Source organism: Variovorax sp. DAIF25 (assembly GCF_050711835.1).
Lineage (GTDB): Bacteria > Pseudomonadota > Gammaproteobacteria > Burkholderiales > Burkholderiaceae_C > Variovorax.
Map to the genome: position 1 here is coordinate 1,741,878 of NZ_CP136636.1, position 226,412 is coordinate 1,968,289.

At 68.8% G+C, this 226,412-nt stretch carries 198 protein-coding genes and 3 tRNA genes (2 of these 201 cut by a window edge); 106 read left to right on the forward strand and 95 right to left on the reverse strand.

Annotated elements, in window-relative coordinates; all coding sequences use genetic code 11:
* The 11 genes from R0232_RS08000 to R0232_RS08050 form a co-directional block, all read left to right on the forward strand.
* Positions 1–187: the final stretch of a glycosyltransferase gene (locus R0232_RS08000; RefSeq protein WP_208511620.1), read on the forward strand. Its footprint begins 710 nt before the window's first position; the window shows 187 of its 897 coding nt (coding positions 711–897); its start codon lies beyond the left edge, outside the window; its stop codon occupies positions 185–187.
* A 79-nt stretch (positions 188–266) separates the two neighbouring features.
* A complete protein-coding gene (locus R0232_RS08005) occupies positions 267–827 on the forward strand; it encodes an acyltransferase (RefSeq protein ID WP_208511619.1) in 561 nt (186 codons plus the stop codon).
* Positions 812–2,056: a hypothetical protein gene (locus tag R0232_RS08010; RefSeq protein WP_408908409.1), complete on the forward strand. Its 1,245-nt coding sequence runs from the start codon at positions 812–814 to the stop codon at positions 2,054–2,056. The genes R0232_RS08005 and R0232_RS08010 overlap by 16 nt, the downstream gene beginning before the upstream one ends.
* Positions 2,057–2,130: 74 nt before the next feature.
* Complete coding sequence (locus R0232_RS08015; protein ID WP_431512874.1) at positions 2,131–3,159, forward strand: glycosyltransferase; 1,029 nt, start codon at positions 2,131–2,133, stop codon at positions 3,157–3,159.
* Positions 3,156–4,286 carry a glycosyltransferase family 4 protein gene (locus R0232_RS08020; RefSeq protein WP_431511787.1) on the forward strand — a complete coding sequence of 377 codons (1,131 nt, stop codon included), beginning with the start codon at positions 3,156–3,158 and terminating at the stop codon, positions 4,284–4,286. The genes R0232_RS08015 and R0232_RS08020 overlap by 4 nt, the downstream gene beginning before the upstream one ends.
* 11 nt (positions 4,287–4,297) lie before the next feature.
* Positions 4,298–6,274, forward strand: a complete 1,977-nt coding sequence (gene asnB / locus R0232_RS08025; RefSeq protein WP_431511788.1) for an asparagine synthase (glutamine-hydrolyzing) — start codon at positions 4,298–4,300, stop codon at positions 6,272–6,274.
* A complete protein-coding gene (locus R0232_RS08030; protein ID WP_208511615.1) occupies positions 6,271–7,389 on the forward strand; it encodes a glycosyltransferase family 4 protein in 1,119 nt (372 codons plus the stop codon). The genes asnB and R0232_RS08030 overlap by 4 nt, the downstream gene beginning before the upstream one ends.
* The gene (locus R0232_RS08035) at positions 7,386–7,997 is read left to right on the forward strand and encodes a sugar transferase (protein WP_208511614.1); all 612 of its coding nucleotides are present in this window, start codon (positions 7,386–7,388) and stop codon (positions 7,995–7,997) included. Before R0232_RS08030 ends, R0232_RS08035 begins: the two co-directional genes overlap by 4 nt.
* Positions 7,994–8,656, forward strand: a complete 663-nt coding sequence (locus R0232_RS08040; RefSeq protein WP_431511789.1) for a NeuD/PglB/VioB family sugar acetyltransferase — start codon at positions 7,994–7,996, stop codon at positions 8,654–8,656. Before R0232_RS08035 ends, R0232_RS08040 begins: the two co-directional genes overlap by 4 nt.
* A gap of 6 nt (positions 8,657–8,662) precedes the next feature.
* On the forward strand, positions 8,663–9,838 hold the full coding sequence (locus tag R0232_RS08045; protein ID WP_431511790.1) for a DegT/DnrJ/EryC1/StrS family aminotransferase: 1,176 nt from the start codon (positions 8,663–8,665) through the stop codon (positions 9,836–9,838).
* Between the two features lie 452 nt (positions 9,839–10,290).
* Entirely contained in the window at positions 10,291–12,282 is a 1,992-nt protein-coding gene (locus R0232_RS08050; protein WP_208511611.1) for a polysaccharide biosynthesis protein, read from the forward strand.
* 398 nt (positions 12,283–12,680) lie between these two features.
* On the opposite strand, the gene R0232_RS08055 is transcribed toward R0232_RS08050, so the two are convergent.
* From R0232_RS08055 to R0232_RS08065, 3 genes are all read right to left on the reverse strand, one after another.
* Entirely contained in the window at positions 12,681–15,854 is a 3,174-nt protein-coding gene (locus R0232_RS08055) for a YjbH domain-containing protein (protein ID WP_431511791.1), read from the reverse strand.
* A complete protein-coding gene (locus tag R0232_RS08060; RefSeq protein WP_208511610.1) occupies positions 15,803–16,432 on the reverse strand; it encodes a YjbF family lipoprotein in 630 nt (209 codons plus the stop codon). The genes R0232_RS08055 and R0232_RS08060 overlap by 52 nt, the downstream gene beginning before the upstream one ends.
* 134 nt (positions 16,433–16,566) lie before the next feature.
* On the reverse strand, positions 16,567–16,830 hold the full coding sequence (locus R0232_RS08065; RefSeq protein WP_431511792.1) for a hypothetical protein: 264 nt from the start codon (positions 16,828–16,830) through the stop codon (positions 16,567–16,569).
* 392 nt (positions 16,831–17,222) lie between these two features.
* Here R0232_RS08065 and R0232_RS08070 point away from each other — a divergent pair, with 392 nt between their 5' ends.
* The 7 genes from R0232_RS08070 to R0232_RS08100 all read left to right on the forward strand — a co-directional run bounded on the left by R0232_RS08070 (position 17,223) and on the right by R0232_RS08100 (position 22,558).
* The gene (locus R0232_RS08070; protein WP_256222900.1) at positions 17,223–17,948 is read left to right on the forward strand and encodes a response regulator transcription factor; all 726 of its coding nucleotides are present in this window, start codon (positions 17,223–17,225) and stop codon (positions 17,946–17,948) included.
* 224 nt (positions 17,949–18,172) lie between these two features.
* Entirely contained in the window at positions 18,173–18,790 is a 618-nt protein-coding gene (gene petA, locus R0232_RS08075; protein WP_093351864.1) for a ubiquinol-cytochrome c reductase iron-sulfur subunit, read from the forward strand.
* Positions 18,791–18,804: 14 nt separating this feature from the next.
* On the forward strand, positions 18,805–20,241 hold the full coding sequence (locus tag R0232_RS08080) for a cytochrome b (protein ID WP_208511608.1): 1,437 nt from the start codon (positions 18,805–18,807) through the stop codon (positions 20,239–20,241).
* A 29-nt stretch (positions 20,242–20,270) separates the two neighbouring features.
* Positions 20,271–21,059: a cytochrome c1 gene (locus R0232_RS08085; RefSeq protein WP_057596960.1), complete on the forward strand. Its 789-nt coding sequence runs from the start codon at positions 20,271–20,273 to the stop codon at positions 21,057–21,059.
* Between the two features lie 95 nt (positions 21,060–21,154).
* Positions 21,155–21,766, forward strand: coding sequence for a glutathione S-transferase N-terminal domain-containing protein (locus R0232_RS08090; protein ID WP_057596959.1), 612 nt, complete (start codon positions 21,155–21,157; stop codon positions 21,764–21,766).
* Positions 21,767–21,810: 44 nt separating this feature from the next.
* On the forward strand, positions 21,811–22,401 hold the full coding sequence (locus tag R0232_RS08095; RefSeq protein WP_208511607.1) for a ClpXP protease specificity-enhancing factor: 591 nt from the start codon (positions 21,811–21,813) through the stop codon (positions 22,399–22,401).
* Between the two features lie 81 nt (positions 22,402–22,482).
* Positions 22,483–22,558 (forward strand) — tRNA-Thr (locus R0232_RS08100).
* Between the two features lie 30 nt (positions 22,559–22,588).
* Here R0232_RS08100 and R0232_RS08105 read toward each other — a convergent pair.
* The 7 genes from R0232_RS08105 to R0232_RS08135 all read right to left on the reverse strand — a co-directional run bounded on the left by R0232_RS08105 (position 22,589) and on the right by R0232_RS08135 (position 29,951).
* Positions 22,589–22,918 carry a hypothetical protein gene (locus R0232_RS08105; RefSeq protein WP_093351860.1) on the reverse strand — a complete coding sequence of 110 codons (330 nt, stop codon included), beginning with the start codon at positions 22,916–22,918 and terminating at the stop codon, positions 22,589–22,591.
* Positions 22,919–22,948: 30 nt separating this feature from the next.
* Positions 22,949–23,353, reverse strand: coding sequence for a hypothetical protein (locus R0232_RS08110; protein WP_431511793.1), 405 nt, complete (start codon positions 23,351–23,353; stop codon positions 22,949–22,951).
* A 35-nt stretch (positions 23,354–23,388) separates the two neighbouring features.
* A complete protein-coding gene (locus R0232_RS08115; protein WP_431511794.1) occupies positions 23,389–24,849 on the reverse strand; it encodes a hypothetical protein in 1,461 nt (486 codons plus the stop codon).
* Positions 24,849–25,076 carry a hypothetical protein gene (locus R0232_RS08120; RefSeq protein WP_431511795.1) on the reverse strand — a complete coding sequence of 76 codons (228 nt, stop codon included), beginning with the start codon at positions 25,074–25,076 and terminating at the stop codon, positions 24,849–24,851. Before R0232_RS08120 ends, R0232_RS08115 begins: the two co-directional genes overlap by 1 nt.
* A gap of 17 nt (positions 25,077–25,093) precedes the next feature.
* Complete coding sequence (locus R0232_RS08125; RefSeq protein ID WP_431511796.1) at positions 25,094–26,416, reverse strand: hypothetical protein; 1,323 nt, start codon at positions 26,414–26,416, stop codon at positions 25,094–25,096.
* Between the two features lie 2 nt (positions 26,417–26,418).
* Positions 26,419–28,074 carry an LVIVD repeat-containing protein gene (locus R0232_RS08130; protein WP_431511797.1) on the reverse strand — a complete coding sequence of 552 codons (1,656 nt, stop codon included), beginning with the start codon at positions 28,072–28,074 and terminating at the stop codon, positions 26,419–26,421.
* 233 nt (positions 28,075–28,307) lie between these two features.
* Complete coding sequence (locus R0232_RS08135; protein ID WP_431511798.1) at positions 28,308–29,951, reverse strand: LVIVD repeat-containing protein; 1,644 nt, start codon at positions 29,949–29,951, stop codon at positions 28,308–28,310.
* Between the two features lie 269 nt (positions 29,952–30,220).
* Here R0232_RS08135 and R0232_RS08140 point away from each other — a divergent pair, with 269 nt between their 5' ends.
* The gene (locus R0232_RS08140) at positions 30,221–31,102 is read left to right on the forward strand and encodes a helix-turn-helix transcriptional regulator (RefSeq protein ID WP_431511799.1); all 882 of its coding nucleotides are present in this window, start codon (positions 30,221–30,223) and stop codon (positions 31,100–31,102) included.
* Positions 31,103–31,105: 3 nt separating this feature from the next.
* Here the strand turns inward: R0232_RS08140 and R0232_RS08145 are convergent, their stop codons facing one another.
* The 9 genes from R0232_RS08145 to R0232_RS08185 form a co-directional block, all read right to left on the reverse strand.
* Positions 31,106–33,226, reverse strand: a complete 2,121-nt coding sequence (locus R0232_RS08145; RefSeq protein ID WP_431511800.1) for an SWIM zinc finger family protein — start codon at positions 33,224–33,226, stop codon at positions 31,106–31,108.
* A complete protein-coding gene (locus tag R0232_RS08150; protein ID WP_057596088.1) occupies positions 33,223–34,347 on the reverse strand; it encodes a VWA domain-containing protein in 1,125 nt (374 codons plus the stop codon). The genes R0232_RS08145 and R0232_RS08150 overlap by 4 nt, the downstream gene beginning before the upstream one ends.
* A complete protein-coding gene (locus tag R0232_RS08155) occupies positions 34,344–36,740 on the reverse strand; it encodes a DUF5682 family protein (RefSeq protein WP_431511801.1) in 2,397 nt (798 codons plus the stop codon). The genes R0232_RS08150 and R0232_RS08155 overlap by 4 nt, the downstream gene beginning before the upstream one ends.
* Positions 36,741–36,935: 195 nt before the next feature.
* Positions 36,936–38,081 carry an ATP-binding protein gene (locus R0232_RS08160; RefSeq protein ID WP_431511802.1) on the reverse strand — a complete coding sequence of 382 codons (1,146 nt, stop codon included), beginning with the start codon at positions 38,079–38,081 and terminating at the stop codon, positions 36,936–36,938.
* A gap of 87 nt (positions 38,082–38,168) precedes the next feature.
* Positions 38,169–41,603 (reverse strand): DUF4132 domain-containing protein, encoded by a 3,435-nt coding sequence (locus R0232_RS08165; RefSeq protein ID WP_431511803.1) that lies wholly within the window; start codon positions 41,601–41,603, stop codon positions 38,169–38,171.
* Positions 41,600–45,892 carry a DUF4132 domain-containing protein gene (locus tag R0232_RS08170; RefSeq protein ID WP_431511804.1) on the reverse strand — a complete coding sequence of 1,431 codons (4,293 nt, stop codon included), beginning with the start codon at positions 45,890–45,892 and terminating at the stop codon, positions 41,600–41,602. The genes R0232_RS08165 and R0232_RS08170 overlap by 4 nt, the downstream gene beginning before the upstream one ends.
* Before the next feature lie 325 nt (positions 45,893–46,217).
* On the reverse strand, positions 46,218–47,039 hold the full coding sequence (locus tag R0232_RS08175) for an SDR family NAD(P)-dependent oxidoreductase (protein ID WP_208513993.1): 822 nt from the start codon (positions 47,037–47,039) through the stop codon (positions 46,218–46,220).
* A gap of 197 nt (positions 47,040–47,236) precedes the next feature.
* Entirely contained in the window at positions 47,237–48,958 is a 1,722-nt protein-coding gene (gene recJ, locus R0232_RS08180; RefSeq protein WP_431511805.1) for a single-stranded-DNA-specific exonuclease RecJ, read from the reverse strand.
* Positions 48,958–49,839: a hypothetical protein gene (locus R0232_RS08185; RefSeq protein ID WP_431511806.1), complete on the reverse strand. Its 882-nt coding sequence runs from the start codon at positions 49,837–49,839 to the stop codon at positions 48,958–48,960. Before R0232_RS08185 ends, recJ begins: the two co-directional genes overlap by 1 nt.
* Positions 49,840–50,036: 197 nt before the next feature.
* Here R0232_RS08185 and R0232_RS08190 point away from each other — a divergent pair, with 197 nt between their 5' ends.
* Entirely contained in the window at positions 50,037–51,293 is a 1,257-nt protein-coding gene (locus R0232_RS08190; protein ID WP_093351829.1) for a lipoprotein-releasing ABC transporter permease subunit, read from the forward strand.
* Positions 51,286–51,963: a lipoprotein-releasing ABC transporter ATP-binding protein LolD gene (lolD, locus tag R0232_RS08195; protein WP_296738152.1), complete on the forward strand. Its 678-nt coding sequence runs from the start codon at positions 51,286–51,288 to the stop codon at positions 51,961–51,963. The genes R0232_RS08190 and lolD overlap by 8 nt, the downstream gene beginning before the upstream one ends.
* Before the next feature lie 7 nt (positions 51,964–51,970).
* Here the strand turns inward: lolD and R0232_RS08200 are convergent, their stop codons facing one another.
* Complete coding sequence (locus R0232_RS08200; protein WP_431511807.1) at positions 51,971–52,753, reverse strand: sigma-70 family RNA polymerase sigma factor; 783 nt, start codon at positions 52,751–52,753, stop codon at positions 51,971–51,973.
* A gap of 90 nt (positions 52,754–52,843) precedes the next feature.
* Between R0232_RS08200 and R0232_RS08205 the strand changes: the two genes are divergently transcribed.
* Complete coding sequence (locus R0232_RS08205) at positions 52,844–53,458, forward strand: ATP-dependent Clp protease proteolytic subunit (protein ID WP_431511808.1); 615 nt, start codon at positions 52,844–52,846, stop codon at positions 53,456–53,458.
* Positions 53,459–53,549: 91 nt separating this feature from the next.
* A complete protein-coding gene (locus R0232_RS08210) occupies positions 53,550–54,659 on the forward strand; it encodes an IS5 family transposase (protein ID WP_431512875.1) in 1,110 nt (369 codons plus the stop codon).
* A gap of 148 nt (positions 54,660–54,807) precedes the next feature.
* Here R0232_RS08210 and R0232_RS08215 read toward each other — a convergent pair whose 3' ends face one another.
* Positions 54,808–56,640 (reverse strand): amidase family protein, encoded by a 1,833-nt coding sequence (locus tag R0232_RS08215; RefSeq protein WP_431511809.1) that lies wholly within the window; start codon positions 56,638–56,640, stop codon positions 54,808–54,810.
* A 170-nt stretch (positions 56,641–56,810) separates the two neighbouring features.
* Here R0232_RS08215 and R0232_RS08220 point away from each other — a divergent pair, with 170 nt between their 5' ends.
* A complete protein-coding gene (locus tag R0232_RS08220) occupies positions 56,811–57,170 on the forward strand; it encodes an ankyrin repeat domain-containing protein (protein ID WP_208513989.1) in 360 nt (119 codons plus the stop codon).
* A gap of 27 nt (positions 57,171–57,197) precedes the next feature.
* Here R0232_RS08220 and R0232_RS08225 read toward each other — a convergent pair whose 3' ends face one another.
* Positions 57,198–57,587, reverse strand: a complete 390-nt coding sequence (locus R0232_RS08225; RefSeq protein WP_057597741.1) for a RidA family protein — start codon at positions 57,585–57,587, stop codon at positions 57,198–57,200.
* A 205-nt stretch (positions 57,588–57,792) separates the two neighbouring features.
* On the opposite strand from R0232_RS08225, the gene R0232_RS08230 reads away from it, so the two are divergent.
* The 15 genes from R0232_RS08230 (at position 57,793) to R0232_RS08300 (ending at position 75,407) form a co-directional block, all read left to right on the forward strand.
* Complete coding sequence (locus R0232_RS08230) at positions 57,793–59,364, forward strand: ABC transporter substrate-binding protein (RefSeq protein ID WP_208513988.1); 1,572 nt, start codon at positions 57,793–57,795, stop codon at positions 59,362–59,364.
* 19 nt (positions 59,365–59,383) lie between these two features.
* On the forward strand, positions 59,384–60,640 hold the full coding sequence (locus R0232_RS08235) for a lactonase family protein (RefSeq protein WP_431511810.1): 1,257 nt from the start codon (positions 59,384–59,386) through the stop codon (positions 60,638–60,640).
* Positions 60,637–61,593, forward strand: coding sequence for an ABC transporter permease (locus R0232_RS08240; protein WP_208513986.1), 957 nt, complete (start codon positions 60,637–60,639; stop codon positions 61,591–61,593). Before R0232_RS08235 ends, R0232_RS08240 begins: the two co-directional genes overlap by 4 nt.
* Positions 61,594–61,596: 3 nt before the next feature.
* On the forward strand, positions 61,597–62,436 hold the full coding sequence (locus R0232_RS08245; RefSeq protein ID WP_208513985.1) for an ABC transporter permease: 840 nt from the start codon (positions 61,597–61,599) through the stop codon (positions 62,434–62,436).
* Positions 62,436–63,473 carry an ABC transporter ATP-binding protein gene (locus R0232_RS08250; protein WP_431511811.1) on the forward strand — a complete coding sequence of 346 codons (1,038 nt, stop codon included), beginning with the start codon at positions 62,436–62,438 and terminating at the stop codon, positions 63,471–63,473. The genes R0232_RS08245 and R0232_RS08250 overlap by 1 nt, the downstream gene beginning before the upstream one ends.
* Complete coding sequence (locus tag R0232_RS08255; RefSeq protein ID WP_431511812.1) at positions 63,470–64,450, forward strand: ABC transporter ATP-binding protein; 981 nt, start codon at positions 63,470–63,472, stop codon at positions 64,448–64,450. The genes R0232_RS08250 and R0232_RS08255 overlap by 4 nt, the downstream gene beginning before the upstream one ends.
* A 2-nt stretch (positions 64,451–64,452) precedes the next feature.
* The gene (locus tag R0232_RS08260) at positions 64,453–65,754 is read left to right on the forward strand and encodes an amino acid deaminase (RefSeq protein WP_431512876.1); all 1,302 of its coding nucleotides are present in this window, start codon (positions 64,453–64,455) and stop codon (positions 65,752–65,754) included.
* An 11-nt stretch (positions 65,755–65,765) separates the two neighbouring features.
* The gene (locus R0232_RS08265) at positions 65,766–66,677 is read left to right on the forward strand and encodes a MurR/RpiR family transcriptional regulator (protein WP_093351801.1); all 912 of its coding nucleotides are present in this window, start codon (positions 65,766–65,768) and stop codon (positions 66,675–66,677) included.
* Complete coding sequence (locus tag R0232_RS08270; RefSeq protein ID WP_431511813.1) at positions 66,674–68,149, forward strand: N-acyl-D-amino-acid deacylase family protein; 1,476 nt, start codon at positions 66,674–66,676, stop codon at positions 68,147–68,149. Before R0232_RS08265 ends, R0232_RS08270 begins: the two co-directional genes overlap by 4 nt.
* Positions 68,150–68,253: 104 nt before the next feature.
* A complete protein-coding gene (locus tag R0232_RS08275) occupies positions 68,254–69,378 on the forward strand; it encodes a hypothetical protein (protein WP_431511814.1) in 1,125 nt (374 codons plus the stop codon).
* 13 nt (positions 69,379–69,391) lie between these two features.
* Positions 69,392–70,657, forward strand: coding sequence for a toxic anion resistance protein (locus R0232_RS08280; RefSeq protein ID WP_431511815.1), 1,266 nt, complete (start codon positions 69,392–69,394; stop codon positions 70,655–70,657).
* Positions 70,654–72,249, forward strand: a complete 1,596-nt coding sequence (locus R0232_RS08285) for a substrate-binding domain-containing protein (protein WP_431511816.1) — start codon at positions 70,654–70,656, stop codon at positions 72,247–72,249. Before R0232_RS08280 ends, R0232_RS08285 begins: the two co-directional genes overlap by 4 nt.
* Before the next feature lie 19 nt (positions 72,250–72,268).
* Entirely contained in the window at positions 72,269–72,898 is a 630-nt protein-coding gene (locus R0232_RS08290; protein ID WP_431511817.1) for a hypothetical protein, read from the forward strand.
* A gap of 269 nt (positions 72,899–73,167) precedes the next feature.
* Positions 73,168–74,733, forward strand: coding sequence for a TerC family protein (locus R0232_RS08295; protein WP_431512877.1), 1,566 nt, complete (start codon positions 73,168–73,170; stop codon positions 74,731–74,733).
* A 59-nt stretch (positions 74,734–74,792) separates the two neighbouring features.
* The gene (locus R0232_RS08300; RefSeq protein WP_431511818.1) at positions 74,793–75,407 is read left to right on the forward strand and encodes a flavin reductase family protein; all 615 of its coding nucleotides are present in this window, start codon (positions 74,793–74,795) and stop codon (positions 75,405–75,407) included.
* A 1-nt stretch (position 75,408) separates the two neighbouring features.
* Here R0232_RS08300 and R0232_RS08305 read toward each other — a convergent pair whose 3' ends face one another.
* The gene (locus tag R0232_RS08305) at positions 75,409–76,209 is read right to left on the reverse strand and encodes a CPBP family intramembrane glutamic endopeptidase (RefSeq protein ID WP_431511819.1); all 801 of its coding nucleotides are present in this window, start codon (positions 76,207–76,209) and stop codon (positions 75,409–75,411) included.
* A gap of 286 nt (positions 76,210–76,495) precedes the next feature.
* On the opposite strand from R0232_RS08305, the gene R0232_RS08310 reads away from it, so the two are divergent.
* Together R0232_RS08310 and R0232_RS08315 are read left to right on the forward strand one after the other, a co-directional pair.
* Positions 76,496–78,652 (forward strand): type VI secretion system Vgr family protein, encoded by a 2,157-nt coding sequence (locus R0232_RS08310; RefSeq protein WP_431511820.1) that lies wholly within the window; start codon positions 76,496–76,498, stop codon positions 78,650–78,652.
* Between the two features lie 13 nt (positions 78,653–78,665).
* Complete coding sequence (locus R0232_RS08315; RefSeq protein ID WP_431511821.1) at positions 78,666–82,835, forward strand: RHS repeat-associated core domain-containing protein; 4,170 nt, start codon at positions 78,666–78,668, stop codon at positions 82,833–82,835.
* A gap of 25 nt (positions 82,836–82,860) precedes the next feature.
* Here the strand turns inward: R0232_RS08315 and R0232_RS08320 are convergent, their stop codons facing one another.
* The 16 genes from R0232_RS08320 to R0232_RS08395 all read right to left on the reverse strand — a co-directional run bounded on the left by R0232_RS08320 (position 82,861) and on the right by R0232_RS08395 (position 100,279).
* Positions 82,861–83,424, reverse strand: a complete 564-nt coding sequence (locus tag R0232_RS08320; RefSeq protein WP_431511822.1) for a methyltransferase family protein — start codon at positions 83,422–83,424, stop codon at positions 82,861–82,863.
* A gap of 45 nt (positions 83,425–83,469) precedes the next feature.
* Positions 83,470–84,228 carry an SDR family NAD(P)-dependent oxidoreductase gene (locus R0232_RS08325; RefSeq protein ID WP_431511823.1) on the reverse strand — a complete coding sequence of 253 codons (759 nt, stop codon included), beginning with the start codon at positions 84,226–84,228 and terminating at the stop codon, positions 83,470–83,472.
* A complete protein-coding gene (gene paaZ / locus R0232_RS08330; protein WP_431511824.1) occupies positions 84,228–86,291 on the reverse strand; it encodes a phenylacetic acid degradation bifunctional protein PaaZ in 2,064 nt (687 codons plus the stop codon). Before paaZ ends, R0232_RS08325 begins: the two co-directional genes overlap by 1 nt.
* A 149-nt stretch (positions 86,292–86,440) precedes the next feature.
* A complete protein-coding gene (locus R0232_RS08335) occupies positions 86,441–87,181 on the reverse strand; it encodes an ABC transporter ATP-binding protein (protein ID WP_208510732.1) in 741 nt (246 codons plus the stop codon).
* On the reverse strand, positions 87,178–89,094 hold the full coding sequence (locus R0232_RS08340) for a branched-chain amino acid ABC transporter ATP-binding protein/permease (RefSeq protein WP_296791739.1): 1,917 nt from the start codon (positions 89,092–89,094) through the stop codon (positions 87,178–87,180). The genes R0232_RS08335 and R0232_RS08340 overlap by 4 nt, the downstream gene beginning before the upstream one ends.
* On the reverse strand, positions 89,091–90,119 hold the full coding sequence (locus R0232_RS08345; RefSeq protein ID WP_093351772.1) for a branched-chain amino acid ABC transporter permease: 1,029 nt from the start codon (positions 90,117–90,119) through the stop codon (positions 89,091–89,093). Before R0232_RS08345 ends, R0232_RS08340 begins: the two co-directional genes overlap by 4 nt.
* 114 nt (positions 90,120–90,233) lie before the next feature.
* Positions 90,234–91,379, reverse strand: a complete 1,146-nt coding sequence (locus tag R0232_RS08350; protein WP_093351770.1) for an ABC transporter substrate-binding protein — start codon at positions 91,377–91,379, stop codon at positions 90,234–90,236.
* A 45-nt stretch (positions 91,380–91,424) separates the two neighbouring features.
* Positions 91,425–92,519: a 1,2-phenylacetyl-CoA epoxidase subunit PaaE gene (gene paaE, locus R0232_RS08355; protein WP_093351767.1), complete on the reverse strand. Its 1,095-nt coding sequence runs from the start codon at positions 92,517–92,519 to the stop codon at positions 91,425–91,427.
* An 11-nt stretch (positions 92,520–92,530) separates the two neighbouring features.
* On the reverse strand, positions 92,531–93,049 hold the full coding sequence (paaD, locus tag R0232_RS08360; protein ID WP_431512878.1) for a 1,2-phenylacetyl-CoA epoxidase subunit PaaD: 519 nt from the start codon (positions 93,047–93,049) through the stop codon (positions 92,531–92,533).
* A gap of 11 nt (positions 93,050–93,060) precedes the next feature.
* Positions 93,061–93,840, reverse strand: a complete 780-nt coding sequence (gene paaC / locus R0232_RS08365) for a 1,2-phenylacetyl-CoA epoxidase subunit PaaC (protein WP_431511825.1) — start codon at positions 93,838–93,840, stop codon at positions 93,061–93,063.
* 10 nt (positions 93,841–93,850) lie between these two features.
* Positions 93,851–94,147, reverse strand: a complete 297-nt coding sequence (gene paaB / locus R0232_RS08370) for a 1,2-phenylacetyl-CoA epoxidase subunit PaaB (RefSeq protein WP_057593738.1) — start codon at positions 94,145–94,147, stop codon at positions 93,851–93,853.
* Positions 94,144–95,151: a 1,2-phenylacetyl-CoA epoxidase subunit PaaA gene (paaA, locus tag R0232_RS08375; RefSeq protein WP_431511826.1), complete on the reverse strand. Its 1,008-nt coding sequence runs from the start codon at positions 95,149–95,151 to the stop codon at positions 94,144–94,146. Before paaA ends, paaB begins: the two co-directional genes overlap by 4 nt.
* 41 nt (positions 95,152–95,192) lie before the next feature.
* Positions 95,193–97,658: a penicillin acylase family protein gene (locus R0232_RS08380; protein ID WP_431511827.1), complete on the reverse strand. Its 2,466-nt coding sequence runs from the start codon at positions 97,656–97,658 to the stop codon at positions 95,193–95,195.
* A gap of 31 nt (positions 97,659–97,689) precedes the next feature.
* Positions 97,690–99,000, reverse strand: a complete 1,311-nt coding sequence (paaK, locus tag R0232_RS08385; protein ID WP_093351760.1) for a phenylacetate--CoA ligase PaaK — start codon at positions 98,998–99,000, stop codon at positions 97,690–97,692.
* A gap of 31 nt (positions 99,001–99,031) precedes the next feature.
* Positions 99,032–99,472 (reverse strand): hydroxyphenylacetyl-CoA thioesterase PaaI, encoded by a 441-nt coding sequence (paaI, locus tag R0232_RS08390; RefSeq protein ID WP_057593742.1) that lies wholly within the window; start codon positions 99,470–99,472, stop codon positions 99,032–99,034.
* A 3-nt stretch (positions 99,473–99,475) separates the two neighbouring features.
* Entirely contained in the window at positions 99,476–100,279 is an 804-nt protein-coding gene (locus R0232_RS08395) for an enoyl-CoA hydratase-related protein (protein WP_431511828.1), read from the reverse strand.
* Between the two features lie 165 nt (positions 100,280–100,444).
* Between R0232_RS08395 and R0232_RS08400 the strand changes: the two genes are divergently transcribed.
* Both R0232_RS08400 and R0232_RS08405 read left to right on the forward strand, forming a co-directional pair.
* Positions 100,445–101,047: a phenylacetic acid degradation protein PaaY gene (locus R0232_RS08400; protein ID WP_093351755.1), complete on the forward strand. Its 603-nt coding sequence runs from the start codon at positions 100,445–100,447 to the stop codon at positions 101,045–101,047.
* A 52-nt stretch (positions 101,048–101,099) separates the two neighbouring features.
* Positions 101,100–101,735 carry a TetR/AcrR family transcriptional regulator gene (locus tag R0232_RS08405; protein WP_093351752.1) on the forward strand — a complete coding sequence of 212 codons (636 nt, stop codon included), beginning with the start codon at positions 101,100–101,102 and terminating at the stop codon, positions 101,733–101,735.
* Positions 101,736–101,747: 12 nt separating this feature from the next.
* Here the strand turns inward: R0232_RS08405 and R0232_RS08410 are convergent, their stop codons facing one another.
* Positions 101,748–102,572 carry an SDR family NAD(P)-dependent oxidoreductase gene (locus R0232_RS08410; RefSeq protein WP_431511829.1) on the reverse strand — a complete coding sequence of 275 codons (825 nt, stop codon included), beginning with the start codon at positions 102,570–102,572 and terminating at the stop codon, positions 101,748–101,750.
* A 168-nt stretch (positions 102,573–102,740) separates the two neighbouring features.
* Here R0232_RS08410 and R0232_RS08415 point away from each other — a divergent pair, with 168 nt between their 5' ends.
* Entirely contained in the window at positions 102,741–103,316 is a 576-nt protein-coding gene (locus R0232_RS08415) for a TetR/AcrR family transcriptional regulator (protein ID WP_296781384.1), read from the forward strand.
* Positions 103,317–103,328: 12 nt separating this feature from the next.
* Here R0232_RS08415 and R0232_RS08420 read toward each other — a convergent pair whose 3' ends face one another.
* From R0232_RS08420 to R0232_RS08440, 5 genes are read right to left on the reverse strand one after another with little or no spacing between them, the layout of a single operon-like run.
* The gene (locus R0232_RS08420; RefSeq protein ID WP_208509178.1) at positions 103,329–104,366 is read right to left on the reverse strand and encodes a VWA domain-containing protein; all 1,038 of its coding nucleotides are present in this window, start codon (positions 104,364–104,366) and stop codon (positions 103,329–103,331) included.
* Entirely contained in the window at positions 104,363–104,488 is a 126-nt protein-coding gene (locus tag R0232_RS08425) for a hypothetical protein (RefSeq protein WP_431511830.1), read from the reverse strand. Before R0232_RS08425 ends, R0232_RS08420 begins: the two co-directional genes overlap by 4 nt.
* Entirely contained in the window at positions 104,485–105,486 is a 1,002-nt protein-coding gene (locus R0232_RS08430) for a DUF58 domain-containing protein (protein WP_431511831.1), read from the reverse strand. Before R0232_RS08430 ends, R0232_RS08425 begins: the two co-directional genes overlap by 4 nt.
* Positions 105,487–105,512: 26 nt before the next feature.
* Positions 105,513–106,532 carry an AAA family ATPase gene (locus R0232_RS08435; protein WP_208509177.1) on the reverse strand — a complete coding sequence of 340 codons (1,020 nt, stop codon included), beginning with the start codon at positions 106,530–106,532 and terminating at the stop codon, positions 105,513–105,515.
* A gap of 37 nt (positions 106,533–106,569) precedes the next feature.
* Positions 106,570–107,565, reverse strand: coding sequence for a S1C family serine protease (locus R0232_RS08440; RefSeq protein WP_431511832.1), 996 nt, complete (start codon positions 107,563–107,565; stop codon positions 106,570–106,572).
* A gap of 92 nt (positions 107,566–107,657) precedes the next feature.
* Here R0232_RS08440 and R0232_RS08445 point away from each other — a divergent pair, with 92 nt between their 5' ends.
* Positions 107,658–108,518 (forward strand): TatD family hydrolase, encoded by an 861-nt coding sequence (locus R0232_RS08445; protein ID WP_431511833.1) that lies wholly within the window; start codon positions 107,658–107,660, stop codon positions 108,516–108,518.
* Positions 108,519–108,672: 154 nt separating this feature from the next.
* On the forward strand, positions 108,673–109,131 hold the full coding sequence (locus tag R0232_RS08450) for a hypothetical protein (RefSeq protein WP_431511834.1): 459 nt from the start codon (positions 108,673–108,675) through the stop codon (positions 109,129–109,131).
* A 66-nt stretch (positions 109,132–109,197) separates the two neighbouring features.
* Here the strand turns inward: R0232_RS08450 and R0232_RS08455 are convergent, their stop codons facing one another.
* The gene (locus tag R0232_RS08455) at positions 109,198–110,031 is read right to left on the reverse strand and encodes a mechanosensitive ion channel family protein (RefSeq protein ID WP_431511835.1); all 834 of its coding nucleotides are present in this window, start codon (positions 110,029–110,031) and stop codon (positions 109,198–109,200) included.
* A 126-nt stretch (positions 110,032–110,157) separates the two neighbouring features.
* Here R0232_RS08455 and R0232_RS08460 point away from each other — a divergent pair, with 126 nt between their 5' ends.
* From R0232_RS08460 to R0232_RS08480, 5 genes are all read left to right on the forward strand, one after another.
* A complete protein-coding gene (locus R0232_RS08460; RefSeq protein WP_431511836.1) occupies positions 110,158–110,649 on the forward strand; it encodes a DNA-deoxyinosine glycosylase in 492 nt (163 codons plus the stop codon).
* The gene (locus R0232_RS08465) at positions 110,649–111,428 is read left to right on the forward strand and encodes a spermidine synthase (protein ID WP_208509170.1); all 780 of its coding nucleotides are present in this window, start codon (positions 110,649–110,651) and stop codon (positions 111,426–111,428) included. The genes R0232_RS08460 and R0232_RS08465 overlap by 1 nt, the downstream gene beginning before the upstream one ends.
* 4 nt (positions 111,429–111,432) lie before the next feature.
* The gene (locus R0232_RS08470) at positions 111,433–113,223 is read left to right on the forward strand and encodes a GspE/PulE family protein (protein ID WP_431511837.1); all 1,791 of its coding nucleotides are present in this window, start codon (positions 111,433–111,435) and stop codon (positions 113,221–113,223) included.
* 161 nt (positions 113,224–113,384) lie between these two features.
* The gene (locus R0232_RS08475) at positions 113,385–113,870 is read left to right on the forward strand and encodes a tripartite tricarboxylate transporter TctB family protein (RefSeq protein ID WP_093351719.1); all 486 of its coding nucleotides are present in this window, start codon (positions 113,385–113,387) and stop codon (positions 113,868–113,870) included.
* Positions 113,871–113,883: 13 nt separating this feature from the next.
* Positions 113,884–115,395: a tripartite tricarboxylate transporter permease gene (locus R0232_RS08480; RefSeq protein ID WP_093351715.1), complete on the forward strand. Its 1,512-nt coding sequence runs from the start codon at positions 113,884–113,886 to the stop codon at positions 115,393–115,395.
* Between the two features lie 81 nt (positions 115,396–115,476).
* On the opposite strand, the gene R0232_RS08485 is transcribed toward R0232_RS08480, so the two are convergent.
* Entirely contained in the window at positions 115,477–116,400 is a 924-nt protein-coding gene (locus tag R0232_RS08485; protein ID WP_208509168.1) for a LysR family transcriptional regulator, read from the reverse strand.
* A gap of 99 nt (positions 116,401–116,499) precedes the next feature.
* Between R0232_RS08485 and R0232_RS08490 the strand changes: the two genes are divergently transcribed.
* The 5 genes from R0232_RS08490 to R0232_RS08510 are packed head-to-tail and all read left to right on the forward strand — an operon-like array spanning position 116,500 to position 123,346.
* Entirely contained in the window at positions 116,500–117,483 is a 984-nt protein-coding gene (locus R0232_RS08490; RefSeq protein ID WP_296781377.1) for a Bug family tripartite tricarboxylate transporter substrate binding protein, read from the forward strand.
* Between the two features lie 30 nt (positions 117,484–117,513).
* The gene (locus tag R0232_RS08495; RefSeq protein WP_431512879.1) at positions 117,514–119,127 is read left to right on the forward strand and encodes a gamma-glutamyltransferase family protein; all 1,614 of its coding nucleotides are present in this window, start codon (positions 117,514–117,516) and stop codon (positions 119,125–119,127) included.
* 22 nt (positions 119,128–119,149) lie between these two features.
* Complete coding sequence (locus tag R0232_RS08500) at positions 119,150–120,094, forward strand: DMT family transporter (protein ID WP_431511838.1); 945 nt, start codon at positions 119,150–119,152, stop codon at positions 120,092–120,094.
* A gap of 41 nt (positions 120,095–120,135) precedes the next feature.
* Positions 120,136–120,936, forward strand: coding sequence for an SDR family oxidoreductase (locus R0232_RS08505; RefSeq protein WP_431511839.1), 801 nt, complete (start codon positions 120,136–120,138; stop codon positions 120,934–120,936).
* Positions 120,937–120,985: 49 nt separating this feature from the next.
* A complete protein-coding gene (locus tag R0232_RS08510; RefSeq protein ID WP_431511840.1) occupies positions 120,986–123,346 on the forward strand; it encodes a DUF5672 family protein in 2,361 nt (786 codons plus the stop codon).
* A 21-nt stretch (positions 123,347–123,367) separates the two neighbouring features.
* On the opposite strand, the gene R0232_RS08515 is transcribed toward R0232_RS08510, so the two are convergent.
* Positions 123,368–124,273, reverse strand: a complete 906-nt coding sequence (locus R0232_RS08515) for a DMT family transporter (protein ID WP_431511841.1) — start codon at positions 124,271–124,273, stop codon at positions 123,368–123,370.
* Positions 124,274–124,376: 103 nt separating this feature from the next.
* Here R0232_RS08515 and R0232_RS08520 point away from each other — a divergent pair, with 103 nt between their 5' ends.
* From R0232_RS08520 to R0232_RS08530, 3 genes are all read left to right on the forward strand, one after another.
* Positions 124,377–125,363, forward strand: coding sequence for a quinone oxidoreductase family protein (locus R0232_RS08520; RefSeq protein WP_093351699.1), 987 nt, complete (start codon positions 124,377–124,379; stop codon positions 125,361–125,363).
* 183 nt (positions 125,364–125,546) lie between these two features.
* A complete protein-coding gene (locus R0232_RS08525) occupies positions 125,547–126,002 on the forward strand; it encodes a response regulator (protein ID WP_398500587.1) in 456 nt (151 codons plus the stop codon).
* 71 nt (positions 126,003–126,073) lie between these two features.
* A complete protein-coding gene (locus R0232_RS08530; protein ID WP_431511842.1) occupies positions 126,074–127,090 on the forward strand; it encodes a bile acid:sodium symporter family protein in 1,017 nt (338 codons plus the stop codon).
* A gap of 128 nt (positions 127,091–127,218) precedes the next feature.
* On the opposite strand, the gene R0232_RS08535 is transcribed toward R0232_RS08530, so the two are convergent.
* From R0232_RS08535 to R0232_RS08585, 11 genes are all read right to left on the reverse strand, one after another.
* On the reverse strand, positions 127,219–128,370 hold the full coding sequence (locus R0232_RS08535; RefSeq protein ID WP_431511843.1) for an IS481 family transposase: 1,152 nt from the start codon (positions 128,368–128,370) through the stop codon (positions 127,219–127,221).
* A 645-nt stretch (positions 128,371–129,015) separates the two neighbouring features.
* Positions 129,016–130,677, reverse strand: a complete 1,662-nt coding sequence (locus R0232_RS08540; RefSeq protein ID WP_093355764.1) for a Na/Pi cotransporter family protein — start codon at positions 130,675–130,677, stop codon at positions 129,016–129,018.
* 93 nt (positions 130,678–130,770) lie between these two features.
* The gene (locus R0232_RS08545) at positions 130,771–131,631 is read right to left on the reverse strand and encodes a phosphodiesterase (RefSeq protein WP_431511844.1); all 861 of its coding nucleotides are present in this window, start codon (positions 131,629–131,631) and stop codon (positions 130,771–130,773) included.
* The gene (locus tag R0232_RS08550) at positions 131,628–132,701 is read right to left on the reverse strand and encodes an ABC transporter ATP-binding protein (RefSeq protein ID WP_431511845.1); all 1,074 of its coding nucleotides are present in this window, start codon (positions 132,699–132,701) and stop codon (positions 131,628–131,630) included. The genes R0232_RS08545 and R0232_RS08550 overlap by 4 nt, the downstream gene beginning before the upstream one ends.
* Positions 132,691–133,491, reverse strand: coding sequence for an ABC transporter permease (locus R0232_RS08555; protein ID WP_203204726.1), 801 nt, complete (start codon positions 133,489–133,491; stop codon positions 132,691–132,693). The genes R0232_RS08550 and R0232_RS08555 overlap by 11 nt, the downstream gene beginning before the upstream one ends.
* Positions 133,492–133,498: 7 nt before the next feature.
* A complete protein-coding gene (locus tag R0232_RS08560) occupies positions 133,499–134,350 on the reverse strand; it encodes an ABC transporter permease (protein ID WP_398500335.1) in 852 nt (283 codons plus the stop codon).
* 15 nt (positions 134,351–134,365) lie between these two features.
* The gene (locus R0232_RS08565; protein ID WP_398500338.1) at positions 134,366–135,379 is read right to left on the reverse strand and encodes an ABC transporter substrate-binding protein; all 1,014 of its coding nucleotides are present in this window, start codon (positions 135,377–135,379) and stop codon (positions 134,366–134,368) included.
* A 51-nt stretch (positions 135,380–135,430) separates the two neighbouring features.
* Entirely contained in the window at positions 135,431–136,450 is a 1,020-nt protein-coding gene (locus R0232_RS08570; protein ID WP_208509159.1) for a LacI family DNA-binding transcriptional regulator, read from the reverse strand.
* 155 nt (positions 136,451–136,605) lie between these two features.
* Positions 136,606–137,118 carry a signal peptidase II gene (lspA, locus tag R0232_RS08575; RefSeq protein WP_093355750.1) on the reverse strand — a complete coding sequence of 171 codons (513 nt, stop codon included), beginning with the start codon at positions 137,116–137,118 and terminating at the stop codon, positions 136,606–136,608.
* A complete protein-coding gene (gene ileS / locus R0232_RS08580) occupies positions 137,118–139,970 on the reverse strand; it encodes an isoleucine--tRNA ligase (RefSeq protein WP_431511846.1) in 2,853 nt (950 codons plus the stop codon). Before ileS ends, lspA begins: the two co-directional genes overlap by 1 nt.
* Positions 139,971–140,092: 122 nt before the next feature.
* The gene (locus tag R0232_RS08585; RefSeq protein ID WP_203204731.1) at positions 140,093–141,130 is read right to left on the reverse strand and encodes a bifunctional riboflavin kinase/FAD synthetase; all 1,038 of its coding nucleotides are present in this window, start codon (positions 141,128–141,130) and stop codon (positions 140,093–140,095) included.
* A gap of 168 nt (positions 141,131–141,298) precedes the next feature.
* On the opposite strand from R0232_RS08585, the gene R0232_RS08590 reads away from it, so the two are divergent.
* Positions 141,299–141,859: an HNH endonuclease gene (locus R0232_RS08590; protein WP_057595044.1), complete on the forward strand. Its 561-nt coding sequence runs from the start codon at positions 141,299–141,301 to the stop codon at positions 141,857–141,859.
* 10 nt (positions 141,860–141,869) lie between these two features.
* Here R0232_RS08590 and R0232_RS08595 read toward each other — a convergent pair whose 3' ends face one another.
* The 4 genes from R0232_RS08595 to R0232_RS08610 form a co-directional block, all read right to left on the reverse strand.
* The gene (locus tag R0232_RS08595) at positions 141,870–142,655 is read right to left on the reverse strand and encodes an enoyl-CoA hydratase (protein WP_093355741.1); all 786 of its coding nucleotides are present in this window, start codon (positions 142,653–142,655) and stop codon (positions 141,870–141,872) included.
* A gap of 17 nt (positions 142,656–142,672) precedes the next feature.
* A complete protein-coding gene (locus R0232_RS08600) occupies positions 142,673–144,052 on the reverse strand; it encodes an alpha/beta fold hydrolase (protein ID WP_431511847.1) in 1,380 nt (459 codons plus the stop codon).
* 98 nt (positions 144,053–144,150) lie between these two features.
* A complete protein-coding gene (locus R0232_RS08605) occupies positions 144,151–145,266 on the reverse strand; it encodes an acyl-CoA dehydrogenase family protein (protein ID WP_208509155.1) in 1,116 nt (371 codons plus the stop codon).
* Positions 145,267–145,278: 12 nt separating this feature from the next.
* Positions 145,279–146,460: an acyl-CoA dehydrogenase family protein gene (locus R0232_RS08610; RefSeq protein ID WP_203204735.1), complete on the reverse strand. Its 1,182-nt coding sequence runs from the start codon at positions 146,458–146,460 to the stop codon at positions 145,279–145,281.
* 186 nt (positions 146,461–146,646) lie between these two features.
* Here R0232_RS08610 and purN point away from each other — a divergent pair, with 186 nt between their 5' ends.
* Complete coding sequence (purN, locus tag R0232_RS08615) at positions 146,647–147,243, forward strand: phosphoribosylglycinamide formyltransferase (RefSeq protein WP_431511848.1); 597 nt, start codon at positions 146,647–146,649, stop codon at positions 147,241–147,243.
* A 37-nt stretch (positions 147,244–147,280) separates the two neighbouring features.
* Positions 147,281–147,595, forward strand: coding sequence for an I78 family peptidase inhibitor (locus R0232_RS08620; protein WP_431511849.1), 315 nt, complete (start codon positions 147,281–147,283; stop codon positions 147,593–147,595).
* 65 nt (positions 147,596–147,660) lie between these two features.
* On the opposite strand, the gene R0232_RS08625 is transcribed toward R0232_RS08620, so the two are convergent.
* On the reverse strand, positions 147,661–147,900 hold the full coding sequence (locus tag R0232_RS08625) for a DUF1653 domain-containing protein (RefSeq protein WP_093355725.1): 240 nt from the start codon (positions 147,898–147,900) through the stop codon (positions 147,661–147,663).
* Positions 147,901–147,970: 70 nt separating this feature from the next.
* On the opposite strand from R0232_RS08625, the gene R0232_RS08630 reads away from it, so the two are divergent.
* From R0232_RS08630 to R0232_RS08640, 3 genes are all read left to right on the forward strand, one after another.
* Positions 147,971–149,824, forward strand: a complete 1,854-nt coding sequence (locus tag R0232_RS08630) for a M48 family metalloprotease (protein WP_431511850.1) — start codon at positions 147,971–147,973, stop codon at positions 149,822–149,824.
* Positions 149,825–149,852: 28 nt separating this feature from the next.
* Positions 149,853–151,124: an RsmB/NOP family class I SAM-dependent RNA methyltransferase gene (locus tag R0232_RS08635; protein ID WP_431511851.1), complete on the forward strand. Its 1,272-nt coding sequence runs from the start codon at positions 149,853–149,855 to the stop codon at positions 151,122–151,124.
* Positions 151,125–151,257: 133 nt separating this feature from the next.
* Positions 151,258–152,472, forward strand: coding sequence for a DesA family fatty acid desaturase (locus tag R0232_RS08640; RefSeq protein WP_093355718.1), 1,215 nt, complete (start codon positions 151,258–151,260; stop codon positions 152,470–152,472).
* Positions 152,473–152,674: 202 nt separating this feature from the next.
* Here R0232_RS08640 and rpmG read toward each other — a convergent pair whose 3' ends face one another.
* The 3 genes from rpmG to trxB all read right to left on the reverse strand — a co-directional run bounded on the left by rpmG (position 152,675) and on the right by trxB (position 154,289).
* Positions 152,675–152,848, reverse strand: a complete 174-nt coding sequence (gene rpmG / locus R0232_RS08645) for a 50S ribosomal protein L33 (protein ID WP_007830291.1) — start codon at positions 152,846–152,848, stop codon at positions 152,675–152,677.
* Positions 152,849–152,859: 11 nt separating this feature from the next.
* Positions 152,860–153,093: a 50S ribosomal protein L28 gene (gene rpmB, locus R0232_RS08650; RefSeq protein WP_028251282.1), complete on the reverse strand. Its 234-nt coding sequence runs from the start codon at positions 153,091–153,093 to the stop codon at positions 152,860–152,862.
* A gap of 236 nt (positions 153,094–153,329) precedes the next feature.
* Positions 153,330–154,289: a thioredoxin-disulfide reductase gene (gene trxB / locus R0232_RS08655; RefSeq protein ID WP_208508905.1), complete on the reverse strand. Its 960-nt coding sequence runs from the start codon at positions 154,287–154,289 to the stop codon at positions 153,330–153,332.
* A gap of 188 nt (positions 154,290–154,477) precedes the next feature.
* Here trxB and R0232_RS08660 point away from each other — a divergent pair, with 188 nt between their 5' ends.
* The 8 genes from R0232_RS08660 to R0232_RS08695 all read left to right on the forward strand — a co-directional run bounded on the left by R0232_RS08660 (position 154,478) and on the right by R0232_RS08695 (position 163,801).
* On the forward strand, positions 154,478–155,152 hold the full coding sequence (locus R0232_RS08660) for a Crp/Fnr family transcriptional regulator (RefSeq protein ID WP_057595021.1): 675 nt from the start codon (positions 154,478–154,480) through the stop codon (positions 155,150–155,152).
* A 135-nt stretch (positions 155,153–155,287) separates the two neighbouring features.
* The gene (locus tag R0232_RS08665) at positions 155,288–157,717 is read left to right on the forward strand and encodes a DNA translocase FtsK (protein ID WP_431511852.1); all 2,430 of its coding nucleotides are present in this window, start codon (positions 155,288–155,290) and stop codon (positions 157,715–157,717) included.
* Positions 157,718–157,875: 158 nt separating this feature from the next.
* On the forward strand, positions 157,876–158,514 hold the full coding sequence (gene lolA / locus R0232_RS08670) for an outer membrane lipoprotein chaperone LolA (RefSeq protein ID WP_431511853.1): 639 nt from the start codon (positions 157,876–157,878) through the stop codon (positions 158,512–158,514).
* Between the two features lie 28 nt (positions 158,515–158,542).
* A complete protein-coding gene (locus tag R0232_RS08675; RefSeq protein WP_431511854.1) occupies positions 158,543–159,835 on the forward strand; it encodes a replication-associated recombination protein A in 1,293 nt (430 codons plus the stop codon).
* A gap of 241 nt (positions 159,836–160,076) precedes the next feature.
* The gene (locus R0232_RS08680) at positions 160,077–161,006 is read left to right on the forward strand and encodes a branched-chain amino acid ABC transporter permease (RefSeq protein ID WP_431511855.1); all 930 of its coding nucleotides are present in this window, start codon (positions 160,077–160,079) and stop codon (positions 161,004–161,006) included.
* 14 nt (positions 161,007–161,020) lie between these two features.
* Positions 161,021–162,229: a branched-chain amino acid ABC transporter permease gene (locus R0232_RS08685; protein WP_203204746.1), complete on the forward strand. Its 1,209-nt coding sequence runs from the start codon at positions 161,021–161,023 to the stop codon at positions 162,227–162,229.
* Between the two features lie 17 nt (positions 162,230–162,246).
* Positions 162,247–163,023, forward strand: a complete 777-nt coding sequence (locus R0232_RS08690) for an ABC transporter ATP-binding protein (protein ID WP_093355770.1) — start codon at positions 162,247–162,249, stop codon at positions 163,021–163,023.
* A gap of 1 nt (position 163,024) precedes the next feature.
* Entirely contained in the window at positions 163,025–163,801 is a 777-nt protein-coding gene (locus tag R0232_RS08695) for an ABC transporter ATP-binding protein (protein ID WP_256223103.1), read from the forward strand.
* Positions 163,802–163,886: 85 nt separating this feature from the next.
* Here the strand turns inward: R0232_RS08695 and R0232_RS08700 are convergent, their stop codons facing one another.
* Together R0232_RS08700 and R0232_RS08705 are read right to left on the reverse strand one after the other, a co-directional pair.
* Positions 163,887–164,870: a Bug family tripartite tricarboxylate transporter substrate binding protein gene (locus R0232_RS08700; RefSeq protein WP_431511856.1), complete on the reverse strand. Its 984-nt coding sequence runs from the start codon at positions 164,868–164,870 to the stop codon at positions 163,887–163,889.
* A 73-nt stretch (positions 164,871–164,943) separates the two neighbouring features.
* Positions 164,944–166,008, reverse strand: coding sequence for a CDP-6-deoxy-delta-3,4-glucoseen reductase (locus R0232_RS08705; protein ID WP_208508910.1), 1,065 nt, complete (start codon positions 166,006–166,008; stop codon positions 164,944–164,946).
* A 64-nt stretch (positions 166,009–166,072) separates the two neighbouring features.
* Between R0232_RS08705 and R0232_RS08710 the strand changes: the two genes are divergently transcribed.
* Positions 166,073–167,005 carry an SDR family oxidoreductase gene (locus R0232_RS08710; RefSeq protein WP_431511857.1) on the forward strand — a complete coding sequence of 311 codons (933 nt, stop codon included), beginning with the start codon at positions 166,073–166,075 and terminating at the stop codon, positions 167,003–167,005.
* A 48-nt stretch (positions 167,006–167,053) separates the two neighbouring features.
* Here R0232_RS08710 and R0232_RS08715 read toward each other — a convergent pair.
* Positions 167,054–167,138: transfer RNA gene (locus R0232_RS08715), tRNA-Leu, on the reverse strand.
* A gap of 129 nt (positions 167,139–167,267) precedes the next feature.
* Here R0232_RS08715 and cysM point away from each other — a divergent pair.
* From cysM to R0232_RS08730, 3 genes are all read left to right on the forward strand, one after another.
* Positions 167,268–168,176, forward strand: a complete 909-nt coding sequence (cysM, locus tag R0232_RS08720; RefSeq protein ID WP_093355690.1) for a cysteine synthase CysM — start codon at positions 167,268–167,270, stop codon at positions 168,174–168,176.
* A 75-nt stretch (positions 168,177–168,251) separates the two neighbouring features.
* Complete coding sequence (locus tag R0232_RS08725; RefSeq protein ID WP_431511858.1) at positions 168,252–168,833, forward strand: NUDIX domain-containing protein; 582 nt, start codon at positions 168,252–168,254, stop codon at positions 168,831–168,833.
* A 2-nt stretch (positions 168,834–168,835) separates the two neighbouring features.
* Entirely contained in the window at positions 168,836–169,063 is a 228-nt protein-coding gene (locus tag R0232_RS08730) for a sulfurtransferase TusA family protein (protein ID WP_057592910.1), read from the forward strand.
* A gap of 17 nt (positions 169,064–169,080) precedes the next feature.
* Here the strand turns inward: R0232_RS08730 and R0232_RS08735 are convergent, their stop codons facing one another.
* From R0232_RS08735 to R0232_RS08745, 3 genes are all read right to left on the reverse strand, one after another.
* Positions 169,081–170,844 (reverse strand): hypothetical protein, encoded by a 1,764-nt coding sequence (locus R0232_RS08735; RefSeq protein WP_431511859.1) that lies wholly within the window; start codon positions 170,842–170,844, stop codon positions 169,081–169,083.
* A gap of 269 nt (positions 170,845–171,113) precedes the next feature.
* Positions 171,114–172,004 carry a UTP--glucose-1-phosphate uridylyltransferase GalU gene (galU, locus tag R0232_RS08740; RefSeq protein ID WP_431511860.1) on the reverse strand — a complete coding sequence of 297 codons (891 nt, stop codon included), beginning with the start codon at positions 172,002–172,004 and terminating at the stop codon, positions 171,114–171,116.
* Between the two features lie 146 nt (positions 172,005–172,150).
* On the reverse strand, positions 172,151–175,060 hold the full coding sequence (locus R0232_RS08745; protein ID WP_431511861.1) for a valine--tRNA ligase: 2,910 nt from the start codon (positions 175,058–175,060) through the stop codon (positions 172,151–172,153).
* Between the two features lie 129 nt (positions 175,061–175,189).
* Between R0232_RS08745 and yaaA the strand changes: the two genes are divergently transcribed.
* The 9 genes from yaaA (at position 175,190) to R0232_RS08790 (ending at position 183,120) form a co-directional block, all read left to right on the forward strand.
* The gene (gene yaaA / locus R0232_RS08750; protein WP_431511862.1) at positions 175,190–175,975 is read left to right on the forward strand and encodes a peroxide stress protein YaaA; all 786 of its coding nucleotides are present in this window, start codon (positions 175,190–175,192) and stop codon (positions 175,973–175,975) included.
* A gap of 40 nt (positions 175,976–176,015) precedes the next feature.
* The gene (locus tag R0232_RS08755) at positions 176,016–176,861 is read left to right on the forward strand and encodes a 2OG-Fe(II) oxygenase (protein WP_093355676.1); all 846 of its coding nucleotides are present in this window, start codon (positions 176,016–176,018) and stop codon (positions 176,859–176,861) included.
* Between the two features lie 31 nt (positions 176,862–176,892).
* Positions 176,893–177,789, forward strand: a complete 897-nt coding sequence (locus R0232_RS08760; RefSeq protein WP_431511863.1) for an alpha/beta fold hydrolase — start codon at positions 176,893–176,895, stop codon at positions 177,787–177,789.
* Positions 177,786–178,664: an NADPH-dependent 7-cyano-7-deazaguanine reductase QueF gene (queF, locus tag R0232_RS08765; RefSeq protein ID WP_296784097.1), complete on the forward strand. Its 879-nt coding sequence runs from the start codon at positions 177,786–177,788 to the stop codon at positions 178,662–178,664. The genes R0232_RS08760 and queF overlap by 4 nt, the downstream gene beginning before the upstream one ends.
* Before the next feature lie 86 nt (positions 178,665–178,750).
* Positions 178,751–178,826: transfer RNA gene (locus tag R0232_RS08770), tRNA-Gly, on the forward strand.
* A 143-nt stretch (positions 178,827–178,969) separates the two neighbouring features.
* Positions 178,970–179,857, forward strand: a complete 888-nt coding sequence (locus R0232_RS08775; RefSeq protein ID WP_431511864.1) for a LysR family transcriptional regulator — start codon at positions 178,970–178,972, stop codon at positions 179,855–179,857.
* A 101-nt stretch (positions 179,858–179,958) separates the two neighbouring features.
* Positions 179,959–181,113 (forward strand): mandelate racemase/muconate lactonizing enzyme family protein, encoded by a 1,155-nt coding sequence (locus R0232_RS08780; protein ID WP_431511865.1) that lies wholly within the window; start codon positions 179,959–179,961, stop codon positions 181,111–181,113.
* Positions 181,114–181,116: 3 nt separating this feature from the next.
* Complete coding sequence (locus tag R0232_RS08785; protein WP_431511866.1) at positions 181,117–182,121, forward strand: Bug family tripartite tricarboxylate transporter substrate binding protein; 1,005 nt, start codon at positions 181,117–181,119, stop codon at positions 182,119–182,121.
* Between the two features lie 297 nt (positions 182,122–182,418).
* Positions 182,419–183,120, forward strand: coding sequence for an arylmalonate decarboxylase (locus R0232_RS08790; protein ID WP_431511867.1), 702 nt, complete (start codon positions 182,419–182,421; stop codon positions 183,118–183,120).
* A 23-nt stretch (positions 183,121–183,143) separates the two neighbouring features.
* Here the strand turns inward: R0232_RS08790 and R0232_RS08795 are convergent, their stop codons facing one another.
* Positions 183,144–184,304, reverse strand: coding sequence for an acyl-CoA dehydrogenase family protein (locus R0232_RS08795; protein WP_431511868.1), 1,161 nt, complete (start codon positions 184,302–184,304; stop codon positions 183,144–183,146).
* 214 nt (positions 184,305–184,518) lie between these two features.
* Here R0232_RS08795 and R0232_RS08800 point away from each other — a divergent pair, with 214 nt between their 5' ends.
* Positions 184,519–184,698 carry a DUF3606 domain-containing protein gene (locus R0232_RS08800; protein ID WP_057592921.1) on the forward strand — a complete coding sequence of 60 codons (180 nt, stop codon included), beginning with the start codon at positions 184,519–184,521 and terminating at the stop codon, positions 184,696–184,698.
* A 189-nt stretch (positions 184,699–184,887) separates the two neighbouring features.
* Positions 184,888–185,565: a hypothetical protein gene (locus R0232_RS08805; RefSeq protein ID WP_398499858.1), complete on the forward strand. Its 678-nt coding sequence runs from the start codon at positions 184,888–184,890 to the stop codon at positions 185,563–185,565.
* Here R0232_RS08805 and R0232_RS08810 read toward each other — a convergent pair.
* Positions 185,511–186,815 (reverse strand): DNA topoisomerase IB, encoded by a 1,305-nt coding sequence (locus R0232_RS08810; RefSeq protein ID WP_431511869.1) that lies wholly within the window; start codon positions 186,813–186,815, stop codon positions 185,511–185,513. The two genes, R0232_RS08805 and R0232_RS08810, sit on opposite strands and share 55 nt — an antisense overlap.
* 134 nt (positions 186,816–186,949) lie before the next feature.
* On the opposite strand from R0232_RS08810, the gene R0232_RS08815 reads away from it, so the two are divergent.
* The gene (locus R0232_RS08815) at positions 186,950–188,002 is read left to right on the forward strand and encodes a purine-nucleoside phosphorylase (protein WP_431511870.1); all 1,053 of its coding nucleotides are present in this window, start codon (positions 186,950–186,952) and stop codon (positions 188,000–188,002) included.
* A 17-nt stretch (positions 188,003–188,019) separates the two neighbouring features.
* Here the strand turns inward: R0232_RS08815 and R0232_RS08820 are convergent, their stop codons facing one another.
* Both R0232_RS08820 and R0232_RS08825 read right to left on the reverse strand, forming a co-directional pair.
* Positions 188,020–188,706: a TIGR02117 family protein gene (locus R0232_RS08820; RefSeq protein WP_431511871.1), complete on the reverse strand. Its 687-nt coding sequence runs from the start codon at positions 188,704–188,706 to the stop codon at positions 188,020–188,022.
* A 4-nt stretch (positions 188,707–188,710) separates the two neighbouring features.
* Positions 188,711–189,901 (reverse strand): Y-family DNA polymerase, encoded by a 1,191-nt coding sequence (locus tag R0232_RS08825; RefSeq protein WP_431512880.1) that lies wholly within the window; start codon positions 189,899–189,901, stop codon positions 188,711–188,713.
* Positions 189,902–190,053: 152 nt separating this feature from the next.
* Here R0232_RS08825 and R0232_RS08830 point away from each other — a divergent pair, with 152 nt between their 5' ends.
* Positions 190,054–190,902: an RNase A-like domain-containing protein gene (locus tag R0232_RS08830; protein ID WP_208511465.1), complete on the forward strand. Its 849-nt coding sequence runs from the start codon at positions 190,054–190,056 to the stop codon at positions 190,900–190,902.
* A gap of 22 nt (positions 190,903–190,924) precedes the next feature.
* Positions 190,925–191,203 (forward strand): contact-dependent growth inhibition system immunity protein, encoded by a 279-nt coding sequence (locus tag R0232_RS08835; RefSeq protein ID WP_093356126.1) that lies wholly within the window; start codon positions 190,925–190,927, stop codon positions 191,201–191,203.
* A gap of 16 nt (positions 191,204–191,219) precedes the next feature.
* Here the strand turns inward: R0232_RS08835 and R0232_RS08840 are convergent, their stop codons facing one another.
* The gene (locus tag R0232_RS08840) at positions 191,220–192,731 is read right to left on the reverse strand and encodes a TRAP transporter large permease subunit (RefSeq protein WP_431511872.1); all 1,512 of its coding nucleotides are present in this window, start codon (positions 192,729–192,731) and stop codon (positions 191,220–191,222) included.
* Positions 192,728–193,222, reverse strand: coding sequence for a C4-dicarboxylate ABC transporter substrate-binding protein (locus tag R0232_RS08845; RefSeq protein ID WP_431511873.1), 495 nt, complete (start codon positions 193,220–193,222; stop codon positions 192,728–192,730). The genes R0232_RS08840 and R0232_RS08845 overlap by 4 nt, the downstream gene beginning before the upstream one ends.
* A 93-nt stretch (positions 193,223–193,315) precedes the next feature.
* Between R0232_RS08845 and R0232_RS08850 the strand changes: the two genes are divergently transcribed.
* Positions 193,316–193,876 carry a putative glycolipid-binding domain-containing protein gene (locus R0232_RS08850; protein ID WP_093356120.1) on the forward strand — a complete coding sequence of 187 codons (561 nt, stop codon included), beginning with the start codon at positions 193,316–193,318 and terminating at the stop codon, positions 193,874–193,876.
* Between the two features lie 150 nt (positions 193,877–194,026).
* Here the strand turns inward: R0232_RS08850 and R0232_RS08855 are convergent, their stop codons facing one another.
* Together R0232_RS08855 and R0232_RS08860 are read right to left on the reverse strand one after the other, a co-directional pair.
* Positions 194,027–195,022 (reverse strand): Bug family tripartite tricarboxylate transporter substrate binding protein, encoded by a 996-nt coding sequence (locus R0232_RS08855; RefSeq protein WP_431511874.1) that lies wholly within the window; start codon positions 195,020–195,022, stop codon positions 194,027–194,029.
* Positions 195,019–195,951, reverse strand: coding sequence for a LysR substrate-binding domain-containing protein (locus tag R0232_RS08860; protein ID WP_431511875.1), 933 nt, complete (start codon positions 195,949–195,951; stop codon positions 195,019–195,021). The genes R0232_RS08855 and R0232_RS08860 overlap by 4 nt, the downstream gene beginning before the upstream one ends.
* Positions 195,952–196,127: 176 nt before the next feature.
* Between R0232_RS08860 and R0232_RS08865 the strand changes: the two genes are divergently transcribed.
* From R0232_RS08865 to R0232_RS08875, 3 genes are read left to right on the forward strand one after another with little or no spacing between them, the layout of a single operon-like run.
* Entirely contained in the window at positions 196,128–198,812 is a 2,685-nt protein-coding gene (locus tag R0232_RS08865) for a tannase/feruloyl esterase family alpha/beta hydrolase (RefSeq protein ID WP_431512881.1), read from the forward strand.
* Positions 198,813–198,814: 2 nt separating this feature from the next.
* On the forward strand, positions 198,815–200,185 hold the full coding sequence (locus R0232_RS08870; protein WP_431512882.1) for an alpha/beta hydrolase family protein: 1,371 nt from the start codon (positions 198,815–198,817) through the stop codon (positions 200,183–200,185).
* 41 nt (positions 200,186–200,226) lie between these two features.
* The gene (locus R0232_RS08875) at positions 200,227–201,219 is read left to right on the forward strand and encodes a tripartite tricarboxylate transporter substrate-binding protein (RefSeq protein ID WP_296784143.1); all 993 of its coding nucleotides are present in this window, start codon (positions 200,227–200,229) and stop codon (positions 201,217–201,219) included.
* A 201-nt stretch (positions 201,220–201,420) separates the two neighbouring features.
* Here the strand turns inward: R0232_RS08875 and R0232_RS08880 are convergent, their stop codons facing one another.
* From R0232_RS08880 to R0232_RS08890, 3 genes are all read right to left on the reverse strand, one after another.
* Positions 201,421–202,761: an MFS family transporter gene (locus R0232_RS08880; RefSeq protein ID WP_296784146.1), complete on the reverse strand. Its 1,341-nt coding sequence runs from the start codon at positions 202,759–202,761 to the stop codon at positions 201,421–201,423.
* Positions 202,762–202,922: 161 nt separating this feature from the next.
* Positions 202,923–204,080: an alpha-hydroxy acid oxidase gene (locus tag R0232_RS08885; protein ID WP_208513188.1), complete on the reverse strand. Its 1,158-nt coding sequence runs from the start codon at positions 204,078–204,080 to the stop codon at positions 202,923–202,925.
* A 191-nt stretch (positions 204,081–204,271) separates the two neighbouring features.
* A complete protein-coding gene (locus R0232_RS08890) occupies positions 204,272–205,156 on the reverse strand; it encodes a LysR substrate-binding domain-containing protein (RefSeq protein WP_057595286.1) in 885 nt (294 codons plus the stop codon).
* Between the two features lie 262 nt (positions 205,157–205,418).
* On the opposite strand from R0232_RS08890, the gene R0232_RS08895 reads away from it, so the two are divergent.
* A complete protein-coding gene (locus tag R0232_RS08895; RefSeq protein ID WP_431511876.1) occupies positions 205,419–207,080 on the forward strand; it encodes an L-lactate permease in 1,662 nt (553 codons plus the stop codon).
* Here the strand turns inward: R0232_RS08895 and R0232_RS08900 are convergent.
* Entirely contained in the window at positions 207,058–207,666 is a 609-nt protein-coding gene (locus R0232_RS08900) for a TetR/AcrR family transcriptional regulator (protein ID WP_431512883.1), read from the reverse strand. The genes R0232_RS08895 and R0232_RS08900 overlap by 23 nt on opposite strands.
* 124 nt (positions 207,667–207,790) lie before the next feature.
* Here R0232_RS08900 and R0232_RS08905 point away from each other — a divergent pair, with 124 nt between their 5' ends.
* Positions 207,791–208,222, forward strand: coding sequence for a DUF1348 family protein (locus R0232_RS08905; protein ID WP_057595284.1), 432 nt, complete (start codon positions 207,791–207,793; stop codon positions 208,220–208,222).
* 67 nt (positions 208,223–208,289) lie between these two features.
* Positions 208,290–208,733, forward strand: a complete 444-nt coding sequence (gene cynS, locus R0232_RS08910; protein WP_093348453.1) for a cyanase — start codon at positions 208,290–208,292, stop codon at positions 208,731–208,733.
* Positions 208,734–208,735: 2 nt separating this feature from the next.
* On the opposite strand, the gene R0232_RS08915 is transcribed toward cynS, so the two are convergent.
* Positions 208,736–209,518 (reverse strand): SDR family oxidoreductase, encoded by a 783-nt coding sequence (locus tag R0232_RS08915; RefSeq protein ID WP_093348456.1) that lies wholly within the window; start codon positions 209,516–209,518, stop codon positions 208,736–208,738.
* A gap of 368 nt (positions 209,519–209,886) precedes the next feature.
* Here R0232_RS08915 and R0232_RS08920 point away from each other — a divergent pair, with 368 nt between their 5' ends.
* Entirely contained in the window at positions 209,887–210,582 is a 696-nt protein-coding gene (locus R0232_RS08920; RefSeq protein WP_431511877.1) for a TetR/AcrR family transcriptional regulator, read from the forward strand.
* On the opposite strand, the gene R0232_RS08925 is transcribed toward R0232_RS08920, so the two are convergent.
* From R0232_RS08925 to R0232_RS08940, 4 genes are read right to left on the reverse strand one after another with little or no spacing between them, the layout of a single operon-like run.
* Positions 210,583–211,980 (reverse strand): coniferyl aldehyde dehydrogenase, encoded by a 1,398-nt coding sequence (locus R0232_RS08925; protein ID WP_431511878.1) that lies wholly within the window; start codon positions 211,978–211,980, stop codon positions 210,583–210,585. It lies immediately after the preceding gene.
* A gap of 52 nt (positions 211,981–212,032) precedes the next feature.
* Positions 212,033–213,328, reverse strand: coding sequence for a DSD1 family PLP-dependent enzyme (locus R0232_RS08930; RefSeq protein WP_431511879.1), 1,296 nt, complete (start codon positions 213,326–213,328; stop codon positions 212,033–212,035).
* Positions 213,325–214,764 carry a D-arabinono-1,4-lactone oxidase gene (locus R0232_RS08935; protein ID WP_431511880.1) on the reverse strand — a complete coding sequence of 480 codons (1,440 nt, stop codon included), beginning with the start codon at positions 214,762–214,764 and terminating at the stop codon, positions 213,325–213,327. Before R0232_RS08935 ends, R0232_RS08930 begins: the two co-directional genes overlap by 4 nt.
* Before the next feature lie 14 nt (positions 214,765–214,778).
* Positions 214,779–215,960 (reverse strand): porin, encoded by a 1,182-nt coding sequence (locus tag R0232_RS08940; protein WP_208513193.1) that lies wholly within the window; start codon positions 215,958–215,960, stop codon positions 214,779–214,781.
* 437 nt (positions 215,961–216,397) lie between these two features.
* On the opposite strand from R0232_RS08940, the gene R0232_RS08945 reads away from it, so the two are divergent.
* Positions 216,398–217,201 carry a hypothetical protein gene (locus R0232_RS08945; protein WP_431511881.1) on the forward strand — a complete coding sequence of 268 codons (804 nt, stop codon included), beginning with the start codon at positions 216,398–216,400 and terminating at the stop codon, positions 217,199–217,201.
* A 9-nt stretch (positions 217,202–217,210) separates the two neighbouring features.
* Here R0232_RS08945 and R0232_RS08950 read toward each other — a convergent pair whose 3' ends face one another.
* Together R0232_RS08950 and R0232_RS08955 are read right to left on the reverse strand one after the other, a co-directional pair.
* The gene (locus R0232_RS08950) at positions 217,211–217,921 is read right to left on the reverse strand and encodes a response regulator (RefSeq protein ID WP_431511882.1); all 711 of its coding nucleotides are present in this window, start codon (positions 217,919–217,921) and stop codon (positions 217,211–217,213) included.
* A gap of 7 nt (positions 217,922–217,928) precedes the next feature.
* Positions 217,929–219,506 (reverse strand): ATP-binding protein, encoded by a 1,578-nt coding sequence (locus R0232_RS08955; RefSeq protein WP_431511883.1) that lies wholly within the window; start codon positions 219,504–219,506, stop codon positions 217,929–217,931.
* Between the two features lie 179 nt (positions 219,507–219,685).
* Between R0232_RS08955 and R0232_RS08960 the strand changes: the two genes are divergently transcribed.
* Genes R0232_RS08960 through R0232_RS08970 form a run of 3 tightly spaced genes read left to right on the forward strand, consistent with a single transcriptional unit; the run spans position 219,686 to position 220,380 of the window.
* Positions 219,686–219,838 carry a hypothetical protein gene (locus R0232_RS08960; RefSeq protein ID WP_177239448.1) on the forward strand — a complete coding sequence of 51 codons (153 nt, stop codon included), beginning with the start codon at positions 219,686–219,688 and terminating at the stop codon, positions 219,836–219,838.
* On the forward strand, positions 219,835–220,050 hold the full coding sequence (locus R0232_RS08965; protein ID WP_431511884.1) for a hypothetical protein: 216 nt from the start codon (positions 219,835–219,837) through the stop codon (positions 220,048–220,050). Before R0232_RS08960 ends, R0232_RS08965 begins: the two co-directional genes overlap by 4 nt.
* Positions 220,051–220,053: 3 nt before the next feature.
* Entirely contained in the window at positions 220,054–220,380 is a 327-nt protein-coding gene (locus R0232_RS08970) for a hypothetical protein (protein WP_431511885.1), read from the forward strand.
* A 3-nt stretch (positions 220,381–220,383) separates the two neighbouring features.
* Here the strand turns inward: R0232_RS08970 and R0232_RS08975 are convergent, their stop codons facing one another.
* The 3 genes from R0232_RS08975 to R0232_RS08985 all read right to left on the reverse strand — a co-directional run bounded on the left by R0232_RS08975 (position 220,384) and on the right by R0232_RS08985 (position 224,209).
* The gene (locus R0232_RS08975; RefSeq protein ID WP_093348480.1) at positions 220,384–221,067 is read right to left on the reverse strand and encodes a response regulator; all 684 of its coding nucleotides are present in this window, start codon (positions 221,065–221,067) and stop codon (positions 220,384–220,386) included.
* A 5-nt stretch (positions 221,068–221,072) separates the two neighbouring features.
* Entirely contained in the window at positions 221,073–223,472 is a 2,400-nt protein-coding gene (gene bamA / locus R0232_RS08980) for an outer membrane protein assembly factor BamA (RefSeq protein WP_431511886.1), read from the reverse strand.
* A gap of 65 nt (positions 223,473–223,537) precedes the next feature.
* Positions 223,538–224,209, reverse strand: coding sequence for a nuclease-related domain-containing protein (locus tag R0232_RS08985; RefSeq protein WP_093348486.1), 672 nt, complete (start codon positions 224,207–224,209; stop codon positions 223,538–223,540).
* Positions 224,210–224,387: 178 nt separating this feature from the next.
* Here R0232_RS08985 and R0232_RS08990 point away from each other — a divergent pair, with 178 nt between their 5' ends.
* The 3 genes from R0232_RS08990 to R0232_RS09000 form a co-directional block, all read left to right on the forward strand.
* On the forward strand, positions 224,388–225,545 hold the full coding sequence (locus tag R0232_RS08990; RefSeq protein ID WP_093348488.1) for a porin: 1,158 nt from the start codon (positions 224,388–224,390) through the stop codon (positions 225,543–225,545).
* Positions 225,546–225,628: 83 nt separating this feature from the next.
* The gene (locus R0232_RS08995) at positions 225,629–225,925 is read left to right on the forward strand and encodes a hypothetical protein (protein WP_431511887.1); all 297 of its coding nucleotides are present in this window, start codon (positions 225,629–225,631) and stop codon (positions 225,923–225,925) included.
* Between the two features lie 17 nt (positions 225,926–225,942).
* Positions 225,943–226,412 carry the 5' portion of an ATP-binding protein gene (locus R0232_RS09000; protein WP_431511888.1) on the forward strand. 52 nt of this gene lie beyond the right edge of the window, so the window shows 470 of its 522 coding nt (coding positions 1–470); it begins with the start codon at positions 225,943–225,945; its stop codon lies beyond the right edge, outside the window.

Below are 226,412 nucleotides of genomic sequence, written 5' to 3' on the forward strand. Positions count from 1 at the left end.
GATCATGTTGGACTATCCCTCACTTGCGTCCAACGCCTGTTACCGACTTGGCGTTCTACTTCGTGCTCAGCGTTTCAGTGGATCTTATTTCATGAGGTTGCTAGCGAGCTTGCATGTTTCATTCCAAATAAAAACATTATTTCTAATTTTTCTTTATGTGATCTCGTTTGGTCGAATAAAAGCGTGAGTGTCATAGGCGTAGTCGCGCGACGACGAGTTGAGTGGGGATGAAAAATTGAAAGATTGCAGCTATATCTTGGAGGGGTATGAGGGTCTTTAAGTCTTTGATCTCGTATGGGATTTCATTAATAAAGGCGAAATTCAAGCCGGTCGATTATGCTCGCTCTCTGGGTGTGTCGATTGGGCGAGATGTCAAAATCTTCTCGCTGCATCCTGGTGCTTTCGGGTCAGAGCCGTATCTTGTGACGATTGGTGATGGTGTTATTTTGACCGCAAATGTAAAATTCATCACCCATGATGGCAGCACATTTATTTTTAGGAAAGCCTTCCCAGATTTGGATGTAATGGGTCCAATTCGAATTGGCGATAACACATTCATTGGTTCGGGTTCGACAATTCTTCCTGGGGTAAGCATTGGGAAAAATTGTGTAATCGGAGCAATGTCCGTCGTGACGCGCCCTATTCCAGATGATTGTGTCGCTGTTGGTGCGCCTGCGAAGGTACTGGGCGATACAAATTCATTTATGCGTGCGCTTCTAGAGAAAAATGCGGGCACTGGGGCTTTGAGCGAATCGGAAAAACGACTCAAACTGCAATCCATGGTTTCGGTATTTGATGAAGAGGGACGTGAGTGGCTGGTTCGTTAAGTCAGGTGAACTCGATATATTCGGGTCATGCCCAGCCAAACCGTCTACGCTTGCTGGTTGCCGGAGTACTTGCGTTTTCTATCAGTTACAACATCACTTTTAGAGCTGCCGAGACTTTAACGAGCGGCAGAGTCGCCGTGATCGTCATGATGATTTGGTGGCTATTTTCCCGCGAGCCATCGATTTTTCGTCGATTTGATTGGCGGGCACTATTGGTGTTTCTGCCACTTCCATATGTCATATTGCAATTGATTTTGGTTGGAGATTTTGGCCAGGCCAGTAGATTTCTTCATTTGGCTTTTTATTCCTATCTCGGCGGGTTATTAATCTCCCAGTTGGTTGATGATCTTCGTGGGATTTTTTGGATATTTCTAATTTCCGCATCGGTGCAGGCACTTTTCTTAATATATTCTTTTGTGGATATAGGATATCGGGCTTGGCTGGATGCAACTGTAATAACAGGCGGAAATTTCGACGTTTTTAATATGTACAGGGCTCCTGGATTTACGAGCAATGCTGGAGCATCGCTTTCGTTCGTGCAATCTCTTGGAGTACTGAATGGGGGCTTTCTTTTGATGGGGCCTCAGAAAATAAATTCCAGACTTCAGATGTGGTGCGTACTGGGACTAATGATCCTTTGCTCCGTTTCCTGCTCTATCGTCGGACGGACGGGTTTGTTTTTGTCTCTTTTGTTTATATTTTTGACTGCGATCTATGCCCGGGGGACGCGGAAGCTGATTTTTTCCGCGTTGCCAATTTTTTTAGTCCTCCTTTACTTCGTCCTGCCGGCGGCTGGAGATTTAATTTCTCCGGATGTTTCCATTGATTGGTTGGTCAATTGGATGTTAGGCATTTTTTCTGAGGATGACCAGACGTTCTCTGCTCTTGCCTCGATGCCGATTCCTCCGATCGACCAAGTGGACTCTTGGGTGGGGCGTGGATTGGTAAGCATCATAGATGGCGTAAATCCGAGTGGGCACGACAGCGGATTTGTTCAAGCCTATTATTCAATGGGGCTTTTCTTTTCCGCAATACTGTTTGCCGCATATTTTTATGTGCTTGTTCGCCTTCTTTCATGGTTGCCTCCTACCTTGAAATGGTTGCTTGTGTTTATATTTTTTTCAATCGAGATAAAAGAGCCATTTCTTTTCAAGTACGCGTTGATGTTCATGCTCGTGGCGATTTATCCATTGGCGAAAAAAATGACTCACCAAGGTCAAAGGCCGTGAAGATACTGTTCCTAATTAGCTCGCTAGGACCGGGCGGGGCGGAACGTGTCGCTAGCACGCTGTGTAATGCATGGGTGCAGCGCGGCGATTCCGTCACGTTGCTTCCAACCTTTTCTGGAGGGGGGGAGCCTTTCTATCCTTTGGATGAGCGGGTTGAGTTGCTGTATTTGGCAAATTTGGTTGGAGCGGCGAGTGGTCGGAATAAAAAATACTTTAAACGGTTGTTGGCTATAAGACGAGTTATTTTTGAGAGAGCACCAAACGTCATAGTTTCATTTTTGCCGAATGTCAACGTTGCAGCTTTGCTGGCAAACTTAGGTACAGGCATTCCTTGCATCGTATGCGAGCGCAGTGATCCTTCGGTTTTACCCATGGCTCGTATTTGGAAGCTAGGATGCAAGGCTTTGTATCGCACCGCAAAATTGGTAACTGTTCAAACGGAGGCGGTCGCAAAAAAAATAAAAGAAATCTATCCCTGCCTGCCACGTGTAGCCGTTTTGGCAAATCCATTGCCGGAAGATGTTTTTCTGCACGTTGCGGAGGGAAGGAATAGTACACGGAAGATACTGATCGCCATTGGTCGACTTTCCGAAGAGAAAAAGGTCGGCGCTATGATTGAAGCATTCGCAGCTTTAGCTGCCCAAAACCTCAATTGGGATTTTCATATCTACGGCGATGGTCCGCTGCGCTCGAAAATTGACATGGGGATCAAAAATCTTGCTTTGGAAAATAGAGTTTTTCTGAAGGGTAGGACAAGCGAGCCTTGGCGAGTAATGGCAGAGGCGCATATTTTCATCATTGCTTCTGAGTATGAAGGTTTTCCTAATGCTTTGCTCGAGGCTATGGGTGTGGGCTTACCTTGTATCGCGGTCGATTGCCCGAGCGGACCGAGGGAAATCACAAGCAATGGAATCGCCGGGAAATTGATTCCCATGAATCAGCCTGAAACATTGATTCAGGCGGTATCAGAGTTGATGTCGGATGAAAGCGCTCGGCTGCGGCTCGGAAAATTGGCCAGGGAATACGTAAAAACTCATTATTCCCTCGCCACTGTACTCAAGGAATGGGACGCTTTGTTCCATGACATTGGAGCTGTCACTTGATCGTTGTACACGTTATCGTTGGGTTGGGTGTGGGAGGCGCAGAAATGATGCTGAGACGATTGGTCGCCGCACAGCGGGAGTCACACGGTTCCCAGCATCTTGTATTTTCGTTGACTGAAATAGGACCCATTGGTGCGCGCTTAATAGGTGAAGGATTCACGGTGGAGGCGATGGGAATGAAATCGTCTCTCTATGCACCGATTGCGTTCTTCAAGTTGTTTTTCAGAATTCGAAAAATTGAGCCCGACATTGTCCAAACATGGATGTATCACGCTGATTTCATAGGAGGGCTGGCCGCGAGGTTTGCGGGGGTAAAGCGGATTATTTGGGGAGTTCGCACAACCGATATTTCTAAAGGTGGGTCACCTATTACATCCGCCATACGATGGATTTGCGCTCGAATTTCCTGTCATATCCCAATGAAAATCGTTTGTGCCGCCGAAGCAGCTAGGAAAGCACATGCTAAATTGGGGTATTGCGAAGACCGCATGCTCGTTATTCCGAACGGTTTCGAAATGAATTTATTTCACGCGGAAGAGGGGCACGTCCTCGCGCTGCGTGATCAATGCGGGTTTGATAGAAGTCACGTCGTTATAGGGTGTATGGGGCGATTTAATATCGTCAAAGATCAGAAGAATTTTATTCAAGCGGCCAAACTGATCGCGGCGACAAATCCTCGGGCGAGATTCTTGATGGTTGGGCGAGGCTGTGATGCCGAAAATGTCGAGTTGATGAACTGGTTGAGAGAAAGTGGCTCGATGCCGCTCTTTACTCTACTGGGGCATCGATCAGATGTTGCGACTTGTCTGGCCGCTATGGATATTTTTGTACTGCCATCTCGGACCGAGGGATTTCCCAATGCCCTAGCAGAAGCCATGGCAATGTCCCGCGTGTGTGTCAGCACCGATGTTGGGGATGCCGCCAGTGTGTTAGGAGATTGTGGTGTTGTCGTGGCAGCCGAAGATTCGGAAGCTCTTGCCGGCGGAATTTCTCTAGCCATGGATTTGACCTCCTTTGACCGTCGGCAGCTGGGAGAAAGAGCGCGCCTGCGCGTGGCAACAGAATTTTCGATGGACCGATGCGTGGAAAAGTTCTCCGCAGTTTATACAGAGATAATTAAATCATAAAAGGTATTGGAATGTGTGGTTTGGCGGGGTTTTTGGGTGACTTTAAAGCGGTTCGCTCAGGTAGTTCTGAGCGAGTCTTAAACGAGATGACGAGCGCCATCGAGCACAGAGGGCCGGATACTTCAGGTCTTTGGCTGCAGCCAGAATTTGGTTTAGGGCTAGGGCACCGCCGCCTTGCTATTGTTGATCTGACTGAGGCGGGTCACCAGCCAATGACATCGCCAAGCGGTCGTTATGTAGTCGCCTTCAATGGTGAAATCTACAATCACCTTGACTTGCGCAAAGAACTTGAGAAATCTGAATCCTCCCAAAATTGGCGTGGGCATTCCGACACAGAAACCATGTTGTTCGGTTTTGACATGTGGGGCGTTCAGAATACTGTCGAAAAATGCGCAGGCATGTTCGCTTTTGCGGTGTGGGATTCTCATGAAAACATCTTGATTCTTGGTCGTGATCGACTGGGCGAAAAACCTCTTTATTACGGTTGGCAGACCCGAGGCGATCAGCGCGTTTTTATTTTTTCATCTGAGTTGGCTGCCGTCAAAACGCATTCGGCTTTTAATAAAGAAATAGATCGGTCTGCGCTTTGTTTATTCTTGAGGCACGGTTATGTGCCAGCGCCATATAGCATCTATCAAGGGATATCAAAACTGCGGCCAGGGCACTTGATGGCTGTATCGTTGGCTGGCTCAGCCGAAAAAACTTGGAAATATTGGGATGCAAAATCCGTAATCGAAAACGGATTGGCGACGCCATTTTCGGGCTCGGCTACTGCAGCGGTTGATTCGCTTGAATTGATTTTGAAGAATTCAGTTGCGGAGCAAATGATTGCGGATGTACCGCTCGGAGCTTTTTTGTCGGGCGGCGTTGATTCCAGTGCGATCGTTGCACTGATGCAAAATATTGCAAAAGAGGAGGGGGGGCGGCCTGTTAAGACGTTCACTATTGGATTCGAAGAACCAGGTTACAACGAAGCTCATTACGCCAAAGCTGTAGCGTCCCACCTAGGAACGGATCACACTGAGTTATATTTATCGGCTCAGCAAGCGTTGAATGTAATTCCAAAATTGCCTGTCTTGTATTCCGAACCATTTGCGGATAGTTCGCAAATTCCCACTTTTTTGGTCAGTCATATGGCTCGACAGCACGTGACCGTTTCCTTAAGTGGGGACGGAGGAGACGAGTTGTTTGGCGGATATGGGCGCTACCCATTTGCGAAAAAAGTATGGAGTTCGGTTGGGCGAGTTCCCAGAGGGGCGCGCAAATTTGTTGCGCAAAAAATTAGCAATGTCGACTCATCGACATGGAATAGATTTCTCAAGCCGATTCAGGGAATACTTCCAAATCAGCTTGCATCGGCCAATATCGGGGACAAGCTGCATAAAGGTGCTCGAATTCTGGGGGCGGCTGATACTCTGGATTTGTATCGAACCTTGATCAGTGGATGGGAAAATCCAGCAGGAATAGTTATTAATGGCGTCGAGCCGCCATCGGCCATCACAACACCTCATGAAGTGGCAGCCGTAGACGATTTTTTCCATCAAATGATGGCGGTCGATTTGGTGAGCTATTTGCCGGACGACATTTTGTGTAAAGTTGATCGTGCGGCAATGGGGGTTAGTCTCGAGACACGGGTTCCGTTATTAGATTATCGTGTTGTTGAATTTGCGTGGACTTTGCCTCTTGAATATAAGGTTCGGGACGGGGTTGCGAAATGGCCACTTCGGGAGTTGCTTTATAAGTATGTTCCTCGTGATTTAATTGATCGAAAGAAGATGGGTTTTGGAATCCCTTTGGGTGAGTGGCTCCGGGGGCCTTTAAAAAGTTGGGCAGAGGAATTGCTCGACGAAAGCCGACTGAAGAGAGAAGGTTTTTTCTCGCCAGCGCCTATTAGAGAGCGTTGGGTCGAGCATATCAATGGCACTCGAAATTGGGCTCCGCAGTTATGGTCGATCCTGATGTTTCAGGCTTGGTTTGCAGAGCAATGAAATTTCTCTTGGTTGGCAGCTTTGCTGAGTCTCTTTTGAATTTTCGTGGTGCATTAATTTCGGCGCTACAGCAACGGGGTTTGGAGGTTCATGTAGCGGCGCCAGAATTGCCTCCGGGTAATCCCTATCGCCTGCAATTAGAGGCTCGTGGAATAGTAGTTCATAGTATTTATATGCGGCGTACTGGGACAAATCCGGTGGCTGATTTAAGAACGCTTTTTTCTATTTGGGGTTTGATGCGGCGGGTGCGGCCGAGATTTGTGATGACCTATACGGTCAAGCCGACTATTTATGGTGGGCTTGCTGCTAGATTCGCGAGAGTGCCTCATCGCTTTGCCTTGATTACAGGCCTCGGGTATGCTTTTCAGGAAGGCAAGGGTCGAGGCTGGTTGCGGGCCATCGTGCAGCGGCTATATGCCATTTCGTTGGAGGGGGCTCAGAAAGTATTTTTTCAAAACTCCGATGACGAGGCACTTTTTCGACGGCGCGGACTATTAGGCCCCGCGAAGGCATCTTGTGTTGTGAGGGGGTCAGGCGTTGATTTGGAAAAATTTTCTGCCTCAAAAATTTCAGCAAAGTCTTTGAGCTTTCTTCTGATCGCACGCCTTCTAGGAGATAAAGGTATACGTGAATACGTGCAGGCAGCTCGCAAGGTGCGGGCTCTATATCCCGAAGTTCGCTGCATGTTGGCCGGATGGATAGATACAGGCCCCGATGCTATAGCTCAGGATGAATTAGACGCCTGGTGTTCTGACGGATCTATTGAATTTTTGGGGCGTTTGTCTGATGTAAGGCCGGCTATTGCGAGTTGCAGCGTATATGTTTTACCTTCCTACCGCGAGGGGACGCCGCGTACGGTACTCGAGGCAATGGCGATGGGACGCGCCGTCATTACGACGGATGCGCCCGGGTGCCGTGATACGGTGATAGAAGAATTTAATGGATTTTTGGTTCCCGTAAAATCTGTCGACTCCTTGGTGAATGCAATGTTGAAATTTGTTGCCGATCCATCGATTTCTAGAATTATGGGCGAAAAATCTCGCAATGTTGCTGAAGAAAAATATGACGTCCACAAAGTGAATGCCATTATGTTATTTGAAATGGGGATTCAGTGAAGCGGCTTTTTGATCTCGCCGTGTCCGTGCCACTTTTATTCATTTTGGCACTGCCATTATTTTTTTTGTTTTTGATAATTCGCTTCACTCTTGGTGCGCCAGTTTTATTCTTTCAGGTGCGACCTGGAATTCATGGCCGACCGTTCCGAATGGTGAAATTCCGAACAATGACAGATGCGCGAGGGATCGACGGAAAACTGCGTCCTGATGCGGAGAGGCTGACAAAGCTCGGGAGATTTTTGAGGTCTAGCAGTTTGGACGAGTTGCCGGAATTGCTGAACGTAGTCCGAGGGGATATGAGTTTGGTGGGGCCTCGGCCGCTGTTGATGAAATACTTGTCGCTGTATTCGAAAGAGCAAGCTCGGCGGCATGACGTCAGACCCGGAATTACAGGCTGGGCGCAAGTAAACGGTCGCAATTCCCTTGATTGGGATGAGAAGTTCAAGCTAGATGTTTGGTACGTAGAAAACCATTCATTGTGGTTGGATCTGCGGATTCTCTTCATGACCGTTAAGAAAGTGGTTGCCCGGGAGGACATCAGCGCGGCTGGTGAAGCAACGATGAGAGAGTTCGAAGGTTTGCCTTCGGCTAGGCAAAAAGAGCAATGAATCAGCCCCTATATGCTGTTTATGGAGCAAGCGGCTGCGGTCGAGGAATCATGCCGTTCGCACGAGCGCAATTGGCTCGCGAGGGGCTGTCAGCCGATCGGATCGTATTCGTGGACGATGGTGCCGGGACCGCGGCAATTAATGGGCATCGTGTTTTGCGCTACGCCGATTTTCTCAAGGAGCCGGCTTCACTACGCCGAATAGTTATTGCAATAGCCGATAGTAAGATACGTGAGGGTCTTTTCAATCGATGCATTGCAGATGGAGTTCATGCATGGTCGGTTTTTGCTGCGAATATTGTGGTTATGGACGGCGTAATTCTCGGTGAGGGTGCCGCCCTCAGTCCGTTTGTGACGATAACCTCAAACATTCAGATTGGCAAAGGCTTTCATGCAAATCTTTACAGTTGTGTTGAGCATGATTGCGTTATTGGTGATTTCGTTACCTTTGCTCCGGGTGTGAGATGCAATGGAAATATTCGGATCGAAGATCATGCTTACATCGGGGCAGGTGCCATCATCAAGCAAGGGCGGCCTGGGAAACCATTGATTATCGGACGTGGAGCAGTGGTCGGAATGGGGGCAATAGTTACGCGCGACGTCCCGCCTGGAAGCACCGTCGTCGGTAATCCTGCGCGCCTTCATTTTCTCAAGGATTAAATCTTCGTGTTGAATACTTCCTTCTCTTCTTGGCCAAGTTTTACAATTGAAGAGGCAGATGCCCTTCATCGGACCCTTTTATCTAATAGGGTTAACTATTGGACGGGAACCGAATGCCGTGAATTTGAAAAGGAATTCGCAGCATGGGCCGGCACCTCTCATGCAGTGGCGCTGAGCAATGGAACACTGGCACTTGACGTCGCCCTCAAGGCATTGGGCATTGGGCCGGGGGACGAGGTGATTGTTACGCCTCGAACGTTCATCGCAAGCGTATCTTGCGTGGTTAATGCTGGGGCTACTCCTGTGTTCGCGGATGTCGATGCGAATAGCGGCAATCTATCGGCGGAAACCATTGCGCGCGTGCTGACATCGCGCACGCGCGCCGTGATCTGCGTGCACCTAGCCGGTTGGCCCTGCGACATGGAGCCGATCATGGCGTTGGCGTCGGAACATGCCTTCAAGGTGGTCGAGGATTGCGCCCAGGCGCATGGGGCACGTTATGAGGGACGGATGGTCGGGAGCATTGGCCACATAGGGGCGTGGTCCTTCTGCCAAGACAAGATCATGACCACCGGTGGGGAGGGAGGCATGGTGACAACGAATGACGAATCCTTGTGGCGCGCGATGTGGGAGTTCAAGGACCACGGCAAGAGCTTCGAGGCGGTGTACGAGAGGCAGCACCCTCCGGGCTTTCGTTGGCTTCACGAAAGCTTCGGAACCAATTGGCGAATGCTTGAAATACAAGCTGTCATCGGGCGCATCCAATTGCGTCGCATGCCGGATTGGCAGTCAACGCGAACTCGAAACGCTGAAGCCATCTGGGCTGCCGCCCGCCCGCACGCCGCGGTGCGTGTCCCTGCCGTGCCGGAACGCGCTGTTCATGCGCACTACAAGGCCTATATCTACGTACAGCCGGACCAGCTGGCGCCAGGCTGGACGCGCGATCGCATCGCGGAAGCCATTCAGGCGCGCGGAGTGCCTTGCTATCAAGGCTCGTGCTCAGAGGTGTACTTGGAAGCAGCCTTCGATGGAACGGGCTGGCGCCCCAAGGAGCGCATGTCGGTGGCCAGGGAGCTCGGAGAGACCAGCCTGATGTTCTTGGTGCACCCGACCTTGACTGGAGATGAGATTGCGAAAACGTGCGCGGTGATCGGAGAGGTCCTGGCAGAAGCCTCGGCCTGAATGCCTTGCCGGCAGTCCGGCGCCGGTGACTCGGGAGCGGGAGGGCGGGCGGTGTGGCATCGGAAGCCGAGCAGACCAAGCCATCACAGCGTATTCGCCGCCTCCTTGCCGTGCGCCCAATGTAGTTGTAGGTATTAGTCCTTTTGTGGTATGGAAGGGCTGACGGAAGCGTGCAATCCTTGGTCGGGAGTTGTGCTTTCGAAGCGAGCAATTTTCTCGCAAGCCCCGCATGGCAATTGACTGGCTACGGATTGCCGTGAAGCTCGGGCGGCCGCCAACATCCGATAACTAAAGAATTCATCACCCGCCTCCCATGAATTGGGGAGGCTCAAATGAGTAGCTTTTGACACTTTCATTCACAATCAAGTGCAAGACGGCAAGGATCACGCTTGGGGAACCTGGGCACAATCAAACGTCGGCAGCTTGGTTTGCGTTCGGGTAGGAGTTTCAGTGTGATCAATCGTCTGGCAGAGCAACTGCTCGCCTTACCGCGGCCTTCCAAGCGGTTGCTGGCGCTGTGCGTGGATGCCTTGCTATGCGTGCTGTGCGTCTGGTTTGCTCTCAGCCTTCGGTTCGAGCAGTGGATGTTCCCCAGCGGACTGCAGTGGTGGGCTGCCGTGATGGCGGTCGTGCTCGCGCTTCCTCTTTTCACGGTGTTCGGCTTGTACCGCGCGATCTTCCGCTACGCGGGAGCGCCAGCGCTCATGGCCATCATGAGGGCCTGCGCACTCTTTGGCGTGGCCTATGCGGTCCTGTTTTCGGTGATCGGCGTCAATACCGTTCCGCGCACCGTAGGTTTGGTGGTCCCGCTGCTGTTGTTCCTTTGCATTGGTGGTTTGCGCATGGTGACGCGCTACTGGCTCGGCGGCATGTACATGAGTGCAGTCGACCGCAAGTCGTTGCCACAGGTCGTGATCTACGGTGCGGGCGGCGCGGGGCTTCAATTGGCCGCCGCGCTGGCGCAAAGCCGCGACATGGTGGTACGGGCCTTCATCGACGATGCCAAGCATCTGCAGGGAAGCACGCTCAACGGCGTGCGTATCCAGGCTCCCGGTTGGCTGCGCGAAAACGCCGGCATCCTTGGCATTACCGACGTCCTTCTAGCCATGCCGACCGCCAGCCGCGCAAGGCGAGTGGAAATACTGAACGGCCTGCTGCCGCTGCATCTTCACGTTCGCACGCTGCCTGCGCTGGCAGATCTGGCCAATGGCCGTGTACAGGTCCAGGACCTGCTCGAGGTCGATATCGAGGACCTGCTGGGCCGTGATCCGGTGGCGCCGGTCGACGATCTGCTGCACAAGCACATCCGCAACCAGGTCGTGCTGGTCACGGGAGCTGGCGGTTCGATCGGCAGCGAGTTGTGCAGACAGATCATTCAACTCTCGCCCTCCAAGCTGTTGCTCGTGGAGCTGAGCGAGTTCGCGCTCTACGCGATTCATCAGGAACTGGAGGCGCTGGCAACCGGTGCCCAGGTGATTCCGCTGTTGGCTTCGGTACGCGACCCGGCCCGACTGCGTGAAATCATGCGCACCTGGGAGCCTGACACGGTCTATCACGCAGCAGCCTACAAACACGTGCCGCTCGTGGAGCACAACCCGGTCGAAGGCGTGCGCAACAATGCGTTGGGCACGCTCACGACGGCACAGATCGCCATGGAGTGCCAGGTACGTCGTTTCGTGCTGGTCAGCACCGACAAGGCAGTGCGGCCGACCAACATCATGGGCGCTAGCAAGCGAGTGGCCGAACTCGCCTTGCAGGGCCTGGCACAGCAGGCGTCAGGCACTTGCTTTTCCATGGTCCGCTTTGGCAATGTGCTGGGATCGAGCGGTTCCGTGGTGCCGCTGTTCCGTCGTCAGATTGAGGCCGGCGGCCCGATTACGCTGACGCACGCAGACATCACCCGCTACTTCATGACGATCCCCGAAGCGGCACAGCTCGTGATTCAAGCAGGCGCCATGGCGCAAGGAGGCGACGTGTTCGTGCTCGATATGGGCGAGCCGGTGCGGATCATCGATTTGGCGCGCCGCTTGGTGGAGTTGTCGGGTCGCACCGTGAAGGATGAGCAAACGCCCAACGGAGACATCGAGCTGCGCATTACTGGCCTTCGTCCAGGTGAAAAGCTCTACGAGGAACTCCTGATCGGCGACGCCGCGATGCAGACCCTGCATCCGCGCGTGATGAAGGCGCACGAGCCTTGCCCACCTGCAGCTGAGCTTTGGCGCCAGTTCGCGATTCTGGGGGCGACTCTGGATCGCAATGATGTGCCGGCGCTCAAGCACGCACTGACGCAGATGTTGCCCGGCTACCAGCCTCATTCGGAGGTAGTCGACTGGGTTCACATCGAGCAGCATCAGATGCCGCTGCGCGTCCTCTCGCTCGATCTCGAATCTACCGAGGACGAAAAGCGCTTGTTGGAGACATCGGCTGTGGTGCTTGCGGCTTGAGGAGCGGGGCGCACGCAGTCTTTTCTCTGCACCTGCCGTGATGGCGGTTCGCAACGCAAGCGCTCGGGGCACCCCTGTGCTTCGTGTTCGCGCTCAAGGCTGACGACGCCCTCCTGAAACGCCCTGCGAGCCATGCACAGCATGGTGGTGTATCGCTGGCGGGGCCTGGCAAGAGTGCTCTCGATCTGCCCGGACATCCCTTGATCGTCCACGCCGCCTCTGCGAGGGCGTGCGGCCGAGATTGCCGCATTGACGGCAGCGTCGCCGCATTGTCATGTCTGCCCTGAATGAGGCCGCAAGACCCTTCCAAACTCCGCCGAGTGAATCGGGCCCGTCCGAGGGCGTGATTCACCAGAGCCGTCAGCGCTCGAACGATGGCCCGTTCGAGCGCGTACCCCTCACGGCTTGGCGCGTTCGAAGTTCAGGATGTTGTCTCCCGCTCGAGGTGCGTTGTTTTCCGGCGGACCGACCGAGAAGGCCTTCGGATCGCGTATCGACGTCATGTCGTAGAGCGGGTTGATGCGGCCCAGCTTCGCGCCACCGTCTCTGATGAGAGGTGACCATGCAAAGCCAGCCGTGAACTTGCTTGACTTGGGCAGGAATGCGTCGAACGGCACCGCGACGTAGATGCCTTTGTCGAAGCTGCCTTCGCCGAAGTCCCGGGAAGAAACGTTCGTCTTCGTCGCGTACGCACCCAGGACCACGCCGTTGTCGAAGCTCTTGCTGACATTGAGCGTCACGCCTCGGTCGCCGGCGAGATACTGCCCCACGCTGACGGTGGCGCGCACGCCGTTCCAGCCCGTGTCCCAGTACAGCGTTGCGTGGCCTGTATTGACCTTGTAATCGCGCAAGCCGAAGTCCTGCTCGAATGCGCGCTGACGTACATGGTTGACGTCGATGCCGAAGGCGATCCGGCTGCGCGATGGGCGATAGAGCCATTCGGCGCCCACGCCCGCGAACATCGGCTCAAGTGCGCCGCCGTAGACGCTGTAGTACTGGTCTTCCGCGAGTCGGCCCACGTGCGTGAGCTGGAACACCGGCATCGTCAAGCGCTTCGTCGTGGCGTATTCGCGCTGGAAGGTCCGTACCCGCGGCAGATTGCTCGGCGCGGTGTAGCTGAACTTGTCGAAGTTGTCGAACATGCGCCAGTTGAGCGCACCGTTGAACCAGGTGCTCTCGGTGAAACGGTACTCGAGCGTTGCCTGGATGCCGATCTGGTACAGCAGGAAGGCATCGGGGCCGCCCACGATCTGGGTCGTGCTGGGCGTGATGCCGAACACGTAGCGTTCGCGCTTGCGATCCCAAGGAGCCATGGGCGATGCTGTCGCCGTCGTGGATGTCTGCGCCGTTGCTGTGGCGCTGTCGGACTTACCGTCCTGCGGTGCATTGACCGCGGCGCTGGCGGCGGTCGCGGCCATCGCCGGCAACGGCCGCATCCGATCCTCGCTGTTGTCCATCGGAGGCGCGTAGTCGCGCTGGCTCATCGCGCGCTTCTCGCTCGGCGTCAACGCCTTGTAGTGCTCGTTGACCCATTCGTCACGGCTGACGACCTGCGCGTGCAGCGCGAGTCCGCGCTCGCGGTAGTGGAGCACGAAGTGCTTGATGGACCCCGGGGCGTCGCGATGCAGCAGCGCGATGATGGTTTCGACACGCGCCTCGCGGTAGACGGTCAGGCTCTCGGTGATCCAGACGTGCAACTTGTCGCCCTGCGGTGCAATGCGCTGCACGGTCCATTCGGTACGGGCCTCGATGTCGGCTGCGGTCGTTGGCCAGCCAGGTGGCGTGCTGGGTGCAGTGGGCGTGAAGCGCGGCAGCGGTGCATCGGCGACCTTGGGCGTCTGCAGCTTGGCGAGGTTGGTCGATAGCGCCACCCCGAGCATGACCTTGTCGCCACGCTCGAAACCGAGAGAGAACGATACCCCGGGCGCGTAGCGATATTCGAGGCCGACATTGAACGGCGTGCGCTGGCGTTGATTGTTCGCCGAAGGCTCGTGCTGATAGTCGTTGCCCTCGTACTCGAGCTTGAGGGTCAGCGGGTCCCATGGCGTGCGCCACGCGACGCCGCCAAAAAGGGCGGCAGGGCCGCGGAAGAAGGTGCGGAAATTCGTTTGCCCGCCGCCAGCAATGGCGCCAGGTCGCGTTCTGAATCGATCACTGACGGCGATCAAGGGGTTCTTGATGTTGCCGCTACTACCCATATAGCCCCAGCCGATGCCAAGGCTGAAGTCGAAATCACCGTAGCGCTTATTGGCAACCAGATACTCGGACGAGAAAAGACCCGTACCACCGAAGTCGCGGAAACCGAGTGCGAGTTCGGGAATGTAGGCCGACTCCTTGGCAAGTCTGACTTTGAAGTCGATACTTTTGTCCTTGTTTGACTGGCCCGTCGTGCTGGCGCCGTACGCCACATTGCTGATCGAGCTGTACCGGAAGCCGGCTTCCAGCCAGTCCAAAGGCTGGAACATGAAGTTCAGCCGCGAATAGGGATAGACGTTCGAGAAGGAGAGCCGAAAGTCACCGAGCTCGCCCATGCGGGCCGAGGGCGTTTGCAGAAGGCCGGTTTCGCCCCAGTCGTTGGTGCTGGTTCTGAAAACCTTGGGCCGAGGCGTGGGCTCGGGGAGGACCGATCGCACGGGGCCGAAGGCCATCGGGCTGTCGGTCTTCGTAGGAGCTGACACGGTGGAGACGCTTGGCTGCGCAGTCGCAGTCGCAGTCGCGATCGGAGCCGCGCCTGTCGTAGCGCTATCGATCGACTGTGGTGCCGGGCCTTGGGTCGCCAGAAACTTGATCATGCCTTCCGAGGCTGCCACCAGGTCCGGCATTTCGCGCGGCGCGGCCCAAATCCACGCGCCCGGCGCCGGTTCGTCGGACGGCTGCGCATTCCACGGGGCTACGCCTACTCGCGCAGTACGTCCGTCGGGCTGTGCGACCCAGGCCCAATCTGCAGCGGGGAGATCGCAGACCTTGACATAGTCCCAGGCGGTATACCCGGGCTCGTGCTTCACATGGCAGAGTTCGCCATTGGGGCGCAGCACCGCGATCGTCTTGAGGTCGCGCGGACCGGGCACCAACTGCTGGCCGGCGGACAGCACCGGATCTTCTTCCGGATGGGTCTCGAGCCAGCGCGGATCGACGATGCCGAGCGCTACTCGCCCGGTGACCGGCAGGCCCTGGAGCCAGGTGATCAATTGCAGTCGCTCGAGCTGGCCCGAGCGGGGAGCGCGCCGGGTTTCGGCTTCGAGGCGAACGAGCAGCGTGTTCTTCAGGAATTGCTGCGCCAGACGCTCTTCGGGCACGCGCCACGAAAGCCCCGGGGAAGCGGTTTCCGGCGGCTGTCGCAGCAGCCATGCGCTGAAGCGCTCTCCAGGACGCACGTCGGCGTCGGAAAGCGTTTTCTGGCTGTTGCTCGGCGAGGGAGCGGTGGCCTGTTGCGCCCAGGCCGAGCAACTGGCCACGAGAGCGCAGGCCACCGCTACGTGTCGCGGCCAGTGGGGGTGTCGAGTGCGGCGAACCAGCGAGCTCATGTCCCGGCGCTCGCCGAGGTACCGGTCGCCGGGGAGGGGGGTGTCCACCGCTCGAAGCTCATACACAGATTGTTGGAGATGCACTGCTCGGAGTAGACAACGACAGGCGTGCCCGATTTTCGTGAGATGCCGAACCGGGCCACGGGAAGGGCGGCGGAGGCCGGGCGCGACGTCGCGCGCTCTTCGTACCATTGCAACGAACTTGCATCGACCCCGGAAATGGCGGTATCGCTGGGTGTTGGAACGGCGATGCGCATGATGTCGTCGTTGATGCCGAACTTGTAGCCGGGCATGACATCGCGTTCACGCGTATAGCGTTGAACGGAGGTGTTGTCGGGGCTCGACGCCGCGACAGGCCAGGAAGGCCAGTTGGCCGTACGCACGGCGCGCCAGTCTGTCGTCAGCCCGGTGGTTCCGACGATTCGACCGTTCAGCAGTCGAATCACTTCGCCGCCACCGCTGTACCAGACCTCGACGGTTCCCTCGGGACGCTGATCCAGGTAGCCAAGCACCATGTAGATGGTGCGGCCCTCGATGCCGGCCTTCAGATAAACGAAGTTGGGATTGAAATTGGGCTGCGCTGCGGACGAGCGGCCCTGATAGAGCATCCGCGCCGTATCCAGCATGGCTGAAGAACCGGAAGAACAACCGCCAACGCCCAAAAAAAACGTTGCCAAAAGGCAACATTTTATAAGTCGCGTGGCGATACCGACGCGGGGACCTTTCAGCGAGTGCCCTCCGTCAAGGAGGGCTCGCGGCATCAGCGCGTGGTGCCGGTCGTACCGGTGGTGCCGGTGCCGGGGATCAGGCCGAAGCCGCCGCCCGAATTGCCACCGTTACCGCTGACGGCAGCCACGAAGAGCGCTGCGCCCGCGCCTGCGGCGATTTTCTCTTCGGTGGTGAAGCCGCCGCCTTGAGCGCCGCTGGTAGCGTTGGTACCGCCAGCAGGAGCGCCTTGAGCGAACGCAGACGAAACCGCCAGGGCGGACAGAGCGACAGCTGCAACCAGTTGGTTGGTTTTCATAAGGGATCCTCTCAAAGATTTTTATGCAATCGATTCGAGAGTAGCAGCATTGAAAGTGGGTCGCAACCCGTTTGCACTCGGTTTCTTCTTTGTTACCCGATGCGGGGCAGGTCCGTGAAAAAGGTTACGCATCTGATGTTACGTAGCGACAGGCGTGACGTCGACCGTAACGAGGCCTCCGAAACGCCCGAAATCCACCGTGTTCCGGGGGCGTCCGAGCAAATTCGCCTCAAAAAAGACCAATGAAATCAACCGCTTAGTCATCCTGGGCGCGGGTTGTCGGCTCCGGCGCCCTGCGCAGGCATCGATCCTGCGTTTGCGTAAACCAACGTTAACTTTTTTCAGACCCGCAACCCAGTTGCCGCACCGGGAGACTCAAGGTGGAAATTCTGTTGGAAAAGACCGACGCCAGCGTGATGGCGAGGAATTCGAAGTTCCAGAGCGTGCTGATCGTCCATGACGATCTTCAGGTGACCGAACGTCTGCGCAGCGTGGTGTCGGTGCTCGAGCCCAGGGCCCGCGTGCTGGTCGCCCGCTCCTGCGCCCAGGCCCGCGAGATCCTGGCGCGCAGTTCCTGCTCGCTGGCGCTGGTCGGCATGGACCTGCCCGAGGATGGCGGCGTCTCGACGATCCTGCATCTGCGCGAGGCGCATCCGCACATGGAGCGCATCGCCGTCTCGGCCTTGCCCGATACGCAGCGCGTGCGCGCCGCGGTCTCGGCCGGCGTGGCGGGCTACCTGCTCACCGATGCACTCGACACCGAACTGGTCTTCCTGCTGCGCTCGCTCGAGCGCGGTGGTGCGGCCATGGACCCCCGCGTCGCGCGCTGCGTGCTCGAGCGCATGTTCGGCACCGCGCGCCGCGCGCCGGCCAGCAGCAGCACGCAAGTGCCGTCGGCCGCCGCCGAAACCGAGGCGCCGAAGTCGGTGCTCTCGGTCAGCGAGCTCAAGGTGCTGAACCTGATCGCGCAGGGCTGGAGCAATCGCCAGATCGCCGAGGCCTTCTACCTCTCGATCAACACGATCGAGTTCCACGCCAAGAGCATCTACCGCAAGCTCGCGGTCAAGTCGCGCACGCAAGCCGTTCGCGAAGCGATGCAGCACGGCCTGCTGAACTGAATCTCCCCTCGTGAAGCGCCCGCGGTCCCAAGCCGCGGGCGCTTTCGCGCGCGCTCGTTCCGTCCATCGACGGAGCGTCGATGACACGCGGACGGCGCCCCGCCGATGTCGGATCGGAGCGTCATTCGCGCGACCGCGCGGTCTTGCAACCGTTGAATTCGCACGTTGCGCCCCGCTACAATCGTCGGTTGACCCTGCTCCAGCGAAGAAGATAGAGGATCCCCATGAGTGACATGACCGCCGGCTCCCCCCGGATCGACACAAGCAAGCGGACCTGGTTGATCGCGTCCGGCTGTGCCGGTGCAGTGGGAGGCGTGGCCACCGCGATTCCCTTTGTCAGCACGTTCCAGCCCTCCGAAAAGGCCAAGGCCGCCGGCGCTGCCGTCGAGGTCGACATCTCCGGCCTGAAGGTCGGCGAGAAAGTCACCGTCGAGTGGCGCGGCAAGCCGGTCTGGATCCTCAAGCGCTCCCCGGAGCAGATCGCCGAGCTGCCGAAGCTCGATGCGCAGCTCGCGGACCCGCAGTCCAAGCGTCATCCCGACGAATTCACGCCCAAGTACGCCCAGAACGAGCACCGCTCGATCAAGCCCGACGTGCTGGTCGTGGTCGGCATCTGCACCCACCTCGGCTGCTCGCCGGTGGACCGCCTGCAGTCCGGCCCGCAGCCCTCGCTGCCCAACGACTGGGAAGGCGGCTTCCTCTGCCCTTGCCACGGTTCCACGTTCGACCTGGCCGGCCGAGTCTTCAAGAACAAGCCCGCGCCCGACAACCTGCCTGTGCCGCCGCACATGTACCTGTCGGACACCAAGCTCCTGATCGGTGAAGACTCCAAGAAGGCCTGAGGCAGAAGAAGAACATGGCTGAATTCCACGAAATCTCCCCCAACGCCCCGGCCAGCGCCAAGCTGCTGAACTGGGTCGACAACCGTTTCCCGCTGACCAAGCTCTGGAACGATCAGTGGGGCAAGTACTACGCGCCGAAGAACTTCAACTTCTGGTACATCTTCGGCTCGCTGGCGATGCTGGTCCTCGTGATCCAGATCGTCACCGGCATCTTCCTCGTCATGCACTACAAGCCCGACGCGAACCAGGCGTTCGCATCGGTCGAGTACATCATGCGCGACGTGCCATGGGGCTGGCTGATCCGCTACATCCACTCGACGGGGGCCTCCGCGTTCTTCGTGGTGGTCTACCTGCACATGTTCCGCGGCCTCATGTACGGCAGCTACCGCAAGCCGCGCGAGCTGATCTGGGTGTTCGGCTGCGCGATCTTCCTGTGCCTGATGGCCGAAGCCTTCATGGGCTACCTGCTGCCCTGGGGCCAGATGTCCTACTGGGGCGCCCAGGTGATCGTGAACCTGTTCGCCGCCATCCCGTTCATCGGTCCTGACCTGGCCCTGCTGATCCGCGGCGACTACGTGGTGAGCGACGCCACGCTGAACCGCTTCTTCAGCTTCCACGTGATCGCCGTGCCGCTGGTGCTGCTCGGCCTGGTGGTGGCCCACCTGATCGCGCTGCACGAAGTGGGTTCGAACAACCCCGACGGCATCGAGATCAAGGCCAAGCGCGGTCCCGACGGCCATCCGCTCGACGGCATCCCGTCGCACCCGTACTACACGGTGCACGACATCTTCGGCGTGGTGGTGTTCCTCACGATCTTCTCGGCGGTGATCTTCTTCGCCCCCGAAGCCGGCGGCTATTTCCTGGAGTACAACAACTTCATCCCGGCCGATTCGCTGAAGACGCCGAACCACATCGCACCGGTCTGGTACTTCACGCCGTTCTATTCGATGCTGCGTGCGACCACCGACGACATGGTCAACGTGTTCGCGCTGATCATCGGCGCGGCCGCGATCTGGAACTTCGTCAAGGGCAAGTCGGGCGTGGCGCTCAAGGTCGCGATCATCGTCGTGGCCGCCGTGGCGATCTTCCTGCTCAAGACCTTCGACGCCAAGTTCTGGGGCGTGGTCGTGATGGGCGGCTCGGTCATCATCCTGTTCTTCCTGCCGTGGCTCGACCACAGCGAAGTCAAGTCGATCCGCTACCGTCCGGGCTGGCACAAGTACGTGTACGGCGTGTTCGTCTTCTTCTTCCTGATCCTGGGCTACCTCGGCATCCAGCCGCCCGGCGTTTGGGGCAACCTCGTGATCGGCTCGTTCGCGCTCGACATCGCGCAGACCATCTCGCAGATCGGCACGCTGTTCTATTTCGGTTTCTTCCTGCTGATGCCGTGGTGGAGCCGCAAGGGCGAGTTCAAGACCGTGCCCGACCGCGTGACCTTCGCCGCCCACTGAAAAGCGCAAGACAGCTCGAGAGACACACGATGAAGAAAAGCATTTCCGGCTGGCTCGCGGCCCTGGGCCTGGTCATCGGCCTGGCTTCTGGCCTGACCTTCTCCACAGCCGCTTCGGCCGAATCCGGCGGGCTCGCCTGGGACAAGGCCCCGAACAAGACGAACGACGTGGCCGCGCTGCAGAACGGCGCCAAGCTGTTCGTCAACTACTGCCTCAACTGCCACTCGGCCGCCTTCATGCGCTTCAACCGCCTGCAGGACATCGGCATCAGCGAGCAGCAGATCAAGGACAACCTTCTGTTCACGACCGAGAAGGTCGGCGAGACCATGAAGGCCAACATCGATGCGCGCCAGGCCAAGGAATGGTTCGGCACCACGCCGCCCGACCTGACGCTGGTGGCACGCTCGCGCGCCGGCCACGGCGGCACCGGTGCGGACTACCTCTACACCTACCTGCGCACCTACTACCGCGACGACACCAAGGCGACCGGCTGGAACAACCTCGCATTCCCGAGCGTGGCCATGCCCAATCCGCTGTGGGAGCTCCAGGGCGAGCGCCGTCCGATCCACGCCAAGGTCGAGCAGCATGGCCACGAGGCCGATGTGTTCACCGGCAAGTGGGAACAGGTCACGCCCGGCACCATGACCCCGCTGCAGTTCGACACCGCCGTGGGCGACCTGGTGAGCTACATGCAGTGGATGGCCGAGCCCGCGCAGAACACGCGCATCCGCATCGGTGTCTGGGTGCTGCTGTTCCTGTCGATGTCGGTGATTTTCGTGTGGCGACTGAACGCCTCGTATTGGAAAGACGTCAAGTAGTTCCATCCTTGCCGACCGGAGCGTCAAGTGCGCCGGTCCCGTGGAGTGGGTTGCCAACGCAACCCACTCTTTTTGATTTTTAGGAGTCTTTCGCCATGATGGTGCTGTATTCAGGTACGACCTGCCCCTTTTCCCACCGCTGCCGCTTCGTGCTGTTCGAGAAGGGCATGGACTTCGAGATCCGCGATGTCGATCTCTACAACAAGCCTGAAGACATCAGCGTGATGAACCCGTACGGCCAGGTCCCGATCCTGGTCGAGCGCGACCTGATCCTGTACGAGTCGAACATCATCAACGAGTACATCGACGAGCGCTTCCCGCATCCGCAGCTGATGCCCGGCGACCCGGTCGACCGCGCGCGCGTGCGCCTGTTCCTGCTCAACTTCGAGAAGGAACTGTTCGTGCACGTGTCCACGCTCGAGAACCGCACCGCCAAGGGCAACGAGAAGGCGCTCGAAAAGGCACGCTCGCACATCCGCGACCGTCTCACGCAGCTCGCGCCCGTGTTCCTCAAGAACAAGTACATGCTGGGCGACAACTTCTCCATGCTCGACGTGGCCATTGCGCCGTTGCTGTGGCGCCTCGACTACTATGGCATCGACCTCAGCAAGAACGCCGCGCCGCTGCTGAAGTACGCCGAGCGCATCTTCTCGCGCCCGGCCTACATCGAAGCACTCACGCCCTCCGAAAAGGTCATGCGCAAGTAATCCTCGCGCAGGTCCGTTTCCGCTTCGCTTCATCGCCGTCCTTCATGATCAACGCGCTCGAGTCGTCTTCCACCCGCCCGTACCTCATCCGGGCGCTGTACGAATGGTGCACCGACAACGGGTTCACGCCCTATGTCGCGGTGCAGGTCGACGACACCGTCCAGGTGCCGCGCGAGTACGTGAAGAACGGCGAGATCGTGTTGAACATCAGTTTCGACGCGACCAGCTCGCTGAAGCTCGGCAACGACTTCATCGAGTTCAAGGCCCGTTTCGCGGGCACGGCGCGCGAGATCAGCGTGCCCGTGGGCCGCGTGATCGCGATCTATGCGCGCGAGAACGGCCAGGGCATGGCCTTTCCCGCACCGCCTCCCGCGGCCGATACCGGCATGGGACTCGACTCGCCGGCCGCCACGGGCGTGCCGGCGCCGGCGAGCCCGGTGCGTTCGGCGCTGCGCGATGCCTCGCGCGGCGGTGGCGAGAGCGAGGCCAACCGGGTCGTGCACCTGGTGACGGCCGACGATGCGGGCAGCGACGTGACCGACATCGGCGATGGCCCCGAGGCCGACCCGACCGACGAGCCGCCGCGCCCTCCGGCCGGCGGCGGCGCGCGGCCTTCGCTCAAGCGCGTCAAGTAACCGGCCCAGGCCTGCACGACGCGCCCGCTTCCGGACCCTGGTGGGCACGCCACTAGAATCCGCTGCAGATTTTTCTTTTCGGCCGCTTTAGCTCAGTTGGTAGAGCACCCGCCTTGTAAGCGGAAGGTCGTCCGTTCGATTCGGACAAGCGGCACCAAACACCCCCTCCAGTCCGGCGCCGGCCCGCTCAGCGCTTGGGCTGTTCGCGCAGCCGCAGCACGAAGGTCTTCGCGCTCGGCACGAGGAAGAAGCGCCGTGCCTGCCAGCGCGCCTGCCGATGCGCCTCGAGCCAGGCGGCCGCGTGCTCCAGCTCCGGTCCCTGCAGGTTCGCGGCGCCTTCGCGCTGCAGCCGGGTCCAGGCCTTGAAGCACTGGACCACCCGCGCCGAGGTGCCGAGTTGCGACTCGAGCTGGATGCGATAGGTGAAGCCGGCCACCATCGTGTCCTGTACGGTGACTTCCTCTCCCTGCACTTCGATGACATAGGGGCGCTCGCCGCCCACCGTTTCGACCGTCATGGGGGCCGAGTATGCCAACACGCCGTGGCGTCATGGCCGAATCTCGAGAATGGCCACTTCGCGGTGGCTCTGGTCGTCGCCATGCAGGTGCAGCGGATAGCGCCCGGCATGCAGCGCCGCGAGGCGCAGCGTGGCGGTCTGGCCCGCGGCCACGGGCACCATCTCCTGCATGTAGCCGTGGATCATCAACTGGCCGGCCTGCGCCGAGCTCACGGCGATCGAGACGATGTCGCCGCGCGTGACGGGCAGCACCGGCAGCGGCGTGCCCTCGGCCTCGGCGGCCGCGCCGATCCGCACCTCGAACTGCGTGCCGGTGCGCGCGGGTGTCGCGGCGGACGTGGCCGGATCGGTCGACGGCCGCGCCGCGAGATAGCCGAGCGCCATCAGCGCGACGATGGCGAAGCCGCCGAAGGCGTAGACCAGTGAGGATTTCATGGCGGTTCCAAGGGGAATGAAGAAGGACGCGGCGCCTATCCCGCCAGCGGCAGCGAAAGAATCCACAGCCCCACGGCCGTCAGCGCGACCATCAGCAGCAGCATCGGCACCTGGCTCGCGAGCGCGCGGCCCGTATGGCGGAAGATCCGCAGCGCTTCCGCATGGGCCAGCACCACGCTCGCGATATGCCCGGCCAGGATCAGCCCGACCTGGGTGTGCCAGACGATGTTGAGATCGATGATGCGCGGCGGCATCGCGGCGCGTGCGGTGCCGAACAGGTTCCAGCCCCGGCCCAGCGGATCGGACAGCAGCGGCAGCAACTGCGCGCCCTGGGACCACAGCATCGTGTAGTAGTGGGTCGCGTGGTAGACGAAGGCGATCGGCACCAGCGTCAGCGCGAAGCGGCAGGCCAGCTCGCGCGTGGAGAGCTCGGAGGCCGCCACGCGCCGCGTGAGCGCGAGGAAGAACAGGTAGACGCCGTGGTAGGCCCAGGGCGAGAGGCACAGCGCCAGCCATTGCCAGCCATGGAACAGGCTGGCCGCGGTCGCATAGGGCTGGGCGCTGTGGGCCTTCACGGCCGGCTCGACCAGCGGATAGAGGGTCTTCCAGAACAGCCGGCTCCAGGGCCAGGTCTCGTGCGCGCCGTCGTAGGCGGTCGACGAGAGCATGAACAGGATGAACAGCACCAGGCTCACATGCGTCGGATGGCGCTCGAGCAGCCCCGACAGCGGCAGGCGCCAGCGCAGCGCGACGCCGCGGCGGCCGGCGCGCCGCCACGCGATCGGCGCCATGCGGCCCACGAGCGAGAGGAACAGCCCGAAGAACTCGCCATGCCGGAACCAGGCCGCGCTGCCGAAGAGCCAGGCCATCGCCACGGTCAGCAGCGTGTAGGCGGTGAGCATCAGCGCCAGTTGCCGCGGCGTGCTGTGGCCGAACAGCTCGATCCAGATGAAGGCGATGTAGAGCGCCAGCGCCGGGTAGTGGGCGAGCCACGCGGGATAGGCGATGCGTCCGCCGAAGCGCATGCCGCAACGCGCGCGCAGCAGCTCGCAGAGCGTGTGCCACGGGTTGCAGAACACGAACAGGTCGCCGACGACCGCGGTGGCATAGGTCAGGCCCAGCACGAACACGATCCAGAACAGCGTCATGTTGAGGTTGCGGAACGGGTTGTCGGTGCCCAGGAAGCCACAGGCGATGGTGAGCGCGAGCAGGCCCAGCGACAGGGCGCGCAGGCCTTGCACGACGAAGGCCGGAACGAAGGCATGCGTGCCCACGCGGCGCGCGTTCGACGAGGCCTCGCTCCGCGCGGGCGGCACGGCCGCGAAGATCCCCACGATCACGAACGACAGCACCAGCGCCGCGGTCGCGCCATAGGCATACATCCAGAACGGCACCGGCAGCGTGTACTGCACGCCGAAGGAGTGGGCAAACGCGAGGCCCGGCACGGCCGCGGCGGCGAGAAGAAGGGTGGGGCGCCAGCGGACGAGCGAACGCATCAGCGGGAGGCCTTCCGCGGGTCGGCAATGCGGCTTGCGGCCGACAAGGCCAGCGGCGGTGCCCCCGCCCCGGGCACATGGCAGACCTGCGTCTCCACCAGGTAGAGAAAGCGCGCATCGCGGTCCGCGCGCTCCAGCCCGAGCGCGAGCAGGCCCGCCAGCGCGGCCCAGGCGGCGGCCAGCATCAGCGCGACCGCGTGCCGGCCGATCCATCGGCGTGCGTCCATCGCGTGCATGGGCCGCATCAGTGGTCCCTCAGGCCCTGCAGCGACACCACCGACCAGCGCCCCGCGCGGCGCTGCGCGACCAGCAGCAGCTCGTCGTAGGGCGCGTGCCGCAGCTTCGCGATCGCGAGCATCCGGGGCTCGTCGTCCGCGAGCGCGGGCAGCGGCCGCACGATGTAGGGCAGCAGCGGCGGCGCATAGGACTCGATCGCCATCAGTGGGAAGAAGGCATCGGCCGGCCGTGGATAGCGCGCATAGGCGGAGCGGTCGCGCGCGAGCGCGTCGACACGCTGCAGCTGCGCGCGCGTGAGCGCGGACGGCGCATGCGCGAGCGCGGCCGCGGCGCCGTGATCGTGCAGGCGCCACAGGCGCAGCCGCGCCGCGAGATCGCGCTGCGCGGGCGTGCCTTCGCCCTTGGCCAGGCCCAGCGCGGCGGCAGGGTCGCCATCGCCGAGCCAGGCCGCGAAGAAGTCGTCGAAGAAGCGGCGCACCTCCTCGGCCACGCCATGCTGCGTGGAGGCCGCCTGCTGCAGCCGCGGCAGCCGGCGCCCGGACCAGGTCGCGGTCCAGGCCTGCGCGCCATCGGGCAGGCTGATGCCTTCGAGAAAGCCCGTGTCCTCCATGCCGTGCTCGCGGAACCACGCGGCCTTCGCCGCCTTGGTGGACGCCGTCACGAAGCCGCCGAGCTGCGCCTCGACGCGCGGCCAGTCGGCGGCCACGCGCGCTGCGTCCGCGATCGGCGGATAGCGCTGCAGCCATTCGAAGCTCGCGCGCGCCATCGCGAGCGCGGCGGCCGGGCGCGCCGCGGTCAGGTCGGCGCGATGAGCCTGCTCGCCGCCCGATGCCGCGGTCAGCGGCGGCGGATCGCAGGGCAGTCCCGCGATGGCGGGCGCGCCGATCCCGGCCGCGTCCGCCCCTTCGTGGGCCGATGCATCCTGCAGCGGATGCAGCGCCTCGCCGAACTTGAGCAGCAGCAATCCGGCCTTCGGCCCCGCATCGCGCAGCAGCGTGCGCAGCGCCTCGGTCGAAGCCTCGCCGCCGCCGGGGGCGTGCAGGCGCCGCGCCGCGCGTGCCGCCTCCGCGCGGCCCTCGGCATCAGCGCCGGTGCAGGCGTACTCGGTCACGAGCAGCATCGTCTCCATCGCGCCGAAGTCCACGCGCTGATTGCCGGTCGCGATCGCATCGGCCTGCGGCGCGCTGAAGCCCGCCTGCACCGCGAGCCAGCGCGTGAGGCCGAAATGCACGTCGGCTTCCCAGGCTTCGGCGTTGAAGGGCAGGGCGCTCGCCAGCATGGCGGCGGCGGCCGTCCATGCGCGCAGATGTCGATCGAGGGTTCGTGTCATCGTCAGTTCTGCAGCATGGAAGGCGTGCTCTGCGCGAAGGGCCAGGTGTTCTCGGCAAACTTCAGCATCAGCAGGCCGTTGTCCTGGCACATGGTCGTCAGGAGCCCGCGGTCGAAGTCGAAGTCCACGCGCGACGCGCACCAGTCGGGGCCGCCACGACCGGCCCAGGACATCTGCCGGTGGATGGAGCCGGCGCGCGGCGCGGTCACGCCCGCGGGGTTGTAGTACGCGATCTCCTTGGGTCGCTCGGGATTGCGGATGTCGAACACGCGCACGCCCGAGTTGAAGTAGGAGCAGGCCAGCGCCGTGCCGTTGTTGCGGTTGTCGACCGAGCAGTAGTGGCTGCCGTAGGTGAAGGTCGACAGGCCCGCGATGTCGGGCAGCACCTTGTCGCAGTTCATGGGGTCGTGGGTCTCGAGCATCAGCTTCGACACCAGCACGGGCTTCTTCTCGTCGCTGATGTCGTAGATGCGCGCCATCGGATAGGGCGCCATCTTTGCCTCGCAGGCCAGCTTGACGGCGGCCGTGTCGCTCTTGCCCGCGGCGCCGCCCTCGTCGACCATCACCAGGTAGGGCTTGCCCGCGATGGTCACGGGGATGGTGTGCTGCGCCACGCTGCCGTCCTTGAAGGTGGTGGCCGAGATCACCTTCATCTGCGCGTTGGGCACGCGCGCCTGCACTTCCGAGGTGTCGAGGATCAGGAAACCGTTGCGTGTCTTCGCGTTGGGATCGAGCACCTCTTGCGCCGTGGGCGTGCCGACCGACACCACATAGGCGCGCCTGCCGTCCTCGCTGACCGAGAGCCCGTGTGCGGTCACCGCGCCGATGGGGGCCATGTCGAACGCAGCCACCATCCGCGGCCGGGTCGAGTTCGTGATGTCGACCGCGTGGTAGCGCTGGCTCATGATGTCGCCGATGTAGTAGGTCAGGCCATCGGGCGACACGTTCCCTTCGTGCCCCCTCGGACTCTTCGGCGGCTGGAAGCCGCCGTCCTTGCCGGTGCCGACCTCCATGCTCGCGAGCAGTTGCGGCGTGCGGCAGTCGGCCGAGAGGTCGTAGATGTCGACCTCGGCGCCGCCGGACAGGCCGCTGTTGCCCCCGTTGTCGGCCAGCAGCAGTTGGCGCCGCGCATTCACGCGCAGCGATTCCCACGGGTCGATCATCGCGGCCGTGGTGAGCGACATCGAGCGCCAGGGCTTGGCCGGGTCGGTGATGTCGATGACCGGCACGCCGGGGTTCACGCGATCGATCGGCTTGCCGCTGACGAAGCCGATCGGGTGCGCGGTCGCGTGGTAGGCACAGGTGCGCCCGCCGGGATCGCGGAAGAACGCCGACGACCAAGTGCCGCCTTCGCCCTCGAACTGCCCGGCCAGCTTCAGGTTGCACGAGAAGCCCTGGAAGCCGGCCTGCCGCAGCGCCGCGGGCACCTGGCCCTGCAGCGCCGATTCGGGCGTGCCGCCCTCGGCGCAGACGGCCTTGGGCACTGTGAGCGGTGGCGGCCCTTCCGTGATCGGCGGTGGTGCGGGCGGCTCGACGATGCCCGTGGGCGGTGGTGGAAATGCCAGCACCGAAGTGCCGCCATCGCCACCGCCGCAGGCAGCGAGAAATGCCGTGGCCATCATGGTGGCCACGGCGCGAGGATGTCCCTGGAATCTCATGGTTTGTCTCCTTGATGAACCGGGCGCGGTTCTCTCGCATGTGCGAGAAGGACCGATGGCGCCAGGTCCGGCGGGAGTCTTGGCATGAGCACTTACTGCACTCTTACTGCAATAGCGGCAGGAATAAATGGCGATGTCTGCTTGCAAGATTCGTTGTCCATTGCGACGAGATGCGATCGAGCGCGAGCGGGGAATGCAGTTCCGGGAACTGCAATCCCCGCCTCCCATCGTCTTCAGTTCTGCAATGTCGAAGGCGTGCTCTGCGCAAACGGCCAAGTGTTCTTCGCGAACTTCAGCACCAGCAGGCCGTTGTCCTGGCACATGGTCGTGAGCAGGCCGCGATCGAAATCGAAGTCCGCGCGCGAGGCGCACCAGTCGGGGCCGCCGCTGCCGGCCACGGTCAGCTGGCTGTGGAAGGAACCGGCGCGCGGCGTGGTCGCGCCCGCGGGGTTGTAGTACGCGATCTCCTTGGGTCGCGCCGGATTGCGGATGTCGAACACGCGCACGCCCGAGTTGAAATAGGAGCAGGCCAGCGCGGTGCCGTTGCCGCGGTTGTCGACCGAGCAGTAGTGGCTGCCATAGGTGAAGGTCGACAGGCCCGCGATGTCGGGCAGCACCTTGTCGCAGTTCGCGGGGTCGTGCGTCTCGAGCATCAGCTTCGATACCAGCACGGGCTTCTTCTCGTCGCTGATGTCGTAGATGCGTGCCATCGGGTAGGGCGCCATCTTCGCCTCGCAGGCCAGCTTGACGTTGGCCGTGTCGCTCAGGCCCGCGGCACCGCCTTCGTCGACCATCACCAGGTGCGGCTTGCCCGCGATGGTCACGGGGATGGTGTGTTGCGCCACGCTGCCGTCCTTGAAGGTGGTGGCCGAGATCACCTTCATCTGCGCATTGGGCACGCGCGCCTGCACCTCGGAGGTGTCGAGGATCAGGAAGCCGTTGCGCGTCTTCGCGTCGGGGTCGAGGAATTCGCCAGGCGCCGGAATGTTCGCGGACACCACGTAGGCGCGCTTGCCGTCCTCGCTGACCGAGAGCCCGTGCGGAATGCCGAGGTCGACGGTCTTCATGTCGAACGAGGACACCATGCGCGGCTTGGTCGAGTTCGTGATGTCGACCGCGTGGTAGCGGCCGGTGGTGATGTCGCCGATGTAGTAGGTCAGCCCGTCGGGCGAGACGTTGCCCTCGTGCCCCTTCGGCTTGTCCGGCGGCACGATGCCGCCGTCCTTGCCGGTGCCGACCTCCATGCTCGCGAGCAGCTGCGGCGTGCGGCAGTCGGCCGAGAGGTCGTAGATGTCGACCTCGGCGCCGCCGAGCACGCCGCCATTGCCGGCGTTGTCGGCCAGCAGCAGCTGGCGCGGCGCGTTCACGCGCAGCGATTCCCACGGGTCGATCATCGCGGCCGTGGTGAGCGACATCGAGCGCCAGGGCTTGGTCGGATCGGTGATGTCGATCACCGGCACGCCGGGATTCACGCGGCCGCGCGGCTTGCCGTCGTAGCCGATCGGATGCGCGGTCGCGTGATAGGCGCAGGTGCGCCCGCCGGGATCGCGGAACGACGCCGCCGACCAGTTGCCGCCTTCGCCCTCGAACTGCCCCACCAGCTGCAGGTTGCACGAGAAGCCCTTGAAGCCCTGGCGCATCGCCGCCGGCACCTGGCCCTGCAGGGCCGATTCGGGCGTGCCGCCTTCGGTGCAGACGGCCTTCGCGACCGTGAGCGGCGGCGGGCCTTCGGGCGGCGGCGGTGGCGCGGGCGGCTCGGCCACGCTGCTGGGCGGCGGCAGGATGGGCAGCACCGCGCCCCCGCCGCTGCCGCCACCGCATGCCATGAGAAGTGCCGTCGCCGAGGCGGCGGCGCCGATGAGTCTTGCGCGTTTCATTCCTGCGTGTCTCCGTTGTTGTGATCCACGCACCGTTCGCGCGGCGCAGGCCGCCGCGCTTCGTTGCGTGTGGGAGAAGTATTCGCGGCAGGGCGTTTCGGCGCTTCCGGGGAATTGCAGGCGCATGCGCGCCGTGCCGGCCCCGCGCGGCGGCGGTGCGGCTTCCGGAAAATTGCAGCGGCGCCGCGTCGGCGACCCGTCAGCGCGCTGTAAGTCCGCTCGCAAACCATCGCCGCCCGGAGACAACATACAACCACAAGGACCAGGCCATGGGCGTTCGGCAGCGCGTGCAGGGCCGCGGCCAGCCGGTCGGCATCGACCGCGGCTGCGGCAGGCTTCTCTTCGAGGCCCGCTGGGAAGGCATGCTCCTCGAGCACGAGGAGGCCGACCCGATGGACAACGTCGAGGGCGGGCTGATCCGCCACTGCGTCTCGGTCAACCTCGGCGGTCCCACGCGCTTCGAGATGCGCCTGCACGACGAGCGCTTCTGGTCCGCGACCGCGCAGCCGCTGGGCATCAGCATCCTGCCGGCCGGCGCGCAGATCAAGGGACGCACCTGGGACCCGTGCGAGGCGCTCACGCTGAGCATCGATCCGCGCCACTTCCAGAATGCCGGCGAAAGCGATGGCGGCGACCGCGCGCTGGTGCCCTGCTGCAACGTGTCGAGCCCGCTGATCGCGCAGCTGCTGCTCGCGCTGCATGCCGATGCGAAGACCGGCCAGCCCGAGGGGCCCGGCTATGGCGAGACGCTGCTGATCGCGCTGCTCGCGCACCTGCGGCAGACGCACACGGCCGCGGCCAGCGAGACGCAGGCCGAGGGCCTGCTGTCGAAGGCCGCGCTCGAGCGCGTCAAGGAGCACATCCGCGGCCGACTCGAGATCGGCGTGTCGCTGACCGCACTGGCCGCGCTGCTCGACATGGACCCGTATGCCTTCCTGCGCGCCTTCAAGCGCAGCACCGGCGTGACGCCGCACCAGTACCTGATCCGCGCGCGCATCGAGCATGCGAAGGAGATGCTGCACCTCACGCGGCTGCCGGTGACCGACATCGCGCTGCGCTGCGGCTTCGCGAGTCCCAGCCACTTCGCCGACACCTTCAAGAAGGTGGAGCGGCGCACGGCGCTCGAGTACCGCAACTGCTGCGCTGTCTAGTCCCTACTGCCCCACGCCCTGCATCCACAGGCTCAGCAGCGCGAGCTGGCTCACCAGCGCGCCGCGCTGCGCCGCGCGCAACTGGCCGAGCACGCCGCGCAGCAGCCTGGCGCTGCGCGCGAGTCCGGCCCGCTCGAGTTGCGCGGCCTGCGTCTCGGCGCGCGAGGCGGCGCCGCCGCCCTGGTGGCGCAGGCCCTGGCGCAGCCACAGCGCGAGCAGGTCGAGGGTGTCGGTCGCGAGCGCGTTGAGCGCGGGCGGCTCCTCGTGCTCGCCCTGCAGCGGCAACGGTTGCGGCGCGGGCGCCTCGGCCTGCAGCACCACGGCGCGCTGCGCGGTCAGCAGGGCCGTCGGCTGCATCACAGGTTCGCCGTCCTGCAGCCGCACGCTGCCGGCCACGGCGCGCAGCGCGCCCCATTCGCCGGCGAGCGCGCGCGCGAGCGCATCGACGGCACCGGGCGCGGCCGCGCGGTGGGGCAGGGCGAGGTGCAGCGGCGGGACTTCATCGGCAGGCGTGGTCGCTTCCGTTTCGTCCGCCGCGCGCCCGATGCGCGCATGCAGCACCTGCGCCGCCGCATCCCAGTGGCTGGCCAGCACCGCCATGTGCTCGAAGGCCGCCACATGCAACTGGCCCGAGGCACCCGCCGCGGCACCGCTCGCCGCCTGGCGCGGCCGCACGAAGTCGGGCGGGGTCTCGCGCAGGTGCGCGACCAGTGCCTGCACGCTCGGTTGCTTGAGCGGCGCGACGAGGTCGTCCCAGGACTTCGGCGACAGCGGCATCACGCCGGTCTGGCGCGCGCCGGGCGCGATGTCGATCTGGCCGTTGGCGCGCCGGGTCGCGGTCTTGGTGATGACCTGCCCGCTCGCGAGCTGCCGCAGCGGAAAGCCCGCGACGCGGCGGCCCAGCAGGTTCGCGGGCGTGCCGCCGGCCGTGGCATCGTCGGCGCGCGACCATTGGCGCTCGAGCACCGTCACGGCCTGCGTGTCGGGGTCGGCGAACATCACGCTCGCGCCTTCGCCGCTCTCGTCGGACCAGAGCTCGGCGCCCAGCGACACCAGCCGCAGGTGATCGAGCGCGACCTCGCCCTTCACGCCCACGCCGAGGATCTGGCTCGCGGGCAGCGGCGGCGGTCCGGCCGCGCTGTCGGCATGGGCCGCCGCGCGCAGCCGCGCCCAGAGCTCGGCCATCACGTGCAGCAGCCGCCGCGGATCGAAACAGCTGCTGCGCGCCTGCTGCGCCTGCAGCAGCAGCCAGAGCTCGTCGATGCCGTCCTCGACCCAGCGCCAGCCCAGCGCGCGCGCCTGCTCGCGCGCGGCCTCGAAGCGCGCCGCCAGCGCCATCAGCGGCTGGCTCGAGCCATCGAGCCAGAGCGAGAGGCAGAGCGCCTCGAGCTGCACCTGCAGCGCGCGCGCGGCCTCGCCCTGCATCAGCGCCGCGGGGCGGTGGCCGTCGACGGCCGCGTCGCCGTCGGCCGGCGCGCGCACCTCCACCATGCGCTCGGGCGAGCCCGCGGCCAGCGGCCCGGCCTGGCGGAAGGCCCACAGCGCCACCACCACGTGGGGACAACCGCTGCCCTGCTTGCAGTCGCAGCGCGCATGCACCAGCGAGCTGCGCGAGAAGAAGCGCACGCTGCACATCGGCAGCCGCGCGATCGGCGGCGCGCTCGCGCTGCGCCACGCCTGCACCGCGACCACGGGCCGCGCGGCGGCCAGGCGCTGGGCCTGCTCGATCACCGAGGGCGCGAAGCTCGCGGCGAGCGCGGCATCGTCGAAATGGGCCGGGCTCCATTCGCCGCCCGCGGCCGAGGCGTCGACCTCGTCCTCCGCCGGCGCGGCCGAGGCACTGGCCGCCTGCGCCTGGTAGGCCAGCACCAGCATCACGCGGTGCCGGCACATGCCGCTGGCCGGACAGCTGCACTGCGCATCGCGCAGGGTGCGGCCCGGCGGCAGGCTGGTGCGCACGCCGTCGTCGAAGCGCGCGCTCACCGTGCCGTCGTCGGCGGTCTCGAGCAGCGGCAGCAGGCCGGCCGCCACGTCCTTCTGCGCGCGCTTCACGAAGCCCGCGTTGGCGAGCGCGGTCAGCGCCTCGGGCGTGAGTTCGAGCAGGTCGCCGCGCACCGCCGTCATGCCTGCACCTTCTCGGCCAGCCAGCCCGCGAGCTGGCCCGGCGTCATGGCGCCGATCTGCGCGCCCTCGCGCACCAGCCGCGCGGCCATCTCGCGGTCGTAGCTCGGCTCGGCCTTCGCATCGAGTGCGGCCAGGCCCAGCACCTTGGCGCCGGCCTCCACCAGCGCCTTCACGCGGCGCACCAGCTCGTAGGGACTGCCGCCTTCGTAGAAGTCGCTGACCAGCACCACGATGGTCTTCGCGGGATTGGCCACCAGCGACTGCGCATAGGCCACGGCCTTCGCGATGTCGGTGCCGCCGCCGAGCTGCACCTTCATCAGCAGCTCGACCGGGTCCGACACGTCGGCCGTGAGGTCGACCACCGCGGTGTCGAAGGCCACCAGCCGCGTGCGCATGCCGGGCAGTTGCCACAGGCAGGCGGCCATCACCGCGCTGTGGATCACCGAGTCGACCATCGAGCCGCTCTGGTCGATCAGCAGGATGATGTCCCAGGGCTCGGCATGGCGCTTGGTGCGGCTGATGAACACCGGCCGCTCGACGTAGAGCTTGCGCCGCTGCGGGTCGTATCGGTGCAGGTTGGCCGCCAGCGTCTGCTTGAAGTCGAAGTTGCGCGCCACCTTCATGCGCGAGCGCCGGCGCCGGTCGCGACTGCCGCTGAAGGCCTGCCGCACCTCGGTCGCGAGCTTCTCCATGATGCGTCGCACCACCTCGGCCACCAGCTTGCGCGCGGCCGCGAGCACCTCGGGATTCATCAGGTGCTTGGTGTGCAGCACGGCGCGCAGCAGCGACTCCGAAGGCTCGATGCGCTCGAGCACCTCGAGGTTGGTCACCACCTCGTCGATGCCGTAGCGCTCCACCGCGTCCTGCTCGAGCCGCTCGATCACTTCCTTGGGGAACAGCGTGTGGATGGCGTTGATCCAGTCGGGCGTGCTGAGCGCCGAGGGCCCGAGGCCGGCGCTGCGTTCGCCGCGCTCGGCGCGGTCGCCGTCGCGGCCGTAGAGCCAGTCGAGCGCGGCGTCGGCCGCCTGCGCCTCGGCGCTCAGGCCGCCGCAGGCCCGCTCGGCCGGATCGCCGAGCAGCAGGCGCCAGCGCTGCAGCGGATCGGGGATGTCGAGGCTCATGGCTGTTCTTCCGTATCGAGGCTCAGGCCCCAGCCCGCGAGCCGTGCGATCGCCGCGTCCTCGGCGGCGCGCGCCGCGGCCAGCGCCTCGGGCGCGGCCTCGCCCTCGCGCCGGGCCGTGAGCGCGCGGCGCGACAGGTGGGTGGCATCGTGCAGCGTCAGCACCTGGTCGGCGAGCCGGCCGCGCTCCTGCGGCGGCAGCCAGGCGAAGGCCGCGCGCAGGCTCGGCATGGCGCGCACGAAGTCGGCGTTGTCCAGCGCCTGCACGGTGCGGTCCATGCCGGCGGCGAAGGCGGGTTCGGACGACAGCGTCTCGCGCGCCAGTGCGAGCAGGCCCGTGAGCGCATCGCCGAGCACGGGCGCGGGCATCGCGTGCAGCAGCTGCATCGCATCGGCCACGCCGGCCTGCGTGGCCTGCGGCACGCGGTGCGCGAGGCTCAGCGTCGCGCCCAGCGCAGCGCCGCGGCTCAGCGGCGCCGCGCCGGTATCGGCCGCCTTGCGCTGCCACACGGCGAGCGCGCGCGCGGGTTCCACGTCGAGCGGCTCGGCCTGCGCCGCGTCCTCGCGGTCGGCCAGCACGTCGGCCACGATGCGGCGCAGCGCGAGGTGGCCCTGCAGGTGCGCGTCGATGTCGGAAGGCGCGATCGCGGCGGGCGGCTCGAGCAGCCACAGCGCGCGGTCGAAGCCGGCCTCGATCGCCACCCGCAGCACCGGCGCGTCGGCCATGCCGAGCAGTTGGCCGTGGCGCAGCAGCGTGTGCATCACCGCGAGGGCAGGGCCCATGGCCTCGAAGCGCGGCTCCTGCGCCATCGCCTGCTGCAGCTCGCGCAGCAGCGCGCCGCTGAGCGCCGGCAGGCCGGCCCAGGCGGCCTGGTTGAGGCCCTCGGCCAGCGGACCGATGCGGCCCTGCGCATGGCGCAGCTCGTCCTCGAGCCGCGCGCGCGCCGCGTCGTGCAGGTTGGCGCCCCAGGCGCCGGCCTCGATCAGCGCGGCCTGTTGCTCGAAGGGCTGGCCCAGGGTCCAGACCTCGGTGCGTTCGCCCGACATCGCGAGCTTCGGTCCCTGGCTGCGCACCACGCCGGGCAGGCGCAGCAGCGCGAGCCGGTGCAGCACGCGGCTGCGCGCGCGGTCGGCGGCATCGAGCAGGTCGAGCTTGCGCTGGCCGCGCAGCTCGAGGCCGTGCGCCGCGAGCTCGTCGCGCACCGACTTCACCAGCGGCGGCTGCGGCGTGCCGTCGGCGAGCTGGCCCGCGATGTCGCCGGCCAGCACGTCCATCGCCTGCACCAGCACCGGCGCGGTGCCGGGGCGCATCGGGCCGCGGTAGGTCCAGGGCAGCGGCGCGTCCAGCGCTTCCTTGACCAGGGCGCCGGCCAGTGCATCGAGCCAGTCGGAGCGCAGCGGCTTCTCGTGGCCGCGCAGCCGCGCCAGGCCCTGCGCGCGCAGGTGCACCGCCATCAGGTCGGCGGTGGATGCCGGCAGTTTCTTGTCGCGCAGCCGCTGCATCACCTGCTGCAGCGCGCGGTGCGCGGCGCCCTCGGGGCCGAGCTCCCACATCCACTGGTAGTAGGCCGGCGAGGGCATGCCCGAGGCATAGCCAGCGAAGGCATCGAGCCGCTTGAAGGTGTAGGGCACGAGGTAGGAGCCGTAGCGCACCACGGTGTCCTCGTCGGCATCGGGGGTGTCCTCGACCTCGGGTTCGGGCGTCTCGGGCCGCTGCGCCGGCAGCCCCGGCCACAGCCGCGCGAGCGCGGGCGCGTGGTAGCCGCCGCAGACCACCAGCACCGGCGCGCCGGCCTGCACCGCGGGCTGCGCCATGGCCCAGGCGATCCAGCGCGCCATCATGGTCTCGCGCGCCTGGTTGCCGAGCGAGCCTGGGTCCTCGCCGCGCAGGTGCTCGAAGTAGGTGGACAGCCGCTGCGCGAGCTCGGCGCTGTCGCAGCCGTCCTCGAACAGGTGGTCCCACAGCGCATCGCGGCCCTGCACCGAGAGCCGCTCGGTCAGCGCGCGCTCGTAGGCCGCGGCGCGTTCCTCGTGCTGGGTGTCGGCCACGTCGGCATAGCGGTTCTCCATGCGCGAGAAGGCGCCGTGCCAGGCCGGCAGGTCGATGAAGCGGACCTCGGCGCCCACTTCGCGGCCCACCTGCAGCGCCTGCCATTCGGGCGAATGCTCGGCGAACGGCGACCACGAGCCGTGGTGCGTCTCGCCGGCCGAGAGGTAGCTGTAGATCGCCACCGGCAGCCGGTGCGGCAGGTAGAGCTCCTCGAGCCGCGCGTTGAAGTCGGCCGGTCCTTCGATCAGCACATGGGCCGGGCGCAGCGCGCGAATGCGCTCGACCACCAGCCGCGCACAGGCGGGGCTGTGGTGGCGCACGCCGACGATGTGGGGCGCGTTCATCCTTGGCAACCGCGAGCGTCTATGAATGCGGGATCGGACTTCCGGACGCAGAGGACGCGAAGATTTCGCGAAGGTCGCGAAAGGAACAGCCCCAAGAAGTTTTTCATTTCTTCTTTCGCGTTCTTCGCGGAACCTTCGCGTCCTCTGCGTCCGGCTGTTGGTGTTGTTTGCTGGTCGCCCATGGCACAACGCTTCTCAAGGCAGCCGATGGCGTGCTTCGTAGTAGGCGCGCCAGTGCTCGCCGCTGCGCTTGGCCGCCTTCTGCTCGAAGTAGCGACGCAGCTTGGCGCGGTCGTCTGCGTTGTCCTTGACCACCGTGCCCGCGATGCAGTCGACCAGGTCGGCCGGCGAGCCCTCGCGCTGCTCGAGGAACCAGGCGCGCACGCCCACCGCATGCGCCACGTTGACCGCCTCGGCGGTCGACATCACGGCCGTGAGCCGGTCCATCGCGGCGTCGCTGCCGCCGCCGTTCTTCTCTGAGGACGAGGCCGGCGCGCCGCGCAGGTCGCGGAAGGTGGCCACCAGCAGCTCGAGCACCGGCTGCGGCACGGTCTTCGGAATGCCGCTCTGCGCGAGCAGGCGTGCCGACGACTCGCGCACCAGCGCGAGCTCGCGCTCGAAGTCGAGGATCGGGAACACGGTCTCGAAGTCGAAGCGACGCTTGAGCGCGGCGCTCATCTCGTTGACGCCGCGGTCGCGCGTGTTGGCGGTGGCGATGATGTTGAAGCCCTCGCGCGCATAGAGCATGCCGTGCTCGCCCGAGAGCTCGGGCACGGCCATCACGCGGTCGGACAGCATGCCCAGCAGGCAGTCCTGCACCTCGAGCGGCGCGCGCGTGATCTCCTCGAAGCGCACCACCTGGCCCTGCTGCATGCCGATGTACAGCGGCGCCGGCACCATCGCGCGCGGGCTCGGGCCCTCGTTGATCAGCAGCGCGTAGTTCCAGCCGTACTTGATCTGGTCCTCGGTGATCGAGGCGCCGCCCTGGATGGTCAGCGTGGACACGCCCGAGATCGCGGTCGCTAGCAGTTCCGAGAGCATCGACTTCGCGGTGCCCGGCTCGCCCACCAGCATCAGGCCGCGGCCGGTGGCCAGGGTGACCAGCATGCGCTCGATGCTCGCGACCGGCGCCACGATCTTCGGCGCGATGCCCAGTTGCGCATCGCCGAGGATGAAGGCGCGCGCGGCCTTCAGGCTCATGGCCCAGCCCGGCGGGCGCGGGTCCTTGTCCTGCGCCTGCAGCTGCGCGATCTGCGCGGCGTACTGGATCTCGGCGGGCGGGCGCTGCAGGGCAGGGGAACCGGCGGGTGGGGTATCGGTCGGCTTGCGGGAGGTGGCCATGGTCTGGATCGGTGTCGGAACTGAAAGGGGCGCGGGGTCGTGCCCGCGCAAACATAGCAGAGCGATGGCGGAACGGCGTAGCGCGCCTCAGCGCGCGCCCAGCGCGTCGATGTCGCGCACCGCCTCGCTGAAGACGATGGGATCGAGTTCGCCGAACGGGTGGCCGAGGTGCAGCACCTCGAGCGTCTGGTCCTCGCCGGCGCCCGCGTTGTCGAGGCCGGGCCCGAAGCGCAGCGCGAGCGCGCGGCCGCCGCCCAGCCCCTGCCAGGCATGGTCGTAGGCCCCGCCGCCGCCGCGCCCGCGCAGCCAGCCGCGCGATTCCAGCGCCCACAGCGGCCCGGGCCGCGCGATGCGGCCCGACCAGCGCGCGAGCGCCGTCAGCGCGCGTTCGTCCTCGCGCGGCGCATGCACGGCGCGGTGCAACTGCTCGAAGGGCTGGATCAGCTCGTAGTCGGCGAACTGCTGCGCGAAGGCCGCGATCTGCGCGGTGCTCAGCTGCAGCGGATGGGCGACGACGATGCGCGCGGCATCGCTGCCGTCGAAGGCCTGTGGCGTCTCGTCGGCATCGACCCATTCGCCTTCGGCGCTCACACGGAAGGCGGCGCGCAGCAGCGTCAGGCCGCGCGCGTCGCGCCCGCCCTCGGTCACGCCCCATACCAGCCGCTCGGCCAGGTGGCGCATCAGCGGATGCCCGGCGATGAAGCGGCGGAAGTCTTCCATCGGCCAGCCGCGGCCCGTGCGCATCGCGCGTTCCAGCCGCAGCGGCTGCTGGGCCGCGACGGTGGCGGCATCCTGCTTGAGTGCCTTGAAGCGTTCCGCGGCCGCGGCCGCGAGTTCGGCATCGTCGCTCGCGCGCGGACGCGGCGCCGTGGCCAGGCGCGCGCCGGGCCGGCCCTCGACCGATTCGCGCACGAAGGGCACCAGCGCCTCGTCGAAGCCGACGTGGAACTGGCGCGGCCCGAAGTCCAGCAGCAGGCCGCCGCGTTCGTCCAGGCCGAGGTCGGGCGCGAGCCGGTCCTCGAGTTCGTCGCCGCTCAGGCCGCGTTCGGCCGCGGCCTGCGCCAGCTTCTCGGCGACCGAATGGCGCACCGTGGCGATGCGGTTCTTGCGCGCGATCGCATCGAGCTGCATCAGCGCGACGTCGCTGCCCAGCCGCGCCAGCGCCTCGAGCACCCAGCCGATGCGCGTGGTGGTGCCGCCCGCGCCGGGCGCGCTCCAGCGCCGCACGAGGGCGCCGAGCCGGCGCGCCGTGTCTTCGGTGCCGACCAGGCCGAGCGCGCGCAGCGCCCAGTTGCCCGGCGCGCCGGCGCCCGCGGCCTCCCATGATTCGCAGACGTCCCAGGCGAAGTCGGCCAGGCTCTGGGGCTCGCAGGCGGCGCGCACGGCGTCCAGGCCCGCATAGCCCTGCGGCAGATCGGGCGCGAAGCTCAGCATCAGGCCCAGCGGCTGCAGCGCCTCGTCGGGCAGCGAAAGGCCGTCGTCGCGCAGCCGCGGCTTGCGCCAGCCGGCCGGTTGCCAGAAGGCCGGCAGCTTGCTGCGTGCGTGGATGCGCGACGGGAAGTCGCGCAACGGATCCTCGGCCAGCAGCGCATCGACGGCGGTCGCCACGGCCGGATCGTCATGGCGGCGCGCAATGGCGCGCAGCGCCTCGGCCTGTTCCAGCGCGGCCATGGCGCGCAGCGCGGCGCGGGCCTGCTGGCGTGCCTCGCCCTCGGGGCCCAGCGCGGCGGGCAGCAGGCCCGCGGCGGCATGCGACGCGAAGCGCACCAGCCACTGGCGTGCCTGCGCGCGGCGCGTCGGCCGGCGCGCGAGCGCCTGTGCCATGAAGGGCGCGAGCTGCGTGGCGCCGATGAAGCGTGCGACGAAATGCTCGTCGCCATCGTTGGCCAGCGCCTGCAGCAGGCCCGGCAGCGCGGCGGCGCCAAAGCGTGCCACGAAGCCGCCGGCGCGCGGCGCTTCCTTGCCACTGCCGACGGCATTCCAGAACGCCAGCCCGGTGGCCGGCGGCAGGAACCAGGCGGCCTGCACCGCGATGAAGTTGCCGTACTGGCGGCGGTCGGGCGCCGCATCGTCGTGCGTGCGTTGCCAGTCGGCGATGAAACGCTCGAGCGCCTGCGGCGGCTGCGTGTGCAGCGCGGCGACGCGCTCCGGCGTCCATTCGCGCAGCCGCTCGCCGATGGCGCGCTCGGCTTCCATCGGCTGGCGGTAGACGTAGGGCGTGTCGCGGTCGATCCAGTCCTGGCGGACCTCGTCGCCCCAGTCCTCCTCGGGCGGCACCTCGAGCACGGGCAGGCCGGCCAGCACCAGCGGCGGCGCCGCGTCGGCGGCGCGCCGCGCCCAGGGCGGATCGGCGAGCACCGCGGGCCAGCTCGCGCGTTCGGCGAAGGCTTCTGGTGCCGCGCCCGCCTGGTCGGCGACCGCGCCGAGCTGGCGCCGCACGGCGGCCGGCAACGCCGGCAGCAGCGCGGGCAAGCGATCGCCGAGCGAGCCGGCCAGGGTCTTGAGCTGCGGCACCAGGCGCGCGGCGCCGGCCTTGGGCAGGCCGCCGTCCTCGAGCACCTGCGCGAGCGCGAGGAAGCAGCGCTCGGGGCGTTCGCTCGCGACCCAGCCCAGCGCCTTGGCACAGGCGGCATCGGCGGCGGTCATGCGCGCCAGCGCCTCGGTGGCCTCGGGCGTGTCGAAGGCGGCCAGCGTCCAGGCCACGGCCACGCTGCGCTGGCGCGCGCCGAGGTCCAGCAGCAGCGGCAGCAGCGCTTCGCCGTGTTCGCGCAGCAGCAGCGCGAGCAGCGACGGCTGGTCGAGCAGCCGCGTGCCGTCGCCCGCCACTTCGGCCAGCGGCAGGCCGGCGGCCCAGCGCAGCCAGGGACCGCAGCGCTCGAGTTGCTCGGGCGTGGCCTGGTCGAACAGCTGCCGCGCGAGCGGGCGCCATTCGGGCAGCGCGATCGCGAAGCGGGCGCGCGCGGCCAGCGGCAGCTGCGGGTCGAGTGCGCGCAGCCGCTCGATGCAGGCGGCGCGCGTCGCGGCGTCGGCCTCCATCCAGTGGCCGCGGAACTGCCACAGCGAACTCGCCGGCTGGCCCCAGAAGGAATGGGCGCCATCGTCGGGCGGCGCATCCTGGCGCAGCGGCTTGTGGCCGATGCGTTCGCGGCGCCAGCGCGCCGCATGCAGCAGCGCGTCGAAGGCAGTGGCCAGGCCGTGCTGCAGCACCAGCCAGTGCACCAACGCCTCGGCCGGCTCGTCGCGGCCGGTGTAGGCCTGCTCGCGGAAGCGCGCGATCATCAGGCCCAGCAGCCGCGTGTCGCCCGCGTCCATCGCGGCCTCGAGCCAGCCGCGCGTGGCGGGCGAACGGACTTCGAAGGGCTCGGGCAGCAGCGCTTCGATCAGGTACTCGCCGCACTTGTCGAGCACGCGCTTGCGCAGCGTGGGCAGCGAGGCGGCCTTGGGCGGCGGCTTCGCGCCGGGCTCGCCGGGTGGCAGCGCGTTCTGGAGTTCGGGTGGCAGCACGAGCGGCGCCGCGCTCATGCCCTCAGTCCCTCCATGTCGCGGATCAGCTCGCTGGCCGAGATCGGATCGAGCTGGTCCAGCGTCTCGGCGTTCTGCATGTTGCCCCAGCCCGAGGGCTTGCCGACCTGCACCTCGCCGAGCTTCTGCTCGGGGTACTCGTCGACCATGCCGACGATGATGCCGGGGTCGAGGTAGAGCTCGATCACGCGGCTCGGGCCCAGCGGCTTGCTGAAGTACCAGATGCCGCCGCCGTCCTGCGCCTCGCCGCGGCGCCAGCCCTTGTTGACCAGGCCCAGCACGCGGCCCGTGGGCACGGTGGCGTCCTTCCAGCGCTCGAGCTTCTGGCTCTTCTTCTCGTCCTCGGTCAGCACGTAGGTGTCGCGGCCGATCTGCGCGAAGGGCTGCAGCAGCTCGTAGTCGGCGAACACCTGGCCGAAGGCACCGGCGTCGGTCGGCGAGAGCTCGAGCGCATGCGGCACGCCGATGCGGATGTCCTCGCCCGCGGGCAGCTCGAAGGGATCGTCCTCGGCGGTGCTGAAGCTGCCGTCCTCGGCCACGCGGAAGCACGCCTGCAGTTCGCCGCCGTAGCTGGCCTCGCCCTGGACGCGGTAGACGCCCCAGATCAGCCGCTGCACCAGGTGGCGCACCAGCGGATGCTCGACCAGGAAGGTGCGGAACACCTCGGGCGTCCAGCGCCGGCGCACGCACATCGCGACCTCGAGCCGCAGCAGCTGCTGGCTCGCGATGGTGCGCACGTCCTTCTTGAGCAGCTTGAAGCGTTCGACCGCCTCCTTGCTCTTCTCGGCGTCGTCGGTCTTCCTGGGCTTGGGCAGGTCGGACAGGCGCGCGCCGTCGACGCCGTCGGCGCGCTCGCGCACATAGGGCTTGAGCGCCTCGTCGAAGCCGACCTTGAAGCTGCGCGGGCCGAAGTCCAGCAGCAGGGTGCCCTGCTCGTCGAGGCCGAGGTCGGGCGCGAGCCGGTCCTCGAGTTCCTCGGTCGAGAGGCCGCGCGCCTCGGCGATCGCGTCGATCTTCTCGCGCGCGCGGTCCTGCAGGCCCTTGAACTTCACCTTCTGCGCGATGCCGTTGAGCAGCATCAGCGCCACGTCGGAGCCGATACCGGCCAGCACGTCGAGGCCGGTGACGGCGCGCGCATGCGCGGCCTCGCCGGGCCAGGCGCGGATGAAGGGCGTGAGCCGGCGCGCCGTGTCGTCGTTGCCGAGGAAGCCGAGCACCGTGAGCGCCCAGCCTTCCTTGCTCGGGCCGCCGGCCTCGAGCCAGGCGCTGAAGGCGTCCCAGGCGAAGTCGGCCAGCGACTCGGGCGCGCAGGCCTCCTTGACAACCGCGATGCCGCCGTAGACCTCCTCGTTGGTCGGGAAGGTGAACATCTGGCCCAGGTGGTCGAGCGCCTCGTCGGGCAGTGCCTTGCCGTTGCGCAGCACCGGCCGGCGCCAGCCGCGCGGCTGCCAGAACTCGGGCAGCTTGGCGCGCTTGGTGGGGAAGCGGTCGAGCGGACTTTCCTCGAGCACGGCGCGCAGCGCCTGCACCGCCTCGTCCTTGCCGTAGCGGCCGGCGACCTCGAGCAGCAGCTCGGCATGGCCCTCGGCCTGCAGCAGGCGCAACGCCGAGCCCGCCGCGTCGCGCGCCTCGCCGGCCTTGCCGAGCGCGGGCGCGATCAGGCCGCAGGCCGCGTGCTCGGGGTACTTGAGCAGCCAGTCGCGGCCGGCCTGGCGCACGGTCTTGAGCTTGGCGAAGGCGCGCGCGGCCGGTGCCGCGAGTTCCACCGCGCCGTAGTTCAGCGCCAGCTGCAGGTTCTCGCCGGGCTTGGCGCGCACCACCGACAGCAGCCCCGGCAGCGCGGGCAGGCCGAAGTTCGCCATCACGAAGTCGGCGCCCTGGGTCTCGGCCTGGCCGGCCACCGCGTTCCAGAACGGCACGCCGAGCTCGGGCGGCAGCAGCGCCGCATAGCGCGCATCGAACCAGAAGAAGTAGTAGCGCTCCTGCTTGCGCGCGGCCAGCATGCCGCGCCAGGCGGCGATCAGCTTGCTCGCATCGCCGCTGCGGATGCCTTCGCGCGCGGTGTCGAGGATCGGGTCGCGCAGGCTCGCGAGCAATTCCTTCTCGCGCGCCTCGCCGCGCTGGTGGATGTCCTGCAGCACCGCGGCATCGGGCATGTCCTCGGCCTCGTAGGCGGCCTGCATCAGCTTCACCTGCTCCTCGTGCGCGAGCTTGCTGGCCTTGCTCTCGAAGCCCAGCTCCTTGAGCATCACCTGCACGTCGGTGCGCGCGGTCGCGAAGCGGTTCACCTGCCACGAGGTGCCGGGCCGCTGCGCCTCCTCGCGCGCGCCCGGCGCCCACTGCTCGACCGGCGCGAGCGCGAGCGGCTCGAGCGCCAGCACCGCGGCCGCCTTCTTCTGCACCTTGGCGAGCCAGGGCGGCGCGGCCAGCACGCCTGGCAGCTCGCTGGCCTCGGCGACCTCGCTCGGGCCCGACAGCAGCACGAGCTGGCGGTCGATCGCGCCCTGCGCGCCGGCATCGAGCCAGGGCCGTAGGCCGTCGACCAGGCCGCCATGCGCGCGCAGCAGCCGCGTGAGGCTGGGCGTGAGCAGGCCCGCGTCCTTGCCACCGGCGGCCACCAGCCGCGCCAGCGCGACGATGGCGGCCTGCGGCCAGCGGTCCACCGCGAGCGACAGCCGCGCCAGCGCCGCCTTCGAACCGCTCGCGACCTTGGCGAGCGCCGCCACCGCCTCGGGCGTGCCGATGGCCGCGAGCGTGTCGCCGGCATGCTCTTCGGCCGCACCGCGCTCGAGCAGCGCCACGGCCTCGGTGCCGCGTTCGAGCAGCGCGGTGGCCGTCATCTTGTAGTGGCCCCAGAAGCCGCTCGAATAGCTGAGCCGCACCTTGGCGGCCTGCGCGGCGGCGGCGGCATCGGTGATGGTCAGCAGCAGCCAGTGCAGCGTCTCGCCGCTGTCCTTGTCGCTGGCCAGCCGCAGCGCGAGCGCGTTCGAGAGTTCGGGGCGTTCGGGCAGCAGCAGTGCGGCCAGCGGCTGGCGGCTCGGATGCAGCGAGGGCAGCGCGGCCTCGATCAGGTCGGCGCACTGCTGCCACTCGGCCTCGGGTGCGGTCGAGAGCTGCTCGCGCAGCACTTCCTCGGCATCGCCCACGGCGCCGTACCAGCCGTGGTTGACGGCCTGGCCGGGGTTGCCCGAGAAGCGACTGCGCCACTTCTTGGCCTGCTGGTCGTAGCTGCCTTCCACCTGCAGGCGCAGCGCCGACAGGTAGACCTCGATCGCGCCGGCCAGCCCGTACTGCGCGACCAGGTACTGGATCAGGAACACCACCGAGCCGGCCTTGTCGCGGCGCGTGTTGTGGTCCATGAAGGCCAGCAGCAGCGCATCGGCCTCGGCATCGGGCGCCGGGGTGGCGGGCTTGTCGCGCGCGAGCATGCGCTCGGCCGCGGGCCGCAGCGCGGCATCGGTCGCGGCCAGGTCCAGCGGCAGCTCGAGGTCGTTGCAGGCGCGGATCCAGGCCTGCGCGAGATCGAGCACCGGACGGGTCGAGGGAAAGCGCCGCGAGGCATAGGCGAACTCGCGCGTCTGCGCCGTGATGCGCAGCGGCGCGCCCTGCGCGAGCCAGGGCGGCGCGCCTTCGGTCACGGGCTGGGCGGGCGTCTCGCCGTGCGCGGCCACCGTGCGTTGCGCGAGCTCGCGCGCCGCATCCTGTGCCTTCTCGCGCACCTCGGCGGTGGTGCCCCAGCCCGACAGCAGGCCATGGGACTTGAGCTCCTCGAAGGCCATCGTGGCGCCTTGCTCGCTCACGCCGTACTGGCGCTTGAGCGCGGCGGCCGAGAACTTGTCGCCGGTCTTGACGCTGCCGTCCTCGATCGCGATGCGCACGGCCTCGACGACGCGCTCGCACTGGCTGTCGAGGCTTTCGCTCGCGACGGGCGGCGATGCCGGTGTGGCGGATGCGCTCACGGTGGCGACCGCGGCCTGCACCGGTGCCTGGGCGGGTACGGCGGCAGGCGCCGCGGCGGGTGCTGCAGCAGGCGCTTCCGCCTTCGGCTTGGCCTCGGTCTTGCCGATGCTCGCATCGGCGCTCACGCCGACTTCCTTGTAGCCCTTGCCGGTCTTCTCGCTCACCAGCTTGGTCAGCGCGGTGGCGGTCTTCGCGGCATCGGCGAAGGACTTGGTCTGGCTCTGGCCCGCGGTGCCGATGCGGCCCCAGCGGATGTTGAGATCGTTCTCCGCCTGTTCCACTTCCCAGAACTTGCTGGCGGTTCCCTCGATCAGTTCAAAACGGCGCATGGAAAGAAAATCCTCCTGGGGTTCGTCGGTGAGCGGACATCAAGAAGCGTTGCCGTACGCAAGCCTGGAGGCAGGATAGGCGCGCCATGTGAACGCCGCGTGCAAGCGGCGCATCGAAGGGCGCGGGAGTTCAAGACGCAGGCGCCCGATGGGCACCCGGCAGTCGCATGCTGCGCGCCGGAGCGATCGGGAAAGGACAACGCATGGGCGCGATCATGCCCGCGCGGCACGCTCGCGTGCACCTCCAAAAGTCGCAAGGCTACGTAGGGCGTCGGGAATGTACGAAGAAGGTTCTGACGTTCGCGCGTCGACGGTCCGGGACGGCTCAAGAAGGCGCGTGCGCGCTGCCCGGTTCCGCGATCCTGCGATGCTGCTCGGCCAGCGCGGGCGAGGGCATCACACGCGACAGCGCCACCTGCATCTTGTTGCGCCAGCCCGCGATCACGCCGCTCTCGCCCTTCATCAGCGCCTCGAAGCCTTCCCGCGCCACCTCGGCCGGATCGGCCTTGTCGGACTGCTGGCCCACGCGCGTGTCGAGCATGTCGGCGCGCGCGAAGAAGTGGGTGTCGGTCACGCCGGGCATCAGGCAGGTCACGGTCACGCCCGTGTCCTTGAGCTCGTTGCGCAACGCCATCGCGAAGGAATCGATGAAGGCCTTGGTGCCGTTGTAGACCGCCTGGAAGGCGCCGGGCTGGAAGCCCGCGATCGAGCCCGTGATGAGGATGCGGCCCTGGCCGCGCTCGCGCATCGCGCGGCCCACGCGCTGCACCAGGTAGAGCGTGCCGGTCACGTTGGTGTTGATCACGTGCTGCACGTCGTGGAATTCCTGGTCGAGGAAGCCATGGCCCAGGCCGTGGCCCGCGTTGGCGAACAGCACGTCGATCGGCCGGTCCTCGCAGGCCGCGAGCAGCGCGTCGACGCCGTCGCGCGTGGCGAAGTCCTCGCGCACCGCGAACACGCGCGCGCCCAGCGCGCGCAGGTCGGCCTCGGCCTGGGCCAGCGATTCGTCGGCGCCGATCAGCAGGTCGTAGCCATGTTCGGCCGCGCGCCGCGCGAGCTGGTAGCCGATGCCCGAGGAGGCGCCGGTCACCAGCGCGAGCGGTCGGCGTTCGGCGCCGGGGAACACGTCGGGGGAGGGTGTCTGCATGCCGGTCTCCTGCGTTGCACCGCGTGGACGCTGCCGGAAATCGGCCGTGGTGCGCCGTGCATGGAAGCCAGCGTAGAAGGCTCGCGCGCCTTCCATGTAGGAATGTGTACCGACCGCGCGCCCGCCGTGGCGGGACAGCGCACGCAATTGCTTGCAGCGGAAACCCCGGCGTAACCTGTGGCCGGGGCTCGAAGGCTTCAGATCTCCGCGCCCTCGACCAGGAAGCGCACGCGCCGCACGCCCTGCCATTCGTCGGCGTCGAGCCGGAATGCCAGCTTCACGCGCGGCGGCAGCGGGTCGGTGTGGCCGAACCAGATGCCGTCGATGGGCTGGCCCTGGTGGCGCAGCTTGAGCGCGAGGTGCCGCTCGCCGACCAGCCGCTGCGACACCACCTCGACCTCCTCGCTGAAGGTGGGCGGCGCGAAGCCCTGGCCCCAGACCTCGCGGTGCAGGGTGTCGATCAGGTCCACGCGCAGGTACTCGCGCGAGATCGGGCCGTCGGTGTCGATGCGGCGCGTGAGCGTGGCGGCATCGAGCCATTCGTCGGCCACCTGCGCGAGCGCGCGCTCGAAGGTCTGGAACTGCTCGCGCGCGACCGTGCAGCCGGCCGCCATCGCATGGCCGCCGAAGCGCAGCAGCACGCCCGGATGCCGCTTGGCGACGAGGTCCAGCGCATCGCGCAGGTGGAAGCCCGGGATCGAGCGGCCGGAGCCCTTGAGCTCGTGCTCCTTGCCGGGCGCGCCGCTGGCCGCGAACACGAAGGTGGGCCGGTGGAAGCGCTCCTTGATGCGCGAGGCCACGATGCCGACCACGCCCTCGTGGAAGTCGGCATCGAACACGCTGATGGCAGCGGGCACGGTCTCGGTGCCTTCGCCGTCGACGGTGAACAGCGACTCGGCCAGCAGCAGCGCCTGGTCGCGCATGCCGCCCTCGATGTCGCGCCGCTCGCGGTTGATGCCGTCGAGCAGGCGCGCGAGCTCGTCGGCGCGCGTGGCATCCTCGGTCAGCAGGCACTCGATGCCCAGCGTCATGTCGGCCAGCCGGCCGGCGGCATTGATGCGCGGGCCGAGCGCGAAGCCGAAGTCGAAGGTGGTGGCCGCGGCGGCCACGCGGCCCGCGGCCTTGAACAGCGCCGACACCCCCGCGGGCATGGCACCGGCGCGGATGCGGCGCAGGCCCTGCGCCACCAGCCGGCGGTTGTTGGCGTCGAGCTTCACCACGTCGGCCACGGTGCCCAGCGCCACCAGCGGCAGCAGCGCGTCGAGCTTGGGCTGCGTCGCCACGTCGAACACGCCGCGCCGGCGCAGCTCGGAGCGCAGCGCGAGCAGCACGTAGAACATCACGCCGACGCCGGCGATGCACTTGCTCTCGAAGCCGCAGTCGGGATGGTTGGGATTCACCAGCACGTCGGCGATCGGCAGCTCGGGGCCGGGCAGGTGGTGGTCGGTCACCAGCACCTGCAGGCCGCGCGCCTTGGCCGCGGCCACGCCGTCGACGCTGGCGATGCCGTTGTCGACCGTGATCAGCATGTCGGCGCCGCTCGCGGCCACGCGCTCGGCGATCGGCGGCGTGAGGCCGTAGCCGTCGACCACGCGGTCGGGCACGAGGTAGCTCACGTTCTTCGCGCCCAGCAGGCGCAGGCCGCGCACGCCGACCGCGCAGGCGGTGGCGCCGTCGCAGTCGTAGTCGGCCACGATGCACAGGCGCCGGTCGGCGGCCATCGCGTCGGCCAGCAGCACCGCGGCCTCGTGCGTGCCGCGCAGGGTGTCGGGCGGCAGCAGGCGCGCCAGGCCGTCGTCGAGCTCGTCCTTGGCACTGACGCCGCGCGCGGCGAACAGCCGGGCCAGCAGCGGATGCACGCCGGCCTGCTCGAGGGCCCAGGCGCTGCGCGGGGGAATGTCGCGGGGATGGATCTTCATCAGAGCGCCTCCAGCACGGCGGCGGCGCGCGGCCGCTCGAACAGGCTGCGCGCCCAGCCCACGAAGCCGCGCGGCTGGATCTCGTGGCGCTGCGCCGTGCGGTCGCCGCACAGCGTGATCGCGACCGGCGCGCCCGCGTTGTAGTGGTCGAGCAGCGCGGCGACGGGGCCCGCGTCGAGCGCCTGCCAGGCCTCGGCCCAGCCGATGCCGTCGTCGTGCAGCGCGGCGGTGCGCAGCGAATCGTCGACCTGCGGTACGGGGCCTTCGGGACCGATGGCGCCGGCCGTGAGCGCGCCGGTGCCGCTGAGCCAGAAGGAATTGATCGGCGGCGCGCCGCGCGCGGCGCGGTCGTCGTTCACGCGCTGGGTGTAGAGCAGCATCTGCATCTCGTTCTGAAGCCGGCGCAGCGGCCGCGCGGCATCGGCCAGCGGCGACCACTGCGAGATCGGGTGGCCCACGGCGCGGTCGATGGCGGCGGTGGCGAGGTCCTGGAAGATCGGCGCGCGCGCGAGCCAGCGGCCGGGGCGCGCGGACGGATGCAGCGCGATGCCGTCCTCCTCGAAGAAGGGGCGCGCCGCGGCCAGCAGCGCGGCCGACTCCTCGGCGTCGATCTCGATCGCCGAGGGATCGCCGAGCACCACGTCGTCGATGCCGACCTGCCAGTGGCACAGCGTGACCAGGCCCCAGGCGCCGGTATCGCTCGCTTCGGCGGCGCCGTTGCGGCGCGCCTCGAGCGCGGCCCAGGGGATGCAGCCGTCGGCCGCGGCGATGCCGAGCGCGCGCGCCAGGGCGCGTTCGTGCGGCGGGGAGCGGGTGCTTTCGTCCTGCGTGTCGGTGGCCGTGACGGCGAGCCGGCCGAGCAGGGCCTCGAGCTTGGGCAACCTTAAGGTTGGGAGGGCTGCGCGGCAGGACGGGGAACCGCGGCCGGCAAAGGGAATCAGGAGATGACGGGCGGGAGCGGGTTCGGCCATGGGCCTATTGTCCGGGATGCCACAATTCCGCCCGCCTTCCTCTTCGTCTTCACCCTTTTTCCCATGAACCGACCCATGCCGTCGCCCCGAGCGCCGCAGGAGACCTGATGCGACTCCCCTACGAACTGCAGCTCGGCTGGCGCTACACGCGCGCGGGCCGGGCGACCCGGCGCAACGGCTTCATCTCGTTCATCTCGGGCGTCTCGATGCTCGGCATCGCGCTCGGCGTGGCCGCGCTGATCATCGTGCTGAGCGTGATGAACGGCTTCCAGAAGGAAGTGCGCGACCGCATGCTGGGCGTGGTCTCGCACATCGAGATCATCTCGCGCGACGGCCAGGCCCTGCCCGAACTCGACACCATCATGGCGGCCGCGCGCAAGTACCCCGAGGTGGTCGGCGCGGCGCCCTTCATCGCGACCCAGGCGCTGATCGCGCGCGGCGAGGACATGAAGGGCACGCTGGTGCGCGGCATCGAGCCCAAGCTCGAGCCCGAGGTCACCGACATCGCGGCCGCCGCGCCCAAGGGCACGCTCGACAAGCTGGTGCCCGGCGAGTTCGGCATCGTGCTGGGCGGCGAGCTGGCGCGCTCGCTGTTCGTGCAGCCCGGCGACCAGGTCACGCTGGTGGCGCCGGGAGGCCAGGTCACGCCGGCCGGCGTGGTGCCGCGCCTGAAGCAGTTCACCGTGGTCGGCACCTTCGACTCGGGCCACTACGAATACGACTCGGCGCTGGCGCTGATCAACGAGCAGGACGCGGCGCGCGTGTTCCGGCTCGAGGGCCCGACCGGCATCCGCATCCGGCTGAAGGACCTCAACCAGGCGCGCGACGTGGCCGACGAGATGGCCGTCTCGCTGCCGGGCCAGTTCCTGATCCGCGACTGGACGCGCCAGAACAAGACCTGGTTCGCGGCCGTGCAGGTCGAGAAACGCATGATGTTCATCATCCTCACGCTGATCGTGGCGGTGGCCGCGTTCAACCTGGTGTCGACGCTGGTGATGACGGTGACCGACAAGCGCGCCGACATCGCGATCCTGCGCACCCTGGGCAGCTCGCCGCGCAGCATCATGGGCATCTTCGTGGTGCAGGGCGCGATGGTGGGCGTGATCGGCACCGTGGCCGGGCTGCTGCTGGGCCTGGGCATCGCCTACAACATCGACGTGATCGTGCCCTTCCTCGAGCAGCTGTTCCATGCGAGCTTCCTGCCCAAGGACATCTACCTGATCAGCAAGATGCCCAGCGATCCGCAGCGCAGCGACATCATGCCGATCGCGATCATCTCCCTGGTGCTGGCCTTCCTGGCCACGCTGTATCCGAGCTGGCGCGCCAGCCGCGTGAATCCCGCCGAGGCGCTGCGCTATGAGTGAAGTCGTATTGAAGGCGCGCGGTCTGACCAAGCGCTTCCACGAAGGGCGCCTCGACCTGACCGTGCTGCACGGCATCGACCTCGACGTGCATGCCGGCGAGACGCTGGCCATCGTCGGCGCCTCGGGCTCGGGCAAGAGCACGCTGCTGCACCTGATGGGCGGACTCGATTCGCCGACCTCGGGCAATGTCGAGCTGCTCGGCAAGGACATCGCGCATGCCGACCCCGCCGAGCAGGGCCGGTTGCGCAACCTGCACCTGGGCTTCGTCTACCAGTTCCATCACCTGCTGCCCGAGTTCAGCGCGCTCGACAACGTGGCGATGCCGCTGAAGATCCGCCGCGTCGACCCGGCCACGGCCGCGCAGTCGGCGACGAAGATCCTCCAGAGCGTGGGCCTGGGCGAGCGGCTGCACCACCGGCCGGCCGAACTGTCGGGCGGCGAGCGCCAGCGCGTGGCGATCGCGCGCGCGCTGGTCACGCAGCCGGCCTGCGTGCTGGCCGACGAGCCCACCGGCAACCTCGACCGCAGCACCGCCGACACCGTGTTCGAGCTGATGCTCGACCTCGCGCGCCGCCATGGCACGGCCTTCGTGATGGTCACGCACGACCAGGACCTGGCGCGGCGCTGCGACCGGGTGCTGCAGCTGGTGGCGGGGCGGCTGGCGGGTTGAGCCCGTCCTAGAGCGGCAGCGCTTCCGTTTCTTCCTGCGCTGCCTGCCGCGCCTCCAGCGGCAGCACGCACAAGAGCTTCCCGCCCAGCGTCAGCACCAGCCCGAGTCGGCCGCCGATCTGCACCACCTGGCAGGCCGCGCGCGGCGAGCCCGAGGCCGGCGGCGGCGCGGCATGGGCCGACAGTCCGATCGCCCGTGCCGGCGGCTGGCGCAGCATCGCGAACAGCAGCCGCGCATCGGCATCGCGCAGCGCCTGTTGGTAGAGCGGGAAGACGGCGTTGCGCCCGGCGCTGTCGGATGCCTTCTCGCGGGGCTCGCGCAGCCGCAGCAGCGCGCGGTGCATCTGCTGGCGCCAGGCGGCCTCGGTCCGGCCCGTGGCCTCGGCCAGTTCCTTGAAGCTGACCTCGAACACCTCGCGCAGCAGCACCGCGGCGCCATCGGCGGGGCTCAGCCGCTCGGCCAGGAGGCGCAAGGCCTGACCGGTCTCTTCGGCGCGCGCGGCCTCGGTTTCGGCCGATTCCGCCGTCTCCGTCGTCGCGCCGGCCTCGTCGAGCCAGCGCCGCATCCAGCCTTCGCGCCGCAGCCGGTCGATCGCGAGGTGCTGCATCACCGTCGTGAGCCAGGCCTGCGCGGTGTCGATGCCGGGGTGTTCGCCGGCCTCGAGCGCGCGCAGGTAGCTGTCCTGCACCAGGTCCTCGGCCTGCGCCGTGCCGCCGAGCAGCCGTGCCGCCGCGCGCACCAGTCGGCCGCGCAGGGCCGGGAATTGCGAGAGATAGCGTTCGTCGAGCATCGGCGCAGCTTGCCACGACCGGCGATGTCACGAAAGCGTGGGCTTGTTCGTCAAGGCAGTTCGAACCGTCCAACCCGCAGGAGCTTTCCCATGTCCGCCATGTTCGCTATGGAATCCGAAGACGACACCCGCCCGGCCGCCACCGCAGAGCCGCGCAATTCCTACCTCGAGGAGAAGGCCTTCCGCTCGCGCACGCTGCTGATCTTCGGCAGCATCACCGACGCCGTGGCCGCCGACGTCACGCGCCGGCTGATCGCGCTCGACGCCGACAGCGCCGACAAGCCGATCGACATCCTCGTGAGCTCGCCCGGCGGGCACCTCGAATCGGGCGATGCGATCCACGACGTGGTGCGCTTCATCGCCGCGCCGGTGCACATGATCGGCACCGGCTGGGTCGGCAGCGCCGCCACCCACCTGTTCCTGGCCGCGCCGCGCGAGCGCCGCGTGTGCCTGCCCAACACCCGCTTCCTGATCCACCAGCCCTCGGGCGGGGCCGGCGGCCAGGCCACCGATATCGCGATCCAGGCCCAGGAGATCGTCAAGGCCCGCCAGCGCATCGCGCACGAGATCGCGCGCGAGACCGGCAAGCCCGTCGAGGTGGTGCTGGCCGACATCGAGCGCGATCGCTGGCTGTCGGCCGAGGAGGCGGTCGACTACGGGCTGGTCTCGCGCATCGTGCAGCGCAAGAGCGAGCTGCGCGCTTAGCAGGCTGTTGAATTTCTCCGGGGAACTGCTGGTTCGGGAAGAGACTGATGCTGGTACGGTTGAAGTGACGCAACGACGTGGGGTGATACCGATGCGCGGATCAGATGGGATGCAGGAAGGCCTGTTCACGCTGGCCAAACTTGATGACTTCGTGCCGCCAGACCATCCGCTGCGAGCCATCCACGGGCTGGTCAATGAGGCACTGGTCGGCTTGAACGGTCTGTTCAACACGATCTACGCCGAGACTGGGCGAGCGTCGATTGCCCCCGAGAAGTTGCTACGGGCAATGCTGATCCAGGTGTTCTTCTCCGTGCGCAGCGAACGGCAACTGATGGAGCAGGTTCGCTACAACCTGCTATTTCGTTGGTTCATCGGGCTGGCCATCGATGACGAGGTCTGGGACCACTCAGTCTTTTCCAAGAACCGTGATCGCCTGCTGGAGCACGCTGTCGTCGAGAGCTTCTTCGCCCAGGTGATGCGACTGGCTGACAAGCGCAAGCTGCTGAGCAAGGAGCACTTCTCGGTGGACGGCACGCTCATCCAGGCTTGGGCCAGTCACAAGAGCTTCTTGCCCAAGGACGGCGACGGGCCCGGGGCGGGTGGCGGCCCCGCAGGTCGCAACCAGGAGCGCGATTGGAAGGGCCGACCACGCAGCAACGATACGCACCAGAGCAAGACAGATCCGGATGCCAGACTGTTCCGCAAGGGCGCCAGCACTGCAGCGATCCTGGCGTATCAAGGCCATGTGCTGATGGAGAACCGCAACGGTCTGGTTGTTGGCGCGGTGGTTACGTACGCCGACGGCTACGGCGAGCGCTCGGCAGCATTGGCGATGCTCGACACCGTCCCCGGAGCACACCGTAAGACGGTCGCAGCCGACAAGGGCTACGACACGCGAGACTTCATCGCCGACTGCCGCAAGCGCGGCGTGACGCCGCACGTGGCCAGCCACACGACGCGTTGGGGTGGCAGCGCCGTCGATGGACGAACGACTCGTCACGCCGGCTACGCTGCCAGCCAGGTCGTGCGCAAGCGCATCGAAGAGCACTTCGGCTGGGCGAAGACGGTCGGGAGGATACGACAGACGATGTACCGCGGACTCCAGCGTGTCGACCAGCAGTTCAAGCTCACCATGACGGCCAGCAATATCGTGCGGATGGCTCGAATGCTGTGCATTGGGCCTCAAAGGGCTGTGCAATGAGCCCACGAACGGCCCCCTGCCCGACGTGTGGCGCACGTGCGCAAAGCCTCATCGGTCCAAACCGACAGCCAAGCCCTGGCCAATTCGGCTTCAACCGCCTGATCAAGCTAACCAATCGACGTTTGCAACGTCGAATTTCAACAGCCTGTTAGAGCGCCGCGGCGTCGGGCCGCTTGAGCTCCGGCGCCAGCGGGCTCGGCACGCGCGCCGTGGTGCTGGCCTGCCAGCCGTAGGCCAGGCGGAACAGCGTGGGCTCGGCGAAGGCGCGGCCGATCATCTCAAAGGTCACGGGCTCGACCGAGCTCGAGGCATCGGTGGCCTTCACGAAGCCGGCCGGGAAAGCCAGCGCCGGGAAGCCGGAAAAGGGGCTCAGGCGGTTGTTCGAGCCCGAGTTCACGCTGGTGCTGTTGAAGCCCTGCAGCACCGGGTAGACCAGCACGTCGTAGGGCGCGCCCAGGCTCGCGCCGGTGGCGAAGTCGAGGTTGTCGAGCGCGGCCGTCACGCGCGAGATCACGAAGGCGTCGCGCGGCTTCAGGTTGTTCTGGTAGGTCGGGTTGGATTCCTTGTTGGTGCCCGAGGTGATGTACGAGCGGAAGTTGGCCACGCGCGTGGGCTCCAGCGTGGCCATGGCGATCGCCACGTCTTCCGTGGTGCGCGGATGGCCGTCGGCGGTCGAACTCCAGCTGCCGAGGTACTCGGTGAGGTTGTCGCGGAACTCGTAGGACGAGAGGCTGGCGTAGCCGGTCAGGATGGTCGCGCGGTCGGGGATCTGCACGTCCTCGATCGTCGCGCCCGCGGCCTTCATGCGGTCGAGCGCGGCATCGAGGGTGTCGAGGAAGCGCTGGTTGGCCGCGCTCGCGGCCGGGAACATCGCGCGCACGACGCCGATGCGCGCGCCGCGCAGGCCGTCGGCCTTGAGCGTCGCGGTGTAGCTCGCGGGCTGCGCGGTCATCGCCGCATAGGCGGCGGCATTCGCCACCAGCGGGGCGTCCCAGGCCTTGGCGGTGCGCTGGCCGCTGCCGGGCGCGGCGTCGTAGCCGGCCATGGCATCGAGCACCAGCGCGCAGTCCTGCACCTGGCGGCACAGCGGGCCGGCCGTGTCCTGGCCATGGGCCAGCGGCACGATGCCGTCCTGGCTCACGAGCCGCAGCGTGGGCCGCAGGCCGTAGAGGCCCTCGACCGCCGAGGGCACGCGCACCGAGCCGCCGGTGTCGGTGCCCAGGCCCAGCATCGCGAGGCTGGCGGCGATCGAGGTGCCGGTGCCCGACGACGAGCCGCCCGCGCTGTTGGCCGGGATGTAGGCGTTGCGCGTCTTGCCGCCGACCGACGAGCTGCCGGTGAAGCCGAACGCGAACTCGTCGAGGTTGGCCTTGCCGATCACGATGCCGCCGGCCTCGCGGATCTTGCGCAGGATGTAGGCGTCGTCGGGCGGCTGGTTGTTGGCCAGCGCCAGCGAGCCGGCCGTGGTCTTCATGTCGTGGGTGTCGATGTTGTCCTTCGCGAGCACCGTCACGCAGTGCATCGGGCCGGCCATCCGGCCGGTCTTGAAGAACTGGCGGTCGAGTTCGTCGGCGCGCGCGAGCGCGGCCGGGTTGACCGCGATCACGCTGTGCAGGCCGGGGCTGTCGGGGTAGGCATCGGAGGCATCGGCATCGAAGGCCGCGATGCGGTCGAGGTAGCCCTGCACCACGTCGCGGCACGAGACCTGGCCTTTGCGCATCGCTGCATGGAAACCTTCGACGGTGGCCTCGACCAGCGGGAAGGGCGCGCGATCGGGCTGCAGCACCACGGCATCGCCGGGCGTCTCGGGCGTGGTCGGCGGCGTGCCGGCCACGGGCGTGAACGAGAAGACGCTGTTGTCGCCGCCACCGCCGCAGGCGGCGAGCACGGCGGAGAACATCAGCGTGCAGGCGAAGCGCGTGGCGCGCGAGGACGAGGAGAAGAAGCCAGGAAGCTTGCGGCGCGCGAGCGTGGAGGTCATCGTTGGTGTCGGAGTGGAGTTGAACCCCCGACAACGCAGCATCCATGCCAGCATGCGCGCATGCCTGCGGCCATGGCACGTCGCTTGCTCGAAGCGACATGTGCCCGCACGATGCTCGTGCGCCGCGCAGGCCCATCACCGACCGCCATCGCAGATTCCGAGGACACGCCATGAACCCGCTCAAGCACCTGCTGATCCACGCCTGCGTGGCGCTGATGGGATGCACCATGGTGCCCTGGGCCGCGGCGCAGGCGGCGGCCGTGCCGAACCTCGTGCAGGCCGCGCGCCTCGGCCAGGCGCAGGCCGTGACGGCGCTGCTCGAGAAGGGCGCCGATCCCGATGCGCGCCTGGCCAACGGCCGCACCGCGCTGATGGAGGCCGCGGCGCGCGGCCACTACGAGACCGTGCGCGCGCTGATGATCCATGGCGCCGACAAGCTGCTCAAGGACGGTGCCGGCCACACCGCCTTCGACCTCGCGTTCGAGAAGCAGCATGGCGACATCGTCGCGCTGCTGCGCGACGCTTCCTGAGCCGTCGAAGCGCCGCTCAGGCGCCGCTCAAGCCTTCGGCTTGTACGCCACCACGTCGATCTCCACCTTCGCATCGACCATCAGCCGCGCCTCGGTGGTCGAGCGCGCGGGTTTGTTCTCGCCGAAGTAGCTCATGTAGATGCGGTTGAAGGCGCCGAAGTCGCGCGCGTCGTCGAGCCAGCAGGTGGTCTTGCAGACATCGTCGAGCGTGGCGCCGGCCAGCGCGAGCACGGTCTTCAGGTTCTCCATCACCTGGCGCGTCTGCGCCTCGATGCCGCCGGCCACGATCTCGCCCTGCGCATTGGCCGGCACCTGGCCCGACACGTAGATGAAGTCGCCCGCGCGCACGGCCGGCGAGAAGGGACGCACCTGGCGGTCGGAAGCGGTGGGCGGGGCGCCGAGGTATTCGAGAGGCATGGACGAGCTCCTGTCTGAAGAAGGGAAATGAAAGGGGAGGAGGGTGAAAAGGGCCGCCAGTATCGGCCGAAACTGAAAATCTATTTCAGTGATAACGCTGAATCAAGGGTTTTCACGGATGATTTGGCATAGATACTGCTTCAAAGTGCGGCCCGCAACGAAAGTTTTTTTCACAAACGCGTCTCGCCCCATGAAGGAGAACTCCATGCCCCACGCCGGCTCTTTCCCGCGCCTGCCCATGCTGTCGAAGCGCACCCTTCTGGGTGCCACCCTGCTCGCGGCGCTGTATGCCGTGGCACCGCTGAACGCCCAGGCGCAGGGTCCGCGCAACTTCGCCACGCTGGCGATGGTGGCCGAGCCGCAGACGCTCGATCCGATGGCCTCGACCGCCGACCTGGTCGGAACCATCATGCAGCACGTCTACGAGACGCTCTACACCTTCGACGCCAAGTGGAACGTGGTGCCGATGCTGGCCGAGGGCATGCCGAAGATCTCGGCCGACGGCAAGACCTACGCGATCGCGCTGCGCAAGGGTGTGATGCTGCACAGCGGCCGCGAGCTCACGGCCGACGACGTGGTCGCGAGCCTGCAGCGCTGGATGGACCAGTCGCCGCGCGGCAAGGCCGTGGGCAAGGAGATCGACAGCCTCAAGGCCAAGGGCCCGCTGGCGGTCGAGATCGTGCTCAAGGAACCCTATGCGCCGCTGCTGTCGCAGCTCGCGCTGCCCAGCGGCATGGCCGCGATCATGGCCAAGGAATCGATCGCCTCGCCGCTCAAGGACTTCGTCGGCACCGGCCCCTACAAGTTCAAGGAGCGCCGGCCCGACCAGTTCGTGCTGCTCACGCGCTTCGACAAGTACGCGGCGCGCAAGGAGCCCGCGAGCGGCTACGGCGGCAAGCGCGAGGCGGCGATCGAGGAACTGCGCTTCGTGCCGGTGCCCAACGCCAGCACGCGCGTCGAGGGCGCGCTGGCCGGCCAGTACGACTTCGCCGACCTGCTGCCGGTGGAGGCACTGCCGCGCCTCGAGAAGTCGGGCGGCAAGACGGTGCCGATCATGACGCCCTCGTTCGGCTTCCCCTACCTGGTGCTCAACACCAAGGAAGGCGTGGCCGCGAGCCAGCCGGTGCGCCAGGCGATCCAGACCGCGCTCGGCGAGGGCGAGATGCTCGCGGCCGGCTTCGGCGACACGCGCTTCTTCGTGGCCGAGGCCAACCACTTCCCGAAGGGCTCGCCCTTCTATTCGACGGCCGGTGCCGACCAGTACAACCAGCGCAACGCCGCCAAGGCCAAGGAGGCCGCGGCCAAGGCCGGCTACAAGGGCGAGCCGATCCGCGTGCTCACGAGTCGCCAGTACGACTTCCACTACAACATGTCGCTGCTGATGGCCGAGCAGCTCAAGCGCGCCGGCTTCAAGGTCGACCTCAACGTGGTCGACTGGGCCACGCTGGTGCAGCGCCGCAACGACGCCAAGCTGTGGGACATCTACGTCACCCACTCGGGCCAGTTCCCCGAGCCGATGCTCTCGCCGCCGCAGCTCGGCGACGGCGCGCCCGGCTGGTGGGACACGCCCGCCAAGAAGGCGGCGCTGCAGGCCTTCAACGTCGAGAGCGACCCGGCCAGGCGCGGCGCGCTGTGGGGCAAGGTGCAGCAGGTGGTCTACGAGGAGGTGCCGTACATCAACGTCGGCAAGTTCAACGGTCTGTCGGCCAAGAGCCCGGCGCTCGACAACTACCAGCCCGCGACCTGGCCCTTCTTCTGGAACGCGAAGATCAAGTAAGGCCGCGAGGACTCCCGTCATGCCATCGCGTCGCCAGCTTCTGCAAGCCACCGCATGGGCCTCCGGTCTCGGAGCCCTGGGCCTCACGGCCTCCACCGTCCAGGCCGCCACGTCGGGGCCCGTGTACGCCTACGTCGGCACCTACAGCGACGGCGGCAAGCCGTGGCGCGGCGGGCGCGGCCTGGGCGTGCACCAGTTCGTGCTCGACGGCGCGACCGGCGCGCTCACGCCCATTCCCGGCGCGCCGCCCGCGGTGGCGAGCCAGGGCGAGGGCGCGAAGCTGCGCAACCCCGCCTCGCTCGCGCGCCATCCAAGCCTGCCGCTGCTCTATGCGGCCAACGAGTTCGAGGCCGGCTCGGTCTCGGCCTTCCGCATCGGCGCGAACGGCGCGCTGTCCTTCGTGGCCGAGATGCCCTGCGGCGGCAAGGACCCGGCGCACCTCAGCGTGCATCCCGAGGGCCGCTTCCTGTTCACCGCCAACTACGCGAGCGGCGACGTCAGCGTGATCGCGCTGCGCGCCGACGGCGGCTTCGAGGCCGACCGTGCCGCCGTCGTCTACCCGGACGTGGCCGCCTGCGGCGCCACGCCCTGCAAGCCCGGCGCCGACGTGGTGCCGGCGGCCGCGCGCGCGCACGAGGGCTTCGCCACCTCCGACCACGACGGCCCGCATGCGCACATGGTGCAGTCCGATCCCAAGGGCAACTTCGTGCTCGTGGCCGACCTGGGGCTCGACCGCGTCATCTCCTACCGCTTCGACCGCGCGACCGGCGTGCTGAGCCAGCCCGGCACGGTGGCCGTGTCGGAGAGCTCGGGCGCGCGTCACTTCGTGTTCCATCCGAACGGCCGCTGGTTCTACCTCGTGAACGAGGAGGCCTCGACCATCGCCTTCATGCGCTACGACGACGCCACCGGCGTGCTCGTGCCCGTGAGCGAGACCTCGGCGCTGCCGAAGGGCTTCAAGGGCACCAGCTACGCCTCGGGCATCCGCATGCTGCCCGGCGGCCGGCACTTCGTGTCGCTCAACCGGCTGCACGATTCGATCTCGCTGTTCGCGATCGATGCCCGCACCGGCGCGCCCACGCTGGTGCGCGAGGAATGGACGCGCGGCAACTACCCGCGCAGCTGCACGCTCGACCCGAGCGGGCGCTTCCTCTACGTCTGCCACAACAAGCAGGGCGACAACGTCACGGTCTTCCGCGTGAAGAACGGCGACATCGCGTTCACCGGCCAGTACGTGGCGGTGGGCAGCGCGGCAGCGATCGAGTTCTCGGCATGAAGAAGAACGCCTCGCTTCGCTACATCGCCTCGCGCGCGGGCGGCATGCTCATCGTGCTCGCCATCGTGGCGGTGCTGGTGTTCGTGCTCACGCGCGCCGCCTCGGGCGACCCGGTCTCGGTGCTGCTGGGCGACCAGGCCACCGCGGCCGACATCGCGCGCGTGCAGAAGGAATACGGCCTGGACAAGCCGCTGCCCGTGCAGTTCGGCTACTGGCTGCGCGAGGTGCTGCAGGGCAACCTCGGCACCTCGATCTTCCTGCAGCGCCCGGTCACGCAGGCGCTGTGGGAGCGCGCCGAGCCCACCGCGCTGCTCGCGCTGATGGCGGTGGCCATCGCCGCGCTGATCGGCGTGCCCTGCGGCATCGTCTCGGCCGTGTTCCGCGGCCGCGCGGTCGACCAGCTGTTCACCGGCATCGCGATGCTGGGCGCGAGCATCCCGAGCTTCTGGCTCGGCATCGTGCTGATCCAGATCTTCGCGGTCTCGTTCGGCTGGTTCCCGGTCTCGGGCTACGGCGCGCCCGACGCGGCGCTGGCCGAGCGGCTGCATTCGCTGGTGCTGCCGGCCGCGGTGCTGGGCCTCTTGAACTCCGCGCTCATCATCCGCTTCACGCGCGCCTCGATGCTCGACGTGCTCGGCGAGGACTACGTGCGCACCGCGCGCTCCAAGGGCCTGAGCGAGACGGTGGTGGTGCTCAAGCATGCGCTGCGCAACGCGCTGGTGCCGATCGTCACGGTGATCGGCCTGACGGTGGCGCTGATGATCGGCGGCGCCGTCATCACCGAGACCGTGTTCGGCCTGCCGGGCGTGGGCAACCTCGTGGTGAGCGCGGTGCTGCGGCGCGACTACCCGGTGATCCAGGGCGCGCTGCTGGTGATCGCCGCGATCTACGTGCTCATCAATTTCTCGATCGACCTGCTGTATGCGGTGGTCGATCCGCGCGTGAAGGTCTGAGCCATGCAGATGCCAAGAATGCTGCGCCAACTGATGCACCGCCGCATCGTGATGCTGTCCGCGCTGGTGCTGCTGGCGATCGCCATCCTCGCCATCGGCGCGCCGCTGTTCGCCTCCATCGATCCCAACGACACGGCCGTGCTGCAGCGCCTGAAGGCGCCGAGCGCCGAGCACCTGCTGGGCACCGACGAGCTGGGCCGCGACCTCTATTCGCGCATCGTGCACGGCGCGCGCTACTCGCTGGCGATCGCGGCGCTCACCGCGCTGGGCGCCGTCGTCGCGGGCACCGTGCTGGGCCTGATGGCCGGCTTCTTCCGCCGGCTCGACGCGCCGCTGATGCGCGTGGTCGACGCGATGATGTCCTTCCCCGACATCCTGCTGGCGATCGCGCTGGTGGCGATCCTCGGGCCCTCGCTGATGAACACGGTGCTGGCGCTGGTGCTGGTCTACACGCCGCGCGTGGCGCGCGTGGTGCGGGCCTCCACGCTGGTGGTGCGCGAGCTGCTGTTCGTCGAGGCCGTGCGCGCGCTCGGCGTGCGCACCTCGCGCATCCTGTGGCGCCACATCCTGCCGAACCTGATGTCGCCGATCCTGGTGCAGGTCTCGTTCATCTTCGCCTACGCGATCCTGGCCGAGGCGGGGCTGTCCTTCCTCGGCGTCGGCGTGCCGCCCGAGATCCCGACCTGGGGCACCATGGTCGCGGGCAGCCAGCAGTACGCGCACCAGGCCTTCTGGGTGGTGCTGTTCCCGGGGCTCGCGATCATCTTCACGGCGTTGTCGCTGCAGCTGCTCGGCGATGGCGTGCGCGACCTGCTCGACCCCAAGCTCAAGAAGACCGCGTGATGACGACCGCCACATCCTCCCCGCGCCTCGTGGTCGACAGCCTGAGCACCAGCTTCCCCACCGAGGACGGCCTGATCCGCTCGGTGGCCGACGTGAGCTTCGCGATCCAGCCCGGCAAGACCACCGCGCTGGTCGGCGAATCGGGCTCGGGCAAGTCGGTCACCAGCCTCACGCTGATGCGCCTCTTGCCCAAGACCGCCAACGCCCAGGTCAGCGGCGGCGCGCGCTTCGTCACGCGCGAAGGCAAGACGGTCGACCTGCTGACCCTGCCCGAGCGCGAGATGCGCGCGCTGCGCGGCAACCAGCTCTCGATGATCTTCCAGGAGCCGATGACCAGCCTGAACCCGGTGTTCACCATCGGCGAGCAGATCGCCGAGAGCGTGCGGCTGCACAAGGGGCTCGATCGCCAGGCCGCGCTGGCCCATGCGAAGCGCATGCTCGACCTGGTCGAGATCCCGGCCGCGGCGCAGCGCCTCCACGAGTACCCGCACCAGCTCTCGGGCGGCATGCGCCAGCGCGTGATGATCGCGCTGGCCATGGCCTGCGACCCGACGCTGCTGATCGCCGACGAGCCCACCACCGCGCTCGACGTGACCATCCAGGCGCAGATCCTGGTGCTGATGCGCCGGCTGCAGGCCGAGACCGGCATGAGCATCCTGTTCATCACGCACAACCTCGGCGTGGTCGCGCACCATGCCGACGATGTGGTCGTGATGTACGCGGGCCGCGTGGTCGAGAGCGCGCCGGTGCGCCCGCTGTTTGCGCAGCCCGAGCATCCGTACACCCAGGGCCTGCTGGCCTGCCTGCCGGGCAAGGCGCGCCAGCCGGGGCAGCCCAAGCCCAAGCGCCTGTTCGCGATCCGCGGCCAGGTGTCGAGCCCGCTGTCGCCGCCGCCGGGCTGCGCCTTCGAGCCGCGCTGCGACCATGCGCAGGCCGGTTGCGCCACGGCGATGCCGCCGCTGATCGACATCCGCCTGGACCGCCAGGCCCGCTGCACCCGCGTGCAGCCCGACGCCCACTTCGCGAGGCTCGCATGAACGCCGTCGTTTCCCCCCTGATCGAAGTCCGCGGACTCAAGAAGTATTTCGGCAGCGGCGAGCGCCCGGTGCGCGCGGTCGACGACGTGTCGTTCGCGATCCAGCCCGGCGAGACGCTGGGCCTGGTCGGCGAATCGGGCTCGGGCAAGAGCACCATCGGCCGCACCGTGCTGCGCCTGCTCGAGCGCACCGAGGGCCAGGTGCTCTACCGCGGCGACGACATCGGCGCGCTCTCGGGCGAGCGCATGCGCAAGCTGCGCAGCAAGCTGCAGATCATCTTCCAGGACCCGTATGCGAGCCTGAACCCGAAGATGCGCATCGGCGCGATCCTCGGCGAGGCGCTGGCCACGCACGGCCTGCACAAGGGCGCGGCCGCGCGCGACAAGCGCATCGCCGAGCTGCTCGAGACCGTGGGCCTGCGCGCCGAGCATGCGAGCCGCTTCCCGCACGAGTTCTCGGGCGGCCAGCGCCAGCGCATCGGCGTGGCGCGCGCGCTCGCGGTGGAGCCCGAGTTCATCGTGGCCGACGAGCCGCTGTCGGCGCTCGACGTGTCGATCCAGTCGCAGGTCATCAACCTGCTGGCCGACCTGCGCGAGCGCCTGGGCCTGACCATGCTGTTCATCTCGCACGACCTCGACGTGGTCGAGTACCTGTGCGACCGCGTGGTGGTGCTGTACCTGGGCAAGGTGATGGAGGTGGCCGAGACCGACGAGCTGTTCGCGCGGCCCTCGCACCCCTACACCCAGGCACTGCTGGCCGCGAGCCCGAAGCCCGATCCCGAGCTCGCCACCGAGCGCATCGCGCTCAAGGGCGACATCCCCAGTCCGATCTCGCCGCCCTCGGGCTGCGTGTTCCGCACGCGCTGCCCGCATGCCATCGAGGCCTGCGCGCAGATCGTGCCGCCGCTCGAGCAGGTTTCGAGCGGACACTACAGCGCCTGCATCCGCAAGGACCTGCTTTCCCCCATCGCCGCATGACCATGACCGACACCGCCGCCCCCTCCTTCGACGACCCGCTGCTGGGCAGCAGCTTCAAGGGCTATCCGCGCACCCAGGCGCCGCGCCGGCGCAGCGAGATCGGCGCCGCGGGCTGGAACGTGCTCGCGGGCGACCTGCCGCTGCCGCTGGCCGTGCTCAAGCGCGAGGCGCTCGAGCACAACCTGGCCTGGATGCAGGCGCGCGTGCGCGAATGGGGCATCGACCTCGCGCCGCACGGCAAGACCACCATGTCGCCGCAGCTGTTCCAGCGCCAGCTGAACGCCGGCGCCTGGGGCCTGACCTTCGCCACCGTGACCCAGCTCGCGGTGGGCGTGGCCGCCGGCGCGCGCCGCACCCTGATCGCCAACCAGGTGGTGAGCGACGAGGACCTGGCCGGCATCCAGCTGCTGCTGCGCGACCATGCGGGCCTGCGCATCGTGTTCCTGGTCGATTCGCTGGCGCAGCTCGCGCTGATCGAGGACTGGGCGCGCCGCCACCCGAACAGCGTGCCCTTCGAGGTCATGCTCGAGATCGGCGTTGCGGGCGCGCGCACCGGCTGCCGCACGCATGAAGAGGCGGTGGCGCTGGCCACGCGGCTGCGCGCGAGCGACGCGGTGCGGCTGGTGGGCATCGAGACCTACGAAGGGCAGGGCGCCACCGGCGCCAGCGAGCCCGACGCGGCCTATGCCGCGACCCTGATGGACCGCGTGGAAGCGGTGGCGCGCCATTGCGACACGCAGCAGCTGTTCGAGACCGACGAGGTGCTGGTCTCGGCCGGCGGCTCGGCCATCTTCGACCTCGTGGCCGGGCGACTGAAGCCCGCGCTGGCGTCGCCGGTGCGCGGCCTGCTGCGCTCGGGCTGCTACGTCACGCACGACCATGGCTTCTACAAGCGCATGGTCAGCGCGGTCGACGAGCGCCTCGGCTGCGATTGCGGCGAGAGCCTGGTGCCCGCGATGGAGGTCTGGGCCACGGTGCAGTCGCGGCCCGAACCCGGCCTCGCGATCCTGGCCGTGGGCAAGCGCGACATCTCCTTCGACCTCTCGCTGCCGGTGCCGATCGCGCGCGCGGCGCGCGGCGTGCTGGCGCCCGAGGCCGTGCCCGCCGGCTGGAAGATCACGGCGCTCAACGACCAGCATGCCTACCTGCGCTGGGAGGCCGACGAGGAGGCGCGCGCGCCGGCCGTCGGCGACCGCGTGGGCCTGGGCATCTCGCACCCCTGCACCACCTTCGACAAGTGGCACTGGATGCCCGTGGTCGAGAACGACTACCGCGTGAGCGACGCGGTGGCGATGCACTTCTGACCGCGCGGCCGATGACTCCCTCGCTGCTCCAGAAGATCGCGCAGACCCGCGAGGGCGCGCCCGCCACGCGGCGCGCGATCCTCGACCTGATCCTCGAGGACCCCGACCGGGTGCTCGAGGAGAGCTTCGAATCGCTGGCCGAGCGCTCCGGCAGCTCGGTGCCGACCATCATGCGCACCTGCCGCGACCTCGGCTTCGCGGGCCTGCGCGAGTTCAAGCTCGCGCTGGCGCAGGAGCTCGCGCTCGGCGGCTCGCCGCTGCACCGCCGCGTCAACATCGAGGACGCCGCCGACGAGGTGGTGTCGAAGATCGCGCGCAGCGCTGCGGCCTCGGTCTCGGGCGTGCGCGGCCAGCTCGACATGCAGGTGCTCGACGGCGCCGTCTCGGCCATCGCGGCCGCGCCGCACGTCGACCTCTACGGCGCCGGCGCCACCTCGTGGTTCATGGCCAACGACCTGCAGGCGCGGCTGTTCCGGCTCGGCCTGTCGGCCAATGCCTGGGCCGACTACCACCTGCAGCAGGTGGCCGGCGCCGCGCAGCGCCCCGGCGGCGTGGTGATCGCGATCTCGCACGTGGGCGGCATGCCCTCGCTGCTCGACGCGGTCGACATCGCGCGCGGCCAGGGCGCCAAGGTGGTCGCGCTCACGCGGCCCGGCACCGCGCTCGCGGCCAAGGCCGATTTCCTGCTCGGGCTCTCGGTGCCCGACGACGCCGTGATGCACGTGGGCATCGATGCCTACCTGACGCACCTCACGGCGATCGAGATCCTCACGGTGCTGGTCGCGCAGCGGCGCGGCGAGCCGGCGGTGCAGCGCCTGCAGCGCGCGCGCGAAGCCTTCCAGCGCCACGGCATCGACGCCACCACGCACCCGCTGCAGAGCTGGGACGGCGGCGGCATCAACGAGAAAGGACACCGGTCGTGAGTGCTCCCCAAGCCGTGCTGCTCGAGGCCGGCCTCGTGGTCGACGGCTCGGGCGGCCCCTCGTGGCCCGGCGACGTGCTGCTGCGCGGCGACCGCATCCTCGCGCTCGGCGAGGGCCTGCGCGCGCGCCTGCCCGAGGGCCTCGAACCGGCCGATGTCGAGGTCGTCGACTGCCGCGCCAAGGTGATCGCGCCGGGCTTCATCGACGCCCACACGCACGACGACGCGATCGTGCTGCGCGACCCGCTGTGCCTGCCCAAGGTGTCGCAGGGCATCACCACCGTGGTCACGGGCAACTGCGGCATCTCGCTCGCGCCCTACCGCACGCCGCAGTCGAAGCCGCCGCTCACGCTGCTGGGCGCCGATTCGTTCCGCCATGCGAGCATGGCCGAGTACCGCGCCGCGGTCGACGCCACGCAGCCCGCGCTCAACGTGGCCGCGCTGGTGGGCCACACCACCCTGCGCTTCGCGGCCATGGAGGCGCTCGACCGGCCCGCCAGCGCCGACGAGCTCGCGCGCATGGCGGCGCTGCTCGAGGCCTGCATGGAAGAGGGCGCGCACGGCATGTCCTCGGGCCTGTTCTATGAAGAAGCCTTCGCCGCGCCCGCCGAGGAGGTGACCGCGCTCGCGCGCGTGGTGGCGCGCCATGGCGGCGTCTACGCCACCCACCTGCGCAGCGAGATGCAGCAGATCGTCGAGGCGCTGCACGAGGCCGGCGACTCGGCCTTCGCTGCGGGCGTGCCGCTGGTGATCTCGCACCACAAGTGCGCCGGGCCCGCGAACTGGGGCCGCACCAGGGAGACGCTGCCGCTGATCGAGTCGCTCGCGCAGCGCCAGAAGATCGCGATGGACGTCTACCCCTACGTCGCCGGTTCCACCGTGCTGCGCGAGGACCTGGTCGACGGCGTGATCGACGTGCTGCTGACCTGGTCCGACCCGCATCCCGAGATGACCGGCCGGCTGGTGTCGGACATCGCGCGCGAATGGGGCGTGAGCGAGCAGGCGGCCTGCCTGCGGCTGAAGCCCGGCGGCGCCTGCTACTTCCAGATGCAGGAAGAGGACGTGGAGCGCGTGATCGCGCATCCGCTGACCATGATCGGCAGCGACGGCCTGCCGCACGACCGCCATCCGCATCCGCGGCTGTGGGGCGCGTTCCCGCGCGTGTTCGCGCGCTACTGGCGCGAGCGCCGGCTGTTCACGCTCGAGCAGGCGGTGCACAAGATGACCGGCATGAGCGCGCGCAACCTGCGCATCGCCGAGCGCGGCCTGCTGCGCGCGGGCCACATGGCCGACGTGGTGGTGTTCGATCCCGAGACCATCGCCGACACCGCCACCTACGACCGGCCCAAGGGCCTGAGCCTGGGCATCGAGCGCGTGTTCGTCAACGGCGTGCTGGCCTACCGCGGCGGCGCGACGGTGGACGAGGCGCGCGTGCTGGCGCGCGCGGGGCGCATGCTGACGCGCGGCACCTGAGCGCAACGGCCGCCCCGCGGCTGTCATCGGACTGTCACGAACCGTCATATTGCGTGGCTAGGATGTTCCTCGAACCCCGATGAAGGGGCCGAGGAGCAGCACCGTTGGAAATCCGCAAACTGATCGCGCCGGCGCTGGCCGTGGTCCTGCTGGCCGCGGTCGCGGGCGGCGTCTGGTATTCGAACCAGCGCGTGCGCGACGACACCACGGCCGGCAACGCCGCGCGGATCGAGCAGGCGCGCCATGTGGCGCTGCGCGGGCTGATCGGTTCCGAGAAGGAATCGTTCTTCGCCGACGAGCGCGTGCAGCAGGCGCTGGCCGCGCAGGGCATCACGGTCACGGTGGAGAAGGCCGGCTCGCGCACCATCGCCGAGCGCTACGACGCCGGCAAGTTCGACTTCGGCTTTCCCTCGGGCGCGCCGGCCGCGCAGCGGCTCAAGGAGCTCGCGAAGGCGCCCAACGTCTACAACCCCTTCTACACGCCGATCGTGCTCGCGAGCTGGCGGCCGATCGCGGAGATCCTGATCGCCAACGGCGTGGCCGAGAAGCAGGGCGACTTCTATTACGTGGTCGACCTGCCGAAGCTGATGGCGATGATCGAGAAGGGCACGCGCTGGAAGGAGCTCAAGGCCAGCGCCGCGTTCTCCACCAGCAAGTCGCTGCTGATCAACTCGACCGACGTGCGCACCTCCAATTCGGCGGCGATGTACCTGGCGCTGGCGAGCTACCTCGCGAACGGCCAGCAGATCGTGCAGAGCCAGCAGGACGTGGACCGCGTGCTGCCGACGGTGGCGCCGCTGTTCCTGCGCCAGGGCTTCCAGGAGCAGTCCTCGGCCGGCCCGTTCGAGGACTACCTCGCGCTCGGCATGGGCAAGGCGCCGCTGCTGGTGGCCTACGAATCGCAGCTGGTGGAGTTCTGGCTCAAGCATCCCGACCGGCTGCGCGGCGACATGGTGCTGCTCTATCCGCGGCCCACGGTCTATTCGAAGCACGTGCTGGTGCCCTACACGCCGGGCGGCGCGCGCCTGGGCGCGGCGCTGGAGAACGATCCCAAGCTGCGCGAGCTCGCGCACGAGTACGGCTTTCGCACCGGTGGCGAGGCCAAGGGGCCGGAGAACTGGGCCGGCCGCGGCGTCAAGGTGCCCGACGTGCTGGTCGACGTGATCGACCCGCCCAGCTTCGAATGGCTCGAACGCATGACCACCGCCATCGAAGGCCGCTTCAAGTGAACCCGAGGAACCCATGAACACTTCCCGTCCCGAGTCCGCCCCCGCCACGGCGGTCGCCGTTGCCGCGCCCGACGTGCTGCAGCCGCCGCAGTCCTTCGTGCTCGAGCCGCCGGCGCCCGTCGCGCCGGTACCGGTCGAATCCGCCAGCGGGCGGGTGCGGCTCAAGCCCGAGGAGGTCGGCGAGCTCGATGCGCAGGTCGATCGCTTCATCGACGACATCACGGCGCACGACAGCCAGCATCCGCAGTTCAAGGAGGCGGTGGCGCGCATCCACTCGATGGGCAGCAAGGAGATCGAGGCCTCGGCCTCGGTCTCCAACCGCATGCTCGAACGCCCGGTGGGCTCGCTGCGCAACGGGCTGTTCGGCCAGGGCTCGCAGATCGGCCAGTCGCTGATCGACCTGCGCCACCAGGTCGAGGACCTCGATCCCTCGAAGCAGGGCGACCTGTTCTCGGCGCGCAAGCTGCTGGGCCTGATCCCGCTGGGCAACAAGCTGATCGCCTACTTCGAGCGCTACCAGTCCTCGCAGTCGCACCTCGACGCGATCATCGAATCGCTCAAGCGCGGCAAGGACGAACTGCTGCGCGACAACGCGGCCATCGAGCAGGAGAAGGTCAACCTCTGGACGCTGATGGAGCGGCTCGAGAAGTACGTGCACATCGGCAAGGCGCTCGACGCGCGCCTCGATGCCAAGGCGCGCGAGTTCGACGCCGCCGATCCCGAGAAGGCGCGCGTGGTGCGTGAGGAGATGCTGTTCTACGCGCGCCAGAAGGTCACCGACCTGCTGACGCAGCTCGCGGTCAACATCCAGGGCTACCTGGCGCTCGACATGATCCGCAAGAACAACCTCGAGCTGACCAAGGGCGTGGACCGCGCCACCACCACCACGGTGTCGGCGCTGCGCACCGCGGTGATCGTGGCGCAGGCGCTGGCCAACCAGAAGCTGGTGCTCGACCAGATCGGTGCGCTCAATGCCACCACCGGCAACCTGATCGCCACCACCAGCGAGCTGCTGCGCGAGCAGACCGGCCAGATCCACCAGCAGGCGGCCTCGGGCACGATCGAGATCGCCAAGCTGCAGCAGGCCTTCGCCAATATCTACCAGACCATGGACGCGATCGCCGACTTCAAGCTCAAGGCGCTCGACTCGATGCAGACCACGGTCGACACGTTGAGCGACGAGGTGGCGCGCAGCCGCGGCTACCTCGACCGCGCGCGCCGCGAGACCTCGGCCGCCGCGTTGCGCGAGCCGGCGGCGGGCGGCGGGGTCGTGCTGTGAGCCTGGCGCCGGCGCGGCGCTTCGCGCTCGGTGCGCTGCTGGCGCTGGCGCTCGGGCTGGCCGGCTGCGGCCGCGACGAGGCTGCCACGCCCACCGCCGCCGCGCCGCAGGCCAGTCCGCCATCGGCGGCCTTCACCGTTCTCGCGGGCTCCGAGCTCAAGGACCTCGAGGCGCCGCTGGTCGAGGCCGCGCGCGGCGCCGGGGTGGAGCTGCAGCTGTCGTACGCGGGCACGCTCGACATCGTGGAGCGCGTGAACGCCGGCGAGCGCTTCGATGCGATCCTGCCGCCCAACGGCGCCTATCCCGCGCTGGCGCTCGCCAAGCCGGCGGTGGCGCGCGAGAAGCTCTTCTATTCGCGCATCGCGCTCGGCGTGAAGGCTGCCAAGGCCGCGCGACTCGGCTGGGACAAGCGCGCGCCCGGCTGGGCCGACATCGCGCGGGCCGCGAGCACGGGCCAGCTGCGCTACGGCATGACCAACGCGACCAGCTCCAACACCGGCATGAGCGCGCTGTTCGCGGTCGCCTCGGCACTCGCGGGCAAGACCGAGGACCTGACGGCGCAGGACGTGGACGAGAAGACGCTCAAGGCCTTCCTCTCGGGCCAGAAGCTCACGGCGGGCAGTTCGGGCTGGCTGGCCGATGCCTACCTGGCCGATCCCGCGGCGATCGATGCGATGGTCAACTACGAGGCCGTGATCCTGCGCCTCAACGAGCGGCTGCCCGCGGCCGACCGGCTGCTGCCGATCTATCCGCGCGACGGCATGATCTCGGCCGACTATCCGCTGATGCTGCTCGACGAGGCCCGGCGCGAGCCCTACAACCGGCTGGTGGCGGCCTGGAAGGGGGCCGCGTTCCAGCGCGACGCGCTGTCGGCCGCCTTCCTGCGCCCGGCCAATCCCGAGGTGCAGGCCGCGAGCGCGCTGCCCACGGCGGCGGTGTCGGAGCTGTCCTTTCCGAACCGGCTCGAGGTGATCGATGCCGTGCTCGGCACCTACCAGGCGCGCTGGCGCAAGCCCTCCACCTCGATCTTCGTGCTCGACCTCAGCGGCTCGATGCAGGGGCAGCGCCTGGAAGCCATGCGCGAGGCGCTCAAGCGGCTGTCGGGAGCCGACGCCGGCGCCGCGGCGAGCGTGCGCTACAGCGCCTTCCAGAGCCGCGAACGCGTGGTGCTGATTCCGTTCGCCACGCGCGTGTCGGAACCGGTGTGGGTGCGCTTCGAGCCCGAGCGCATCGGCGCCGCGCGCGAGGAGCTGCGCCGCCAGGCCGACGCGATGAAGGCCGATGGCGGCACCGCCATCTATTCGGCGCTGGCCGTGGCCGAGGACCTCGCGCGCGAGGAGCAGCGCAGCGATCCCGATCGCTTCGTGAGCATCGTGTTGCTGACCGACGGCCAGAACAACGCGGGCCTGAATCCCGAGGAGTTCCAGGCGCGCTATGCGAACGGGCTGCCGGCGCGCATCTTCCCGATCCTGTTCGGCGAGGGCAACGCGGCCGAGATGCACCAGCTCGCGAAGTCCTCGGGCGGACGCGAGTTCGACGGCCGCCGGCTGGTGCTGGCGCAGGTGTTCAAGGAAATCCGGGGCTACCAGTGAGCCCGCGCAAAGGCTCGATGTGGCGCGGCGTTCGCTGAAGCTGCGCGCGCTGCTGTTCCTCTACGGCAACGGCAACATCCTCGGCTGCGCGCTCGCGCTGGCCGGTCCGGCGCTGCTGTTCGCGGGCGTCATCGACCGCGGCTGGCTCGCCATCACCGCCGGCCTCTACGTCGGCGGCTGGCTGCTGGGCCGGCGCGCGCCCGAGCTCGAGCGCCGCATCGAGGACAGCCTGAGCCTGGAGGAGACGCTGCGGCGGCTCGAGCAGGTGGTCGCGCGCGCCTCGCCGCACCTGACCGAGGACATGCGGCACAGCCTCGAGAGCGTGCGCGGCCTGGTGGTCGAGGTGCTGCCGCAACTGATGGATGCCGGCACCGGCGGCGACGACCTGTTCACCGTGCGCGAGACCGTGCTGCGCTACCTGCCCGAGACCCTGGCCAACTACGTGGCGCTGCCGCCGGCCTTTCGCGTCACACAGCCGCTGAAGGACGGCAAGACCGCGCGCCAGCTGCTCGGCGAGCAGCTCGGATTGCTCGATGCCAAGCTGCGCGAGGTGGTCGCCAACCTGGCGGCGAGCGATGCCGCGGCACTGGTGGCCAACGGCCAGTTCCTCGAGAAGAAGTTCAGGCAGCCCGACTTCCTCGAAGGCTGAGCCGCGCCGGCAAAGCCCTTGCAAACGTGGGGCCGCGCGCGGGCTTCGATAGACTGCGCGGGTGACTTCCTCCTCCGAGCCTCCCAGTCCGTCGCTGGCCTGCGCCAGCCTCCCGCTTCCTCGCCGCCGCTTTCCGCGCGTGCTGTCCCCGCCCCTGACACGGCCTCCGCCGCGTCCCTCGGCCGCTTCTTTCCTCCCGATTCCCCCCTCATCGCCCGCCATGGTTCGCGCCATGCCGGGCCGCCTGCGCTCGCGCGCCACCTTCCATGATTGAACTGCTGTCCGACCCCGCCGTCTGGATCGGTCTCCTCACGCTCGTCGTGCTCGAGATCGTGCTGGGCATCGACAACCTGATCTTCATCGCGATCCTCGCGGAGAAGCTGCCGCCGCACCAGCGCGACCGCGCGCGGCTCATCGGCCTGAGCCTGGCGCTGCTGATGCGCCTGGGGCTGCTGTCCATCGTCTCGTGGCTGGTGACGCTGACCACGCCGCTGTTCAGCCTGTTCGGCCAGGGCTTCTCGGGGCGCGACCTGATCCTGCTGTTCGGCGGCCTGTTCCTGCTGTTCAAGGCCACGGCCGAGCTGCACGAGCGCATCGAGGGCGTGAGCCATGCCGTGACCGGCAGCGCGGCCTATGCGAGCTTCGGCGTGGTGGTGGCGCAGATCGTGGTGCTCGATGCCGTGTTCTCGCTCGACGCGGTGATCACGGCCGTGGGCATGGTCGACCACCTGCCGGTGATGATGGCCGCGGTGGTCATCTCGATCGCGATCATGCTGTGGGCCTCGAAGCCGCTGACGCGCTTCGTCAACGCCCATCCCACGGTGGTGGTGCTGTGCCTGAGCTTCCTGCTGATGATCGGCCTGAGCCTGGTGGCCGAGGGCCTGGGCTTCCACATTCCCAAGGGCTACCTCTACGGCGCGATCGGCTTCTCGGTGCTGATCGAGGCGCTCAACCAGTGGGTGCGCCGCAATGCGCTGCGCCACGAGGCGCGCCGGCCGCTGCGCGAGCGCACGGCCGAGTCGGTGATCCGCCTGCTCGGCGGCCGCACGCGCGGCGAGCCGGTGCCCGTAGGCAGCGATGCGGCCGATGCCGATGCCCCCACGGGTGAACCCGCCTTCGGCATCGAGGAACGCAACATGGTCAGCGGCGTGCTCTCGCTGGCCGAGCGCAACGTGCGCTCGGTGATGACGCCGCGCGCCGACGTTTCCTGGGTCGACCTCGACGACGATCCCGAGGCGCTGCGCGAGCAGCTGCTCGACACGCCGCACGGCATCTTCCCGGTGTGCCGCGGCTCGCTCGACCAGGTGGTGGGCGTGGCGCGCGCCAAGGACCTGCTGGGCCAGCTGCTGCGCCATGGCCGCATCGACGAGGGCCATGGCCTGCGCGCGCCGATCTACGTGGCCGAGTCGACGCGCGTGATCCGCCTGATCGACACCCTGCGCGGCGCGCGCGGCCAGCTCGCGCTGGTGGCCGACGAGCACGGCACGCTCACGGGCGTGGTCACGCCGATCGACGTGCTGGAGGCGATCGCGGGCGAGTTCCCCGACGAGGACGAGGCGCTCGAGATCCAGCAGACCGGCCCCGAGGCCTGGACCGTGGCCGGCAGCGCCGACCCGCACCTGCTCGAGCAGGCGCTGCAGACCGACGGCCTGGCGAGCGAGGACGACAGCTACACCTCGGTGGCGGGGCTGCTGCTCGACCGCTTCGGCGGCCTGCCCGCGGCCGAGGCCACCTGGGTGCACGACGGCTGGGAATTCGTCGTCACCGGCGTGGACGCGCAGCGCATCCGCGAGGTGGCGGTGCGGCGCGTGCCCGTGGCGTTGCCCGAGGCCTGAAGCGCGCAGGGCGCCGCTTTGATAGGCTGGCGCCTTCCGCTTTCCGATCCGCTTCGCGCATGACCTCCAACGCCGCCCACCGCCAGCCCGTTCCCCTCGCCAAGGCCTACCGCCTGCTCAACCATGGCCCCACGGTGCTGGTGAGCGCGGCCCATGAGGGCCGGCGCAACATCATGGCGGCGGCCTGGGCCATGCCGCTGGACTTCGATCCGCCCAAGGTGGCGGTGGTGCTCGACAAGAGCACCTGGACCCGCGTGCTGCTCGAGGGCGCGGGCAGCTTCGCGCTGCAGGTGCCGGTGCGCGCGCAGCTCGACCTGACCGAGGCGCTGGGCAGCAGCTCGGGCCGCGAGATGGTCGAGCGCGACGGCCGCGACAAGTTCGAGGCCTACGGGCTGCAGAGCTTCGCGGGCAGCGCCACCGAGGCGCCCCTGCTCGAGGGCTGCGCGGCCTGGCTCGAATGCCGGCTGCTGCTCGAGCCGCCGATCCAGCAGCGCTACGACCTGTTCCTCGGCGAGGTGATCGCGGCCCAGGCCGACGCGCGCGTGTTCTCGAACGGCCGCTGGCACTTCGAGGGCCACGACGAACTGCGCACGCTGCACCACGTGGCGGGCGGGCACTTCATCGTCGACGGCGAGGCGGTGGACGCGAAGCCGCTGCCGCAGGCCGGGCGCTGAATCAGCCCTCGCTGGGCCGCCCCGAGGCCACCAGCAGCTGCCGCAGCACCACCCCGCCGCACAGCGCGGCCGCGCCGGCCAGCAGCACGAAGCTCAGCACGCCGGCCGGCGAGGCGCCCTCGAGCCAGCCGCCCACCAGCAGCGTGGCGCTGTTGTAGGCCGCGTGCAGCGCGATGCACGGGATCAGCGAGTGCGTGCGCTCGTAGAGCCAGCCCAGCACCGCGCCCATCGCCACGCCGACCACGAACTGGTAGATGTTCATGTGGGCCGCGCCGAACAGCAGCGCCGACATGAAGATCGCCTGGCCGCGCCCGTAGCGCTGCAGGAAGCCGCGCAGCACGATGCCGCGGAACAGCATCTCCTCGAGCAGCGGCGCCATCACGCAGACCGCCAGCACCGCGGCCACGCTGCCGTCGGCCATGCGGCTGAACATCGCCTCCTCCCAGGCCGACAGCGGCAGCGCCAGCGTCAGCAGGTTGATCGCGCAGGTGATCGCCAGCATCAGCGCCGGCACCAGCAGCAGCGTGGGCGGCACCACCAGCATCAAGGTGGCGCGCATCGAGGCATTCGAGGGATGGAACAGCGCGCGCCAGCCCAGCTTCTGCTGCTGCATCACGACCGCGAACACCAGCCCGTTGCCCAGCACGGACGACAGCACGCCGATCTGCATGGTGCTCAGGCCGAACAGCCGGTTGCCGTCGCGCAGCGCGGCGCCCACGATCAGCTCGCAGAGGAACAGGGCGAGGTACAGCAGGACGGCCTGGGTCGCGGAGGGAAAGGCCGGACGGCGAGGGGAGGGCATGGCGCGCGCGCTCGGGGAGGTGAGGCGCGGATGGTAATCGCTGGACCGGCCGGTCTCCTGTTCGGCATCCGAACGGAATCGACGTCGATGAAAAGAACTAATCCGGCCGCGAGACACGGCTTCGCGTACGTGCTTCGTATTCAGTCCGGACGCCGTCCTTGCAATCGCTGAAGGTTTTCGCTCTACTGCATCTGGCCGGCCTCGTTCCCGCAGTGCCCGGCATCATCGTGCAGACCAGTCCGGCGGCCTTGCGAGGCCGCTGCGCGCAGGCCAGGGAGAACCACGAATGCCCCGAAGTTTTCTCGCCCACACCGCGGTGGGCGACCGGCTCCGATTCCGGTCCGCGACGGGCCGGGAGCGCCTGTCGAGCCTGTTCGAGTTCGCCGTGCGGCTGATCGGCGCCAAGCCGGACGTGTCGGCCAGGAGCATGCTGGGGACCGACCTCAGCATCGAGATCGACCTGGCCACCGAGCTCGGCGGCGCGGGCCGGCGCTTCATCAGCGGCCAGGTCGTGCGCTTCGCGTACGTCGGCAAGGACGACGGCGACATGCACGTCTACGAGGCCGTGTTGCGCCCCTGGCTCTGGTATGCCACGCGACGCTCGGACTTCAGGATCTTCCAGTTCAAGACCGTGCCCGAGATCCTGCAGGAGGTGCTCTCGAGCTACGGCTTCGGCATCGACAGCAAGCTCAACGGCAGCTACCGCCGCTGGGACTACTGCGTGCAGTACGCCGAGACCGACTTCGACTTCGCGAGCCGGCTGATGGAGATGGAAGGCATCTACTACCACTTCGCGCATGCGAAGGGCAGCCACCGGCTGGTGCTGTGCGACGGGCCGGCCTCGCACTCGACGCTGCCCGCCGGCCCGGTCGGCATCCCCTACCACGCGGGCGTGCAGGCAGCGCAGATCCTCGAGCAGGACTTCATCGACGCATGGCACCACGCCGAGGACATCGCCCCGGGCCACTTCGCGGCCGACGACTACGACTTCAGGAAGCCGCAGGCGGAGATCGACACGCGGCGCCAGCAGCCCGCCGGCCACAGCCGCGACAGCTACGAGCGCTACGACTGGCCCGGCGGCTACACCGAGATGGCCGACGGCGAGAACTACGCCCGCGTGCGCATGGAGCAGCAGGCCGCGCGGCGCGACCTGATCGAGGGCCGCGGCAACCTGCGCCACCTCGCGCCGGGCTATCTGTTCGATCTCTCGCGCCATCCGCGCGAGGAGGACAACCGGCGCTACCTCGTCGAGTCCGTGAGTTGCGATTTCCAGGAGAACGCGCTGCGCCCCGACGGCGCGGCCGGCGCGGCCTATGCCGAGGCGACCGGCGGCACCAGCTACCAGCAGACCTTCGAGGTGCTGCCCGACAGCACCGCCTACCGCGCCGCCCGCGTCACGCCGCGGCCGCGCACCACGGGCCCGCAGACCGCGGTGGTGACGGGACCCGCGGGCGAGGAGATCCACACCGACGAGTACGGCCGGATCAAGGTGCAGTTCCACTGGGACCGCTACGGCAGGATGGACGAGAACTCCTCGTGCTGGATCCGCGTCTCGCAGACCTGGGCCGGCGCCAACTACGGCACGATGCACGTGCCGCGCATCGGCCAGGAGGTGATCGTCGACTTCCTCAACGGCGACCCCGACTACCCGATCGTGACCGGCCGCGTCTACAACGCCGCGCAGATGCCGCCCTGGGAACTGCCCGCCAACAAGACCCAGTCGGGCATCCTCACGCGCTCCTCGCAGGGCGGCGTGGCGGGCGACGGCATGAAGGACTCGCCGGGCACCGCCAACGCGCTGCGCTTCGAGGACAAGGCCGGCGAGGAGCAGCTGTGGCTGCATGCCCAGAAGGACCAGCTCACCGAGGTCGAGCACGACGAGGACAAGTGGGTGGGCAACGACCGGCGCAAGACCGTGGACCGCGACGAGTTCAGCACCATCCACCGCGACCGCACCGAGGTGGTCGACCGCAACGAGAAGATCGGCGTGCACGGCTGGCGCACCGAGGAGGTGGACCTGGACGAGACCATCACCATCCACCAGAACCGGCACGAGCGCGTCGACCTCAACGAGACGGTCTCCATCGGCCGCTTCAGGATGCAGTCCGTGGGCATGGGCTACACGCAGAACGTGGGCATCTTCAAGATCATGTCGATCGGCGTGAACTACATGGAGAACATCGGCGTGACCATGATGACCAGCGTGGGCGTCGACCAGACGCTCAACGTGGGCCAGACGCAGACCGTGCGCGTGGGCGACGCGCGCGACACCGTGGTGGGGCGCAGCGACTCGCTCGCGGTGGGCGACACGCTGCGCATGCATGCGCGCAAGGTCGCGATCTCGGCCGACGACGAGATCACGCTGAGCTGCGGCGCGAGCACCATCCGCATCACGGCGGGGCGGATCGAGGTCCTCTCGCCGCTGGACAAACTCAATTGCTAGGAGGCGGGACCCGATGAGCGGCAAACCAGCGGCGCGTATCTCGGACAGCGTCTCCGGCGGCAAGGTCGTCAGCGGCTCCGGCACGGTGCTCATCGGCAGCCAGGGCGGCGTCGCCTGCTCCGAGTGCCCGGGCGGCGTGGCCGTGGGGCATCCCGTGAGCCCGGCCCTGGGCGCCAAGCTGCTGATGGGCGAGGCGGAGCTGGACTTCGCCCTGCCCGGCGCGATGGCGCTGGCGTGGCAGCGGCAGTACAGCAGCTACGTCAACCCCGAGCACGGCGCGCCCTGCGGCCCGCTGGGGCATGGCTGGACCGTGCCGGGCACGCTGCGCATCGAAGCGAGCGACGAGGCCTGCCGCGTGATCACCGCCATGGGGCGCGTGATCGCCTTCGACGCCCTGCCCGAGGGCGGATCGGTCTACAGCCCGAGCGAGGACCTGTGGCTGCTGCGCGGTGCCGGAGGTCCGGGCGGCGCGGCATGGGCGCGCGAGCCACGCTTCGCCCGCGTGCCCGCGGCGCTCGCCGCGGATCCGGGCTGCATCGTCGTCGCCAACGGGCAGGCGCTGAGCTTCTGGGTGCTGCGGGCCGAGCCGCGCGCCGGGGCGGCCCGGGGCGAGGCGGGGGGCGATGACGGTGTGGCGGGCGAGTCCTACCTGCTGCACCACCTGCGCGACCGCTTCGGCCGCTGCCAGAGCTTCCAGCGCGACGAACTCGGCCGCGTCGCGGGCATCGTCGACGGCGTCGGGCGCCATTACCGGCTCGGTTGGCGGCAGGTGCGTTCGCCGGCGGCGGCGCAGGGGCTGTGGCAGGCCGACAGTGGCTGGCGGCTGACCGGCATCGAGCTGGTGTCCGATCCGCTGGCCGGCCCCGGCGCCCAACCCGTGGCGCTGGTGCGCTACGGCTATTCGCCCGAGGGGGACCTGCTGACCGTGCACGACCGCGCGGGCCGGCTGGTGCGCGAGTTCGCCTGGCAACGGCGCCTGATGGTCGCGCACCGGCACCTGGGCGGTCCGCGCCACGCCTACCGCTACGAGAGCCTCGAGCCCGGCGCGCGCGTGGTCGAGCACCTGAACGAGGAAGGCCTGGGCTATCGCTTCGAATACGAGGTCACGCCCACCGGCCGGCAGACGCGCGTCGTCGACAGCCTGCAACGCACCGAGCTCTACCGTTTCGAGGGCGAGGCGGGCCTCGCGCGGCTGGTCGAGCACGTGCGCGCCGACGGCAGCCGCCTGGCCTATGCCTACGATGCGGCGGGCCGACTGGTCGAGTCGGTCGACGCGCTGGGCGCCGCCACCCGGTTGCGCTACGACGGCCAGGGCCGGCCGCTGGGCAGCCAGGCCCCCGACGGCACGCAGTCGCTGCTCGAGCACGACGAGGCGAGCGGCCTGCTGGTGCGCGTCGTCGATGCGGCCGGGCGCGCCACGCGCATGGAGCACGACGAGTGGGGCCGGCTCGTGCGCATCGTGCGGCCCGACGGCCACGTCGAGCGGCGCGAGTACCCGTCGCCCGAGACCGCCGTGCTGACCTGCGAATACCCCTCGCTGCTGGTCGACGCGAAGGGCGGCGTCACGCGGCTCGCCTGGAACGCGGCGGGACAGCTCGTGCGCCGCACCGACTGCTCGGGCCGCAGCACCGAGATGCAGTACGGTGCGCGCGGGCTGCCGCTGTGCCGCACCGATGCGCTGGGGCAGGCCACGCGTTACGAGCACGACGCGGCCGGGCTGCTGTCGGCGGTGCACCATGCCGATGGCAGCATCACGCGCTACCGCCACGACGGTGCCGGCCGCGTGGTGCGGATCGCGCTGCGCGACGAAGGGACGGACCAGGATATCGGCTTCGATCACGACCTCTGGGGCCGCGTCACGCGGCGCTGGCAGCGCGGCCTGGAGCAGCGCTTCGAGTACGACGAGGCCGGCCGGCTGGTGCGGCTGACCAACGAGAACGGCGCCGCGAGCCGCTTCGCCTGGGACGCGATGGACCGGCTCGTGGAGGAGGAGGGCTTCGACGGCCGCCGCCAGGCTTTCCGCTACGACGCCGCGGGCCGGCTCGTGGAGGCCTCGGACGGTACGGGCCGCGAGCTGCTGCGCACCGGCTATGCGTGGGACGCGCTGGGCCGGCTCGCCGAGATCCGCGTGCCCGCCACCGCGCACAGCCCCGCGCGCGTCGAATGCCTGCAATGGAATGCCGCCGGCCAGCTGGTGGCCACGCGCAGCCACCTGCGCGAGGGCGATGCGGCCGGGCCGCTGCTGGCCGAGGCGCTGATCGAGCGCGACGCCGCGGGCCACCTGGTGGGCGAAACGCAGCGGGTGTACGAGCTCGCGCCGTCGATGCCGGGCGTGCCGGCCGCCAGCAGCCTGGCTTTCGAGCACACGCTCTCGCACACGCTCGACCCGCTGGGCAACCGCGAGGCCAGCCTGCTGCAGGAGGTCGGGCGGCTCGACTACCTGATGTACGGCGCGGGTCATCTCCATGGCCTGCTGCACGAGGGGCGCGCCATCCTCGACATCGAGCGCGACGCACTGCACCGGGAGATCCGGCGCCGGCTGCTGCCGCCGTCGGGCGAGGCGGTGCTCGAGGTGCGGCGCGGCTGGGACGCGCTCGGCCGCGTGCAGAGCGTGGCCATGAGCGGGCTGCGGCCGCACGACGCGACGGGCGCGGGCGCGCCGGCGCCGCTGGTCGGCCAGCTCGCGCAGCGGCACTACGCCTACGACGAGACCGGGCGGCTCGCGGCGGTCCGCTCGCCGGGCGGCGACCTGCTGCTGCGCCACGACGCGGCCGGCCGGCTGGTCGGTGCGGCGGGCATGGTCGGGCCCTCTGACACCGAACGGCGCTGGCGCTTCGACCCGGCAGGCAACCGGCTGCCTTCGCTGGACGACGCGCTGCTGCAATCCGAGCTCGCGCGCGATGGCGACGGCTGGGCCGCCGAGGTGCGCGGCCGCTGGCGCGACCAGGACTTCGACCTGCTCGAGCGCGAGGAGGCCGCGCCCGCGGCGCGTTCGCTGGCGGGCATCGTGCGCTGGCACGACAACCGCGTGGGCCATGGCGACGATGCGGTGTTCGGCTACGACGGCCACGGCAACCGGGTCGAGTCGCTGTGGCGCGATGGGCGGCGGCTGGCGCTGCGCTACGACGGCGCCAACCGGCTCGTCGAATCGCAGCTCACGCAGGCCGACGGCAGCGTGCTGTCCAGCCGCCACCTGCACGACGTCCATGGCCGGCGGCTGGCCAAGACGGTGCGCGAGCAGGTCCCCGGCCAGGCGGCGCGCGAGAGCCGCACCTTCTATGGCTGGGACGGCGACCGGCTGGTGCACGTCGAGCACTGGAACCCGAAGCGCGAGCGCCAGGTGCTGCACACGGTGTACGAGCCCGGCGGCTTCGTGCCGCTGGTGCGGTTCGGCATCGACGGCGGCGGCGCGCCCGTCGGGCTCGCGGCCCTCGCGGCGCAGGCGCTCGACGCGCGCACGCAGCAGGCGCTGCGGGAGGCTTTCGACGGCCTGCCGCGCGAGATGCGCGAGCGCATGGATGCGCAGGCCCGGCAACTGGCGCGCGACGGCCTGCCCGCGTCGGCTCGCGCGCTGGAGGCCGTGGGCATGCCCGAGGCGGACGACGCGCGGCCGGTCGAGGTGCGCCACTACCACTGCGATCACCTGGGCACGCCGCAGGCGCTGACCGACGAGGAGGGCCGGCTGGCGTGGATGGGCCGCTGCGATCCCTGGGGCCGGCTGTTGCAGGAATTCGATCCGCACGGCATCGGCCAGCCGATCCGCCTGCCGGGCCAGCAGCACGATGCCGAGACCGGGCTGCACTACAACCGGCACCGCCACTACGACCCGGACATCGGCAGCTACGTCAACCAGGATCCGATCGGCTTGTCCGGCGGCGTCGCGCCCTTCGGCTATGCGCGGCAGAACCCGGTGCAGTTCTCCGACCCGATGGGGCTCTATGCCTCTGCGGACACGCCGACCCCGGGGCTCGGCGACGCGCCGGCGCCGGGTGCCGAGGCCGGCGGCGCGCGGAACTGCCCGGACTGCGTGCAGGTGGCGGATGCCAAGAGCGTCGCCGCGGCCTGCCTGGTCGGCATCTTCCTGATCTTCGGCCTGCCGACCGGCGGCCGCATCAACTTCCCGGCGCCGCCGCCGCGGCCGGTGCGCATCGAACAGCAGCAGGAGCCGAAGAAGTGCGTGTGACGCGTGCGCCGAAGGGCGATCGCCGCTAGAGCACGAAGGGCACGAAGCGCTTCGTGCGCGCCATGTAGGCGCGGTAGGCCGCGCCGAAGTGCGCGATGCATTCGCGCTCGTCGCTGAGCGCCGTCAGCACCAGCAGCACGGTGGCCGCGAGCGCCAGCGCGAGGCCCGGGCCGCCGATGTCCTTGAGGCAGGCGCCCCAGGCCAGCAGCATGAGCGCGGTGTACATCGGATGGCGGATGTAGCGGAAGGCACCGTCGGTGACCAGCGAGTCGGTCTTCTCGAAGCCGAGCAGCGCGGGATCGTCGCCGCGCGCCGCGCCGGGCCGCACCGCGGCCTGCAGCCGGCGCCAGGCATGCACCGGCAGCCAGGCCGACAGCGCCAGCAGCAGCCACGACAGCAGCTGGTGCGGCGCCAGCGGATCCACGTGCCACACGGGCAGGTTCAGCAGGATCAGCGCCAGCATGCACTCCCAGGCGAAGAAGCGGTAGAAGCCGTGCGAACCGCGCCGGCGCAGCGCGCCGCGCGAGACGTACAGCAGCGCGGCCGACACGGCGACGAAGAGGGCGATCTGGATCCAGGCGAAAGGCATGGGGCCCGAATCTACACGCCGGGCCGCCGGCGCCCTCACACCTTGTCAGCCCATCGTCGAGTAGCCGCCGTCCACCGGGATCGACACGCCGGTCACGTAGTCGGCCGCGGGGCTCGCGAGGAACACGGCCGTGCCCGCGATGTCGGCCGGCCGGCCCCAGCGGCCCGCCGCCGTGCGCGCGACCACGCGCTCGTAGAGGCCCGCGACCTGGGCGCGCGCGCCATCGGTCATCTCGGTCTGGAACCAGCCCGGCAGGATCGCGTTGACCTGGATGTTGTCGGCCGCCCACGAGAGCGCGGTCGACTTGGTGAGCTGCACCACGCCGGCCTTGCTCGCGGCATAGGCCGGCGAGTAGGCGGCGCCGAAGATCGACATCATCGAGCCGACGTTGACGATCTTGCCGCCGCCCGCGCGCTGCATGTGCGGATGCGCCGCGCGGCTCACGAGGAAGGCGCTGGTGAGGTTGGTCTGGAGCACGAGGTTCCACTCGTCCAGCGTGAGCTGGTCCACCGGCTTGCGCACGGTGGTGCCGGCGTTGTTGACCAGGATGTCGAGCCGGCCGCAGCGCGCGGCCACGGCGTCGACCGCCTGCTGCACCGAGGCTTCGTCGGCGACGTCGATGGCGATGGCGAAGCTGTCGCTGCCGAGCGCCTGCAGCGTCTCGACCGCGGCGGCCGATTTCTCCGGGTTGCGCGCGGCGATCACCACGCGCGCGCCGGCCTGCGCCAGGCCCCGGGCCATGCCGAGGCCCAGGCCGCCGTTGCCGCCGGTGACCAGCGCGACCTTGCCGCCGAGGTCGAACATCAGGCCGCCGCCGCCGGCACCGGCTTCTTCGCGACCAGCGTCAGGATGTCGTAGCTCGCGACCAGCTCGCCGTCCTGGTTCGTCACCTCGACGTCCCAGGCCACCACGCCCTGGCCCTGGCCGTTGGCGTCCTTGCGGTTGCGGTCGATCTTGCGCTTGCAGGTCAGGCGCGCGCGGATGGTGTCGCCGATGCCCACGGGCTTGATGAAGCGCAGCGTGTCGAGGCCGTAGTTGGCCAGCACCGGGCCCGGCGCGGGCGAGACGAACAGGCCCGCTGCCGCCGACAGCACGAAGTAGCCGTGCGCGATGCGCTTGCCGAACGGCGACTCCTTGGCCGCGATCTCGTCGAAGTGCATGTAGAAGTAGTCGCCCGACAGGCCGCCGAAGGCCACGATGTCGGCCTCGCTCACGGTGCGGCGGTGCGTCAGCAGCGAGTCGCCGATGCGCAGGTCCTCGAAGTGGCTGCGGAACGGATGCACCTCGGTCTCGCGCACCTTGGCGCCGCGCACGTGCTCGCCGGTGACGGCCGCCAGCATGGTGGGCGAGCCCTGCAGCGCGGCGCGCTGCAGGTAGTGCTTGACGGCGCGCAGGCCGCCGAGCTCCTCGCCGCCGCCCGCGCGCCCCGGGCCGCCGTGCTTGAGCGGCGGCAGCGGCGAGCCGTGGCCGGTCGATTCGGCGGCGGCCTCGCGGTCGAGCACCAGCAGCCGGCCGTGCCAGGCGGCGGCCACGGGGATCGCCTTGGCAGCGGTGGCGGGATCGCGCGTGACCAGCGTGCCGACCAGGCTGCCGCGGCCGCGCGCGGCCAGCGCCAGCGCCTCGTCGATGCCCTCGTAGGGCATCAGCGTGCTGACCGGGCCGAAGGCCTCGATGTCATGCACCGCGTCGTGCTCGAGCGGCTTGCGGCTCAGCAGCAGCGTGGGCGCGAAGAAGGCGCCCTCGGCCGTGCCCTCGCCCACGGGCGAGAAGCCTTCGCCGCCGCCGTACACCAGCTCGGCGCCCTTGCGCAGCTCGGCCACGCGCTCGGCCACGTCGGCCTGCTGCGCATGCGAGGCCAGCGCGCCCATGCGCACGTCCTCGCGCGAGGGGTCGCCCACCACCGTCTTGGCCAGCCGCGCGCGCAGGCGCTCGGCCACGGCGTCGAGGTGCTGGCGCGGCACGATGGCGCGGCGGATGGCGGTGCACTTCTGGCCGGCCTTCACCGTCATCTCGCGCGCCACCTCCTTCACGAACAGGTCGAACTCCTCGTCGTCGGGCGTGACGTCGGGCGCGAGGATCGCGCAGTTGAGCGAGTCGGCCTCGGCGTTGAACGGGATCGACTGGCGCACCAGGTTCGGATGCACGCGCAGCTTGGCGGCGGTGTCGGCCGAGCCGGTGAAGGTCACGACGTCGGGGCCCTCGAGGCGGTCGAGCAGGTCGCCCGTGCCGCCGATGACCAGCTGCAGGCTGCCCTCGGGCAGGATGCCCGACTGCACGATCAGCCGCACCACCGCCTCGGTGAGGTAGCTGGTGGCGGTGGCCGGCTTGCCGATGCAGGGCATGCCCGCGAGGAAGCTGGGCGCGAACTTCTCGAGCAGGCCCCAGACCGGGAAGTTGAAGGCGTTGATGTGCACCGCCACGCCGCCGCGCGGCACCAGGATGTGGGTGCCCGCGAAGCCGCCCTTCTTGCCGAGCGGGAAGGCCGGCCCTTCGTGCACCAGGTTGCCCGAGGGCAGCTCGTTGCTGCCGATGCCCGCGTAGGCCGCGAGCGTGCCGGCGCCGCCCTCGATGTCGACCCAGCCGTCGGCGCGCGTCGCGCCGGTGTGGGCCGAGACGGCGTAGAGCGTTTCCTTGTTCGCGGCGATGTACTTGGCCAGTGCCTTGAGGCGTTCGGCGCGCTGCTGGAAGTCGAGCGCCATCAGCGCCGGGATGCCGACGCGGCGCGCATGGGCCAGCGCCTCGGCGAAGTCGATGGCCTCGGCGTGCGTGCTGGCGATGGCCTGGCCGTTGACGGCGCTGCGCAGCGACTGCGCGGCCTCGCGGCCGATCCAGCGGCCGGCGATGTAGCTTTGGAGGGTGGTGCTCATGGTGCTGGGTCCTTTGCTATCTCTGTGTTGGGCCTTCCCCTGCGGGGGAAGGTCGGGATGGGTGCAGCCCCGGAGCTCGAGGCTGCGCGGAGGTCGAGGCCGTCGTGCCCCCACCCCGGCCCTCCCCCGGCGGGGGAGGGAGGCATTCGTCAGTGGGCGTCGTCCTTCTTGCCGATGCCCAGGTAGGTATCGATGATCCGCTGGTCGTGCAGCAGCTCGCGCGCCGGGCCCTCGAGCGCCACGGCGCCCATCTCGAGCACGTAGGCGCGGTCGGCCACCTGCAGCGCGGCGCGCGCGTTCTGCTCCACCAGCAGCACCGACACGCCGTGCTTGCGCAACTGCGCCACCACGCGCAGCACTTCACGCACCACCAGCGGTGCGAGGCCCAGCGAGGGCTCGTCGAGCATCAGCAGGCGCGGGCGCGCCATCAGCGCGCGGCCGATGGCCAGCATCTGGCGTTCGCCGCCCGAGAGCGTGGAGGCCATCTGCGGCCGGCGCTCCTTCAGGCGCGGGAAGATCTCGAAGATCTCGTCCATGCGCGCGCGCTGGTCGCGCTTGCCCTTGCGCCACTGGTAGAAGCCGCCGAGCAGCAGGTTGTCTTCCACCGACATCTCGCCGAACAGCTCGCGCCGCTCGGGCACCAGCGCCACGCCGCGCGCGACCATGGCCTCGACGCCGGGGCGCGCGATGCGCTCGCCCTGCAGCGACAGGCTGCCGGTGGAAGGCAGCAGGCCCATCGCCGCGCACAGCAGCGTGGTCTTGCCGGCGCCGTTCGGGCCGATCACGGTGACGATCTCGCCTTCGTTCACGTGCAGGCGCACGCTGTGCACCGCCTCCACCTCGCGGTAGGCGACGCAGAAGCCGTCGAGTTGAAGCAGGGGTTGGCTCATCGCGATGCGTCCTCGAGCAGTTCGTCGTCGGCGCCGCCGAGGTAGGCCTCGAGCACGCGCGGGTTGGCCTGCACTTCGGCGGGCGAGCCGGTGGCGATCACGGTGCCGAACTCGAGCACGGTGATGCGGTCGGCGAGGTTCATCACGAACTCCATGTCGTGTTCCACCACGAGGATGCCGAGGCCTTCGGCGCGCAGCTGGCCGAGCAGCTCGGACAGCGCGCGCTTCTCGAGGTGGCGCAGGCCGGCCGCGGGTTCGTCGAGCAGCAGCACCGAGGGCTGGCCCGCGAGCGCGCGCGCGATCTCGACCACGCGCTGCTGGCCCAGCGAGAGCGAGGCCGCGGGCGTGTCGGCATGCGCGCCGAGGCCGCAGCGTTCGATCTGGCGCCGTGCCTCGGCCATCAGCGCGGCTTCCTCCGCGCGGTCCAGCCGCAGCATCGCCGACACCCAGCCGCGCCTGGCGCGCAGGTGGGCGCCGAGCGCCACGTTCTCGATCACGCTGCGCTGGCCGAGCAGACGCACGTGCTGGAAGGTGCGGCCCAGGCCCAGCGCGGCGAAGGCGCGCGAGGGCTTGCCCGACATCGGCTGGCCGACCAGCCGCACCTCGCCGGTGGTGGGATCGTCCACGCCCGAGATCATGTTGAAGAAGGTGCTCTTGCCGGCGCCGTTGGGGCCGATCAGCGCGTGCACCTCGCCGGCCTTGAGGGTCATCGAGATGTCGTTGTTGGCCACCAGCCCGCCGAAGCGCTTGCTCACGCCGTCGGCCTGCAGCAGCAGGCTGCCCGTGGCCGGCAGCGCGCGCTGCGCGAGCTGCTCGGTGCTCGAGACGGCCGGGCCGGCGCCGGCGGCGCGCGGCAGTTCGCGCACCCAGCGGCGCGACAGCCGCGCCAGCGTGGGCCACAGGCCGTCGGCGAAGCGCTGCAGCACGAACAGCATCAGCAGGCCGAACACCACCACCTCGAAGTTGCCGCTGGTGCCCAAGAGCGCGGGCAGGATGTCCTGCAGCTTCTCCTTCAGCAGCGTGATCAGCGTGGCGCCGAGCACCGCGCCCCAGAGGTGGCCCGCGCCGCCGACCACCGCCATGAACAGCATCTCGATGCCGATGTTGAGGTTGAAGGGCGTGGGGTTCACGAAACGCTGCATGTGGGCATAGAGCCAGCCCGAGATCGCGGCCAGCAGCGCGGCCAGCACGAACAGCTTGATGCGGTGGCGCGCGGTGTCCACGCCCATCGACTCGGCCATCAGCCGGCCGCCCTTGAGCGCGCGGATGGCGCGGCCCTCGCGCGAATCGAGCAGGTTGTGCATGGCCCACAGCGCGAGCAGCAGCACGGCCCAGATCACCACGCCGAGCATGCGCGGCGTGGCGAACGAGACGCCCGCGATCACCAGCGGCGGAATGCCGGTGATGCCGGTCTGGCCGCCGAGGAACTCCATGTTGCCGAGCAGGAAGTACAGGCTCAGGCCCCAGGCGATGGTGCACAGCGGCAGGTAGTGGCCCGAGAGCTTGAGCGTGACCGCGCCGAGCGCCCAGGCCAGCGCGAAGGTCAGCACCAGCCCGAGCAGCAGGCCGAGCCAGGGCACCAGCGCGGAACCCGCGAGGCCGCCGAGCCAGCCGGCCGCGGTCGGCGAGGTGCAGATCCAGGCCGTGGCATAGGCGCCCATGCCGACGAAGGCGGCCTGGCCGAAGGAGGTCATGCCGCCGACGCCGGTCAGGAGCACCAGGCCCACGGCCACCAGTGCATAGAGGCCGATGTTGCTGAGCACGGTGACGGTGAAGGGCGGCAGCCAGCCCCAGGCCAGCGCGAGCGCGACGATGAACACCAGCGTGAGCACGCGCGGCGTGACGAGCGGACGGCCCTCGGGCACGGCGTTGGCGGAAGAAGAAGCCACAGGGGTCGATGAAGACGGGTTCATTCCTCGTCCTCCACGTGATGGCTGCGCAGCGAACGCCACCACAGCACCGGGATGATCAAAGTGAAGACCAGCACTTCCTTGTACGCGCTGGCCCAGAAGGAGGAGAAGGCCTCGAGCAGGCCCACCAGCAGCGCGCCCGCGAGCGCCAGCGGATAGCTCGCGAGCCCGCCGACGATGGCGGCCACGAAGCCCTTGAGGCCGATCAGGAAGCCGGTGTCGTAGTAGACCGTGGTGATCGGCGCGATCAGCAGGCCAGACACCGCGCCGATGACGGCCGCGAGCGCGAAGCTCAGGTCGCCCGAGAGCTCGGTGGGAATGCCCGACAGCCGTGCGCCGACGCGGTTGATGGCGGTGGCGCGCAGCGCCTTGCCGATCATCGAGCGGCCGAAGAACCAGAACATCGCGATCACCAGCACCAGCGTGACGCCGACCACCACCAGCGACTGGCCGGTGACGGGAATGCCGCCGAGGTCGAGGCGCAGCTCGGAGAACGCGCTGGTGCGGGAGCCCTCGGCGCCGAAGAAGAACAGCCCGAGACCGATCAGCACGCCGTGCAGCGCGACCGAGACGATCAGGAGCATCAGCACGCTGGCATCGGCCAGCGGGCGGTAGGCGAGGCGGTAGAGCAGCGGGCCCAGCGGCGCGATCAGCACCAGCACGGTGAGCGCCTGCGTCGCGAGCGAGGTGGGCTTGAGCACCAGCACCAGCGCGGCGGCCACCGCGGGGAAGGCCACGCACCAGGTCAGCGCCGAGCGCCAGTCGACCGTGGCGCCGCGCTTCCAGCGCCAGGCCTCGATCGCCAGCACGGCCAGCGCCAGCGCCAGCAGCAGCCACAGCGTGGACGGCGCGCGGCCGCCCTGCAGCGCAGCCATCGACAGCGCGCCGAAGGCGACGAACTCGCCCTGCGGGATGAAGATCACGCGCGTGACCGAAAACACCAGCACCAACGCGAGCGCCATCAGTCCGTAGACCGCGCCGTTCACGATGCCGTCCTGCCCGAGCAGCAGGGCGATCTGCAAATCCATACGACCAACTTTCCTTCAGAAGACCAGGGGCGAGAGAAAAACCGTGCCCCTCTTGCAGGAACACCGCGGGCCGGTGGCGCCGGCCCGCGGTGTCCGTCGTTCAGCCCCGTGCGATCAGGGTTGGAATTTCCAGGCGCCGTTCTCGATCTTGACCATCACGCGCGCGCGCTGGTCCAGGCCCAGGTGGTCGCTCGCGCTCATGGTGAACACGCCGTGCGCGCCCGCCACGTCCTTGGTCTGCTCGAGCGCGTCGCGCAGCGCGGCGCGGAACTCGGGCGTGCCCGGCTGGGCCTTCTTGAGCGCGACCGGCACGGCCGAGCTCATCAGCAGGCCGGCGTCCCAGGCGTGCGCGCCGAAGGTCGAGACCGAGCCCTTGCCGTAGGCGGCTTCATAGGCGGCCACGTAGGCGAGCGCGGACTTCTTCACCGGGTGGCCGGCGGGCAGCTGGTCGGCCACCAGCACCGGGCCGGCCGGCAGGAAGGTGCCTTCCACGTCCTTGCCGCCCACGCGCAGGAAGTCGGCGTTGGCCACGCCGTGCGTCTGGTACATCTTGCCGGTGTAGCCGCGCTCCTTGAGCGTCTTCTGCGGCAGCGCGGCCGGCGTGCCCGAGCCGGCGACCAGCACCGCGTCGGGCTTGGCGGCCATGATCTTCAGCGCCTGGCCGGTGACCGAGGTGTCGGTGCGCGCATAGCGCTCGTTGGCCACGACCTTGATCTTCTTGAGTTCGGCGGCCTTGGCGAATTCCTGCGACCAGCCTTCGCCGTAGGCGTCGGAGAAGCCGATGAAGGCGACGCTCTTCACGCCGTTGGCGGCCATGTGCTCGGCGATGGCCAGCGACATCATGATGTCGTTCTGCGGCGTCTTGAAGACCCACTTCTTCTTGGCGTCCATCGGCTCGATGATGCGGGCCGAGGCGGCCACCGAGATCATCGGCGTCTGTGCCTCGCTGGCCACGTCGATCATCGCGAGCGAGGCCGGCGTGGTGGTCGAGCCCAGGATCACGTCGACCTTGTTCTCGGCGATCAGCTTGCGCGTGTTGTTGACGGCGGCCGTGGTGTCGGAGGCGTCGTCGAGCACGATGTAGTTGATCTTCTGGCCGCCGATGGTCTTGGGCATCAGCGAGATCGTGTTCTTCTCGGGGATGCCCAGCGAAGCCGCCGGGCCGGTGGCCGAGATGGTCACGCCGACGTTGACGTCGGCCCAGGCCGACAGGGCCGTGGCGCACAGGGCGGCGATCAGCAGGGGCTTGAAGAATTTCATGGTTGGCTTGTCTCCGGTTGAAAAAAGGTTGAGGCCTGAAGTATCTCAGCGCTCGTCGAACGAGAGCGTGACGCGTTCCGTAAGGGGGTGGGCCTGGCAGGTCAATACGAAGCCTGCGGCCACTTCATTCTTGTCGAGCGCGAAGTTTCTTTCCATGCGGACTTCCCCGTCCACGCACTTGGCGCGGCAGGTGCCGCACACGCCCGAGGTGCACGAGAACGGCACCTCGAGGCCGGCCGCCGAGGCCGCGTCGAGGATGCTGGGCTGGCCCTCGGTGTAGGTGATCTCGCGCTGCAGGCCGTCGCGCACGATGGTCACGCGCGCGCGCTTGGCGTCGCCGGGCAGGGCCTCGTGCACCACGGCACCGACCTGGGCGGTCGAGCTCGCCGAGGGCAGCGCGACGCCGAAGCGCTCGATGTGGATGCGTTCCTCGGGCACGCCCGCGGCCAGCAGCGCGGCCTCGGCCTCGTCGTTCATCTGGAACGGGCCGCAGATGTAGACGTGGTCGATGCTGCCCGCGGGCACCAGGCCCTGCAGGAACTCGCCGATCTTCTCGCGGTTCATCACGCCGAAGCCCAGCGGCGAGTCGGTGTGCTCGTCGGAGAACACGTGCTGCAGCACCAGGCGCGTCATGTAGCGGTTCTTCAGGTCCTCGATCTCTTCCTTGAACATCGTGGACTGGAGCTGGCGGTTGCCGTAGATCAGCGTGAAGCGGCTCTTCGGCTCGCGCGCCAGCACGGTCTTCATGATCGACAGGATCGGCGTGATGCCGCTGCCACCCGCGATGCCGACATGGTGGCGCGCGGACTCGCCCTCGATCGGCACGAAGAAGCGGCCTTGCGGCGCCATCACCTGGATCGAGTCGCCAGGCTTGAGGTGGGCGTTGATCCAGTTGGAGAACTGGCCGCCGCGCACCTTGCGCACGCCCACGCGCAGCTCGCCGTCGTCGACGCCGGCGCAGATCGAATAGGAACGGCGCAGGTCCTGGCCGTCGATCTCGTTGCGCAGGGTCAGGTACTGGCCCTGCGTGAAGCCGAAGACTTCGCGCAGCGTCTCGGGGACCTCGAAGGAGACGATGACGGCCTCGGGCGTGTCGGGCTCGATGGCCTTCACGCGCAGGGGGTGGAACAGGGTACTCATCGGCGTGGGGCCTAGATCGGCTTGAAATGTTCGAAGGGTTCGCGGCAGGACATGCAGCGGTACAGCGCCTTGCAGGCGGTGGAACCGAAGGCCGACAGCCGCTCGGTGCGCTCGCTCGCGCAGCGCGGGCAGGCGATGCGCTCGCCGGCGAGGCGGCCGAACAGGCGGATCGGCACCGCGGTGCCGGCGGCCTGCTCGGGCGTGAGGTGGGCGGGCGGGGCGATGCCGTAGGCCTTGAGCCTGGCGCGGCCCTCGTCGCTGATCCAGTCGCTGGTCCAGGCCGGCGCGCGGCGCAGGGTGGCGCGCGCGGGGCCGAGGCCGGCGCGCTCGATCGCGGCCAGCACGTCGTGCTCGATGGCCTCGGTCGCGGGGCAGCCCGAGTAGGTCGGCGTCAGCACCACCTCGAGGCCGTCGTCGTGCTCGATCACGTCGCGCACGATGCCGAGGTCGCAGACCGACACGGCCGGCACCTCGGGGTCGGGCACCGAGTGCAGCACCTCCCAGACGGCGTCGATGCGCGAGGCGGCCATGGTGTCGGCAGTCACCACACGCCCCCGGGGAAGGCGCGCTGCAGGTGCTGCATCTCGGCCAGGATGTAGCCCATGTGCTCGCTGTGCACGCCCTGCTTGCCGGTGCTGCGGAACTTGACCTCGGCCGGCGCAGCCAAGCCGGCGGCGTCGAGCACCTGCTGCATCTCGGCGAACCACGGTTCGCGCAATTCGTTCCAGGCCGGGCCCAGGCCGCTGGCGCTGGCCTCGCGGTCGACGGCGTCGGCCTCGAACAGCTCGGGCATGTAGAGCCAGGCCTGCTTGAGCGCGGCCTCGGTGCGGCGGCGCGACTCCTCGGTGCCGTCGCCCAGGCGCACCACCCAGTCGGCCGAATGCTGCTGGTGGTAGCGCGCTTCCTTCAGCGCCTTGCCGGCGATGGCGGCCACTTCCTCGTCGCTCGAGCTCGCCAGCCGTTCCCACAGCAGCTTGAGCAGGGTGGCGATCATGGTGTTGCGCACCACCGAGAAGGCGAAGTCGCCGCGCGGCAGCTCGACCAGCGTGAGGTTGAAGTAGTCGCGCTCCTCGCGCAGGTAGGCGAGCTGGTCCTCGTCGTGCTCGCGGCCGGCGCCTTCCAGCTTGCCGGCGTGGGTGAGCAGCGCGCGCGCCTGGCCCACGAGGTCGAGCGCGATGTTGGCCATCGCGATGTCCTCCTCGAGCACGGGCGCATGGCCGCACCATTCGCCCAGGCGCTGGGCCAGCACCAGGCAGGTGTCGCCGATGCGCAGCAGGTACTGCACGGCGGGCGTGCGGTTCAGTTCGATCGATGCTTGCATGGCCGGCCGCTCACATGTGGTCGACGGACTTGGGCAGCGCGTAGAAGGTCGGGTGGCGGTAGACCTTGTCCTCGGCGGGATCGAAGTACATGTCCTTGTCGCCCGGATCGCTCGCGACGATCTGCTCGGAGCGCACCACCCAGATGCTGCAGCCTTCCTGGCGCCGCGTGTAGACGTCGCGCGCCATCTGGATCGCCATCTTCGAGTCGGCGGCGTGCAGGCTGCCGCAATGCTTGTGGTCCAGGCCGGCCTTGCTGCGCACGAACACTTCCCACAGGGGCCATTCTTGTTTCTGTTCGACGGTCATGCCGCCTCCTTCATCGGTTGCTTGTTGGCATGGACGAGTGCGGCTTCGCGCACCCAGGCGCCGTCTTCCCAGGCGTCGACACGGGCCTGCAGGCGTTCGCGGTTGCAGGGGCCGTCGCCGCCGATCACGCGCCAGAACTCGCTCCAGTCGATGGTGCCGAAGTCGTGCGCCTGGCGTTCCTCGTTCCACTTGAGGTCGGGGTCGGGCAGGGTCACGCCGAGGATGGCCGCCTGCTCGACGGTGGCGTCGATGAACTTCTGGCGCAGCTCGTCGTTGCTGAAGCGCTTGATGCCCCAGCGCATCGACTGCGCCGAGTTGGGCGACTGGTCGTCGGGCGGGCCGAACATCATGATCGAGGGCCACCACCAGCGGTTGACCGCGTCCTGCACCATCGCCTTCTGCGCGTCGGTGCCGTGGGTCATCATGGTCAGCAGCGCCTCGTAGCCCTGGCGCTGGTGGAAGCTCTCCTCGCGGCAGATGCGGATCATGGCGCGCGCATAGGGCGCGTAGGAGCAGCGGCAGATCGGCACCTGGTTCATGATGGCCGCGCCATCGACCAGCCAGCCGATGGTGCCCATGTCGGCCCAGGTCAGCGTGGGGTAGTTGAAGATCGAGCTGTACTTGGCCTTGCCGGTGTGCAGCGCGTCGAACATCTGGTCGCGCGAGGTGCCGAGCGTCTCGGCGGCCGCATAGAGGTAGAGGCCGTGGCCGCCCTCGTCCTGCACCTTGGCCAGCAGGATCGCCTTGCGCTTGAGCGTGGGCGCGCGGCTGATCCAGTTGCCCTCGGGCAGCATGCCGACGATCTCCGAGTGCGCATGCTGGCTGATCTGCCGCACCAGCGTCTTGCGGTAGTGATCGGGCATCCAGTCCTTGGCCTCGATGAAGTCGCCGGCGTCGATGCGCGCGTCGAAGCGTTCCTCGAGCCGCAACTCGTCGGCCGAGCGCAGGGCCTTCTTGCCGTCGCCGGCGTCCTTGCCCATGGTGTCCATGGCTTGTGTGTACATCGCGGTTCTCCTTGAGAGGTGAAGAGGTCGTCGATCGGTGGTCAGTAGCTCAGCTGCTTCGTGGACTGCGCCCGGCGGTCCACCTCGGCCGGTGTCAGGGCCTCGCTCTTGCAGCCGAAATCCTTGAACAGCGCCATCTGGTCGGCGTAATGGGGCGACTTGCGGCCGTCGGGTGCGACGAAGCCGCTCTGGCCCGGCGGGGCGGCGGTGCACAGCACGACGCCCTTGGCGCCGAGCACCACCTTGTCGTTCTGCGTGCCGCGGTTCATGTAGCTCGGCAGGCTCAGCAGCTCGTCGGCCCCGGCCTGCGGTGCGCCGATGAAGTTGCTGGTGAGGAAGACATGCTTCGTCACCGGCGTGCGCCACTTGGCGGTGTCGCTGCCGAAGCGCTTGTCGAGCTCGGCCACGGCCTGCGCGAGCGTGGCGCGCAGCACGGCGTTCTTGTCCTCGCCGTTGAAGAAGTCGTAGCGCTGCGGCACGCCGGCCTTGGGGCCGAGCAGCGCGTTGTAGACCAGCTTCAGGCCGTTGCCCGGGCGGATGCTGGCCACCTGCGTCTCGCCGGCATAGCCGGTGCCCGCATAGGCCGCGAACACCTCGGGCGGCAGGTCGTCGGCCAGCACCTTGCGGTAGAGGATCGGCAGCCAGGCCGTCATGAGCGTCGTGGCCGGGCTGTCGTAGACGCCGCGCTCGGCCGGGTCCTCGTTGAGCATGTTCCAGTCCGCCAGCAGCTGGGCCGCGCGGCGCGCCGGGTCGGCGGCCGGCAGGCCGCGCGTGGCCTCGAGGGCGAAGGGCACGAGGTAGCGTGCGTTGGTGTCGGCGTAGGCGGTGGTGCGGTTGAGCGCCCAGAGCTCGTCGGGCGTGAGCCGGGGCTTGGCCTCGAGCCGCGCCGTGAACTCGTGCACCCGGTCGACCACCGAGTAGTTGCCGCCGTCGCTGACCGCGCCCGGTGCCGACTGGTTGTTCCAGTTGGCGACGTAGCCCTGCGCCGGGTTGAAGGTCTTCGGGTCCTCGCTGAAGGGGCGGATGCCGAGCCATTCCATCGAGCCGTCCCCCACGGCGGGCAGGCGGATGTCCTGCGTGGCCGGGCGGATCGGCAGCCGGCCCGGCGAGACGTAGCCGATGTTGCCGGCGGTGTCGGCGTAGTACCAGTTGATGGTGATGGCCACGCGCGAGGCCTGGGCCAGCCACTGCTCCCAGTTCTGCGCGCGCATCGCGTGGATCCAGCCCAGCAGCGACTCGAGCTCGTAGCCGTCCCAGCTGCGCTTCATCGAGTACGCGGTGCCGTTGGGCAGGTCGAAGTTGGTCACGGTGCCGTGCACGGTGGCGTAGACGTCCAGGCTCTGGTCGGGCTGGCCCTTGACCTTGATGAGCTCGGTGCGCTTGCTCATGGCGCGCATCGCGCCGTTGAACAGGTAGCGGTACTGGTTGGCCGGGTCCAGCTTCTCCTGGTACATGTCGTTCACGTCGAGCGGACCGGCGGTGGCGCCCCAGGCGATCTTGCCGTTGGTGCCGAACAGCACCACGGGATGCGCGAACGGCGTGTTGCCGGTCACGTCGAAGCCGGCGCCGTGCAGGCCGATGCCGAACACGTACGAGGGATTGAACCAGTTGAACTGCGGACCGTTGATGAAGACGGTGCTGCCGTCGGTGGTCTTGTTCGGGCCGGCGATCCAGAGGTTGCTGGCGATCGGGCGGGTCCAGGGCTCGGCCACGCCGCGCTGCGCGGCATCGATCTCGTTGCGCGCGACCAGCAGCTCGGGCGAGACCGGCGCCAGCGCTGCGCGATGGGCGGCGTGCGCATCGTCGGCGGCGCCTCGGGCCACGGCCTTGGGACGCGGCACGGTGGTGGGCGCGAGCGGGTCCTCCACCCAGCGGATCTGGTCGAACAGCTGGCGGCCGGCCTCGTCGCCGCGTGCCTTGCGCAGCTGCTCGAGCAGGCGCAGGTTGGCGAGTTCGCTGCTCACGTTGGAGTAGCGGTTGGCCATGGTGCCGACCCAGATCATCGCCACGTCGTAGCCGCTCCAGTCGGCCTTCGGGCGGAAGCCGGCATCGGCGAACTGCTTGGGCAGCAGGGTGGCCGGCGCGGCCAGCACTTCGTTCACGCGCGCATTGAAGCCGGCGGCATAGCCGTCGAAGATGGCCTTGTCGTCGCTCGACAGGCGCGCCATCTGCGCGCGGATCGAGGCGGGGTCGAAGCTGGCGCGGCTGCCCTTGTCGAGCGCGACATAGGCCGGGCCCATCACTTCGGCGACGGTGCCCAGCACGGCACGGCGCGCCATTTCCATCTGGAACAGGCGGTCTTCCGCGACGGCGTAGCCGAAGCCGTGGAACAGGCCGCGCACGTCGTTGGCATAGACGTGCGGCACGCCGTAGTCGTCGCGCTTGATCGTGACCTTGCCGGCCGGGGGCATGGCCGCGCCGGTGACCGGGGCGGTGGAGTTGGCGGCGCAGCCGGCCAGCGCCACCAGGGCGCAGGCGAGGGCGATCGATCGGAAATTCAGTGTCATCGGTGGCGGTTCGGGGGAAAGCGGCGGCGCCTCAGCGCGGGCGGTTGTCGACCACGCGCCGGGCCTTGCCGGTCTGCGTGCGTTCCATCTCGTTCGGGGCATGCACCACCACGCGGGTGGAGATGCCGACCAGCGTCTTCACGCGGTGCTGCACCCAGCCGGCGATGGCCGCGCGGTCGGCCGCGGCGGCTTCGTTCGGCGCGAGCTCGCAGTGCACCTCGACCTGGTCGAGCAGGCCTTCGCGGCTCACGTGCACCTGGTAGAGGCCGGTGAGGGCACCGTGCGCGAGCACGATCTCCTCCACCTGGGTGGGGAACACGTTCACGCCGCGGATGATCATCATGTCGTCGCTGCGCCCGACGATCTTGCCCATGCGGCGGAAGGCGCGCGAGGTGGGCGGCAAGAGGCGCGTGAGGTCGCGCGTGCGGTAGCGGATGATCGGCATCGCTTCCTTGCTCAGCGAGGTGAAGACCAGTTCGCCTTCCTCGCCGTCGGCCTTCAGTTCGCCGGTCTCGGGATCGATGATCTCGGGATAGAAGTGGTCTTCCCAGATCACCGGGCCGTCCTTGCTCTCGACGCATTCGCTGGCCACGCCCGGGCCCATGACTTCGCTCAGGCCGTAGATGTCGACCGCGTCGATGCCGGCCTTGGCCTCGATGTCGCGGCGCATGGCCTCGGTCCAGGGTTCGGCGCCGAAGATGCCGATGCGCAGCGAGCTGTCCTTGGCGTCCAGGCCCAGGCGCTCGAACTGCTCGATGATCACCTGCATGTAGCTCGGCGTGACCATGATGATGTCGGGCCGGAAGTCCTGGATCAGCTGCACCTGCTTCTCGGTCTGGCCGCCCGACATCGGGACCACGGTGCAGCCGGCGCGCTCGGCGCCGTAGTGCGCGCCCAGGCCGCCGGTGAACAGGCCGTAGCCGTAGGCGATGTGGATCAGGTCGCCGGCGCGGCCGCCCGCGGCGCGGATCGAGCGCGCGACCAGGTCGGCCCAGGTGTCGATGTCCTTCTTCGTGTAGCCGACCACGGTCGGCTTGCCGGTGGTGCCCGACGAGGCGTGGATGCGCGCGACCTGCTGGCGCGGCACCGCGAACATGCCGAAGGGGTAGTTGTCGCGCAGGTCGCTCTTGACCGTGAACGGGAATTTCGCGAGGTCGGCCAGCGTCTTGAGATCGCCCGGCTGCACGCCCTTGGCGTCGAAGGCCTGGCGGTAGTGCGGCACGTTGTCGTAGGCGCGCTGCAGCGTGTCGCGCAGGCGCTGCACCTGCAGCGCGGTGATCTCGTCGCGGCTCGCGGTCTCGATCGGTTCGAGATCGCCGGGGGCGGGGCGGGGTGCTGGCATGACGGGTCCTCGGTTCTTTTTTGCGTTCGGTTCAGGCCGCGACGGCGGGGCGGCCCTTGGCGGTGTAGGAGCGGCCGCGGAAGATCGCGACGCGCTCGCCGCGCTGGTTGGTGATCTCGGTGTCGTAGACGCCGGTGCGGCCGGCCTTCGAGACCTCGAAGCAGCGCGCGGTCAGCAGGTCGCCTTCGCGCGCGGGCGCGATGAAGTCGATCGCGAAGCCCGAGGCCACGGTCAGCTCGTTGTAGGAGTTGCAGGCGAAGGCGAAGGTGGAATCGGCCAGCGTGGCCATGAAGCCGCCGTGGCAGATCGCATGGCCGTTGAGCATGTCGGGGCGCACGCGCATCTCGATCGTGGCCTGGCCCGGGCCGACCTCCACGATGCGCATGCCCAGGCCCTTGGAGGCGTTGTCGTTGGCGAACATGCCGTCGCGCACGTATTCGGCGGTCTGTTGCGGGGTGCGTTCGGTGCTCATGGCTCAGCGGTCCTTGAAGACGGGGGCGCGCTTGGCGCGGAAGGCCTCGACACCTTCGCGGTAGTCGTCGGCGGCGCCGAGGTCGCGCTGCAGGCGGGCCTCCTCGGCCAGTGCGGTGTCGAGGTCCATGGTCTGGGCGGCATTCATCGCGGCGCGCGTGGCGACCAGCGCACGCGAGGGCATGGCGGCGAGCCGGCCCGCGAGCGCGGCGGCGGCATCGGCCAGCGCGGCGTCGTCCACCACCTGCCAGATCAGGCCGATGCGCGCGGCTTCCTCGGCCGGCAGCTTGTCGCCGAGCATCGCGATGCCCAGCGCGCGCGCCGGGCCCACGAGCCGTGGCAGCAGCCAGGTGCCGCCGGTGTCGGGCACCAGGCCGATCTTGGTGAAGGCCTGGATGAAGCTGGCCGAACGCGCGGCGAGCACCAGGTCGCAGCACAGCGCGAGGTTGGCGCCGGCGCCGGCCGCAACGCCATTGACCGCGGCGATCACGGGCACGGGCATGCTGCGGATGCGCTTGACCAGCGGGCCGTACAGCTTCTCGATGACATGGCCCAGGTCCTTGGGCGTGGCGCCGGGCGTGGTGTCGGGCGCGACCATCGGGTCGGCGAGGTCCTGGCCGGCGCAGAAGGCGCGGCCGGCGCCGGTCAGCACCACGCAGCGCACTTCGGCATCGGCCGCGGCCGCTTCGAGCGCCGCCAGCAGTTCGGCGTGCAGTTCGCTCGTGAAGCTGTTGAGCGCCGCGGGGCGGTTGAGGCTCAGTGTGCGGACGGCGCCGGCATTGCCGACGAGGACCAGGGGTTCCGACATGGGCTTGTCTCTCATCTGTGTGGGGGATGACTTCGGGTCAATTACTATTGACCGACCGTTCGGTAGATTTTAGGATCGCGAACGAACCCGGCACAAGTCCAAAGCATTCAGGGAAAACCCTGAATCGCGAGACGAAGGACCGGCACCCCACAGGAGACCGCACCCATGCCCAGCTACGCCATCGACGGCGTGATCCCCGTCGTCGACCCCACCGCCTACGTGCATCCGTCCGCCGTGCTGATCGGCGACGTGATCGTGGGCCCGAACTGCTATGTCGGCCCCTGCGCCAGCCTGCGCGGCGATTTCGGCCGCATCGTGCTCGAGGAGGGCTCGAACCTGCAGGACAACTGCTGCGTGCACGGCTTTCCCGACAACGACACGGTGATCGAGGTCAATGGCCACATCGGCCACGGCGCGATCCTGCACAGCTGCGTGGTGCGGCGCGACGCCATGGTGGGCATGAACGCGGTGGTGATGGACGAGGCCGAGATCGGCGAGAAGGCCATCGTGGCCGCCAGCGCCTTCGTGCCGGCCGGCATGAAGGTGCCGCCGCGCACGCTGGTGGCGGGCATGCCCGCGCGCGTGAAAAGAGAATTGAGCGAGGCCGAGATCGCCTGGAAGCTCGAGGGCACGCAGGTCTACCAGGCGCTCGCGGTGCGCAGCCTCGCGACCATGCGCGAGGTCGAGCCGCTGGCGCAGGTCGAAGCCGGACGGCCGCGGCTGCCGGCGATCGACGTCAAGCCGCTGATCGCGACCAAGCGCAGCTAGGATCGCGCGCTGCCCGTCACACCCTCTCAACGCCAGAACAGAAAGAACACCGATGCCCAGAGGAAGATCCGCCAGCTACGACGACCAGCGCGAGCTCATCCTCGAGCGGGCCGCGCGGCTGTTCGCGCGCCAGGGCTACCCGGCCACCTCGATGAACCAGGTGGCCGAGGCCTGCAATCTCTCGAAGGCCACGCTCTACCACTACTACAAGGACAAGCGCAGCCTGCTGATCAGCATCGCCGAGACGCACGTCTCCAAGCTGGCGGCGCTGGTGGCCGAGGAGGAGGCCTCGACGCAGACCGACGAGGAGCGGCTGCGGCGCTTCATCTACCGCATCGTCGAGGAGTACGCGGGCGCGCAGGACGCGCACCGCGTCCTGACCGACGACGTGCGCTTCCTCGAGGAAGAAGACCGCGAGCGCGTGCTCGACAAGGAGCGCGAGGTGGTCGCGGGCTTCGCGCGCGCGGTGGCCGCGCTGCGCCCGGGCACGCCGAGCGACGACCTGGCCAAGCCGCTGACCATGCTGCTGTTCGGCATGATCAACTGGATGTTCACCTGGATGAAGCCCGGCGGCCAGCTCGACCATGCCTCGATCGCGCCGGTGGTGGCCGACCTGTTCCTCGGCGGCATCGGTGCCGTGAAGGCACCGCCGGCACGCGCGAAGAAGAAGCCGAAGCCGGCGGCCTGAGGGCGCGGCCCTTCAGCGCGCCGCGCCGGCGTAGCGCGCGGCCGGCGTGCCGTTCTGCGAGGCGCCGAAGAGTTGGGCGCGCGCGTCGTCGTAGGCCGCGAACAGCGGCGCGTAGTCGTCCACCGAGGGCATGGTGATCGGCTCGCCGAGGTCGAGGCCGGCGATGGCGGCATCGACGCAGTGCTCGGCCGTCATCACGTGCGCGGGATCGAGGTTCGTGACCGGCACGCCCGACAACTCCCAGATGTCGGTGGCGGTGGCGGCGGGCAGCACCAGCTGCACGCGCACGCCGCTGCCCGCCACTTCCTCCTGCAGGCCGCGCGTGAAGTTCAGCACGAAGCCCTTGGTGCCGCTGTAGATGCTGCTGATCGGCAGCGTGTGGAAGCCCAGCACCGAGCCGATGTTGATCAGCGTGCCGCGGTCGCGCGCCTTGAAGCCCGCGAGCGCCACCAGGCTCAGCCGCGCCAGCGCGGTGACGTTGACGTCGATCATCGACTGCGCCGAGGCGGGCGCGGTCGCGAGCACCGGCGCCAGCGTGGAGGTGCCGGCGTTGTTGACCAGCAGCGTGATCGAGGCATCGGCGGCGATGGCCTGCGCCACGCGCTCGAGGTCGGCGGCGGCGCCGAGGTCGGCCACCAGGGTGTTCACCGTCACGCCGTACTGGCTGCGCAGCGCCTTGGCGGCCTCTTCGAGGCGGTCGCCGCGGCGCGCCACCAGCAGCAGGTCGTGGCCGCGGCGCGCCAGCCGGTCGGCGAAGAGCCGGCCCAGGCCGGCGGAGGCGCCGGTCACCACCGCGGTGCCGGGGTGGGCGGAGGTGTTGTTCGCTTGCTCGCTCATGTCGTTCTCCAGAAAAGAAGTCGGGGTGCCCGCGCGGTCGGCGACCGCTTCCAAAGGCCCTTCGTCGTTAAGCATGATGGTGATCATGTTTGACGGTGCGAAGCATGATGCCTATCATGAATAGCGTCAACCAGGGTCTGGAAGTACCCGGAAAGAGGATGAGGTCACATGCGATACCCCGCAGCGGAAACCGCCGAAAAGCATCAGAAGATCCTGGGCGAGGCCTCGCGCCTGTTCCGCGAGCGCGGCTTCGGCGGCGTGAGCGTGAGCGAGATCATGAAGGCCACGGGCCTCACGCACGGCCCGTTCTACAACCACTTCGACTCGAAGGAAGCGCTGATGGCCGAGTGCGTCGACCATGCGTCGGCGCATTCGCTCGCCGACCTCGACGCCGCCACCCAGCTGCCCAACGGCATGGTCGACTACGTGCGCGCCTACCTCAGCGTGTCGCACCGCGATGCGCCCGGCGACGGCTGCCTGCTCGCGGCCTTCTCGGCCCAGACGGCGCAGAAGCAGGTCACCGCGCCTTCGCTCACTGCGCACATGAAGGCGAGCATCGAGCGCTTCGCGAAGTTCTTTCCGTGGCGCGCGCGCAAGAACGCCGATGCGCGCGGTGACGCGATCCGCGCGGTGGCGGCGATGACCGGCGGGCTGGTGCTGGCGCGCGCGATGAACGACGAGGCGCTGTCCGAGGAGATCCTGCGCGAGGTGCTCGCGGGGATCGAGGGGATGGCGAAGGCCTGAGAGGGCGTCGCCCTAGAGGATCCGGTTGAACCAGAGCAGCGAGAGCCCGGCCGACAGCAGCGTGAGCACCGCGGCGCCGAGCGCGAACAGCGCCGAGATCTCGGTTTCCTTCTTCTCGACCGTGAGCCGCGAGCTCAGCGTCTCGTAGACCTTCTTGAGGTCGGCGGCGGTGCCGGCATAGAAGTAGTCGGCCTGGGTCTTGCTGGCGACGGCCTTGAGGGTGTCCTCGTCGAGCCGCACGCGCATCGACCAGCCCTCGAAGCCGATGGTCTCGCCGTCGACCGTGCCGATGCCCACGGTGTAGATGCGCACGCCGCGGTCGGCCGCGGCCTTGGCCGCGTCGAGCGGATCGACGCCGGTGGTGCGCTGGCCGTCGGTCAGCATGATGATCGCGGCCGAGGTGAAGGAGCCCGGCGCGACCGGCGTGAACTCCTTGGCCGGCTTGTCGGCCTGGTCGATGGCCACGCCGCGCTGGCGGCTCGGCGCGCTGAACTGCGAGACGTCGATGCCGGCGTCGGGGAACAGGGTGGCGAGCGAGACCACGATGGCATTGCCGGTGGCCGTGGCGCGCTGCAGCTGGAAGCTGTCGATCGCGGTCACGAGGTCGTCGTGGTTGGTGGTGGGCAGCTGCGCCACCTGCGCGCTGCCCGCGAAGGCGACGATGCCGACCTTCACGTTGCGCGGCAGGTCCTTGATGAAGCTCTTGGCGGCATCCTGCGCCGCCACCAGCCGGTTCGGCAGCACGTCGGCGGCGCGCATGCTGCCCGAGACGTCCATCGCGAGGATGATGGTCTGCTGGTTCGACGGCAGCATCACCACCGCCATCGGTCGCGCGGCGGCCACCAGCATCGCGGCCAGCGCGAGCAGGAACAGGAACGGCGGCACGTGGCGCCGGATGCTCTGGCCGGTGCCCATCGCCTCGCGCACGATCGACAGGCTGGCGTAGCGCACCGCGAGCTTCTTCTTGCGGCGCAGCAGCCACAGGTAGAGCAGCACCAGCAGCGGCAGCGCCAGCAGCAGCCAGAGGAATTGGGGCCAGAGGAAGGTCACGGCGAAATCCTCGCGCTCGTCGTCGCCAACGTCAACTCGATATACCCGATGGTCATTCGGAACACCTTCGTGCTTCGCACTGCGGTGCGAGCTTGCTCGGGGCGGCCCAGCGCGGCGCTCATGCGGCCACCGCCTTTACAGGACGCGAGGCACCCGAAGTGCGCACGCGCCGCTTGCGCATGTCGGCGAAGCGCACGATCGCCTCGACCAGGTCGTCGGCGGTCGACAGCTCCAGCGTGTCGACGACGGCACGGGCCAGCGCGCCGCGCAACGCATCCTCGCGCTCGCGGGCGATGCGCGCGAAGCGGCGGCGAAAGCCCGCATCGTGGGTGTCGACCCAGAGCTGCTCGCCGGTCTCGGCGTCGCGCAGCGGCACCAGGCCCAGGTCGGGCATGTCGAGCTCGAGCGGGTCGAACAGGCGCACGGCCACGACCTCGTGGCGCTGCACCAGCTGGCCCAGCGGCTTCTCCCAGCCGGGCTCGCTCAGGAAGTCGGACACCACGAACACGGTCGAGCGGCGCGGCATCAGGGTGGCGGCCGACTTCAGCAGGTCGTCGAGCCGGGTCATGCCCTTCTGCGGCGGCGCCTTGTCGGCCTGGTCGGCGCGGCGCTCCATCGCATGCAGCAGGTGCAGCACATGGCGCCGGCCGCTGCGCGGCGGGATCACGGCCTCGAGGTCGTGGCCGTAGACCAGCGCGCCGACGCGGTTGCCGTGGCGCGTGAGCAGGCGCGCCAGCACGCCGACGAAGCCGGCCGAGATCTCGCGCTTGGCCTTCAGGCCCGAGCCGAAGTCGACCGAGCGGCTCAGGTCGAGCACGAACCAGGCCGACATCTCGCGGTCTTCGGTGAAGACGCGCACGTGCGGCGTCTGCAGCCGCGCCGTGACGTTCCAGTCGATGTGGCGCACGTCGTCGTGCAACTGGTATTCGCGCAGGTCGGCCAGGTCGAGACCGGTGCCGCGCATCAGCGTGCGGTAGTCGCCCTGCAGCAGGCCGTCGAGGCGGCGGATCACGGTCCATTCGAGGCGGCGCAGCGCGCGCTCGGCGCCGCCCGCCTCGAGCGCGGGGCGTTCGTCGTTCGCGGCGGCCTCGGGGGCCTTGCGCCACCAGCTTTTCTTCATGGCGGGTCGTTCGGTGTGATCCGGGTTCAGGCGGCGAGCTTCTCGTGCTCGAGCGGCTTCGGTGGTGCGGGCACCGCGCGCATGATCTTCTCGATCAGGCCGTCGGGCGTCAGCCCCTCGGACAGGCCTTCGTAGGACAGCGTCACGCGGTGGCGCAGCACGTCGGGCACCAGCGCCGTCATGTCCTCGGGCAGCGCATAGCTGCGCCCGCGCAGCAGCGCCAGGGCGCGCGCGCCCTCGGTCAGGCTGATGCTCGCGCGCGGGCTGGCGCCGAAGGTGATGAAGCGGCCCATGTCCTTGAGCCCGTGCTTGTCGGGCGTGCGCGTGGCCGAGACCAGCTTCACCGCGTACTGGATCAGCGAGGGGTCGACGTACACGCGCCGCGCCTCGGCCTGCAACGCCGCGAGCTGCTCGGTGGTGGCAACCGGCACGGCCTCGACCGGCGGGCCGATCACGCGCTGCACGATCACGAACTCCTCCTCGTCGGTCGGGTAGTCGACCAGCACCTTCATCATGAAGCGGTCGACCTGGGCCTCGGGCAGCGGATAGGTGCCCTCGGTCTCGATCGGGTTCTGCGTGGCCATCACGAGGAAGGGGCGCGGCACCTTGTGCGTCTCGCCCGCGATCGTGACCTGGCGTTCCTGCATCACCTCGAGCAGCGCGCTCTGCACCTTGGCCGGCGCGCGGTTGATTTCGTCGGCCAGCAGCAGGTTGGCGAACACCGGGCCCAGCGAGGTGCTGAAGTCGCCGGTCTTCTGGTTGTAGATGCGCGTGCCCACGAGGTCGGAGGGCACCAGGTCGGGCGTGAACTGGATGCGCTTGAACTGGCCTTGCACGGTGTCGGCCAGCGTCTTCACGGTCAGCGTCTTGGCGAGGCCCGGCACGCCTTCGACCAGCAGGTGGCCACCCGCGAGCATCGCGACCATCACGCGCTCGAGGAAGCGGTCCTGGCCCACCACCACGCGCTTCACCTGATAGAGGATCTGCTCCATCAGCTCGGCGGTGCTGGCGGGCGTGGCGAAGGAGGAGGTCTCGGTGCTGCTCATTCGGGGCTCTTTCTGGGTCGAAAAAAGGAAGAGGGGATCAGAACGGTGGCGAACCGGCCGCCGAGGCGGCGTTCTCGATCGGCACCGCGAAGCCGATGCCGATGAAGGTGCGCTGCTGCGTGGGATTGAGGATGGCGGTGACGATGCCGAGCACCTCGCCGTCCATGTTGACCAGCGGGCCGCCCGAATTGCCGGGGTTGGCGGCCGCGTCGAACTGGATCAGGTTGCCGAGCTCCTGCTTGCCCTCGGGCGAGCGGAACGAGCGCTTGAGGCCCGACACCACGCCGGCCGACACCGAGGGGCCGATGCCGAAGGGAAAGCCCACCGCGGCCACCTGGTCGCCGGGCCGCAGGTCGGCGGTCGAGCGCATCACGGCCGGGATCAGGTCGTCGGGAATCTTCTGTGCCTGAAGCACCGCGAGGTCGTTCTCGGGCTGCACACCGGTGATGACGGCCGGCGCCTCCAGGCCGTCGGCAAAGGTCACCTTGATGGTCTCGGAGCCCGCGACCACGTGCAGGTTGGTGAGGATCACGCCCTTGTCGACGATCACCACGCCGGTGCCCACGCCGCGCTCGACCTGGCCCGGCGGGCCGTCGTCGGCCGGTGCCTCGGGCGACTTGCCCTTGGCCATGTTGCGGCCGCGCTTCTGTGTCCTGGCCTCGGGCGTGGCCTTCTCGGGGCCGTAGCCGACCACGCGCACCACCGAGGGCCGCACGATGTCGGCGGCCTTGGCAGCGGGCGAGGGCAGGGTGTTGGTCTGCAGCGTGCGCAGCACGGCCGCGTCGATGTCCTTCTGCGTGAACTGGCGCGCATTGCCGCGCTGCCACCAGGCCGCGCCGCCGGCCGCGAGGGCCGCGCACAGCGCGAGGCTCAGCAGCGCGAAGCTGCGGCGGCCGGGCTGCCAGCCCTGGCGCGCGGGAGGCGCTGCCTGCGCCTCGGCCACAGCGGGATCGACGACCGCCGGCGCGGGGGACCCGTCATCGGACGCGTTCGGCGTGCGTGGCGAGCGGCTGTACATGGCGGGCCTGCGCATGGGGTGGACCTCCGGCAAAAGGGGTGTCGCGTGATGAAAGCCACAGTAGCACGCTTTCTTCTGCCTTGCATCCCTTCGGGCATCATCGCGCGATGGCTCGTTTCGTCGACACCCACTGCCACCTCGACGCGCCCGAATTCGGTGCGGAGATGCCCGCGATCCGCGCCCGCGCGGCCGAGCGCGGCGTCGCGCTGTGCGTGATCCCGGCCGTGGCGGCCTTCAATTTCGCGACCGTGCGCGAGCTCGCGGAGCGCCAGGGCGACGCCTATGCGCTGGGCATCCATCCGCTGTGCACGGGCGATGCCAAGGAAGAGGACCTGGCCCTGCTCGACGCCGAGCTGGGCGCGCGGCGCGGCGACCCGCGGCTGGTGGCGGTCGGCGAGATCGGGCTCGACTACTTCGTCGAGCACCTCGACGACGACAAGCAACAGCACTTCTTTCACACTCAGTTGCAATTGGCGCGCAAGCACGGGCTGCCGGTGCTGATCCATGTGCGGCGCTCGGTCGACAAGGTGCTCAAGCACCTGCGGCAGACCGCCGGCGGGCAGCCGTGGCGCGGCATCGCGCATGCCTTCAACGGCAGCGAGCAGCAGGCGCAAGCCTGCATCGCGCTCGGGCTCAAGCTGGGCTTCGGCGGCGCCGTGACCTTCGAGCGCGCGCTGCAATTGCGCCGGCTCGCGGCCACCTTGCCGGTCGAGGCGCTGGTGATGGAGACCGACGCGCCCGACATCCAGCCGCACTGGCTCTACCGCACGCAGGCGCAGCGCGACGCGGGCGAGGCGCAGGGCCGCAACGAGCCCGGCGAACTGCCGCGCATCGCCGACGTGGTGGCGCAACTGCGTGGCATCGGGGTGGACGAGCTGGCCGAAAAAACCACGCGAAATGCCGTGGAAGCGATGCCGAAGCTCCAAAGTCTTCTGGCGCTGTCGGAGGGGTCCTTACCCGGGGCGTAGGCCAATGCCTTGACTTGGGTCGAAGTGGTTTTCGGGCCTGCATTTGCTGTCATCCTTGAACCGTGGAGCTTCGTTGGACAGGGGTGACGACCTTCGTCACCGATGTCGAACGACAACGGCTCCCAGCATTTCATCCAAGAAAAGGAGTTCATCCATGAAAGCAACTTTCGCTCGCACCCTTCCCGTCGTGCTCGCCCTGGCATTCGGTGCCGTGGGCCTCTCCGCCGTGGCACAGACCACCGCGCCCGCGACGGCCGAACCCTCGACCACCGAGAAGGTGAAGGAAGCCGGCAAGGACGCCTACGACGCGACCAAGACCACCACCAAGAAGGCCGTGAACGCGACCGAGCGTGGGGCCGAGAAGGCATGGGACGCCACCAAGCGCACGACCAAGAAGGCCGCCAACGCGACCGAGGAAGGTGCCGAGAAGACCTGGGACGCGACCAAGCGCACCACCAAGAAGGCGACCCACGCCACCAAGAAGGCCGCCACCAAGACCGGTGAAGTGGTCGAGAACGCCGGCCACAAGACGGCCGACGGCATGCGCAGCACGGGTCACGCCATCGGCGAGAAGATCCCGGGCACGGCCGAGAACGAAGCCGCCAAGAAGTAAGCAAGCAGGCCGTCGCGCCGCGACCGCAACGAAAACCCGCCTCGGCGGGTTTTCTTTTGGGCGCGTTCAGGCCGGCTTGGGTGCCGTGTCCGGCGCCGTGCGATGCAGCACCGGCGTCTCGGGCGTCGGGTAGCCGGCCGCGCCGAAGGTCTTCACGATCGCCTTGTGGGTGTCGAAGTAGACCTGCCAGTAGTGGTCGGTGTGGGTGTAGGGCCGCACCGCCAGCAGCGGTCCCTCGGGCGTGAACTGCAGGATCTCCACGTCGGGCGGCGGCTGCGTCGCCACGTTGGGGATGGCCTGCACGGCCTGGCGCAGCAGCTCGATGGCCTGGTTCACGTCCACGCCGTTGGCCACCTTGGCCGTGGTGTCGACGCGCCGGAAGGCCAGGGTGCTGAAGTTCTGGATGGTGTCGGAGAGCACCTTGTTGTTGCCCACCGTGGCGGTCACGTTGTCGGGCGTGATCAGCGTGGTGCCGAACAGCCCGAGCTCCTGCACCGTGCCGTTCACGCCGCCGATGGTCACGTAGTCGCCCACCTTGTACGGCCGCAGCACCTGCAGGAACACGCCGGCCGCGAAGTGGGTGAGCAGCCCGCCCCAGGCGGTGCCGATCGCCAGCCCCGCGCCGGCGAGCAGCGCCGCGAAGGAGGTGGTCTTGACGCCGAACATGTCGAGGATCGCGAGGATCAGCACGATGTTCAGCAGCACGCTGAGGATCGACACCAGGTAGTGGCTCAGCGTCGGATCGACACGCCGGCCGCGCTCGAGGCCGACGCGCACGAAGCGCAGCGCGAATCCGATCAGCCAGCGGCCCACCAGCCAGACGGCGATCGCGCCGAGCACCTTGAGGCCAAAATCGGCGCCTTGCGTACTGAGAAAAGTCCAGACGGCTTCCGTGTTCATGAATCTCCATCCTCCGGTACAGGCGCGGTGACTCGATCCAAACCCCAAAAACCTTCGACCCGGTCCGACCGCGCCCCCATTCACAAACGAGCAGCGGCGGAATCCGCCGTTGCGGCAGCGGGCGCCGTGCTCACGGGGCTGGCACCGATCGTCTCGCCCGCCACCGTGGTGTTGATCCTCGGCAGCTTTCCGGGCGCGAGATCGCTGGAACAGCGGCAGTATTATGCGCACCCGCAAAACCAGTTCTGGAAAATCTTGCAAGCCCTGTGGCCCCACGACCCGCTCCCCACGGGAGTCGATAGCTATCAAAAGCGTAGCGATTGGCTGCTGGCGCACGGCCTCGGCGTGTGGGACGTCTATGCGGCCTGCGAGCGCGAGGGCAGCCTCGACTCGGCGATCCGCGCGGCCGTGCCCAACGACATCGCGGCGCTGCACCTGCCGAAGCTGGCGGCCGTGGCCCACAACGGCGGCGAGAGTTTCAAGCACGCCCGGCACACCCGAACCCTGGGCGTGCCGGTTTACCAATTGCCTTCCACCAGCCCGGCCAATGCGTCGTGGAGCTTCGAGCGCAAGCTCGCCGCATGGCGCGAGGTCTTCTCTGTCCATGGACTGGTCTGATGGCCGCACGCAAGCAATCCACTTCCCGCCTTCCCGCCGAACTGCCCGAGGTCAACTTCTCCGACTGGGGCGACATCCGCTACCTGCACCTGGGCACCGAATGGGTCCAGGGCTCGATGAAGCTGGACGCGCCCTACGAGATCGAGCTCGAGTACGTGCAGCGCATGATGGCCTGGCTGCTGTTCGTCGACGGCACCGGCATCGGCAACCGCCATGCGATGCAGCTCGGGCTGGGCGCGGCCACGCTCACCAAGTTCTGCCGCAAGACCTTGCGCATGCGCACCACCGCGGTCGAGCTCAACCCGCAGGTGGTGTCGGCCTGCCGCGGCTGGTTCAAGCTGCCGCCCGACGACGCCAAGCTGCGCGTGGTGATCGCCGACGCGGCCGAGGAGATCCGCCGACCCGAATGGCAGGGCACGGTCGATGCGCTGCAGGTCGACCTCTACGACCACGAGGCCGCGGCGCCGGTGCTCGACAGCGAGGACTTCTATGCCGACTGTCGCGCGCTGCTCACCGAGGACGGCGCGATGACGGTCAACCTCTTCGGCCGCTCGTCGAGCTACGAGCGCAGCCTCGAGAAGATCCAGGGCGCCTTCGGCGCCGACGCGGTCTGGGCCTTCAAGCCGACGCGCGAGGGCAACACGGTGGTGCTCGCGCAGCGCCAGCCCAGCCGGCCCAAGCGCGAGGCGCTTGCCGAGCGTGCCCAAACCATCCAGACTCGCTGGGGCCTGCCCGCGCCCAAGTGGCTGCGGGTCTTCAAGCCGGTCCTTTCCATCTGAATCCATGAGCGCCGTTCCCGCTTCCGCCGCACCGGCCACCCGCCCCGAAGGGCCGCTCGACCTGCGTCGCCTGATCGAATGGCTGGCCGCCGACGGCGTGATCTCGCCGATGGAAGCCAAGCGCACCATCGCGCGCTGCGCCCAGGCCGAGAGCCGCCAGCATCCGCTGGTGCGGCTGGCCAATGTCGCGATGACGCGCGAGAGCGACAGCAAGCCGCTCGACCTCGAGATGCTCGCGCAGTGGCTCGCGGGCCGCGCGGGCCTGTCCTATCTGCGCATCGATCCGCTCAAGGTCGACGTGGGCAAGGTGGCCGACACCATGAGCGCCGCCTATGCCGAGCGCCACAAGGTGCTGCCGGTGCAGGTGCTGCCCAACGAGGTGGTGGTGGCCACGGCCGAACCCTTCCTCACCGACTGGATCTCCGAGGTCGAGCGCCAGTCGCGGCGCACGGTGCGGCGCGTGGTCGCGAACCCGGCCGAGATCCAGCGCTACACGGCCGAGTTCTTCGCGCTCGCGAAGTCGGTGCGCGCGGCGCAGAAGGCCGGCGGCAACACCGGCGGCGCGAGCTTCGAGCAGCTGGTCGAGCTCGGCAAGAGCAACAAGCAGCTCGATGCCAACGACCAGAGCGTGGTGCAGGTGGTCGACTGGCTGTGGCAGTACGCCTTCGACCAGCGCGCGAGCGACATCCACCTCGAGCCGCGCCGCGACCAGGGCGTGATCCGCTTCCGCATCGACGGCGTGCTGCATCCGGCCTACCAGATGCCGATGGGCGTGATGAACGCGATGGTCGCGCGCATCAAGCTGCTGGGCCGCATGGACGTGGTGGAGAAGCGCCGTCCGCTCGACGGCCGCATCAAGACCCGCAACATGCGCGGCGAAGAGGTCGAGATGCGGCTGTCGACCCTGCCCACCGCCTTCGGCGAGAAGATGGTGATGCGGATCTTCGACCCCGACACCGCGGTCAAGGACCTCGATGCGCTCGGCTTCGCTCAGCACGATGCGCAGCGCTGGGAGCAGCTCGTCACGCGGCCCAACGGCATCATCCTCGTGACCGGCCCCACGGGCTCGGGCAAGACCACCACGCTGTACTCCACGCTCAAGCGCGTGGCGACCGAGGAGGTCAACGTCAGCACCGTCGAGGACCCGATCGAGATGATCGAGCCCGCGTTCAACCAGACGCAGGTGCAACCGCAACTCGATTTCGGTTTCACCGAGGGCCTGCGCGCGCTGATGCGGCAGGACCCGGACATCATCATGGTCGGCGAGATTCGCGACCTCGCGACCGCCGAGATGGCGGTGCAGGCCGCGCTGACCGGCCACCTGGTGTTCAGCACCCTGCACACCAACGACGCGCCCAGCGCCATCACGCGGCTGATGGAGCTCGGCGTGCCCTCGTACCTCATCAACGCCGTGATGCTGGGCGTGCTCGCGCAGCGGCTGGTGCGCACCCTGTGCCCGCACTGCAAGCAGCCCGACGACGGCATCACGCGCGAGAAGCTCGAGGCCATCGTCAAGCCGTGGCAGATCACGGGCTCGGTGCGCGCCTACAAGCCGGTGGGTTGCGTCGACTGCCGCATGACCGGCTACATGGGCCGCATGGGCCTGTACGAACTGCTGAGCATCAGCGAGACCTTCCGCTCCGAGGTCACGAAGGAACCGAACCTCTCGGCGCTGCGGCGCCAGGCCGTGGTCGACGGCATGCGGCCGCTGCGCCTCGCGGGCGCGCTGCGCGTGGCCGAGGGCCTGACCACGATCGAGGAAGTGCTGAGCGCGACCCCGCCGCTCGACGCTTGATCGCACCCCGGCGCAGCCCCGCGCCGAATACGAACCACCTACATCCGAGGCGCCTCGTGCACCGGGGTTATCCCTAAGTTCTCGGTAGGTGGAACCCACATGGGGCTGACTTCCACCTGACTCCACAATCCCGCATCGAAATTTGTTCGAGGAGACTGTTCGTGAAAATCAAAAGTCAGAAAGACTTTTTCTCGGGACTGATGTTCACCGTGGTCGGGGTCGCCTTCGCTTGGGGCGCCACCAACTACAGCGTGGGCACCGGTGCTCGCATGGGTCCCGGCTACTTCCCGCTGGTGCTCGGTATCCTGATGGCGGTGATCGGCCTGGGCATCATGTTCAGCGGCATGACCGTCGAAACCACCACGGGCGACAAGATCGGCAAGTGGGCCTGGCGGCAGGTGGTGCTGATCCTCGGCGCCAACCTCGTGTTCGGCATCCTGCTGGGCGGCCTGCCGAGCTTCGGCGTGCCGGCCATGGGCCTGATCATCGCGATCTACGCGCTGGTGATCATCGCCAGCCTCGCGGGCCACGAGTTCAAGTTGCCCAGCGTGCTGATCCTGGCCACCGTGCTGGCGGTCGGCAGCTACATCGCCTTCATCTGGGCGCTCAAGCTCCAGATCCAGGTCTGGCCGACCTTCATCGGCTGAGGACGCAAGCACCATGGAACTCTTTCAAAACCTCTCGACCGGCTTCGGCGTCGCGTTCACCTTCACGAACCTGCTGTACTGCCTGGTCGGCTGCATCCTGGGGACGCTGATCGGCGTGCTGCCCGGCATCGGGCCCGTCGCGACCATCGCGATGCTGCTGCCCGCGACCTACGCACTGCCCCCGGTGTCGGCCCTGATCATGCTGGCCGGCATCTACTACGGCGCGCAGTACGGCGGCTCCACCACCGCCATCCTGGTGAACCTGCCAGGGGAGTCATCATCAGTGGTGACAGTGATCGACGGCTACCAGATGGCGCGCAAGGGCCGGGCGGGGCCGGCGCTTGCCGCGGCGGGCCTGGGCTCGTTCTTCGCGGGCTGCGTCGGTACGCTGATCCTGGCCGCCTTCGCGCCGCCGCTGACCGAGCTGGCCTTCAAGTTCGGCCCGGCCGAATACTTCTCGCTGATGATCCTGGGCCTGATCGGCGCCGTGGTGCTGGCTTCGGGTTCGCTGCTCAAGGCGATCGCGATGATCGTGCTGGGCCTGCTGCTGGGCCTGGTGGGCACCGACGTGAACTCGGGCGTGGCGCGCTTCAGCTTCGACATCCCCGAACTGACCGACGGCATCGGCTTCGTGGCCATCGCCATGGGCGTGTTCGGCTACGGCGAAATCATCGCGAACCTCTCGCGTCCCGATGAAGAGCGCGAAGTGTTCACCGCCAAGGTGAAGGGCCTGTTCCCGACCAAGGAAGACTTCAAGCGCATGGTGCCCGCGGTGCTGCGCGGCACGGCGCTCGGTTCGGCCCTGGGCATCCTGCCCGGCGGCGGCGCGCTGCTGGCGGCCTTCGCGGCCTACACCATCGAGAAGAAGACCAAGCTGAAGCCGGGCGAAGTGCCCTTCGGCAAGGGCAACATCCGCGGCGTGGCGGCTCCCGAGTCGGCCAACAACGCCGGCGCGCAGACCTCCTTCATCCCGCTGCTGACGCTGGGCATTCCGCCCAACGCCGTGATGGCGCTGATGGTGGGCGCGATGACGATCCACAACATCCAGCCGGGCCCGCAGGTGATGACCAGCAACCCCGAGCTGTTCTGGGGCCTGATCGCCTCGATGTGGATCGGCAACGCGATGCTGATCATCCTGAACCTGCCGCTGATCGGCATGTGGATCAAGCTGCTGTCGGTGCCCTACAAGTACCTGTTCCCGGCGATCGTGCTGTTCTGCGCGATCGGCGTGTACTCGACCAACAACAACACCTTCGACATCTGGATGGTGGGCATCTTCGGCTTCGTGGGCTACACCTTCTTCAAGCTCGGCTGCGAACCCGCGCCGCTGCTGCTGGGCTTCATCCTGGGCCCGATGATGGAAGAGAACCTGCGCCGCTCGCTGCTGCTGTCGCGCGGCGACTGGACCGTGTTCATCACGCGCCCGATCTCCGCCGGCCTGCTGGCCGCCGCCTTGCTGCTGCTCGTCATCGTGCTGCTGCCGGCCGTGAAGTCGAAGCGCGAGGAAGCCTTCGTCGAGGAGTGATCGACGACCGCCCGGCATGCGTGCCGGGCTCGCTCCAATGAACGGCGCCCGCGGGCGCCGTTCGTTTTTGGCGAAGGCCTTTCAGCCCTTCGCCGTGCGCGGCTTCAGGTGCTGCCGCGCGATGTCGAGGAAGGCCATCGCGGCCGGGCTCAGCGGATGCTTGGCCAGCCGCACCGCCACCAGCGGGTACTCGAGCACCGGCCGCGTGACCGCGAGCGCGCGCAGGTTCGGCGGCATCAGCACCTCGACGTAGCGCGGCAGCAGCGCCACGCCCGCGCCGGCCTGGATCAGGCCGAAGGCGGTGGAGAGCATCGACACGTGGTGCGCCACCTGCGGGTAGACGTTGGCCACGCTCGAGAGCTGGCGGCTCACCGCGCGCCAGACGTTGGCGTCGGGGTTGACGTGGATGAAGGGCAGGGCGTCGAGCTGCCGCGCCTCGATGCTGCTGCGCTGCGCGAGCGGATGGTCCTCGCGCACGAACAGCGCCATGCGCTCGACGAACAGCGGCTCGGTCGCGAGCTCCGAATGGGCCTGGCCGATGTCGGAGCCGAAGCCGAGGTCGGCCTCCTGCGAGAGGATGCGCGAGATCATCTGCTCGGCGGTGCTGTCGAGCAGCGTGGTGGCCAGCTTGGGGTGCTTGTGCGCGAAGCGCCCGAGCAGCGGCGGCATCAGCGCGCCGGCCGTGAGATGGCCCACCGCCAGCACCACGCGGCCCTCGCGCAACTGGGCCTGCGAGCGGCAGGCATTGACCGACTCATCGATCAGCCGCAGCGCGCGCACCGCCGTGTCGACCATCATCTGGCCGGCATCGGTCATGCGGATGCGGCGCCCGCGCACCACCAGCGGCTGGCCCAGGTCTTCCTCCATGCGCTTGACCAGGTGGCTGATGGCCGGCTGGGTCAGTTGCAGGCTCTCGGCGGCCAGCGTGAAGCTGCCCGTCTCGGCCACTGCCGCGAGCGCGCGAAGCTGCTGCAGCGAAACCTCCTCGGCGGCGATCCGTGCCATAAATTGTGCTCATAGTTGAATAAGCGGGATTATCTGGCTTGATGCGCCCGCGCTGCTTAGCATCGAATGTTCGCCATCTTGCGAAGGGAATCCAGCACCATGCAACGCCACCAGTTTCTCCACGGCCTCGCGGCCGCCTTCGCCGCGCTGTGCCTGGCCGCGCCGGCCACCGGCTTCGCGCAGGGCTACCCGAACAAGCCAATCCGGCTGGTCGTGCCCTTTCCCGCGGCCGGCGCCACCGACCTGTTCGCGCGCACGCTGGGCCAGAAGATGGGCGAGAAGCTGGGCACCACGCTGGTGGTCGACAACAAGCCCGGTGCCGGCGGCGCCATCGGCTCCGACCTCGCGGCCAAGGCCGCGCCCGACGGCTACACGCTGCTGCTGGCCACCACCAGCACGCACTCGATCGGCCCGGCCATCACCAGCCGCCTGCCCTACGACACGGTGCGCGACTTCACGCCGATCGCGCACGTGGGCGACGCGCCGAGCATCATGCTGGTGCCGGTCGACTCGCCCGCGAAGACGGTGCGCGAGTGGATCGACTACGCGAAGAAGAACCCCGGCAAGCTCAACTACGCCTCGAGCGGCAACGGCACCATCGTGCAACTCACGGCCGAGCTGTTCAAGGCGCAGGCCGGCGTGTTCGTCACCCACATTCCCTACAAGGGCACGGCGCTCGCGATCCCCGACCTGATCAGCGGCAAGGTCGAGGTGCTGTTCGACTCGCTGCCCACCGGCATGCCGCACGTGCGCGACGGCCGGCTGCGCGCACTCGGCGTGACCACGCTCAAGCGCAGCCCGCTCGCACCCGAACTGCCGCCGATCGCCGATACGCTGCCGGGCTTCGAATCGAACACCTGGTTCGGCTTCTACGGTCCCAAGGGCCTGCCGCCCGACATCGTGGCGCGCGTGAACAAGGCCGCCAACGAGGCGTTGGCCGACCCCGAGGTCAAGGACAAGCTGTCGCGCCTGGGCATCGAGCCCGCCACCGCCGGCACGCCCGAGCAGTTCGCGAAGATGGTGGCCGCCGACGCCGCCAAGTGGAAGAAGATCGTCGTCGAACGCAAGATCACCAACGACTGAAGACACGAGAGCACGACCGCCATGACCGCCCTGAACTTCGATTTCGGCAATCCCTACACCTCCACCCGCATCCCGGTGTTCGCGCGCAACGTGGTGTCGACCTCGCACCCGCTGGCCGCGCAGGCCGGCCTGCGCATCCTGCAGCAGGGCGGCAACGCGGTCGACGCGGCGGTCGCCACCGCGGCCGTCATGACGCTGGTCGAGCCGGTGAGCAACGGCCTGGGCAGCGATGCCTTCTGCATCCTGTGGGACGGCAAGGCACTGCACGGCCTCAATGCCTCGGGCCCCGCGCCCAAGGCCTGGACGCCCGAGTACTTCAGGGCCAAGTACGGCGCCGACGCCACCACCCCGCCGATGCGCGGCATCGACTCGGTCACCGTGCCGGGCGCGGTGCGCGGCTGGGCCGCGCTCAGCGAGCGCTTCGGCAAGCTGCCCTTCGCCGACCTGATGGCGCCGGCCATCGACATCGCCGAGCGCGGCTACCTGGTGCCGCCGGTGGTGCAGGGCAAGTGGCTCGCGGCCACGCCGCTGCTGCAATCGCAGCCGGGCTTCGCCCAGGCCTTCCTGCCCTGGGGCCGCGCGCCCGAGGTCGGCGAGCTGTTCCGCTTCGCCGCCGCCGCGCGCGCGCTCAAGGCCATCGCCCGCACCAGGGGCGAGGCCTACTACACGGGCGAGATCGCCGAGGCGCTCGCGAAGTTCTCCAGGGAGCAGGGCGGCGCGCTCACCGTGGCCGACCTCGCGGCCTACCAGCCCGAGTGGGTCACGCCGATCTCGCGCGACTACCGCGGCCATACGCTGCACGAGATCCCGCCCAACGGCCAGGGCATCGCGGCGCTGATCGCGCTGGGCATCCTCGAGAAGTTCGACATCGCCTCGCTGCCGGTCGACTCGGTGGAGTCGCAGCATCTGCAGATCGAGGCCATGAAGCTGGCCTTCGCCGACGTCTACCGCTACGTGTCGGAACGCTCGACCATGGAGGTCACGACCGAGCAGATGCTCGACGATGCCTACCTGGCCTCGCGCGCGCGGCTGATCGACCGCAACAAGGCGCAGGACTTCAAGGCCGGCAACCCCGTCAAGGGCGGCACCATCTACCTCACCGCGGCCGACGAGAGCGGCATGATGGTGAGCTTCATCCAGAGCAACTACATGGGCTTCGGCTCGGGCTGCGTCGAGCCCGAATTCGGCATCAGCCTGCAGAACCGCGGCCACGGCTTCAGCCTCAAGGCCGAGAGCCCGAACGTGGTGGCACCGGGCAAGCGCCCGTTCCACACCATCATCCCGGCCTTCCTCACCAAGGACGGCCAGCCGGTGATGAGCTTCGGCGTGATGGGCGGCAACATGCAGCCCCAGGGCCACATGCAGACGCTGGTGCGCATGCTCGACTACAAGCAGAACCCGCAGGCCGCCTGCGACGCGCCGCGCTGGCGCTTCAACGCCGGCATGGAGATCAACGTCGAGGCCGCGATGAACCCGGCCACCGTGCAGGGCCTGCGCGGGCTGGGCCATCACCTCGAGGTCATCAACGACTCCTACCAGGACTTCGGTGCCGGCCAGTTCATCTGGCGCGCGGGCGATCCTTCGGTGGAGGGCTACGTGGCCGCCAGCGATCCGCGCCGAGACGGAGCGGCAGCAGGGTATTGAGCTTTCACGCGATGATCGGGGGATGACCAAGACGGCCGCGAGCACCGGCATTCCCCTTCCAGACGGCGCGAAGCGCATCGCGCCCGGCCTCGTCCTCGCCTCGCTGGGCGCGATCGCGTTCAGCGGCAAGGCGATCATCGTCAAGCTGGCCTATCGCCACGGCGTCGATGCCGTGACGCTGATCATGCTGCGCATGCTGTTCGCGCTGCCGCTGTTCGCGCTCATGGCCTGGTGGGCCGGGCGCGGCAAGCCCGCCTTGACCTTTCGCGACTGGCTCGGCGTGATCGGGCTGGGCTTCTCGGGCTACTACCTCGCGAGCTTCCTCGACTTCGCCGGGCTGGCCTACATCTCGGCCAGCTTCGAGCGGCTGATCCTCTATCTCAATCCCACGCTGGTGCTGTTCTTCGGCTGGGTGCTGTACCGCCGCCGCGTCACGCGGCCGCAGCTCGTCGGCATGGTCATCAGCTACGCGGGCGTGCTGCTGGTGTTCGGCCACGAGCTGCTGGCCGGCGAGAGCAAGGGCGGCGGCCTCGCGGCGGCCTGGGGCGCGTTCCTGGTCTTCCTCAGCGCGGTGAGCTACGCGGGCTACCTGGTCTACAGCGGCGAATTCGTGCAGCGCCTCGGTTCGCTGCGGCTGGTGGGCCTCGCGACCACCGTGGCCTGCCTGTTCTGCCTCGCGCAGTTCGCGCTGCTGCGGCCACTCGATGCGGCGCTGCAGGTGGCGCCCGAGGTGATCTGGCTGTCGGTGCTCAACGCCACCTTGTGCACGGCGGTACCGGTGCTGATGGTGATGATGGCCATCGAGCGCATCGGGCCGGCCATCGCCGCCCAGACCGGCATGATCGGCCCCCTGTCGACCATCCTCATGGGGGTGGTCATACTCGGCGAGCCGTTCACGGCCTGGATCGCCGCCGGCACGGCGCTGGTGATCGCGGGCATCTTCGTTTTCACGCGCAAGGGCCGCTGAGGCCGTCGCGCTTTTCTTCTTTCTCTTCTGGAGTCGAACAAATGGATCTGGGCATTGCAGGCAAGACCGCGCTGGTGTGCGGCGCGAGCAAGGGGTTGGGCTACGGCTGCGCCGAGGCGCTGGTGCGCGAGGGCGTCAACGTGGTGATCGTGGCGCGCGGCGCCGAGGCGCTCGAGGCGGCCGCCAAGCAGCTGGCCGACGCGGCCACGGCGGCGGGCACGCCGGCGCCCTTCGTCAAGGCCGTGGCGGCCGACATCACGACCGAGGTCGGCCGCGCCGCGGTGTTCGCGCTGGGCCACGCCTTCGACATCGTGGTCACCAATGCCGGCGGCCCGCCGCCCGGCGACTTCCGCAACTGGGAGCGCGAGGACTGGATCAAGGCGGTCGACGCCAACATGCTCACGCCGATCGAGCTCATCAAGGCCACGGTCGACGGCATGGCCGAGCGCGGCTTCGGGCGCATCGTCAACATCACCTCGAGCTCGGTGAAGTCGCCGATCGAGGTGCTGGGCCTGTCGAACGGCGCGCGCAGCGGCCTCACCGGCTTCGTGGCCGGCGTGGCGCGCAGCGGCGTCGCGGCCAAGGGCGTGACCATCAACAACCTGCTGCCCGGTTCCTTCGAGACCGACCGCCTCAAGGGCACGATGAGCGGCGCGGCGCAGAAGTCGGGCCTGGACTTCGACACCGTGTGGGAGAACCGCAAGAAGTCCGTGCCCGCGCGCCGCTTCGGCACGCCGGCCGAGTTCGGCGCGATCTGCGCCTTCCTCTGCAGCGTGCAGGCCGGCTACATGACCGGGCAGAACGTGCTGGCCGATGGCGGTGCCTACCCGGGCACCTACTGAGCCGGACCGGGCATCACGCGGAACGAAGAATTCGCGGGGCAAGAAGAAGATGAGCAGGGAGTCGTTTGAGAAGATCACGCTGGTGTCCGTCACCGGCCTGCCGGACGCGCGCGGCGCCGCCATGGCGCTCGCGTTGAGCCTGGCGCAGATGCCCGGCGCGCGCGCGCTGCTGTGCAGCCCGCAGGCGCCGGCCGATCTGGGCCGCGGCATCGCGCACCGCGCGATCGCGCCGCTCAACTACCACGAGTACAGCTGGTTCGTCATGTTCGCGCTCTGGCGCGTGGTGCAGACCGAGTTCGTGCTGATCGTGCAGGAAGACGGCTGGGTGCTCGACGCGGCCAACTGGAACGAGGCCTTCCTCGACCACGACTGCATCGGCGCGCCGATCCATCTCGCGCGCATCGAGCCGCCGCAGGGGCCGGCGTACTGGCGCACCCGCTTCGAATGGGCCGACGAGTACGCGCGGCCCGACCACCGCGTCACGCCGGTGCTCAATGGCGGCTTCAGCCTGCGCAGCCGGCGCTTCCTGCGCGCGCTGGTCGACCATCCGCAGATCCGCGTCGAGATTCCGCCGCCCGATGCGCTCGAGGGCGAGCCGCTGCGGATGCACTGGCATCACGACCCCTTGCTGGAGGACGTGCAGCTGACCGGCGTGCTGCGGCCCGCGCTCGAGGCCCAGGGCCTGCGCTTCGCGCCGGTCGAGCTGGCGCGCGAGTTCGCGATCGAGCATGCGGGCCCGCAGCTGCACCATGGCTTCGATGCGCTGAGGATCTTCGGCCATCACTCGAAGGTGCGCCGGCTGGTGTCGCTGTCGCCGCCCACGGTGCGTTCGCTGGTGCCGCTGTCGGAGCTCGACGGCTGGTACGGCGAGCGCGACCTGCTGACGATGTTCGAGCGCCGCGGCTACCGCATCGAGTTCCCGCCCGAGGCGCAGGCAGCGGCCGTGTCGCCGGGCCCCTCGCGCAGGGTCTACGACTGCTTCACCTACAACGGCGAGGCCGACATCCTCGCGGCGCGGCTGCACGAGCTCGACGAGGTGGTCGACTGCTTCGTCGTGGTCGAGGCCGACCGCAGCTTCACCGGCGCGCCCAAGCCGCTGCGCTTCGATGCCGCCGATCCGCGCATCGCGGCCTTCCTGCCGCGCATCCGCCACGTGGCGGTGCACGACATGCCCGAGGTCGACGCGGCCGCCGATGCGATGGCCGTGCCCGGCGACTGGCATGCCGACACGCCGAAATCGGGCTTCTGGATCCGCGAGAAATTCCAGCGCAACCAGATCCTGCGCGGCCTGCACGACGCGGCGCCGCACGACCTGGTGATGATCTCCGACGCCGACGAGATACCGCGCGCCGAGACCGTGCGCGCCATGCGCGACGACCGCCACCACGAGGTCTTCGGGCTGCGCCAGGCCTTCTATTACTTCTACGCCAACTACCGCAACGTGCGGGGCCCCGAGGCCGCGTCGGTCTGGACCGTGGCCGCCACCCGCGCGCGGCTCGACGGCCTCACGCCCGACCAGCTGCGCCTGCGCGTGCGCAACGGCGCCCAGCCCGCGCGGCTGATCGACGACGCGGGCTGGCACCTGTCGTACCTCGCGATGGACGAAGAGGCGGTGCGCGCCAAGATCCGCGGCTTCGCGCACCAGGAATACAACCGGCCCGAGCTGCTCGATGCGCTCGACATCCCCGCGCTGCTGGCCTCGGGGCGCGACCTCTATGACCGGCCCGGCTATGCGTGGCAGCTGGTGGGCCGCGAGGAGGCGCCGCGCTGGCTGGCGAGCCAACCGGAACTGGCGCACCTGTTCGCGCCCGCCGCGCCGCCGCAGACGCGCTATGCCAAGGAGTCGTACCTCACGGTCGAGCCGAGCCCGTTCGGCTTCTGGGAGCGGCATGCGAACCGCCGCATCCTGCAGGCCTATGCGCCCTTCATCCAGGGCCGCGTGCTCGACATCGGCTGCAACCACGGCGCGAGCACCTACTGGCTGCGCGAGAACCCGCGGGTGAGCGAGGTGGTCGGCGTGGACCTCAACGAACAGGCGCTGTCGCTGGCGCGCGAACTCTTCGAGGCCGTGCCGCTGGCCAGCCTGTTCGTCGAGCACGACCTCACGGCCGACGGCCCGATCGTTCCGCCGGCCGACACCGTCGTGAGCTTCCATACGCTGGAGCACATCTACGCCGACGACGTGGCGGATTTCCTCTCGTCGGCGTGCCGGTCGCTGGTGCCGGGCGGCCACTTCGTGATCTCGATTCCCTACGACCGCGCCTATCCCGATCCCTGCCACGTGGGCTTCTACACCGAGGCCAGCCTGGCGCGGGCGATGGAAGCGGCGGGACTGGAAACCATCGAGTGCTTCAAGGACGACCGCTTCGACGAGAAGGACCTGCTGACCGGGCTGTTCCGCAAGCCCTGAGCAGCGCGCGCGAGCGCTCGTTCAGCGCCGCGTCGACACCACGATCCCGCCCACGATCAGCACGAAGGCCGCGCCGTGGTACCAGTGCGGCGCCTCGCGCAGGAAGGCCGCCGACATCACGGCCGCGAACAGCGGCGTGAGGTTCATGAAGATGCCGGCCACCTGCGGCCCCGCGCGCTGCACGCCGGTGCCCCAGCAGCGGTAGGCCAGCACGGCCGGGCCGATGCCGATGAAGGCCATGGCGGCGACCAGCGGCCAGCCCAGGTCGAGATGGGCCGGCGTCAGCGTCCACTCGCCGGCCGCCAGCGCGCCCGACCAGGCGATGCCGAACACCAGCTGCGCCATCAGGAACGCGGCCCAGTCGCGCCGCAGCGCGGCGGGCTCGTGCGTGCGCGCGAGCAGCCAGCTGTAGAAGGCCCACGCGATGGTGCCCAGGATCATGTAGAGGTCGCCCGGCACCAGCCGCAGCGCCAGCAGCTGGCGCCACTCGCCGCGGCTGAGCACCAGCAGCACGCCGAGCATCGACAGCAGCGCGCCGCCGATCGCGCGCCCATGCGGGCGGGCACCGAAGAACAGGCTGCCCACCGCCAGCATCCACAGCGGCAGGCTCGAGCCCACCAGCGTCACGTTGATCGGCGTGGAGGTCTGCAGCGCCAGGTACTGGAAGGCGTTGTACAGGCCGATGCCCAGCAGGCCCAGCAGCGCATAGCGCTTCCAGTGCGCCCACAGCGGGCTCGCGGGCCGCAGTACCGGGGCCGCGAGCGGCAGCAGCAGCACGAAGGCGATGACCCAGCGCACGAAGTTCAGCGTGAGCGGCGACACCAGCTCGCGCACCAGCCGGCCGACCACCGCGTTGCCGGCCCACAGCAGCGGCGGCACGACGAGCAGGAGGACGGTCAGGGGCGTGAGGCGCTGTGGCGATTGCATGGGCGCCGACTCTAGCGGCTCGCGGCAATGACCCGTGTCGCCGCGGAAACCCCAAACATGGCAGGATGCGCCTCTTCTTTTTTCGCGCGTGGAGACAGCACCGATGTTGAGCAAAGCCGTTCGTATCGACCGCCATGGCGGTCCCGAGGAACTGAAGATCGTCGAGGTCGAGGTCGGCGAGCCCGGCCCCGGCGAGATCCGCATCCGCCACAAGGCCGTGGGCCTGAACTTCATCGACACCTACCAGCGCAGCGGGCTCTATCCGTTCCAGATGCCGCTGCAGCTCGGCATGGAGGCCGCGGGCGTGGTCGAGGCGGTGGGCGAGGGCGTGACGCACCTGAAGGCCGGCGACCGCGCCGCCTATGCGAGCCAGCCGCCCGGCGCCTACAGCGAGCTGCGCGTGATGCCCGCCAAGTGCGTCTGCAAGCTGCCCGACGACATCTCCTTCGAGACCGGCGCGGCCATGATGCTCAAGGGCCTGACCACGCAGTACCTGCTGAAGAAGACGCTGCCGGCCGAGGGCCTGCAGCCCGGCGACTTCGTGCTGTTCCATGCCGCGGCCGGCGGCGTCGGCCTGATCGCCTGCCAGTGGGCCAAGGCGCTGGGCCTGCAGCTGATCGGCACCGCCGGCAGCGACGCCAAGTGCCAGCTCGCGCTGGACCACGGCGCGGCGCACGCCATCAACTACAGCAGCGAGAACTTCGCCGCCCGCGTCAAGGAGATCACCGGCGGCAAGGGCGTGAAGGTGGTCTACGACTCGGTCGGCAAGGACACCTTCGAAGGCTCGATCGACTGCCTGCGTCCCTTCGGCCTGCTGGCCGTGTTCGGCAACGGCTCGGGCCCGGTGCCGCCGGTGAACCTCGGCGTGCTGGCCTCGAAGGGCTCGCTGTACCTGACGCGCCCCACGCTGTTCTCGCACCTGGCCACGCGCGACAGCACGCAGGCGGCGGCCGACGACCTGTTCGCCATCGTGCAAAGCGGCGCGGTGAAGATCCCGATCGTGCAGCGCTATGCGCTGGACGACGTGCAGCAGGCGCACCGCGACCTCGAGGCGCGCAAGACCACGGGCTGCACGATCTTCACGCTCTGAGCGGCCCCGAAGCCGGGCGTGGCGGCACCCCGGCCTTGTCCTACCCGGGCAGGGGTGTCATGCCTGCGTCTTGTGGCGGGTGCACTTTGTAGCCTCGCTGCCAACAAAGTCCAGCCAGCCGTTCTTTATCGGGCCGAAGCGGATGCCTCGCTTCGCCGCCCGCAGGGATGGCCGCATGCCGCCATGAGCACCGTCCGCACCTTCATCGTCGAAGACAACCCCACCATCCGCGAGAACCTCGTGGGCACCTTGCGCGAGGTGGCGCGGGTCGATCCAGTCGGCCTGGCCGATACCGAGGCCGAGAGCACGCGCTGGCTGACGCGCAACATGGCGCTGTGGGACCTGGCGATCGTCGACCTGTTCCTCAAGGACGGCACCGGCCTCAGCGTGCTGCAGGCCTGCCGCCACCGCGATCCGGCCCAGAAGATGGTGGTGCTGAGCAACCACGCCACCCCCGACATGCGCCGCCGCTGCCTGCAGCTCGGCGCCGACGCCGTGTTCGACAAGGCCACCGAGGTCGACGACCTGATCGACTACTGCCTGCGCCGCCGGCAGGCGCGCTTCACGACGACCGCCGCGAGCTATCCCCCACCGTCCGCGTCGCCTTCTTCGCGCCCCGCCGCCTCGACGGCGCACTAGCGCGAAAATACGGGTAATCCCTTATCCGAGCGATCGTCCCTGCACAGGGACCGGTCGCGCTTTGCCTTTCCATGTCCCGTTCCCGTCTCCTGCCCGACAACTTCACCCTCGCCCTGCTGTCGGTCGTCACCCTCGCGAGCCTCGTCCCCGCCAGCGGCCGTCCGGCCCAGTTCTTCGAGGGCCTGACCACGGTGGCCATCGGCCTGCTGTTCTTCCTGCACGGCGCCAAGCTCTCGCGCGAGGCGATCCTCGAGGGCATCACCCACTGGCGGCTGCACCTGCTGGTGTTCGCGAGCACCTTCGTGCTGTTCCCGCTGCTCGGGCTGGCGTTGAAGCCGGTGCTGGTGCCGCTGGTCACGCCCGAGCTCTATACCGGCGTGCTGTACCTGTGCGTGCTGCCCGCCACCGTGCAGTCAGCGATCGCCTTCACCGCGATGGCGCGCGGGAACATGCCGGCGGCGATCTGCAGCGCCTCGGCCTCGACGTTGCTGGGGGTGTTCGTGACGCCGGTGCTGGTGGGGCTGGTGGTGTTGCCGCATGGCGGGCACGCGGCTTCGTCGTCGCTCGATGCGATCGGGCGGATCCTGCTGCAGCTGATGGTGCCGTTCGCGGCGGGGCATCTGCTGCGGCCCTGGATCGGGGGCTGGGTGAAGCGGCGTGCCTCGGTGCTGAAGTTCGTGGACCAGGGGTCGATCCTGCTGGTGGTCTATACGGCGTTCAGTGCGGCGGTGATCGAGGGGTTGTGGCGGCAGGTGCCGGGGCATGCGCTGGTGGGGTTGCTTGTCGTGTGTGCGGTGATCCTGGCTTTGGCGTTGAGCCTGACTACCTTGTTGGCGCGCAAGCTGGGCTTCGATACGGAGGACGAGATCACTATCGTGTTCTGTGGGTCGAAGAAGAGTCTGGCCAGTGGGATTCCCATGGCGAAGGTTCTGTTTGCTTCGCATGCTGTTGGCGCTATCGTTTTGCCGCTGATGTTGTTTCATCAGATGCAGTTGATGGTTTGTGCTGTGCTGGCGCAGAGGTATGCGCGGCGGGAGGTGCGTGTTGCTGTTGAGCCTGCTGCATTGGGGGCTGCTTCTTCCAAGTAGGTTGTTCTTTTTGCTTAGGTCGTTGGCCGGGACTCGCCCCGGCGGGCGAGTCACTTTCTTTTGCTTCGCTGTATGGACCGGGGACCTGGGTAACGGGTGTGCGCGGACATAGGAAACACGTTGTCAGGTTAAGGCTTCGTGGGGATCGACTTCAAGTCGATCTGCATGAATGGGTGGTGGCAGAACAGCACGTTGAAGCGCCCGTCGTGCGCGGGATCTGCCCGGAACGCGATGGGCAACTTGAGCAGGCAGTTGGGTACCTTGAGCCTGTGGCCTCGGAAGTTGGCTTCCCCGTTGTGCTTGACGGCGACCACCGTGTCGCCGTGTTCGTACTCGATGGACGGCAAGTGCTGCGGATAGGGTCTTGGGCTGACGGCATAGCGCTTGGCCGGGGTGAGCAGGCCCAGCGCATCGTGCGGGCGCTCGTGGTTGTAGATGCCGCGCCAGCGCTCGAAGGCTGCCTGGGCCTGGCTCAGATCGCTGAAGCTGCGTCCTGCGAGCAGCTCGGCCTTCAACGAGCGATGGAAGCGCTCGATCTTGCCGTTGGTCTGTGGGTGGTACGGCGCGCTGTGGCTGACGCGGATGCCCAGCCTGATGAGCCACACGCTCAGCTCGGACAGGCCGTGCTCGGGCTGGCGCGGAGCACCCCAAGGCGCACCGTTGTCGGAGTTGATGCGAACCGGCAGCCCATAGCGGCTGAAGACCTGCACCAGGTGGGGGCGAACGCTATCTATGCCCACGCTCGCACAGGCCTTCAGGGCCAAGTTGAAGCGGGAATGGTCGTCCAGCAGGGTCAAGGGATAGCAACGAGCCGTGGCCATGCCGAAGTCGCCCTTGAAGTCGATCTGCCACAAGGCGTTGGGCTGTTCGTGCTCGAAGCGACGCCAGTGTTCGCTGGCCAGGCTGGCCTCGGGCGTGATGAGCCCGTGGCGATGCAGGATGTTGGTCACGGTGCTGGGGGCGGGAACGTCGCTCATGCCCAAGTCGGCCAGTCGGCGGGCGATCTTGCGCCCGCCCCAGGTGGGGTGTGCGTGGCGCAGTTCGATGACGGCCTGCTCGAGTTCGTGAGGGCTGCGCGTGGGCGAGTTCAGCGGCCGCGTGCTGCGCGGCGTACACGCCTGGGCGATACCCAGCTGCGCATAGCGCTTGAGCAGCGCATAGCCGGTCTTGGGGCTGATGCCGAATCGCCGGCACAGCTCACGCCGATTGGCGCCGTCTTGCAGGGCCAGCTCTACGAACTCTCGCTTGGTGTCCATCAGGTCTCTCGGCTGCCAGGGCATAGGGCACTTCCTCGGGCGTATCGACCCAGAAAGTGTTTCCTATGTCCGCGCACACCTGTTACCCAGGTCCCCGGTCCATACACTTCGCCAAAAGAAAGTAACCAAAGAAAAGGCGACCCACTGTCTGCGACCCCTCCGCTTCGCTACGGGGCAACCTGCGGTGCTCGCGTTTCGCGGGGTCTCGCAGAACTCGCTCCACTTCGTTGCGCTCAGACAGCTGCGAGCCCTTATCCGCGAAACGCTGCGCTCCTCGGCGCAGCCAGAGGGGGTGGGTCGGGCCATCGCTACGCTCGGCCGAGCAAGCCCAACGGGCCTTCGCGTTGCTCGGCCTGGGTGAAAGATCCAAGGCTTACGCACCCGCACACCCCACACAAGGACGCGCCATGGCGCGTTGACCCTAGTCCCCTCTGGCTGTGCCGAGGAGCGCAGGAGAAAGCGGGATAAGGGCCGCAGCTGTCTGAGCGCAACGAAGTGCAGCGAGTTCTGCGGACCCCCGCTTTCTCCGAGCACCGCAGGTTGCCCGTAGCGAAGCGGAGGGACACAGACAGCGGGGTCGCCTTCTCTTTGGTTACTTTCTCTTGGCGAGACAAGAGAAAGTGACTCGCCCGCCGGGGCGAGACCCGGCCAACGGCTTCAATACAAAACTCAGCCTTCGATCTTCCCCAACCGAGACTCTTTCAACCGAGAAGGCGCCAACGCCCCAGCCGACTCCAAGATCGGATAAGCAATAGAACAGATATGCGAATTGATCCGCTTCAAATCGCTGATCAGATCGATATGCAATGAACTCGTCTCGATGCTCAACGTCGTCCGATCCGACAACCGATCCAGGTGCGTCGTCGCATAGGCACGCTCCAGATCCCGAAACCGAGCCTTCTCCTCGAGCAGCTTCTGCGCATCCCGAACATTCCCGTTCAGGAACACGCTCATCGACAGCCGCAGATTCGCCACCAGCCGCCCATGCAACTCGACGATCTCCGCCATCCCCGCTTCCGAGAAGTTGCGCTGCGGCTTGATCTTCTTGTCCTCCACGTCCTGGATCACCCGCTCGATGATGTCCCCGATCTGCTCCATGTTGATCGTGAAGCTGATGATGTCGGTCCAGCGCCGGCTCTCCTCCTCGCCGAGGGCCTCGCGCGAGATGCGCGTCATGTAGTACTTGATCGCCGAATAGAGCTCGTCCACCGTGTCGTCGAGCTGGCGCAGCTCCTGCGCGAGCTTGAGGTCGTTGCGGCGGATCACGTCGAGCACGCCGATCAGCATCGTCTCGACGATGTCGGCCTGGTGCAGCGCCTCGCGCGCGGCATTGGAGATCGCGAGCGTGGGCGTCGACAGCGCCGAGGGATCGAGGTGGTGCGGCCGCAGCGAGGCGGTCGAGGGCGCGGGCTCGGGCAGCATGCGCGTCACCAGGTTCGCGACCATCTGCGTGAGGCCGATGAAGCCGACGCTGATGACGATGTTGAAGGCCAGGTGGAACAGCACCACGCCGTGCGTGGGCGTGGGCAATTGGGGCTGCACGTGGCGGATCCACAGCCCGACGAAGGGCGCGACGATCGCCACGCCCAGGGCCTTGAACAGCAGGTTGCCGATGGTCACCTGCCGCACGGGAATCGCCGACTTGGCGGTGGTCAGCACCGCGAGCAGGCCGCTGCCGAGGTTGGCGCCGAGCACCAGGCCGAGCGCGACGTCCAGCGGCACCACGTTCGAATTGGCCATGGTCGCCACCAGCAGCACCACCGCGAGGCTCGAATAGGCCACGATCGCCAGCACGGCGCCGATGGTGATCTCGAGCAGCACGTCGCTGCTGATCGAGGCCAGCAGGGCGCGCACGGCGGCCGAGGAGAACAGCGGCTCGGTGGCTTCGACCACCAGCTGGAGGGCCAGGAGCATCAGGCCCAGGCCGATGAAGACGCGGCCGACGCGCCCGGCGACCGTGGCCGAGCGGGTGATGAACAGCACCACGCCCACGAAGATGAACATCGGCGAGAGCCAGGACAGGTCGGCCGAGAACAGCACCGAGATCAGCGCCGTGCCGACGTCGGCGCCGCGCATCACGGCCAGCGCCGCGGGCAGCGTGACCAGGCCCTGGCCGACGAAGGAGGAGGTCATCAGCGAGGTGGCGGTGCTCGATTGCACGAGGGCCGTGACGCCGATGCCCGAGAGGGCGGCCGTGAATCGGTTGCGCATGCTCTGCACGAGGATCTTGCGCAGGTTGGCGCCGAACACGCGAAGAACGCCGGTGCGCACGAGGTGCGTGCCCCACACCAGCAGGGCGACGGCCGCCAGCAGGTTCAGAAGATGCTTCATGGGTGTCGGGCTTGATCCTTTCTTTTCGTTCTGATTCGGTTTTGCGTCGACCCCCCATTCTCCACATGTGGCCGGTGCAGGCCAGCCGGGGTCCTAGTCGATCAACGCGCCGTTGTCGTGGAACGGGTACGGCCCCTCGAAATGCCCGGAAGCCGCGAGGTGCGTGACCAGCCGGCCGGCCGCGGCCGACCAGGCATGCACGCGGAAGCCCGGGGGCTCGAGCGTCCAGGCCGAGGCTGCGTCGGGCGCGAGGTCGAGGCAGACCTGGTGCGCGGGCGCGGGCGCGGTCGAGGCCAGGGTGCCGCCGAAGCGCACGTCGATGGCGCGGTGCAGGTGGCCGCAGATCACGCGTTCCACATTGGGATGACGCGCGATCAGGGCCTCGAGTTCCGCCGCGCCCTCGAGCAGGCCGATCTCGTCCATGTGGCCGATCAGGGTCTGGAACGGCGGATGGTGCATCGCGACCACCACCGGCTCGCGCCGGCTCTCGCCGAGCCGGGCCTCGAGCCAGGCCAGCCGCTTCTCGCACAGCGCGCCATGGCTGGCGCCGGGCACCACGGTGTCGAGCGTGATCAGCCGCAGCGGCCCAACGTTCAGCGCGTACTGCACGAAGCCGTCGCTGTCGCCGCCGTCGCCGAGGTAGGCGTGGCCGGGGAAGCTGCGGCGCAGCTGGTCGCGGTCGTCGTGGTTGCCGGGCATCAGGTGAATGGGGATGCCCCGCGCCTCGAGCGGGGCCAGCAGGCGCGCGAGGTGTTCGTACTCGGCGGCGCGGCCGAAGTCGGTGAGGTCGCCTGTGATGACGACCGCGTCGGGCGCCTGCCGCAGCGCGAGCACCGACTGCACCGCGCGCTCGAGGTAGGGCGCGGTGTCGATGCGGCCATAGGCCAGCCGGCCCGGCTCGCGGATGTGCAGGTCGGTGAGCTGGACCAGGAAGGTGTCGTGGGTCGTAGTCATGCGCGGGTGTCCTGCGGGCTCATCAATCGGTCGGGGTGGATGCGAAGGGCGACGGCATCGCCGATGCCGTAGGGCGTGTCGCGCGCGGTGTCGGCCAGGAGCATCTGCGGCTGGTCGGCCACGCGCAACTGCAGTTGCACGCGATCGCCGAGGAAGGTGCGGCGCTCGACCGTGGCCGTGCCCCAGCCGGGGCGCGCGGGCTGCGCGGGGCCGACCTCGATGTCCTCGGGGCGCACCAGCAGCAGCGCGCGGTCGCGCCAGGCGCCGGGGCAGGGCAGGGCGCTGCCGCCGAGCCGCACGACATCGTCGCGCAGCGCCTCGGGCGTGCGCTGCAGCCGGTTCACGCGGCCGAGGAATTCGGCCACGAAGGGATGGGCGGGCGCGCGGTAGAGGTCCTCGCCGCGCCCCACCTGCACGATGCGCCCGGCCTGCATCACGGCGAGCCGGTCGGCGATGGCCAGCGCCTCCTGCTGGTCGTGCGTGACGTGCACGGCGGTGATGTGCAGCCGCCGCAGCAGCTCGGCGAGCTCGTCGCGCAGCGACTCCTTGAGCTTGGCGTCGAGCGCGGCCAGCGGCTCGTCGAGCAGCAGCACGCGCGGGCGCACCGCCACGGCGCGCGCGAGCGCCACGCGCTGGCGCTGGCCGCCCGAGAGCTCGGCCGGGCGCTTGTTCTCGAGGCCGCCCAGGCGCACCAGGTCGACCAGTTCGCCGACGGCGCGCTGCTCCTCGGCCGGCGCCACGCCGCGGATGCGCAGGCCATAGCCGATGTTGGCCGCCACCGTCATCTGCGGGAACAGCGCGTAGCTCTGGAACACCATGCCCACGCCGCGCTGCTCGACCGGGCGCTGCGTCACGTCCTGGCCGCCGAAGGCGATGCGGCTGCCGGCATCGGGCGTTTCCAGGCCCGCGATCAGCCGCAGCAGCGTGGTCTTGCCGCAGCCCGAGGGGCCGAGCAGCGCCAGCACCTCGCCGGCCTCCACCTGGAGGTCGGTGGGCTGCAGGCCGCGCGTGCCGTCGGCATAGGTCTTGGCGCAGTGGGCGATGTCGATGGGGACGCGTTCAAGTTCCATGGCGTTTCTGGATCAGGTGTGCGAGGTACTGGAGGCCCCACAGCACGGGGAGGATGACGGCGAAGAAGACCAGCGTGTAGGCCGAGCCGATCTCGATGCGCATCGAGGCGTAGCTGTCGGCCAGGCCCACGGGCAGGGTGCGCGTGAGCGGGGTGTGCAGCATCCAGGTGAGGTTGAACTCGCCCACCGAGAGCGTGAACACCATCAGGCTGCCGGCCACGATGGCGGGGAACACGGCCGGCACCAGGATGCCCATGAAGCGCTGGCGGAAGCTCGCGCCCAGCGTGCGCGCGGCCTCCTCGAGCGCGAGCAGCTCGTGGCGCTGGAAGGCCGAGCTCACGGTGCGCACCATGAAGGGCAGCGTGAACACGACGTGGCCGACCAGGATGAAGGCGAAGCTCTGGCGGAAGGCCGTGAGCTGGCCGTAGGCGAGGATCAGCGCGAGCGCGGTCGCCAGCCCCGGCACCGCGACCGGCAGGGTCAGCAGTTCCTCGAAGACATGGGCCGCGCGCGAGCGGCTGCGCGCCAGCGCATAGGCGCAGGGCACGCCGAGCAGCACGGTGCAGGCGACGCAGGCCGCGGCCAGCGCGAGCGACCAGCCGACGGTGCCGCCGTAGTTCTCCCACACCTCGCCGAGCCAGCGCAGGGTGAGGCCGCTCTTCAGGCCGGTGCTGTAGTTGTTGACCAGGCCGGCCATCACCGACAGCAGCATCGGCGCGATCATGAACAGGCTCACGACCAGCGTGATCGCGAGCAGGAAAGGGGCCTGGGGCCGGGTGTTCGTTCGCATGAAGGCCTCAACGTGCGACGGGGTTCGCGCCGAAGCGGCGCGCAGCGAACAGCACCAGCCAGGTCACGAGGCCGAGCGCGATCGACAGCGAGGCCGCGAGCGCGAAGTTCGCGTAGTTGGTGAACTCGTTGTAGATGGTGATCGGGATCACCTCGAACTTGCTCGCGAGCGTGAAGGCGGTGCCGAAGGCGCCCATCGAGGTCGCGAACAGGATCGCGCCGCAGGCCAGCGTGGTGGGCGCGAGCTCGGGCATCCACACGTCGCGCGCCACGCGCAGCCGCGAGGCGCCGAGCGAGCGAGCGGCTTCCTCGAGCTGCAGGTTCATGGCCTCGGCCGCAGCCGCGTAGGTGGCGATGGCACGCGGCAGCGAGAAGTACAGGTAGGCCAGGAACAGCCCGAGCAGGCCGTAGGCGAAGGTGATGCGCTCGCCGATCAGCGCGTCGCTCAAGCTGGCCACCACGCCCTGGCGGCCACCGAGCAGGATCACGAAGAAGCCGATGATCACGCCCGGAAAGGACAGCGGCAGCGTGAGCAGCGACAGCAGCACGCGCCGGCCCCAGAAGGCATGGCGCGCAAGGTAGATGCCCACCGCCGCGCCGAGCACCAGCGTGGCCAGCGTGACCGCCGCCGACAGCAGCACGGTGTTGGCCATGCTCTGCAGGTAGCGCGCGTCGGTCAGCACGGCGAAGTAGGTGGCCCAGCCCTTGTCGGCGGGCAGCGCGAGCAGCCGCACCACCGGCAGCAGCCAGAAGGCCGCGAAGAAGGCGGCCGCGGGCAGGGCGCAGGCCAGCAGCCGCCAGCGCGGGGTCCAGGCGCCGGAGGCGCCGTCCGAAGGCATCGTGGCGGTGGCCTGCGTCATCTCATGCGGTGCGGCTCAGCGCACTTCCTTCAGGTACTCGTCGGAGAAGGCGCGCTGCGCCGCGGCCATGCGGCCGTAGTCCACGCTCTTGGCGCGCGCGTAGTCGCTCGCGGGCAGGAACTGGGCCTCGATCTCCTTGGGCATCGCGCCGGCGCGCACCGGGCGCAGGTAGGCCTTGGCCCAGATCGCCTGGCCCTCGTCGGACAGCGTGAAGTCCAGCACCTTCTTGGCGTCGGCCGCGTGCGGCGCCTTGGCCACCAGGCTCATCACGTAGGGCACGGCCAGCGTGCCTTCGCTCGGGATCACGAAGGCGACGTTGGCCTTGTCCTTGTACTTCGCGCGGTAGGCGTTGAAGTCGTAGTCGAGCAGGATCGCGATCTCGCCCGAGAGCACGCGCGCGTACGAGGTCTGCTTGGGCACGATCGGCTCGTTCTTCTGCAGCGCCTTGAAGTAGTCGATGGCCGGCTTGAAGTTGTCGAGCGTGCCGCCGCGCGCCTCGTTGACCGCGACCGCGCCGACGTAGCCGACGAAGGCCGAGGCCGGGTCGAGGTAGCCGATCAGGCCCTTGTACTCGGGCTTGAGCAGGTCGGCCCACGACTTGGGGACCGGCTTGCCCTTGAGCGCGTCGACGTTGACCATGAAGCCCAGCGTGCCCGAGTGGATGGTGAACCAGTTGCCGGCCGGGTCCTTGAGGCCGTCGGGGATGTCCTTCCAGGCGGCCGGCTTGTAGGGCTCGACCAGGCCGTCCTTGGCGGCCTGCACCGCGAAGGTCACGCCGAGGTAGGTGACGTCGGCCACCGGGCTGGCCTTCTCGGCCGCCATCTGCGCGAGCGACTGGCCCGAGTTCTTGTTGTCGGGCGGCACGGTGATGCCGGTCCTGGCCTTGATGGCCTTCAGCTGGGTGCCCCAGTCGGCCCATTCGGTCGGGCAGTTGTAGCAGATGGCGGTCTGCGCGAAGGCGGCGCTGCCGCCGACGAGCGCGGCGGCGAGCAGGCCGAGGCGCGCGATGTGGCGCAAGGAAGAGGACATGGGAGAAGCTCCTGTGGCGGGGTGGGTTGAAGCGGTCGGGAGAAAAGGGCGTCAGGCGATGTCGCCCGGATCGCCGTCGGGCGCGGCGGCGCACGATTCGCCGTCGCGGAACACGTGGGGCAGCAGCAGGCTGGCATCGGCGTCGAGCGCGCCGCCGCCGGCCATGGCCTGGATCAGCAGCTCGACGCCATGGCGGCCGATGTCGCTGTTGGGCTGCGCGATGGTGCTGAGCGCGGGCGTGAGGTCCTCGCCGAGCGCGATGCCGTCGAAGCCGATCACGCTGAGGTCGGCGGGCACGGCCAGGCCGCTGCGGTGCGCGGCGCGGATGCTGCGGATGGCCAGCAGGTCGTTCGAGCAGACCAGCGCGCTGGGCCGGTGGCGCAGCTGCAGCAGCCGCGCGAGGCGGTCGACCGCGCTCTCGACGAAGGGCACCTCGACCAGCGGCTGCGGCTTGAGGCCCGCATCGGCCATGCCCTTCTGGTAGCCGCGGTAGCGCTGCTGGGCGCGGTCGGAGGCCGCCAGCGTGCCGCTGACCATCGCGATGCGCCGGTGGCCCAGCAGCACCAGCCGCGCCACCGCGTCGGCGACGGCGGCCTCGTTGTCGACCGTGACGCAGGGATGCGCGGGATGGCGGTTGTAGGCCAGCACGTAGGGCACGCGCTGGGCGCGCAGCCGCTCGAGCGCCTTCGAGGTCGAGGGGTTGGAGACCACGAGGATCAGCCCGTCGACATTGCCGGCCAGGAGCATGTGGACCGCGCGCTCCTCCTCGTCGAGCTTGTAGCCGGTGGTGACCGGGATGATCGCGTAGCCGCCCGCCACGGCCGCCTGCGCGATGCCCTGCAGGCATTCGGCGAAGGTGGGGTTGAGCAGCGTGGGCAGCACCACGCCGAGCACGCGGCTGCGCTGGGTGCGCAGGGTGCGGGCGCTGGCATTCGGCAGGTAGTTCAGCTCGCGCGCCGCGCGCTCGACCAGGTCGCGCGTGGCGCCGCTGACCTTGTCGGGGAAATTGAAGACGCGCGAGACGGTGGCGACGGAAACGCCGGCCTTGGCCGCGACTGCTTGGATGCTCATCGGTGGGTGCTATGTAATCGATTACATTGGACCGCGGCAGTATGACCCCGCCATGACAGCGCGGGATCGATGAAAACCCGTGCGCCCGAATGCGCGAAGGGCGCGCCGAGAATCCCGGCGCGCCCTTCGAGGGAGCAAAAAAAGACGGTGGGCCGCTACTTGCCGCGCCGCACCCTTCGGATCTCGTCGAGGATCAGGCAGATCGCGCCGAGCGTGATCGCGCTGTCGGCCGCGTTGAAGGCCGGGAAGTACCAGCCGCCCGCGTGGAAGCTCAGGAAGTCCACCACGTAGCCGTGCATCATCCGGTCGACCACGTTGCCGATGGCGCCGCCCAGGATGCAGGCCATGGAGAACGAGAACAGCTTCTGGCCCGCGTGCGACTTCAGCATCCAGACGATGAACACGGCCGCCGCCACGCCGATGCCGGTGAACAGCCAGCGCTGCCAGCCCGAATGGTCGGCCAGGAACGAGAAGGCCGCGCCCGTGTTGTGCGCGCGCACGACGTTGAAGAAGCTGGTGACGTAGGTGGCGTCGCCGAGCTTGTAGTAGCCGAGGATCAGCGTCTTGGTGAACTGGTCGATGATCACGATGATCAGTGCCAGCGCGAGCCAGGGCCAGATGCCGGCGCCGCGCGAGCGCGAGGCCGAGACGGTGCGGGTGGCGGCCATCAGGCGAAGCTCCTCGATTCGCCGGCGCCGAACAGGTTGCTGGTGCAGCGACCGCAGATCGTCGGATGGGCCGGATCGTGGCCCACGTCCTCGCGGTAATGCCAGCAGCGCTCGCATTTCTGCGCCGTGCTCGGCGCGACCGCCGTGGCCAGCGCCTCGCCCGCGGCCAGCTCGATCGCCGAGGCGATGAAGACGAACTTCAGGTCCTCGCCGAGCGAGCCCAGCAGCGCGAAGTCCTCGGCCGGCGCCGTCACGCGCAGGTTGGCCTGCAGCGAGGAGCCGACCTTGCCCTCGGCGCGCACCGTCTCGATCTCCTTGTTCACCGCGTCGCGGATCTCGCGGATGCGGCTCCACTTGGCGAGCAGCGCTTCGTCGGGCGCCTCGAACTTGCTGTAGGTCTGCGTGAAGATCGATTCGCCCGGCTTGCCGGTGCCCACGATCTTCCAGGCCTCCTCGGCCGTGAAGCTCAGGAACGGCGCCATCCAGCGCAGCATCGCCTGCGCGATGTGCCACAGCGCGGTCTGCGCGCTGCGGCGCGCGCGAGAGCCCGGCGCGCTGGTGTAGAGCCGGTCTTTGAGGATGTCGAGGTAGAAGCCGCCGAGGTCTTCCGAGCAGTAGATCTGCAGCTTGGCAACCACCGGGTGGAACTCGTAGACCTTGTAGTGCGCGAGGATCTCGTCCTGGAACTGCGCGGCGCGCGCGAGCGCGTAGCGGTCGATCTCGAACAGCTCCGCCAGCGGCACCGCGTCCTTGGCGATGTCGAAGTCGCTGGTGTTCGCGAGCAGGAAGCGCAGCGTGTTGCGGATGCGGCGGTACGAGTCGACCACGCGCTCGAGGATCTTGTTGTCGCCTGCGATGTCGCCCGAGTAGTCGCTCGCGGCCACCCAGAGGCGGATGATTTCCGAGCCCAGCTTCTTGCTGACTTCCTGCGGATCGATGCCGTTGCCGCGCGACTTGCTCATCTTGATGCCGTTGGCATCGACCGTGAAGCCGTGCGTCAGCAGGCCCTTGTAGGGCGCGCGGTCTTCGAGCGCGCAGGCCAGCAGCAGCGACGAGTGGAACCAGCCGCGATGCTGGTCGTGGCCTTCGAGGTAGAGGTCGGCCTCGGGGCCGGTCTCGTGGTGCACCGTGGGGTGCGTGCCGCGCAGCACGTGATAGAAGGTCGAGCCCGAGTCGAACCACACCTCGAGGATGTCGGTGCTCTTGGTGTAGCTCGGCGCGTCCTCGGCGCCGAGGATCTCTTCGACCGTCACGCGGCTCCAGGCCTCGATGCCGCCCTTCTCGACGATGTCGGCGGCCTGGTCGAGGATCTCCATCGTGCGCGGATGCAGCTCGCCCGAGTCCTTGTGCAGGAAGAAGGGGATCGGCACGCCCCAGCTGCGCTGGCGGCTGATGCACCAGTCGGGCCGGCCGGCGATCATGTCGTGCAGGCGGGCCTTGCCGTTCTCCGGATAGAAGCTGGTCTGCTCGATCGCGTCGAGCGCGGTCTGGCGCAGCGTCTTGGGCGCCTTGTCCTTGGTGAACACGCCCTCGCCCTCGTCCATGCGGATGAACCACTGGGCCGCGGCGCGGTAGATCACCGGCGTCTTGTGGCGCCAGCAATGCGGGTAGCTGTGGCTGATGGTCTCGGTGGTCAGCAGGCGGTTGGCATCGCGCAGCGCGGCGATGATCACCGGCACGGCCTTCCAGATGTTCTGGCCGCCGAACAGCGGGAAGTCCGGCGCGTAGCTGCCGTTGCCCTGCACCGGGTTCAGGATGTCGTCGTAGGCCACGCCATGGGCGACGCAGGAGTTGAAGTCGTCCAGGCCGTAGGCGGGCGAGGAATGGACCAGGCCGGTGCCGTCGGTGGCGGTGGCGTAGTCGGCCAGGTAGATCGGCGACAGGCGGCGGTAGCCGGCGTCGACGTCGTACAGCGGATGCTCGAACTCGAGCCCGCCGAGCGCCTCGCCCTTGACGGTGGCGATCACCTTGCCGTCGAGCGCATAGCGCGTCATGCACATCTCGACCAGCGAGGCGGCCAGGATCAGCAGGCCGCGCTCGGTGTCGACCAGCGCGTACTCGAGCTCGGGGTTGAGGTTGATCGCCTGGTTGGCCGGGATGGTCCAGGCGGTGGTGGTCCAGATGACCGCGAAGACGTCGCCCAGCGCATCGGGCCGGCCGAAGGCGGCGAGCACCTTCTCGCGCTCGTGCGCCTTGAAGGCCACGTCGATGGTCTGGCTCTTCTTGTCGGCGTATTCGATCTCGAACTCGGCCAGCGAGGAACCGCAGTCGAAGCACCAGTAGACCGGCTTCAGGCCGCGGTAGACGAAGCCGCGCTCGATCACGCGCTTGAACGCGCGCAGCTCGCCGGCCTCGTTGGCGAAGTCCATGGTCTTGTAGGGATGGTCCCATTCGCCCAGCACGCCCAGGCGCTGGAAGTCGGCCATCTGCTGGGCGATCTGCTCGGTGGCGTAAGCGCGGCTCTTGGCCTGCATCTCGTCGCGGCTCAGGTTGCGGCCGTACTGCTTCTCGATGGCGTTCTCGATCGGCAGGCCGTGGCAGTCCCAGCCCGGCACGTAGAGCGCGTCGTAGCCCTCGAGCTGGCGCGCCTTGGTGATCATGTCCTTGAGGATCTTGTTCACCGCGTGGCCCATGTGGATCTGGCCGTTGGCGTAGGGCGGGCCGTCGTGCAGGATGAACTTGGGCGCGCCGCGGCGGGCCAGGCGCAGGCGGTGGTAGGTGCCGTGCTCGGCGTCGTTCCATTCCTTGACCCAGCCCGGTTCGCGCTTGGGCAGGTCGCCGCGCATCGGGAAGGGGGTGTCGGGCAGGTTCAGCGTGGAACGGTAATCGGTGGGGGCAGCAGCGTCAGACATGTTGGGGGTGCGAAACAGTGGGCTTCGACAGGCTCAGCCCGAACGGCACAAAGGGCGTCGGTGCGGAAGAAAAGCCGTTCGCCCTGAGCTTGTCGAAGGGCGGCAGCACGGAGCGTGCAGGGCTAAATTCGATCGCGCGTGGTCTGGCGGTGGGTTTCTGCGTGGGTGGATGCAAAGAAGGCACGCGCGTCGCGTCCATCCTTCGCGATGCCCGCGGTGAGGGCTTCGAGGCTGGTATAGCGCAATTCGTCGTGCAATTTGTGCAGCAGTTCCACGCGCACGATTTTACCGTAGGCCCCTTCGGCGCCCAGGTGAGAGGGCCACTCGAGGCAGTGGGTCTCGAGCAGGACCCGGCCGGCATTGACGTCGTTCGGGTCGAGCGAGGGCCGCACGCCGAGGTTGGCGACGCCCGGCAGCGGCCGCTCGGACAGGCCATGCACCAGCACCACGAAGATGCCGCTGGCCGCGGGTTTCCAGTGCTTGAAGCGCAGGTTGAGGGTGCGGAAGCCGTCGTCCTGCCCCGGTGCCGAGGCGCCGAGCGCGCGGCCCAGCTTGCGCCCGTGCACCACGTGGCCCGAGATGGCGTAGGGCCGGCCCAGCAGGGTCTGGGCGTCGGCCATGCGGCCTTCGGCCAGCGCCTCGCGCACGGCTGAGCTCGACACGCGCAGGCCGTGCACCTCGTAGCTGTTCATGCGCGCGACATCGAAACCGCGCGCATCGCCGGCCGCGTCGAGCATGGCGTAGTCGCCGGCCCGCCGGGCGCCGAAGCGGAAGTCGTCGCCCACCAGCACGTAGCGCGCGCCCAGGCCGTCGACCAGCACGTTCTGGATGAATTCCTCGGGCGACTGCGAGGCGAGCCGGGCATCGAAGGGCAGCACCACGGTCTGCGCGACGCCACAGGCGGCCAGCTCGCCGAGCTTGTCGCGCAGCGTGCCGATGCGCGCCGGCGCGAGTTCGGGCTTCTTCGCGAGCGCGGCGAAATAGTCGCGCGGATGGGGCTCGAAGGTCAGCACGCAGCTCGGCAGGCCGCGTTGCCGCGCCTCGGTCTGCAGGAGCGCCAGCATGGCCTGGTGGCCGCGGTGGACGCCGTCGAAATTGCCGATGGTCAAGGCGCAGGCCGGAGCCACGCCCGGGTGCCGGAAGCCGCGGAAAACCTGCATGGGTGAATATCTTTTTGATAGCGCCTGTCGCCCGCCGAATGGGCTCATCAGGCCGTTTTGTCACAAAGCCGGTATATTGTGACGCAGTGCGCCGATCCGCGAGGTCGCCGACGCGCTCCGTGTCCCGGGTCTCTCCGTGTTTCTTTCGTTCTGTCGAGGAGGCGTGTGGTGAAGGTCTTGAAGCTGTCGGCCCAAGGGCTGCCCCAGTCGTGGATTTCGCTCGAACAGGCGGTGATCCACTATGCAGCGGACGAAGTCCGCTGGGAGGCTGGCGGCCAGGTGGCCCTGTTCCGCGGCGGCCACAACGCGATGACGGGCGAGCAGTCGCAGATTGCCGTCAACAGCATCATCGGCACCAAGGGCGTGCCGCGCATCAACCCCTTCACCCAGCGTCCGGGCCTCACCAACAGCAAGCTGTTCGCGCGCGACCGCAACGTCTGCGCCTACTGCGGCGGCCACTTCCACGAAGACGAGCTGACCCGCGAGCACATCATTCCGTTCGCGCAGCGCGGCATCGACACCTGGATGAACGTGGTCACGGCCTGCAAGCCCTGCAACCACCGCAAGAGCAGCCGCACCCCCGAGCAGGCCAACATGCCGCTCTTGTACGCGCCCTACGTGCCCAGCCTCTGGGAGGACTTCATCCTGCGCAACCGCCGCATCCTGGCGGACCAGATGGAATTCCTGATGGCGCACCTGCCGCAGAGTTCGCGGCTGCACGACAGCTAGCTGGCCGGGTTCAGGCTTTCCAGGCCGGCGGGCGCTTCTCGATGAAGGCCTGCACGCCTTCGAGCGCACTCGCATCCATCATGTTGCAGGCCATGGTCTGGCTGGCGTCCGCCAGCGCCGGCGCGATGCCCGTCTCGAGCTGCCGGTAGAACAGCGCCTTGCCGAGCGCCAGCGCGGTGCGCGGCTTGGCGACGATGCTGGCCAGCAGCGCCTCGAGCGCGGCATCGAGTTCGGCGGGCGGCGCCACGCGGTTGACCAGGCCCTTCTCGCGCGCCTCCTCGGCACCGATGAATTCGCCGGTGACGAGCATCTCGAAGGCCTCCTTGCGGCCCAGGTTGCGCGACAGCGTCACGCTCGGCGTGGCGCAGAACAGCCCGACGTTGACGCCGCTGACCGCGAAGCGCGCCTCGCTCGAGGCCACGGCGAGGTCGCACACCGCCACCAGCTGGCAGCCCGCGGCCGTCGCGATGCCGTGCACGCGCGCGATGACGGGCACCGGCAGCCGCTGCAGCGACAGCATCATCTCGCCGCAGCGCGCGAACAGGCGCTGGTAGTAGTCGAGCGCGGGCGCGGCGCGCATTTCCTTCAGGTCGTGGCCGGCGCAGAAGGCCTTGCCGGCGCCCGCGATCACGACGGCACGCACCGTGTCGTCGGCCGCGATGCCGGCGATGGCGTCCTCGAGGGCGCCCAGCATGCCCTCGGACAGCGCATTGAACGCGCCCGGGCGGTTGAGCGTGAGCGTGACCACGCCGCGGGCGTCGCGGGCCTCGAGCACGAAGGGGGAGCTGTCGTTCATCGCATGCCGCCTTTTCTTCAGTAGGTCAGTTCCAGCACAGTGACATGGCCCTTGACCGCGGGCCAGGTGAGCCCCGTGAGGCGCTCGCCATTGAACTCGCCCGTGACCGCGCGCTGCGGCTCGGAGCCCGTCTCGCGCAAGCGCGAGCTCGACACGCCGGCCCCCTTGGGCGGCACCCCGGCCGGCGGGCTCTTGCCGTCGAAGCGCATGGTGTCGCGCTGCGCGTCGAAATAGCCGCGCGGCCGCGTGAAGACGGCGACCGCGTTGGCGCTGCCGTCGGCCGGCACGATCGGGTCGAGCCGCAGGTTCACGAGGCTGCTGCCGCGCGGGAACGGGCTGCGGTAGATGTGGGTGACGCTGGTTTGGGTATCGAGTACGAATTCGTAGGCCGCATCGGGGCGCGCGCTGAAGGGCCCCCAGCGGCCGTCGGCGCCGACGGTCTTGCGGTGCACGGGCTCGCCGAGCCGCCGGCCCGTGGCTGGATCGACCGCGTACACCAGCACTTGCGCGCCGGCCAGCGACTGGTTCTCCGCGCCGATCGCACGGCCGTCGAGCACCACGTTGGCCTCGCGCGTGATCTCCGGGTTGCGCGGCGCCTCGCCCGTGAGGAACTGCCAGGTCGCCGCGAAGGCCGCGGGCGAGAACGAGGTCTCGCGATGGTCGACCCGCGGCAGCACGGTGTTGGTCGAGCCCTTGAGCGCCGGGCCGTCGAAGCCGATGTTCGTCGGCTTGCCGGGCGACCCGATCCACAGGCCGTCCGGTTGGGCGTACTTGTCGTTGTTGTCCGAGCGCAGCGTGAGCCACTTCACGCCGGGCGTCACCTCGTCGCCGTTCGGGCCCTTGGGTGCGTTGAGCTGCCGCATGAAGGGCGACAGCCCCGAGAACTCGTTGTTCTCGCGCAGGCCCGGCACGGCCCAGATGCCGTGCGCCGGGTTGCCGCCGAGCACCACGTGGCTGACGACGGCCGCGCCGCCGCCGTTCTGCACGTAGTTGCGGATGGTGTTGCCGCCGCGCGAGTTGCCGATCAGCACGACCCTGGCCGCGCCGGTGGCGCGCAGCACCTGCTCGACCCGGTCCTTGAGGAAGGCGGCCGATTCCGCGGTGGAACTGCGCCCGGCCTGGGCCACGCCGTCGTCGTCGCGCGCCAGCGGCAGGGGCTGGTCGAAGGCGAACAGCCGCTCGCGCGGCCAGCCGTTCGACTCGAAGCGCCAGAGCGTGGTCTGCCACAGCGCGGCCGAGTCGCCGTTGCCGTGCACGAAGACGATGGGCGGGCGGTCGGCGAGCGAGGGCATGGCGGTCGGCGCATTGGCGCAGGCGGTCAACAGGAGGGCGGGGGACGCGAGCAGCCCGGCGAGGACCGGCGGCGCGCCGAGGAGGAGGGTGCGGCGGGATTGCATGGTCGGTCTTCGTGGTTGCGTTGCGGCTGCCGTTCCGAATGAAAAACGCCCGCCGGCGCGAAGGCGGGCGGGCGTTGGATGCTAAGAGAAAAGCACCGTCAGGCGAAGACGCCGGCCGTGTCCTGCATGCGCGCCGACACCTCGCCCAGGTGGTGGAAGCTGTCGCCGAAGCTCATCTCGAGCTGCGTGAGCTTGCGGAAGTAGTGGCTGCCGATGTATTCGTCGGTCACGCCGATGCCGCCATGCAGCTGCACCGAGTTCTGGCCCACGAAGCGCATCGACACGCCGAGCTGGTACTTGGCGCGCGCCAGCGCCTGGCGCCGCTCGGCCGCGGGGGCGTTGAGCTTGAGCGTGGCGTAGTAGCTCATCGAGCGCGCGAGCTCGAGCTGCATCTTCATGTCGGCGACGCGGTGGCGCAGCGCCTGGAAGCTCGAGATCACCACGCCGAACTGCTTGCGCTGGTTCATGTAGTCGACCGTCACGTCCACCGTCTTGTCGAGCACGCCCACCGCTTCGGCGCAGGTGGCGGCGATGCCGACGTCGACCGCGTACTCGAGGGCCGCGAGGCCGTCGGCCGTGACCAGCGTGGCGTCGGCCTTGTCGAACACCACCTCGGCGGCGCGGCTGCCGTCCTGCGTGCCGTAGCCGCGCGCTTCCACGCCGCTGGCGCTGCGCTCGACCAGGAACAGGGCGATCTTGCCGTCGGCCTGGGCGGGCACGAGGTAGGCATCGGCCTGGTCGCCGATGGCCACCAGGCTCTTGGCGCCGGTCAGGCTCCAGCCCTCGCCGGCCTTCACGGCCTTGGCTTCGCAGACGTCGAGGCGATAGCGCGCCTTGCGTTCCTGGTAGGCCAGCACCACGATGGCCTCGCCACCCGCGATGCGCGGCAGCCAGGCTTTCTTGAGCGCGTCGCCCGCGTAGCCGCCGAGCACGGCGCCGGCTATCAGCGTCTGCGCGAAGGGCTCGAGCACGATGCCGCGGCCCAGTTCTTCCATCACGACCATGCCGGCCACCGGGCCCATGCCCAGGCCGCCGTCGTCCTCGGAAATGTAGAGGCCGCCGAGGCCGAGCTCGGCCAGTTCGTCCCAGGCCTCGCGCGAGAAACCGCCCTTGGCCTCGATGCCGCGGCGGCGCTCGAAGTCATAGCCCTTGTCGACCCATTTGCGGACGGCGTCGCGCAGTTGTTCCTGGTCGTCGGTGAAATTGAAATCCATGTCTTTGTCTCCTCAGCCCAGCACCGTCTGCGCGACGATGTTGCGTTGCACTTCGTTCGAGCCACCGTAGATGGTGGTCTTGCGCATGTTGAAGAAGGTCGACGACAGCGGCGCGAGCGCCGGGTTGCCGCCCGGGAAGTTGCCCTGCCAGCCGGCGGCCATGGCTTCGCGGATCAGCGGCAGCGCATAGGGGCCGCCCGCGAGCATCATCAGCTCGCTGTAGCGTTGCTGGATCTCGCTGCCACGGATCTTGAGCAGGCCGGCCACGTCGAGCGAGTTCTTGCCCGAGGTGGCGGCCGACAGCACGCGCAGCACCATCATCTCGAGCGCGACGATGTCGACCTCGAGCCTGGCGATCTCGTCGCGGAAGCGGGCGTCGTCGTACACGCCCTCGGTCTTCGCGATGCGCTTGAGGCGCTCGAGCTCGCGCTTGGCGCGGTTGACGTCGGCGATGTTGGTGCGCTCGTGCGAGAGCAGGTGCTTGGCGTAGGTCCAGCCCTTGTTCTCCTCGCCGATCAGGTTCTCGGCCGGCACCTCGACGTTGTCGAAGAACACCTCGTTGACTTCATGGCCGCCGTCGAGCAGCTTGATCGGGCGCACGGTGACGCCGGGCGACTTCATGTCGAGCAGCAGGAAGCTGATGCCGGTCTGGGGCTTGCCCTCGCTGCTGGTGCGCACGAGGTTGAACATCCAGTCGCCGTACTGGCCGAGCGTGGTCCAGGTCTTCTGGCCGTTGACGATGTACTTGTCGCCCTGGCGTTCGGCCTTGGTCTTGAGCGAGGCGAGGTCGGAGCCCGAGCCCGGTTCGCTGTAGCCCTGGCTCCACCAGACCTCGCCGCTGGCGATGCCGGGCAGGAAGCGCTTCTGCTGTTCGGGGTTGCCGAAGGCCATGATGACCGGGGCCACCATCACCGGGCCGAAGGGCACGATGCGCGGCGCGCCGGCCAGCGCGGTTTCTTCCTCGAACAGGTGGCGCTGCACGGCGGTCCAGCCGGGACCGCCGAATTCCTTGGGCCAGCCGTAGCCCAGCCAGCCCTTCTTGCCGAGGATCTTGGCCCAGGTCTGCATATCGTCGCGCGTGAGTTCCAGCGCGTTGTGGACCTTGGTGGAGATTTCCTTGGGAAGGTTTTCTTTGACCCATGCGCGAATCTCTTCGCGGAACTGCTGTTCTTCGGGCGTGAAGCTCAAATCCATGCGTGCCTCGCTGTGTTGATCGTCGGTGCACCGCAGACGCGGCGTGTCTCCGGAGCCATGAGTTTTAGCACGGTCGTGCTGCAAATCGCTGTCCGCGCGGCGACAAGTCTGGGTGCGCGGACCTCGCGCGGCAAGGGGGAGGGCGGGAAAAGGGCGCTTTCACGGGCACGGATAATCCCGCCTCCCATGAAGAACATCGTGATCCTGATCTCCGGCGGCGGCTCCAACATGGAGGCCATCGTGCGCGCCGCGGCGCGCGACCGCTGGGCCGAACGCTTCGGTGCCCGCGTCGCCGCCGTCGTCAGCAACAAGGCGGAGGCGGGCGGCCTGGCGCTGGCCCGGGCGCAGGGCATCGCGACCGCGGTGGTGCCGCACAAGGATTTCGCGAGCCGCGAAACCTTCGACCAGGCGCTCGCCGTGGCGGTCGACGCGCATGCGCCGGCACTGGTGGTGCTCGCGGGCTTCATGCGCATCCTGACGCCCGGCTTCGTCGAGCGCTATGCCGGTCGGCTGGTGAACATCCATCCCTCGCTGCTGCCGGCCTTCCCGGGCCTGCACACCCACCAGCGCGCGATCGACGCGGGCTGCAAGGTGGCCGGCGTCACGGTGCACCAGGTCACGACCGAGCTCGACCACGGCCCGATCCTGGCGCAGGCCGTGGTGCCGGTGCTGCCCGACGACACGGCGGCAACGCTCGCCGGCCGGGTGCTCGCCCAGGAGCACCAGTTGTATCCACGCGCCATCGCCCAGTGGCTGGCGGATACATTGGGACACAATCCTTAAAGAACTTGTTTATATTCGCGGGTTTTCGGGAGTCGCAGTGAAAACCCAATCGCTACTGTCCACGATCGCCGGCGTCGCCCTGATGGCAGGCTGCGCCGCTCCGGCCCCGCCGCCGCCCGCCGCACCGGCGCCGCCGCCCGCCCCGGTGTTCCAGTGCGGTGCCGACGGTGCCCGTTTCGCCGTGGGTCAGCAGCTCACGCCGCAGCTCGAAGCCGCCGCCAGGGTGCGCGCGGGTGCCGGCACGGTGCGCGTGCTCAAGCCCGGCGATGCCGCGACCACCGAGCTCGATGGCGGGCGCCTCAACCTCGACGTCGATGCGCGCAACCGGGTGACGGACGTCCGCTGCGGCTGAGCGGCTCGCCCCGATTTCCCGAACGGACGGCGAACCGGCGACGCAGGATGAGCGCCGATGCCCGTTCAGCCTTCGATCCGCGCGAAGCGCGGCTGCAGCCGGCCGTCGATGTCCACGGTTTCCTCGAACATCGCGGCCGGGCGCACCCACAGGCCACGGGCGCCGTAGAGCGCGCGGTAGAGCGTCATCGGTTCCAGGGTCTCGCTGTGGCGCACGGTGTCCAGCACCTCGTATTCCCCGCCCTTGTAGTGGCGGTAGCGGCCCGGCGGGGTCTGGATCAGGGGCGGCAGGTCGTCGTCGGTCACGGGGTCGTTTCTTTCTTTGTCAGGAGTCGGGGCCGCCGGCAGGCATGCCGGGGCCGGCGGAAGTACCGGAATGGATCGCGCTGATTTTGTCCATCTCGTCCGGCTGAGCGAGCATGCCAGTGCGGAGGACAGCGCGCGCTACCGCCGCGGCGTGGCGGCGTTCGCGGCGCTGGGCTATCTCTGGGTGCTGGCCTGCCTCGGGCTGGCGATGGGGCTGATCGTCTGGGTCGCCGTGTCGCTGGGCGACGGGCGCTTCAGCGTCTCGCGCGGCTGGCTGCTGCTGTTCGGCCTGGGCCTGCTGTGGGCCACGGTGCGCGCGCTGTGGGTGCGCTTCGACGAGCCGGACGGCCTGGAGCTCTCGCGCGAGGACGCGCCCCAGCTGTTCGAGGCGCTCGACCGCATCCGCAGCAAGATCAAGGGGCCGCCGGTCCATCACGTCTACCTCGACGACGATTTCAACGCCAGCATCCGCCAGGTGCCGCGCTTCGGGCTCTTCGGCGGCGCGGTCAATTCGCTGAGCATCGGGCTGCCGCTCCTGATGATGCTCGACCGGCGGCGGCTGCTGTCGGTGCTCGCGCACGAGTACGGCCACCTGCGCGGCAACCACGGCAAGCTCAGCGCCTGGATCTACCGCACGCGGCTGTCGTGGCTCAAGCTCGACGCCAACCTGCAGCGCAACGAAGGCGTGATGGCGATCGTCTCGCAGGCCTTCTTCCGCTGGTACTTCCCGCGCTTCGCGGCCAAGACCTTCGCGCTCGCGCGGCAGGACGAGTACGAGGCCGACCGCATCTCGGGGCGGCTGCTCGGCACTTCGGTGGCGGCCGCGGCGCTGACCGAGATCTCGATCAAGGCCAACTGGTACGCCAACGAGTTCTGGCCCTGGCACTGGGCCCGGGCCGAGCGCGAGCCGCTGCCGCCGGGGCCCTTCGCGGGGCTGCGCGAGTGCGTCGCGACGCCGCCGGGGCCCGAGTTCGCGCGCCAGGCGCTGCGCGAGGCGATGCGCCGCGTCAGCGACCTGGAAGACACCCATCCGGTGCTGCGCGACCGACTCGAGGCGCTGCGCCAGAAGGCGACGGTGCCGGCCTGGTCGAAGCGGCCGGCGCTCGAGATGCTGGTCGAGGGCCCGCGCTGGATCGCGCACTTCGACGCCCAGTGGCGCCAGGCCCATGCCGCCGACTGGAAGCAGCACCACGCGCACCGCTCGCGCATCCGCGAGCGCATCGCGGTGCTGGCGGCGCGCGGCGAGCGCAACACGCCCGACGAGTGGGTCGAATGGGCCGACGCCGAGCGCCGCCTCGACACCTCGGCGCCGGTGCGCGAGCGCTACGAGCGCGCGCTGCGGATCGCGCCCGAGCACCCGGGCGCCTTGCGCGGCCTGGCGCAGATGATTCCGTCGACCGAGCGCGAGACGCGGCTCGCGGTGCTGGAACGGTTGCACGAAGCGGGTGCCGCGAGCCGCTGGTGGGCCGCCCGCAATGCGGTGGCGGTGCTCGAGAACCCCGACGCCGGTCCGCACGACGAGGCGGGCCTCAAGCACTGGCGCGGCCGCCTGAAGGAGGCTGAGGAGGCCGAGGCGCGCGCCTGGGAGGAGCTGACCGAGACGCCGAGCTTCAGCCAGATCGGCCGGCACGATCTCAACGAGCACGAGCTCGACGAACTGCGGGCCGACCTCGTGCGCAACCTGCCGGTGTCGCGCGCGTGGCTGGTGCGCAAGAACCTGCGCGAGTTTCCGTGGCGGCGCGCCTTCGTCGTCTTCGTCGAGCTGCCGGGGCTGGACGACGAGGAGCGCTGGCAGCTGTGCCGCCAGCTCGAGCAGACCCTGAGCCTGCCCGGCGTGGCGCTGGTGCTGTGGGCCGGGCATTCGCCGACGCTGGAGGACATCGAGCGGCAGGCTTTCGGGGCGGTCTGGACGCGCGGAGCCTGAGGCGGGCGGCGGCTGAGACAATCGGGGCATGCACCCCAAAGCCCTGTTGGAGGCCACCGCCGATCTGGTCGGCCTGGTCCTGAAATTCGATCACCCCGCCGACCAGGTGGTTTCGCGCTTCTTCCGCGACCACCGCGAGTTCGGTCCGCGCGAGCGCGCCACCCTGGCCGAGACGGTCTACACCGTGCTGCGCAAGAAGCTGCTGTTCGATCACCTCTCGCCCTCGGGCAGCGGCCCGAAGGAACGCCGCATGGCGATCCTGGGCTTCCACGGCCCGCGCGACTTCCTCAAGAGCGCGCTCAACGACACCGAGAAGCGCTGGCTCGACAACTGCGACGCGGTCAGCGAGGCCGACCTGCTCGAACGCCATCGCCACAACCTGCCCGAATGGCTGGTGGCGCCGCTCAAGAGCCAGCTCGGCGACGGCTTCTGGCCGCTGGTCCAGAGCCTGCAGCAGCCGGCGCCGCTCGACCTGCGCGTCAATTCCCTGCATGACAAGCGGGCCGACGTGAAGGCGGAGCTTGCCAAGGCTGCTATCAAATCGGAAGCAACGCCGTATTCGCCCTGGGGCTTGCGCCTCGAAGGCAAGCCCGCGCTGACCAAGCTCGACGCCTTCGTGCGCGGCGCCATCGAGGTGCAGGACGAGGGCTCGCAGCTGCTGGCGCTGCTGTTGGACGCCAAGCGCGGCGAGATGGTGGTCGATTTCTGCGCGGGCGCCGGCGGCAAGACGCTGGCGATCGGCGCGGGCATGCGCAACACCGGGAGGCTGTACGCCTTCGACACCTCGGCGCACCGCCTCGACGCGCTCAAGCCCCGGCTGGCGCGCAGCAAGCTCTCGAACGTGCATCCGGCCGCCATCGCGCACGAGCGCGACGACCGGGTGAAGCGGTTGGCGGGCAAGATCGACCGGGTGCTGGTCGATGCGCCGTGCTCGGGGCTCGGGACACTGCGGCGCAATCCGGACCTGAAATGGCGCCAATCGGCCAAGTCGGTGGAGGAGCTGACCGTGAAGCAGGCTGCGATCCTGCAGAGTGCGGCCCGGCTCGTGAAGTCGGGCGGGCGGCTGGTCTACGCCACCTGCAGCGTGCTGCCCGAGGAGAACGAGGCCATCGCGGAGGCTTTCGGCGCCGCGAATCCCGATTTCGTGCCCGTGGACGCGGCGGAACTGCTGGAGGGCCTCAAGGTGGAGCAGGGCGACAGCCTGGTGGCGGGCGGCCCTGACGGACGGCGCTACCTGCGCCTGTGGCCCCATCTGCATGCCACCGACGGTTTCTTTGCCGCCGTGTGGAACCGCAAATAGGTACGGGGCTCCAAAGTTAGGGTAAATCTGCGCAAACCATGGGGTGAAAGGTGAGTGATTCCTGACCCCGGGCCCTAAAATTGCGAGTTACCTGGAAGCCGCACCTTCGTGCGGTTATGGAGTACCTGACTCAATGTTGCTTCCTGACTCCGCCATCCTGAGCGCGGCCATCGACTGGCTCGGAAACGGCCTGTGGGATCTCACCTGGTGGCAGATCGTGCTGTACACGCTCGTCACCACGCACATCACGATCGCCGCCGTGACGATCTTCCTGCACCGGACGCAAACGCACCGGGCGATGGACCTCGGTCCGATCCCGTCGCATTTCTTCCGCTTCTGGCTCTGGCTCGGCACCGGCATGGTGACGAAGGAGTGGGTCGCGATCCACCGCAAGCACCACGCCAAGTGCGAGAGCGAGGAAGATCCGCACAGCCCGCAGGTCAAGGGCATCGAGGAAGTGCTCTGGCGCGGCGCCGAGCTCTACCGCGCGGAGTCGAAGAACAAGGAAACGATGGAGCGCTACGGTCACGGCACGCCCGACGACTGGATCGAGCGCAACCTGTATTCGCGCTACAGCTGGCAGGGCGTGGGCCTGATGCTGGTGATCAACCTGGCGCTGTTCGGCACGCTCGGCATGGCCGTGTGGGCGGTCCAGATGCTGTGGATCCCGATCACCGCCGCCGGCATCATCAACGGCATCGGCCACTATTGGGGCTACCGCAACTTCGAGGCGCCCGACGCCAGCCGCAACATCATGCCCTGGGGCCTGATCATCGGCGGCGAGGAGCTGCACAACAACCACCACACCTACCCGACCTCGGCCAAGTTCTCGGTCAAGAAGTACGAGTTCGACATCGGCTGGATCTACATCCAGATGATGCAGAAGATCGGCTGGGCCAAGGTCAAGAAGGTGCCGCCGAAGATGCAGATCGGCGACATCCAGCCCGTGGCCAACGAGAAGACGCTCGAGGCCGTCATCGCCAACCGCTACGAAGTGATGGCCGGCTATGCGCGCGAAATGCGCCGTGCCACGCAAGAGGAAATCGCCGCGCTCAAGAGCAAGGGCGCCGACCTCTCGGTGCTGAAGGCTGCCAAGCGCTGGATGCACCGCGACGACGACAAGGTGCCCGCATCGGCCCGCTCGCACGTGGTGCAGGCCCGTGCTGCTCACCCGGTGCTCGACAAGATGGCGACCATGCGCGAAGAGCTGCGCCAGCTCTGGCTCAACACCTCGCATTCGCGCGAGCAGCTGGCGGCCGATCTGGCGGCCTGGTGCCATCGCGCGGAAGCCAGCGGCATCGCAGGCCTGCGCGAGTTCTCGACGCGGCTGCGCTCGGCGCGCGCCTGACCTCCGCCGGGGCCTTGGCCCCTGTCAAAAAGCCGGCCCGATGGCCGGTTTTTTTGTGCCCGACGTTTCCGTGGGGAAGGAAATGTGGAGGCCCCTCGGATGGCTGGCCCGCCCCGGTAATTCGTTCCGCTGGCGAAATTCAGGGCAAATAAAAAAGCCCGCAGCTTGCGCGGCGGGCTTTTTGGAAAGAATTCAGGCTGAATTACTTCAGCTTGATTTCCTTGTATTCGACGTGCTTGCGTGCCTTCGGGTCGAACTTCATGATCGACATCTTTTCAGGCATCGTCTTCTTGTTCTTGCTGGTCGTGTAGAAGTGGCCGGTACCCGCGGTGGATTCCAGCTTGATCTTTTCGCGTCCGCCTTTGCTCGTTGCCATGATTCAGCTCCTTAAGCTTGGCCGCGTGCGCGCAGGTCTGCGAGCACGGCGTCAATGCCGTTCTTGTCGATCAGGCGCAGGGCAGCGCTCGAAACACGCAGGCGAACCCAGCGGTTTTCCGTTTCGACCCAGAAACGACGGTATTGCAGGTTCGGCAGGAACCGGCGCTTGGTTTTGTTGTTGGCGTGGGAAACGTTGTTTCCCACCATCGGGCCCTTGCCCGTGACTTCACATACGCGTGCCATGAGGACACTCTTTCTTGAACAGCTGGCACCGGCTCGACAGCAGTGGCCGAGGGTGTTTTGCAGCTTGACCTCGCCAGAAACGGGTGGCGGTACCCCGGATTGCCGCTGACCCCAGGAGGGCGCGATTTCGGCAAAGCCTCGGATTATAGCCCTTTTGGCGGCCCGATAGGAAAGCGCGGCGCTGGCCCATGGAAAAAGGCGGGCACCAGGCCCGCCTCGTCGAGGAGCCTGACGGCTCAGAGCGTGCCGTCCTGCTCCAGGAAGCGCTGCGCATCGAGCGCGGCCATGCAGCCCGTGCCGGCGCTGGTGATGGCCTGGCGGTAGATGTGGTCCTGCACGTCGCCGGCGGCGAACACTCCCGGCACGCTGGTCATGGTGGCGAAGCCCTGCAGGCCCGAGCGCGTGACGATGTAGCCGTCCTTCATGTCGACCTGGCCCTGGAAGATGTCCGTGTTCGGGTGGTGGCCGATCGCGATGAAGCAGCCCTTGAGGTCGATCTGCTCGGTGGCACCGGTCTGCGTGTTCTTGATGCGGATGCCGGTCACGCCGGAATCGTCGCCCAGGACTTCGTCGAGCGTATTGTGTACTTTCAGTTCGATTTTGCCCTCGGCTTCTTTTGCATGAAGCTTGTCGATCAGAATGGGTTCCGCGCGGAATTTGTCGCGGCGATGCACCAGCGTTACTTTTTTCGCGATATTCGAAAGATAAAGCGCTTCTTCGACCGCGGTATTGCCGCCGCCGATCACGCAGACTTCCTGCTCGCGATAGAAGAATCCATCGCAGGTGGCGCAACCCGAAACACCGCGGCCCATGAACTTCTGTTCGGATTCGAGGCCCAGGTACTTGGCCGACGCGCCGGTGGCGATCACGAGTGCATCGCAGGTGTAGGTGCCGCTGTCGCCGGTGAGCGTGAAGGGGCGCTTGCTCAGGTCGACCTTGTTGATGTGGTCGAACACGATCTGGGTCTTGAAGCGCTCGGCATGCTCCAGAAAACGCTGCATGAGGTCGGGACCCTGCACGCCATGCACATCGGCCGGCCAATTGTCGACCTCGGTGGTCGTCATCAATTGCCCGCCCTGTGCCATGCCGGTAATCAGCAAAGGCTGAAGATTTGCACGCGCCGCATAAACGGCAGCCGTATAACCGGCGGGACCTGAGCCCAGAATTAAAACCTTGGCATGTTGGGAAGCGGACATGGTGCGTAAAAACCTAGGAATTGCGCTGATTCAGCGTGTACATTTTGAGGGTGGTAGCGATACATGGGGAGTATCGCCGCTCGGATCAACCACCGAGTGCACGGTGTTTTCAATGCGCGCGATTGTAGTAATCCATCGGCGCGCCGATGGCCCGACCGCAGGAGCGCGCGGTACCAGGGATTGAATGAATGTCGATGCTGTCCAACCTTGAATTGCTCCGGCGCGTTCCGCTGTTCGCGTCGCTGACTCCTTCGCAGTCCGCAAGCATTGCGGATGCGATCATCAAGAAGCGTTTCAAGCGCGCGGAGGTCGTGGTCGAGCAGGGCAAGAAGTCCGATGCGCTCTACATCATCCTGACGGGGCGAGCGCGCGTGACCAGCGCGGACAGCCGCGGCCGCGAGGTCATCCTGGCCACGCTGCATCCCGGCGACTATCTGGGCGAGATGAGCCTGATCGACGACGAGCCGCACTCGGCCACCGTGCGCACCGAGATCCAGTGCGACGTGCTGATGCTGGGCCGCGAAGCCTTCGCGCGCTGCCTGCCCGAGAACTCCTCGATGGCCTACAACATCATGCGCGGCCTGGTGCAGCGCCTGCGCCATGCCGACCGCAAGATCGAGTCGCTCGCGCTGATGGACGTCTACGGCCGTGTCGCGCGCTCGCTGCTCGAGTTCGCGGTCGACGATGGCGCCGGCAACCTCAAGGTGCGCGAGAAGATCTCGCGCCAGGACCTCGCGAAGATGGTCGGTGCCTCGCGCGAGATGGTGAGCCGCGTGATGAAGGACCTCGAGGAGCGCGGTTTCGTGCAGACCCTCGAGGACGGCTCGATGATCGTCAAGGAGCGCCTGCTGTCGCTGGCCTGAGCCGGCACGGGGCGTGAAAGAAGGTGTGAGCGAAACTGCCGCGGCCCGTGGACGCGGCAGAATAGCCGCGGCCCTTTTCGTTGTAGTGTTCGTGCCGCCAGACCCGCATGCTGCCGGTCTGGCCGCCAGTATTTCATGACCTATTCGCTCAATACGCTTCACTCTTCCACGGCCGGCGAAGGTGCGCCCGTGCGTGTGCGGGCCATGCGCTTCGCCCACGAGATCACCCTGATCGCCGGTTTCGCGGCGCTGTTGTTCTGGCTGCTCGCCATGCTGAGCTTCACGCCCTCCGATGCCGCCTGGTCGACCTCGGGCACCGGCGGCGAGATCAAGAACTGGGGCGGCCGCATCGGCGCCTGGGTGGCCGATGGCAGCTACTTCCTGGCCGGCTATTCGGTCTGGTGGTGCCTGGCGGCCGGGCTGCGCGCCTGGCTGTCCTCGCTCGCGAGCTGGATGCGTGGCGGCGAGACCGGCCCGCAGGGCGATCCGGCACCGCGCGGCCGCTTCAACCGCAGCCGCCTGGCCTTCTGGTTCGGGCTCGTGCTGCTGCTGTGCGCGAGCACCATGCTCGAGTGGTCGCGCCTGTACCGGCTCGAATCGCACCTGCCCGGCTCGGGCGGCGGCGCCATCGGCCTGCTGGTCGGTCCCGCGAGCGTGCGCTGGATGGGCTTCACCGGTTCCGCGCTGGTGGCCATCGCCGGCGGCGTGATCGGTTCGGCGCTGGTGTTCCGTTTCTCCTGGAGCCAGATCGCCGAGCGCATCGGCGCGCGCGTGTATTCGCTGTTCGAATCGCGGCGCGAGAAGCGCGAGGTCGCCGCCGACATCGCGCTGGGCAAGAAGGCCGTGCGCGAGCGCCGCGCCGAGGTCGACGACGAACCGGCCTACACGCCGCGCGGCGCCATCGAACCTTCGATCGACGGCGAACCGCCCGCCACCGCGCCCGACATGGACGACCTGCGCATCGAGCCGCGCGCCAAGCGCCGCCCCGCGTCGCCGCCGGTGCAGATCGAGCCCGCGATGACCGAGGTGCCCAAGAGCGACCGCGTCGCCAAGGAGCGCCAGAAGCCGCTGTTCAAGGAACTGCCCGACAACAAGCTGCCGCAGGTCGACCTGCTCGATGCCGCGCAGGCGCGCCAGGAGACCGTCTCCTCCGACACGCTCGAGATGACCTCGCGCATGATCGAGAAGAAGCTCAAGGACTTCGGCGTCGAGGTGCGCGTCGTGCTCGCCTCGCCCGGCCCGGTCATCACGCGCTACGAGATCGAGCCCGCCACCGGCGTCAAGGGCTCGCAGATCGTCAACCTCGCGAAGGATCTCGCGCGTTCGCTCTCGCTGGTGTCGATCCGCGTGGTCGAGACCATCCCCGGCAAGAACTACATGGCGCTCGAACTGCCGAACGCCAAGCGCCAGTCGATCAAGCTCAGCGAGATCCTCGGCTCGCAGATCTACAACGAGGGCAAGTCGATGCTCACGATGGGCCTGGGCAAGGACATCATCGGCAACCCCGTGGTCGCCGACCTCGCGAAGATGCCGCACGTGCTGGTGGCCGGTACCACCGGCTCGGGCAAGTCGGTGGGTATCAACGCGATGATCCTGAGCCTGCTCTACAAGGCCGAGGCGCGCGATGTACGCCTGCTGATGATCGATCCGAAGATGCTGGAAATGTCGGTCTACGAAGGCATTCCGCATTTGCTCGCGCCCGTGGTCACCGACATGCGCCAGGCCGCGCACGGCCTCAACTGGTGCGTGGCCGAGATGGAGCGCCGCTACAAGCTCATGAGCAAACTCGGCGTGCGCAACCTCGCGGGCTACAACACCAAGATCGACGAGGCCAAGGCGCGCGAGGAGTTCATCTACAACCCCTTCAGCCTCACGCCCGACGATCCCGAGCCGCTGCGCCGCGAGCCGCACATCGTGGTGGTGATCGACGAACTCGCCGACCTGATGATGGTGGTCGGCAAGAAGATCGAAGAGCTGATCGCCCGCCTCGCGCAGAAGGCGCGCGCCGCCGGCATCCACCTGATCCTGGCCACGCAGCGGCCCAGCGTCGACGTGATCACCGGCCTGATCAAGGCCAACATCCCGACCCGCATCGCGTTCCAGGTCTCGAGCAAGATCGACAGCCGCACCATCCTCGACCAGATGGGCGCCGAGGCGCTGCTCGGCATGGGCGACATGCTCTACATGCCCAGCGGCACCGGCTTGCCGGTCCGCGTGCATGGCGCCTTCGTGAGCGACGAGGAAGTGCATCGTGTGGTGGCCTATCTCAAGAGCCAGGGCGAGCCCGACTACATCGAGGGCGTGCTCGAAGGCGGCACGGTCGATGGCGACGGTGACGGCGACCTGCTCGGCGGTGGCGATGCCGAGAAGGACCCGATGTACGACCAGGCGGTCGAGGTCGTGCTCAAGAACCGCAAGGCCAGCATCTCGCTGGTGCAGCGTCACCTGAAGATCGGCTACAACCGCGCAGCGCGGCTGGTCGAGGACATGGAGAAGGCCGGCCTCGTGAGCGCGATGAGCGGCAGTGGCCAGCGCGAGATCCTCGTGCCCGCGCGCGCCGAATAGGCGGCGCGCCACCGCGGTCCCGCGCCCATCCCGTTACGTGTTGATATACGGCTTGCACAAGCTCGCTGCCCATTGCAAATCTTCATCAAGCCCTACAAGGGCGGTCATGGCCGCCGGGGTAAGGTCGATGCGGTGTTCAGCTTCGAAGGTTTGAAAAAATGAAGACTCGTCCCTGGCTGCTCGCCGGCCTTCTCCTCGCGTGCGGCGCCCATGCATGGGCCGGCGGCATGGAAAGCCTCGAGGCTTTCGTCAAGACCGCCAAATCCGGCCGCGCCGACTTCACCCAGACCGTGACCGCGCCGCCGCGCGACGGCCAGGCCGGCCGCGTGAAGACCTCGAGCGGCACCTTCGAATTCCAGCGGCCCGGCCGTTTCAAGTTCGACTACAAGAAGCCCTTCGCGCAGAGCATCGTGGCCGACGGCAAGACGCTGTGGCTCTACGACGCCGACCTGAACCAGGTCACGCAGCGCGCGCAGGCGCAGGCCCTGGGCTCGACGCCCGCGGCCCTGATCGCCGCCGCGCCCGACCTGCGCGCGCTGCAGGCCGACTTCGCGCTCGAAGCGGGACCGGAGCGCGACGGCCTGCAATGGGTCAAGGCCACGCCGAAGAACAAGGACGGCCAGCTGCAGAACGTGCAGGTCGGCTTCCAGGGCGATGCGCTCGCGGCGCTCGAGATCCTCGACAGCTTCGGCCAGCGCTCGGTGCTCAAGTTCAGCAAGGTCGAGGTCAACCCAGCGCTGCCCGCCGCCACCTTCGACTTCAAGGTGCCCACCGGCGCGGACGTCGTCAAGCAGTAATCCCACCTCTCACCCGAACGTTTCGTCCTTGGCCGTCAGCTCGCATCAACCCCTGGCCGAGCGCCTGCGTCCGCGCACGCTCGGCGAAGTCATCGGCCAGCAGCACCTGCTCGGGCCCGGCATGGCGCTGCGCATCGCCTTCGAGTCGGGCCAGCCGCACTCGTGCATCCTCTGGGGCCCGCCGGGCACCGGCAAGACCACCATCGCGCGCCTGATGGCCGATGCCTTCGATGCGCAGTTCCTGAGCATCAGCGCGGTGCTCGGCGGCGTGAAGGACATCCGCGAGGCGGTCGAGCGCGCGACCGCGGCGCGCGACGGGCTCGAGCAGCGGCGCACCATCGTCTTCGTCGACGAAGTGCATCGCTTCAACAAGAGCCAGCAGGACGCCTTCCTGCCGCACGTCGAGTCGGGCCTCTTCACCTTCATCGGCGCCACCACCGAGAACCCGTCGTTCGAGGTCAACTCGGCGCTGCTCTCGCGGGCCGCCGTGTATGTGCTGCAGTCGCTCGGCGAGGCCGACCTCAAGCAGATCGTCGCGAAGGCGCAGGCCATCGACGCATTGCCCGCCATCGAGGACGCCGCGCTCGACCGGCTGATCGCCTATGCCGACGGCGATGCGCGCCGGCTGCTCAACACGCTCGAGACGCTGGCCGTCGCGGCGCGCGCCGAGAAGCTCGAGGCCATCGGCGACGAATGGCTGCTGCGCGTGCTCGGCGAGCGCATGCGGCGCTACGACAAGAGCGGCGAGCAGTTCTACGACACCATCAGCGCGCTGCATAAATCGGTACGCGGCAGCGATCCCGACGCCGCGCTCTACTGGTTCGTGCGCATGCTCGACGGCGGCGCAGACCCGCGCTACATGGCGCGCCGGCTGGTGCGCATGGCGAGCGAGGACATCGGCCTGGCCGACCCGCGCGCGCTGCGGCTCGCGCTCGACGCGGCCGAGGTCTACGAGCGCCTGGGCACGCCCGAGGGCGAACTCGCGCTGGCGCAGTGCGTGGTCTATCTCGCGATGGCGCCGAAGTCGAACGCGGTCTACACGGCCTACAACGCGGTGCGCGCGCTGGTCAAGAAAGACAGCACGCGGCCCGTGCCCATGCATCTGCGCAATGCCCCGACCAAGCTCATGAAGGAGCTCGACTACGGCAAGGGCTATCGCTACGCGCACGACGAGGAGGGCGGTTTCGCGGCCGGCGAGCAGTACCTGCCCGACGGCCTGCAGGGCCAGGTCTTCTACGAACCGGTCGATCGCGGACTCGAAATCCGCATCGGCGAGAAGCTGCGCGAACTGCGTCGCCGGAACGCTGAACAGGGCGACTGATACGCCCTTGCGGCATGCACGCAAGACGTGCATGGATACAAGCGCAAAGCGCATGACGTCAGCGGGTAAACCCCCGTCGATGCGCACCAAATCGGCGCTGGCCCGTGACTACAATCCCGCCCACTAAATCGCCGGCCACCACATGCTGGCTGGTTTTTTGCTTGTGAAGCCAAGGCGCCAAACCGGTGCCACGGTGGGTGAATGGCACCCCGCAACGGTGCAACACAGAGGAATCTTCTTTATGGACATTTTGCTGCAGCAGATCATCAACGGTCTGGTTCTCGGCAGCATGTACGCCTTGATAGCCTTGGGCTACACCATGGTGTACGGCATCATCAATCTGATCAATTTCGCGCACGGTGAAGTGCTCATGGTGGGGGCGCTCACGAGCTGGTCCATCATCGGGCTCATGCAGTCGTCGATGCCCGGTACGCCGGGCTGGCTGATATTGATCATCGCGCTGATCATCGCGTGCGTCGTCGCCGCCACGCTGAACTTCGTGATCGAGAAAGTGGCCTACCGGCCGCTGCGCAACTCGCCCAAGCTCGCACCGCTGATCACCGCCATCGGCATGTCGATCCTGCTGCAGACGCTGGCGATGATCATCTGGAAGCCCACCAACAAGGCCTACCCGACCCTGCTGCCTTCGGACCCCATCCACATCGCCGGCGCCGTGATCTCGCCGACGCAGGTGATGATCCTCGGCGTCACCGCGGTCTCGCTGGCCATCCTCATGTGGCTGGTCAATTACACGAAGCTCGGCCGCGCGATGCGCGCCACCGCCGAGAACCCGCGCGTGGCTGCGCTGATGGGCATCCGCCCCGACATGGTCATCTCGGCCACCTTCATCATCGGTGCCGTGCTCGCGGCCATCGCGGGCGTGATGTACGCCTCCAACTACGGCATCGCGCAACACGCGATGGGCTTCCTGCCCGGCCTCAAGGCCTTCACCGCGGCCGTGTTCGGCGGCATCGGCAACCTCGCGGGCGCGGTCGTCGGCGGTATCCTGCTGGGGCTCATCGAGGCCATCGGCTCGGGCTACATCGGCACCCTCACGGGTGGCGTGCTCGGCAGCAACTACAGCGACATCTTCGCGTTCATCGTGCTGATCGTGATGCTCACGCTGCGCCCCGCCGGCCTGCTCGGCGAACGCGTGGCCGATCGCGCCTGAAGGAACTTGCCATCATGAAGAACAGCAAGAACCTCGCGCTCTACCTGGTCGGCGTCATCGCCGTGCTCGCGCTGCCGCTGCTGCTGCAAAGCCAGGGCAATGCCTGGGTGCGCATCGCCGACATCGCACTGCTCTACGTGCTGCTCGCACTGGGCCTGAACATCGTGGTCGGCTACGCCGGCCTGCTCGACCTGGGCTACGTCGCCTTCTTCGCGGTCGGTGCCTACCTCTACGCCCTCATGGGCTCGGGCCACCTGTCCGAGACCTTCGAGTGGTTCAAGGCCACCTTCCCGAACGGCCTGCACACCTCGCTGCTGATCGTGATACCGCTGGCCTTCGTGTTCGCGGCGCTGCTCGGCGTGCTGCTGGGGGCGCCCACGCTGAAGCTGCGCGGCGACTACCTCGCGATCGTCACGCTGGGCTTCGGCGAAATCATCCGCGTGTTCCTGAACAACCTCGACCAGCCGATCAACATCACGAACGGTCCCAAGGGCATCACCTCGATCGACTCGATCAAGTTCTGGGGCCTCGACCTCGGCAAGGCCTGGAAGTTCGACGGCTTCACCATCTCCTCGGTCACGCTGTACTACTACCTGTTCCTCGCGCTGGTGGTGGTCACCATCGTGATCTCGCACCGCCTGCAGGTCTCGCGCATCGGCCGCGCCTGGATGGCCATCCGCGAGGACGAGATCGCCGCCAAGGCGATGGGCATCAACACCCGCAACATGAAGCTGCTGGCCTTCGGCATGGGCGCGAGCTTCGGCGGCGTGTCGGGTTCCATGTTCGCGGCCTTCCAGGGCTTCGTCTCGCCCGAGTCGTTCAGCCTCATGGAGTCGGTGATGATCGTCGCCATGGTCGTGCTCGGCGGCATCGGCCACCTGCCCGGCGTGATCCTGGGTGCCGTGCTGCTGGCGGCCCTGCCCGAGGTGCTGCGCTACGTCGCCGGCCCGCTGCAGGCGCTGACCGACGGCCGCCTCGACGCCTCCATCCTGCGCCAGCTGTTCATCGCGCTGGCCATGATCGTCATCATGCTGGTGCGCCCGCGCGGCCTGTGGCCCTCGCCCGAGCATGGCAAGACGCTTCAGCGCAAGGGTGGCGTGCCGGTCGATCCGGCCCACGCCGCCGTGGCGCCGGGCTCGCTGCAGACCCACGCACCGGGCGTCGACACCCCGGCCGACGAGCTGCCCGGTGCGGCCTCGCGTCCCATGTCGATCAATCCGTGAGCGAGGAGACGCATCCCATGAGCAAGGCAGACACCATCCTCGACGTTCGCGGCATCTCCAAGCGCTTCGGCGGCCTGCAGGCCCTGTCCGACGTCGGCATCACCATCCAGCGCGGCCAGGTCTATGGCCTGATCGGCCCCAACGGCGCCGGCAAGACCACCTTCTTCAACGTCATCACCGGGCTTTACACGCCCGACAGCGGCAGCTTCGAGCTCGCCGGCAAGCCCTACCAGCCCACGGCCGTGCACGAGGTGGCCAAGGCCGGCATCGCGCGCACCTTCCAGAACATCCGCCTGTTCGCCGAGATGACGGCGCTCGAGAACGTGATGGTCGGTCGCCACATCCGCACCCGCTCCGGCGTGGTCGGCGCGATGCTGCGCACCGGTTCCTTCAAGGCCGAGGAGAAGGCCATCGCCCAGCGCGCGCAGGAACTGCTCGACTACGTGGGCATCGGCAAGTTCGCCGACTACAAGGCGCGCACCCTGAGCTACGGCGACCAGCGCCGCCTCGAGATCGCGCGTGCCCTGGCCACCGACCCGCAGCTCATCGCCCTCGACGAGCCCGCGGCCGGCATGAACATGACCGAGAAGGTCCAGCTGCGCGAGCTGATCGACCGCATCCGCCGCGACGACCGCACGATCCTGATCATCGAGCACGACGTGAAGCTGATCATGGGCCTGTGCGATCGCGTCACGGTGCTCGACTACGGCAAGCAGATCGCCGAAGGCACGCCGGCGGACGTACAGAAGAACGAAAAGGTGATCGAGGCTTACCTCGGCACCGGAGGACATTGAGATGAGCGCAGCAGTGCAAACCCAAGAGGAAGTCGCGGCGGGCGCTTCGCAACGCAAGGCCGTCGGCAACGTGTTGCTCAAGGTCAGCGGCCTGAAGGTGGGCTACGGCGGCATCCAGGCCGTCAAGGGCGTGGACTTCGAGGTGCGCGAGGGCGAGCTGGTCTCGCTGATCGGCTCCAACGGCGCCGGCAAGACCACCACCATGAAGGCGATCACCGGCACGCTGCCCGCGGGCGCGGGCGACATCGAGTTCCTGGGCCGCAGCATCAAGGGCCGCGGCGCCTGGGACCTGGTGGGCGAGGGGCTGGTGATGGTGCCCGAGGGCCGCGGCGTGTTCACGCGCATGACGATCACCGAGAACCTGCAGATCGGCGCCTACATCCGCAAGGACAAGGCCGGCATCGCGAGCGACATGGAGCGCGTGTTCGTGACCTTCCCGCGGCTGCGCGAGCGCAAGGACCAGCTGGCCGGCACCATGTCGGGCGGCGAGCAGCAGATGCTGGCCATGGGCCGCGCGCTGATGGCGCGCCCCAAGGTGCTGCTGCTCGACGAACCCACCATGGGCCTGTCGCCGATCATGTGCGACAAGATCTTCGAGGTGGTGCAGGCCGTGGCCGCGCAGGGCGTGACCATCCTGCTGGTCGAGCAGAACGCCAACCGCGCGCTGCAACTGGCCGACCGCGGCTACGTGATGGAGTCGGGACTGATCACCATGTCGGGCGATGCCAAGGGGCTGCTCAGCGATCCGAAGGTGCGCGCGGCGTATCTGGGCGAGTAAGCGGCACGGCGGGCCTTTCGAGGCCGCGCAACGAAAAGGGCGGCGGTGCGAGGTACCGGCCGCCCTTTGTCTTGTGGGTGCGAGCTCAGTCGACCTTCGCGCCCGTGGCCTTCACCACCTGCTCGTACTTGCCGAGCTCGCTCTTCATGAAGGCGCCGAACTGCGCGGGCGTGCTGGCCACCGGCTCCGCCAGCAGCAGCGCGAAGCGCGACTTGGTCTCCGGCGCGTTCAGCGCGTCGACGAAGGCATGGTTGAGCTTGGCGATCACATCCGGCGGCGTATGGGCCGGCGCGACCAGGCCCCACCAGGTGTCGATCGAGAAGTCCTTGAGCGTGTCCGACACCGGCGGCACCTCGGGCAGGGCGCTGCTGCGCTGCAGGGTGGTCACGGCGATCGCCTTGAGCTTGCCCGAGCGGATGTTGGGCGCGGCGGTGGCGAGGTTGTCGAAGTTGAAGTCGACTTGGCCCGACACCAGCGCGAGCTGCGCCGGGTTGCCGCCGTTGTAGGGAATGTGCACCGCGAAGATGCCGGCCGCCTTCTTGAACATCTCGCCCGCCAGATGGCCGGCGCTGCCGTTGCCGCCGCTGCCGTAGTTGAGCTTGCCGGGGTTGGCCTTGGCGTAGGCGATCAGGTCCTTGAGCGTGGCGATCTTCAGGCGCTGCGCGGTCTCGGCGTTCATCACCAGCACGTTGGGCACGCGGACCATCTGCGTGATCGGCGCGAAGTCGGTCGCCGCGTTGAAGGGCATCTTGCTGTAGAGCCAGGGGTTCACCGCGTTGGTGGCGGTGGCCGCGATGCCGATGGTCAGGCCGTCGGGCGCGGCCTTGGCGACGATGTCGGCGCCGATGTTGCCGCCCGCGCCGGGCTTGTTGTCGATGATCACCGGGCCGCCGAGCGTGTCGCGCACGCGTTCGGCCAGCGCGCGCGCCGTCACGTCGATGGGGCCGCCGGCCGCGTAGGGCACGACGAGGCGGATCGGGCGCTGCTGCTGGGCCAGGGCGGGGGCGCCGGTGGCCATGGCGAGCGTGGAGAGGGCGAGGGTGGCGAGGAAGGTCTTGCGGGTTGTCATGCCCCGGATTGTCGGCGCGCCGCGCGGGGCTTGCAGCGTGGCTATCCCTAGCCGGCGCGCCGGGCCACCGGCTTCAGGGCAGTGCCTTGTCGGCTTCGGTGGTGAACGCGTCGGCGAAGAACTCTTCCTCGGGCAGGCCCGCGAGCGCCACGTAGTCGCGTTTGGCCGAATCGACCACGATCGGCGCGCCGCAGGCATAGACCTGGTGGCCCGAGAGGTCGGCGAAGTCCTCGAGCACGGCGGCATGGACGAAGCCGGTGCGGCCGGTCCAGTTGTCCTCGGGCGTGGCGTTGGAGATCACGGGTACGTAGCGCAGGTTCGGCATCTGCGCGAGCTGCTCGCGCACCCAGTCGTCCATGTAGAGGTCCTCGGGCCGGCGGCCGCCCCAGTAGAGCGTGGCGGGGCGGTCGATGGCCTTGAACTTCATGTGCTCGAGCAGCGCCTTGATCGGCGCGAAGCCCGTGCCCGAGGCCAGCAGGATCATCGGCTTGTCGGAATCCTCGCGCAGGAAGAAGCTGCCGTAGGGGCCCTCGATGCGCAGGATCTCCTTTTCCTTCATGGTGAGGAACACGTGGTCGGTGAACTTGCCGCCCGGCAGGTGGCGCAGGTGCAGCTCGATGCCGGTGCCCGGCTCGCCCAGCGTGTGCGGCGCATTGGCCATCGAGTAGCTGCGGCGCGCGCCGTCGCGCAGGATGAATTCCACGTACTGCCCCGCATAGAACTGCAGCGGCTCGCCGGCCGGCAGCTGCAGGCGCACCTGCATCACGTCGTGCGACTTGCGCGCGAGCGCGAGCACCCGCACCGGCATCTTGCGGATCGGATGGGCGCCGGCCTCGGTCACTTGGCGCGATTCGAGCACCACGTCGCTGCGCGCGCGGGCGCAGCAGGTCAGCACGAAGCCCGCGAGCTGTTCCTCCGCGCTCAGGGCCTTGCTCTGGTGCGGGCCGAGCTCGACCTCGCCCGAGAGCTTGCGGCATTTGCACGAGCCGCAGGCGCCGTCCTTGCAGCCATAGGGCAGGCCGATGCCCTGGCGGATGCCGGCAGCGAGGATGGTTTCGTCGCCTTGGGCCGCGAAATGGCGGCCGCTGGGTTCGACGGTGATGGAAAAGCCCGCCTCATGCGGCGCTGCAACAGTCATCGGTATTCTTCGGCTTGGATCAGCCCGTTACATGGGGGCTGAAAAAGAAAAGGGAACCCGAATTTTGCCTTCAATCCATAGCCCCTCCGGCGCGCTGCCGGCGCGCTTCCGGCGGACGCGTCTCCTGATCGTCGGCTGCGGCGATGTCGGCCAGCGCGTGGCGCGCGATCTGCGCGGGCGCGTGTCGCTGGTGGCGCTCACCTCCTCGGCCGAGCGCGTGCCCGATCTGCGCGCCGCGGGCATCCGGCCGCTGATCGGCAATCTCGACGATCCCAAGACCCTGCGCCGCCTGTCGGCGCTGGGCACGCGCGTGCTGCACCTGGCACCGCCGCCGCGCGACAGCGGCTCGGCCTGGTGGCGCGACCAGCGCACCGCCGCGCTGGTGCGCGCGCTGCGGCTGCGCGGGCTGCCCGATGCGCTGGTCTACGGCTCGACCAGCGGCGTCTATGGCGATTGCGGCGGCGCGCGCGTGAACGAGACCCGCACCGTGCGCCCCGACACGCCGCGCAGCCACCGGCGCGTCGATGCCGAGCGCGCCGTGCGCTGGTTCGGCCGCAGCACCGGCGTGCGCGCCAGCATCCTGCGCATCCCGGGCATCTACGCGCCCGACCGCGAAGGCGGCACGCCGCGCCAGCGGCTGCAGCGCGGCACGCCGGTGCTGCGGCGCGAGGACGACGTCTACACCAGCCACATCCATGCCGACGACCTCGCGCGCGCCTGCATCGCGGCGCTGTTCCGCGGCCGGCCGCAGCGCATCGTGCATGCCTCGGACGACACCGAGCTGCGCATGGGCGACTACATCGACCTCGCGGCCGACCTCTACGGCATGCCGCGCCCGCCGCGGGTGGCGCGCGAGGAGGCCGAGCGCCAGCTGCCGTTGCAACTGCTCAGCTTCATGGGTGAATCGCGCCGGCTCGACAACACGCGGCTCAAGCGTGAGTTGCGCGTGCGGCTCGCACATCCGACGGTGCATACCGGGCTGCGCGAGGGAGGCTGAAGGGGAGGCGGAGTCCGCGAAGGACGCCGGAAAAGAAGGAGCCGTGTGTGGTGCCCGGGGCCGGAATCGAACCGGCACGCCTTGCGGCGGGGGATTTTGAGTCCCCTGCGTCTACCAATTTCACCACCCGGGCACGGCAGGAAGGAAGCCCAAAATTATGGCACAGTGGAATGATGAACCGTCCCAAAGCTCCTTCTTTCGCATATCCGCTACCCTCCGGGGCGGAATCCAGCGCCTCCCGCGCGGCAGACCGGACGCAGTCATGACCCACAAGTACCCCACCATCGAAGACGCCATCGGCCGCACGCCGCTGGTCGCGCTGCAGCGCATCAACGCCGAAGAGAACGCCCGGCGCAACAACGTGATCCTCGGCAAGCTCGAGGGCAACAACCCCGCCGGCTCGGTCAAGGACCGCCCGGCGCTCTCGATGATCAAGCGCGCCGAGGAGCGCGGCGAGATCAAGCCCGGCGACACGCTGATCGAGGCCACCTCGGGCAACACCGGCATCGCGCTCGCGATGGCCGCGGCCATCAAGGGCTACCACATGGTCCTGATCATGCCGGAGGACCTCTCGATCGAACGCGCCCAGACCATGAAGGCCTTCGGCGCCGAGCTCGTGCTCACGCCCAAGAGCGGTGGCATGGAGTACGCGCGCGACCTCGCCGAGCAGATGGTGGCGCAGGGCAAGGGCCGCGTGCTCGACCAGTTCGCCAACCCCGACAACCCGCGCATCCACTACGAGACCACGGGCCCCGAGATCTGGGCCGACACGCAGGGCAAGGTCACGCACTTCGTGAGCGCCATGGGCACCACCGGCACCATCACCGGCGTGTCGCGCTTCCTCAAGGAGAAGAACCCCGCGATCCGCATCGTCGGCGCGCAGCCTGCCGAAGGCTCGCGCATCCCGGGCATCCGCAAGTGGCCGGCCGAATACCTGCCGAAGATCTTCGACCCGAGCCGCGTCGACCAGGAGATCAACGTGAGCCAGGACGATGCCGAGGAGATGTGCCGGCGCCTCGCGCGCGAAGAGGGCATCTTCGGCGGCATCTCGGCCGCCGGCGCGCTGTGGGCGGCGCTGCAGGTCGCCAACACGGTCGAGAACGCCACCATCGTGTTCGTGGTCTGCGACCGCGGCGACCGCTACCTGTCGACCGGCGTCTTCCCCGCCTGATGCCAGCACCGCGGTGCGCCACGCGGCGCGCCGGCGGTTCCCCGGAACGAGACAAGAAAGAACAAGAGCCACCCCATGCCCCATCCCAAGTTCTGCCAGGTCTGCGCCACGCCGCTCGAATGGATCGCGCTGATGGAAGACGGCGGCCCCAAGGAGCGCCTGCGCTGCCCCAACTGCGGCCACACGCACTGGAACAACCCGACGCCGGTGCTGGCCGCCATCGTCGAGTACCGCGGCCAGGTGCTGCTGGCGCGCAACGCGGCCTGGCCCGGCAAGATGTTCGCGCTGATCACCGGCTTCATGGAGGCCGCCGAGACGCCCGAGGAAGGCATCGCGCGCGAGGTCAAGGAAGAGACCAACCTCGACGTGAGCGTCACCAAGATCGTCGGCGCCTACGACTTCCAGCGCATGAACCAGGTCATCATCGCCTACCACGTGGTGGCCGACGGCGAGGTCAAGCTCTCGCCCGAGCTGGTCGACTACCGCCTCTACGACCTGCCCGACCTCAAGTGCTGGCCCGCCGGCACCGGCTATGCGCTGGCCGACTGGCTGCGCACGCGCGGCCACGAGCCGGTGTTCTTCACCGCGGCCGAAAACGAGGAACGCCGCCGCGGCCTGAACCTGCCGCCCGAGCCGCCCGTCGGCAAGGGAGCCTGAGCATGGACGTCGACCGCGAAATCGACACCCGCGGGCTCAACTGCCCGCTGCCCATCCTCAAGGCCAAGAAGTCGCTCAACGACATGGCCAGCGGCCAGCTGCTGCGCGTGGTCTCGACCGACCCGGGCTCGGTGCGCGACTTCCAGGCCTTCGCGCGCCAGACCGGCAATGCGCTGATGGAGCAGCAGACCGTCGGCACCGACTTCATCCACGTGCTGAAGCGGCGCTGAGACCGCGCGCCGCCCGGCTACTGCGCGTCGAAGTGCTGGTAGTCGGCCGCGGCGACGTGGTAGTACGACACCGTCCAGTCGTAGCCGCGGTCGTAGTCGCTCTGCACGAAGACCGCCGCGTTGTCGTTGCCCAGGTTGCTCGGCGCGCCTTGCTCCCAGAAACCGTTGCTGCCGTCGGTCCAGTTCGAGCGCACCTCCCAGCCGACCACGATCCGCGCCGGGTCCGCGAAGTGCAGCGTCTGCTTGCGCCAGCCGATGCGATAGCCCTCGTGCACGCTCAGCGTCGTCTTGGCGATCTGGATGTTCTCGGGGTCGGGCGAGAAGGTGACGCCATGGGACCAGAACACGGCACCGTGCGTGGCCTCCTGCTTGTGGCCTTGGCCGGGTTCGTTGGCGCGGGCCGCGAGCACGTCTTCCAGCAGCCGCTGGCGGGCGCGGATCCGGGTCAACGTGTCGAGCAGCTTGCGGCCCTGGGACGCGAGCCGGTCGCGCCGGGCCTTGTCGTTCGCGAGGCTGGACTGGTGGGCGGTGACGCCGCTGTCGAACGCGATGAAGTCCGGTCCCGTCGTGCCCGCATAGAAGGCGGGCAGCGAGTGGTACATCACGCGCACCTGCCACAGCAGCGCATACAGTTGCCGCAGCTCGACGAAGACGCGAGGCGGCACGTCGACGGTGGTCGGGTAGCCGGGGATCAGCCGGCTGTAGTGCTCGAGGCGGGCCAACCAGGGCGTGCCGACGCGGTGCTTCTTGAACCAGGCCAGCGCGGCGGGAATGTCCGATGGCGTGGCGACGGGAGGCTGTCCGGCGATGTCGGCGATGCCGATCATCCGGACCTCGAGCGAGATCTCGATCCCCAGCCTGGCAGCCTCGCTCTCGAAGCCCGCGCTGCCCTTCTGCGAGAACAGGCCCTCGACCGAAACGCCCACGCTGCTCTTGAAGCTCTGCAGCTCGCTCGACGACTTCGCCTTCAGCGCATAGACCGCGCGGAAAACCGAGGCCTCCTTGCGCGTCGCGACGAAGTAGTCGCCGAAGCTGCGGCGGAAGGCCGCCGGGTCCGCGGCCAGCTTCCTGGCGGCCTCGGTCAGCCGGTAGCCGGCCTCGGGCGGCTCGGCGTACTCCGCGTCGCGCGCCCGGTACTCGGCGATGTAGGTCATCTCGACCGCGCTCTGCTGGATCTCGCCGAGGTAATCGTTGGACTGGTCGAGCGTGACCGAGCCGATGTTGTAGCTGCCCTGGGTCGACACCTCGATCTTCTCGCGCACCGACTCGAAGTCGACCAGCACGTCGAGCGACTCGAGGGTCTCGCTCGACCGCGAAGGCGCGGTGCGGAAGGCCTCGAGCGCCGAACCGGCACTCGATTCGCCGGTGACGGCATCGATGCCGCCGCCCAGCGCGAAGTTACGCCATGGCACGTCGGACAGCGTGGGCACCAGGTCCGAGGTGCCGGTGTCCTGCGCCGCAGCGTCGGCCATGGCGGGCTGCAGCACGCCGGTGAACTGATAGTCGCCGCCCGCCTGGCCGGCGAAGGTCAGCGTTCCCGCCAGCGTTTTTCCGGTCTGCAAGCCATGGCATTTCACGTCGTAGCTCTGGCCCGCCACGATGGCCACCGAACCCATCGGCAGCGTGGCGCTGAGCGCATGGTTGACGGCGGAATAGGTGCCTTTGGCGAAGATGTCCTTCAGCGTGCCGCCCACTGCGTAGACCTTGACGTCCACGACCTGGAATGAAGCGAGCGGACTGACTTGCGACCCCGTGGGGTTTGCGTCGATGTCGATGTACATGAGGCGTTCCTCTCCTAGCTGCGCAATCGGCCGGTGGGCGGAGAACGGCGAGCGCCGTTTCCCCGATCCGGGGAATCGGCCAAGACATTCGCCCGGAAACCAGGGCAAGCGTAGGAAGCCCCAGGGGCTCGGGCAATCGCCGAAACCAAGTAAACGCGAGAGGAGAGGGAAGACGATGCGCCCGGGTGGGGCGCGGCCCCGGCCTTGCGCCGGGCGCTTCGGCGGCGACGCATGCCGCCTCGGGCATGCACCGCCGTTTCAACCGGGGTTCAGAGCTTCAGGCTCTTGAGGTAGTCGCGGAACTGGGCGCCCACCTCGGGATGCGCGAGCGCGAGTTCGACGCTGGCCTGCAGGAAGCCTTCCTTGCTGCCGCAGTCGTAGCGCACGCCCTTGTACGAATAGGCGTAGACCGATTCCTTCTTCATCAGCGCGGCGATGCCGTCGGTGAGCTGGATCTCGCCGCCCGCGCCCTTGGGCTGCTCGCGGATCTCGGCGAACACGCCGGGCGTGAGGATGTAGCGGCCGGCCACGCCCAGGCGCGAGGGGGCGTCCTCGGGCTTCGGCTTCTCGACCATGCGGTTGACCTTCACCAGGCCGTCCTCGATGGCGTCGCCGGCCACGATGCCGTAGCGCTTCACGTGCTCGAGCGGCACTTCCTGCACCGCCAGCAGCGAGCCGCCGAGGCGCGCGAAGGCCGCGGTCATCTGGGCCAGCACCGGTTCGCCGTCCGTGGGGCCGACCATCAGGTCGTCGGCCAGCAGCACGGCGAAGGGCTCGTTGCCCACCAGGTGCTCGGCGCACAGCACCGCATGGCCCAGGCCCAGCATGCGCGGCTGGCGCACGTAGGAGCAGGTCATGTCGTCGGGCATCACCGAGCGCGCGATGTTCAGCAGCGCATCCTTGCCGCTGGCCTCGAGCTGGCTCTCGAGCTCGTAGGCGGTGTCGTAGTGGTCCTCGATCGCGCGCTTGTTGCGGCCGGTCACGAAGATCATGTCGCGGATGCCCGCGGCATAGGCTTCCTCGACGGCGTACTGGATCAGGGGCTTGTCGACCACCGGCAGCATTTCCTTGGGCTGGGCCTTGGTGGCCGGCAGGAAACGGGTGCCGAAGCCTGCAACGGGAAATACGGCCTTGCGGATGCGCGTCGGGGAGGTGGACATGGGCAATTCGGTGTCGGTTCGTTCAGGATGAAGGAAGGAGTGAGGGCCGCGGGGGCCGTCCGGAACTGCGGCGGCGGAACCGGTCCGCCGCCTGGCCGATTCTGCATCGGCCACCCATCCTACCGGCCTGCGGACAAGCCCGTATGTCAGCCGAGGCGCACAAGCTGGTCGCGCAGGCGCTCCAGCGTGGCCGTGAAGTCGGCCAGGCGCTTGCGCTCCTGCTCGATCACGGCCGGCGGCGCCTTGGCCACGAAGGCCTCGTTGCCGAGCTTGGCGTTGACCTTGGCGATCTCGCCCTCGATGCGGGCGATTTCCTTGCCGATGCGCGCGCGCTCGGCCACCTTGTCGATCTCCATGTGCAGGCACAGGCGGGCATTGCCGACCACGGCCACCGGCGCGGCTTCGGCGGCCGCGGCCCAGGCGGCCTCGTCGTCGAACACGCGCACTTCCTTGAGCTTGGCGAGCGCCTGCAGCACCGGCGCGGTCTCGCGCAGGAAGGCCGCGCCCTCGGCGTCGTCGGCCACGGCATAGAGCGGCAGCCGCAGCGCGGGCGAGACGTTCATCTCGCCGCGCAGGGTGCGGCAGCCGTCCACCAGCGCCTTGAGCCGCGCCACGTAGGCCTCGGCGGCCTCGTCGATGCGCTCGGGCTGGCTGAGCGGATAGGCGGCCACCATCACCGATTCGCCCGTGCGGCCCGCCACCGGCGCGACCTTCTGCCACAGCTCCTCGGTGATGAACGGGATCACCGGATGCGCGAGGCGCAGCAGCGTTTCGAGCGTGCGGATCAGCGTGCGGCGCGTGGCGCGCTTCTGGGCGTCGTCGCCGGTCTGGATCTGCACCTTGGCGATCTCGAGGTACCAGTCGCAGAACTCGTCCCAGGCGAACTGGTAGATCGCATTGGCGACGTTGTCGAGCCGGTACTCCTCGAAGCCCTTGGCGACCTCGGCCTCGACGCGCTGCAGCTGCGAGACGATCCAGTAGTCGGCGCGGCTGAACTTCAGGTAGCCGTGCGCGGGACCGCCGACCTTGCACTCCTCCTTCGTGTGCTCCTTGAGGCCGCAGTCCTGGCCTTCGCAGTTCATCAGCACGAAACGGGTGGCGTTCCACAGCTTGTTGCAGAAGTTGCGGTAGCCCTCGCAGCGCTTGCTGTCGAAGTTGATGCTGCGGCCCAGCGAGGCCAGCGAGGCGAAGGTGAAGCGCAGCGCGTCGGCACCGAAGGCCGGGATGCCCTCGGGGAATTCCTTCTGCGTGTTCTTGCGCACCGCGGGCGCGGTCTCGGGCTTGCGCAGGCCCTGGGTGCGCTTGTCGAGCAGCTCGGGCAGCTCGATGCCGTCGATCAGGTCGACCGGATCGAGCACGTTGCCCTCGGACTTGCTCATCTTCTTGCCCTGCGCGTCGCGCACCAGGCCGTGGATGTAGACGTCCTTGAACGGCACGCGGCCCGTGAAGTGCTTGGTCATCATGATCATCCGGGCGACCCAGAAGAAGATGATGTCGTAGCCCGTGACCAGCACGCTCGAGGGCAGGTAGAGGTTGTAGTCGCTCGTGGGCTCGGTGCCCTGGTTCGGCCAGCCCAGCGTCGAGAACGGGAACAGGGCCGCGGAGAACCAGGTGTCGAGCACGTCCTCCTCGCGGCGCAGCGTCTTGCCGGGCGCCTGGGCCTGGGCTTCCTCCTCGCTGCGCGCGACGTAGACCTTGCCTTCGTCGTCGTACCAGGCCGGGATCTGGTGGCCCCACCAGAGCTGGCGCGAGATGGTCCAGTCCTGGATGTTCTCCATCCAGTGGTTGTAGGTGTTGATCCAGTTCTCGGGCACGAAGCGCACCTCGCCCGAGCGCACCACGTCGATCGCCTTCTGCGCGATCGACTGGCCGTCGGCGCCGGGCTTGGTCATGGCCACGTACCACTGGTCGGTCAGCATCGGCTCGACGATGGCGCCGGTGCGCGCGCAGCGCGGCACCATCAACTTGTGCTTCTTGGTCTCGACCAAGAGGCCCAGCGCGTCGAGGTCGGCCACCACGGCCTTGCGCGCCACGAAGCGGTCGAGGCCGCGGTACTTCTCGGGCGCGTTGTCATTGACGGTCGCGTCGAGCGTGAGGATGCCGATGGTCTCGAGCTGGTGGCGCTGGCCCACCGCATAGTCGTTGTAGTCGTGCGCGGGCGTGACCTTCACCACGCCGGTGCCGAAGGCCTTGTCGACGTAGTCGTCGGCGATCACCGGGATCAGCCGGTCGACCAGCGGCAGGCGCACCTGCTTGCCGATCAGCGCCTTGTAGCGCTCGTCTTCCGGATGGACCATCACGGCCGTGTCGCCGAGCATGGTTTCGGGCCGGGTGGTGGCCACCGTGAGCGTGCCCGAGCCGTCTGCCAGCGGGTAGGCGATGTGCCAGAGCCAGCCGTCCTCTTCCTCGCTCTCGACCTCGAGGTCGCTCACGGCGGTCTTGAGCGTCGGGTCCCAGTTCACCAGGCGCTTGCCGCGGTAGATCAGGCCCTCTTCATAGAGCTTGACGAAGGTGTCCATCACCACGGGCGAGAGCTTCTCGTCCATGGTGAAGTATTCGCGGCTCCAGTCGACCGTGTCGCCCATGCGGCGCATCTGCTGGGTGATGGTGTTGCCGCTGCGTTCCTTCCACTCCCAGACCTTGGCGATGAAGTTCTTGCGCGCCTCCTGCGGCGTCGGGCCCATCTCGTGGCGGCTGATGTTCTGCGCCTGCAGCTGGCGCTCGACCACGATCTGGGTCGCGATGCCCGCGTGGTCGGTGCCCGGCAGCCACAGCGTGTTGTCGCCCTTCATGCGGTGGTAGCGCGTGAGGCTGTCCATGATCGTCTGGTTGAACGCATGGCCCATGTGCAGCGTGCCCGTCACGTTGGGCGGCGGCAGCTGGATCGAGAACGCGCCGGCGTCGGCCTTGGGCTTCCCGGTGCCGCGCCAGCCCGCGTGCGCGTAGCCGCGCTTTTCCCATTCGGGACCCCAGTGCGCCTCGAGGGCCGCGGGTTCGAACGATTTGGAAAGGCTCTCGAGGCCGGGTTGGGCGGTGGGTGTGGTGGGTTCGCTCATGGGGGCTTGGGGCAATGCGGCCATGGCGCCGGTACGCAGGTCGTACGGGCCGCGGGCCGCGCGGGGCAGGGAAGGCCGACGATTTTACCGGCGCGGCGGGGGGCGGTCGTGCCAACAGATAATTCCGCGATGCTGTTCCTGCTCTCTCCCGCCAAGTCGCTCGACTACGACACCCCGGTCCCCGCCGAAGTCCCCGCCACCCAACCCCATTTCGAGAGCCCGAAGGGCCCCTCGGTCGAACTGATCAAGCTGTTGCGCGAGAAGTCGCCGCAGCAGATCTCCGAGCTGATGCGCCTGTCGGACAAGCTCTCGGCCCTCAACGTGGCGCGCTATGCCGCCTGGCGTCCCAAGAGCACCGAGCTCAACGCCCGCCAGGCCGCCTTCGCCTTCGACGGCGACGTCTACGGCGGCCTCGACGCACGCTCGCTCACGCCCGCGCAACTGGACTGGGCGCAGGACCACGTCTGCATCCTCAGCGGCCTGTACGGCGTGCTGCGCCCGCTCGACCGGCTGCAGCCCTACCGGCTCGAGATGGGCACCGCGCTGGCCAACCGGCACGGCAAGGACCTCTATGCGTTCTGGGGCGCGCGCATCGCCGAGCATCTCAACGAGCGGCTGGCGGCCGACCGCACGCCGGTGGTGATCAATGCCGCCTCGCAGGAGTACTTCCGCGCCGTCGACACCAAGGCACTGAAGGCGCGTGTGGTCGAATGCGTGTTCGAGGAGTGGAAGGGCGACCGCTACAAGGTCATCAGTTTCTTCGCCAAGCGCGCGCGCGGCCTGCTGGCGCGCTGGGCCGTGCTGCACCGCGTGGCCACGCCCAAGGCGCTGGAAAGATTCGATCTCGAGGGTTATGGTTTCGACGCCCAGGTGTCCACGGCCGAACGGCTGGTCTTCAGGAGAAAACTCGTATGAATGATGTGAGGGAAGCAGGCGAGGCAACCGGAGCGCGCGCATGACGCAGGCCGTGAGTCCCGAACTGCGCGACTGGCTGGTGAGCCAGCTCGCGGCCGGCCATTCGGTGCCCGCGCTGCGCGCCTCGATGCGCGCGGCCGGCTGGCACGATGCCGCCACCGACATCGCGCTGGCCCAGCTCGAGGCCGGCTTTCCCGAGTCCAAGGCGGCGTCGGCGCTGCCGCCGCGCACCTCGATGCCGGGCCCCGACCTCGAGGGTTCGCCGCTGTACATCGACGTGGGCGACCGCCGCGTGCAGGTGCTGCAGACGATGAAGCATCCGCGCGTGATCGTGTTCGGCAACCTGCTGTCGGCCGAGGAGTGCGAGGCGCTGATCGCGGCCGCGCGCGTGCGGCTCGCGCGCTCGCTCACGGTCGAGACCAAGACCGGCGGCGAGGTGCTCAACGTCGACCGCACCAGCGAAGGCATGTTCTTCGAGCGCGGCGAGAACGAGACCGTGCGGCAACTAGAGCAGCGCCTGGCGCTGCTGCTGCGCTGGCCGCTCGAGTTCGGCGAGGGCCTGCAGATCCTGCGCTATGCGCCCGGCGCGCAGTACCGGCCGCACTACGACTACTTCGACCCCGGCGAGCCCGGCACGCCCACCATCCTCAAGCGCGGCGGCCAGCGCGTCGCCACGCTGGTGATGTACCTGCAGGAGCCCGAGAAGGGCGGTGCCACCACCTTCCCCGACGTCGGCCTCGAGGTCGCGCCGGTGCGCGGCACCGGCGTGTTCTTCAGCTACGACCATCCCGATCCCGCCACCCGCACGCTGCACGGCGGCGCGCCCGTGGTCGCGGGCGAGAAGTGGGTCGCCACCAAGTGGCTGCGCGAGCGCGAGTTCCGCTAGCCCGCAACGCTAAAAAGCTACGAAAGCCACGATGAAGGTCCAGGCCAACGGATTGCAGATCGAAGTCGACGACACCGGCGGCGAGGGTCGCCCGGTGATCCTGCTGATCATGGGCCTGGGCATGCAGCTCGTGGCCTGGCCGCGCGATTTCGTGCAGCTGCTGGTCGACGCCGGCTTTCGCGTGCTGCGCCACGACAACCGCGACATCGGCCTGAGCGAAGGCTTCGACCACAAGGGCGTGGGCAACATCGTCTGGGAAAGCATCCGGCTGCGCCTGGGCCTGCCGGTGCGCTCGGCCTACACGCTGCAGGACATGGCGACCGATTCGCTGGGCGTGCTCGACGCGCTGGGCATCGCGCAGGCGCACGTGGTCGGCGCCTCGATGGGCGGCATGATCGCGCAGCGCATGGCCGCGACCGCGCCCGATCGCGTCCGAAGCCTCGTGAGCATCATGAGCTCGAGCGGCGCGCGCGGCCTGCCCGGTCCGCGCCGCGAGGTGGCCGCGATGCTGCTGCGCCGTCCGCTGGGCCGCGGCGAGGACGAACTGATCGCGCACAGCATCCGCCTGCTGCGCCTGATCCAGAGCCCGGCCTATCCGCAGACCGACGAGGCGCTGGCCGAGCGTCTGCGCTTCGCCATGCGCCGCGCCTACCATCCGGCCGGCATGTTCCGCCAGATGCTCGCCATCGGCGCCGACACCGAGCGCCCCGAGCTGCTGGGCCGCATCCAGTGCCCGACCCTGGTGCTGCACGGAGAGCCCGACGCGCTGGTGCCGATCGCCTGCGGCCAGGACACGGCGCGCCGCATTCCCGGCGCGCAGTTCGTGCCCATTCCCGGCATGGGCCATGACCTCCCGCCCGAGGTCTGCGCCATCCTTGCCAGACACATCGTCCCGTTCCTGAACGCGACGCCATCCCGCCATCCATGAGCCACGACGCCTCCCACACCCCCAACCCCAACACGCCCGAGCAGTCCCAGCTCGGCCGCGCCTCGGCCTACGCCGACCGCTACGACCCCACGCTGCTGTTCCCGATCGCACGCGCCACCCAGCGCGAGGCCATGGGCATCGCGGCCGGCGCCTTGCCCTTCTTCGGCGCCGACCTCTGGACCGCCTTCGAACTGAGCTGGCTCAACCCGCGCGGCAAGCCGCAGCTCGCGATTGCGCACTTCACCGTGCCTTGCGAGACGCCCAACATCATCGAGAGCAAGAGCTTCAAGCTCTACCTCAACAGCTTCAACAACACCGCCTTCGCCGACGCCGAGGCCGTGCGCGAACGCCTGCGCACCGACCTGGCCGAGGCGCTGTGGCGCGGCAGCGACCGCGCGGCGGGCATCGGCGTGAAGCTGGTCGCGCCCGAGCTGTTCGACCGCGAGCCGGTGCACGAGCTCGACGGCCTGGACCTCGACCGGCTCGACATCGAATGCACGAAGTACCAGCCCGCGCCCGAGCTGCTCTCGAGCGATGCCACGCAGGTGCCGGTGACCGAGACGCTGACCAGCCGGCTGCTCAAGAGCAACTGCCTGGTCACGGGCCAGCCCGACTGGGGCAGCGTGCAGGTCCGCTACAGCGGCCCGCCGATCGACCAGGCCGGGCTGCTCGCCTACATCGTGAGCTTTCGCAACCACAACGAATTCCACGAGCCCTGCGTCGAGCGCATGTTCACCGACATCTGGAAGCACTGCCACCCGACCAAGCTCACGGTGTATGCGCGCTACACGCGGCGCGGCGGGCTCGACATCAACCCATTCCGCACCAGCTGGCCGCAGGCGCTGCCGGCCAACGTGCGCACGGCGCGCCAGTAGGCGGACCGGTGTCGCCGAAGTTTTTTTGAAGATTTTTTTGCCCCGATTCGAAAACTGCGTTTTTGGGGCATATAATCTGAGGCTTCGCGGGAATAGCTCAGTTGGTAGAGCGCAACCTTGCCAAGGTTGAGGTCGAGAGTTCGAGACTCTTTTCCCGCTCCAAATTTTTTGCTTCTTCGAGGGTCCGCAAGACCCGCCGCAGAACGCAAGCGAAGACGAAAGAAAAGGCCGCTGTCCCCAGCGGCCTTTTTCTTTTTCCGCGGTCGCTCGCGAGGGGCGCCCGGCCCGTGTGGCATCCTGCCCGCATGACCCCCGACACCCGTTCGCTGCGCCTGTTCGTGGCGGTGGCCGACCACGGCAGCATCAGCGAGGGCGCCAAGCGCTGTCACATCGCGCTCGCGGCCGCGAGCAAGCGCATCTCCGACCTCGAGGCACGCGCGCGGCTGCCGCTGTTCGTGCGCCATGCGCGCGGCGTCACGCTCACGTCGGCCGGCCATGGGCTGCTGCTGCATGCGCGCGCCGTGCTCTCGGCCATGGACCGGCTCGGCGCCGAGCTCGACGACTTCCAGCAGGGCGTGGCGGGGGTGGTCAGCATCACGGCCAATGCCTCGACCATCGCGCAGTTCCTGCCGGCGCAGATCGGCTCCTTCCTGCGGCTGCATCCGGTGCTCAAGATCGACCTGCAGGAGCGTGCGAGCACCGAGGTGGTGAAGGCGGTGCAGGCCGGCCTGGCCGACATCGGCGTGATCGAGGGCAACACGCCGGCCGATCCGCTCGAATGCCTGCCCTACCGCAGCGACGAGCTGGCCGTGGTTGTGGCGCGCGGCCATCCGCTGGGCCGGCGCAAGCGCATCGGCGCGCACGAGGTGCTGCGCCACGAGCACATCGTGGTGCGCGAAGGCACGGCGCTGCACCGCGTGCTGCTGAGCGCCGCGCTCGAGGCGCAGGTGCCGCTCAAGGTGCGCATGCAGGTCGGCAGCTTCGACATGGTGTGCCGCATGGTGGAGCAGGGCGCGGGCATCGGCGTGCTGCCCTATGCGGCCATCCTGCCGCAGCTGCAGATACTCAAGCTGCGCTGCCTCAAGCTCGATGCCCCCTGGGCCGTGCGCCGCCACCTGCTGTGCGTGCGCCGGCAGCAGGACCTGACGGTGGCCGCGCGCTCGGTGCTGGAGCACCTGAGCCGGCCCGACTGAAGCACGAGGCTTCGCGCCGCGCGAAGCCTCGCTCCCGCCAAAAACGAATTGTTCTCCACCGGGGTGCGCGCAAAGATGCGCGCACAACGAAGGAGACCATCTTGAAGATCGTTCGCGTCAGCGCCACGCCGCTGAACATTCCCGTCGCCATCGACGTGCTGGGGCTCGACAAGAAGACCTCGCTGTCGCTGTGCCTGACCGAGATCGAGACCGATACCGGCCTCGTCGGCCATGGCATGACCGCCATCACCGAGGAGGAGATCATCGCCGCCGCGGTGCGCGAGGTGGCAGGCCCGGCGCTGATCGGCGAAGACCCGATGGCCACCGAGCGCCTGTGGGACAAGCTCTACTGGCTGCTGTCGCCGCGCGGCCAGACCGGCTACGCGAGCCATGCCATCGCCGCGCTCGACATCGCGCTGTGGGACCTGAAGGCGAGGGCGCTGGGCCAGCCGCTGTGGCGCCTGCTCGGCGGTGCGCGCGCCAGGGTGCCGGTGTATGCGACCTTCGGCTTCGGCTTCTTCGAGCGCGACCAGCTCGCGGCCGCCGCCAAGCTGTGGGTGGCGCAGGGCTTTCGCCGCCTGAAGATGACCGTCGGCGGCCATGCGCTCGCGCGCCGCGACGAGCCGCGGCCGATCGACGAGGTGATCGCCGAGGACGTGCGCCGCGTCGCCGCGGTGCGCGAGGCGGTCGGCCCGGAGGTGAAGCTCTATGTCGACGCCAACTGCGGCCTCGACCTGTTCCATGCGAGCGAGCTCGCGCGCCGCATCGAACCCTACGGCATCAGCTTCTTCGAGGAGCCGCTGACGCAGAACGACGTGCGCCAGATGGCCCAGCTGCGCGCGCGCACGAGCATCCCGCTGGCCTGCGGCCAGAACGAGGGCCTGGCCTTCCGCTTCCGCGACCTGCTGGTGAACCAGGCGGCCGATGTGCTGCAGCCCAACGTGACGATCTCGGGCGGCTACTCGCAGTGCCTGAAGATCGCGGGCATGGCGCAGGCCTTCAACGTGCCGATCGACAACGGCGGCGCCTGGCCCTTCCACAACATGCACCTGCATGCGGGCGTGTCGAACGGCGGGCTGGTCGAGTACCACTACGTGGCGGTGAAGATGCTGCAGCAGATCTTCGACGGCCTGCCGGTGCCCGACCAGGGCTGGCTCACGCTGCCCGAGACGCCGGGCCTGGGCTTCGCGCCCAATGCCGAGCGCGTGCGCGAACTCGCGAAGCTGCCGACCTCGCGCGGCAAGGGCAAGGCCTGAACGATGAGAACAACACCCACGATCCTTCGCCGGCGCCGGCAGACCTTGCGCGCGGCAACGGCCCTCGGCCTCGCGGGCCTGCTCGCGGCACCGATGGCCTGGGCCCAGAAGTACCCCGACAAGCCGATCCGCCTCATCGTCGGCTATTCGGCCGGCGGTGGCGTCGATGCCGTGGCGCGCCTGTTGAGCGCGCGCCTGCCCGCGGTGCTGGGCCAGCAGGTGCTGGTGGAGAACCGCACCGGCGCCACCGGACTCATCGCGGCCGACCTCGTCGCCAAGGCGCCGCCCGACGGCTACACGCTGATGATGGGCGACAGCGCCCTGCTGATCGCCAAGCTGCTGCAGCCGAAGATCGCGATCGATCCGCTCACCAGCTTCAAGCCGGTGGCCGGCGCCTTCGTCTCGCCGCTGATGATCGTCACGGGCAACGACTTCCCCGCGAAGACGCCGGCGGAGTTCGTCGCCCAGCTCAAGGCGAACCCGGGCCGTTTCTCCTTCGCGACCTCGGGCGTGGGCACGGTGCAGCACCTGGGCTTCGAGATGCTCAAGCAGTCCACCGGCAGTTTCGTGGTGCATGTGCCGTACCGCGGCGCCGCGCAGATCGTGCCCGACGTGATCGGCGGCCAGGTGCCGATCGGCGTGGTCAGCGCCACGGCGGCGATGGCGCAGTCCAAGGCCGGCAAGTTGCGCGCGGTGGCGCTGATGAACAGCGCGAAGCTCGAAGGGGCCGAGAGCATTGCCCCTCTGGCCGATGCGCTGCCGGGGTTCGATGTGGCGCCGCGCATCTTCGTGCTCGCACCTGCTGGAACGCCCAACGAGATCGTCGACCGGTTCTCTGCCGCCGTGAAGACGGTGCTCGATGCGCCCGACGCTGGAACTGCCGCGGCGGCGCAGGGGACCTTGCGGGCCTATGCCACGCCGGCGCAACTCGGCAAGGACATGGCCGAGGAGACGGTGCGGTGGAAACGCATCATCACGGAGCAGCGGATCGTGGCGGATGGGGGGTGATTTTTTGGGCGTTTGTTGTCCGGGGCGGGCTCACGCCGACGGGGTACTCCCCTCCGCGAATGTCCCCCGCCTTCGGCTCCTCCTTTATTTCGCTGCGGGGAGTACCCCATCGACGTGAGTCTGGACGCAGCGGTTGTTGAACCGCCGGCACCACCACTGCGCCTCCCGTGCACAGGGCAGTGGGTGCTTCCCGCAGCGAAATAAAGGAGGAGGCCGCAGGCCGGGGGACATTCGCGGAGGGAAGTACCCGCTGTCCTGTGCACGCACCCCGAACCCTAAAAACGAAGGCAACCAAAAATGACCCACCTGGGCCTCATAGTCCCCCCGAAAGCAGGCGAAGTCCCCATCGACGGCCCGCTTCTCTACGGCACCCGCATCCGCTTCAGTGCACGCGGCCTGGGTCTCGGAGAAATCTCCACCCGCGGCTACACCGAGGTCATCGACTCGGTGATCGACAAGGCGCTGGAACTCAAGGAGGAGGGCGTCGGCGCCATTTCCCTCATGGGCACTTCGCTGAGCTTCTTCCGCGGTGCCGCCTTCAACCGGCAACTCGAAGTCGAGATGTCGCGTGCCACCGGCCTGCCCTGCACCACCATGAGCAACGCCATCGTCGAAGGACTGCGCGGCCTCGGCGTGAAGCGCGTCGCCGTGGCCACCGCCTACATCGACGAGGTCAACGTGCAGCTGCGGCGCTACCTCGAACAGTGCGACTTCGAACCGCTGGCCATCGAAGGCCTGTCGATCTCCGATGTGCAGCAGGTCGGCCAGGTCGGCACGCAGGTGCTGGTGGACCTGGGTCGCCGCGTGTTCGAGGCCCGGCCGGGGGCGGACGGCATCCTCATCTCCTGCGGCGGACTCGTCACGCTCGACGCCGTGCGCGAACTCGAGTCGATGCTGCAGGTGCCCGTGGTCTCGAGTTCGCCCGCGGGCTTTCGCGACCTGGTGCGCAAGGCCGGGCTCGATGCGCGCTCGCCCGGCAATGGCCGGCTGTTCGACTGAGGAGACGGCGGCGGATCCGTCGCTCAGAACGAACGCGGCAGGCCGAGCATGTGCTCGGCCACATAGCTGAGGATCAGGTTGGTCGAGATCGGCGCCACCTGGTAGAGCCGCGTCTCGCGGAACTTGCGCTCGATGTCGTATTCGCAGGCGAAGCCGAAACCGCCATGGAACTGCAGGCAGGCGTTCGCCGCTTCCCAGCTCGCCTTGGCCGCGAGGTACTTCGCCATGTTGGCCTGCGCGCCGCAGGGCTCGCGTGCGTCGAACAGGCGGCAGGCCTCGTAGCGCATCAGGTTCGCGGCCTCGACCTCGATGAAGGCCTCGGCGATCGGGAACTGCACGCCCTGGTTCTGGCCGATCGGGCGGCCGAACACCACGCGCTCCTTGGTATAGGCCGTCACCTTGTCGATGAACCAGTAGCCGTCGCCGATGCATTCGGCCGCGATCAGCGTGCGCTCGGCATTGAGCCCGTCGAGGATGTACTTGAAGCCCTGGCCTTCCTCGCCGATCAGGTTCTCGGCCGGGATCTCGAGGTTCTCGAAGAACAGCTCGTTGGTCTCGTGGTTCACCATGTTGAGGATCGGCCGCACCGTCATGCCCTGGCCGATGGCCTCGCGCAGGTCGACGATGAAGATCGACATGCCCTCGGATTTCTTCTTCACCTCGGCCAGCGGCGTGGTGCGCGCCAGCAGGATCATCAGGTCGGAATGCTGGATGCGCGAGATCCACACCTTCTGGCCGTTGACGACATAGCGGTCGCCCTTCTTCACCGCCGTCGTCTTGATCTTCGTGGTGTCGGTGCCCGTGGTGGGCTCGGTCACGCCCATCGACTGCAGCCGCAGTTCGCCGCTCGCGATCTTCGGCAGGTACCGCTGCTTCTGCGCCTCGCTGCCATGGCGCAGCAGCGTGCCCATGTTGTACATCTGGCCATGGCAGGCGCCCGAGTTGCCGCCGCAGCGGTTGATCTCTTCCATGATCACCGAGGCCTCGGTCAGGCCCAGGCCCGAGCCGCCGTACGCCTGCGGGATCAGCGCGGCCATCCAGCCGGCCTGGGCGAGCGCGTCCACGAACTCGGCGGGATAGCCGCGCGCCTCGTCGATCTTGCGGAAGTATTCGTCGGGAAACTGCGCGCAGAGGTCGCGCACGGCGTCGCGGATGTCGGGGAAGCGGGTGTCGTTGCTGTGCATCGCCTGAATCTATCCGCGCGCGCGGCGCGCGTCTCTCGGATTTCGGAAGCCTCCCTTCGGCCAAGGCGGATGCCCGGTCGCGGCCGTCGATTGCGCGCGACTCGCCGCGCTTCGGACATGTCCTGCAACGGGACGCGCTGCGGTCTTTCCGGCGCCTTCATCGAACGGACGCAATCTGCTGCCCATTCCCTGAACCATCCTGGAGGACAGCACCATGGCAGACGACCTGAGCAAGCGCGGACAGCCCGACCGCTCGCGCATCAACGTGAACGAGGCGCACGAGATGCGCTACTGGACCCAGACCCTGGGCGTGACCGAAGCGCAGCTGCGCTCGGCGGTGGCGGCCGCCGGCGTCGAGGTCAAGGACGTGCGCACCTACCTCGGCAAGCCCTGAGCGCCGGCGAGCGGGAACCTGCGTAGGCAGGTTCCTACACCCGGGCGACGAGGCGCGGCCGATACTCTGTCGCTTGCCTCGCACCGGGACATTTCCCTTGAACCTCCCCCCCTTCCTCGCTTCCTTCCCTGGCCCGACGCTCGGGCATCGTCCCTTGCAAGCCGCCCCCGCGGCCGGAGCCGTGGCGCGATGAAGAGCTCTCCCGGAGCCCGCAGCTGGATCGCCGCCGGCGTGCGCCACGAACTGCTGACCCGCGCCTTGCCAGCGCTGCGCCACGACATGGCGGCGCCGGTGTCGGTGATCCGCATGGCGCTGCTGATGCTCAAGCGCCAGCTCGGCGCCGAGACCATCGACCGCGCCGTCAGCGAGGAGCGCATGGGCCTGGTCGACGGCCAGGTGTCCGAACTGGTCGAGGGCATCCGCTCGCTGCGCGACTGGGAACTGGCCACCACCGACGACGGCATCACGCGCGCCGCGCTGGTGGCGCGCTGCGTCGCGCTGATGCGCGCCGCCTTCGACCTGCATGGCGTGTCCCTCGAGGTGGACGATGCGCTCGCCGCCGGCGAGGACGAGAAGCGCTGGCCCTCGGCGGCCGCGCTGCGCTACCTGTTCCTCGGCGCGCTCGGCTACCTGCACGACGGCGCGCCCGAGGCCGGCGCGATCCGGATCGAGGCCGATGGCCCCGAGGGCCTGCGCTTCGCGGCACTGCCGCGCGAGGCCAGCGCCGTCAATCCCGTGCTCGATGCGCACCGCGCACCACGCGCGCTGGCCATCGACGCGGTCGCGCTGCAGAGCCTGGCCGAGGACCTCGGCTACCGCATCGCGCTCGAGCGCGACAGCGTGCGCTTCTCGCTCGGCGCGGGCTGAGCACGCGGCCGCGCCGGCGCGGCCTTGCGCACCGGCAGCGGTGCGTGCTTCGTTTCCTTCTTCGAGGCCGTTGAACCCGATGCGGGCTTGGCGCTCTTGCGCTGCCGCGTCGCGGCCTGGGCTTCGCGCCGGTGCGCCTGCAGAAAACCCAATAGCCGCCGCTCCGCCGCATGCAGCCCGCGCGACGGCCGCGCGCTGCGGCGCCCCGCGATGCGTTCGAGCAGGGCCGACGCCGCATCGGCCTCGGTGCTCGCGAGCGCACTGCCCAGCGACAGCACCGCGGGATGCACATAGGCCTTCTTGCAGACCGCGGGCGTGTTGCCGAGCTGGCGTGCCACGGTCGCGAGGATGTCCTTCGCGGTGTAGCGGCTGCCGTCCGAGGCGACCCGGCCCGGCTCGCAGGCCAGCCGCGTGAGCTCCAAGGCCTGCACCGTGCCGTGCCAGGTGCGGAAGTCCTTGGCGGTGAAGCGCTCGCCGTCCAGGCCCTTCTGGCCCTCGACCACCTCGCCGAGGTAGTCGTTGACGTCGGTCGACGAGACGCTGTGCGGCTCGCCGTCCTCGCCCACGTACTGGAACAGCGCCTGCCCCGGCAGTTGCTGGCAGCCGCGCACGATTTTCGCCACGCGCGGGTCCTCGAGCGTGGCCTCGTGCATCACGCCGCTCTTGCCGCGAAAGCGCAGCCGCAGCGCCGCACCCTTCACCGCCGCATGCCGGTTGCGCAGCGTGGTGAGGCCGTAGGAACCGTTGCTGCTCGCGTACTCCTCGTTGCCCACGCGCATCAGCGTGGTGTCGAGCAGCCGCACCAGCGCGGCCAGCACCTGCGCCCGGGCCGGCGCGCCCGTGCCCTTGCCGGCCTGCAGGTCGCGCTGCACCCGCGCGCGGATGCGCGGCAGCGCGCGCGCGAAGGCCTCGAGCCGGTCGAACTTGGTCTCGTCTTTCAGCGCCCGCCAGTCGGCGTGGTAGCGGTACTGCTTGCGGCCGCGCGCGTCGAGGCCGGTGGCCTGCAGGTGACCGTTGGGCAGCGGGCAGATCCACACCTCGTCGTAGGCCGGCGGTATCGCCAGCATGCGGATGCGCGAGAGCTCGTGTGCGTCGCGCACCCACTGGCCGCGCGCGTCGCGGTAGCGGAACTTCGCGCCGTGCCGCAGGCGCCGGATGCCCGGCATGTCGGGGTTCACGTAGACCAGCCCGTTCGCGATCGGCGTGGGCTTGGACGGAGGCCGTCTCGCGGAGGATGCTGTGTCCGGCATGGTGGTTGCGTGGTGTAGACAGGCCCGTTGTGCCAGCGCCGACAATGCGCGGCTGTAGGACGCCGCGAGCGCCGCCGGTGCGATGGCCGCGCTTGCGTGTCCTGCCCTCATCCTCGATCCCACGGAGTCTCCCCATGCCGTTTTCCTCCTCCCTGTGCTTCGCCCGCCTCTCGGCGCTGGCCGCCGCCGCGCTGCTGGCCGGTGCCGCCAGCGCCGCCACCATGCCGCCCGCGCCCGGCGCCGAGTCCCGCGCCGAACTGCCCGTGAAGGTGAAGGTGTTCGTCGCCGCCATGTTCGAGATCGGCCAGAACAGCGGCGACCGCGCGGGCGAGTTCCAGCACTGGTACGAGCGCTACTGGAAGGGCGCGAAGCCGATGGCCGTGCCTGGCGCGTTGCAGCCCGTCTACTGCAATGCCGACGGCGTCTGCGGCGCGGTGCTCGGCATGGGCAAGGTCAATTCCTCGGCCTCGATGCAGGCGATCCTCTTGAACCCGCAGTTCGATTTCTCGCAGGCCTACTACGTGATCTCGGGCGTGGCCGGCACGCCGCCCTCGCGCGGCACCATCGGCGAGGTGAGCTGGGCCACCTGGCTGGTCGACTACGACCTCGGCCACCGCTGGGCACCGGAGGAGAACAAGCCCGGCGAGCCCACCTTCATGCCGCGCAAGGGCTACGAGTCGTACCGCCGCTTCAAGCTCAACCCCGACCTCGTCGGCTGGGCCATGAAGCTCACGGCCGACACGCCGCTCAAGGATTCCGAATCGGCGCGCAGCTACCGGCTGCGCTACCCCGATGCCGCGGCGCGGCGCGCGCCCTTCGTCGGCACCGGCACCCACATGACGGGCGACACCTTCTTCCACGGTCCCGGCATGTCGAACCAGGCGCAGTACATCGCGAAGCTCTACGGTGCCGACGACTACGTGATCACCGAGATGGAGGCCGCCGCGATCACGCTCGTGATCCAGCGCACCCACGGCACCGACCGCGTGATGAGCCTGCGCGGCGCGGTCAACTTCGACCAGGGCAATCCCAACGAGACCACCCTGCAGCATCTCGACCCCGCGCCCGGCGAAACGGCCGGCGGCTTCGCCGAGACGGTGGAGAACATCGCGCTGGTGGGCACGCGCGTGGTCGACCACATCGTGGCGAACTGGGGGCAGTGGCAGGGCGGCGTGCCGCGGCCCTGAGACATAAGCGGCCGCGCTCAGGGCGCCGGCTGCAGATGCCAGGTCACCGTGAAGTCGAACGGCGTCCAGCGGCTGACCTTCACGCCCGCGCGGCGCAGGCCGCGGCCGGTCCAGGTGTTGCAGGTCTCGAACAGGTGGTACGCGCCGTTGGCCTCGTAGAAGGCGTCCTGGGCGTTGTAGTGCGCGCCCGCGATGGCCGTCGCCTGGCCCGCGGGCAGGGTGCTGCGCACATGCTCGATCAGGCGCAGGTACTGCGGCATCGACAGCGGCAGCCGGAACGCGCCGGGCCCGAACTGGTCGCGCCGCAGATAGCTCACGTGCAGCAGCGCGCGGTTGCGGCCCGACAGCGCGCCCAGCGCGCGCGCGGCCGTGAGATCGGCCCAGGTCGGCGTGTGCAGGTAGAACTCGCGGTCGCCCCAGCCCAGCGCCACGTATTCGGCACCGGGCGGCACGGCCGGGAAGTCCGCGAGCGGGAACAGCTTCTGCCAATCGATCAGCGCCGAACGCACCGGGAACACGTAGTCGGTGTGCACGCCGTTGCTCAGCACCCAGGCCTCGACATAGGGCGTGGCCGGCGCGGTGGTCTTCGCATGGCTGGGCCAGAACACCAGCGCGAAGGCGGTTCCCACGTAGAGCCCGATCAGCACCACGAGGCCGAGCAGCAGCAGCGAGAAGCGGCGCAGCCAGCGTGCGATGAAGGCCATGGCGTCAGAACAGCGAGGCGGTGGCCGACTCGGGCGCGGCGGCCGGGCGCTGCGTGCCGCCGGCCGGTGCCAGCGCCTCGGGGCTGCCCGCGCGCGCCAGCGCGCCCACGCGCACGCCCAGGAGGCGCAGCGGGCGTTCGAGCGGCACGCGCTTCAGGCACAGGCCGCCGGTGCGGCGGATGGTCTTCGCGTCGTCGGTGAAGCGGTCGATGGTCTGGTCGCGCGTGGCGATCCTGAAGTCGTCGTAGCGCAGCTTGATGCCGATGGTCTTGCCCACATAGCCCTTGCGCTGCAGGTCCTCGGCGAGCTTCTCGCACAGCCGCGTGAAGATCTCGCCGAGCTCGGCGCGGTCGCGCACCGCATGCAGGTCGCGCTCGAAGGTGGTCTCGCGGCTCATCGAGACCGGCTCGCTCTCGGTCACCACCGGGCGATCGTCGCGGCCCCATGCCACCTCGTGCATCCAGGCGCCGGTGGACTTGCCGAAGTTGTCGATCAGCCAGCCGCGCTCGCAGGCCGCGAGCTCGCCGATGGTCTCGATGCCCAGGCGCTTGAGCTTCTCGTCGGCCTTGGGCCCGATGCCGTTGACCTTGCGGCAGGGCAGCGGCCAGATGCGCGTCTTCACGTCGTCCTCGTAGACCACCGAGATGCCGTTGGGCTTGTTGAATTCGCTCGCCATCTTGGCGATCAGCTTGTTGGGCGCCACGCCGATCGAGCAGGTCAGGCCGGTGGCCTGGAAGATCGACTTCTGGATCAGCCGCGCCAGCGTGCGCCCGCCCTCGCGCTGGCCGCCGGGCACCTCGGTGAAGTCGATGTAGACCTCGTCCACGCCGCGGTCCTCCATCAGCGGCGCGATGTCGGTGATGATCGACTTGAAGCCGCGCGAGTACTTGCGGATCTCCTCGAAGTCCACGGGCAGCAGGATCGCGTCGGGGCACAGCTTGGCGGCCTTCATGAGCCCCATGGCCGAGCCCACGCCGAACTTGCGCGCCGGGTAGGTGGCGGTGGTGATCACGCCGCGGCCCACGTAGTCCTTGAGCCGTGCGAAGGCATCGACCGGAATGTCGGCCAGCGTGCCGCCGGGCGGCAGGTGGCGGATCGCTTCGTCCACGCTGCGCCGGCCGCCGCCGATCACCACCGGCAGGCCCTTGAGCTGCGGATAGCGCAGCAGCTCGACCGACGCGTAGAAGGCGTCCATGTCGAGGTGGGCGATGCGGCGGATCGGGGGCGTGGCGGCGGGCTTGGAACTCACGGTAACGATTGTCTCGCGCTGCGCCGATGTTCGCCCGGGCCGTGCAAGAATGCATCGGAATTTCAATCCCCCGCAAGGACAACGGAAAGGAATCCACCATGGGTGACGACGAGGAAGGCGGCCTCTCGGTCGCGCTGACGCCGGTGCAGCTGGCGGCGGTGCTCGGTGGCGAGGACGTGCCCGAGTCGGCGAGCCTCAGCAACCGGCTCTGGGGCACCGCGGCGCTGGTCGGCGGCGTCATCGAGCTGGTCGGCGCGGGCGTGCTGTGCGTCGCGCCCGAACCCACCATGGCGAGCAAGGTCGGCTGCGTGGTGCTCGGTGCCCACGGCAGCGACGTCACCGCCACCGCCGCGCGCCAGATCTGGACCGGCCGCTCGCAGCGCACCGCCACCGCCATCACCGCCGATGCCGCCGCGCAGGCCATGGGCGCCTCGCCCGAGACCGGCGCGCAGGTGGGGCTCGCGGTCGACGTCGCGGTGCCGCTGTTCGTGGCCGGCGGCCTCGCCGCGTCGCGCGTCATCGCGGTGCGCGCGAGCCGCTTCAAGCTCGAGCCCGTGCGCCTCGCCGAGCACGAGGGCGTGGCCGGTTCCAAGGCCGGCGGCCACACCATCCGCGAGCACGTCGGCAAGTCGGCGCAGGACCTGTTCGACCGCTTCGCGAAGAAGCCCAGCCTGCAGAAGTCGTCGTCCTTCTTCGACCTCGCCACCGCCGAGTCGGCCATCAGCCAGACGGTGCGCGCCAATGCGCGCGCGATCCGCGCCTGGTCGCGCTCGGCGCAGGCGGGCTCCAAGCCGGTGGCCTTCGAGCACGACATCGGCACCGTGGTCGGCATCGGCGTGCAGCGCGGCAGCACGGCCGTGAGCCAGCTCACCAAGGTGCGCGTGACGCTCAACATGAAGGCCTACAACGGCAAGCCCTTCTACATCCTCACCGCCCATCCGTTCTGACAGCCAGCACAAAAATCCCACGATGCGATTCGAACTGATCGACCACTTGACCAAGGTCTATTTCGGCCAGGATGCCGACATCCTCTTCGGCGAGACCGGCGCCGAGATCATGGCCTCGTACCGCGAATCGAGCACCCCGGCCGAGCTGGCCGCGCTGCGTGCCGAGATCGCCGACTACCGGGGTTCGCACGACGACGTCGAGGCCGCGTTCGCGCGCGACTTCGAGCGCGACTACCTGCCCGAGGATTTCGGCCGCACGGCGGCGGAGTTCTTCGACCGCGTGCTGGCGGCGGTGCAGTAGCCGGCCACGGCTTCGCTCAGGGCGATTCGGCCGCGGGCGCGCCGTCGGCCAGGTCGGGCGGTGGCGCCATCTCGCGCATCAGGCGGTCGACCGTGTCGGCGTCCATCGGTGCCTGCGCGGCCGCCGCCTCGGGCGCATCGCGCAGCCAGCGCGTGCTGCCGGGCCAGGCCATCGTCGCGGCCATCACCAGCGCGAGCAGCACGAGATAAGGGGCCAGCGCGAGCGCCACCGCGCGCAGCGGCGGGCGCGGCACGGTCTGCCCGCGCGCGAGCACCAGCGCATAGCCGAAGGGCGGCAGCAGGAAGCCGGCCTGCAGCACCAGCAGCGCGAGCGTCGCGATCCAGGCCGCATCGGGGAGTTGCGCGAGCACCGGCGGCATCACGATCGGCACCACGAGGAAGATCAGCTCGAAGGCATCGAGCACGAAGGCGCAGGCCAGCAGGATGGCGAGCACGGCGCCCAGCCCGATCATCGGATGGCCCTGCAGCGCGAGCATCAGCCGCATGACCAGCGCATCGGTGCCGAAGCCGCGCAGCAGCAGCGAGAAGGTGGTGGCCGCGACCAGCAGCGCATAGAGCGCGCCGGTCAGCGCCATCGCGTCGTCGAGCACCTGGCGCAGCAGCCCCGCGCGCAGCAACTGGCCCGAGGCCAGGCCCCAGCCGAGCAGCAGCATGCAGGCGGTGGCGGCGCCTTCGACCGGCCGCACGCGGCCGAGCGCGATCAGCACCAGCAGCGTGCCGATCACGGGCGGCACGATCGCCAGCGTCCAGCGCTGCGGCCTCGTGAGTGGCTCGCGGGCGGCCGGCGTGGCCGGCAGGACGGGCCGCGCGCGCCGCGCGCTCCAGGCGGCGATCGCGAGCCAGCCAGCAAACAGCGCCGTGGCCGGCAGCAGCGCGGCCTGCAGGATGTCCTGCGTGTTGACGATGCGTTCGGCCGCGGCGCCCGGCAGGCCCAGGCTGCGTGCCATGTTCACGCCCTCGGTGTGGGCGCGCAGCATCGCGTCGGCAAGCAGCAGCAGGACCAGCGAGGGCGGCACGATCACGCCGAGCGTGCCGGTCACCGCCACCAGCGCCGTGCGGCGCGGCGCCGGCAGGCCCTCACGCGCCCAGCCCTCGCCCGCGGTGCGCGCCAGCGTGAGCAGGCTCGCGCCGACCGAGCCGTTCATCGGCGCCAGCAACAGGCCGAGCACCATGCCCGCGATCTCGGCGGCCGCGCGCGGCGCGATGCGCGCGAGCAGGCGGCGCAGGCCCTCGTACAGGTGCTGCGCGAGCGCGAGCCGGTTGAGCAGCGCGCCCACCAGCGCATAGAGCGCGAGCGCCTGCAGCAGGTCGTGCTCGAGCAGGCCGACGATGCGCCACGGCAGGTTCTGCAGCAGCGCCATGTCGAAGGCGCCGAGCGCCAGGCCCGCCACCGCGCCGAGCGTGGACACGCCGAGCAGCACCGCGTAGGTCGGCCAGCCCGTGCTCATCATCAGCGCGAGCGCCACCGCGAGCAGCGCCAGGCCGAGCCAGCCGGTGCCGGCGCTCATCGCGTACGCCGCCACGGCCAGGCCTGCCAGAGCTCGAGCGCCGCCTGCAGCGCGAGCAGCACGGCGAGCAGCAGCAGCGCGATCTTGACCATGAAGTAGCCCGCGTTGAAGGTGTCGGGAAAGCGCTCGAGCGCGGCCACCGAGCCCAGCACCGGCCGTGCCGACACGGCCACCAGGAACAGCGCCCACGGCAGCACGCACAGCGCGGCACCGGCGCGGCGCCAGCGCGCGGGCTGGCCCGCGGCAAGGTCGGGCCGCGCCACCAGGTGCGCGCCGCGCCGGCCCGCATGCCGCAGCGCCACCGCCACGTAGAGCGCGAACAGCCACTGCGCGAGGTCGTTGGCCTGCGTCGGTCCGAAGCCGGCCCCGGCGAGACCGCGCAGCGGCCACTGCAGGAACAGCAGCAGCGCGATCGCGAGCGCCAGCGGCATCGCCAGCCGGTCGAGGCGGTCGAGCAGGCGGGTGGCGAGGCAGGCGTCGGGCGGCGTCATGGCGAGCGACGCTAGTTCCCGAACCTGACCAGCACCTGCGGCGCGGCGGGGCAATGCTTGCGCCGCCCCACGGCCCGCGCCATCATCCGCCCCATGCAAACCGTCGCTTCCATCCTCTGGCGCAGGCTCGACGTCCCGGGCCACGATGCCTGCCGTCTCGAACGCAATGCCAGCGCCTGGCAGCTCGACGGCGCCTCGGCCTTCCGCGCCGAGGACGGCCGGGTGGCGCAGCTGCACTACCGCGTGCGCTGCGACCTGCACTGGCATGCGCAGTGGGGCACGGTGCGCGGCTGGCTCGGCGACAGCACGGTCGACCTCTCGATCACGCGCGACGCGCAGGGCCGTTGGAAGCTCAACGACGAACCGGTGCCCGATCTCTCGCACTGCGTCGACCTCGACCTGGGCTTCACGCCCGCGACCAACCTGCTGCAGCTGCGTCGCCTCAATCTCTCGAAGGGCGAGGGCGCCGATGCGCCCGCGGCCTGGATCGACCTCGATGGCGGCAGCCTCGGCGAGCTGATGCAGCGCTACGAGCGCAGCGGCGACAACGCCTACCGCTACGTGGCGAAGCGCTTCGATTACGAGGCGGTGCTGGGCGTCACGGCCGATGGCTTCGTGCACGACTATCCGGGGCTCTGGGTCGCCGAAGCCTGACAAGTTGTGAACAAACCTGCTGCGCGCCCCGATCTCGCACCTCCGGTCCTCACCGTACGGAGTACGGCTCCGGTCCTCGGCGCGACCTCGGCGCGCTCGCTACGGTTTCTTCACACCTTGTGAGCACCGCGCCGGCCGCGCGATGCGGCCTCAATCGAACTGCGAGCGATCCCCTGCCACCAGCGCCCGGTTGCGCCGCCGATCGAGCGCGATCTCGCGCGCGAAATCCTCGCTGCTGCCGCCGGCCGGCAGGTTGTAGGCCTCGCGCAGCCGAAGCCGCAGCGTCTCGCCGCGCAGCAGGCGCTGGATCTCGGCGTTGAGCCGCTGCACCACGGGCTGCGGCGTGCGCGCCGGCGCGAACAGGCCGAACAGCGAATCGCGGTTGGCGCGTTCGTAGCCGAGCTCGGCGAGCGTGGGCACCTCGGGCAGGGCCTCGATGCGGCGCGGCGCGCCGACCGCGAGGGCCTGGAAGCGGCCGCTCTCGATGTACTGCAGCTGCTGTGCCGCGACGTTGGTCGACAGCACCTCGAACTGGCCGCTCAGCGCGTCGTTGAGCTGCGGGCCGCCGCCCTGGTAGGGGATGTGGGTGATGTCGGTGCGGCTCTGCACGCGCACCTGCGCGAGCACCAGATGGCCGATGGTGGCCACGCCCGAACTGGCCCAGCGCACCGCGCCGGGCTGGGCGCGCGCCTGCGCGATCAGGTCGCCGAAGCCGCGGCCGGTGAAGGCCTGGGTGCCGACCACCAGCACCGGCGTGCGCATCAGGCTGGCCACCGGCACGAAGGCGCGCAGCGGGTCGTAGGCCACGCGCGCGAGCAGCGGATGCAAGGTGAGCGGGCTGATGGCCGAGAAGGCCAGCGTGTGGCCGTCGGGCACGGCGCGCGCGAGCGCATCCATGCCCACGCTGCCGCCGGCGCCGGGCCGGTTCTCGATCAGCACCGGCACGCCGAGCGACTGCGCCAGCGGCTCGGCCAGCACGCGCGCCATGCCGTCGCTGACGCCGCCCGGCGGGTAGACCACGATCAGCCGCACCGGCCGGCTGGGCCAGGCCGGCGCGGTGCCGGCGCGCGACACGCCGAGCGTGGCGAGGCCGACGAAGGACGCGCCCGCGCCCAGCAGCACGCGGCGATGCAGCGCCCGCGTCATGGCCGGCCCTTCGCGTCGCCGGCCGCGAGGCCGCGCAGCAGTGCGGCGAAACGGCGCGCGGGCAGGTTGTCCTCGTCGGCGCGCGACACCAGCGTGAGCGGCGCGTCGAGCGCGCCGCCGTCGGCCAGCGGCGCATAGGCGATCGCGTGCGCATGCACGCCGGTCATCGAGGCCGGCACCACCGACAGCCCGACGCCCGCGGCCACGAGGTTGAGGTTGGTCATCATGCGTTCGACCTCGGCCACCACGCGCGGCCGCAGGCCCTTGGCATGGCACAGCGCGAGCAGCTCGGCATAGAGGCCGGGCGCGCCGGGGCGCCGCACCAGGATCAGGTCTTCCTCGCAGAGCTTCGCCAGCGGCAGCGGGCGGGAAGCCGTGCGCTGGCTGCGCGCGGTGGCGAAGCGGTGGTCGCTGGGCATCGCCACCAGCACCGGCTCGCGCAGCAAAGTCTCGAACGCCAGGCCCGCGGGCCGGTCGACCGGCACGCGCAGCAGGCCGCAATGCACGCGGCCCGCGGCCAGCGCCTCGGTGATCTCGGCGGCGTTGTTCTCGCTGAGCTGCAGCTCGACGTCGGGGTACTCGCGCCGGAACGCGCGCAGCGCCTCGGGCACGAAGCGGTGCGCGGCGGCCGAACTGGTGAAGCCCACGGCCAGGCTGCCGGCCTGGCCGCTGGCCACGCGCGCCATGCGCTGCCGCATCGCGTCCATGTCCTGCAGCATGCGCAGCGCCTCGGCCTGGAACTGGCGGCCGGCGTCGGTCAGCGTCACGCCGCGCGGATGGCGCTTGAACAGCAGCACGCCGAGCTCGCGTTCCAGCGCCTTGATGGTCAGGCTCAGCGGCGGTTGCTGGATGCCCAGGCGCTCGGCGGCGCGCGTCATGTGGCCGGTCTCGGCGACGGCCACGAAGTAGCGCAGCGGTCTTATCTCCATACTTTTTTCATATTGAAAGTGCCTTGTTATTTTATTTGACCCTAGGTCAGGCTGCTTCTATCGTCCGGCCGCCTATTCAATGAGCGGCCCCACGAGGCCGTGTTCCGGAGACAAAGACCATGCGCCCACCGCGCCCCTTGCCGACATCCGTGCCGACCCGACTCGGCCTTCCCTCCATGCTGCGCGCCGGTGCCACCGCGCTAGGCCTCTCGCTGATCCTGGCCGCCTGCGGTGGCGGCGGAGGAGGCGGCGGCGGCCTGCCGTTCCTGCCCATCGTGCCACCGGGCAACGGTGGCGACACGCCCGTCGAGCCGCCGCCGGCCCAGACCGCGAAGGCCTGCGCCGAGCTCGCCGGCATGACGCTGGCCGCCGCGCAGATCAGCCTGCCCACGCAGGGCGCCACCGTGACCAGCGCCACCGCGGTGGCTGCGGGCGATGCCGGCAACAACTACGGCGACTACTGCCGCGTGCGCGGCACCATCCAGCCGGTGGACCCGAACTCGCAGCTGATCAACTTCGCGCTGAACCTGCCCGAGAAGTGGAACCAGAAGACCATCCACTTCGGCGGCGGCGGCTTCGACGGCGTGCTGATCGACGGCACCGAGGTGATCCGCTTCGGCCCGCGCGAAAAGCCCGCGCCGCTCGCGCTCGGCTATGCCACCTACGGCGACGATTCGGGCCACCAGGCCAGCAGCATCACCGACGGCCGCTTCGCCGCCAACGACGAGCAGCTCGCCAACTACGGCGGCCAGTCGCTCAAGAAGACGCGCGACGTGGCGCAGGCGCTGGTGCTCGCGCGCTACGGCAGCAAGCCGAAGAAGGCCTACTTCCTCGGCACCTCGACCGGCGGGCGCGATGCGCTGAGCTACATCCAGCGCTGGCCGCTCGACTACGACGGCGTGATCGCCAACGAGCCCGCGCTCAACTACACGGGCACGCGGCTGTCGAACGTGGCCGTGGGCCGCGCGCTCTACAACAACGGCGGCGCGGGCTGGATGAACGTGGCCAAGACGCTGTTGGTGCAGCGGACCGTGCTGCAGGCCTGCGACAAGCTCGACGGCGCGGCCGACGGCATCGTGAGCAACGTCGAGAGCTGCCGCCAGCTCAACACGCAGATCCTCGCCTCGCTGCGCTGCACCGGCGGCACCGACACCGGCGACGGCTGCCTGTCCGACGCGCAGCTCGATACCGTGCGCACCATCGAGTCGCCGCTCGAGTTCACGAGCTACGCGCTGGGCAACGGCGTGAAGCGCGCGGGCGGCTACAACCTGCTCGAAGGCGCGCTGGTGGCGGGCCCGTACACCACGCGCGACCTCGGCACGCGCAAGGTGCCGGCCAACCCGGCGACCTCGGCCGACGCCAACATGTACGTCACCGGCGACCAGTGGGTGAAGTACTTCGTGACGCGCATCGAGGGCTTCGACACGCTGACCTTCGATCCGCTGAACCCCGGCGCCTACGCGGCGCGCGTGACCGAGGTGTCGAACCTCACCGACGCCACCAACCCGGATCTCGCGCCCTTCTTCGCGCACGGCGGCAAGCTGATCATGTTGCACGGCCTGGCCGACGAGGTGATCAGCCCGAACTCGACCATCGACTACTACAAGCAGCTGATCGCCACCGTGGGCCAGGCCTCGGTCGACCAGAACGTGCGCTTCTACACCGTGCCCGGCATGGGCCACGGCACCGGCGTGTTCATCCCCAACTGGGATTCGCTCGCGGCGCTCGAGGGCTGGGTCGAGGGCGGCCTCGCGCCCGCCACCGGCGTGGCGGTGGACGCGGTGGCCGGCACCTACGGCCGCACCCGCCCGCTGTGCCAGTTCCCGGCCTGGCCCAAGTACCGCGGCAGCGGCAGCCTCGACGCGGCCGTCAACTACAGCTGCGTGACCGAGGTCGGCGATCCGCTGGCCTGCCCGAACCTGCCCGCGGCCGTTGCCACCTACAAGGGCGGCGACAGTTTCGGCGAAGAGCTGCGCGTGCAGATCGACCCGGCGACCATGGCCTACACCGTCACTGTCGATGCCAGCCTGCAGCGCACCGCCGGCACCACGCGCAGCGGCACGCTGGTGTCGCAGGGCCAGTGCAGCTACACCAGCGGCGAGAGCGGCGCGGTGTTCGCGTTCGCGCCGGGCGGCGTGCTGCTGGGCGGCGTGAACGCGCCGAGCGGCGGCGGCTTCGCACCGCTGCTCGCGTTCCAAAACACCTTCGAGAACTCGGCCTCGCCCGCGGTGTTCAACCCGGTCGCGAACATCTTCAACACGGTCGGCGTGCAGCAGGGCAGCGGCGGCGCCGCGCCCTATGCCGGCGCGGTGCGGCTGCGCAACGCGGGCACCTTCCAGTACTGCCGCAGCGCGGCGGGCAATGCCGGCAGCTTCATGGTCTACGACGCCAACTGCACCGAGACCGAGAAGGGCTACATCAGCTGGAACGGCACGCGCAATGCCTTCGACCTGCGCACCACCGCGCCGACCGGCGGCGCCACCACCACCGGCGGCACGCTCACCGGCTCGATGGTGATCGGCCTGGTGAACGGCGCCGCGGTGCCGATGCACCTGGTGCGCGAATCGGCCACCAGCTTCGGCCTGCGCCTGCACGCGACGCAGCTGAGCCTGACCGCGGGCGCGGCCGACGGCAGCTACGTGATGGCCAGCGTGAAGGGCGAGAACGCCGCGGCCACCGTGACCGGCACCGGTTTCAACCTCGCGGGCACGACCGCGACGCTGAGCTACGACAAGCCGGTGCCGGGCGTGGTGGAATCCAGCCTCGGTGCGCCGGACCACTTCCTCTTCAACAGCGGCGTGCTCGGCTTCGTGTCCGGCGCGGGCACGAGCGCGGCGCTGCAACTCGGAGTACGCCATTGACGATGCATCTCGAGCGGCGGGCGCGTCCCGCCTTCGCGGCGGCGCTGGCCGCGGCCACCGCCTGGTTCGCCACGCTGCCGGCGCAGGCCGCGCGCGTCGAAGGACCGCGCGCCGCCACCTGCCCGGCCCCGGTCCCCGAGGGCGCCCGCTGCTACACCGGCGCCGACGGCACCGGCGCGCTCTACTGGATCGCGATCCCCAAGGACTGGAACCGCGGCGTGCTCGTGATGCACGCGCACGGCGGCCCTGAAACCGGACCGCCCAAGCTCGAGCGCAGCGAGGAGGACCTCAAGCGCTGGGCCGTGACCGTGAAGGCCGGCTATGCCTGGGCCGGCTCCACCTACCGGCGCGGCGGCTATGGCGTGACCATGGCGGCCGAAGACACCGAGCGCCTGCGCCAGCTCTTCGTGCGCCAGTTCGGCGAGCCGCGCCGCACCCTGCTGCACGGCCAGAGCTATGGCGCGGGCGTGGCGGCGAAGGCGGCCGAGCTCTATGCGCCGGCCGGCGGTGCCAAGGGCCCCTACGACGGCCTGCTGCTGACCAGCGGCGTGCTCGGCGGCGGCAACAGCGCCTACGACTTCCGGCTCGACCTGCGCGTGGTCTACCAGTACGTCTGCCGCAACCATCCGAAGCCCGACGAGCCGCAGTACCCGCTGTGGCAGGGCCTGCCGCTCGATGCGAAGCTCACGCGCAAGGAACTGGCCGACCGCGTGCGCGACTGCACCGGCGTGGGCCTGCCCGCGGCGCAGCGCACGCCCGAGCAGGCCGCGCGGCTCAAGACCCTCCTCACGGCGGTGAAGATCCCCGAGCGCTCACTGGTCGGCCACCTGAACTGGGCCACCTGGCTGTTCCAGGACCTGACGCAGCTGCGGCTGCAGGGCCGCAATCCCTTCGGCAATATCGGCGTGAGCTATGCCGCGGCGCCGGCCGAGGCGGCCGCGCTCAATGCCGGCGTGCTGCGCTACGCGGCCGACCCGCAGGCCAAGGGCGCGCTCGCGGCCGACAGCCAGCCCACGGGCCGCACCGCGCTACCCACCGTGGGGCTGCATGCCATCGACGACCCGACCGCCTTCGTCGAACTCGAGAACGCCTACCGCCGCATCCGCGACGCGGCCGGCACCGGCGAGCTGCTGGTGCAGAGCTTCAGCGACGAGCGCGAGCACAGCTACCTCAGCGATTCGGAATACCCGGCGCTGTTCGCGGCGCTGCTCGACTGGATCGACAAGGGCGAGAAGCCCACGCCCGCGGGGCTCGCGCAACGCTGCGCCGCGCTGATGCCGCGCTACGACACCGACGGCAAGAACGGCTGCCACATCCAGCCGGCCTGGCAGCCGCCGCCGCTCGAGCAGCGCGTGCCGGCGCGCGCGCCCTGACCCTCTTTTCGCATTCGACCTTTTCAATACCCGGAGACTCCATGACCCAGCGTTCCGCTTTCGCCTTCGCCCTTGCCACGGTGGCCGCCGCCTGCGCCTTCACCGTGCAGGCGCAGGACTTCCCGGCGGGCAAGCCCGTCACCATCGTCGTGCCCTTCGCGGCCGGCGGCCCCACCGACCGCGTCGCGCGCGACCTCGCCGAGGCGCTGCGCAAGCCGCTCGGCGGCGCCAGCGTGATCATCGACAACGTGCCCGGCGCGGGCAGCTCGATCGGCGCGGCCAAGGTGGCGCGCGCGGCACCGGACGGCTACACGCTGCTGCTCAACCACATTGCCATGGCCACCGTGCCGACGCTGGTGCGCAACGTGCCGTTCAAGGTCGAGACCGATTTCGAATACCTGGGCATCGTCAACGACGTGCCGATGACCCTGATCGCCAAGCCCAGCCTGCCGGCCAACAACTACGCCGAGCTGTCCTCGTGGGTGACGGCCAACAAGGGCAAGATCAACATCGGCAATGCCGGCGTGGGTTCGGCCTCGCACCTGTGCGGCCTGCTCTACCAGAGCGCCACCAAGACCGAGATGACGCCCGTGCCCTACAAGGGTACCGCGCCGGCCATCACCGACCTGATCGGCGGCCAGATCGACCTGCTGTGCGACCAGACCACCAACACCTCGCCGCAGATCGAGGCCAAGAAGGTCAAGGCCTATGCCGTGACCTCGCCCAAGCGCCTGACCACGCCGCTGCTGAAGGACCTGCCGACCTTGCAGGAGGCCGGCCTCAAGGACTTCCAGGTCACGATCTGGCACGGCCTCTACGCGCCCAAGGGCACGCCGGCGGCCATCCAGAAGAAGCTCAACGAGGCGCTGAAGGCCGCCCTGAAGGACGCCGACTTCATCAAGCGCGAGGAAGCGCTGGGCGCCGTGGTCGCGACCGACGGGCGCATCGAGCCCGAGGGCCACAAGAAGTTCGTGGCGGCCGAGATCGCGAAGTGGAGCCCGATCATCAAGGCCGCGGGGGTGTACGCGGACTGAGCGCCGCGGGGTGCAGTCGGTGCGTCAGAGGTGCTGCGAGATCAGCACCGCGGCGCCCGCGAGCGAAATCGCGCCGCCGACGAGTTTTCTGAGGTTCCTGAGCGTCATGGTGGTTCTCCTGGCTGAGGCTCCATGGTGCCGCGCTTCACCCCGGCGCGGGTTTGGAAATCCTCATGCCGGGGATAGCCACGGCCAGTCGGGTCAATGGTCGTGGTGCAGATAGCTGGCCTGCCGCGGCAGCCGCAGGCTCACGAGGAAGGCGATCACCATCATCGCGCTCACGTACCAGAAGAAGGCCGACTCGTGGCCCAGCGACTTCAGGCCCAGCGCCACGTACTCGGCCGAGCCGCCGAAGATCGCGTTGGCCACCGCGTAGGCCAGGCCCACGCCTAGCGCGCGCACCTCGGGCGGGAACATCTCGGCCTTCACGATGCCGCTGATCGAGGTGTAGAAGCTCACGATGGCCAGCGCCACGATGATCAGCACGAAGGCCAGCACCGGGCTGGTGGTGTGCTGCAGCGCGGTGAGGATCGGCACGGTGGCGATCGCGCCCAGGCCGCCGAACAGCAGCATGTTGTTGCGCCGGCCGATGCGGTCCGACAGCGCGCCGAACAGCGGCTGCATGCACATGTAGGCGAACAGGGCGCCGGTCATCACGTAGCTCGCGGTCTTGATCGGCAGGTGCACCGTGTTCACCAGGTACTTCTGCATGTAGGTGGTGAAGGTGTAGAAGATCAGCGAGCCGCCGGCCGTGTAGCCCAGCACGGTGAGGAAGGCCGGCGTGTGGTGCCTGAACAGGCCGGCGATGCTGCCGGCCTCCTTGTTCTTCTTGGCTTCGTCGCTCTGCGTCTCGTGCAGCGTGCGGCGCAGCAGCAGCGCGACCACCGCGGCGATGGCGCCGATCACGAACGGGATGCGCCAGCCCCAGGCCTTGAGCTCGGCCTCGCTCAGCAACTGTTCGAGCACCACGATGACCAGCACCGCGAGCAGCTGGCCGCCGATCAGCGTGACGTACTGGAACGAGGAGAAGAAGCCGCGCTGGCCGCGCAGCGCGACCTCGCTCATGTAGGTGGCGGTGGTGCCGTATTCGCCGCCCACCGACAGGCCCTGGAACAGCCGGCACATCAACAGCAGGAACGGCGCCCAGGCGCCGATGGCCGCGTAGGTCGGCAGGCAGGCGATGACCAGCGAGCCGCCGCACATCATCGTGACCGAGATCAGCATCGAGGTCTTGCGCCCGAGCCGGTCGGCGATGCGGCCGAACAGCCAGCCGCCGATCGGCCGCATCAGGAAGCCGGCCGCGAACACGCCCGCGGTGTTGAGCAACTGCGCGGTGGGATCGGACTTGGGGAAGAAGGCCGGCGCGAAGTAGAGCGCCGAGAACGCGTAGACGTAGAAGTCGAACCACTCGACCAGGTTGCCCGAGGAGGCCGCCATGATCGCGAACACGCGGTGGCGTTTTTCTTCCGCGGTGTAGTGGGGTGGGGATGCGGAAGCCGCCGGGCTTCCCGGGCTCGCGTGGAGGGGCGTGGTCGCGCTCATGGTGCCTGTGGGCCACCGAACGGGCCGGCGGCCGTGTTGTTGTTGCCGGACCATTCTGCGCCGCACGATGACCGGGTCGTGTCAGCCGGTGCCGCATCGGCCTATCGCCGATGGGGCCTTGCGGGCGGCCCGCGCCCCCGGAACGGACCCATGGCAGCCGGCTAGAACGTGCCCGGCAGCAGGATGCCCGAATCCACCGTGTTGATGTCGGTATGGCCGCAGAAGGCCATGGTCACGTCGAGTTCCTTGTGGATGATCTGCAGCGCGCGCGTCACGCCGGCCTGGCCGTAGGCGCCCAGGCCGTAGAGGAAGCTGCGGCCGATCATCGTGCCGCGGGCGCCGAGGGCGCGTGCCTTGAGCACGTCCTGGCCGCTGCGGATGCCGCCGTCCATCCAGACCTCGATGTCGCGGCCCACGGCGTCGGCGATGGCCGGCAGCGCGCTGATCGAGGAGGGCGCGCCGTCGAGCTGGCGCCCGCCGTGGTTCGACACGATCAGCGCGTCGGCGCCGCTGTTCGCGGCCAGCCGCGCGTCTTCCGCGTCGAGGATGCCCTTGAGGATCAGCTTGCCGCCCCAGCGTTTCTTGATCCACTCGATGTCGCCCCAGTTCAGCGCCGGGTCGAACTGCTCGGCGGTCCACGAGGACAGCGAGGACAGGTCCTTCACGCCCTTGGCATGGCCCGCGATGTTGCGGAAGGTGCGGCGCTTGGTGCCCAGCATGCCGAGGCACCAGTGCGGCTTGGTCGCGAGGTTCAGCAGGTTCTTGATGGTGGGCTTGGGCGGCGTGGTCAGGCCGTTCTTGATGTCCTTGTGGCGCTGGCCGAGGATCTGCAGGTCGAGCGTGAGCTGCAGCGCCGACACGTTGGCCGCGCGCGCGCGGTCGATCAGGCGCTCGATGAAGTCGCGGTCCTTCATCACGTAGAGCTGGAACCAGAACGGATGGCGGTCGGTGTTCTCGGCGATGTCCTCGAGCGAGCAGATGCTCATGGTCGAGAGCGTGAACGGGATGCCGAAGGCCTTGGCCGCGAGCGCGCCCAGGATCTCGCCGTCGGCGTGCTGCATGCCCGTGAGGCCCGTGGGCGCGATCGCCACCGGCATCGCCACGTCCTGCCCGATCATGGTGGTGCGGGTGGAACGGCCCTCCATGTTGACCGCCACGCGCTGGCGCAGCTTGATCTTCTGGAAGTCGCTCTCGTTGGCGCGGTAGGTGCCCTCGGTCCACGCGCCGGAGTCGGCGTAGTCGTAGAACATCTTCGGCACGCGCCGCTTGGCGACCACCCGCAGGTCTTCGATGCAGGTGATCTTGGAAAGGTCGGGCACGGGGAGTCTCCTGTGGAACGGGGTTGTTGTCGTGGGCGGGCCTGGGGGCCGGGCCGTCGCCATTATTGGGCAGCAGCCTCTCCCGCAGCGCAACGCGCGGCGCCGTGAGTGTGGCCGCGGCGGGCCCCGGCGGGGCTGAAAAACGCTGCGCGGCGATCTGAAAAAAATTCAGGCGGCCGCTTCCCGCCTCGTCAGCCCTCGAGCGACTGCCGGGCCCAGGCCACGAAGGCCGCGCATTCGGGGCGCTCGAGCGCACCGGGCCGCCAGCACAGGAAGTAGTGGTTGGGCGAGGGCACGCTGACCGGCGACAGCCGCACCAGCCGGCCGCCGTCGATCCAGGCGCGGCCCAGGTGCAGCCGCATCAGCGCCACGCCCAGGCCCTCGGCGGCCGCCTCGAGCAGCAGGCCCAGGTCGGTGAACTGGGCGCCGCTGGCGGGCTCGGGCAGGCCGATGCCGTGGGCCGCGAACCAGATGCGCCAGTTCTCGAGCGGGGTGCGCAGCAGCTGGGCGCGTTCCACCTCGGCCCGGGTGGCGAAACCCTCGAACGGGCCGTGGCGCTTCAGGTAGGCCGGGCTGCACACGGGCGTGAGCGCATCGGCCGGGAACTGCAGGAACTCGCGCTGGCGGAACGGCCCGGCGCCGAAACGCAACTCGATGTCGGCCTCGTCGAGCGCGTTCTCGCGCATCGGCGCCGTCACCTGCATCACCAGCTCGACCTCGGGATGGGCCTCGCAGAAGCGCGCGAGCTGCGGCATCAGGATCTGGCGCGAGAAGGTCGGCGTGACGGCCACGCGCAGCCGGCGGGTGTTGGGCGCGGCCTCGCGGCCCGGCACCTGCTCGAGCGCGAAGATGGCCTCGCGCACCCGCGCCAGGTAGACGATGCCGTCGGCGCTGAGGCTGAAGTCGCTGCCCGCGAAGAAGCGCAGGCCGAGCTGCGACTCGAGCTGGCGGATGCGGTGGCTCACGGCGCTGGGCGTCACGCTGAGCTCCTCGGCCGCCAGGTTCACGCTGCGCAGGCGCGCGACGGCCTCGAAGGCGAGCAGGCCCTGGGTCGAGGGGAGGCGCGTGGAAGCCATGAAGGTGTGGAGGGCAGTGCGTAGAAGGAGGTTGTACCCGAGGGCGCGGGGCGGCCCACGGTTGTCCGCAGGTGGTGCGCCGCGGGGCCCGCGGGCGTACGATGGTATCGAAGCGCCGCGGGCCCGACCGCCCCGGCGCTTCGTTTCGCCGCGCCGCAATGCAGTGCAGAGGGGACAGGTGGAAGGAACAGGGGGTCTGAGCGATCGCAGTGTGTTGCAGCGCATCCGTCACATCGAATACCAACAGTACGGAGACAGACACATGGTTTGGCAACAGGTTTACAACCCGTTCGGGAGCATGGTGGTATCGACGGCGCTCGCCGCGATACCGGTGGTGGTGATGCTGGTGTGCCTCGGCCTCCTGCACGTCAAGGCCCACTTCGCGGCCGGGCTCGGCCTCCTCAGCGCGCTGGCGATCGCGGTCTTCGCCTTCGGCATGCCGGCCGACATGGCGGGCAAGGCCGCCTTCCTCGGCGGCATCACCGGGCTGCTACCGATCGGCTGGATCGTGCTCAACATCATCTTCCTGCAGCAGCTCACGCAGCAGAACGGCAGCTTCCAGGTGCTGCAGGATTCCATCGCCGGCATCACCGAGGACCGGCGGCTGCAGCTGCTGTTGATCGCCTTCGCATTCGGCGCCTTCTTCGAGGGCGCGGCCGGCTTCGGCACGCCGGTGGCGGTCACGGCGGCCATCCTGATCGGGCTGGGCTTCTCGCCGCTCGCCGCCTCGGGGCTCTCGCTGATCGCCAACACCGCGCCGGTGGCCTTCGGCGCGCTCGGCACGCCGGTGCTCACGCTGGCCAAGGTGCACGGCTACGACCTGATGGCCGTCACCGCGATGATCGGCCGGCAGCTGCCCTTCTTCTCGGTGCTGGTGCCGTTCTGGCTGATCTGGGCCTTCGCGGGCCGCAAGGGCATGTGGGAGGTCTGGCCGGCGATCCTGGTCACCGGCGTCTCGTTCGCGATCCCGCAGTACCTGGTGTCGAACTTCATCGGCCCCGAGCTGGTGGACATCATCGCGGCCATCGTCTCGATGGTCTGCCTGGTGCTGTTCCTGCGCGTGTGGAAGCCCGCCAGGACGTGGACCTCGGTCTCGCTCAAGGGCCACGAGGCCGACGGCGGCGAGGCCGCGCCGGTGGGCGCGCCCGCCAAGCACCCCACCGCCGCGGTGGTGCGGGCCTGGACCCCGTGGCTGATCCTCACGGTGTTCGTGTTCATCTGGGGCCTGCCCTCGGTCAAGACCTGGCTCAACGGCATCTTCGCGCCCAACTTCCCGATCGAGGGACTGCACAACATGATCGAGAAGGTGGCGCCGGTGGTGCCCAAGCCGACCAAGGAAGGCGCGGTCTACCAGCTGCTGCTGCTCTCGGCCACCGGCACCGGCATCCTGGTGTCGGCGCTCGTGGGCGGGCTGGTCATGAAGTACAACCCGGTCCAGCTCGTGGCCGCCTACGGCCGCACGCTGTGGCTGGTGAAGTTCTCGCTGCTCACCATCGTGCTGATGCTCGCGCTGGGCACGCTCACGCGCTACTCGGGGCTCGACACCACGCTGGGCCTGGCCTTCGCCAACACCGGCGTGTTCTATCCCTTCTTCGGCACCCTGATGGGCTGGCTGGGCGTGGCGCTCACGGGGTCCGACACGGCCTCGAACGTGCTGTTCGGCGGCATGCAGAAGGTGGCGGCCGATCAGCTCGGGCTGAGCCCGAACCTGATGGGCGCGGCCAACAGCTCGGGCGGCGTGATGGGCAAGATGATCGATGCGCAGTCGATCGTGGTGGCCTCGACCGCCACGCGCTGGTTCAACCACGAGGGCGAGATCCTGCGCTACGTGTTCTTCCACTCGATCGCGCTGGCCTGCCTGGTTGGCATCCTCGTGACCCTGCAGGCCTACGTGTGGCCGTTCACCGCGATGGTGGTGAAGTAGGCGCCGCGGCGTCGGCCAGCGCGCGCAGCAGCCGGCGCAGGTCCTCGACCGCCTCGCGCACCAGCTCGGCGCCGCCCACCTGCGCCTTGACGATCGCGCCGTCGATGCCGATGGCGGCGGCCTGCGCGAGCGCCATGCGCTGCGGCAGCGTGGTGGGCAGCAGATCGGCGATCACCTCGACCATCTCGCGCTTGTGATCGCGCGCGCGCTCGGCCGCGCCCTCGACGCTGCCGCCGACCTCGGCCACGGCGTTGATGAAGGCGCAGCCGCGGAACACCGGGTCGGTGAACCATTCGGCCATCACGTCGGCCAGCAGCAGCAGGGCCTGCGCGTCGCCGCTGCGCTCGTGCGCGCCGCGCCGCCCCAGCGCATCGACGAACCAGGCCATCCAGCGCGCATGCCGGTGGTCGAGGAAGGCGCGCACCAGGTCGTCCTTCGAGGGGAAGTGGCGGTAGAAGGTGACCTTGGTCACGGCCGAGGCCGCGATCACGCGGTCGATGCCGGTGGCGCGGATGCCGTCGGCATAGAAGAGGTCGTGCGCCGTGAGCAGGATGCGCTCGCGCGCGGGCAGGGCGGAAAGGTCCAGGTCCATGGCGCGATTGTAGGCACTCCCGCCGCCATGTAGACAGGTCTGTCTACATGTGGCACATTGCGGCCGGGCTACACCGCCTTTTCCCTTCCAACGTTCCCCTCTTCACCGAAAGACCGCCATGGAATCCGAATCCCGCCCGCCGCTGCCCCCGTTCACGCTCGAGACCGCGCTCAAGAAGGTCCAGGCCGCCGAAGATGCCTGGAACACGCGCGACCCGGTGCGCGTGAGCCTGGCCTACACGCCCGACACCGAATGGCGCAATCGCGCCGACTTCGTCAACGGCCGCGAGCAGGTGGTGCAGTTCCTGCAGCGCAAGTGGGTGCGCGAGCTCGACTACCGCCTGAAGAAGACGCTCTGGGCCTTCATGGACAACCGCATCGCGGTGCGCTTCGAGTACGAATGGCACGACGACTCGGGCCACTGGTTCCGCAGCCACGGCAACGAGAACTGGGAGTTCGCGCCCAACGGCCTGATGCAGCGGCGCTACGCGAGCATCAACGACCAGCCCATCGCGGAGTCGGAGCGCAAGTTCCGCTGGGAACGCGCCTGATGGCGCCGGGCCGGGCGGCGGCACGCCTGTTGCTTGCCCGTGTCCGGCACTCAAGGAGCACCTGAACATGAACCGCAACGACGTCACCGAGAAGATCATCGCCACCAAGGTGGCCAAGGGCCTGCAGTGGGCCGATGTCGCGAAGAAGCTCGGCCTCTCGAAGGAATGGACCACCGCCGCCTGCCTCGGCCAGATGACGCTCGACGAGAAGCAGGCGAAGATCGTCGGGCGCATCTTCGGCCTCAGCGCCGAGGAGCAGAAGTGGCTGCAGGTGGTGCCGTACAAGGGCTCGCTGCCCTCGGCGGTGCCGACCGATCCGCTGATCTACCGCTGGTACGAGATCGTCAGCGTCTACGGCACCACCATCAAGGAGCTGATCCACGAGGAGTTCGGCGACGGCATCATGAGCGCCATCGACTTCAGCATGGACATCCAGCGCCAGCCCGACCCCAAGGGCGACCGCGTGAACGTGGTGCTCTCGGGCAAGTTCCTGCCCTACAAGACCTATTGAGATCAGAAGGCGTAGTCGGCCGGCTCCTCGGGCGCGCTGTCCGAGCGGCCGCCCGGCGAGCGCAGCAGCGCGGGCACGGGGTGCGCCGCGTAGTAGCCGCCCTCGATCGCGCCGACGATCGAACGCGCCACCGCGTCGGCCGGTGCCAGCAGGCGCCGCCGCGTCGACATGCGCTCGCCGGCCAGGCCCGCGGCGATGCGCTCGAGGCGGGGGTCGCCCGGCGGTGCCAGCTCGGGATGGAGCACGCTCACGCGCACCCGGCCCGCATGCTCCTGGCGCAGCCCCTCGGAGATCGCGTCCACCGCGTACTGCGTGCCGTGGTAGACGGCCGACTCCGCCGTCACGCCCGTGACGGACACCGGCGCGAGGTTCACGATGTGGCCCCAGCCCTGCTCCTGCATCGTCGGCAGCACGGCCGCGATGCCGAGCAGCACGCCGCGCAGGTTGACGTCGATCATGAGCTCCCACTCCTCGATCTTGCGCATCCACAGCGGCGAGCGCGGCATCACGCCCGCGGCGTTGACCAGCGCGTCGATGCGGTCGTGGCGCTCGAGCGCGAGTTCGGCGAAGGCCTCCATCTCGGGGCGCAGCGTGACGTCGAGCCGCTGGAAGCTCGCCGAGCCGCCGATGGCCCGGATCTCGGCCGCGAGCGCCGCGAGCCGGTCGGTGCGGCGCGCACCGAGCACCACGTGGGCACCGCGCCGCGCGAGCAGCCGCGCGGTCGCTTCGCCGATGCCACTGCTCGCGCCGGTGATGAGAACGACTTTGTCCTGGATTGCGGTCATGGAAAACTCCTCGTGCTGAAGGGGATGCACAGGCGCCATGGGGGCTCCCGGCATGGTGAGAAGTTTCGCGCCCGGCGCGCTCCAGGCGGTATCCGGATCGAACGCGGTTCTTGCCTTTTTCTCCGAAACAAGGGGGCCGGCGCCGACAGCGCCGAGGCGCGCGCGAACTTTCTTCTCGCAGAGCCCATCTTCGGTGCATGGCCGTTCCGGGGCTGGCCGTTTCCGGCCCTGTGTCCGCCGGTTCTTGCCCGATCCTTCGCCGCGGCGGTGGCCCCGGCGGGCCGCAGGGCATCGTTCGGGGGCGCGGGCGCTGACTATAAGATGCCCGCATTCCGAACCGCCCGCACCCGACCCGCACCGCATCTCCCATGGTCAAGAACAACCTCCAGGAGCGCAAGCAGCGCGAACTCGAGCAGCGCCGCAAGGACATCCTGAAGGTGGTGCGCAAGCTGATCATCCGCGACGGCGCGCGCGAGGTGACGATGCGCAAGGTGGCCGAGGAATCGGGCTTCTCGAACACGGTGGTCTACACGCTGTTCGGCGACAAGGCCAGCATGATCACCAACGCGATCGACGAGGACATCATCCGCATGCACAAGCTGGTGCAGGCGGCGATCGCGAGCGGCGAGGGCGCTTTGGCGCGCGTGCGGCTGGCCTGCCGGGCCTACGTGGAGAACGGCCTGCGCCATCCCGACCAGTACTTCCTGGTGTTCATGGAACGCCGGCCCGCGGCGCCGGTCGAGACCTCGACGCTGGTGTTCGGCGATCCCGAGCGCGACCCCTATGCGCTGGTGCGCGGCCTCGCGGCGGAACTGGTGCGCGAGGGCTTCGTGGCGGCCGACGACACGCAGCTGCACGTGATCACGCAGCTGCTGTGGGAAGGCATCCACGGCATGACCTCGCTGCGCGTGTCGGGCGGCGACGATCCCTGGATCGAGCGCATCGACGCGATGGCGCACCTCGAGCTGCTGGTCGACGTGCTGCTGCTGGGCATCGTGCACCGCTTCGCGGGGCCGAAGGCGAAGGCGGCGCTGGCGCAGATCGCGCCCGCCGCCAAGGGCTGATCAGCGCGCCAGCAGCTTGAGCATCCGCTCGAAGGTCTTGCCGTAGGGCGGCTTGAACAGGCCGAGCCCGTTGAGGCCCGACTGGTGGAACACCGGCTTCATCTTCGAGAAGGTCTGGAAGCCGAACTCGCCGTGGTAGGCGCCCATGCCGCTCGCGCCGACGCCGCCGAACGGCAGGTCGTCCTGCGCGATGTGCAACAGCGTGTCGTTGACGGTCACGCCGCCGGCCACGGTCTGGGCCAGCACGCGGTCGATGTCGGCGCGCTGCTTCTCGAACAGGTAGAGCGCGAGCGGCCGCGGCCGGGCGTTGACGTAGCCGATGGCCTCCTCGAGCGTGTCGTAGGGCACGAGCGGCAGCACGGGGCCGAAGATCTCCTCCTGCATCACGCGCATGCCGTCGCCCACGCCCGTGAGCAGCACCGGCGGCAGCCGCCGCGACGCGGCATCGGGCGGCGCATCGCCGAGCCGCTCCACCGCGGCGCCCTGCGCCTGGGCTTCCGCCACCAGCGCCTCGAGCCGCGCGAAGTGGCGCGGGCTCACGATGCTCGTGTAGTCGGCGTTGCGCGCCAGGTCGGGGTAGAGCGCGGCGAACACGCGCCGCGCGGCCTCGACGAAGCGCGCCTGCTGCTCGCGCGGCACCAGCACGTAGTCGGGCGCGATGCAGGTCTGGCCGGCATTGAGCGTCTTGCCCACGAGGATGCGTTCCACCGCCTTGTCGAAGGCGGCGCCGCGGCCCACGATGGCCGGCGACTTGCCGCCGAGCTCGAGCGTGACCGGCGTCAGGTGCTCGCTCGCGGCGCGCATCACGTGGCGGCCGACCTCGGTCGAGCCGGTGAACAGCAGGTGGTCGAAGGGCAGGCTCGCGAATTCGCGCGCCACCTCGGCGTCGCCGTTGACCACCGCGATCTCGTCGGCCGCGAAGGCCGCGCCCACCAGCCGCGCGAACAGCTCGGCGAAGCGCGGCGTGTACTCCGACTGCTTGAGCATCGCGCGGTTGCCCGCAGCCAGCGCCGCCGTGAGCGGCCCGGCCGCGAGGTACAGCGGGTAGTTCCAGGGCACGACGATGCCGACCACGCCGAGCGGCTGCGGCATCAGCCGCGAGGACGCGGGCTGGAACCACAGCCCGGTACTGCGGCGGCGCACGCGCATCCAGCGCTTGCCGTGGCGCAGCGCATGGTCGATGCCCTCGAGCGTGGGGAAGACCTCGGCCAGCTCGGTCTCCTGGCGCGGCCGGTTCGAGAAGTCGGCGCTGATCGCGGCCGCGATCGCGGCGCGGTGCTCGCGCACCAGCGCGCGCAGCCGGCGCAGGCGGTCGGCGCGCACGCTCCAGGGCGGGGCCTGGTCGCGCAGGCTGGCGGCGCGCTGGGCGTCGAAGAGGGGGCGCAGCTCTGGGGTCATGGAGGCCTCGGCGTGTCGGGGAATGGTCGGCGGCAAGTATGCCGGCCGGGCGTCAGCCGGTCTGGTGATAGACCGGCCAGGCGTCCTGGATCTTGCCGCCGCGCACGGTGATCAGGTCGCCGAACTGCAGCAGCACGCCCTCGGCGATCGCGGGCCGCAGGAAGACCTGGTCGTCGACCCGCAGGCCCACCGAGGGCGAGGCGTTGACGTTCTCCTGGTTCGCGCTGTGGCCCAGGATGCCGTTGAACTGCAGCCCGCGCGGCGAGGAGTAGTCGGCCAGCCACCAGCCGCCGTAGATGTAGAAGGTCTGGCGCTGGTTCACGTCCCACCACGAGAAGATCCTCGACTTCGCATCGAGCGCGGGAATCTGCACCGGCCCCGTGGCCTTGAGCACCGGCGTGGCGATGAAGGCCGCGGGCTCGTGCTCGGCCAGGGTCTCGATGTCGTAGTGCGTGGGCTTGAGCAGCGCGGTGCCCACGCTGATCTCGGTGCTGAGCTTCTCGGCACCGTGCAGCGTGTAGCTCGGGCTGCCGCCGGCGTTGAGCGTGAGCCGCTCGTTCCACAGCGCGGGCCGGTGCGTGCGCGCGAAGTCGGCGAAGCCCTGGTAGATCGCCATCGCGCGCGCCAGCAGCTCCTCGGGCGTGCCGAGCACCTTGGGCACGCCGAAGCCCACGTGCGCGTCGTAACCCATGAAGCCCGCGAACTCCAGCGCCGCCGGGTTGGCGTCGATCATCTCGAGCATGCGCGCGAGCGTCGTGTTGTCGGCCACGCCGCCGCGGTGCAGGCCGACGTCGATCTCGATGTTGACGCGCAGCCGCGTGCCCAGGCCGCCGGCCAGCGCCAGGTACTGCTGCAGCCGCTCGGGCGTGTCGACCAGCCACTGCAATTGGCGCGCGGCATCGAACGGGCCCTTGAGCTGGCGGTAGAACAGCGCAGCCGACTGCACCGGCAGCGGCTTGCCCAGCAGCAGGTCGAAGTCGGGGAACACGGTCGCGTCGACGTTGAGGAAGGGCTGGTGGAAGGACATCAGCCGGCGGCTGCCCGAGCGCCTGGCCACATAGGCGATCAGCGACTGGCAGGGCAGCGACTTCTCGACGATGCGGTAGTGCTTGCCCGCGCGCTGCAGGCCGCCGGCCACGCGCTCGATGTTGGCGTCGAGCCGGTCGAGGTCGATCACCATGCAGGGCCGCATCGGCCCGTTGCGGCGCAGCTCGTCGTTGAGCGCGCGGAAGTAGGGTTCGTGCGGCGCGCCCGCGTCGCCGGGGCGCAGCGCGAAGGCGGCGGCCGCGCCCAGCCCGACGGTGCCGAGCGTGCCCAGCAACAGCTTTCTTCTCCGGCGTCCACTCATGATGCGATCCCGAACAGTTGCCGCAGGTAGGGGTTGAGCAGGCGGCCCTGCGGATCGAGCCGCGCGCGCAGCGCGAGGAAATCGTTCCAGCGCGGATAGAGCGCGGCGAGCTCCACCGGGCCGCGATCGTGCAGTTTGCCCCAGTGCGGCCGGCCCTGGTACTTGCGGAAGATCGGGCCGATCTGCGAGAGCAGGTAGTCGTGCGGTTCGCCCACTGCCGCATGCACGGCGATCGAGCAGCTGTCGCGGCCATGGAAGGGGCTGAGCCAGGCATCGTCGGCCGGCACGAAGCGGAACTCGAGCGGAAAGAACACGTCGTTGCGCCGCTCGAGCGCCGCGATCACCTCGCGCAGGCAGGCGATGCCCTGGGCCTGCGGCACGTGGTACTCGGTCTCGTTGAAGCGCGTGGGCCGCTGGGTCGAGAGCAGCCGCCACGAGCGGTTCTTCGCCTCCTCGGTCTGGTCGCCGTCGATCAGTGCCGCGGCGACGTGGCGGCGCAGCGCCGGGAACCAGCCGAGCCAGTCGCGCAGCCGGCGCAGGTCGCGCAGCATGTCCTCGTCGGCCGAGGGCGGTTGCACGGTGTCGCTGCCTTCGTACAGGTCGTTCGCGATGCCCGCGGCATAGCCCGTGAACGGCAGCACGTAGAACTCGAAATTGCGATGCCGCCGCGCGAGCGCCGGTGCCTCGTCGAGCATGGCCGCGAGCGGGCGCAGGAACACGCGGCGGTGCAGGTTGAAGGCCGGCACGGTGCGCACCGTGGCCTCGCTGATCACGCCGAGGCAGCCCAGCGAGACGCGTGCCGCCGCGAACAGCTCGGGCTCGCGCGTGGCGCTGCATTCGATCGCTTCCGCGTTGGCGGTCACGAGGCGCAGCGCGGTCACTTCGGCATGCATCGCGGGCAGCGCGAGGCCGGTGCCGTGGGTGCCGGTGCTGATCGCGCCCGCGAAGGACTGCACGTCGATGTCGGGCAGGTTGCGCAGCGCGAGGCCACGCGCATCGAGCTCCTGCGACAGCACGGCGAGGCGCATGCCGGCCTGCAGGGTGGCGGTCTGCGCGGCGGCATCGGTGCCGACGAAGGCCGACATGGCGTCGAGCGAGAGCAGCGTGGCGTCGGTGGGCACCAGCGCGGTGAACGAATGGCCCGCGCCGACGCAGCGCAGGCCGGTGCCGCCCGAAGCGCGCAGCACGGCGCGCAGCTCGGTCTCGTCGGCCGGCGTGGCGAGCAGGCGAGGCTGGCAGTGCTGCAGGCCGGACCAGTTGCGCCAGGGCAGCGCGGCGGTGGCCGCGGCGGGCGTGGCGGGTGAAGCAGGCACGGGCGCGGGCGCATCGGCCGCGCGCGCGCCGAGTCCGCTGGCGAGCAGCGCACCGGCACCGGCCTGCAGCACGGTGCGGCGGCGCGGTCCGCGCGCGTCGATGGAGGAGTGGCGGGGAGGCATCGCGTCGACGGTTCCTAGAAGCTGTGGCGCACGCCGAAGGTGACGCCGGTCTGCGTGCGATCGACCGTGGGGCTCTGCGCATTGAGGCCCACGAGCTGCGCGCCCACCAGCCCGCCGCGGTAGATCGAGCGGTCGACCTCGGCATAGAGCATGGTGCGCTTCGACAGCAGGTAGCCGGCCACCACCTGGTACTGGCTGGCCGAGCCGTCGAAGTCGCTGGTGTGGCCGCGTTGCCGCGTGAACCAGGCGTTGAAGGCCAGCGTGAGCCAGGGCGTGGCCTTCCAGGTGAGGCCGCCCAAGGCCATGCGCCGCTTGGCGAAGCCGCCTGGAAAATTGGCATCGAGCACCTGGACCGGCGAGATGATGCCGAGCCCGGCAAGATCGACGGGCGTGAACGGTCCGTTGGCGAAGGAGGTGAAGGCGTTGTCGCGCCGGTTGCCGATGTAGCCGGCCTGCAGCGTGAGGTTCTCGCCGATCAGGAACTGGGCACCGGCGGTGGCGATGTCGAAGCGCGCATGCGAGGCATCGTCGGTGCTGCGCATGAAGGCCGCCGCGAGCTTCACCGGCCCCTTCTCGGGGATGTAGGCCAGGCCCGCGCCGACCTGGCTCCCGCGGCGCGCCGAGCCCTCGCCTTCGCCGATCGCGTACTGCGCGAGCAGCACCACGTCGCCGAGCTGCGCGCCGTAATGGACCATGTTGTTGGTCTTGCTCGCGGCCAGCAGGGTGTGCTCGGGTTTGAAGGCGTTGAAGTAGTCGCCCCAGAGGTTGGAGCCATAGGCGAGCGACGCGGCTTCCATCGCCACGTTGTACTGGCGCCCGAAGGTCAGCTGGCCCCAGCGGTCCGACTGCAACCCGACCGAGGCGATCTGGAAGTGCTGCGGATCGCCCTCGGGCACGCGTTCGCCGTTGCGGATGTCGAAATGGCTCTCGACCTGGAACAGCGCCTGCAATCCCCCACCGAGGTCCTCGCTGCCCTTGAGGCCCCAGAAGCTCTCGGAGAGCCCGCCGCCGCGGCTCATGCGCAGCCGCGAACGGCTTCGATAGGGAACGCCCTCGGCCGTGTACTCGGCGCCATGGCTCTCGTAGCGCAGGCTGGCATCGACGGTGCCGTACAGGGTGACGGTGCTCTGCGCCTGGGCCGCGGTTCCCGCGAGCACCAGCAATGCCGCCGATGCGATCGCGATCTGCTGTCTCATGTTGTGTCTCCTCCTGCCGGGTGGCTTGGCGCCCGGGCGTTGGCCGCGGGCTGGAAGTGCGCCGTCTTTGCGGTGCGGGCGGATGATAGAACGATGTTCTTTAATAAATCAACGTTTCTTTTAGGAGCGTTGTTTTTGATCGGAGAGGTGGAGGTCGTAGCGGGCTCACGCCGATGGGGTACTCCCCTCCGCGAATGTCCCCCGCCTTCGGCTCCTCCTTTATTTCGCTGCGAGGAGTACCCCATCGGCGTGAGCCTGGACGCAATCGTTGTTGAGCCGCCCGCACCACCGCAGCGCCCACGTGCACAGGGCAGTGGGTGCTTCCCGCAGCGAAATTAAGGAGGAGGCCGAAGGCCGGGGGACATTCGCGGAGGGAAGTACCCGCTGTCCTGTGCACGCCCCCCGACCCGCAACAAGCCCGCCCTAAGATCCCCACCATGCCCTCCACCCGAACCTGGCCAGCCGCCATCGCAGCCCTCTCGTTCCTCGCAGCAGCAACAGCAACAACAGCAGCGACGGCCGCCCCCACAGCCCAGGTGTTCGACCGTGTCGCCAAACCCGAAGCGGTCGATGCCCAATGGCGCCCCACGTTGTGTGCGCTGCTCTCGAAGTCCTGCAGCGCCGAGGAGCTCGGCCTCTACCGGCCGCGTGGCAGTGCCGAGGGCGAGTACGTGGTGCTGTCGGTGAAGCCGCTCGCGATGGCACGCGTGCAGAGAACTGCGGACGGAAGCTGGCGCCTGCAGCGGCTGCATGACTTCTCGGCCTACCAGGGCACGTCCTCGAAGCTCGGTGGCGGTCGCGAGCCGCAGCGCTCGCTCGCGCCGGCGCTCTATCCGCTGGCCGACGGCCGCTGGGCGGTCGCGGTGCAGAGCGCCTTCAGCGACATGTACTCGGGCGGTGGCGCCAGCTTCGTCGTCGCCGACTTCGTGCCGCTGGAAGGGGATCCGGCCACGGCCAAGCCGGCCTATGAAGACATCCCTTTCTGGTGCTCGCAGATGATCCGCGCCTGCTTCTCCGAGAAGGAATACAAGACCTCGCCGCACTGCCACGACGAGACCGCGGGCAGCCTGCGCATCGCCTATGCCGATGCCGCGCGGCCCGGGGCTGCCCATGGCTGGAGCTTCAGCTGGACCGAGAGCGAATGGCCCGCGCACAAGCCGCGCAGCGCGCGGCGCAGCGGCACCACGCGCTTCACCGCGACCGACACCTCGGCCGTGCCGTTCTGCGGCGGTCCGCAGTAGCGGGGCGGCTCAGTCCGCGGGCGGCGGTGCTTCCCATGCGAAGCCCACGCCGTACACCGAGCGGATCCAGTCGTGCCCGGGCGTCACCGCGCCGAGCTTGCGGCGCAGGTTCTTCACGTGGCTGTCGATCGCTCGCTCGGTCACGTCCACCGTGTCGTCGTAGGCCAGTTCGAGCAGCCGCGCGCGCGAGAAGATGCGCCCCGGATGGCGCGACAGCACCTGCAGCAGCCCGAACTCGCGGCGCGTGAGGTTCAACGGCGTGCCCTCGAGCGAGGCGCGCCAGTGCACGTCGTCGAGCACCAGCCCGGGCGCCGCCTCGTTCGTGGCGCGGCCCGGCGTTCCTTGTTCGGACACGCCCGGCGCCGCGCGGCGCAGCACCGCGCGCACGCGCGCCACCAGCTCGCGCGGAGAGAAGGGCTTGCAGACGTAGTCGTCGGCGCCGAGCTCCAGGCCCAGCAGCCGGTCGACCTCCTCGATGCGCGCCGTCAGCATGATGATCGGATGGGCCGTGTGTTCGCGCGCGCGCCGCAGTACCTCGATGCCGTCGAGCCGCGGCAACATGATGTCGAGCAAGGTCAGGTCGGGCGGCGAGGCCACGATGCTTTCGAGTGCGCTCTGGCCATCGGCGAAGTGCGCGGTTTCGTAGCCTGCGTGGCGCAGGTAGTCCTGCACCACCGAGGCGATGTCGGCTTCGTCCTCGACGATCACGATGCGGGTCATGGGCAGGTCAGGGGGAAGTGGCCAGTGGCAGGGTGAGGGTGACGCGCAGCCCGCCCATCGGCGAGGGCGAGGCATCGATGGTGCCGCCGTGCGCCTCGATGGTGGCGCGGCAGATCGAGAGTCCGAGGCCCGAGCCGCCGTGCTCGCGGCTGCGCGAGGTCTCGCCGCGGAACAGGCGGTCGAACAGGCGCGGCAGTTCGCTCTCGGGCACGCCCGGCGCGCTGTCGTCGAACAGCAGCGTGAGGCTGTGGCCGGTCCATGGTCCTTCCACCGTGACGTCGATGCGCAGCACGCCGCCGGGGTCGGTGTAGGCCAGCGTGTTCTCGAGCAGGTTCATGAAGACCTGGTGCAGCCGGTGCGCGTCGCCCTCGATCGCCGGCTGCTTGCGCGCCGCGATCAGGTCGATGGCGCGGCGGTCGACCGCGATGCCACGCTGCGCGAAGCGGTCGCGCGTGTGGTCCAGCGCCTCCTTGAGCAGCGACAGCGGATAGACCGTGGTGGTCGGCAGGTCGCTCTGCGGCGCGCGCATGCTGCTGCGCAGGTCGTCCACCAGCTGGCCGAGCCGGATCACCTGGCGGTGCAGCCGCAGCGCCGTGCGTTCGTCGAAGGTGCGCACGCCGTCCTGCAGCGCCTCGATCTCGGCGCGCATCGCGGCCAGCGGCGTGCGCAGCTCGTGCGCGGCATCGGCCAGCCAGGCGCGACGCGAGGCCTCCACCGTGTCCAGGCGCTGCGCCATGTCGTTGAAGGTCTTGCCCAGCAGCGCGAGTTCGTCCGAGCCCTGCACCACCACGCGCGTCGACAGCCGGCCGCGCGCCACGTCCTGCGCCGCCTGCGTCAGGTCGTCGACCGGCTTGAACCAGCGCCGCGCCAGCAGGTACGACAGCGCGAGCGCGAACATCAGGCCCGCGAGGCCGGTGAGCACGATCACGCCCGACTGCCGTGCCAGGAAGGCGCGGTCGGCCTCGCTCTCCAGGCCCTGCAGCGGCGCCAGCGCGAGGTAGCCGATGACCGCCCGGCCGCGCCGTATCGGCAGGCGCGCCGCGTTCTCGGGATCGATGGTCGCGCCCACCACGCGCGCGCCCTGCGCGTCGAGCACCGCGAGCCGCTGGTAGATCGAGTCGGCCATCGCGCGCGGATCGGCGAAGAAGAAGGGCGGCGGCATCGCCGGCATCGCGCGCCGCGGCAGCAGCTCGAGCTGGCCCGGCGGCATCGGCGGCGGCCCGTTGTCGGGGGCGCCCTCGGGCGGGTCGACGCGCAGCGTGCGGTACTCGTACCAGGGCGGCAGCCGGCGGTCGTCGGGCGCGCTGGCGTTGTCGAGCACCGTGGCCACGCGGCCCATCTGCAGCCGGTGCCAGGCCTCGTCGTTGTCGCGCAGGCTCTTCCAGTCGCCGTTGAGCACGTAGTGCTTGAGCACCAGCTGCGAGAGCCAGTCCATGCGGCGGATCTCGATTTCGGCCACGTAGGCGCCGAGGCCGCGCTGCAGCGCGAGGATCGAGAGCCCCGCGAAGCTCAGCAGCAGCACGATCAGCAGCGCGGCGAGCGCCAGGAAGATCTTGCGGGAGAGGGTCAGGCGCAGACGCGGCATGGTCTCGGGAGGTGAGGGCCGCATTCTGCGACAGGCGATGCGGGTGGCGCGGGCATGGCAGGCGGTGCGGCGGACGGAGGCGTCATCGGCAAGCCGCCGATCATGACCGCCAAATGTGGAGGAATCTGGGAGGGCCGATCTCCCATTTTTCTCCCGAATCGGGACGCACGATGGCGGCCATGACACCGTGCATCGACCTCCTGTGGCCCGCGCTCCTCGCGCTGTTCGGGCTGTTCGCTCCCGCCTGGATCTTCGCGATCCACTGGGCCGAGGGCCGCGCCACGCGGCCTGGCGTGGTCGGCGGCACGGCCGTCGGCGAGGAGTCGGCATGACCCCCGCGGAGCGTTCACCGTCGCTGGACCGGCGCGCGCTGCTGGCCGTGCTCGGCGCGATCGGCCTGTCGGCCTCGGCGGGTTTCGCCGCCTCGGCCTGGCCGGCGCGTGCCCTCGGGCATGGCCCCGTGAAAGCGGTGCATGGCCCCCGGGCGCCCGAGGCGATGGCGTTGCCCGAGGAAGTCCCGCCGCCACCGCGCACCGGAGGCTGAGCCATGCAGGGCACGACGATGCTTCCCGCGGCGCCCGCCGGGCGCCGCACCCGGCGCATGCAGCGGCTCGCGGGCGCGCTGGCCTTCTGCGGCCTCGCGGCCGGCACGGTGGTCGCGGTGCGCGACGAATGCCCGCCCGAGTCCGGCGGGCGCGGCACGGCGCGCCGCATGCCGGTCTCCACGCTCGCGCCGATCATGGACGTCGAGCGCACCGCGCTGCCGCAGCAGGCCCGCCCCCGGCCCGGCCAGCCCGTCGACATCTACAGCCCCACCGCGCCGAAGCCCGGCACGCGCCGCGGCGCGGGGGCCTGCCGCTACCAGGCGCGCTGAAACTCAGGCCGGCCGCTCCGCGAAGCTGAAGCCCACGCCGTAGATCGAGCGGATCCAGTCGTGCGCGGGCGCGGCGGCCGAGAGCTTGCGGCGCAGGTTCTTGATGTGGCCGTCGACCGCGCGCTCGTTGACCTCGAGCGCCTCGGGGAACGCGGCCTCGAGCAAGGTCGAGCGGCTGAACACCCGGCCCGGGTCGCCCGAGAGCGCGCGCAGCAGCAGCAGTTCGCGCCGCGTCAGCGCCAGCGGCCGGCCCTCGAGCCGCGCGCCGCCGTCGGCCTCGGCGAAGGCCACGGCCGCCGAGGGCCGTGCCGCGTGCCGGCGTTGCGCGTGGCGGCGCAGCACCGTGTTCACGCGCGCGACCACCTCGCGCGGCGAGAAGGGCTTGCAGACGTAGTCGTCGGCCCCGAGGTCGAGCCCGCGCAGCCGGTCGGCCTCGCGCGTGCGCGCCGTCAGCATGATGATCGGATGGTCGCTCAGCGAGCGCACCGCCTCCAGCACCCGCAGGCCGTCGATGCGCGGCAGCGCCACCTCGAGCAGCGTGAGCGCGGGCGGCGCGTGCAGGATGCGCTCGAGCGCGGCCGCGCCGTCGGCGATCTGCTCGACCTCGTGGCCGGCGTCGTGCAGCAGGCCGTGCAGCACGGCGGCGCTGCTGTGCCGGGCGTCTTCCACCAGCAGGATGCGGGCCATGGCGTTCAGAACGAGGTGCCGATCTGGAACTGCAGCCGCTGCGTGCGGTCGGCCGCGATGCCGTTGGCCGTGTCCTCCTTCTGGTAGAGCAGCGGCACCGCGTAGGCCAGCCGCAGCGGCCCGAGCGGCGAGATCCAGCTGATGCCCAGGCCGGCCGAGGCGCGCAGCTTGTTCTGCGCCTTCCATTGCGCATCGCTCATGCTGGCCGTGCGGTTCGCGAAGACGTTGCCCGCGTCGAGGAAGGTGTACAGCCGCAGCGAGCGGTCGTTGCCCGCGCCCGGGAACGGCGTGCTGAACTCGAGGTTGAAGATCGCCTTGCGCGTGCCGCCCAGCGAGCCGCCCGACACGGCATCGACCGGCCCCAGCGAGTTCTGCTCGAAGCCGCGGATCGAGCCCAGCCCGCCCGCGTAGAAGTTCTTGAAGATCGGAAAGGCCGCGTCGCCGAGCGCGCGCGCATAGCCGAGCTCGCCGTTGAGCGCCAGCGTGTACTGCTTCGACAGCGGGAAGTACTGCTGGTACTGGTAGTTGCTCTTCAGGTAGCGCAGCGCGCCGCCTACGCCCACCTCGAGGTTCGCGCTCTGCAGCCGGCCCTGGGTCGGGATCAGCGCGCTGTCGCGGTCGTCGCGCGACCAGCCCAGCGTGGCCGGAAACGCCACCATGCTGCGGTTGGCGCAGCTCACGCTGGGCGCGGTGCCGGTGCACTGGAAGTAGTCGAGGTAGGCCTGCGGCGTGCCGGTGTAGACGTAGGAGCCGTCGACCAGCGTGTAGGTGCCGTTGCTGCCGGGCGTGAACGCATAGCGTTCGACGCCGATGCCCAGGTAGATGCGGTCGAGCTCGCCCACCGGGATGCCGAAGCGCACCGAGCCGCCGTCGCTCGCGAGCTTGTAGTTGCCGTCGGCCTCGTAGTAGGGGCGCGTGGTGGTGTGGAACAGGTTGACGGTGCGCGAGATCCCGTCCTTGGTGAAGTAGGGATCGGTGGCGGTCAGCGAGATCGTGCGGTTGTAGGAGCTGGTGTTGACCTGCAGGCCCAGGTAGTTGCCGCTGCCGAACACGTTCTCCTGCGTGATGCCGAAGCTCAGCGAGATCTTGTCGGTCGACGAATAGCCGGCACCGAGCTGCAGCGAGCCGGTGGGCTTCTCGGCCACCGTCACCGCGATGTCGACCTGGTCGGGCGAGCCGGGGATCTCTTGCGTCTCGACGTTCACCTCGGTGAAGAAGCCCAGCCGGTCCACGCGGTCGCGCGAGAGCTTGATCTTGTTGCCGTCGTACCAGGCGCCCTCGTACTGGCGGAACTCGCGGCGGATCACCTCGTCGCGCGTGCGCGCGTTGCCGCCGATGTGGATGCGTCGCACATAGGCGCGGCGCGAGGGCTCGGCCTTCAGCACCATCGTCACGCGGTTGTTGGCGCGGTCGATCTCGGGCTCGGCCTGCACGCGCGCGAAGGCGTAGCCGAAGGTGCCGAAGTAGTCGGTGAAGGCCTTGGTGGTCGCCGTGACCTGCTCGCCGTTGTAGGGCTGGCCGGGCTTGATGGTGACCAGCGTCTTGAATTCGTCGTCGCGGCCCAGGTAGTCGCCCGCGAGCTTCACGCCCGCCACCGTGAACTTCTGGCCCTCGCTGATGTTGACCGTGACCGTGAGGTCCTCGCGGTCGGGCGAGATCGCGACCTGGGTCGAGTCGACGCGGAACTCGAGGTAGCCGCGCGTGATGTAGTAGCTCTTCAGCGTCTCGAGGTCGGCGTTGAGCTTGCTGCGCGAGTACTGGTTCGACTTGGTGTACCAGCTGAGCCAGCCGCCGCTGTCCTGGTCGAACAGGTCGAGCAGCGTGCTCTCGCTGAAGGCCCGGCTGCCCACGACGTGCACCGAGCGGATGCGCGCGGGCTCGCCCTCGGTCACGCCGAAGCTCAGGTTCACGCGGTTGCGTTCGCTCGGCGTGGCGGTGGTGACCACCTGCGCGTTGTAGAGGCCGCGGCCCAGGTACTGGCGCTTGAGCTCCTGCTCGGCGCGGTCGGCCAGCGCCTTGTCGTAGGGCCGGCCCTCGGCCAGCCCCACCTCGCGCAGCGCCTTCTGCAGCGCGGCCTTGTCGAATTCCTTGGTGCCGACGAAGTCGACGTCGGCGATGGTCGGGCGCTCCTCGACGATCACCACCAGCACGCGGCCGGTGACGTCGATGCGCACGTCCTTGAACAGGCCCAGCGCGAACAGCGCGCGGATGGCCTCGCTGCCGCGTTCGTCGCTGTAGGTGTCGCCGGCGCGCAGGCCGAGGGTCGCGAAGACGGTGCCCGCCTCCACGCGCTGCAGGCCTTCGAGGCGGATGTCCTGCACGGCGAAGGGCTCGGCGGCCCGGGTGGAGGGTGCGATCAGCGCAGCGATCAGCGCCAGGCCCGCGAGGGACTTCGGAGAGTTCATCGGCGCATGGTTTCGTCCAATGTCGGAGAAATTTGGGACGCCGCGCCGAGTTCACTTTCTCTCCTTTATTGCAGCCCGATGGCGTTGGCGGTCGGCCAGGCCGGGGCCGCCATCGGGGCCCGCGCGCCGGGCTCGCCGCAGGCACGGCAGTTGCGCAGGTGGTCCTCGAGGCTCAGCTCCCCCTGCACCTCGAGCAGCCGCTGCACCGTGCGTTCGACCGCCTGCGCATCGAGCAGCGGATAGCTGCGCGCGGTGCGGCCGTTGTTGCGCACCAGCCGCGCGATGTAGGGCAGGTCCTGCTGCGTGATGACGGCCGCGGGCATCACGCCCTCGAGCGCCACGCCTTCGCAGGGCAGCAGCACGAAGTACTGCAGCCGCAGGTCGTCGGGCAGCAGGCTGCGCAGCTGCGTGGTCTTGCGACCGCCCTGCCAGGCCGGGTCCTTCACCTCGCGCGCGCGGTTGCAGCCCTGCAGTCGCAGGAACCAGCGCGGCGGTGCCTGGTCCGATTTCTTGCGGTAGACGAAGGCGTTGCGCCAGGCCTTGATCTCGAACAGGTAGACGCCGGTCTCGCAGACCACCACCGCGTCGATACGCGCGGTGCGCACCGCGCAGCCCTCGGGCATCGGGATGATCAGGTTGCGAAGAATGCGCAGGTGGTCGAACGCGGGGCTGAATGCGTTCGCGAGCTGTTGCACGCCGAGCGAGGCGGCGAGAGTGCTTTGCAATGCGATGGTCATGGTGGCTCCTTCTGGGCGCGAGCATTGCTCGGCTTTTGGGAGACTTTTGGTAAGAGCGGGCGGCGCGCCGATGCGCGCAAAAACAACATTCGCCCCCATGCACCAGATTCCTCCAAATTTGGACGAGAGCATCCGTTCCGGCCGCTCGATGAAGAGCGCCGAAACCGGAGAAACCTGAATGAAGAAATCCCTCACGGCCCTGGCCGCGCTGACCGTCACCGGCCTGGCCTGCGCCCAATCGTCCGTCACCCTGTTCGGCGTCATCGACGCCGGCGTGAGCTACCAGTCGGCCACCTCGCGCAATGCGATCACCGGCATCACCAGCAAGCAGAGCCAATGGAGCCTGGCCAACTCGGGCTACAACTCCAGCCGCATCGGCTTCAGGGGCACCGAGGACCTGGGCGGCGGGCTGGCCGCGAGCTTCTGGCTCGAGGCGCCGATCACCAACGACGACGGCGCGACCGGCATCGCCAACTTCAACCGGCGCTCCACCGTCAGCCTGTCGGGCGGCTTCGGCGAAGTGCGGCTGGGCCGCGACTACACGGCCACCTTCTGGAACGACACCGTGTTCGATCCCTTCGGCACCAACGGCTCGGGCACCAACGTCATCAGCACGGTGAGCGCCAGCACGGGCATCGGCAACAGCAACTACACGCGCGCCAGCAACATGGTCGCGTACTTCCTGCCGCCCAACCTCGGCGGCTTCTACGGCCAGGTGCAGTACAGCCTGAACGAGAACGTGCGCACCAGCGCCACCGACCTCACGGCCGCCACCAGCAGCAGCGCGGGCCGCTATGTCGGCGGTCGCTTCGGCTACGCCAACGGGCCGCTCGACATCGCGCTGGCCGCGGGCCAGAACGTGGCGGTCGACACCACCACGCTCACGCGCAAGGTGCAGACCGTCAACCTCGGCGCCTCGTACGACTTCGGCCCGGTCAAGCTGTTCGGCGAGATCTCGAACGTGCAGAACAAGTTCGACACCGGCCTCTCGAACACGCACGACAGCTACAAGGGCTACCTGATCGGCGCCACCGTGCCGGTGGGCCCGGGCCTGATCCGCGCCTCGTACTCGACGGTGCGCTACAACGAGGGCGCCGCCGGCATCTTCGGCGAGGACCCGCGCGTCAACAAGCTCGCGCTGGGCTACGTGCACAACCTGTCGAAGCGCACCGCGCTCTACGCCACCATCGCGCGCGTGAGCAACCGCAACGACGCGGCCTACACCGGCAGCCTCACGGCCGCCAGCACCACCGGCTACGGCACCACCGGCGTGGGCTACACCGGCCTGCCCAAGTCCTCGACCGGCTACGACTTCGGCATCCGCCACGCGTTCTGACGCCGGCATGCGCCCGCGCGCACTGCGTGGCGCGCGGGCGCGCGTGCCGTGCGCGGCCGCAGAAGAAAAGAGGAGAAGCTTCCATGACATTCCACATCCGCTGCCTGGCCGGCGCGCTGGCCGCGGCCAGCCTCGGCGGCTGCATCGTGCTGCCGCCACCCGTGGCCTACGGCCCGCCACCGCCGCCGATGACCCCGCGCCTGTCGATGCCCGGACCGCTGACCGCGCGCCTGATGCCGCTGCCGGCCTGGGACATGTGCGAGGGCGAGCCCGAGGGCGCGCGGCCCGTGCCGCCGGGTCCGCGCGGCGACGCGCTCGCGGGCCGCTGCGAGCGCACGCCCTCGGGCGCGCTCGAGTACCGCCCCGGCGCGCCGCGCTGAAGCCGGCGCGCGCAGCCATGCAGACCGGCAACCTCGGCCTCGTCATCGCCAGCGTCATCGGGTTCGGCTTCGCGGGCGTCTTCGGCCTGATGGGCTCGCTGCTGGTCGCGAACCTGCGCGACGGAGCGCGGGCGCGCGAGGCCGCGGCGCGTGCGCGCGACGAAGCGCTGCAGCGGCTCGGCCGCAGCGCGGTGCACGACCTGCGCGCGCTGCTCGGCGCGGCGCTGCCGCGCGCCGCCATCGAGCTGCCGCCGCAGGCCGTGCCCGTGCTGGCGGTGGAGAGCGAATTGCGCGAGCTGCTCGCGCAGATCGCCGTGCAGGCGCTACCTGCCGCGCCGCGCGATGGGCTGCGCGTGCATGCGCGCATCGAGGGCGCGCAGGCGGTGGTGCACTGGCGCGCCGTCGGCGTCGCGCCGATGCGTGCCTGCGAGCGCATCGCGGCCGGCCTCGGCGGGCGGCTCTATGCGGCCTCGCATGCGGGCGGCCC

Excerpts from the sequence above, each read along its gene's own strand:
- R0232_RS08730 (WP_057592910.1), top strand. The coding sequence starts at position 168,836 with ATGGACGTCGACCGCGAAATCGACACCCGCGGGCTCAACTGCCCGCTG.
- R0232_RS08400 (WP_093351755.1), top strand. The coding sequence starts at position 100,445 with ATGCCCAGCTACGCCATCGACGGCGTGATCCCCGTCGTCGACCCCACC.
- R0232_RS08300 (WP_431511818.1), top strand. The coding sequence starts at position 74,793 with ATGACCTCCAACGCCGCCCACCGCCAGCCCGTTCCCCTCGCCAAGGCC.
- R0232_RS08820 (WP_431511871.1), bottom strand. The coding sequence starts at position 188,706 with ATGGCCTTCATCGCACGCTGGCTGCGCCGCTTCTCGCTGCTGCTGCTC.
- R0232_RS08005 (WP_208511619.1), top strand. The coding sequence starts at position 267 with ATGAGGGTCTTTAAGTCTTTGATCTCGTATGGGATTTCATTAATAAAG.
- R0232_RS08340 (WP_296791739.1), bottom strand. The coding sequence starts at position 89,094 with ATGAACCCGTCTTCATCGACCCCTGTGGCTTCTTCTTCCGCCAACGCC.
- queF (WP_296784097.1), top strand. The coding sequence starts at position 177,786 with ATGAGCCACGACGCCTCCCACACCCCCAACCCCAACACGCCCGAGCAG.
- R0232_RS08925 (WP_431511878.1), bottom strand. The coding sequence starts at position 211,980 with ATGACCCCAGAGCTGCGCCCCCTCTTCGACGCCCAGCGCGCCGCCAGC.
- R0232_RS08790 (WP_431511867.1), top strand. The coding sequence starts at position 182,419 with ATGACCCACCTGGGCCTCATAGTCCCCCCGAAAGCAGGCGAAGTCCCC.
- R0232_RS08255 (WP_431511812.1), top strand. The coding sequence starts at position 63,470 with ATGAACGCCGTCGTTTCCCCCCTGATCGAAGTCCGCGGACTCAAGAAG.
- R0232_RS08510 (WP_431511840.1), top strand. The coding sequence starts at position 120,986 with ATGAGCAGGGAGTCGTTTGAGAAGATCACGCTGGTGTCCGTCACCGGC.
- R0232_RS08445 (WP_431511833.1), top strand. The coding sequence starts at position 107,658 with ATGGCTCGTTTCGTCGACACCCACTGCCACCTCGACGCGCCCGAATTC.
- R0232_RS08440 (WP_431511832.1), bottom strand. The coding sequence starts at position 107,565 with ATGCGCAGGCCCGCCATGTACAGCCGCTCGCCACGCACGCCGAACGCG.
- R0232_RS08825 (WP_431512880.1), bottom strand. The coding sequence starts at position 189,901 with ATGGACGCCTTCTACGCGTCGGTCGAGCTGCTGCGCTATCCGCAGCTC.
- R0232_RS08095 (WP_208511607.1), top strand. The coding sequence starts at position 21,811 with ATGATCAACGCGCTCGAGTCGTCTTCCACCCGCCCGTACCTCATCCGG.
- R0232_RS08550 (WP_431511845.1), bottom strand. The coding sequence starts at position 132,701 with ATGGAACTTGAACGCGTCCCCATCGACATCGCCCACTGCGCCAAGACC.
- R0232_RS08455 (WP_431511835.1), bottom strand. The coding sequence starts at position 110,031 with ATGAACACGGAAGCCGTCTGGACTTTTCTCAGTACGCAAGGCGCCGAT.
- R0232_RS08635 (WP_431511851.1), top strand. The coding sequence starts at position 149,853 with ATGCACCCCAAAGCCCTGTTGGAGGCCACCGCCGATCTGGTCGGCCTG.
- R0232_RS08690 (WP_093355770.1), top strand. The coding sequence starts at position 162,247 with ATGAGCAAGGCAGACACCATCCTCGACGTTCGCGGCATCTCCAAGCGC.
- R0232_RS08685 (WP_203204746.1), top strand. The coding sequence starts at position 161,021 with ATGAAGAACAGCAAGAACCTCGCGCTCTACCTGGTCGGCGTCATCGCC.
- R0232_RS08225 (WP_057597741.1), bottom strand. The coding sequence starts at position 57,587 with ATGCCTCTCGAATACCTCGGCGCCCCGCCCACCGCTTCCGACCGCCAG.
- R0232_RS08485 (WP_208509168.1), bottom strand. The coding sequence starts at position 116,400 with ATGGCACGGATCGCCGCCGAGGAGGTTTCGCTGCAGCAGCTTCGCGCG.
- R0232_RS08760 (WP_431511863.1), top strand. The coding sequence starts at position 176,893 with ATGAAGGTCCAGGCCAACGGATTGCAGATCGAAGTCGACGACACCGGC.
- R0232_RS08855 (WP_431511874.1), bottom strand. The coding sequence starts at position 195,022 with ATGACGCGGGCGCTGCATCGCCGCGTGCTGCTGGGCGCGGGCGCGTCC.
- R0232_RS08505 (WP_431511839.1), top strand. The coding sequence starts at position 120,136 with ATGGATCTGGGCATTGCAGGCAAGACCGCGCTGGTGTGCGGCGCGAGC.
- R0232_RS08630 (WP_431511850.1), top strand. The coding sequence starts at position 147,971 with ATGGATCGCGCTGATTTTGTCCATCTCGTCCGGCTGAGCGAGCATGCC.
- paaB (WP_057593738.1), bottom strand. The coding sequence starts at position 94,147 with ATGACCGTCGAACAGAAACAAGAATGGCCCCTGTGGGAAGTGTTCGTG.
- R0232_RS08140 (WP_431511799.1), top strand. The coding sequence starts at position 30,221 with ATGGGCGTTCGGCAGCGCGTGCAGGGCCGCGGCCAGCCGGTCGGCATC.
- R0232_RS08905 (WP_057595284.1), top strand. The coding sequence starts at position 207,791 with ATGGAATCCGAATCCCGCCCGCCGCTGCCCCCGTTCACGCTCGAGACC.
- R0232_RS08335 (WP_208510732.1), bottom strand. The coding sequence starts at position 87,181 with ATGAGCCAACCCCTGCTTCAACTCGACGGCTTCTGCGTCGCCTACCGC.
- R0232_RS08545 (WP_431511844.1), bottom strand. The coding sequence starts at position 131,631 with ATGACTACGACCCACGACACCTTCCTGGTCCAGCTCACCGACCTGCAC.
- paaZ (WP_431511824.1), bottom strand. The coding sequence starts at position 86,291 with ATGAGCACCACCCTCCAAAGCTACATCGCCGGCCGCTGGATCGGCCGC.
- R0232_RS08160 (WP_431511802.1), bottom strand. The coding sequence starts at position 38,081 with ATGGCCACCTCCCGCAAGCCGACCGATACCCCACCCGCCGGTTCCCCT.
- R0232_RS08230 (WP_208513988.1), top strand. The coding sequence starts at position 57,793 with ATGCCCCACGCCGGCTCTTTCCCGCGCCTGCCCATGCTGTCGAAGCGC.
- R0232_RS08120 (WP_431511795.1), bottom strand. The coding sequence starts at position 25,076 with ATGGACGCACGCCGATGGATCGGCCGGCACGCGGTCGCGCTGATGCTG.
- purN (WP_431511848.1), top strand. The coding sequence starts at position 146,647 with ATGAAGAACATCGTGATCCTGATCTCCGGCGGCGGCTCCAACATGGAG.
- R0232_RS08745 (WP_431511861.1), bottom strand. The coding sequence starts at position 175,060 with ATGAGCGAACCCACCACACCCACCGCCCAACCCGGCCTCGAGAGCCTT.
- R0232_RS08210 (WP_431512875.1), top strand. The coding sequence starts at position 53,550 with ATGCGCGGATCAGATGGGATGCAGGAAGGCCTGTTCACGCTGGCCAAA.
- R0232_RS08060 (WP_208511610.1), bottom strand. The coding sequence starts at position 16,432 with ATGCTGGATACGGCGCGGATGCTCTATCAGGGCCGCTCGTCCGCAGCG.
- R0232_RS08595 (WP_093355741.1), bottom strand. The coding sequence starts at position 142,655 with ATGAACGACAGCTCCCCCTTCGTGCTCGAGGCCCGCGACGCCCGCGGC.
- R0232_RS08535 (WP_431511843.1), bottom strand. The coding sequence starts at position 128,370 with ATGCCCTGGCAGCCGAGAGACCTGATGGACACCAAGCGAGAGTTCGTA.
- R0232_RS08150 (WP_057596088.1), bottom strand. The coding sequence starts at position 34,347 with ATGAGCCTCGACATCCCCGATCCGCTGCAGCGCTGGCGCCTGCTGCTC.
- lolA (WP_431511853.1), top strand. The coding sequence starts at position 157,876 with ATGAAGACTCGTCCCTGGCTGCTCGCCGGCCTTCTCCTCGCGTGCGGC.
- R0232_RS08105 (WP_093351860.1), bottom strand. The coding sequence starts at position 22,918 with ATGACGGTCGAAACGGTGGGCGGCGAGCGCCCCTATGTCATCGAAGTG.
- R0232_RS08800 (WP_057592921.1), top strand. The coding sequence starts at position 184,519 with ATGGCAGACGACCTGAGCAAGCGCGGACAGCCCGACCGCTCGCGCATC.
- R0232_RS08405 (WP_093351752.1), top strand. The coding sequence starts at position 101,100 with ATGCCCAGAGGAAGATCCGCCAGCTACGACGACCAGCGCGAGCTCATC.
- R0232_RS08785 (WP_431511866.1), top strand. The coding sequence starts at position 181,117 with ATGAGAACAACACCCACGATCCTTCGCCGGCGCCGGCAGACCTTGCGC.
- R0232_RS08565 (WP_398500338.1), bottom strand. The coding sequence starts at position 135,379 with ATGTCCTCTTCCTTGCGCCACATCGCGCGCCTCGGCCTGCTCGCCGCC.
- lolD (WP_296738152.1), top strand. The coding sequence starts at position 51,286 with ATGAGTGAAGTCGTATTGAAGGCGCGCGGTCTGACCAAGCGCTTCCAC.
- R0232_RS08895 (WP_431511876.1), top strand. The coding sequence starts at position 205,419 with ATGGTTTGGCAACAGGTTTACAACCCGTTCGGGAGCATGGTGGTATCG.
- R0232_RS08315 (WP_431511821.1), top strand. The coding sequence starts at position 78,666 with ATGAGCGGCAAACCAGCGGCGCGTATCTCGGACAGCGTCTCCGGCGGC.
- R0232_RS08265 (WP_093351801.1), top strand. The coding sequence starts at position 65,766 with ATGACTCCCTCGCTGCTCCAGAAGATCGCGCAGACCCGCGAGGGCGCG.
- rpmB (WP_028251282.1), bottom strand. The coding sequence starts at position 153,093 with ATGGCACGCGTATGTGAAGTCACGGGCAAGGGCCCGATGGTGGGAAAC.
- R0232_RS08990 (WP_093348488.1), top strand. The coding sequence starts at position 224,388 with ATGAAGAAATCCCTCACGGCCCTGGCCGCGCTGACCGTCACCGGCCTG.
- R0232_RS08935 (WP_431511880.1), bottom strand. The coding sequence starts at position 214,764 with ATGCCTCCCCGCCACTCCTCCATCGACGCGCGCGGACCGCGCCGCCGC.
- R0232_RS08320 (WP_431511822.1), bottom strand. The coding sequence starts at position 83,424 with ATGCCTTTCGCCTGGATCCAGATCGCCCTCTTCGTCGCCGTGTCGGCC.
- R0232_RS08040 (WP_431511789.1), top strand. The coding sequence starts at position 7,994 with ATGAATCAGCCCCTATATGCTGTTTATGGAGCAAGCGGCTGCGGTCGA.
- R0232_RS08880 (WP_296784146.1), bottom strand. The coding sequence starts at position 202,761 with ATGAGCGCGACCACGCCCCTCCACGCGAGCCCGGGAAGCCCGGCGGCT.
- R0232_RS08995 (WP_431511887.1), top strand. The coding sequence starts at position 225,629 with ATGACATTCCACATCCGCTGCCTGGCCGGCGCGCTGGCCGCGGCCAGC.
- R0232_RS08430 (WP_431511831.1), bottom strand. The coding sequence starts at position 105,486 with ATGAAGAAAAGCTGGTGGCGCAAGGCCCCCGAGGCCGCCGCGAACGAC.
- R0232_RS08305 (WP_431511819.1), bottom strand. The coding sequence starts at position 76,209 with ATGCCCTCCCCTCGCCGTCCGGCCTTTCCCTCCGCGACCCAGGCCGTC.
- R0232_RS08570 (WP_208509159.1), bottom strand. The coding sequence starts at position 136,450 with ATGAGCATCCAAGCAGTCGCGGCCAAGGCCGGCGTTTCCGTCGCCACC.
- R0232_RS08090 (WP_057596959.1), top strand. The coding sequence starts at position 21,155 with ATGATGGTGCTGTATTCAGGTACGACCTGCCCCTTTTCCCACCGCTGC.
- R0232_RS08165 (WP_431511803.1), bottom strand. The coding sequence starts at position 41,603 with ATGAGCGCGGCGCCGCTCGTGCTGCCACCCGAACTCCAGAACGCGCTG.
- R0232_RS08115 (WP_431511794.1), bottom strand. The coding sequence starts at position 24,849 with ATGCGTTCGCTCGTCCGCTGGCGCCCCACCCTTCTTCTCGCCGCCGCG.
- R0232_RS08865 (WP_431512881.1), top strand. The coding sequence starts at position 196,128 with ATGCTGCGCGCCGGTGCCACCGCGCTAGGCCTCTCGCTGATCCTGGCC.
- R0232_RS08930 (WP_431511879.1), bottom strand. The coding sequence starts at position 213,328 with ATGAGTGGACGCCGGAGAAGAAAGCTGTTGCTGGGCACGCTCGGCACC.
- R0232_RS08795 (WP_431511868.1), bottom strand. The coding sequence starts at position 184,304 with ATGCACAGCAACGACACCCGCTTCCCCGACATCCGCGACGCCGTGCGC.
- R0232_RS08130 (WP_431511797.1), bottom strand. The coding sequence starts at position 28,074 with ATGAGATTCCAGGGACATCCTCGCGCCGTGGCCACCATGATGGCCACG.
- R0232_RS08175 (WP_208513993.1), bottom strand. The coding sequence starts at position 47,039 with ATGCAGACACCCTCCCCCGACGTGTTCCCCGGCGCCGAACGCCGACCG.
- R0232_RS08970 (WP_431511885.1), top strand. The coding sequence starts at position 220,054 with ATGCAGGGCACGACGATGCTTCCCGCGGCGCCCGCCGGGCGCCGCACC.
- R0232_RS08810 (WP_431511869.1), bottom strand. The coding sequence starts at position 186,815 with ATGCCGGACACAGCATCCTCCGCGAGACGGCCTCCGTCCAAGCCCACG.
- cysM (WP_093355690.1), top strand. The coding sequence starts at position 167,268 with ATGACCCACAAGTACCCCACCATCGAAGACGCCATCGGCCGCACGCCG.
- R0232_RS08465 (WP_208509170.1), top strand. The coding sequence starts at position 110,649 with ATGGCCGCACGCAAGCAATCCACTTCCCGCCTTCCCGCCGAACTGCCC.
- R0232_RS08205 (WP_431511808.1), top strand. The coding sequence starts at position 52,844 with ATGTCCGCCATGTTCGCTATGGAATCCGAAGACGACACCCGCCCGGCC.
- paaE (WP_093351767.1), bottom strand. The coding sequence starts at position 92,519 with ATGAGTACCCTGTTCCACCCCCTGCGCGTGAAGGCCATCGAGCCCGAC.
- recJ (WP_431511805.1), bottom strand. The coding sequence starts at position 48,958 with ATGAAGATCCATCCCCGCGACATTCCCCCGCGCAGCGCCTGGGCCCTC.
- asnB (WP_431511788.1), top strand. The coding sequence starts at position 4,298 with ATGTGTGGTTTGGCGGGGTTTTTGGGTGACTTTAAAGCGGTTCGCTCA.
- R0232_RS08775 (WP_431511864.1), top strand. The coding sequence starts at position 178,970 with ATGACCCCCGACACCCGTTCGCTGCGCCTGTTCGTGGCGGTGGCCGAC.
- R0232_RS08260 (WP_431512876.1), top strand. The coding sequence starts at position 64,453 with ATGACCGACACCGCCGCCCCCTCCTTCGACGACCCGCTGCTGGGCAGC.
- paaA (WP_431511826.1), bottom strand. The coding sequence starts at position 95,151 with ATGTACACACAAGCCATGGACACCATGGGCAAGGACGCCGGCGACGGC.
- R0232_RS08555 (WP_203204726.1), bottom strand. The coding sequence starts at position 133,491 with ATGCGAACGAACACCCGGCCCCAGGCCCCTTTCCTGCTCGCGATCACG.
- R0232_RS08395 (WP_431511828.1), bottom strand. The coding sequence starts at position 100,279 with ATGTCGGAACCCCTGGTCCTCGTCGGCAATGCCGGCGCCGTCCGCACA.
- R0232_RS08155 (WP_431511801.1), bottom strand. The coding sequence starts at position 36,740 with ATGAACGCGCCCCACATCGTCGGCGTGCGCCACCACAGCCCCGCCTGT.
- R0232_RS08520 (WP_093351699.1), top strand. The coding sequence starts at position 124,377 with ATGTTGAGCAAAGCCGTTCGTATCGACCGCCATGGCGGTCCCGAGGAA.
- R0232_RS08605 (WP_208509155.1), bottom strand. The coding sequence starts at position 145,266 with ATGGATTTCAATTTCACCGACGACCAGGAACAACTGCGCGACGCCGTC.
- galU (WP_431511860.1), bottom strand. The coding sequence starts at position 172,004 with ATGTCCACCTCCCCGACGCGCATCCGCAAGGCCGTATTTCCCGTTGCA.
- R0232_RS08660 (WP_057595021.1), top strand. The coding sequence starts at position 154,478 with ATGTCGATGCTGTCCAACCTTGAATTGCTCCGGCGCGTTCCGCTGTTC.
- R0232_RS08435 (WP_208509177.1), bottom strand. The coding sequence starts at position 106,532 with ATGAGCAGCACCGAGACCTCCTCCTTCGCCACGCCCGCCAGCACCGCC.
- R0232_RS08920 (WP_431511877.1), top strand. The coding sequence starts at position 209,887 with ATGGTCAAGAACAACCTCCAGGAGCGCAAGCAGCGCGAACTCGAGCAG.
- lspA (WP_093355750.1), bottom strand. The coding sequence starts at position 137,118 with ATGGCCGCCACCCGCACCGTCTCGGCCTCGCGCTCGCGCGGCGCCGGC.
- R0232_RS08805 (WP_398499858.1), top strand. The coding sequence starts at position 184,888 with ATGAAGAGCTCTCCCGGAGCCCGCAGCTGGATCGCCGCCGGCGTGCGC.
- R0232_RS08600 (WP_431511847.1), bottom strand. The coding sequence starts at position 144,052 with ATGCAATCCCGCCGCACCCTCCTCCTCGGCGCGCCGCCGGTCCTCGCC.
- R0232_RS08705 (WP_208508910.1), bottom strand. The coding sequence starts at position 166,008 with ATGACTGTTGCAGCGCCGCATGAGGCGGGCTTTTCCATCACCGTCGAA.
- R0232_RS08415 (WP_296781384.1), top strand. The coding sequence starts at position 102,741 with ATGCGATACCCCGCAGCGGAAACCGCCGAAAAGCATCAGAAGATCCTG.
- ileS (WP_431511846.1), bottom strand. The coding sequence starts at position 139,970 with ATGTCTGACGCTGCTGCCCCCACCGATTACCGTTCCACGCTGAACCTG.
- R0232_RS08965 (WP_431511884.1), top strand. The coding sequence starts at position 219,835 with ATGACCCCCGCGGAGCGTTCACCGTCGCTGGACCGGCGCGCGCTGCTG.
- R0232_RS08955 (WP_431511883.1), bottom strand. The coding sequence starts at position 219,506 with ATGCCGCGTCTGCGCCTGACCCTCTCCCGCAAGATCTTCCTGGCGCTC.
- R0232_RS08950 (WP_431511882.1), bottom strand. The coding sequence starts at position 217,921 with ATGACCCGCATCGTGATCGTCGAGGACGAAGCCGACATCGCCTCGGTG.
- bamA (WP_431511886.1), bottom strand. The coding sequence starts at position 223,472 with ATGAACTCTCCGAAGTCCCTCGCGGGCCTGGCGCTGATCGCTGCGCTG.
- R0232_RS08215 (WP_431511809.1), bottom strand. The coding sequence starts at position 56,640 with ATGACCTCCACGCTCGCGCGCCGCAAGCTTCCTGGCTTCTTCTCCTCG.
- R0232_RS08680 (WP_431511855.1), top strand. The coding sequence starts at position 160,077 with ATGGACATTTTGCTGCAGCAGATCATCAACGGTCTGGTTCTCGGCAGC.
- R0232_RS08410 (WP_431511829.1), bottom strand. The coding sequence starts at position 102,572 with ATGAGCGAGCAAGCGAACAACACCTCCGCCCACCCCGGCACCGCGGTG.
- R0232_RS08220 (WP_208513989.1), top strand. The coding sequence starts at position 56,811 with ATGAACCCGCTCAAGCACCTGCTGATCCACGCCTGCGTGGCGCTGATG.
- R0232_RS08380 (WP_431511827.1), bottom strand. The coding sequence starts at position 97,658 with ATGACACTGAATTTCCGATCGATCGCCCTCGCCTGCGCCCTGGTGGCG.
- R0232_RS08065 (WP_431511792.1), bottom strand. The coding sequence starts at position 16,830 with ATGAAAACCAACCAACTGGTTGCAGCTGTCGCTCTGTCCGCCCTGGCG.
- R0232_RS08665 (WP_431511852.1), top strand. The coding sequence starts at position 155,288 with ATGACCTATTCGCTCAATACGCTTCACTCTTCCACGGCCGGCGAAGGT.
- R0232_RS08985 (WP_093348486.1), bottom strand. The coding sequence starts at position 224,209 with ATGACCATCGCATTGCAAAGCACTCTCGCCGCCTCGCTCGGCGTGCAA.
- trxB (WP_208508905.1), bottom strand. The coding sequence starts at position 154,289 with ATGTCCGCTTCCCAACATGCCAAGGTTTTAATTCTGGGCTCAGGTCCC.
- R0232_RS08235 (WP_431511810.1), top strand. The coding sequence starts at position 59,384 with ATGCCATCGCGTCGCCAGCTTCTGCAAGCCACCGCATGGGCCTCCGGT.
- R0232_RS08190 (WP_093351829.1), top strand. The coding sequence starts at position 50,037 with ATGCGACTCCCCTACGAACTGCAGCTCGGCTGGCGCTACACGCGCGCG.
- R0232_RS08080 (WP_208511608.1), top strand. The coding sequence starts at position 18,805 with ATGGCTGAATTCCACGAAATCTCCCCCAACGCCCCGGCCAGCGCCAAG.
- paaI (WP_057593742.1), bottom strand. The coding sequence starts at position 99,472 with ATGAGCACCGAACGCACCCCGCAACAGACCGCCGAATACGTGCGCGAC.
- R0232_RS08870 (WP_431512882.1), top strand. The coding sequence starts at position 198,815 with ATGCATCTCGAGCGGCGGGCGCGTCCCGCCTTCGCGGCGGCGCTGGCC.
- R0232_RS08145 (WP_431511800.1), bottom strand. The coding sequence starts at position 33,226 with ATGACGGCGGTGCGCGGCGACCTGCTCGAACTCACGCCCGAGGCGCTG.
- paaC (WP_431511825.1), bottom strand. The coding sequence starts at position 93,840 with ATGCAAGCATCGATCGAACTGAACCGCACGCCCGCCGTGCAGTACCTG.
- R0232_RS08085 (WP_057596960.1), top strand. The coding sequence starts at position 20,271 with ATGAAGAAAAGCATTTCCGGCTGGCTCGCGGCCCTGGGCCTGGTCATC.
- R0232_RS08125 (WP_431511796.1), bottom strand. The coding sequence starts at position 26,416 with ATGACACGAACCCTCGATCGACATCTGCGCGCATGGACGGCCGCCGCC.
- R0232_RS08860 (WP_431511875.1), bottom strand. The coding sequence starts at position 195,951 with ATGGAGATAAGACCGCTGCGCTACTTCGTGGCCGTCGCCGAGACCGGC.
- R0232_RS08815 (WP_431511870.1), top strand. The coding sequence starts at position 186,950 with ATGCCGTTTTCCTCCTCCCTGTGCTTCGCCCGCCTCTCGGCGCTGGCC.
- R0232_RS08345 (WP_093351772.1), bottom strand. The coding sequence starts at position 90,119 with ATGGATTTGCAGATCGCCCTGCTGCTCGGGCAGGACGGCATCGTGAAC.
- R0232_RS08450 (WP_431511834.1), top strand. The coding sequence starts at position 108,673 with ATGAAAGCAACTTTCGCTCGCACCCTTCCCGTCGTGCTCGCCCTGGCA.
- R0232_RS08845 (WP_431511873.1), bottom strand. The coding sequence starts at position 193,222 with ATGACGCCGCCCGACGCCTGCCTCGCCACCCGCCTGCTCGACCGCCTC.
- R0232_RS08030 (WP_208511615.1), top strand. The coding sequence starts at position 6,271 with ATGAAATTTCTCTTGGTTGGCAGCTTTGCTGAGTCTCTTTTGAATTTT.
- R0232_RS08470 (WP_431511837.1), top strand. The coding sequence starts at position 111,433 with ATGAGCGCCGTTCCCGCTTCCGCCGCACCGGCCACCCGCCCCGAAGGG.
- R0232_RS08425 (WP_431511830.1), bottom strand. The coding sequence starts at position 104,488 with ATGAGCGCCGCGCTGGGCCGCCCCGAGCAAGCTCGCACCGCAGTGCGA.
- R0232_RS08975 (WP_093348480.1), bottom strand. The coding sequence starts at position 221,067 with ATGGCCCGCATCCTGCTGGTGGAAGACGCCCGGCACAGCAGCGCCGCC.
- R0232_RS08250 (WP_431511811.1), top strand. The coding sequence starts at position 62,436 with ATGACGACCGCCACATCCTCCCCGCGCCTCGTGGTCGACAGCCTGAGC.
- R0232_RS08890 (WP_057595286.1), bottom strand. The coding sequence starts at position 205,156 with ATGGCTTCCACGCGCCTCCCCTCGACCCAGGGCCTGCTCGCCTTCGAG.
- cynS (WP_093348453.1), top strand. The coding sequence starts at position 208,290 with ATGAACCGCAACGACGTCACCGAGAAGATCATCGCCACCAAGGTGGCC.
- R0232_RS08200 (WP_431511807.1), bottom strand. The coding sequence starts at position 52,753 with ATGCTCGACGAACGCTATCTCTCGCAATTCCCGGCCCTGCGCGGCCGA.
- R0232_RS08525 (WP_398500587.1), top strand. The coding sequence starts at position 125,547 with ATGAGCACCGTCCGCACCTTCATCGTCGAAGACAACCCCACCATCCGC.
- R0232_RS08695 (WP_256223103.1), top strand. The coding sequence starts at position 163,025 with ATGAGCGCAGCAGTGCAAACCCAAGAGGAAGTCGCGGCGGGCGCTTCG.
- R0232_RS08640 (WP_093355718.1), top strand. The coding sequence starts at position 151,258 with ATGTTGCTTCCTGACTCCGCCATCCTGAGCGCGGCCATCGACTGGCTC.
- R0232_RS08240 (WP_208513986.1), top strand. The coding sequence starts at position 60,637 with ATGAAGAAGAACGCCTCGCTTCGCTACATCGCCTCGCGCGCGGGCGGC.
- R0232_RS08490 (WP_296781377.1), top strand. The coding sequence starts at position 116,500 with ATGCAACGCCACCAGTTTCTCCACGGCCTCGCGGCCGCCTTCGCCGCG.
- R0232_RS08830 (WP_208511465.1), top strand. The coding sequence starts at position 190,054 with ATGGGTGACGACGAGGAAGGCGGCCTCTCGGTCGCGCTGACGCCGGTG.
- R0232_RS08850 (WP_093356120.1), top strand. The coding sequence starts at position 193,316 with ATGCAAACCGTCGCTTCCATCCTCTGGCGCAGGCTCGACGTCCCGGGC.
- yaaA (WP_431511862.1), top strand. The coding sequence starts at position 175,190 with ATGCTGTTCCTGCTCTCTCCCGCCAAGTCGCTCGACTACGACACCCCG.
- R0232_RS08560 (WP_398500335.1), bottom strand. The coding sequence starts at position 134,350 with ATGACGCAGGCCACCGCCACGATGCCTTCGGACGGCGCCTCCGGCGCC.
- R0232_RS08245 (WP_208513985.1), top strand. The coding sequence starts at position 61,597 with ATGCAGATGCCAAGAATGCTGCGCCAACTGATGCACCGCCGCATCGTG.
- R0232_RS08875 (WP_296784143.1), top strand. The coding sequence starts at position 200,227 with ATGACCCAGCGTTCCGCTTTCGCCTTCGCCCTTGCCACGGTGGCCGCC.
- R0232_RS08940 (WP_208513193.1), bottom strand. The coding sequence starts at position 215,960 with ATGAGACAGCAGATCGCGATCGCATCGGCGGCATTGCTGGTGCTCGCG.
- R0232_RS08280 (WP_431511815.1), top strand. The coding sequence starts at position 69,392 with ATGAACACTTCCCGTCCCGAGTCCGCCCCCGCCACGGCGGTCGCCGTT.
- R0232_RS08480 (WP_093351715.1), top strand. The coding sequence starts at position 113,884 with ATGGAACTCTTTCAAAACCTCTCGACCGGCTTCGGCGTCGCGTTCACC.
- R0232_RS08840 (WP_431511872.1), bottom strand. The coding sequence starts at position 192,731 with ATGAGCGCCGGCACCGGCTGGCTCGGCCTGGCGCTGCTCGCGGTGGCG.
- R0232_RS08915 (WP_093348456.1), bottom strand. The coding sequence starts at position 209,518 with ATGACCGCAATCCAGGACAAAGTCGTTCTCATCACCGGCGCGAGCAGT.
- R0232_RS08110 (WP_431511793.1), bottom strand. The coding sequence starts at position 23,353 with ATGAAATCCTCACTGGTCTACGCCTTCGGCGGCTTCGCCATCGTCGCG.
- R0232_RS08500 (WP_431511838.1), top strand. The coding sequence starts at position 119,150 with ATGACCAAGACGGCCGCGAGCACCGGCATTCCCCTTCCAGACGGCGCG.
- R0232_RS08700 (WP_431511856.1), bottom strand. The coding sequence starts at position 164,870 with ATGACAACCCGCAAGACCTTCCTCGCCACCCTCGCCCTCTCCACGCTC.
- R0232_RS08310 (WP_431511820.1), top strand. The coding sequence starts at position 76,496 with ATGCCCCGAAGTTTTCTCGCCCACACCGCGGTGGGCGACCGGCTCCGA.
- R0232_RS08325 (WP_431511823.1), bottom strand. The coding sequence starts at position 84,228 with ATGTTCGACCTCGGCGGCAAGGTCGCGCTGGTCACCGGCGGCAACGGC.
- petA (WP_093351864.1), top strand. The coding sequence starts at position 18,173 with ATGAGTGACATGACCGCCGGCTCCCCCCGGATCGACACAAGCAAGCGG.
- R0232_RS08755 (WP_093355676.1), top strand. The coding sequence starts at position 176,016 with ATGACGCAGGCCGTGAGTCCCGAACTGCGCGACTGGCTGGTGAGCCAG.
- R0232_RS08135 (WP_431511798.1), bottom strand. The coding sequence starts at position 29,951 with ATGAAACGCGCAAGACTCATCGGCGCCGCCGCCTCGGCGACGGCACTT.
- R0232_RS08610 (WP_203204735.1), bottom strand. The coding sequence starts at position 146,460 with ATGGATTTGAGCTTCACGCCCGAAGAACAGCAGTTCCGCGAAGAGATT.
- R0232_RS08530 (WP_431511842.1), top strand. The coding sequence starts at position 126,074 with ATGTCCCGTTCCCGTCTCCTGCCCGACAACTTCACCCTCGCCCTGCTG.
- paaK (WP_093351760.1), bottom strand. The coding sequence starts at position 99,000 with ATGCCAGCACCCCGCCCCGCCCCCGGCGATCTCGAACCGATCGAGACC.
- paaD (WP_431512878.1), bottom strand. The coding sequence starts at position 93,049 with ATGGCCGCCTCGCGCATCGACGCCGTCTGGGAGGTGCTGCACTCGGTG.
- R0232_RS08540 (WP_093355764.1), bottom strand. The coding sequence starts at position 130,677 with ATGAAGCATCTTCTGAACCTGCTGGCGGCCGTCGCCCTGCTGGTGTGG.
- R0232_RS08960 (WP_177239448.1), top strand. The coding sequence starts at position 219,686 with ATGACACCGTGCATCGACCTCCTGTGGCCCGCGCTCCTCGCGCTGTTC.
- R0232_RS08350 (WP_093351770.1), bottom strand. The coding sequence starts at position 91,379 with ATGAAATTCTTCAAGCCCCTGCTGATCGCCGCCCTGTGCGCCACGGCC.
- R0232_RS08945 (WP_431511881.1), top strand. The coding sequence starts at position 216,398 with ATGCCCTCCACCCGAACCTGGCCAGCCGCCATCGCAGCCCTCTCGTTC.
- R0232_RS08515 (WP_431511841.1), bottom strand. The coding sequence starts at position 124,273 with ATGCAATCGCCACAGCGCCTCACGCCCCTGACCGTCCTCCTGCTCGTC.
- R0232_RS08735 (WP_431511859.1), bottom strand. The coding sequence starts at position 170,844 with ATGTACATCGACATCGACGCAAACCCCACGGGGTCGCAAGTCAGTCCG.
- R0232_RS08170 (WP_431511804.1), bottom strand. The coding sequence starts at position 45,892 with ATGCGCCGTTTTGAACTGATCGAGGGAACCGCCAGCAAGTTCTGGGAA.
- rpmG (WP_007830291.1), bottom strand. The coding sequence starts at position 152,848 with ATGGCAACGAGCAAAGGCGGACGCGAAAAGATCAAGCTGGAATCCACC.
- R0232_RS08725 (WP_431511858.1), top strand. The coding sequence starts at position 168,252 with ATGCCCCATCCCAAGTTCTGCCAGGTCTGCGCCACGCCGCTCGAATGG.
- R0232_RS08835 (WP_093356126.1), top strand. The coding sequence starts at position 190,925 with ATGCGATTCGAACTGATCGACCACTTGACCAAGGTCTATTTCGGCCAG.
- R0232_RS08585 (WP_203204731.1), bottom strand. The coding sequence starts at position 141,130 with ATGCAGGTTTTCCGCGGCTTCCGGCACCCGGGCGTGGCTCCGGCCTGC.